Raw genomic sequence first — 197,540 nt, 5'->3', positions numbered from 1 at the left:
TCAACAACCGGGGGGTATGAGAGGCCGGAACCAATTAAACAATTGGCACTGACATTCATCGACACACTATTGAGTTCTCAAAGAACACACGCACACACCACTTCGCGGGCTTGGCCCGGTCGGTCGGTGAGGCAACTTTTCAAGCTTAGCGCAACCATGAACCCGACGTGAAATCGGGGTACCGGTCTTGCCAGTGTGAGCGTCAGGCGCTCCTCGTCCTACCTCGTTTCCCGGTCCATCCGCTCAGCGTTTCCGCTGGGCTTCTCGGCTCCGGGTCGGTGTCCGTGTCGCTCTGACTTGAACTAAGTTACGCGGCGGCGAACGCCACGTCAAATCGCCTGCGCAGCCCGAGAATTCGCAGGTCAAGGCCCCTGGCATCGGCCGAGGATCGGCCTGAGTCACCCGAATGTGACCCAGACCACCCAGACTTCATCCGAACGAGTCCACGCGGCCGCCTCGCGGGCCCCGTCAGTTGTCCAGCGCGTGCTCTGCCCCGCGATGCAGCGGTACCGGATTCGTATCCCGGGCGGTGTCGCGCACGATCCCCCTGGCCGCGGCGTTCGCCTGCTCCAACTGAGGTTTGCGATCGAAGAGTGCCTTGGTGAGAACACACGCCACGTCGGCATCCAGGTTGTCGCGCACCAACAGCACGTTGGGCACGACGATCGATGGCACATCCTCGGACAGTCCATAGGTAGCCGCGGGAATGGTCCCCAATTCGTAGACCGGGCTCAGGATGCGCATCCCGGCCAACTCCTCGGAGGTGTCGAGGAAGCGGAACTTGTCCTTGGCCGAGGCGAACAGCTCGGCGAGGCCCGGCGTCGGCAGGCCGCCGGTAAAGAACAGTGCGTCGATCGACCCGTCCTTCATACCGGCGACAGCCTTGGTGAGATCCAAGCGGTTGACCGCGATGTCGCTGTCCGGGTTCAGGCCGCCGGCCCGCAGGATGCGGCGCGCCAGCATCTCCGTGCCTGATTTCGGAGAACCGGTAGACACCCGCTTACCGCGCAGCTCGGCGATGGAGGTGATGCCGGAGTCGGCACGCACCACCACCTCGGTATAGCTGGGGTAGAGCCTGGCCAGCGCCTGCACCGGCTGCTTCTCGCCGTCGAAGGTGCCGATGCCGAGCACCGCGTCGGCGGCCGTGTCGGTCTGCGCGAACGCCACCTGGTACTTCCCCGCCACCAACTGCTGGATGTTCTGTACCGAGGCCATGGTCTCCGCGGCCGTCGCCGATATCTTGCCGTCGGTGGCCAGTGATATCTGATCGGCGTAGGCACTGCCGAGCGTGGCGAACACCCCGGTGGCGTTGCCGGTGGCGATCCCGAGCTTGGTCGCCTGCTTCACCTCGCAGGTGACCGGGGCACCCGAGTCGGTGAGCGACTCGTCCTTACTCTTCCCGCACCCCGCCACGAATCCCGCCGACACCGCGACCACGGTGACCACGATCGCCACTCTTCTCATCTTGTCCTCCCTGGCGCGAGCCGGGCGGCCACGTCGGCCGACCAACCCGTTCGCCCACCTACTCGACACCCGTGCGGGCAGCGCAACGTCATCGACCAACACCGATGTTCGACAAGGCGTGACGATAGCAACGCGACACTCCCAGCTAATGAAAAACGTTGGTATCCGGTCGTTTTTCAGCGTTCCAGCAACGCGACAGCTGGCCGTTCCTACTTGGCCAGGGCGTGGTCCGCGCCGCGGTGCAGCGGGACCGGCTCGGTTTTGCGCGCATCGTCGCGGGTGATGTCTTTGGCGGCCGAGTTTGCCTGTTCCAGTTGGGGTTTGCGGTCGAAGAGGGCCTTGGTGAGGACGCAGGCCAGGTCGGCGTCGAGGTCGTCGCGAACCAGCAGGACGTTGGGGACGACGATGGTTTTCGCGTCGGCGGGCAGGCCGTAGGTGGCGGCGGGGATGGTGCCTGCCTCGTAGACGGGGCTCAGCTTCCGCATGGCGGGGAGCTGGTCGGTGAGGTCGAGGAAGCGGACCTTGTCCTTGGCGGAGGTGAACAGATCGGTGATGCCGGGCGTCGGCAGGCCGCCGGAGAAGAACATCGCGTCGATGGAGCCGTCCTTCATACCGTCGACCGTTTTGGTGAGATCCAGGCGCTGAGCGGAGATGTCGCTGTCGGGATTCAGGCCCGCGGACTGCAGTACGCGCTGAGCGATCACCTCGGTGCCGGACTTGGGCGAGCCGGTGGACACGCGCTTGCCGCGCAGGTCGGCGACGGAATTGATGCCTGCGCCGGTGCGCGCGACCACCTGGGTGTAGTTCGGGTAGAGCCGCGAAAGGGCTTGCACCGGTTGCTTTTTGCCGTCGAAGCTGCCTGCGCCGAGCACGGCGTCCGAGGCGGTGTCGGCGAGCGAGAACGCCACTTGATAGGTGCCTGCGACGAGTTGCTGGATGTTCTGCACGGACGCGCCGGTCTCCGCGGCGGTGGCCTTCACCTTGCCGTTGGTGGCCTGGGAGATCTGGTCGGCGTAGGCGTTGCCCAGCGCGAAGTAGACGCCCGTCGCGTTGCCGGTGGCGATACCGACCCTGGTCTCTTGTTTCGCCTCGCAGGTGATCGCGCCGCCCGCGTCATGCTGCGGCGCGTCCCGGCGGCCGCCGCATCCGGTCAGCAGCCCGGCCGATACCGCGGCGACGGCGAAAACTATGGCGACTCTTCTCATATCGTCCTCCTTCGAGAGAGCAGAGTGATCCCGACGGCCGCGGCCAACGCGACCAGGCCGGCGATGAGCGCGCCGGTCTTCAGGTACAGCAGCAACAGACCGCCGAGCGCGGCCAGCGCCCTGGCGAGCGGCTTGGCCGGGCCGATCCCGAGGATCCAGCCGCCGGTGGCCACAGCCAGGGCCGCGACGCCGAGGCAGGCGACGGCCGTGGTCCACAGGATGCCGAGCACCGGGCCGCGGCCGAGCAGGTATTCGCCTGGTTCGGTGAGCACGAAAACGACCGGGACCAGGAAGGCGGGCAGCGCGTACTTCAGCGCCTGCCACATGGTCGGCACCGTGCGGGCACCGGTGACGGCGGCGGCACCCACCGCGGCGAGCGCCGTCGGCGGCGTCACCTCGGACAGCACCGAGTAGTAGAAGACGAACATGGCGGCCGCCGCCGGTGACACGTCGAGCGCGAGCAGCGCGGGACCGATGATCGCCCAGCCGATGATGAACGACGCGGTCACCGGCACGGCGAGGCCGAGCAGCGCCAGCGCGATCGCCGCGAGCACGACGGTGCAGGCCAGCACCACGGTGTGGTTGTCCGACACCGACTTCGCGGCGCGCACCAGCAGCGACGCGAGTTGTGCGCCAAGCCCGGTCTTGGTGGTCATCGCGGTGATCACGCCCGCCGAGGCACACACCGCGACCACCGGCAGCGCGGCCCGCACCCCGCTGCCGATCGCGTAGAACACCCGGCGCGGCGAGAGCGCGGTCTCGCGGGTGCGCGGGTCGAAGAAGGCGAGGAGGAAGGCCAGCGCCGTCGCGTACACCACGGCCTTGGTGGCGCTGACGTCGAGCAGCAGCAGGACGACGATCGCGATCAGCGACAGGAAGTGGTAGCCGAAGCGCAGCAACAGCCGCCACGCCGAGACGCCGCCGGTCTCCACCGGTTTGGTGCCGAGCCGGCGCGCGTCGATCTCCACGGCCAGCAGGATGCCGAGGTAGTAGAGCAAGGTCGGGATCAAGGCCCAGCCGAGCACCGTCACGTACGAGACGTCGAGGTATTCGGCGACGATGAACGCGGCGACGCCCAGGGTGGGCGGCGAGAGAATCGCGCCGACTCCGGCGGCGGCGAGCATGCCGCCTGCCTGCTCCGGCGGGTAACCGGCCCGCTTCAGGATCGGCCAGGTGACCGCGCCGATGGTCACGGCGGTCGCGGTGCCCGAACCCGATACCGTGCCGAGCAGGAATCCCGAGGCGACGGCGGTGCGTCCGGCGGCGCCGCGTGAGCGCCGGAACAATGCCACCGACAGGTCCACGAAAAACTGTGCCGCACCGGAGAATTCGAGCACCGCGCCGTACAGCGTGAACAGCACGATGTAGGTGGCCGCGACATCCAAAGGCGTGCCGTAGAACCCGCTGCCCGAGTTGTACAGCGCGTCGACGATCTGCCCGAAGTCCAAGCCCGCGTGCGCGATTGTCCAGTCCTGCGGCAGGAATCCGCCGTAATACCCGTACGCCACGAACACCAGACAGACCGCGACGAGCACCCAGCCCGTGGCCCGCCGGCACGCCTCCAGCACGAGGACGAGCAGCACCGCGCCCATGGCGACGTCGACGGGATCCAGCAGCCCCTGCCGGTCCAGGAAGGCGTTGTACCCGCCGCCGCCCGAACCGATCGAGAACGGCAGCACCGGATAGAGGCAGACCAGCACGGCGACCACGGCGAGCAGCCAATCGAATGCGCCTGGCCCATCGCCCCGATCGAGGAACCGCAGGCCGGATCGGTACGCCAGGAACACCATTGGCAAGGTCGCGGCGAGGAACACCACCAGGTAGTACTGACTCCCCTGCGGCAGTGGCCGAAATACCTGCCACACCACCAGGATCGCGACCACGAAGGACGTCGCCGCGACCACCCGCTCGGCCCAGCCGGTCAGTACCCGGGCGGGCCGCTCCTCATCATCGACCTCCAGCAACGTGGGCCGATCTTCCACGGGCGCCTCGGATTCCAAACGCTCGCCCGCCGTGTTCGACATGGCGGAACGATAGCAACGCACGACCGGTCGTATACCGGTATTGAAAACAGGCGAATCGGTCATTTTCCAGGTCCGGGCCGCCGGTGACGATCAGTGCACGTCAGCCCGCGCTTGGTTGCCGCAAATTCCGGCTGCGCGAAGCAGTTTGGTGCCGACGTCGTGCAGCATGCGCCGCATCTCGGGTGGTTCCTTGACCTCGAACTCGATATCGAGGTGGGCGATCCGGACGGCGGTCCATTCGAGCGAGTCGGCACTGGTGCGGATCAGGCAGCTGCGGTCGTCGATCGGTTCGACCTCTTCCGGTCGCACACGGAAGGTTTCGGCCAATCGCTCGGCCGAGGCGTGCACGAGGAACACCACGCTGCGCGTCGGCCGCGCGTGGGCCAGCTGGGCCGCGACGAAGGCCGCCGCGTCATCGCCGGGCAATTCCCTTGGCGGGCAACGCACTCCGGTCGGGAATGGGGTGTCGAGACGGTCCAGCCGGAAGGTCCGCCAATCGGCACGGTCGATGTCCCAGGCCACCAGGTACCAGCGGCGGCCCGCCGAGACGAGGCTGTGTGGCTCGGCGAATCGCTTGCTCTGCGCGTCGCTCTTGTCGCGATAGTGGAAGCGGATCCGCTCGCCGTCGCGGGCCGCGGCGGCCAGCACGACCAGGGTTTCCGGGTCGACGCGCGGTCCGGCGGCCGGGCCGCCCAGCGAGACGGTCGCCGAGTCGATCGCGTCCACCCGGCCGCGCAGGCGCGAGGGCAGCACCTGCTGGAGTTTGACCAATGCCCGGGCGGCCGACTCTTCGATACCCGCCACCGAACCCTGGGCGGCGCTGCGTAAGCCGAGGGTGATCGCGACCGCCTCCTCGTCGTCGAGCAGCAGCGGCGGCAGGTCGGTGCCCGCTTCCAGGCGGTAGCCGCCGACCGAGCCGAGGCTCGCGTGCACGGGATACTCCAGCTCACGCAGCCGTTCGATATCGCGGCGCACGGTACGCACGGTGACGCCGAGGCGATCGGCCAGCTCCGGGCCGGTCCATTCGCGGCGGGTCTGCAGGAGCGACAGCAATTGGAGTAGTCGTGCGGCGGTCTCGGTCACCGTTTCAGTATGGCTCGCAATGAGGACTGATCCTGACCTCATTGCCGCATAGCGTGGGTGTAGTGAATGCAGAGCGAGACACCATCCAGATCGTCGGCGCCCGCGAGAACAACCTGCGCAACATCTCGCTGGAGATCCCGAAGGGCAAGATCGTGGTCTTCACCGGGGTGTCCGGCTCGGGCAAATCGTCGATCGTTTTCGGTACCGTCGCGGTCGAGTCGCAGCGCCAGCTCAACGAGACCTACACCTGGTTCATCCGCAACCGGCTACCGAAGTACGAGCGTCCCGAGGCCGACGCGATCGACAACCTGGCCCCCGCGGTGGTCGTCGACCAGCGACCGATCGGCGGCAACTCGCGCTCCACGGTCGGCACCATGACCGACATCCAGTCGATCATCCGGGTGCTGTTCTCCCGGCACAGCGAGCCGAGTGCCGGTGAGGCAACGAGCTATTCGTTCAACGACCCGCTCGGCATGTGCCCGGAGTGCGGCGGGCTCGGCCACGTGGTGCGGCCGGACCTGGACAAGCTACTCGACACCGACAAGTCGCTCAACGAGGGCGCGATCACCTTCGCGCCGTTCGCCATCGGCACCTTTCAATGGCAACTCTATGCCCAGTCAGGGCTTTTCGATCCTGACAAGCCGTTACGTGACTTCGACGCGGAGGAGTGGCAGCTGTTCCTGCGCGGCAACGGCTTTCGGGTGCCGCGGCCGAACAAGACGGGGGGTGTGGGGAGCAACGCCTATGAAGGGCTGCTCGAACGGTTCGATCGCCTGTACATCAAGCGCGATCTCGACTCGCTGTCGGACAAGAACCGGGCGGCCGCGCGGGAGGTGGTCACCGAGGAGATCTGCCCGGCCTGCGGTGGGGCGCGGCTGAGCGCGGCCGCGCTGGCCAGCCGGATCGACGGGCTCGGCATCGCCGACTACGGCAGGTTCGAGGTGTCGGATCTGATCGAGGTCCTCGGCGCTATCGACGATCCGATGGCCGAGGTGATCGCCCGAGCCGCGATCGCGCGACTGCGGCGGATCGAGGAGGTCGGTCTCGGCTATCTCTCGCTGGATCGGGAAACCTCGTCGCTGTCCGGCGGTGAGGCGCAGCGGCTCAAAGTCGTTCGGCATCTCGGGTCGAGCCTCACCGGCATGACCTACATCTTCGACGAGCCGAGCGTCGGGATGCACCCGCGCGATGTCGGCAGGCTGAACAGCCTGCTGGTCCAGTTGCGCGACAAGGGAAATACGGTGCTGGTGGTCGAGCACTCCCCCGATGTCATCGCGATCGCCGACCAGGTGGTGGACATGGGCCCCGGCGCGGGCGGGCACGGCGGGCAGGTCGAATTCCAGGGCACGGTCGAAAAGCTGCGGGCCTCGGGCACGGTGACCGGCGAGCGGCTGCGCCGGGTGCAACGAGTCAAGCACGAGACGCGCACGCCGACCGGATGGCTGACCGTCGCCGATGTCGAGCTGCACAACCTGAAGAACGTCACCGCGCGATTCCCGATCGGTGTGCTGACCGCGATCACCGGCGTGGCCGGTTCGGGCAAGAGCACGCTGGTCTCCGGCGCGTTCCTGGCCGCGCACCCCGACGCGATCGCGGTGAGCCAGGCTGCGATTCACGCGTCCCGCCGGTCCAGCCCCGCCACCTATATCGGCATCATGGATCCGCTGCGCCAGGTGTTCGCCAAGGAACACGGCGTGAAGCCGGGCCTGTTCAGCTTCAACTCCGACGGTGCGTGCCACGAATGTGGTGGCGCGGGCGTTATTTTCACCGATCTCGCGTACATGGATCCGATCACCACCGTATGCCAGACCTGCCACGGCAGGCGTTTCCGGCCCGAGGTGCTCACCTACGCGGTACGCGGCGTCTCCATCGCCGACGTGCTGGACATGACCGCCGAGCAGGCCCTCGAGTTCTGGGATGGCCACGCCGACAACAAGATTCGCACCCCACTGCGCTCGTTGAACGAGGTCGGCCTCGGCTACCTCACCCTCGGCCGTTCGCTCAGCTCGCTGTCCGGCGGCGAACGCCAACGCATCAAACTGGCCGACCATCTGCATCGCAGCGGCGGCGTCTACGTCCTCGACGAGCCGACCACCGGCCTGCACATGGCCGATGTCGACACCCTGATGGCGCTGCTGGACCGCCTGGTCGACGCGGGCAACACCGTGCTCGTCATCGAACACGACCTGGATGTGGTGAAACGCGCGGACTGGGTCATCGACCTCGGCCCCGACGGCGGCAAGCACGGCGGCGAGATCGTGTTCGCCGGAACGCCCGCCGCACTGCTGGCCGACGAGAACTCGATCACCGCCGACTACCTGCGGCGAAGCGTGGCCGACGCGGCCTGAGTCGCGGCGCCGGTTATGCCAGCATGGTCCGGCGCAAGGCGGTCAGTTCAGCGTCTGTGAGGCCGTTCATCCGTAACCAGCGGGCGGCGCCACCGTGGACGGCGTGCAGGTCGGCGACGAAGCGGCGCATGGGGGCCGGGTCGACGGCGAGGATGCCGGTTCGAGCGGGTGGCAGGCCGCGGTAGGAGTGCAAGGTGTCGAGGCGGGTGCGAAGGCGGACGATGCGTTCGGCGGTGAGCGCGTAGTCCATGACGATGGCCTCGGCAAGGACGCCGACCGCGTCGAGCAGGATGGCGGCGAGGATGCCGGTTCGGTCTTTGCCCGCGGCGCAATGGAAGACGACCGCGTGATGGGTGGTGTCGGCGATCAGCCGGGCCGCGGACACCACGGAAACGGCGCTGCCGGTGAGCAGTTCGTGGTACAGCTCGCACAGGTCGAAGCGGCGCGCGTCCGGCACGAGTTCGCTGGGGGCCGCGGTGCTCGCCACCTTGCACACCGGGAGATTGACAAGGCGCACAGCGCTTTTCGCAAGGCGGCCGTATCCCTCCTGCGCCACCTCGACGGGCGTCCGCAGATCGACCAGGGTCCGCAAACCCACCGGGCCGAGCAGATACGCCAGATCGGCTTCGGAGAGCTGTTGCGGTGTGCTCGAACGATAGACAACCCCGAAACGAGTTGTGCCACCGCCGCTCACGGGCAAGCCACCGAGGTCGCGCACATTGTCGATCTCGGCGAACTCCACCCACCGGCGTGGGGTGAGATCGGTGGGCATATCACACTCTCCGCGGGCCGGATCAACACTCGCCGAACCCGCACAACCAGTTTAGTACTGCCCGACACGGGGCTGGGCCACCAGCGCGCCGATGCTGTCCCAAATCAGTCGGCTGGAAGATCTTTCCGACGTGGAGATGGCCTGCAAGCAGCAGAGTTTCAGCCGCCCGGGTTCGTCGCGGGTTCCCTTCGGTCGTAATCCATTTGGTGCGCACGGATTTCGGCCGCGTTGTCTACCGTCCAGGCGTACAACCGGTCGAACGGCTCGCCCAGGGATTCACCGAGTGGGGTGCGCGAGTATTCGACTCCGACCGGGGACGTTGCCAATACGCGGCGCACGATCATTCCGTTGCGTTCCAGGCGGCGCAGGGTCTGGGTCAAGACTCGCTGGGTCACGCCTTCGAGGCGGCGTTTGATCTCGTTGAATCGGCGCGGTTCGTCGAGAACTGCCAGCACCATCATCGACCACTTGTCGGCGATCTGGTCGAGGATCGGGCGGCTTGGGCAGTCGGATCGGAAGACGTGGCCGGGGTCGGGAGTAGTCATATCGGTATCCTTCGCAATCCTTACGATGCCCAAAGTGCGTTATTGACGCCGGTTACTTGCCGCCGCAATCTAAGTATGCATCGGGAACCTAGATGCCTACCGGATACGGATCGGAGATCTCCATGAACCACGACGCCTACCCGACCCTGCGGGTGCGCCGGGCGGACGGCATTGCTTACGTCACCCTCGACAATCCGCCGGTCAACGTGCTGAATGTCGCCATGATGAGCGACCTGCGCAAGCTGCTGTCCGCACTGCGGGACGACGATTCGATTCGGGTGATCGTGTTCGACAGCGCCGACCCAGAGTTCTTCATCGCGCACGTCGACATGTCACTCGTCGACACACCGGACGCCTTCGCGGAACTGGCGGCCGACCTGCCGGACGGCGTCAACGTCTTCCAATGGCTCGGTGAGTTGCTCCGGCACCAGCCCCAGGTGACCATCGTCGAACTCGCCGGAATGGCGCGCGGCGGCGGCGCGGAATTCGTTGCGGCCGTTGACATGACGTTCGCGGCGATCGGTCGCGCACGGATCGGCCAGATCGAAGCGCTCATGGGCATCGTCCCTGGCGGCGGCGGCACGCAGTACCTGGCCGGCCGAGTCGGCCGGCACCGCGCGCTGGAGGCGGTGCTGGGTGCCGAGTTGTTCGACGCCGAGACCGCGGCGCGCTACGGCTGGATCAATCGGGCGGTTCCGGCCGACGAACTCCACGACCTGGTCGACCGCCTCGCCCGCGACATCGCGGCCCTGCCCGAGGGCGTGATCGCGGCAGCCAAACATGCTGTCGCACCGGAGGACCTGACCGATGGCCTGCTGCGCGAGCACGATGCCTGGACGGGCCTGTTCGCGCGTCCCGCGGCCGAGCAACTGATCCGCGGCGGAATGGCCAACGGCGCCCAGACTCGCGAGGGCGAGCGCGATCTGGAGGGCCTGCTCCGAGGTCTCACCGGCTAGCCGGGCCGGGGCGAGCGCGGAACGAACGGCGTCGTCGCCCCAAAGCCATGGTCTCGCTGTCGGACTCCCGGTCCCAATGCTGGTCGTCCTGATGGCCGCCACCGGTGCGTGGGTGCTGCGAGCATGGCCGTGAACCGGTCGCGGTCCGATTCCCGAACCGCACCGGTGCGGGTGATCGGCGGCGCTACGAGGGGCATGGCGAGGATGATGGGGGCTATGGCGATGCGCGACGTGGTGTGTGCGGGCCCCTTTGTACGGATCTACGATCCCGGTGCTGGGGAGCCCGAGGCGTGGTATATCAACGATCACACCATCGTCCAGGACGCGGATGGGCGGTGGCATTTGTTCGGGATCACACACCCGGAGCCCGCGAACCCGTTCGACGAGACCGAGTTCGCGCACGCGACCGCCGACGAACTGCTCGGGCCGTGGACTAAGCAACCGTCCGCGCTGCAGGTCGATCCCGATTACGGGGAGACTCATCTGTGGGCGCCGTTCGTGGTCGCGGCGTATAAGCGCTACTACATGTTCTATGCGGGCGGCGGCGCGGATCGGACCGCCGCGGCCATCAATGTGGCCACCTCGACCGACCTGTTCACCTGGACGCGCAGACAATCGGGCCCGTTGTTCTATGACGGCTACGACGCGCGCGACCCGATGGTGGCCCGAGTCGGTGACCAGTGGGTGATGTACTACTGCGCGACGAGCGCCCCCACCGGCGGCAATCACGTTGTCGCGTATCGCACCAGCACCGATCTCGTGCACTGGGGCGATCGGCACATCGCCTACACCGACCCGACCACGGGCACCGAGGCGGGAAATACCGAGTCGCCCTTCGTCGTCCAGCAGGACGGCTGGTGGTATCTGTTCGTCGGCCCCCGCCCGGACTATGTCGGCACCGACGTGTTCCGCAGCGACACCCCGTTCTGCTTCCGCATCGGTGACAAGGTGGGCCATATCGCCGCCCACGCGGCGGAATTGGTGCACGACGACCTCCGCTGGTGGATCAGCCACGCGGGTTGGGGTCAGGGCGGGGTGTACCTCGCGACGCTCACCTTCCCGCAGCCACGCGATCCGAATGTCGCGAAAGCCGTGCCGCGGTAGCCGGTTTCGGGCACGCCGCCCGGTCGGATGGCCGCGCCCGCCGAGTGTCCTGAATGGCGGTGATGATCTCGGCGGCCCACTGGGCCGGATTGTCGTGCCCGAGAAGCTCGCTCAGGCAGGACAGCCGCTCCCGGCGTTGTCCGGGCGAGAGATTCAGCGCGCGGTACAGCGTCTCGACCAGGTCGGTGGGCGAATTCGGTTCGGTCAGTAAAGCTCCGGCAGCCAAGTGCTCGGCGGCACCCGCATGCCGCGAGAGCACCAGCACACCACAACGGCCCACCGCGGCCTGGGCGGCGATGAATTCCTTGGCGGTGAGGTTCATGCCGTCCTGCAGTGAGGTCACCCAGAACACGTCCGCGTCGAGGTACTGGTCGATGACCTCGGGAAAGCTCAGGGCCGTCGGGAAGTATTCGATGGGTCGCCATTCGCCGAATGCCCACGCACGGTTGATTTCATCGATACGGCGCTCGAGCACCTGCCTGGTCGCGTCGTATGCGGTGATGCCGGGTTCCGGTGGCGGGCAGACGAGCCGGAAGCGCAGCGCACCACGCAGCTCGGGATGGCGCACAAGCAGCTCCGCGATGGCCTCGACCTTCTGCACGGGCGCTTTGATGTAATCCAGGCGTTCGACCGAAAGAACAATGGGCCCAGCGGTTTTCCGCCGGTCGAGCGGGCGGGTGCCGGCCAACTCCTCGATCGCGGCACGGTCGATACCCAAGGGATGAACGCCTACCCGAGGCGGGTCGGCGAGTGACCTGAGGAAGCGCTCGGCGAACACCTCGGTGTGGAAACCCGCCCAATCCAACCCGCTGAGCGAGGCGCGGATCTCGGCGGCGGGCGGCAGCGCGGCGAAGACATCCGGCTCCGGGAACGGCGTGTGGTGGAACAGGCCGATCCGCAGGTCCGGCCGTGTCTCGCGCAGGCGGCCCGGCACGAGCCACAGGTTGTAGTCGTGCAGCCACACCGTCGCGCCGGGTGCGGCCCGGACGCTGATGTGGTCGGCGAAGCGCGTGTTCACCGCGCGATACGCGGCCCAGGCCGCGGGGTCGAAGCGTAGTCGGTGCGGCTGCGACATCAGGACCGGCCACAGCGCCTCTTTGCAGGCCCGGTGGAAGTATCCGCGCCACTCGGCCGAGGTCAGCGGCAGAAAAGCAAGTGGCAGGCCGGTGTCGTGATCGTCGAGGTGCGCGGCGGATTGGTCGGGTTCGATGACGACACCCGTCGCCCATACCGCCCGCAGATTCCCGGCGAACACGCTGTTCAGGGTCGGCAGGATGCCGTTGGGACTGGACGGGGTGCGCCAGCCGTCGGGAGTCCAGGTGACCGGCGCGCGGTGGTATCCGACCACCAGGGGGTAGTCGGGCTCAACCCAGCCGAGGTCCCGCAGTGCCGCGAGAATGCCTGCGGCGCCGGGCAGTTCGGGCCGGTGCGCCGCCTGGGCGACGGGGACTGCGGCCAGCAGGCCACGTTCGGCATTGCCGACGATCACGCCGTGCGCGCCGCGGCCGAACATCGAACGGTCGTTGCCGGAATCGCCCGCGACCAGTACCGCGTCCATCGGCCAGCCCTGTTCTTCGGCGAGCAGGACCAGCGCGTTGCCCTTGTTCGCGGGCCCGGGCAGCACGTCGAAGTAGGTGTTCGCCGAGTATTGCCATGAGCAACCCAGCGCGGCAACGGCATCGATCAGTTGCGGTGTCAGTGCGTCGGGCGGCAAATGGAACGAGCATCGCCCTTGCTGGGCTACCTCCTGCTGGATCAGCTCCGGAAAGTGCCGCAGGGCAGCGCGAATGGCCTCGGCGCCGGGCCAGCCCGCACACAGACGCGATTCCAGCGCCGCCACCGGGGTCAGCTCCATGCCGTCGATGATGCTGGCGCCGACATCGGCGATGATCCAGCGTGGCTGTGGCACAAGCGGATCGCGCAGCACCTCGCGGATCGACTCGATCCCGCGCCCCGTCGCGAATACCACGGTCACCTCGGGGTGACGGGTCAGCGTGTTCCGCAGTCGTAGCCGCTCGGCGGCGGTGCCGCCGAGCAGGGTGCCGTCCAGGTCGGTGACCAGGATCTTGCCGGGACCGACGTCGCCCGCGACCACGCCGCAACATCGCTTGCCGGATGAACGTGCTTCCGGCTCAATGGATTTGGAACCCTCGCCGGTTGCCATCTACGCAACGATAGCAGGGGCACATCATCGTATCGGGCAGAATTTCAGTCCTGACGCGCGTGTGGCACCCGGGCGAGCCACTGCGGCAGCTCCGTCAAGTCCGGTGCCGCACTGGATCCCAGGGCCGACGTCGCGGCCGCGCCGCAGGCCACCGCGGCGGCCAGGCAGTCCCGCAGCGGATGCCCGGCCAGGTGCGCGTGCAGGAATCCCACGTTGAAACAGTCGCCCGCGGCCGTGGTGTCTACCACATCGACTGGCACGGCGGCGATCTCGCACCGCTGACCGTCCCGGACCGCGATGGCACCCCAGCCGCCGCGCTTGACCACGACCGTATCCACCAGGCCGGCAAGGGTATCGATGGCCGCGTTGAGCGTCGGCGCGCGGGTCAGTCGCAGCGCCTCCTCGGCATTGGGCGCGAAAATATCCACCTGGGCGAGGATCTGGCGCACCGTCGGCGTCTCGAGGGTGCACGGGACGTCCTGGCAGTCCATGAACACCTTCGTCTCGAGCTCATGCGCGACCCGCAGCGCGGTCTGCACGGCCGGGCCGTAGAACAGCTGCGGCAGGATCACCAACCGCGCCCGGTGCTCACGCAGCACCGCGGCGAGCGGATACTGCGCGACCGGATCCTGATAGCTCACCATCGCACGGTCCTCGGGCGAGGACAACGCCGCGGTGACGCTGCGTACCGGCGCCTGGTGGAAGCGAAAGCCGGTGTCGTCGAGCCCCTCCGCACGGGTCGCCGCCAGCACCTGCTCGCTGAACACATCGGTGCCGAAGTCGGTCGACCACACCACGTCGTGCCCGAGCCTTCGCATCGCCATCGCGGAGGTGAAAGCACCGCCCGGCAGTATGTCGAAGCCGCGGGCAAACACCTCGGTACCGGGCCGAACGGGCCGCGAGAGGCCATGAAAGACGAGATCGGCGTAGTAGGCGCCGACAACAAGCACCTCGGTGCCGTATTGCCGACCGTTCGATGACGCCGCATCGACCCGCCCCGCCGGGCCCGTTCCCATCCCGCGAGACTAGCAAATCGCAAGCCATCGGCCGGGGTGGTCGCGCGATTTGCCGAATCCGCCCAAACGTTCTGTTCTGCCTGGTATTTCTTGAGTTGAATCGTGTATCCGACCACCCACCCGCGCGGAGGGACCGGCATGGCCCGTATCGGTGTAATCAGTATGTCCGACGGTCGCGACTATGTGCACGCGGGCATTTCGGACTTCATCAGCACGACCGAAGATCACTTGGTCGCGGCGCTTACCCGAGCCGGGCACGAGGTGGTGCGCGGTACCGCGCCGATCAGTGACAACGCCCTCGCGAGTTCGGTGGCACGGGCGGTGGCCGCCGCCGAGGTCGATCTGACCGTATTCCATTACGCCGTCTGGGCTTTCCCGCACTTCACCATGCTGGCCGCGGGCGCGACGCCCGGGCCGCTACTGCTGCTGTCGAATATCGACCCGGTGCAGCCCGGCATGGTCGGCATGCTGGCCGCGGGCGGCGCATTGGATCAGATCGGGCGCGACCACGCCCGATTGTGGGGTGACCCGGCCGATTCCGCGCTCATCGAGGCGATCGGCGTGCGGGCCCGCGCGGCCGCCGCGGTGGCGAGCCTGCGCGGCAGCACCTTCGGGCGGTTCGGCGGCCGACCGATGGGGATGAACACGGCGGTCGCCAATACCGATCAGTGGCAACGGATCTTCGGCATCGACGTCGAGGAGATCGATCAGTGGGAGATCGTGCGGCGGGCCGAACTGGCCGACGCGGGCGAGGCGAAGGCGGCCCGGGAGTGGCTGGAACGCCATGCCGCGGGCGTGCATTACGACGGCGCGAAGCTGACGCCGGACATCCTGGAGCGCCAGATTCGTTCGTACCTGGCGGTGCGTGAGCTGATTGCCGAATGGCGGCTGGACTTCTCGGGCATCAAGGGACAACCGGAACTCACCCAGTACTTCGCCACGATGGACATCACCGAGGCGTTCCTCAACGACCCGTACGACTGGAACGGGCCCAAGGACACCCATGTGTGCGCCACCGAGGCGGACATGGACGGCGCGCTCACCATGCAGCTGCTCAAGCAGATCGCGGGCACCCCGGTGCTTTTCGCCGACGTGCGGCACTACCACGCCGATCGCGACATCTGGGACCTGTGCAATTCCGGCCAGCACGCGACGTGGTTCGCCGCCCGCAGCGCGGACCCCGCCGAGAACCTCGCGAAGGTGCACCTGTATCCGGAGGTCTTCTTCTTCCCGGCCGGCGGCGCCTCGGTGCACCATCTGGCCGCGCCCGGCGGTATGACGCTGGCCCGCCTCACCCGCAAAGACGGCGACTACCGAATGCAATTGATGCTCGGCGAGTTCGAGACCTACGACGAACAGACCAACGAAGCGCTGATGAAGCAGTCCACCTGGGAATGGCCGCACGCGTTCGCCCGGCTCGACGCGCGCGCCGAGGATTTCCTGTCCCGCTTCGGCGCCAACCACATTCACGCCGTGCCTGGCGATCATCGGGCGGCCGTGCGGGCGGCCTGCGACCTGCTCGGGGTCACCCTCGACGAGTTCGTCCGGTGACGAGGTTCCTCGGCGTCGACATCGGTACCGCCAGCTCCAAGGGCGTGCTGACCGACGAGAGCGGCATCATCCTCGCTAGATCCGAACGCGCGCATGGTGTTTCGACGCCGCACCCCGGCTGGGTCGAGCACGACGCGGAACTGGTGTGGTGGGCCGATTTCGTCGCGATCATCCGCGACCTCGTCGACGCGTCGGACGGTGCCGCCATCGACGGTCTCGCGGTATCCGGCATCGGCCCGTGCCTGCTCCCTACCGACGCGACCGGCAGACCGCTGCGTCCGGCCATCCTGTACGGCGTCGACACCAGGGCGACCACCGAAATCGCCGAACTCAACGCCGAATTCGGGGCGCAAGCCGTCCTGGAACGCAGCGGATCCCCGCTTACCAGCCAGGCCGTCGGACCGAAGCTGCGCTGGCTGGCCAGGCACGAGCCGCAGGTGGCCGCCGCCACCGACATGCTGCTGATGGCGAGTTCCTTTCTGGTGCACCGGCTCACCGGCCGGTACGTGCTCGATCATCAATCGGCCAGCCAGTGTGTGCCGATGTACGACCTGCTGAATCGCGAATGGGCCACGGACTGGGCCGGACTCGTCGCACCGGGCTTGCGTTTGCCCGAACTCGCCTGGCCGACCGAGGTGGTCGGGCGGGTCGGCGCCGAAGCAGCGGCGAGTACCGGTCTCCCCGTTGGTCTTCCGATCACCACCGGCACCATCGATGCCTGGGCCGAGGCCGCCAGCGTCGGCGTGCGCGCGCCCGGCGACGCGATGGTCATGTACGGCACCACCATGTTCCTGGTCCAGGTACTGACCGACCCACGCCCGCATCCCGGACTGTGGGGCACCTGCGGAACCTGGCCCGGCACATACACTCTCGCCGCGGGCATGGCCACCTCGGGCGCGGTGACCGACTGGCTGCGCAACCTGGTCGGCGGCGAGTTCGCCGACCTCGTCACGGAGGCCGCGCAGGTGCCCGCCGGTGGCCGGGGGCTGCTCGTGCTGCCCTACTTCGCCGGCGAGCGCACGCCGCTGTTCGATCCGGACGCCAGAGGCATTGTCGCGGGCCTGACCCTCGGACACGGCCGCGCCGAGCTCTATCGCGCGGTGCTGGAAGGCATCGCCTACGGCGTGCGGCACAACCTCGCGGCGATGACCGAGGCCGGTGGCCAGGCCGGACGGCTGGTCGCGGTCGGCGGCGGCACCAAGGGCGGACTGTGGACGCAGATCGTCTCCGATGTCACCGGGCTGCCCCAGCAACTGCCCGCCGAAACGATCGGCGCATGCCTTGGCGACGCGCTCCTCGCCGCCGAAGCGGCGGGCCTCGACACCGCGAGCTGGAATCCGGTGGTCGCCACCGTCGAGCCTTATCCTGGACGTACCGCAGAATACGACGCGTACTACCAGCGCTACCGCGAACTGTACGAATGCAGTACGGCTATTACTCATTTCCTGGCGAGCGAACAACACCGCAAGGGGGTGTTTTCCTGAACCTCGCGCCCCATGCGAGGATGCAGGGTTGCTCTGTCGGAATCAATACGAGGATCTCATGCCCACACTCCCCCTGACCCCGGCCAATTTCGAGTCCACCATCGCCCGCCATCCCATCGTGCTCGTCGACTGGTGGGCCGACTGGTGCGGCTGGTGTACCCGGTTCGCGCCGATCTACGAGTCCTCGGCGGAGCGGCACCACGACGTCGTGCACGGCACCGTCGACGCGATGGCCGAAGAGACGATGAAGAACGCGGCCGAGATCAGCGCGTACCCAACGGTGATGGCGTATCGCGAAGGCTTGCTCGTGTACAACGAGGCGGGCTTCATGGACGCCGAATCGCTCGAAGAACTCGTCCAGAACATCAAATGGCTGGACATGGAGAAGATCCGCCGGGAATTCGCCGAGCAGTACGGCGTCCCGGCCGAACCATACGGTGCGGCCACTCCGGCCGTAATAGGCGGGACCTCACGGATGGCGGGACTCGCCCCGACCCCTAGTAGATATGGCTGGCCCGGCCTGTAACCCACCCTGGAGGCGCCCGATGGAACTATGGCAGCTGGACAACACGCGCACGCGGTCGATCAGCGCCGAGAACCCGACGGGCGCTCCCGGCGCGGGCGGTCGCGCGACCACCGGCACCGGCGCGCACGCGGCGCGGTTCCTCGGGGTCGGCTGGAAGGTGTCACCGTCGATCCTGCTCGACAACGGTCAAACCGCCACCCTGGCAGACATTTCCGGCCCCGGCGTGGTCCGCCATATCTGGCTGACCACCGATCGCGGTGCGCTGCGCGACATTACGCTGCGGATGTACTGGGACGACGCCGCCGAGCCCGCGATCGACCTGCCGGTCGGGTACTTCTTCTGCAACGGCTGGGAGGAACTGGCGCTGGTCGACTCGGAAATGGTGGTGGTCGGCCCGGCGGGCGGCCTGAACAGCTACTGGCCCATGCCTTTTCGCGAACACGCCAGGATCACCCTGGAAAACCATTCCGGCCGTACGGTTCCGGTGTACTACCAAGTCACCTACACCGAGGAAGATGTGCCGGCGGCCGCCGGTTACCTGCACACCCAGTGGTCACGCCGAAACCCACTGGGACACCCCGCTATCCACACCGTGCTGGACACGGTGTGCGGGCCGGGACGTTACGTCGGCACCTACCTGGCGATGCGGCCCAACGCCCCCGGTTGGTGGGGTGAGGGCGAGTTCAAGTTCTTCCTCGACGGCGACACCGACTTCCCCACGATATGCGGCACGGGCACCGAGGACTACTTCGGCGGTGCCTGGAATTTCGATATCGACGGCACCTATCGCAGGTACTCCGCGCCGTACGTCGGGCTCGTCCAGGTGATGCCGCCGGACCAGATCTACCAGCCGGACCAGCAATTCGGCATGTATCGCTGGCATGCGCGCGACCCGATCTGTTTCGACCGCGAATTGCGCGTCACCGTACAGGCACTCGGCTGGGAGGGCGATGCCTATCTGCCGCTGGAGAACGCGGACATCGCCAGCACCGCGTGGTGCTATCGGGCCGTGCCGTCAGCGTGATTCGTCAGGCTCGGCGGGCAGGTCGTCGAGATCCATGGCGAGCAGTTCGTCGGCGCGGGCCAGTGCGTCGTCCATGGTGGCTTCGATGCCGTCCAGCACCGACATTCCGCCGAGCAGATCCTCGAAATCGCGGAGCACGGACTGCACCTCGGCGACCGCCGGATCGACCCGATACCAGGCGACGGCGTCGCGCCACCACGGGTCCTCGTCCACCCACGCCCACATGACGTCGCGCACCAGGCGGGCGTCGGAGGTGTACACCTGAAACTGCTCGTCCGATCCGTCGGCGCGATGCTCGATCTCGTAGACGCCGTCGGGCAGCAGGCGGGTCTGGATGTAGTCGTGGTCGCCGCGATTGATCACGATGAACGGGCATTCCGGATCGGGTGGCTCGTCGAGTAGCTCGGTGAGCAGGGCGTCGGTCAGCTCCGGCACCGGTGTTCCGGCACCGGTCCGGACGTGCACGTCGGCAGGTCGGTCCGGATCGTCGGTCACCGGGCCAGTGTGCCCGATCCGGCCATCGAATACCCGAAATGCGCCGGGCGCGGACGCTCCGGGTGCAAGGTGGAGCTATGTGCGCGGCAACGGTGGCCGGGGTGGACAGCTCCACCCAGTCCTGCAAAGTGGTGGTCTGCGATGCCGGCACCGGCGAGATCCTGCACCAGGCGCACGCCCCGCATCCGGACGGCACCGAGGTGCCGCCGGAGGCGTGGTGGGACGCGTTGCGCACGGCGGGGGCCGGGTTGCTCGAGCAGGTCGACGCGATCGCGGTGGCCGGTCAGCAGCACGGCATGGTCGCGCTCGACGCCGACGGCCGACCGGTGCGCGATGCGTTGCTGTGGAACGACGTCCGCTCCGCGGCCGCGGCCGACGAGCTGATCCTGGAACTCGGCGGCGCGCAGGCGTGGGCCGATGCCGTCGGCAGCGTCCCGTTGGCCGCCTTCACCGTGACCAAGCTGCGCTGGCTGGCCGATCACGAGCCGGAACTCGCCGACCGCACCGCCCGGGTCATGCTGCCGCACGACTACCTCACCTGGCGGCTGCGCGGCGGTGGACCGTCGAACATCGCGCTCGAACCGACCACCGACCGCGGTGACGCCTCGGGCACCGGCTACTGGTCGCCTGCCGACTGCGAGTACCGCAAAGACCTACTCGCCCTTGGCTTTCGCGGCCGCACACCGGAGCTGCCCCGGGTACTCGGGCCGTCCGAGGCCGCCGGACACACGCCGGGCGGCGTGCTCGTCGCGGCGGGCACCGGCGACAATGCCGGAGCCGCACTGGGTCTCGGGCTCAGCGACGGCGACGTGGTGGTTTCGCTCGGCACCAGCGGCACCGTCTTCGCCCGCTCCGCCGCGCCCAGCGCCGACGCCAGCGGCGCGGTGGCCGGATTCGCCGACGCGACAGGGGCTTTCCTGCCGCTCGTGTGCACCCTCAACGCCGCGCGAGTCCTCGAATACACCGCCGACCTGCTCGGCGTCGACCTTGCCACCCTCGAATCGCTTGCCACGCAGGCACCGCCGGGCGCCGACGGACTCGTCCTACTCCCCTATCTGTCCGGCGAACGCACCCCGAACCTGCCGCACGCCACCGGCAGCCTGCACGGCCTGCGTCCGGAAACCATGCGCCCCAGCCATATTGCGCGCGCCGCCTACGAAGGCATGCTGTGCAACATGGCCGAGGCACTCGACCATCTCCGTTCGCGCGGCACCGGCGTGCGGCGAATCCTGTTGATCGGCGGGGCCGCTCGCTCCACCCTGGTCGCCGAGATCGCCGCGCAGATATTCGGTGTGCCCGTGACTGTTCCGCAGCCGAACGAGTATGTGGCGCTCGGCGCCGCACGGCAGGCCGCCTGGGCGCTCAGCGGTGCGACAGAACCGCCGATCTGGCCCGCGCGCACGGTAGCCGAGATCCCCGCTCCCAGTGTCCCTTCGGTCGGCGGCCGCATCCGGGCGAACTATCAGCGGGCGCAAGGGGATCTTTACGGCGGTTCCAGCGCGTTGCCGCCCGCTCCGGTGCCACGGCGACGTCGTCGGCGGCGTGGTCACGAGTGAAGGACGGGCAGCAATGCGCCGCTATGTCGTCGTCGCGAATTGCTTCAGTGCGGCTTGATCCCCGGCGAACTTGTCCATCCCTCGATTGGGGCCGGAGACTTTGTACTGCGTAATCGTGCTGAATAACCAGCCTGCGGGCAGCGCGTCCGCGGAACCAGCGGAGTGCAGTATCCACAGTGGGTTCACGGAACCGAAGTCTCCGGAATCGCCGGTGCAGGTTTTCCACCACTCAACGGTGGTCGCGATCACCGGCGGCCGGTCGGCTGACCTCGTTCGGTACGTATTGCTGAAATCCTTCAGCCACCTGACCATCGCCGCGGGGTCGAGCCCATAGCATTCGTGTGCCTTGCCCTTTCCTTGCAGGAGAATCGCGCCGGGCAGGGTGTGATCGTCATCGGGGGTCCAGACCCCGCCGTGGTCCACAAAGTAATTCGCTTGGTCGACACCGTTGCTCGTATCCGGCGCGGCGACGTGAAACGCGCCGTGGAACAAACCGTTCGTGGTCGCGCCGCTGATCAGCTCAGCGAACGCCGCGTTGACGCCGTCCCGTCCCTGAGTCGCCTTGATATAGGCAAAGGCTGCCCCTTTGCTCTGCACGCCGGCCCAATCGACGCCGGCTGCCGCGACATCGATGCCTTCGACAACGCTGTCCGCCCGCGCCACACTCGACGGCAACAGGCCGACCAGCGCAACGACACAATAGGCGGCCAGCATCCTGATTCGAGCGGACCTCACCGGCATGCATGATCCCCGTTCTCCGTATTCGCCGCTGCCGCGACAGCGGGTGGACCGAGCGACCCACCGCTCTCGTATTCGTTTCCACGCACCGCCTGGATGGATAACCACGTGCACCCAACCGATGACCGGGGGTAGCCGTCCGTGCGACGATGTACTCATTACCGGTGGTATCAGATACCGGAGGGCATGGAGGCTCAGATGACGCGCTACGACGCGGTGGTTCGGGACGGGTCGGTCTTCGACGGGGCGGGATCGCCACCGCGCACCGCGGACGTCGGCATCAAGGACGGGAAGGTGGTCGCGGTCAGCGCCGAGCCGCTGCCCGATGGTGCGCAGACCATCGATGCGACCGGCAAATGGGTCATTCCGGGCATGCTCGACGTGCACACGCACTACGACGCGGAAGTGCTCGGCAATCCGGGGCTCGGCGAGTCGGTGCGGCACGGTGTCACGTCCGTGGTGATCGGGAACTGCTCGCTGTCCACGGTGTACGCCGACGCCGACGATTGCGCGGACATGTTCGCCAGGGTGGAGGCCCTCCCCTGGGATGCCGTGCATTCGGCGGTCAAGGAACACCAGAACTGGGACGGACCGCGCGCCTACGCCGAATCGCTCGCCGCGCGCCCGCTCGGCGCGAATGTGGCCGCGCTACTCGGCCATTCGGATATCCGGGTCGCCGTCATGGGGCTCGGCCGCGCGGTGGACCCGCAGGCGCAGCCGACCGGCGACGAGCTGAATCGCATGCGGCAGATGCTGACCGACGCGCTCGACGCCGGATTCCTCGGGCTGTCCACCATTCGCAGCTCCTTCTCGAAACTGGAGGGGGTGCGCTTCCCGACCAGGCAGCTGCCGTCGACCTATGCGGGCTGGCGCGAGTACGCCGCGCTGAACAAGATTCTGCGGCAACGGAATCGGATTCATCAGAGCACGCCCAACCTCACCTCCCGGCTGGAGATCGCGCGCTACTTCGCGCAGAGTGCCGGGCGATTCCGTAAGCCGCTCAAGACAACCCTCATCGCGGGCATGGACGTGAAGGCCGACCGCACCACGGCGCGCGCCGCGACCACGGCGGCCTGGATCGCGAACACCGTTGGCGGGGCGGCATTCCGGTGGCAGCACCTGCCGGTGCCGTTCGAGGTCTACGCCGACGGCGTCGATCTGGTGGTCTTCGAGGAGTTCGGCTCCGGGGTCGCGGCGCTGAATATCCGCGACGTGATGAAGCGCGGTGAGCTGCTCGCCGACGAGTCCTACCGCAGGCAGTTCCGCAAGGACCTCGCGAAGAAGTACGGCCCGCGGGTGTGGCATCGAGACCTGTACGACGCGCAGATCGTGTCCTGCCCCGAGGCCGAGGTGGTCGGGAAGTCGTTCGGCGAGGTGGCCGACGAGCGCGGCATCCATCCGGCCGACGCGCTGCTCGACCTCGCCGTCGCGCACGGCGCGAAGCTGCGCTGGCGCACCGTCATCGCCAACGATCGCGACGAGGTGCTCGACTGGCTGCAGCGCTCTCCCCACGTGCAGGTCGGCTTCGCCGATTCGGGCGCGCACCTGCGCAATATGGCCTTCTACAACTTCGGTCTGCGCATGCTGGAGCGGGCACACCAGCGCAAGTTCATGCCGATCGAGGCGGCCGTGCACCGGCTGACGGGTGAGCTGGCGCAGTGGTACGGCCTGGACGTCGGCCACCTGCGCGAGGGCGCCCGCGCCGATATCGCGGTGATCGACCCGGCGGGTTTCGACGGTTCCAGTGCCGAATACGCCGAAACGCCGTTTCCTGGTATTGCGGGGCTGAATCGGATGGTCAATCGCAATGACCGCGCCGTCGCCGCCACCATTGTCGGCGGGCACCTCGTTTACGAATACGGCACCTTTACCCCTGGCTTCGGCACCACTCTGCACGCGGGTACATTCCTTACGCCCGCCTGATCCACATACGCGACACGCCGTTCTGAAAAGCCGAAAAATCACTCTGCCGCATTTCGTCCAGTTTTAGGATTAGCATCACCGAACGGGAATTTCCCGACAAATCCTAAGTAATTCCGCGGCGTTATTCGCTCGGCTCGGGCATGTCGCGGTATCACGGTGAGGAGAGACGGTGACCGATGTGCGCGCGGCGATCACGGCGGAACGGACCGAACTCGCCGAGGTGCTGACCAGCCTGGACGCCGAGAGCTGGGATTCGCCGACGCTGTGCCGCGGCTGGCGGGTGCGCGAGGTCGTCGCGCACATCACCCTGCCGTACCGCCTCTCCGAACCCCGCTTCGCGCTCGAAATGCTCCGAGCGGCAGGACGTTTCCACCGAATGTCCGACCACGCCGCCCGCCTGGACGCGGCGCGCTTCACCGCCGAGGATCTGCTGAAGTCGCTGTGGGACAACGTTGGTCACCCGTGGAAGCCACCGGGCGGCGGCTTCGAGGGGGCGTTGGGTCACGACGTCGTCCATGGTCTGGACATCACCGTCGCGCTCGGGCTGGATCGCAAGGTGCCCGAGGATCGGCTGCGCCTCGTACTCGACGCCGTCAATCCGAAGAGCGTCAAGTTCTTCGGAGTCGACCTCGACGGTATCGAGCTCCGCGCCGAAGACCTGGACTGGCGCTACGGCTTCGGTGAAGTCCTCTCCGGCACCGCCCAAGACCTCCTACTCGTCCTATGCGGCCGCATCCTGCCGGACGAGAAACTGCACGGCGACAACGCTATTCGCTTCACGTACTCCGGCCAGCACGGCCGCCACCGCAAGCACCTTCCCCACCCCGTGTAGGCCTTTAAATCAGCGGAGATTGCGCGTTCGGTGTCACGCGGTCAAATGTGTTGTGGCGCAGTCTCGGAAGGCCGCTACCAGGGGTCCGGTGTCGTCGGCGCGGGTCGCCAGGACGACACGGCTCGGTGCGACCCCACGCAGGGGGATCACGGCTAAGTCCGATCGGGCCGTGTGGACGTGGCTGCGGGTGGCGACCGCGAGGGTGTCACCGGAGGCGACGGATTCCCAGGTGTCGTCGAGCGTGTCCATGGCGGGGCCAGTAGGTGCCGGGTGGCCGTCCGGTCGTGGTTCCAGGCGCCAGAAGGCGTTGCATGCGGGATCGAGGCCCGATACTCGGGGCAGGGGTTCGTCGGCGATGTCCGCGAGGTCGACGAACGGCCGCCCGGCCAAGTGGTGATCGCGGGCGACGATGACGACGCGCGGCTCGTCGTAGAGCGGTGTCACCTGCAGCCGGTCGGCCGGGAAGGGCAGGCGGGCGACGACCGCGTCGACTCGGCGGTCGAGCAGGGCCTCGCCGGGCCGATGCCAGCCGAGATACGTGGTCCGCACGGTGGTCTCGGGGCATCGGCGACGCAGTTCCCTGGTCGCCGCGGTGATCACGAGGGCCGCGGTGTAGCCGATCGATATGCTGCCTGCTCCGGCCGTCGCGCGGGCCGCGGCCGCGGCTTCGTTCGCGGTGCGCAGTAACGCCCTGGCCTTGGGCAGGAACGCCGCCCCGGCCTCGCTGAGCGGGGCGCCGTGCGGTGCCCGGTCGAACAGCCGCACCCCCAGTTGCCGCTCGAGCCCACGGATCTGCCTGCTCAGCGACGGCTGCCCCACGTGCAGGACGGCCGCGGCCCGGCTGAACTGCCCGTGCTCGGCGATCGCGACGAAGTACCGGACCACCCGGAGGTCCAGATCGAGCGGCGAAGCGACCCCGGTCATGCCCCCACCGTAGCCGCACGCGGGCCACCCGCGCCGCTCACCTCGGACCATGCCTGCCAGGCATGGTCCGAGTCCGCACTGGGCATTGGACGCCCGCCCGCACCGGACGGAACCTGAAGACGGTCGCCGGATGAGCGGTGATGTCCATCGAGTGAGGGAGTGCTCCGACGTGTTCACCATCCGCGACGAACTTCGCGCCGTGCTGGGGGAGGTCACCCACGAACGGCCGATCGGCACACCTCAGTCGACCCGGATTTCGATTGCCGGGCACGAACTCCTCAACTTCTGCGCCAACGACTATCTAGGGCTGGCCAACCATCCGCTGGTGCGCGCCGCGGCGAAGTCGGCGCTGGACACGCACGGATTCGGCATGGCCAGTGTGCGTTTCGTCTGCGGGACCCAGCCGCTGCACCTCGACCTCGAGCATGCGATCTCCAGCCTGCTGCGCACGGAGGCGACCATGGTGCTGAGTTCCTGTTTCGATGCCAACGGCGGGGTTTTCGAGACGCTGCTCGATGCGCAGGACGCGGTGATCAGCGACGAGTTGAACCATGCCTCCATCATCGACGGCATCCGGCTGAGCAAGGCGGCCCGATATCGCTATCGCACAAGGGATATGGACGACCTCGAGGCGCAGCTGCGGCGGGCCGCCGGGTGCCGCCGCCGTCTCCTCGTCACCGACGGGGTGTTCTCCATGGACGGCTCCCTGGCACCCCTGCAAGCTATTTGCGACCTCGCCGAGCAGTACGACGCGATGGTCATGGTCGACGACTCGCACGGGGTGGGGGTGCTCGGGGAAACGGGCGCCGGTACCGCTGAGTCGGCCGGAGCGCAGGCCCGGGTCGACATCCTGACCGGCACGCTCGGCAAGGCTCTGGGCGGCGCCTCCGGCGGATATGTCAGCGGCCGATCGGAGATCGTCGAGTTGCTGCGCAGACGCTCTCGCCCCTATGTTTTCTCGAACGCGGTGCCGCCGGTCGTGGTGGCGGGTTCGCTCGCCGCGCTCGAATTGGTGCAAACCGCTGGGGCGCAACGGCAAAGCCTCCAAGACAACGCGGCGTTGTTCCGCCGGTCGATGGCCGCTGCCGGATTCGACCCGCTGCCCGGCGAACATCCGATCGTTCCGGTCATGTTCGGCGACGCCGTCGTCGCCGCCCGGACGTCGCAGGCCCTGTTCACGCACGGTGTCCACGCGGTCGCCTTCACCCATCCGGTCGTACCCAAGGGCGCGGCACGCATCCGCATTCAGGTCTCGGCGGCCCATACGGAGGCGGAGATCGCGCGCTGTGTCGAGGCGTTCGTCCGTGCCCGGCGGGACGTCACGACCCCCGCAGCCCGTACGTCGACCGCAACGGACGGAGGTGCTAGGCATGCCGGTTGACGAACCGATCCGGTGGCCCGGCGAGAAGAAGATCGCGATCATGATCACCGCTGCCGTGGAGCTGTGGTCGCCGGGCCACTGGCCGGTCTACGCGCCGATGGCCACGGCGTGGCCGCTGCCGGGAGCACACGACGCGCACAGCGTCTCCTGGTCCGAATACGGCGCCACCACCGGAGTGTGGCGGCTGCTGGAGATTCTCCATGCCCATGGCATGCCCGCCACCTTCGGTGTCAACGGCCTAGTGGCCGAACGGTTTCCGGATGCCGTGCGGGCCATGCACGATGCGGGCCACGAGGTCGCCGCGCACTCCTATGCGCAGGACGTTATTCCTGCGCTGCTCGACGTGCCGGCCGAACGCGCGAACATCCGGCGGTGTACCTCGATACTCGAGGACCTCACCGGGGTGCGTCCGACCGGTTGGATGAGCCCCCGCGCCTCGGGCACGGCGCACACCCCCGAACTGCTGGCCGAGGCCGGCTACCTGTGGTGCGGCGATTACAACGACCGCGAGCTGCCCCAGGTGCTGGCGACCCCGGCCGGTCCGCTCGTCGCGATCATGCACAGCGAGCTGTCCGACGTGCGCGGGGGCGCCTCGCCGCGGGGCTACCTCGACGCCAACGCCGATCTGCTGCGGCACGTGCTCGATGCGCCTGGTCCCGGTGTGCTCAACCTGACCGTGCACGCGCATGTGGGCGGACGGCCGCTGCTGTCCGGCATGTTCGATCGGATCCTCGGCCATATCGAGCGGGTACGCGCGGACGCCTGGATCGCCACGCACCGGCAGGTCGCCGAACATGTTCTCGCACCTCATCTTCCATAACGAAAAGGACCAATCATGGTTGACACACTCGTTATCGGCGGCACCGGCGCGATGGGCGGCAGGGTCGTGCGGCGCCTGCTCGAGTCACCCGATGCCACCGTGGCCGTGCTCACCCGCGATCCCCGCTCGGAGCGGGCCACCGACCTACTGGCGCGCGTCGGCGATAGGGTCCGAATGCTCCAAGGCGATCTGGACGATCCCGACAGCATTCGGGCGGCCATGTCCGGTGTGGATCAGGTGTTCTGCAACACCGACTTCTGGTCCAGCGCAAGCATTTTCGGCGAGTATCGGCAGGGAGTCGCCGCGCTGGAGGCGGCGTGCGAGGCGCGAGTCGAACGATTCGTCTGGTCCTCGCTCGACAGCGCGGTCACGCTGACCGGCGGATCCGTTCCGGTGCCGCACTTCGACGCGAAGGCCGCCGTCGCGGCACACATCAACATGCTCCGGTCCGACGAGATGATGCGACAGGAAAGCGACGGCTGGTACACCGGCCATGTTTCGATCCTCACGACCTCGCCCTACTTCGAGAATCTGCGGGAACGGCTCGCGCCTCGACGCGGCCCACTCCCCGACGGACGCTCCGGACTGCTGTTCTCCCTACCGCTTGGCACCGGCAGCTACCCGTTGATCGGCCTGGACGACATCGCGTGGTTCGCTGATTTCCTGTTGCGGCACTGGCAGAGCTGGGGCAGCCGCGATCTCGCCGTCACCGCGGACAGCCTCACCGGCGACGAGATAGCCGCCACCGTCGAGCGCGTGACGGGAACACCCTGCGCATACCAGCCGATGCCCCTGGACATGCTGCGGTCCGCGATGCCGAAGGTCGGCCACGACTACGCGGCGATGTTCCAGTTCTTCCAGACCCGCGACATCCTCACCCTGGACCGAAACCTCCCCCTCCTACGCGACCTCCACCCCGCCATGCTGACCTTCGAGAACTGGCTGCGCCCACACCTAGGCACCGAGGATCAGTGGCAGGGCCGCTAATCCGTGTTCCCGGAACGAGGATCGCCAACGGATTTCCTCGCGCGGGATTGCCAATTCGATACGCGGGAAGCGGTGCAGCAGACTGCCGATGGCGATGCGACCCTCGAGCCGCGCCAACGGGGCACCGAGGCAATAGTGAATGCCGTTGCCGAACGAGAGGTGTGGGTTTTCGGCCCGCGTCAGATCGAGGGTATCCGGGTCAGGCGTGAGTGCCGGGTCCCGATTGGCCGAAGCGGTACCGAGGAGGACGGTGTCACCGGCGGGGATGCGAACGCCGCCGATGGTGATGTCCTCGGTGGGAAACCGACGGATGGCGAATTGGTTGGCGTGCGAGTACCGCAGCAGCTCCTCGAGCGCCGCGTCGCTCACCAGGGGTGCGGTAATGCGCAGCGCCGCTAGCTGATCCGGATTGTCGAGCAACGCCAGCACGGCCTTCCCGATGAACTCGACAGCATTTTGGTAGCCTGCCCAGAAAATCAGGAACGCCAAGGCAACGAGTTCGTCCTCGGTGAGCCCATCCCCCGCATCGCGCACGGTGATCAGATCGGACAGAAAATCGTCGGCAGGAGTAGCGCGTTTGGTCGCAACCAGGTCGACCATGAATCGCTCCATATTGACGACAGCTTGCTTCGCTTGCCGCGGTTCATTCGGATCGGGTGCGAGCAGGGTATTCGTCCAGGTGCGGAATTGTGCTCGATCCTCGCTCACGATGCCGAGCAGGTCGCTGATCACCGTCAGCGGTAGCGGTGCGGCGAAGTCGGCGATGAGCTCGGGCTGCGCCCGGTCCACGATCCGGTCGAGCAGCACATCGGTTTCGGCTTGAATCTTGCCCTGCAAGCTCTGCATCCGCTGGCGGGTGAAGGCGTGGGAGACCAAGCGACGCAGGCGGGTGTGGTCGGGTGGGTCGATATTGAGCAGATTCGCGTCCAAAACAGGTGACAGGGCAAAGCCCTTGTAGCCGTCGCGGGAAGAGCTTTTGGCGATCGAGAGGCGAGAGTCGCTGTGGGCCTGCCGGACATCCGCCGCACGGGTGACCAACCACGCTTGGGCGCCGCCGGGAAGCTCGATACGGTGCACCGGCGCACTGTCGCGCAGCTCGCGGTGCACGGCATACGGGTCAAGGAGGTAGTCCGCATCGAAGGGTGCGATGGGTGAGGTCAAAGCTCTACTCCCGGATAGCTCTTGCGGTCGCGGCAGACAGGGTGCTGATGTCCCACCCATCATGCAGATTGCGGTCTGTCGCCAGCAAATGACATCGCAGTGGGCTGTCTTCGCCGGTGAATTTTCGCGTTGCGTGGCGGTTGGGGGCGGGACGGGGAATGATCGCGGGCGAGGAGACACTATGACGGATGTCGAGGTGCGCAAGGCGATCACTGGTGAGCGGACTGACCTTGCCGAGCTATTGGCCGGGCTCGATGCGGAACGGTGGGATGCGCCGACGCTGTGTGCGGGCTGGCGGGTGCGGGAGGTGGTCGCGCATATGACCATGCCGTTTCGGCTTTCGGGGGCGCGGTTCGCGCTCGAGATGGTGCGGGCGGTGGGGAGTTTCCATCGGATGGCCGATCGTACCGCGCGCCAAGATGCCGAGCGGCTCACGGCGGAGGATCTGCTGAAGTCGTTGTGGGACAACGTTGATCATCCGTGGAAGCCGCCGGATGGCGGGTTCGAGGGCGCGTTGAGTCACGACGTCATCCACGGTTTGGACATCACGGTCGCGCTCGGGCTCGACCGCAAGGTGCCTGAGGACCGGCTGCGCCTCGTACTCGACGCCATCACCCCGAAGAGCGTCAAGTTCTTCGGGGTGGACCTCAAAGGGGTCGAACTGCGCGCCGATGATCTGGATTGGCGCTACGGCTCCGGCGAGGTCGTCACCGGCGACGCCCAGGACCTGCTGCTGGTGTTGTGTGGACGCACAGTGCCTGCCGACAAGTTACGTGGCGACAAGGCGAAACGATTCACCCGCAGCTAACTCCTGAACAATAATCACGAGCCACCGACGGCCTAGTCGCGTTACCGTCGGCACGTGACCTGGACTGCGCCCGACCCCACCCGAACCAAACCGCCGCTGATCGCCGACGAGCGACCGATGCTCCAAAGCTGGCTCGACTTTCACCGTGCCACCCTGCTGACGAAGTGCGCGGGGCTCGCCGAGGAGCAGCTCAAGCAGCGTTCCGTCGAACCATCGACGATGTCGCTGCTCGGCCTGGTCCGGCATATGACCGAGGTGGAGCGCGGCTGGTTCCGGCTCGCCGCCGCGGCAGCGGACATCGATTACGTCTACAGCAGCTCGGACAACCAGGACGGCGACTTCGACGACACCGAACAGGCCGACCCCGCAACAGATTTCGCACTGTATCGCCGTGAGATCGAACTGGCCGACGCGGCAGTCGCCGACCTGACCCTGGAGCACACCTTCCCGCACCCCCGCCGCCCCACCTTGGTATACAACCTCCGCTGGGTCTATCTGCACATGATCGAGGAGTACGCCAGGCACAACGGGCACGCCGATCTACTGCGCGAACGCATCGACGGCGCCACCGGCGACTGACCTGGTCAGAGCGCGTGCTTGCTGACCCAGGCCGCGACTTGGGCGCGTGATTCGAAGCCCAGCTTGGTAAGGATGTGGTCGACGTGGCTCTCCGCCGTACGAATGGAGATGACCAGCTCGGCGGCAATGCGTTTGTTGCTGTACCCGGCGGCGACCAAGCGCGCCACGTCCTTCTCGCGACGGGTGAGCTGGTTGTCCGCAACGGGTTTCGGAGCCGGTAGCGGGGCGGACTGTTCGACGCCGAGGGCGTAGCTCACCGCCTCGTCGAGGGTGAGTGCGGCACCGCTGTCGAACTCCACGCCGAAGTCTTTGTCCCCCATGGCGTCATAGACCTGAAGCCGAACCTTCTCGCCGACCACGTCGGTCATGGCGTGCGCGAGCCGCTGCGTGCTGCCGCGCCGCACCGTCGTCGCGGCGCCCATCAGCCGCGCGGCTCGGCGCTGATCGCCGCCGGCCGCCGCGGCCCAGGCCAGCCCGTCGAACACCGACGCCGTCCACACGCAACGATCGAACAAGCGCAACAGTTCGACCGCCCGGCGCAGATCCTCGATCGCCTTGTCCTCGTTGCCGTTTCGCCACTGGTTGGTGCCGACCGCCCACCACGCGAGGCCACCGAGCAGGTGCGAACCCTGCTCGGTCGACTTGGCCAGGAACTGCTCGGCCAGCGTGCCTGCCCGTCCGTCCGCCAGCACCATCGCGCACACATAGCCGAATGCCAAGCATTCCATCTCCGTGCCGTGCTGCCCGCACGCGCGGGCCCGCACGGCGGCGGCCTCGGCTATTTCGAGCGCACGCATCGGGTCGGCCTCGGCGAAGGCCAGTACCGCCGACAGCAACGCGGCCTCGACCAACACCTCCTCGGCATCCAATTCCGTTGCTATCGCGACACATTCGCGCAGGTACCGGTGCGCCGACTCGGTATCCGACAGCATGCCCGCGATGACCGAGGCGGCGGCCAGCGCCCGTGCCCGGTCGCTGGTGCGGGCGAGATCCTTGCCGAGCGCGTCCATCAACCAGCGATAGCCCTCGAGGAAGAACCGGTAGTGCTCCCAGAACGGCCGCAACTCGCTGGCGATCTGTAACCCCCGGTGTGCGCCGTCGGGGTCGGCGAGCGCGAATTGCAGCGCCGCACGCATATTCGCGTGTTCGCGGGTGACGTCGCGGAACCAGATGACGTCCGCGTCGCCCCAGTATTCGACGCGCCCCCGCCGTGCGACCCGGTAGTAGTGGTCGCGGTGCCGGATCCGCACCGCGTACTCGTCGCCGTGTGCCGCGAGCCGCGCCAGCGCGAACTGCCGCAGCGGCTCGAGCATGGTGTAGCGGCCGGTGCCGTCGCTGTCGCTGCGATGACTCAGCACCGACTTGTCGACCAGCCCGGCGAGCGCGTCCACCAGCGCGCCGGGCGGATCCAATACGCACACCGCCTCGGCGGCGGCCAGGTCGAGGCCGCCCGCGAACACGGCGAGCTGCTCCCACAGGTGCTGTTCGTCCGGCGTACACAGGTCGTAGCTCCAGCGGATGGCGGCCTCGAGCGTCTGCTGCCGTTGCGGCGCGGTTCGCAGGCCGGTGGTGAGCAGGCGCATGGTGTCGTCGAGACGTGCCAGCACCTGGTCGGGGGTAAAAGCGCGCAGCCGCAACGCCGCCAGCTCGAGTGCCAGCGGGATGCCTTCCAGGCGAAGGCAAATCGCCGCGAGCGCGCCGAGATTGGTCGCGGTGGCCCGGAATTCGGGGTTCGCGGCGGTCGCGCGGTCGATCAACAACCGTAGGGCGGCGTTGTCGGCCGCGTCGACGGCGCCGGAGTCCTCGTCGATGTCGGGCACCGGCAGCGGCGCGATCGGCAGCACCTGCTCCCCCAGCACGCCGAGCGGCTCCCGGCTGGTCGCCAGCACCCGCATGTCGGGGGTGCTGGCGATCAGCCGGTCGACGAGTTCGGCACAGGCGCCGATGAGGTGCTCGCAGTTGTCGAGGATGAGGAGCAGGTGTTTGCCGCCGAGGTAATCGGTGAGGCCGGCCAGCGGCGCGCTGGTGTCGTCGTGCAGGCCGAGCGCCTGCGCGACGCTGAGCGCCACCAGGTCCCCGTCGTTGACGTGGGCCACCTCGACCAGCCACACGCCGTCGGGAAAGGCCCGTCGCACCGCCTCGCCCACCCGCCTGGCCAGCCGGGTCTTGCCGACCCCACCCGGGCCGGTGAGGGTGAGCAGGCGCGTGCTGGACAGCAGTTTCCTGGCGGTGGCGACTTCGCCGGCCCGCCCGACGAAGCTGGTCACTTCGGCGGGGAGGTTGCCTGTCACGTACCGCGCCACGCCGATTACCTTCGCACGGACTCGCGCGTCCCTGGGCCTTTTGCCCGAAGTAACCGCGCGTGTCAGGACGTCCGGATGGCCGGATAGACGGCCTCGAACAGGTCGCGCAGCTCGGCCGCGGTGATCTCGCGACCGGTGTCGTCGGTGTGCGCCTGCACGTGCCTGGCGAAGTCGATCTGCCGATGCCGGGGCAGGTCGATGCCGAATTCCGTCTTCAGCAGATAGGCGATGCCGCCCTTGCCCGACTGCGAATTGACCCGGATCACCGCGTCGTAGGTGCGGCCGATATCGGCCGGGTCGATCGGCAGGTACGGAACCTGCCAATCCAGTTGACGCTCCGGGATTCCCGTCTGCGCGGCCCGGGCCCGATGCGCGGCCATGCCCTTGTTGATCGCGTCCTGGTGGGTGCCGGAGAACGCGGTGTGCACGAGATCGCCCACATACGGGTGGCGTTCGTGGACCGGCATGCGGGTGCAGTATTCGACGGTCCGGCGGACCTCGTCGATGTCGGAGAAGTCGATCATCGGATCCACGCCCTGCGCATGCAGATTCAGCGCCAACGTGGCGATATCGACATTGCCGGTGCGTTCGCCGTTGCCGAACAGGCAGCCCTCGACGCGTTGCGCGCCGGCCAGCACCGCGAGTTCGGCGCAGGCGATGCCGGTGCCGCGGTCATTGTGCGGATGCACGGACAGGATGACGCTGTCGCGGCGGGCCAGGTTGCGGTGCATGTATTCGATCTGGTCGGCGTAGACGTTGGGGGTCGCGACCTCCACCGTGGCAGGCAGATTCAGGGTCACCGGTCGCTGCGGGGTGGCGTCCCACAGCGTCGTCATCCGGTCGCACAGGTCGAGCACGTAGTCGGGTTCGGTCAGGTTGAACACCTCGGGCGAGAACTGGAACCGCACGTTCGGCAGGTCGGCGGCGCGGGCCAGCACCTCGCGGCCACCGGTGAGGATCAGCTCGCGCAGTGCGGCACAATCCTTGCCAAGCACCGTGTTTCGCCAGGTGGGTGCGGTCGCGGCGTACATGTGGATGACGACGTTGCGCAGGCCACGCACCGATTCGACGGTGCGTTCGATGAGATCGGTTCTGGCGGGGGTGAATACGACGATGGCGACGTCGTCGGGCGCCAGCTCGGTGTCGGCGATCAGCCGGACGAAATCGAAGTCGGTCTGCGAGGCGGACGGGTAGCCGACCTCGATCTCCTTGTAACCCATGGCCACCATCAGCGCGAAGAAGCGCCGCTTGCGTTCGGGGTCCATCGGTTCGGCGAGGGCCTGGTTGCCGTCGCGCAGGTCGACCGGCACCCACAGCGGCGCCGCGGCGATTCGCGCGTTCGGCCAATCACGCTGGGTGAGTGGCACTTCCACCCGGTCGTAGACGGATCGGTAGCGGTGCGACGGCATCTGGGAGTGCCGCTGCGGATTCCACACCGGCGCGCTGTCGGGAATCTCGCCAACGGAGGTAGTGATCGGCATGCTGAGGTCCTGCTTTCTGGCAGTCACGAAACAGAGGTGACCGGCCACGACAAAGCCCCACGGCGGGGGGCCGGTCAGGCCCCGCCGTGGCGGCTAAGGAGAAGCAGGTTGCGCATGATGGCTAGACTATACACAACTCCTCAGACAAGTAGAGAGGTCGCGATGGTATCGCAGGTACGGCGGCACCCACTGGCCGCGCAAGCGGCCGAGCTGATCATGACGCGCGTCAAAGCGGGCGAATGGCCGCTCGGGCACCGGCTTCCCGGCGAGACGACGCTCGCCGCGCAGCTCGGGGTCGGCCGCTCGACGCTGCGCGAGGCGATCCGCGAGCTGGCGGGCAAGGGCGTGCTGGACAGCCGTCAGGGTGCGGGCGTGTTCGTCACGGCGCTGGACGCGAAGGACGATTGGGACGTGGTGCTTCGCCGCGCCACCATCGCCTCGGTGATCGAGGCGCGCATCGCCATCGAGGCCGAGGCGGCGGCGCTGGCCGCGCAGCGCCGCACCCGCGCCGATCTGCGCATCCTCCGTTCCACGCTGGTCGCGCGGGCGGCGCACGGCGAGCCGGTGGCCGAGCACGTCGACGCGGACATGGCGTTCCATCGCGCGGTGCTGGTCGCGGCGCACAACGAGGTGCTCGTCCAGCTGTTCGACAGCTTCCTCCCCCGGCTTCGCCTGGCGATGATCGACATGCTGACGATCCGCCCCGTGCCCTCCGAGCGCGCCGACCACGCCGCGCACGAGCGCCTCGTCGAGGCGATCGTCGCCCGAAATGCTACGGCCGCAGCCGAATACAGCCGCGCCCATCTGACGACACTGAAGGAGGCATTCACGTGACCGGAGCTCCGGTGCTCGAACTGACGGACGTGACGTTCCGCCGCGAGGGCAAGAAGATCATCAACGGCATCTCGCTGACCGTGCACGCGGGCGAACACTGGGCGCTGCTCGGGCCGAATGGGGCGGGCAAGAGCACGCTGCTCGGTTTCTGTGGCGCCGTTACCTTCCCCACCACGGGGACGGTCCGGGTGCTCGGCGAACAGCTGGGCCGGGTCGAGCTGCAACGCCTGCGCCACTCCATCGGCCACGTGAATCCGCGACATCCGCTGCGCTATCCGCTGACCATCCGCGAGGTCGTGCTCACCGGCCTCACCGCGACCATCGACACGCCCATGCGCTGGACGCCGACGGCGGAACAGCTCGTCCGCGCCGACGCGATGATCGATACCGTCGGCCTCACCGGGAAGGGAGGCAACACCTGGACCACGCTCTCCCAGGGCGAACGCGGCCGCACCCTGATCGCCCGCGCCCTCATCGCCGAACCACGGCTGCTGCTGTTCGACGAACCGTCGACCGGCTTGGATCTCGCCGCGCGCGAACAACTCCTGGAAACCATCGACACCCTCGGCGATACCCACCCCCAGGTCGCGTCGGTGCTGGTCACCCATCACCTCGAGGAACTGCCGAGCACCACCACCCACGCCTTGCTCATCGCCGACGGCCACACCGTCGCCGCGGGCCCGGCCCGGCAGACGCTGACCACCGACAACGTCACCGCAGCCTTCGACCATCCCGTCGAAGTCCGCTACGACGGCCGCTGGACCGCCCGCGCCGCGCACACCGCCCCGGCCTGGCCCAACTGAACGCGGCGCCACGCTCGCCGAGCGTGGCGCCGCACCGGCTCAGAGCAGACCGAGCAACGTCAAGTTGGTGATGTACTTGACGATGATCGGCGCGGTGACATGCGGAATGTCTTTGTCCTGGCCGACTTTCGCCTCCTGCACGGCGGCCCGGAATCGATCGGTGGGCGCGAACGATCCACGAATCGGCTTTTGCGGCCGCTGATAGTTGTGCAGTAGCGGCAGCAGCGAATACTGACGCTGCTGTTCCGGCAGCGCGCGCAGCGCGGTCTCGAATCGCCGCAACCACGCGTCGTACTCGTCGATCCGCTGGATCGAGTAACCCGCGTCGATCAGCCAGTCGACGTACTCGTCCAGGCCGATGCCGTCGTCGTACGGGTTCATCACGTGATAGGTGCGGAACCCGTCCGTCACCTGCGTCCCGAGCGTCGCGATCGCCTCGGCGATGAAATCGACCGGCAGCCCGTCGTAGTGCGCGCGCTGCCGGTTGCCGTCCGCGTCGGTCTCGTAGAACGAGAACGGCGCGATGCCGCTGGCCACCAGGCTCAGCATCATCCGGGTGAACATGTCCGGCAGGTTGAGCTGTCCGACATACCTGCCGCTCACCAGGATCATGTCGCAGCGGAAGACCGCCACCGGCAGGCCGCACAGATCGTTGGCCTCGCGCAGCAGCACCTCGCCCGCCCATTTGCTGTTCCCGTAGCCGTTGGCGTAGCTGTCGTCGACCTTGCGCACCGGGCTGGCGGTCCGCACATCGGCGTCCTCGGTGAACGACGACGGTGCGATCTGGTCGCCGACGCCGATGGTCGACACATAGGTGAACGGCTTCAGTTTCGTGGTGAGCGCGAGGCGGATCAGCTCCGCGGTGCCGACCGCGTTCGGGCCGAACAGCTGGCTGTACGGCAGCACGTGATTCACCAGCGCCGCGGGATCGACGATCACATCGACCTCGTCGGCCAGCCGCTGCCACGTCCGCTGGTCCAGGCCGAGGTTCGCCTCGCCCTTGTCCGCGGCGATGACCTCCAGATGGTCGGCGGCCAGGGTTTGGTAGTGCCGCAACAGTTCCGGGTCACCGCTGTCGAAAATCTCGTCCAGTCGCGCGCGGGCGGCGGCGTTGTCCTTCGCTCGGACCAGGCAGATCAGCGTGCCGCCGACCAGGGCAAGCCGTTCGAGCCATTCCACGGCCAGGTAGCGACCGAGGAATCCGCTCGCGCCGGTCAGCAAGACGGTCCGCACACGGGCGCTCGGACGCGGCAATGTCGGTGCGGCGGCCAGTGTTTCGGCATCGATGAACTTGTCCAGCGTGAGATCGGCGGCGCGCGCCTCGGTGGCGTCGCGGCCGTGCACCGTCGCGAAGGTGGGCCGTTTCGCACCGGAGGTCCGTTCCGCCTCGATGTAGTCGGCGATGGCCTGTAGGTCGGTCGCCGGGCTCACGATGACGCCCACCGGCACGTCGAGGTCGAAGATCTCATGGAGCAGATTCGCGAAGGTCAACGCGGACAACGAATCTCCACCGAGATCGGTGAAGTGCGCCGCGGGCCGAACATCCGCGGCCGATGCGCCGAGCAGCGCACCGGCGGCCCGGCCGACCGTCTCCAGCACCGGGCGGTCGGCACCGCCGCGGCGCAACGCGCTCAGCTCGCTGGCTTGTCCTTCGGCCAACTCGGTGTAGAGCTGCTCGAGTTGTTCGCCGTAGCGCGCCTTGAGTTTCGGCCGCGCCAGCTTGCGGATGCCGGTGAGCAGACCGTTCTCCACCGTGAAAGGCGTTGTCTCGATGAGGAGTCCGCGCGGGATCTCATAGCCCTGCAGGTCGGCCGTGCGGCCGACCTCTTGCAGCGAGTCATTGATCCGCGACCGCAACGCCTCGATATCGCCGCCGCTGCGCGCCACCGCGTCCTCGGTGGGCACGACCACCGCAAGCAGGTAGGCGCGGGCGCTGTTGCCGTAGACATAGATCTGCTGGATCAGCGGGCTGTCGTCGAACGCCGCCTCCAACTTCGAGACGGTGACGAACTCGCCTTGCGACAGCTTCTGCACGTTGTTGCGACGGTCGAGGTAGACCAGCTCGTCGGGGCCGATCTCGGCGACGATATCGCCGGTCCGGTAGTAGCCGTCCGCGTCGAACACCTCGGCGGTGACCTCGGGCCGTTTGTAGTACCCGGGGAACAGGTCTTTCGATCGGACGAGGAGCTCGCCTCGCGGATGCGGCCGATCGGTGTGGAAATAGCCGAGATCGGGCACGTCGACGAGCTTGTAATCGATGACCGGCGGACGCCGCACCAGCCCGTCGATGAGCACCGCCCCCGACTCGGTCGAGCCGTACCCTTCCAGCAGATGTATATCGAGGTAGGACTCGACGAACGCCCGCAGCTCGCTGGAGATCGGCGCGGAACCGGTCAGCGCCGTCACGAACCGGCCGCCGAGCACGGACTGACGCTGCTCCGCCATCACTTCGGCTTCGAGCGCCGCTCGATCGACACCGTCGACGGACCGCCGATCCAGCTCGTTGTGGAATTCCTGGAACAGCATCTCCCAGATCCGCGGCACGAAGTTCAACTGCGTCGGCCGCACCAGCGCGAGGTCTTCCAGGAAGGTCGACAGATCGCTCTTGGCCGCGAAGTACGCGGTGCCGCCGTTGCCGAGCGTCCAGTACAGGATGCCGCGCCCCATGAGGTGGCTCATCGGCATGAAGTTGAGCGTGATCGTCGGCTCGGGACTCGCCTGTCCCCATGACTCCTTGGTCGACTTGCGCCAGAAGTTGGCGACCAGCCGCTCGGGGTACATGGCTCCCTTCGGCGCGCCGGTGCTGCCGGAGGTGTAGATCAGCAGCGTCAGCGGATCGTCCTCGGTGGACACGAAATCCACTGCGGGCAAAGCTTTTCCGTGCTCGATAAGCTCGGCCAAGCTTTCGACTTCCACCGGGATCCCCGCCTCGGCCAACTGGGCGCGAGCAGCCTCCACCGCCTCGCGCTGCTCGTCGACCCGCGGAACGTAGTCGAACACGACGATCCGCTCGGGTGCGGAGCCGGTCAGCGCCAGTTCGATGGCGTCGGCGAGGTAGTCGACGCTGGAGGTGATGACCCGCGGCTCGGTCTCCGCGACGATCGGGCGCAGCTGGGCGACGGGTGCGCTGGTCTGCAGCGGCACCGACACCGCGCCCACCTGGGCCAGCGCCGTATCGATCGTCGTGTAGTCGACGCTGGTGAAGCCGAGGATGCAGACCCGATCGCCGGGCCGCACCCCGCGGTCGGTGAACGCGCTGGCGACCGCGGCGACGCGCTCCGCCAATTCGCGATAGGTGATGGTGTCGAAGCTGGGCAGCAGTTCGGTAGTGACGCGGCCGGTCTCCGGATCTTCGCGGAACCGCACGGCGCGCTGCCCGAGCGCGGGTCGCTCCGCGTAACCCGCCAGCACCGTGCGCAGGAGCGCCGGCAATCGCAGGCTCGGGTCATCGACCGCCGCGGTCACCTCCTCCTTGGGGACGGCGGCGGCGAACTGAGGATCGTTGGCGTACAAATCAGCGATGCGGCGTGCGAGCCGCTCTTCACGAGAATCAATCGACATAACAGGTCCACCTCCACGACCAGCAGGAACTTGACGGGAACAGGTTGGAACTCGACGGCGCGCTAGGCACCAGACTTCATTAGCTTAGCAAACTAATAGAACCTGTTGCTGGTAGCCTGCTGTGAATAATGCGGCCCGCCTCCTGCCTCCGAAGGCGGCGCCACACAGCAAGGACGTATTGTTCGAAGCAGCGCCGCCGGTGGTCGCAGAACGGTTATGCTCACAGAGCATCAGTGTTCTGCTCGTTGGATTTGTACGCATTTTTCCATCATTGGAGGCGTTCACATGCAAGCTTCCGGCAGTGTTCACAGCACCATCGAGGCGAAAAAGCCTTGGCGGCGACCGGCTTTCGAGTTCTACGCCACCGGGATGGAAGTCACCGCGTATTCCGCGCGCGACTGAGCGCGTGTCGAACATCCAGACCCCTTGGAGCTCAACGGAGTTCCGAGCGCGGCTGTATTCGCTCGAAAACTCCTACTGGGACGGTCATCCCTTTCATCGGCGATTACACGAGGGACTGCTCGACAAGGAGCACCTCCGGTTGTGGGCGGCCAATCGCTGGTACTACCAGCGCTGCCTCCCGCAGAAGGATGCCGCGATCATCGCCAACTGCCCGCTGCCGGAGGTTCGCCGACACTGGCTCTCCCGGATCGTGTATCACGACGGGGACGGCGCCGGGTCGGGCGGCATCGAGAAGTGGCTACGGCTGGCCGAGGCGGTCGGGCTCGATCGGGACGAAGTGCTGTCGGAGCGATTCGTCCTGCCCGGCGTCCGGTTCGCCGTCGACGCCTACCTGGATTTCGCCCGGCGGCGGCCATGGCTGGAGGCAGTCGCATCGGGCCTCACCGAACTGTTCTCCCCCGACCTGCTGGCCTACCGACTCGGCCGGATGCGCGAACACTACCCCTGGATCACCGAGGACGGGTTCGCCTACTTCACCGCACGCATCGATGTCGTAGCGGCCGAGGGGCGCTCGCTGCTGGATCTGGTCGTCCAGCACGCCGGGACACGCGCGCAACAGGACGCCTGCGTTACGGCGCTGACCTTCAAGTGCGCTGTCCTGCAAGGCATTCTCGACTCTCTCGACTACCACACCGGAGGTTCGGCGTGACGGTTTCGGAAGCGACGGTGCCCAGACTGCGGCCGGGTGTCCGGTTGACCCGCGACGCCGTCCGAGGTGAGCTGGCCCTGCTGCCCGAGGGGGTGGTCGTGCTCAACGACACCGCGGCCGCGGTGCTGGCACTGTGCGACGGAGTATCGACCATCGGCCGCATCGCGCAACGGCTCGGCGACGAGTACGACGGCGTGCGCACCGCGGAGGTGACCGAGCTGCTCGACCGCCTTGCCCAGCGGCGAGTGGTGGCGTTCGATGGTTGACGCGCCGCTGGGGATGCTCGCCGAGCTGACCCACCGCTGCCCGCTGCACTGCCCGTACTGCTCCAATCCCACGGAACTCGTGGCGCGGTCCGCGGAGCTGACCCGCGAACACTGGCTCGACATCCTCACCCAGGCGCGCGAACTCGGCGTGGTCCAGGTGCATTTGTCCGGTGGAGAGCCGCTGTCCAGGCGAGATCTGCCCGACTTGGCGGGACACGCCCGCGACCTCGGTGCCTATGTCAACCTGGTCACCAGCGGCGTCGGCCTGACCGTCGACCGAGCCAAGGAGCTCGCCGACCGCGGCGTCGATCACGTTCAACTCTCGCTGCAGGACGTGGACAAGCAGGCAGCCGACCATATCGCCGGGGCACCCGTGCACCACCTCAAACTGCGGGCGGCGCAGGCGATTACCGATGCCGGGCTGCCGCTGACCATTAATGTGGTGCTGCACCGAGGCAATCTCGATCGGGTCGAGCGGATCATCGACCTGGCGGTGGATCTCGGGGCGGATCGGATCGAGCTGGCCAACACCCAGTTCTACGGCTGGGGGCTGCGGAACCGGGCGGCGCTGCTGCCGACGGTCGACCAGCTCGAGCCTGCCCGGGCCGCCGTGTGTCGCGCCCGCGAAAAGCGCCCTGGCGGACCGGAATTGGTCTATGTGGTGGCGGACTACTTCGCGGACCGGCCCAAGCCGTGCATGGACGGCTGGGGCCGCCGTCAATTCACCGTCACGCCCGACGGCGATGTGCTGCCCTGCCCGGCCGCGTCGATCGTCACCACGTTTCCGATAGAAAACGTGCTGCGTCGGCCGCTGGCCGAGATCTGGTACGACGGAGCGATATTCAACGCCTATCGGGGCACCGAATGGATGCGTGAGCCGTGTCGATCCTGCCCGGAGCGGTTCACCGATTTCGGCGGATGCCGGTGTCAGGCTTTCCACATGACCGGCGTTGCCGCCGCCACCGACCCGGTCTGCGGGCTGTCGCCGCACCGTTCGCTGGTGGACACGGCACTGCGGGAGGCGGCCCCGGCCGAGTTCCGAATGCGGACGCAGCTCCCCGGGTGAGGGTCGTCCTGCTGGGCACGGCCGCCGGGGGCGGTGTGCCCCAATGGAATTGCGTGTGCGATCGATGCGTCGACGTGCGGCAAGGGCGGCTGCCCGCGCGAACGCAGGAAGCCGCTGCCATCAGCGGCAATTCTCAGGACTGGTGGCTACTCAATGCCTCGCCCGACATTCGCGCACAGTTACTCGGCACGCCGGCGCTCCAACCGGGCCCGGGGCCACGGGACACCCCGGTACGCGGCGTACTGCTCACCGACGCCGAACTGGATCACGTCTTGGGACTGACGATTTTGCGCGGCGCGGGCCTTATTGGCTATGCCACGCCTCCGGTGCTCGCCGCGCTGGAATCAGCTTTGCCCCTGCGCGGGTTGTTGGACCGCTACGAGCCCTGGACCTGGCGCGAGGGATTCGACGGCATCGAGCTCACCGGAGGGCTGCGGGTCACCGGCCTACCGGTCGGTGCCAAGGCGCCGAAATATGTCGCGTCGCCCGAGCCGGACGATCGTTGGGTGAGCGCCCTGCGCATCGAGGATCCCGCGACCGGGGGTTCGATGGTGTACTCCCCGTGCTTGGCACAGTGGCCGGACGGCTTGCACGACCTGCTCAGCGGGGCCGACTGCGCGTTGGTGGACGGTACGTTCTTCGACGCCACGGAGCTGGGAGCGGCGGTCGGACAACAAGATTCGGGTCAGTCGCGGATGGGGCACCTGCCGGTGTCCGGGCCAGGGGGCACACTAGCTGCCCTGGCCCGGCATCCGAATCTCCGCAAGATCTACACCCACCTCAACAACACCAACCCGTTGCTGGACCCGATGTCCGATGCCCGCACGCGGGTCGAGCGCGCTGGCATCGAGGTGCTCACCGACGGTGCCGAATTCGCGGTGTGATCACGGTAAACCGAAGGCCAGCAACATATTTCCCGGCATACCGGTGGTGATCGGATGCGCATAACCGGAATTCGTGTACAGCATGCCGTTCGCGACGACCGCACCGTTACCGTTGAGGCCGCCGCCGATGCCCGGCACGCCGTTCACGCCGACGAACGGCCGGTGGGTGTTGTACTCCCAGAGGATGGCCCCGGTGTCGGCCGCGAAGACCCGCATCTTCCCGTCCATGCTGCCCTCATAGACCAGTCCGGGCGACGAGGAGACCGCATTGGGCATGGACTCCTGACACAGTGGGTCCATCGGCACGGGCGGCAGATCGATCAGGCAGCCATTGGCCGGATTGGGCGTACGCCACAGAAGGTGACCGTCGCCGGGGTCCAGCGCGAACAGCGTGCCCGGATTCGCACCGTAGGTGGCAACATACAGTCGGCTGCCGTCATAGCTTGCGCCCCACTGGATTCCGGCCAGCGACTCGGCACCCTCGATAGGCAGCGGTGAGGTCGGCACCGAAAGTTGGGTCTGCCAGACGATCGAGCCGTCGGTGGCGTCGAGCAGATGGTAGATGCCGGTCTTCTGACCCGCACCGACGACCTTGCGGCCACCGATATCGAAGATGTTGGCATGGGCGCCGAAATCGAAGTCACGCCCGGGAACGGGACAGGCGCCCCCGGCCGGCGGGACGGCGCACCGCACGTTCCAGGTGTCGTTGGGGGTCAGCGAATTCACCCAGCGGCGCGTGCCGGTGTCGATATCGACCGCACCGATCGATTCCAGATCGCGGGGTGTGCCGGTGTAGGGGTTGCCGGAGGTGTAGTACAGCGTGCGGGTTGCCGAGTCGATCGTCGGCGACGACCAGACCGCCCCGCCGCTGGGGCTGAACGACGGCCCCGGCGGGCCGGTCCGCGTCGTCGGCTGCGCCAGCGTCGAGTACTTCCACTGCACGGCGCCACTCGCCGCGTCGACCGACACCACGCTGCCGCGGAAAGTGCAGCACGGGTACAGCGGATCGGCGAGCCCGCCGCCCTCCTCCTGACTCGACACACCGATATAGACGTGGTCCTCGAAGACCAGCGGCGAACTGGTGATGATCGAGAGGGGGTGGTTGTCCAGGCGCGTGTGCCACCGCTCATGGCCGGTGACGGCGTCGACCGCCCAAAGGTTGGCCGCGTTGTCGCCGAAGTAGACCGCGCCGCCGGCCACCGCCGGTCCGTCCCGCAGGCCGTAGGCCGGAATGTGCTCGAGCATCGTGCCGGTGTCGAAGACCCATCGGGTGGCGCCCGTCCTGGCGTCGAGCGCATACATCTTTCCGTCGCGGCCGCCCGAATAGAGGACACCGTCGACCACCGCGGGCTGACTGGATTGCGCCACGGCACCGGGGAAGGCGAACGCCCACTTCAGCTGCAGCGACCCCACATTGCCTGGGGTGAGCGTGGTTTCGTTCCGGTTGTACCGCGATCCAGGGGAATCGAATTGCCACATCGGCCAATCGGCATTCGGGGCCGGGTCCGCGGCGGTGGTGCCGGTCGACAACAGTAGTGTCGCGACCGCCAGGATCGGTATGCGCAACACCCGCGCCACTGTGTTCCCGTTCATGGTGCAGGTAGCTTCTCACCATCGGCGTCCACCTGTGGTGATGTCAATTGCGAATTACCAAAGCGTGATTCAAGCGATACCTGCGAATCTTCCGTGCGATGTCGATTCAGCGGGCGGCCGTTCGATGCAGTGAGGCGAGGATCGACGCACTGTCGGGCGCGCTGGACACTTATCACCTCTACAACGCCGTGCGCGGCGATCTGCTCGGCCAACTCGGTCGTCACGCGGAAGCGCGCGCGGAGTTCCTGCGCGCCGCCGAGCTGACCGGCAACAGGGCCGAGCGCGCATTGCTGCTCGACCGCGCACAGACCAGTCGCTAGTTCGGTGGGCGACAACGTGTCGGCGGGGTTCGAGCTATGGAAGTTCGATGTAGCCGAACTTAATCAGTTTCAGTAAATTGTCGGCAACCCGCCGACGACACGCGGCATCTCGATGGTGTCGTCGGTAGCCTGGGCGCGCACGTCTGCCAGCTTGTCGAGGAAGGCTTCCGCGGAGCCGAACCGGGCCGCAACCTGCGCTAACAGCTGTTCGGCTGGTTTCATGAAGTCCATGCCGTTCAGCATGACCGGTCAAATGTCCAACTGCGCTGTCGTTAGCGCATAGTTTGCCGAAATGTCGTGCGGACGAAAGCGTGGCCCGGCTTCTGCTACCGGGTGGAAACGTTCGATTCAGGTCGGTCAGGCGCGGCGGATCGGCTGCCAGGTTTGGGTCGCGTCGGTGGTGAGGAAGATGCCGACGAGGCGGTAGACCTCGGCGGGCTTTTCGACGACGAGCAGATGCGACGTGCCGGGGACGATCGCGAGCTCCGAATCCGGGATCGCGCGGTAGAGGGCGATCGTGTGTTCCAGGCTCATCGCGTCGTCGTCGGCGCCGATGACGAGGGTCCTGCTGGTGATGCCGCCGAGTTCCTCGACGGTCATCGTCGGCTCCCGCTGCGCCATCTGGAGCATCTTGTCGGCGACAACCTTGAAGTGCTCCTCCCCGTCCGGCGACACCTCGCCGTAGCGAGTGGCCAAGCGCTGCATCGGTTCCTCGTGTGCGAAACCGTCGAGCACGCCGGGCAGCACACCGTCGCGGTGGAAGTTGCCGCTGATCGAGACCAGCTTGCGGACCAGGTCCGGCCTGCGCAACGCCACCAGCAGCGCGACGATCGCACCGTCGCTGTAGCCGACCAGGTGCGCGGCGCCGCCGACCACGGTGTCGAGGAACGCGATGGTGTCCTGTGCCATCAGGTCATAGGACATCGGCCCCTCGACATCGGGGGTGCGGCCGTGGCCGCGGCGATCCATCCGGAAAACCCGGAAATGCTCGGCCAATCCGGCGACGGCGGGTTCGAACGACCGCGAGTCCACGAAGCCGCCGTGCAGCAGCAATACCGGCTCGCCGTCGCCGGTTTCGTCATACCAAGTCCGGACTTCGCCGAGCTGAACATCAGGTGCCATATGGTGATCATGCTCGATGCGAGACCCGCTGCGCGAATCGCACGGGTGCACGCAACACGCCGACAGGGGCTGGACTTACCTCCGCGGTCCGAGTCCGGCTCTCGGCTCGGCGCGGTGCTCGGCTTCGGCCAGTCCCCGCAACGTCAGCAGTTGCTTGCGCATCATGGCAAGGTCTCCGATGGCCAGCAGGCGTCCGACAATTCGTGGGCCGCTCATCCACACCCGGGCAACCAGCCGCGTACCCGCTCCTTCGGGGCGCACCGCGTAGGTAACGACGATCTTCCCGGCGACAAGGGTGATGTGCTGATTCAGCGCAAACGACGCCAGCTCGAAGTGCGCCATGAAGTGTTGCCCCACTTCGAGTTCGACGAGTCGCGGGTCGCGATGGCGCGGGCTGGGGCGGCCCCAGTGGTCGAGGAGATCGTAACTGTAAGGGGCGACCCGCAATTGGCATAGCCACGCATAGACGAGGTCGGGCGGAGCGTCGATGCTGATGGCGCGATCCGCGTGCAGGCCATCTGGTCGCAGGTCGTCACACGGGAGCGGATCGGCGCACTCGGCTTTCGTCGCGCCCCAGACCATGCCGATCATGCCGCGGCCGCGATCTGCCGGAGCATCCGGCGCACCACGATCTTGTGGCCGCCGCTGCCGATGACCAGCGCGCGATAGATCTTGCCATGCGGCCCAGGGAAATTCGCCAAGGTCATCGCACGGACGCGGGTCCGGTTCGCGCCCTCGTCGTCGAGTTCGAAGATCAGGGCGTACTTCGAAAACCAGTGCCGCCCTTTCATTGCCAGCCGGGCGGGCGCCACCACCGCGTCCAGCACGAAGCCGGTCGGCAGGGTGGCCGGATCCGTCGGGTCTTTACAGAGAACTTTCAGCAGTGCGGTCCAGACCCGGTCGCGATTCGCGTCGATGGATCTGGCATGCTCGTCAATATAAGACAATCGCTCCATATAGAAGGAACGTACTAGTACATGGCCCCTCCCCGCAAGCACGACACCGACGTGATCCTCGACGCAACCCGCACCCTGGTGCTCACCGACGGACCCCGCGCGGCCAGCGTGGCCGCGATCGCCGAGGCCAGCGGCGCCCCCGTCGGCACGCTGTACCACCGCTTCGGCAACCGCAACGGCGTGCTCACCGCCGCCTGGCTGCGCGCACTCGAACGCTTTCAGCGCGGCGTGCTGGCCGCCGCCGACGAGCACCCCGACCCCGTCGAAGCGGGCGTCGCCATGGTCAGCGCCGCCCTCGTCTTCGGCCGCGAATTACCCGACGACGCAAGACTTCTGCTCAACCTGCGCGTCAGCGATCTCTTGGACGGCGGCCCCGACGACGACTTCCGCGCCCGCCTCAGCACCATGAATGCCCCCTTGATCGGCCACCTCCGCCGCCTCGCCACCGCCCTCTTCGGCCGCGCGGGCGACCGCGAAATCGACGCCGTCAGCCGAGCCGTGGTCGACCTCCCCTACGCCGCCCTCCGCAGGCACGCGCACGCTCCCACCCGCCCCGACTGGCTGGACACCGACCTCACGTCCGCCGCCCGCACCCTGCTCACCTCGTACCGTCCGGACAGGACCTGACGGCGGCGGGGTGCACGGCACTTGCCGGTCAGGCGGGCTCGGTGACGAGGGTAGGGGTGAGTTCGGCGAGGTCGTTGATCACGTGCGTGGCCAGAGCCAGTGCGTCGGGGGCCGGGGGGTATTCGGGGCGAGGGGCGGCTATGACGCGCATGCCCGCCGCGTGTGCCGAGCGCATGCCGTTGCTCGAATCTTCTACTGCGGCACAGTCGGCGGGGCGTTGGCGGAGGAAAGCGGCGACGGCCACGTAGACGTCGGGGGCGGGTTTGCCGCGATCGACCTCCTCGGTGGAGAAGGTGACGTTGAAGAATTCGATCAGTCCGGTGCGGCCGAGGACGACGTCGATCAGGGCGCGTGGCGACGAGCTGGCGACGCCGAGCGGCCACTTCTCGCTCATCCGCTGGACCGCGTCGATGGCGCCGGGCAGCAGCGGGACGTCGCGGTCGTAATGCGCGGCCATCCGCTCGATCACGTCACGCGCCACCGTCTCCGGCGCGGCGTCGACGCCTAGATCGGCACTCAGATATTCCGACCATTCCCGGGTGCTCATGCCCATCAACCGCTGCTGGGTGTCGGGCAGCCACTGGCCGCCCCGCTCCGCGACATAGTCCCGGCGAACCTTTTCCCACACCGGCTCGGAGTCGATCAGTACGCCGTCCATGTCGAAGACAACTGCCGTAATACCCATCTAACCAACGCCTTTCGCCAGCCGGACCTGTCATTACGCTCGGTGGCCGACGTTCATCGAGACCGCGCCGCCACCCTTCGGGTTCCCCCTGAGTAACCGGGATTGATGATCGCGAACCAGCCTAGGCCACATCGGGCGATTCGGGCCCGGCCACGATTTCGCCGAAGTAGGCCCGAAATGCGAGCATTCGGCGGGCAACCTATAACGTGTTCTGCATGAACGAACAACAGGCCGGTGACTCGCTGCCGAGCGAGGAGCACCACGAGGGCGCTTTCCGGCCGATGAGCGAGCTGATCGAGGCGCACGAGCAGAACATCGATATCAGCCGCGGCGGACCGCACCACGGCGAATTCATCGAGCAGGTGCGCGGGCTGATGGACCGTGTGCGGCTCGCCTCGCCCTCCGACGAGCTGGCCGTGGAAACGATCGGCCTGCTCAAGCAGCTGAACGACAAGCTGGACGCCGCGATCGTCGACGAGTGGTCCACGCCGAACTGGACCAGGCACGACCTGCCCGGCCGCGGCAACATCACGCTGCCGCCCTTCGTCTTCGATCACGTCGGCCGCGACGGAGTCGAGGCGCGCATCACCTTCCGCACCTTCCACCTCGGCGGCAACAACGCCGCGCATGGCGGCATGGTCGCGGTCGGCTTCGACGACCTGCTCGGCATGGCCGCGGCGGTCTACGCCGGTCAGGTGACCAGAACCGCGTCGCTCACCGTCGACTACCGCTCCATCACCCCGCTGCGCACCGAGCTCCAGGTCCGCGCCTGGGCCGAACGCCAAGAGGGCCGCAAGGTGTACGTCCGCGCCACCCTGCACGACGGCGATCGCCTCTGCGCCGAAGCCCACGGCTTGTTCATCACCCTCAAGCCCGGCCAGCCGTAAACCGTCACGTCGCGCGCCCCTGTTTTGCGTGCTCTGCATTGATGCATGAGATGTCGTGGCTGCCAGGGCATCACAGATTCGGGCGCACGGAGCGGCCGAAGCCGTCCGTGCGCCCGATTGCTGCACACAGTGCATGCATGCACGAATTGCCGTGCGCGGCAACGCTGTCGATCAGCGACCTGGGAAGTGCGCCTCTCGATACGCTGCGAACCGTTCGTCGACTTGGTCGGCGGTGAGTCCGAAGTCCTCGAGGGTGTAGCGGTGTACCGGACGTGCCGCGCCCGAGGTGCTTTCCGCGTGCAGCGCCGACATCGCCGAGGTCGCGTCCTCGGTCAGCGGCAGATCGAAATGCCGGTAGATCGATTCGACGGTGCCGATCGGATCCGCGACGAAGTCGTCATAGTCCACATCGCAGAACTGGGCGGCGTTGTGGCGCTGCCGGTCTGCCAGGAATCGATCGGCCCCACGCGCCCACAGATCCAGTTGCGCGGCACCGACCACCGGCCCGCGGAACTTGTCGGACCAGCCCGCCGAAGCCTGCTCGTTAAGACTGCACACCGACGCGATGATCGTTCGCGGATCGCGATGCATCTGGATGACGAGCGCGTCCGGATACACCTCGAAAATGGCGTCCAGTGCAAACAAATGGCTCGGATTCTTCAGTACCCATCGCCGCCCGGCGTCGGGCATGCCGATCAGCTGCAGGTTGCGCCGATGCCTGCGATAGGCGCCGGTCCAGTCCTGCTCCCGCAACCACTCGGAGTAGCTCGGCAGGTACCCAAGGCACTCGTAGGACACCGACATCGCCGACTGCCGCAGCAACTGCCAGCACTCCTCCACCTGGTCGGCGGAAATGTGGTGCACGCCCATGAATTCGGGATGCTCCACGTGATGTTTCTCGAACGCCGCCTCGATCCGCTGATACACCGGATTGCTCGCCCAGGTCTCGCGCGGCGGCCGCGGCTGCGGCATCTCGGTGAGCCACATCTCCAAGCCCTGATGCGCCGGATCCGCGTTGAGCAGCCGGTGCACCGCCGTCGTCCCCGAGCGCGGCAGGCCGGTCACGAAGATCGGCCGCTCGATCGCCACCTCGGCGTGCGCCGGAAAGCGTTGCCACGCGGCCTCGCTGAGCAGCCTGGCGATCAGTGCCCCGCGCAGGAACGCGCGATTCACCTTGTTGCCGAACGGCGTCAGCTCCGCATCCTTGGCATAGGACTCGAGCAGCACCTCGAGCCCGGTGCGGTAGTCGCCGGCACCGAAATCGGCCAGCCCGACGACCTTGGTCGCCGACGCGTGCAGATCATCGATGGTCCCGACATCGTCCCTACCGATCAACGTCATCTCCTCAGTAGTGGTGCGCGACACGCGCACCCGATCAGTGGTGGTACTCGCCGCCGTTGACATCCAGGCACGCGCCGGTGATCGCGCGCGCCATCGGCGAGGCGAAGAACACCACCGCGTCGGCGATCTCGTCGGGCTCGGGCAGCTTGCGCAGATCGATGATCTCGGCCGTCTCGGCGTAGACCTGGTCGGCGGTGATGCCGCGCTGTTCGGCGAGATAGTTGAAGTACCACTTCAGGTTGTCGGCCCAGATGTAGCCGGGGGCAATGGTATTCACCCGGATGCCGCGCGGCCCTAGCTCGGTGGCCAGGCTCTGCGCCAGCGCGAGCAGGCTGGCCTTGGCCATTTTGTAGGGCCCGAAGGTGCGCCGCGAGTGCCGCAGCACGGCGGAGTTGATCATCACCACCGAGCCGTTGGACTCGGTGAGCGCCGGAATGAACAGCCGCGTCAACCGCAGCGCCGCAAGCACATTGGTCTCGAATCCGGCACGCACCTGGTCGAGGTCCACGTCGGCCAGGTCGGTGATCGGCGGAATCGCGAACGCGTTGTTCACCAGCGTGTCCACCCGGCCGAACGCGCTGTGCGCGGCCTCGACCAGGTGGACGGCGGCGTCCTCGTCGTTGATATCGGTCGGCACCACCACCGCGCGCCTGCCGAGTTCGGTGATTTCCTTGGCCACCTCGGTGAGCCGCGATTCGGTGCGCGACGCGAGCACCACATCGGCACCCGCCTTGGCGCTCTGCACCGCGATGGCGCGTCCGAGCCCGGGGCCCACCCCGGAGACCACCACCACTTTGTCCTGCAACAACATCAGCCGAGCATCCTTTCCGCGACGGCCGCCTGCCGTACCGCGATTCGTGCGCGCCATTGTTCCGGCGTGACGCGCGCCTGGTCGTAGCACGGAAGTCGTTGCGCCAGTTCGTCGACCGGCACCACCTCGACCGTCGGCCCGTCCTCGGGTTTCATGTCACGGGCCAGCCGCTGCCAGCGGAACTGCAGGTACCCGCGGTCGTGCCCCGTGCGTTCGATCCAGTTCGCCAGCCCCGGGTTTCGCTCGCTGACCACCAGCCGGATCATTCCGTCGGCATCCACGTGCGCCTGGTCGGCGGTGAGGCTGGTCTGATGATTGATGTAGTCCAGCGACAGGTACCACATGCTGCCGAGCTGGAAACCCTGATACGGCGCATCGGATTTCGGCACCGTGATGATCATCGCCTGGTCGTCGCCGAGCTCGTAGTGGCCCGCCGAGGAGAACTGGGTGGTGAGACCGCCCGGCGTCGAACGCGGTTCGGTCATGGTGTTCACCGGCAGGTTCAAATAGAACCACTCCGGGAAGGCCAGGAAGGTCTTCAGCCGGGAGATCAGCATCTTGCCCGCGACGCCGTACCGCTTGGTCAGCACGTCTTTCGTCAGCGGCGGTGGTGCGTCGCCCATGCCGTCGACCCGCGCGATCCTGATCGTGCCCGGCTTTTCGGCGGGCCAATCGCTGTAGACCTCACGGACAACCAGCATGGCCGAGTCCGCGGCGAGGTGCACATAGCCCGGGCGCGCTTCGCCGGGGCCGAGCCGCAGTTCGTAAGAACCGTCCGGCCCGACCGCCAAGGAACGGTCGTCGAAGGCCGTGAGACTGTCCGGCACATCCACCGGCGAGTAGTTGCCGTTCAGCACCTGGAAGCTCAAATCCCGTGTGGTACCGCGTTTTCCGGTGACCACGTATTCCGCGTCCGGTCGCAGGTAGGAGTGGAAGTAGAGGGTGTCCGGGTTGTCGAGGCCCATTTTCGTGTAGGGCCCGGTGGACTGGACGAAGAACGGAAAGTCGCGCTCGTACGCCCACGCCATCTGCAGGGCCGCGCGGATGCTGCCCGCCAGGTAGTCGTAGCCCTCGACGAGGTCCTGTTCGGTGCGGATATGCGCGGCCTCGGTGATGATCTGCTCGGCGGCGGCGATGGCGTCCGCGAACGGCTGTGTCAGCAAAAGGTCTCCATTGAATCGCGGTGTTCCAAATACGTACCACTCTGGTACATTTCGTCTGAGGCAAGATTAGAACGTGTTCTAGGAGTGGTCAATGGTGAGCCGTAGATCCGCCCCCACGGTGCGGGTGGTGCAGGTATTGGATTTCCTCGTCGAGCAGCGCGGCAAGCGCTTCGGCCTGTCCGAGCTCGCCCGCGCCCTCGACCTGGCGAAACCGACCTGCCTCGGCATTCTCACCGAGCTCACCGCCGGCGGCTACCTGGTCCGCGACGCCGACACGCTCACCTACGGCCTCGGGCCTGCGCTGATCGCCGCGGGCCGGGTCGCCCAGGACAGCTTCGCGATTTCCGCGCTCGCCCGCACCGAGCTGGAGAAACTCGCCGCGCAATACCGCACCACCTGCACCGCGTCAGCCGTGGTCGGCGAGCAGATCATGGTCTTGGAAAGCACCGGGCCCGGAATGGTGAAGGTCGGCGCGGCCTACCACTTCGCGCCGCCGGTCGGCCTGATGTACGTGCTGTGGGATACCGCCGCGGCGTTCGATGCCTGGCTCGCGAAACCGGCGACGGTGCCGTTGCAGCAGGACGAGGCGCGGCTACGGCAGATCGTCACCGAATGTCGCGAGCGCGGTTATCTGGTGGAAAGCCTGACCACCGCGGGTGGCAGGCTGTACTCGATGCTGGCCGGGTTCGCCGCCCGCGAGCTGCCCGATGAGCTGCGCGAACTGGTCGGCGAACTGGTGACGAGCCTCGGCGAGCGGGTGTATCTCGGCACGGATCTGCGGCCGCGCAAGGAACACCCGGTCAGCCTGCTCGCCGCGCCGACCTACGGCGGCGACGGCAGGCAGAACATGGTGCTGACCATGTACGTCGGCGCGTCCATCACCGGCGCCGAAATCGACCGGCGCGGAACGGCTCTAGTCGCGGCGGCCGATGCCGTGACCACCGCTTCCGGTGGCGTTCGACCGGCGAAGCAGTCATCCTGGACTTGACACCGATCGGCACCTCTCGATTCCGGCACCCACCGGAATGCGGTGAGCTGTTGCCAACAGTCGAAACGTGTTCTAGTTTTGCGGTGTGAGCCAGTACGCGAAGTCGACGGCGAGCACCTACGAGCTGCCTCATCTTGACGCGCTCGAGGCCGAGTCGGCACATATATTCCGTGAAGTAGCGGCAACATTCGAACGTCCGGTGTTGCTGTTCTCCGGCGGCAAGGACTCGGTGGTGATGCTGCACCTGGCGGCCAAGGCCTTCTGGCCCGCGCCGCTGCCGTTCCCGGTGCTGCACATCGACACCGGACACAACTTCGACGAGGTGATCGCCTTCCGCGACGAGACGGTCGCGCGGTTCGGGCTGCGGCTGGTGGTCGGCAGCGTGCAGGACGATATCGACGCGGGCCGGGTCGTCGAGGAGACCGGGCCGCGCACCTCGCGCAACCGGTTGCAGACCACCACGTTGCTGCGGTCGATCCAGGAAGGCGGCTACGACGCGGTCTTCGGTGGCGCCCGGCGCGACGAGGAGAAGGCGCGTGCCAAGGAGCGCGTGTTCAGCTTCCGCGACCAGTACGGCCAGTGGGATCCGCGCAGCCAGCGACCGGAGCTGTGGAACCTCTACAACGGCAGACACCGTGCGGGCGAACACATTCGGGTGTTCCCGCTGTCGAACTGGACCGAGCTAGACATCTGGACCTACATCGCCGCCGAGGGCATCGACCTGCCGCCGCTCTACTACGCGCACCGCCGCCCGGTGGTGCAGCGCGACGGAATGTTGTTGGCGCACACCCGCTTCCTGGAACTCCTGGACGGCGAGGAACCGCACGAGACGACGGTGCGGTTCCGCACGGTCGGCGATGCCACCTGCACCGGCTGCGTGGAATCGACCGCGGCCACCCCCGCCGAGGTGGTCACGGAGGTCGCCGCGGCCAGGGTCACCGAACGCGGCGCCACCCGCGCCGACGATCGAATCTCCGAGGCGGGCATGGAAGATCGCAAACGAGAGGGTTACTTCTGATGACCGCAACACTGCTGCGTCTCGCCACCGCGGGCAGCGTCGACGACGGCAAATCGACCCTCATCGGCCGCCTGCTCTTCGATTCCAAGACGATCTTCACCGATCAGCTCGCCGCCGTGGAGCGGACCAGCCGCGACCGCGGCGACGACTACCCGAACCTGGCCCTGCTCACCGACGGACTACGCGCCGAACGCGAACAGGGCATCACCATCGACGTCGCGCACCGCTATTTCGCCACGCCCCGACGGAAATTCATCATCGCCGACACCCCCGGCCACATCCAGTACACCCGCAACATGGTGACCGGTGCGTCCACCGCCGACCTCGCGCTGATCCTGGTCGACGCCCGCAAGGGCGTGGTGGAGCAAACCCGTAGGCACGCGTTCCTGGCCAGCCTGCTCGGCATCCCGCACCTGGTGCTGTGCGTCAACAAGATGGACCTGGTCGACTGGTCGCAGGCCAGGTTCGAGGAGATCCGCACCGAATTCGCGCAGTTCGCCTCGAAACTCGACATCTTCGACCTGACCTTCGTGCCGATGTCGGCGCTGGACGGCGAGAACATCGTGCACCGCGGCGCCAGCATGCCCTGGTACGAGGGCACTCCCCTGCTGCACCATCTCGAAGAGGTGCACATCGCCTCCGACCGCAACCTGATCGACGCGCGATTCCCGGTGCAATACGTAACCCGCAGCCACGCACAGGATTTCCGTGGTTACGCGGGCACGGTGGTGGGCGGGGTGTTCAAGCCCGGCGACGAGGTGGCGGTGCTGCCTTCCGGATTCACCACGACCGTCGAGGCCATCTGGGGGCCAGGCGGCACGGCGGTCGCGGAAGCCTATCCACCACAGGCGGTGACCATGCAGCTCGCCGACCACCTCGACGTGTCCCGTGGCGACATGATCTGCCGCCCGAACAATCGCCCCACGGCGGGGCGCGATCTCGACGCGATGGTCTGCTGGTTCGCCGACGAGTCACAGCTCACCCCCGGCTCGACCTACACCATCCGGCACACCACCCGCACCGCCACGGTGGAGGTGCGGACACTGGACTACCGGCTCGACGTCAATACGCTGCATCGCGACGAGAACGCGGAGTCGTTGTCGCTCAACGAAATAGGCCGCGTCCAGCTGCGCACCCGCCAGCCGCTGCTGTTCGATCCGTACCGCCGCAATCGATTCACCGGCAGCTTCATCCTGGTCGACGACACCACCAACAACACCGTCGGCGCAGGCATGATCACCGGCCCGAGCCTGCCGTCTTCGCGGGTGGTCTGGCACTCGACCGCGGTCGGCCGGGACGAACGCGCGACCCGCGGTCTCACCGTCTGGCTCACCGGCCTGTCCGGCTCCGGAAAGTCCACCGTCGCCGTGGAACTCGAACGCCGCCTGGTCGCCGCGGGCCGCCCCGCCTTCCTGCTCGACGGCGACAATCTGCGGCACGGACTGAACACGGACCTCGGCTTCAGCGCCGCCGACCGCGTCGAGAACGTGCGCCGCGTCGGCGAAGTCGCCCGCCTGTTCGCCGAAGCCGGTGTGGTGGCGGTGGTTTCACTGATCAGCCCCTACCGCGCCGACCGCGACCGGGTCCGCGCGGCACACCTGGAATCGGGCATCCCCTTCGTAGAGGTCTTCGTCGACACCCCCCTCGACGTCTGCGAATCCCGCGATCCGAAAGGCATGTACGCCAAGGCCCGCGCCGGCGAGATCCGCGGCTTCACCGGCATCGACGACCCCTACGAGTCCCCCACCGAAGCCGAACTCGTCTTACGCCCCGACCACGGCGACCCCGCGGCAATGGCGGCCACCATCCTCGGGAGGCTGGCGGGTCTGGACTGAATCGACCCAGGGGCAGGCGGCGAATCGCTGCCTGCCCCTGGGTCTTTCGCACGCTCAGATCAGCGTGCGGAAGAACTCGCGTATGTCACCGACGAGCAGCTCCGGCACTTCGAGGGCCGGAAAGTGGCCGCCGGAGTAGAACTCCGACCAGTGCGTGATGGTGTGTGCCTGCTCAGCGAAGCGGCGGATGGCGTAGTCGCCGTCCTTGAATACCGCGACCCCGGTCGGCACGGTGCCCTTCGGCTTCGGCGCGAACATGGCGGCGTCATGGAACCGCTCGTAGTAGAAGTTCGCCACGCTGCGCGCGGTGTCGGTGAACCAGTAGACGCTGATGTTGGCCAGCATCCGGTCCTTGTCGATCGCCTGCTCGGGCAGTTCGTGCACCTGGTCGACCCACTCCTTGTACTTCTCCACGATCCAGCCGAGCTGCCCGGCCGGGGAATCGGCCACCAGCTGCGCGATGGTGTTCGGCCGGGAACCCTTCAGTTTCATGTAGGCCGAGCCGTCGTCCTGGAACTTCTGCCGCCGGCCCAGCCGCTCGCGCTCGGCGTCGGTCAGCGCGGCCATATCGGCTGGATCGCCGGTCGGGAAGATGACCAGCGCGTTGACGTGCACGCCGAGCACATGGTCGTCGTCCACCCGGCCGAGCAGCGGCGCCAGGAACGCGCCGTGATCACCGCCCTGCACGCCGTAGCGGTCGTAGTCCAGGCGCGCCATCAGCTCGGCGAGCGCGGCCGCGACCCGGCCGTCGTGCCAGCCCGGCTCGGTCACCGGCCCGGAGAAGCCGTGTCCCGGCAGCGACGGGATGACCAGGTGGAAGGCGGGTGCGTCGGGCGCACCGTGCGCCTTCGGGTCGGTGAGCGGGCCGATCACGTCGAGGAAGTCGATCACCGAGCTCGGCCAGCCGTGCAGCAGGAGCAGCGGGGTGGCGTCGGCCTCGGCCGAGCGGACGTGCAGGAAGTGCACGTTCTGTCCGTCGATGGTGGTAATGAACTGCGGGTGCCGGTTGAGCTCCGCTTCGGTGGCGCGCCAGTCGAACTTCTCCGCCCAGTAGCCGGCCAGTTCCCTGAGGTAGGCGGTCGGCACGCCGCGCTCCCAGCCGGTGCCGGGCAGGTCGTCGATCCAGCGGGTGCGGGCCAGCCGGTCGCGCAGATCGTCGAGGTCGGCCTGCGGGATGTCGATGCGGAAGGGGCGGATCTCGTTGCTTGTCATGCCAGTAATACTTCGGGTAACGAGCGGGTCGGCGAATCACGAGATGTCGTTATTTCGGGCGGCCCATCGGTCTTTACGGGTGCGGCGAAGCGCGGTACCCGGCGGCACTGGCATAAGCCGCTCGGGCCGGGCATGATCGCGGAGTGGTGAGCTTTCCCGTCCGTGGTGCCTTCGTTGGGCGAGCAGCGGAGGTCGCGGCGCTGCGGGCGGCCTACACCGATCCGGCGGTGCATACCGTGCTGATCGCCGGGGAGGCCGGGCTCGGCAAATCTCGGCTCGTCACCGAGTTCACGTCACGACTCGGCACGGACCCGACGGTGCTGGTCGGCCGGTGTCCCGAATTCGGCGGCAGCGGCATACCGTTCGCGCCGTTCGTCTCGGTGCTGCGCGCGCTGGTGCGGCAGCTCGGGGTGGACCGCCTGGCCACGCTGCTGCCGGTGTCCCGCCCGGCATTGTCGCGGTGGCTACCCGAGTTGGCGGCCAAGGCGGGTTCGGCCGAGGCGGACGTCGATCGGATTCGGCTCTTCGGCGAAGTGCTCACGGTGCTCGAACAGCTAGCCGTGCGACAGCGGGTGGTCGTTGTGCTGGAGGATCTGCACTGGGCCGATGATTCGAGCCGCGAACTGCTCGCGTTTCTGGTGGCCAACTCGGCGCAGCGTGACCTGCTGCTGGTCGGCACCTATCGTCCGGCCGACTCGGAGCCGATGCGCAGGCTCGTCGCCGACCTGCGCCGCGATCCCGGTGTGCGGCTGGTTGTTCCGGAGCCGCTGACCCGGCACGAGGTGGGCAGGCAACTCGCCGCCCTGTTCGGTCGCGAACCCGAGCCGGGCACGATCGCGCGAATCTTCGAGCGCAGCAAAGGGATTCCGCTGTTCGTCGAGGCGCTCAGCGGCTCACCGGAGGACACGCCCGCCGATCTTTCCGAGCTGCTACTCGGCGCTCAGGCCGGGCTGCCACCGCAGACACAGGCCTTGGTGCGGCTTGCGGCGGCCGCGGGATCGCCGGTGCGGCACACACTGCTTGAGTCGGCCGCCGAGCTCGACGAGGACACGCTGCACCGCGCGCTGCGTCAGCTGATCGATCGGCAGGTGCTGATCGCGCACGACACCGGATACGAGTTCCGGCACATCCTGATTCGCGACGCCGTCTACGACCAGCTGCTGCCGATCGAACGGAAGCGCCTGCACGCCAAGCTGTCCCACGCACTGGCCGCCGACCACGCCTGGCCGGGCGGGGACCACGCCGGTGAGCTGGCGTATCACGCGCACGCCGCCGGTGAGTTGCCGCTGGCCCTGGAAGCGTCCCTGGCCGCCGCCGCTACCGCGGCACGCGCCGGTGCGTACACCGAACGGCTGCGTCACCTCGAGCGCGTGCTCGAACTTCTCGATCGGGTGCCGCAGACGCAGGTAGCCACCGAACGCCTCGCGGTGCTCGAACAGGTCGTCGAGGTCTGCCACCAGGGCAGCATCGTAGAGCGCGGCATCCAAGCGGCCGACGAAGCGCTGCTCCTGGTGGACACCGATACCGCGCCCGAGCGGGCAGCCCGGCTGTTCCACTATCGGGCCGGTCTGAAGAACCAGAGCAGCAAGGGCTCCGACGGCGATCTGCACCGCGCCCTCGAGCTGCTGCCCGCACACCCGCCGACCGTGCTGCGCGGCGAGATCCTCGCCGAACTCGCCGCCGCGCAGGTGTTCAACGGCGACGCGGCATCGGCCGAGACCAGCGCGCTGGCCGCCGTCGAGGTGGCCGAACAGCTCGATGCCACCGCACTGGCCGCCCGCGCCTACGCCTTCCTCGGCTTGGCCGCCGCCGCCCGATCCGGCACGGCCGATGCCCGATCCGGCACCGCCGTCGCCTATTTCGAGAAGGCACATGCCGCGGCCACGGACCCGCGGACGCTGCTCACGGTGGTGCTGTGGGAGTCGGCCGTGCTCGTCGCCGGCGGTGAGCACACCGCGGCGATAGCGGCGATCCAGCAGGGCCTGCGGGCCGCCCATGAAACCTTTCGCTACGCCGAGGCCAGCCCCATCCTGCTGGTCAAATGGGCCCAGGCACTGACCGCGCTCGGTCGCTGGCCGGAGGCCCTTGCTCTCATCGACGAATTCCTGACCGAGCAGCTGCCGCCGCTGAGTAAGGCGGCGCTGTTGCTCTCGCACGCGAGAATTCGGCTGGCGCAAGGCGATTCGACCGCGGCGAGCACCAGCGCCGACACGGCCGCCGGACTGCTGAGCGACGGACCGTGGGCGAGGCAATATCAGCTCCAGCTGCGCACCGTGCGGTACGCGATCGCGGTCGAGCTCGGCGAGGCACAGCGCGCGACCGACATCCTCGTCGAGGCGCTGTCCGCCGACGATCTCGCCGTCCACCACCACGAGGTGTGGCCGCTGCTCGCTCTCGCCGCCCGGAACGCCGAAGCGGCAACGGATCTCGCGACGGTCGCCGCCGCCCTGCCGGTCACCATCGCCGTCGACATCGCCCACCGCGCGGTCTGTGCTGCCACGCGCACCGGAGCCTGGCACGATGCCGTATCAGCCTGGCGCGCATTACGTCAGCCCTATGAACTGGCCTGCACCCTGCTCGGCGCCGCCGAAGCCGAACTGGCGGTGGGCAACCGCGCGGCCGCGCACCCGGCGCTGCGCGAAGTCGCCGAGCTCGCCGCCGATCTCGGCGCCGCTCCCCTGTCCGCGACGGCCCATCGGATCGCCGACAGAGCCGGACTCACCCTCACCGACCGAACGCCCGAACCGAAGGCCGCACGCCCCACCACCTTCGGCCTCACCCCGCGAGAGCTCGACGTCTTACGCCTCGTCGCACAGGGATTGAGCAACCGGCAGATCGCCGCCGAACTCTTCATCAGCGGTAACACCGCGGGCGTCCACGTGTCCCGCATCCTCACCAAACTCGGTGCCGCCACCCGCACCGAAGCGGCCGCCGCCGCACACACCCATCACCTGCTCGACACCGACGATGAGCGCTAGGGTCATGGTCTCTCGAGCGCGACGGTCATTGGCGACACCCCCGCGCGGGCTTAACCTCGGGGACACCGATCCGGACGGGTGGGGTTCGGCCGCCGCCGCATGCCCTCGTCGAGGACGACAGAAAGCGGAGACATGGGACCACTGCACGGAGTGAAAGTCATCGAGATCGCCAGTCTCGCGCCCGGCCCGTTCGGCGCCATGGTCCTGGCCGATCTGGGCGCGGAGGTGCTGCGCGTCGATCGCGGCGGCGCACCCGGCGCGGGCATCGTCTCGCCGGAGGGCCCGCTGGACCGTGGAAAGCACAGCATCACACTGGATCTCAAGCAACCGGCCGACCGCGAGACGCTGCTCGCGCTCACCGACCACGCGGACGTGCTCATCGAAGGGTTCCGCCCCGGCGTCGCCGAGCGCCTCGGCTTCGGCCCCGCCGACCTGGCGGCGCGCAACCCGCGCCTGATCTACGGCCGGATGACCGGCTGGGGTCAGCAGGGCCCGCTCGCGCGCACCGCGGGGCACGACATCGACTACATCGCGATCTCCGGCGCGCTCGGACTCATCGGCCGGGCCGGCGAACCACCGGTGCCGCCCGCGAACATGCTCGGCGACTACGCGGGCGGTGGCCTGCTGCTGGCGGTCGGTGTGCTCGGCGCACTCTACGAACGCGAACGCTCCGGCAAGGGGCAGGTGGTCGACGCCGCGATGGTGGACGGTTCCGCCCTGTTCACCGCGTCCATGCACGGTTTGCACCATCTCGGCCTGTGGAACTTCCCCCGCGGCGAGAACATGCTCGACGGCGGCGCGCCGTTCTACGACACCTACGAATGCGCCGACGGTGCGTACATGGCGGTCGGCTGCGTCGAGATCCCGTTCTACAACCAGATGCTCGCCATCCTCGGCATCGACGACCCCGACCTGCCGTTCCAGCTCGACAAGAACGGCTGGCCGCAGCTCAAAGAGGTGCTCGGCGCGAAGTTCAAGGAACGCACCCGCGACGAATGGGCCGAGGTCTTCGCGGGCACCGATGCCTGCGTCGCCCCGGTGCTGAGCCCGTGGGAGGCGCACGAGCATCCGCACAACCAGGCGCGCAACGCCTTCATCGAGGTGAACGGCGTACTCCAGCCCGCACCGGCGCCGCGCTTCGACCGCACCCCGATCGATACCCCGGCCCCGCTCTCGGCAGATCCGGAACAGGTCCGAAAGCTGCTGTCCGGCTGGGGTGTTCAGGCCGAGCAGATCGATCGCGTGACCAGCTGAGCCAGGCCTCGGCTCGAAGCCGCTTCCCGTAGCCCACCCATCGTCTTCGGCCGTAAGATACAGTGGAACGCACATGTCTCGAAAGGACGGCTGATGCGTTCCACGCTGCTTTCCCGGCGCGATCTCGACTTCCTGCTCTACGAGTGGCTGAACGTCGAGGAGCTCACCAAACGTGGGCGCTACGCCGACCATTCGCGCGAGACCTTCGATGCGGTGCTCGAGCTCAGCGAGCAGCTGGCCACCAAATACTTTGCGCCGCATAACAAACTCAACGACGCGAACGAGCCGACCTTCGACGGCGAACGGGTCACCATCATTCCCGAGGTCGCCGTGGCGCTGGCCGCCTTCGCGAAGGCCGGATTGCCCGCCGCGGCCATGGACTACGAGCTCGGCGGCGCGCAGCTGCCGGTCACCGTCGCGCAGGCGAGCTACGCGTGGTTCCAGGCGGCCAATCCGGGCACCTCGGGCTACTCGTTCCTCACCGTGGCGAACGCGAATCTGCTGCTGGCGCACACCGGTCCGGAGTTCACCGAGCGGTTCGTCCGCCCGATGCTCGACGGCCGATTCTTCGGCACCATGTGCCTGTCCGAGCCGCAGGCGGGGTCGTCGCTGGCCGACATCACCACCCGCGCCGAACGCCAGGACGACGGCGCCTACCGGCTGTTCGGCACCAAGATGTGGATCTCCGGCGGCGACCACGAACTCGGCGAGAACATCGTGCACCTGGTGCTGGCCAAGATCCCCGGCGGTCCGGTGGGCACCAAGGGTATCTCGCTGTTCGTCGTGCCGAGGTTCCTGGTGGACGACGACGGCGCGGTCGGCGAACGCAACGATGTCGCGCTGGCCGGGCTCAATCACAAGATGGGCTTCCGCGGCACCGTCAATACCGTGCTCAACTTCGGCGAGGGCCGCTGGACGCCGGGTGGCGCGGCGGGCGCGGTCGGCTATCTGGTCGGCGAGCCGCACCGCGGGCTCAGCTACATGTTCCACATGATGAACGAGGCGCGGATCGGCGTCGGCATGGTCGCGTCGGCGCTCGGCTACACCGGCTACCTCGAGTCCCTCGACTACGCCCGCACCCGCGCGCAGGGCCGGGCCAAGCTGCCCGCAGATCCGTCCGCGCCGCAACGGCCGATCATCGAGCACGCCGACGTCAAGCGAATGCTGTTGGCGCAGAAGTCATATACCGAGGGCGCGCTGGCGCTGGTGCTCTACTGCGCCCGGCTGGTCGACGAACAACACACCGCCGATTCGGCGGACGAGAAACGGGCACTCACGCTGTTGCTCGACATCCTGACCCCGATCGCCAAGAGCTGGCCGTCGCAATGGTGCCTGGAGGCGAACAATCTCGCCATCCAGGTGCTCGGCGGCTACGGCTACACCCGCGAGTACAACGTCGAACAGCACTACCGGGACAACCGGCTCAACCCGATCCACGAGGGCACGCACGGCATTCAGGGCCTGGACCTGCTGGGGCGCAAGGTGACCCAGCACAACGGTGCGAGCCTGCTCGCCCTCGACGCCCGCGTCAAGGGCACCGTTGCCGCCGCCCGCGCGGCCGGCGGCGAGGCGGCCGAGCTTGCCGCGCAACTGGATTCGTCCTGGCGGCGCCTGGTGGAGGTGACCGCGGGGCTGTTCGCCACCGGCGACTTCGAGGCCGCGCTGGCGAACAGCTCGGTCTATCTGGAGGCCTTCGGCCATATCGTGCTGGCCTGGATCTGGCTCGAGCAGCTGCTGGCCGCCGCCGCGCACACCGGCGACTTCTACGACGGCAAGCGGCACGCGGCGCGGTACTTCTACCGGTTCGAGTTGCCCAAGACGGCACCGGCATTGGACCTGCTCGCCCGCCTCGACGTCACTACGCTGGACATGCAAGACGCCTGGTTCTGATTCGGTACACACATCGAAGGATGTACCATTTTCCGATGACCACCCCGAGCCAGCGAACCACCCGCCCGCCAGGACGACCGGCGTCGGCGACCAGGGAAGAGGTCATCGACCTCGCGCGGCAGGCGTTTCTGGCCGGCGAGCGGGTGGACATCCAGGCGATCGCCGCGCGGCTCGGGCTCAGCCGCGCCTCGGTCTACCGCTGGTTCGGCTCCCGTGAGGGCGTGCTCGGCACGGTGCTGGCCGGTGAGTTCGCGGCGCTGCTCACCCGCGCCGACGCCAGGCGGCGCTCCACCGGCGCCCGGCGCATCCTCGACGTGCTGTACCGGGTCAATCGCTGGATGACCGACAACGTGCCGTTCCGCCGGTACTTCGAGAACGAACCCCTCGCCGGGCTGCGGATTCTCACCGCGAGCGACGGGCCGGTGCAGCCGCTGGTGGTCACCACCGTGCGCGAGCTCATCGCCCGCGCCGAACGGGAAGACGGGTACAAGCCGCCGGTGGCGCCGGATCTGCTGGCCTATACGCTGGTCCGGCTCGGCGAGGCCTTCCTGTACAACGATAATGTCGCGGGCATCCGAGGCGATGTCGACCGGCTGCACGAGGTGCAGGCCGCGTTGCTGGGCATCCCCGAGGCGATCACGAGACCTCCCACCGGAAGCTGACATGTCGGACTCACTGCTACACAAGCGTTTTCCGGAGCTCGCCGACACGTTGCCGTTTGAGCGACTAGGCAGCACGACGCCGATCCGCGCGCTCGACGTCGGGACCGGAGTTCCGCTGTGGTGCAAGGACGACAGCGGATACGGTGACGGCGGCTGGGGCGGCAACAAGGTCCGCAAGCTGGAATGGCTACTGCCCGAGGCGCATCGGCGCGGCGCACGGACCATCTTCACCGTCGGCGGCACCGGCACCAACTGGGGCCTCGCCACCGCGCTGTACGGGCGCGATCATGGCATCGAGACCGTCCTCGCGCTGGTCGACCAGCCGATGGACGACCACGTGCGCGAGCAGCTGCGACGACTGGAGAAATCCGGCGCCACAATCCATTTCACGCACACCAAGCGGCGAACCATGCTGACCGCCCCCTGGCTGTACCTGCGGCACATGCAAGGCCGCACCCGGCCGTACTACCTCCCGGTGGGTGGCTCGTCGCCGATCGGTGCGCTCGGCTACGTCGAAGGGGCGTTCGAGCTGGCCGCGCAGATCGCCGCGGGCGCGATGCCCGAACCGAGCCATCTCGTGACGGCCGTTGGATCCGGCGGCACCGCAGCCGGTTTAGCGCTCGGACTGCGGTTGGCCGGGCTGAAAACCCGCGTCGTCGGCGTAGTGGTCAACGATTCACTCCCCCTCGATGCCCCGCGCATCGCCCGCCTGGCCGTGCGCGCGGAACGGCTCTTGCGTTCTCGCGGAGCACAATTCGAGGCGACCGGTTTGGGCCCGAATGATCTGACCAGCACCACCGACTGGCTCGGCCCCGGCTACGGCCATCCGACGCCCGCCGCCCGCGAGGCGCAGAACCTGGCGGCCCAGGACGGGCTGCGGCTCGAAACCGTCTACACCGCCAAAGCATTGGCGGCCTTGCTGCACCTCGATACCGCGGACGGGTTCGGTACCGGGCCGGTGCTGTTCCTCAACACCTACGGGCCCCGCTAGCTTGCCGCATTCGAATCGGCATGATCCGAACCCGATCCGCCCTCGGCGAGGTGGCGTATTGACGCACCTGGCCGACGTTTCGCCAGGTCGGAGCCGGGTAGGAACGGCGCAATAACATCCCCTGATTCCGGGTCGGTCCGCTGCCGGGATCCGGTCCGTCAATTCCGCACTATCGTCGCTATCCATGCAGGTCAGCGAGCGAAAGGCGGCGGAGGTCGCGGCGGAACCCACACCGGTGCGGCGGTTACGCGCCGATCAGGCGCGGCGGGTCGCCGATCTACTCCGCCATCAACTGCACGCGGGCACGTTCGATGACGGCCTGCCGAACGAGCAGCAGCTCGCCGCAGAGTTCGAGGCGTCCCGGAACATCGTCCGCGAGGCGCTCACGCTGCTGAAGGACGAGGGGCTGATCGACCGGGCGCCGAAGATCGGCACCCGGGTGGCGACGCGCAAACTCGATCACGGCCTCGACGCGCTGCTCGGCCTGCAGGAGACATTCAAGGACCACGGCACCGTCCGCAACGAGGTGCGGGCCGCCATGCACGTCACCGCTCCGGCCGCCGTCGCGCGCCGACTACACCTCGCGCCGGGTGAGCGCGTCGTCTACCTGGAGCGGCTGCGCTACCTGGCGGACATGCCGCTGAGCCTGGATCTCACCTACCTGGTGCCCGATATCGGCACCGAACTGCTCGGCCACGACCTCGAGCACACCGACATCTTCGTGCTGCTCGAGCAGCTCAGCGGCCGCTCGCTCGGCCACGCGGACCTCGCCTTGGAGGCCGTGCCCGCCGACCCGCACACCGCGTCCACCCTCGATATCCCCGGCGGCGCACCGCTGTTGATGCTCGAACGGCTGACCCATCTCGATGACGGCCGGCCGGTCGATCTCGAGTACATCCGGCTGCGCGGCGACCGAATCACCATGCGCGGCAGCCTGACCCGCAGCACCCCCGAATGGAAGGTCCTCTAGATGGCTCTCGTGAACCAGCGCACCGATATTCCGGTGACCATCGACGAATCGCTGTGCATTCAGGGTTGCACGCTGTGCGTCGAGATCTGCCCGCTCGATTCGCTGGCGATCAATCCCGAGAACGGCAAGGCCTTCATGCACGTGGACGAGTGCTGGTACTGCGGGCCCTGCGCCGCCCGCTGTCCCACCGGCGCCGTCACGGTCAACATGCCCTATCTGCTCCGCTGATCTGGAAGTCTGATGAAAGTACGCCTCGCTCCCGTCCTGCTCGCCGCCGCGCTCACGCTGACGGGCTGCTCACTCGAGAGCTCGAACGACACCCCTGCCGGGACCGTGAAAGTCGTCGTCGGCTATCAATCCAAGACCATCAACACCGTCACCGCGGGGACCCTGCTGAAGGCGCAGGGGTACCTGGAAAAGCGACTACAGCAGCTGACCGATCAGGGCGGCGCCAAGTATCAGGTCGAGTGGCAGGACTACGACACCGGCGCGCCGATCACCGCGCAGATGGTTGCCGAGAAGATCGATATCGGGTCGATGGGTGATTATCCGTTGCTGATCAACGGGTCTCGGACGCAGGCGAACGAGCGCGCCAAGACCGCGCTGGTCTCGGTGACCGGGTACAACCCGAAGGGTGCGCTCAACATGGTTGTGGTGCCGCCGGATTCGACGGCGTCGACCATCAATGACCTGGCGGGGCAGCAGGTCTCGGCGAGTGTGGGATCGGCGGGGCACGGCACGCTGGTGCAGGCGCTCACCCGGGCCGGTATCGACGCGGGCAAGGGTGTCGAGGTACTCAATCAGCAGCCGCAGATCGGCGCGACGGCGTTGGAATCGCATCAGGTGCAGGCGCTTTCACAGTTCGTCGCGTGGCCAGGACTGCTGGTATTCCAGAACAAGGCCAAGCTGCTCTACGACGGCGCGGAACTGGGTGTGCCCACCTTCCACGGTGTCGTCGCCCGGCGGGCGTATACGGCCGAGCATCCGGAAGTGCTGCAGGCGTTTCTCGCGGCGCAGCTCGACGCCACCGCGTTCCAGCGGGACAAGCCGTTCGACGCGGCGAAGGTCGTGGCCGACGGGTCGGGGCTGCCGCAGGAGGTCGTCTATCTCTACAACGGGCCGGGCGGCACGAGTTTCGATACCACGCTCAAGCCGGGTTTGGTCGACGCGCTCAAAGGCGATGTGCCGTACCTGAAGTCCATCGGTGACTTCGCCGAGCTGAATGTCGACGGTTTCGTCGACAGCGCGCCGCTGCGGAAGGCGTTCGCCGCGAACGGCGGCGACTACGACAAGGCTATGGCCTCGACGGTCAATCCGAGCCTGGTCAGTGGCAAGGATCCGATTTGCGGTCGCGCCGTGACGGATTCGGCGCGGGCGGGTGAGGTCTGGATCGATGGAGCCGATCGGCCGCAGCCTGCCGCCGATGCCGGGTGCCTGCTGCGGACGGTGCAGGCCGCCAAGGCACAGGGCAAGGTCATTCGGGCCGCCTATGTCCCTGACGCCGAGCTCGGCACGCGGTGGTTCGCCGACAAGGCGAGCTGGGTGCGTGATGGCGACGCGTTCCTGCCCTTCACGACTCCGGCTGCGGCGCAGCGGTATCGGCAGGGGCATCCGAGCGCGGTGAATGTCTCGTACGACCAAGCCGTTACGGAAGTTCGCCCATGACAACCGAAGTGACGACGACGCCCCAGGCGATGAGCGACGATCAGCGCGCGACAGTGCACCCTCCCGCGAAAACAGCAGCCGCTGACGCGCCGTCGATCGAAATTGCCGACAAGCAGCACACCGGGCTGTCCGCATGGCGATCCCGCCTGACCCGGGTGGCTTCGGTCGCCGCCGTTGTCGGGCTGTGGCAACTGCTGACCGTCAACAATGTGCGCGCCGGACTCCGTTTCGACACGCTGCCCACGGTCACCGAGATCATCACCGAATTCGGCAAGCACCTGGGAACACACCAGTACTACCTGGACATCGCCCAATCGCTGATCCGCATCATCACCGGCTTCGGTCTCGCCGCGGTGGTCGGCGTCCTCGCTGGGATCGGGCTCGGTAGGTCTCGGCTGCTGGCCGACATTTTCGGGCCGCTCACCGAGCTGGCCCGGCCCATCCCCGCGATCGCGCTGGTGCCGGTGGCGATCCTGATGTTCCCCAGCGACGAGTCCGGCATGGTGTTCATCACCTTCACCGCATCGGTGTTTCCCGTGCTGGTCAGCACCAGGCACGCGGTGCGCGCGCTGCCGACCGTCTGGGCGGACGCGGTGCGCACCTTGGGCGCCTCCCGGTTCGGAGTGCTTGTGCGCGTGGTCTTTCCGGGGATTCTGCCGGGCGTGTTCAGCGGTCTGTCGGTCGGCATGGGCGTGGCGTGGATCTGTCTCATCTCCGCCGAGATGATCTCCGGGCGGCTCGGCGTGGGTTACCGCACCTGGCAGGCCTACACCATCGTCGACTACCCGGCGGTGTTCGTCGGCATGATCACCATCGGCATCCTTGGCTTCGGCACGTCGGGGATCGTCGAATTGGCCGGTCGCCGGATCACCCGCTGGCTCCCGAGAGAGGTGTCCGAATGACAACGACCTTATCGACCGAGACGACGGGGATGCGGTTGCGCCTCAATGGCATCCACATCTCCTACGGTGACCGGACCGTCATCGATCATCTCGACCTCGACGTCGCGCCCGGCGAAATCCTGGTCCTGGTCGGCAAATCCGGCTGCGGCAAGTCCACCGTGCTACGCGCCCTCGCCGGATTGCGGACGCCGCAGGGTGGTGCGGTGCTGGCCGACGACGCGACCGTCACCGGGCCGTCGGCCGACCGGGCGCTGGTGTTCCAGGACGACGCGCTGCTGCCGTGGCGCACCGTCCGTCAGAACATCGAACTGCCGTTGCGCCTGCGCGGGCTGCCGCGCGGCATCCGAAAAGAGCGAGCCCACCATTGGGTGCGCGAGATCGGCCTCACCGGGTACGCCGACTTCCTGCCGCGGGATCTGTCCGGTGGCATGCGGCAGCGAGTTCAATTGGCGCGCAGCCTCGCCGGTGCGCCGCGCGCGGTGCTCATGGACGAGCCGTTCGGCGCGCTCGACACCCAGACCCGGACGACCATGCAGCGCTTGCTGATCGACACCTGGCGGTCGCATCCGACCACCGTGGTCTTCGTCACCCACGATCTGGACGAGGCACTGCTGCTCGGCGACCGCATCGCCGTGCTCGGCGGCGGCACGCTGCGGGCGGTCGTCGATGTGCCCAACCCTCGCGCGGACGTCGACCGGCGGGCCGTGCGGGCCGAAATCTTGGAGAATCTGTGAACATTCCGGAGCTGTCCGATCGGGTCCGGCTGGACTGCGATGTGCTCGTCATCGGCGGCGGCACCGCGGGCACCATGGCCGCGCTCACCGCCGCCGAGGCGGGGGCGAACGTGCTGTTGCTGGAGAAGGCGCACGTGCGGCACTCCGGGGCGCTGGCCATGGGGATGGACGGCGTCAACAATGCCGTCATCCCCGGCAAGGCGGAACCGGAGGACTACGTCGCCGAGATCACCAGGGCCAACGACGGAATCGTCAACCAGCGCACGGTGTATCAGACCGCGACCCGCGGGTTCGCCATGGTGCAGCGGCTGGAGCGGTACGGCGTGAAGTTCGAGAAGGACGAGTACGGCGAGTATGCGGTGCGCCGCGTGCATCGCTCGGGTTCCTATGTGCTGCCCATGCCCGAGGGTAAAGACGTCAAGAAGGCGCTGTACCGCGTACTGCGGCAACGGAAGATGCGCGAGAAGATCCGGATCGAGAACCGCCTGATGCCGGTCCGGGTGCTCACCGAGGGTGGGCGCGCGGTCGGCGCGGCCGCATTGAACACGCGCACCGGCGAATTCGTGGCGGTCGGTGCCAAGTCGGTGATTCTGGCGACCGGTCCGTGCGGCCGGCTCGGCCTGCCCGCGTCCGGGTATCTGTATGGCACCTACGAGAATCCGACGAACGCGGGTGACGGGTATTCGATGGCCTATCACGCGGGCGCGGAGCTCAGTGGCATCGAATGCTTCCAGATCAATCCGCTCATCAAGGATTACAACGGTCCGGCGTGCGCCTATGTCGCCAATCCGTTCGGCGGCTACCAGGTTAACGCCCAAGGTGAACGTTTCGTCGACTCCGACTACTGGTCCGGCGCGATGATGGCGGAAGTCAAGCGGGAGATCGAATCCGCGCGCGGGCCCATCTATCTCAAGGTGTCGCATCTGCCGGAGGAAACCCTCAGCACGCTGGAGGGCATCCTGCACACCACGGAACGGCCGACCCGTGGGACCTTCCATGCCAACCGCGGGCACGATTACCGTACGCACGATATCGAGATGCACATTTCCGAAATCGGTTTGTGCGGTGGGCATTCCGCGTCCGGGGTGTGGGTGGACGAGCATGCGCGCACCACCGTGCCCGGGCTCTACGCCGCCGGTGATCTGGCGTGCGTGCCGCACAACTACATGATCGGCGCGTTCGTCTTCGGAGATCTCGCCGGTGCGCACGCCGCGTCGACACTCGACGAGGTCGCCGCACCCGATGGGCTGCCCGAGGCGCAACTGGCCGAGGCGCACGAGCTGATCTACCGGCCGTTGCGGCACCCGGAAGGTCCGCCGCAGCCGCAGGTCGAGTACAAGTTGCGCCGGTTCGTGAATGACTATGTGGCGCCGCCCAAGACCGCCGCCAAGCTGTCGATCGCGGTGGAAACCTTTGACCGGATGCGCGGTGAGATAGCCGAGATCGGTGCTCGGACACCGCATGAGCTCATGCGCGCCGTCGAGGTGTCGTTTATTCGCGACTGTGCCGAGATGGCGGCCCGCAGTTCGTTGACCCGCACCGAATCCCGGTGGGGGCTTTACCACGATCGTGCCGATATGCCCGAGCGTGACGATGTCGACTGGCGGTATCACCTCAACCTGCGCAAGAACGCCGACGGGACAATGGAATTCCACAAGCGGCCGGTTGCGCCGTATTTGGTTCCGGTCCCCGGGCTCGATGATCTGACCTCCACGGATCCCGCCGTCATTCCCGTGCACCAGCCCGCATCGCGCGGCGGGCGCGCGCCGCAGCCTGCCGATGCGGTCAGCACCGTTCGCGAAACCGTCACTCCCCCTTCGCCTCGGCTCGTCGCGCTGCTGGCGCTCGATGCGCCGACGGTGCCCGAGTTGTCGAGTTACTTGACCGATGAGGACAGCGGCGTGCGCGTGGCCGCGATCTCCGTGCTCACCGAGAACACTCCGGACGGTTTCACCGCGGTCCTGGTCGACGCGCTCGATGATGACGCCGCCGCGGTTCGCCGCGCGGCCGCGGCGAGCCTGCGGGAGCTCGTGGAGGTGCTGCCCGGCGCGACCGGGTTGCCCGAGCGGCTCGGTTCGCCCGATCCCGTCGTGCGCGCAACGGTCATCGATCTGTTGCGGGCGCTGCGGGCCGGTTCGGCGCCGCAATACGTTGCGGCGCTGACCGATTCGGATCATCGCGTACGGATAGAGGCGGTCCGCGCGCTGGTGTCGCTCGATGATCGGCAGGCGGTTTCTACCCTCGTAGGTGACGATATCCGCGAGGTCCGCATCGCGGTGGCGCAGGGGCTCGCCGCGATCGGCGGCGGTGGATCAGAGGTGATCCGAATCCTCGCCAAGGACCATGACCCGCTCGTCCGGGCCGCCGCATCGGCAGCATTCGCGGTGCTCGGGGCGGACCCGGCGGATATCGCGGAACTGTCTGCCGCGCTGCGGCATTCGGCCTGGCAAGTCCGGGTCGGGGCGGCTCGCGGGCTGGCCGGTGCCGATCCCGAAGCTGTCGTGCCAATTCTGGCCGAGGCATTGCGCGACCCGCATCTCGATGTGCGCAAGGCGGCGGTGCTCGCACTGACCACCTGGCCGGGCCGCGGAGACGCCATCGGCGCCCTGGAGCGCGCGATCGATGATGTCGACGCGGACGTCCGCGCCTACGCCCGCCGCGCGTTGCCGCAGACCACCGCGTGAAAACGGACAATCTCGACCTGTCGGCGGCGGTCAGTACATTGGAGGCGTGACCCTGCCGAATTGGCTCGACCTCGTTGCGCTTTCGGTCACCGTGGCGGCCGCGTTCTTCGGCTGGCGCCGGGGTGCGATCACCGCGGTGCTCGGCTTCCTCGGCATTCTCGCGGGGGCCGGGCTCGGCGCCGTCATCGCGACGGTGGCGCTCGCGCAGCTGGCACCGGGGCGCACCCGATTGCTGATCGTCGTGTGCCTCATCGTCGGGTTGGTGGCGGTCGGCGAAACCGCTGGTCACCGACTCGGGCATGTCGCGCGCGGGGCTGTGCGCGGGCCCGCCGCGCAGCGGGCGGACGCGGTCGGTGGCTCCGTGGTGCACGCCGTCGCGGTGCCGCTCGCGGTGTGGTTGTTCGCTGCCCCGCTCACCATGTCGCCCAGCTTGGCTTCGGCCGTGCGTGATTCGCGGGTTGTCCGCACGGTGGACGATGTCGCGCCGTACTGGCTGGCGAGCCTGCCGACCACGCTCATCACTCCGCTGGTCGACGCCGGACTCGTCCTGCCGCTGGCGCCGCCAGACCCGAGCATTGTGCACAACGGCGTTCCGGCCGACCTCCAGAAGAGCGTGCTGCGCGTCTCCGGTTCGGCACCCGCCTGCGCGCGAAAACAATTCGGTTCCGGCTTCGTCATCGCCCCGGAACGCGTGCTGTCCAACGCCCACGTGGTGGCAGGCACCACGACCGTCGCTGTCGACACGCCCAGCGGCCCATTGCGCGCTACGGTCGTGCAATTCGACCCGGTACTCGACCTGGCGGTACTCGCCGTACCAGGACTCACCGCACCGCCGGTCACCGTGGCACCCGAGGCCGCCAAGCCCGGAGCCGACGCCATCGTCCTCGGCTATCCCGAAGGCGGCCTCTATACCGCGGCCGCCGCGCGCATCGCCCAGCGCACCGTGAACCGAGTCCCCGACATCTACCGCACCACAATCACCGAACGCTCGACCTACACCCTCAACGGCGCCGTACACGAGGGCGATTCAGGCGGCCCCCTCGTCGACCCCCAAGGCCGCGTACTCGGCATGGTCTTCGGCATCGACGCAACCAATACCAACACCGGCCTAGCCACCACCCTGCCCGAACTCCTCCAGCACCTAGATCAGTCCGACACCCCCGTCAGCACCGGCACCTGCGTCTCCTAGGCCGAACGCGGTTGCGCCAGCGGGACACTCCCGGCGCGACCAGTCCCCGGTATCGCTGAAGATCCGCACCCTCACTCGGGACCCGCACTCGGAATGGGGCCCTAGAGTCAGTAGTCAGTGCGGCTCCCGAGTGAGGGTGCGGATTCTGCCGCCCGCCGGTTCCCAAGCGATGCGCTGGGCGAGGAACCTGTTCGCCGAGTGAATTCTCGGTCGGCGGACAGTGCGCGAGGCCAAACCGACTGTGCTCCTTAGCGCATCAATCGGTAGGTGATCTCGCATCATTCGATGCGCGTCCCGCGCACACAAGGACCACGGCAATGGATGCACACTCTGCCGCTTTCGGGCTGCTGAACCTGAGGTCCGCAGTCACAGTGGACACCGGCTCGGCCGTCACCCGCCTCGTCGATCTCGTCGAGCCGACGGCGGGTGGCTGTCAGAACTCGACGGGGGCCTGGCCCGGAGACGGAGCCCGGCTGACGAACAACGCAATCGCAAGTGCCCCACTAGGACTCGACAACGCGCCCGATATTTGGGATATCGTAGGCGAGTCGTTCAGCGACCGGCCGTGGATCGGGTTCCTTGCTGCGGTACTCAGCTGGGTTGCCTTGTTTTACGGGATGTATCGCGGCGTGCTGGCTGTGGCTCGGCGGGTTGATGAACTACTCGCGGCCTTCTCGGCCAGACCCGATCGTGCCAAGATCATCGCCCGGCTGGCCACCGCCTTTGTCCTCGCGTGGATACCGATTCTGTGGCTGGTCACGGCAGTCCCCTGGGGAAACGCCTTTCAGCTCATGGCTTCCGACTTGAATGGTCACGGCGCCGATGCCTCGACCTTCGACCTGACGCTCGGCTCGGTCTTGTCTCTGGCGTATGCGCTGTGTGCCTGCACGGTGGTGACCGTTCAATATTGGAATCCAGGAGGGTCCGGGATTCGTCACGCTGTCACCTTTGCCGCCCCACCCGCGATTCCCGCGGTGTTGTCGATATCGATGATCCGCGGCGAAGCGGATTCGGTCTGGCCGATCGTCTCTGGAATCGGTTTCATCGGAGGCTATTTCGTCGCACCGGCGATCGTGATCGTCTGCGTTCGGCTGTGCGGTCTCCGCCGTTGACGCGCACCCTCGCGAGGCGGCCCGACGACGTCGTTGATGAGACGCGGCCAGCGAGAGTTCACCGTTGCGGGCAGGGGTGAATGTACGGTCTACCGGGCAGCGCCCGCTCCCATTCCGCTGGAGTGATCGGCGCTGTGCCGCTGGCACAGATCTTTCGGATCTCTTGGGGCACGTCGATATTCCATTGCCGGAGCGTGCCGTCGCCCGCGGATTCGGTGAGGATGGAGCCGGAGAACGAGATCGATGACTTCTTCCAATGCGCTCGTCCGCGCAGGAGCGTGGCGTAGACGCCGGCGTGCTCGAGATCGCTCAGATCCCAGATGCGAACGCCCTGGCTCTGGACAATGGTCGAGGCGAGCCTGGTCCCGTCAGCATTGAACGCCACCGAGGAGGTCACTTCGGCAGCGGCCGGTAGCGGGATGGGACGGGGGGACTCACCTCTCTTCAGCTGAAACAGCGCGACTCCAGCGGCAGTGCCCACCGCCAATGTGTCTCGGGAACTCACCGCGAGCGTCATGAGCAGGGCGTGAGAGTCGATTCCCGATAGCTCCCCGAAGGGCGTCACGGCGCCGGCGCGGTCCCGTTCGAAAACGCTGACATTGCCGGTGTAGTAGCTACCGACTGCCAGCAGCCGGCCGTCAGGACTCAGGGACACCGCGGTCGGAAATCCTCGGTTGAACCGGATCGTCGATTCCAGGCGCGCCCCGCGTCGATCGGTGATATCGAAAATATCCACCGACGCATCGAGTCCGTTTCCGATCATCAGCTTTCCGTCCGGCGTGAAGGTGCCGCCTTGGTCGTAGTACCAGTTCACATTCAGCGGCGGGCCCCACCGGGCCGGCCGTCCGGGGTCGCTGATATCCCACACCTGGATGCTCGATTCGTTCAACGTCGCGGCCCGTTTCCCGTCGGGCGAGATCGACACGAAGTCGAGTAAGCCGGACGGATCACCGTCGCCCGTATCGCGATCGCTGGGAAACGGCACCCGGGCAACCGCACGCAATCTCGGGAACAAGACGTTGGGAGACGAGGCTGCTGGTCGATCGGCGGTGTCCGCCGGGAACCGGAACACGGTGAGCAGTCCCGACGCAATTGTCGCACCGGGCAGGTCGAAGATGCTGATTGTGTGGTCCAGGCCGCTGGTGACCAATGATTGCCCACCGCGAACGAACCGTGCTCGTGCGGTCATTCCGGTGGCGAACGTCCCCAACTCTTCACCGGTGGTCAGGTCACGGATACGGGTCTCGAGGTCGCCTTCCACTACTGCCGCCTTCGAGCCGGTCGAATCGACCGCAACGTCGAAGTACTCGTTACCCGCATGGACGAACGACGGCACCTCCGTCCAATCTGCGAGATCGTTTCCGATGCGCCAGCGTTTCACCTCGCCGGAGTTCAGGCCAAGGGCCAATACGCGGCCCGCGTCGATGAATTCGACCGAGCGCACCAGTCCGCCGGCAGGTCGATCGAGCAACCGATCGACGACGGGCACCGGATTCTCGCCCAACGTCGCAGTGTCCCATAGGCGCACCGTGCTCGACCACGTCCCGTGCGGGCTCATATCCACCGCTGCGACCAGAGCACGATCGCTCAACGTGACGGTGACGTTGTGCCCTTCGGGCACGACGAAGGCAGGCAGCGCCACAATGTGTGCCGGATCGTTGCCGAACCGCCAGGTAAAGATCATGCCGTCCTGGGAGCCGATGGTCAGCAGTCCATTGTCGGGGCTCACTGCCGCGGTCCATGGCTGGTGGCCTTGCGTGGGCAGCGTGCTCACCCGCGATGCGGAAGCGGGGTCGGTGATGTTCCACAGCGATGATTCGTGCTGACCGGCGACTACCAGCCAATGCTGATCGGCACTGATCGCCAATCCTCGAATCGGGCCACTGTCAGTGGCAAACCACGGCAGGCGGGACAGTCCAGTTTGCGTCACGCGCACGAGTCCGACGGTTCCGTTGTCTTCGCCGATAGCGACGAGGTCGCCGTCGGTGGTCGTCGCGATTCGCGGACCGTCGTCGATGTAAACGACTCCACCCGATCCGGGCGCCACCCTGATCGGCGCGTTGGCCGCGCTGCTCTCGATCAATGCCGATCTCGCGTCTTCGGTCGGGCTCACCCGGTAGGAGGACAGCGCGATCTGTTGTGCGAGTGAAGCATTGAGACGACCACTGTTCCTGGCAACGTTGGCATACAGTCTGGAATTCGCCTCGGCCTGGGCAAGCGCGTTCAGTGCGCGCACATGCGCGAGCTGGACACCGGTCGCGATTACCAGCACGGTGGCCAGAATCGCGGCCGTCGAGACGAGCCACAGCGCAAAGTTGATGCGCGTGCGAGCCCGGCGGACGGCGTCGAATACCGTCCGTGCGCTGGCTATCTTGTCGCAGTAGTTCTGCGGGGCTTGTGCGATCGCCTTCGCATACCCCTCCGCCGCGACCACCACGCGCACCGAATGCTGCTGTGCCGCTTTGAGTTTCTCGCCATATCCGTCAACCATCGTGAGCGAGGTGCCGGACAGCCCGGCAGTCACCGCACACATGTGGTCCAGGCGATATGGCCGCAACCGTCGTAGCTGCCCATATCGCGGCGCGAGATCGTCGAGGGCCACCGCCAGCGCCGCACCCATCGATGCGCCATTGATGTCGTTAGCGGGCGCCCCCCGGCCAACCGTCACCGACCACCGGACGCACGCCTCGCCGGTAGCCAACCGGCTGATCTGCCAGGCCTGCGTGAAGCTGTCGAGAAATGCCCGATCGGCCTGCAAAAATCCCATTCGAGCAGGGTCTGGATGCAATCCGCTCGGACCGCCCCGGACCTGTTCGAGTTGCAGCACGCCCACCTCACCGTGACCGCCGTGGTTCACGAGCAGAACGCTCATCGCGGTCCCGCGCACGGCAACCGGACGCTGCCCGGCGAGCTCGAGCGCGGCGAGGATGGCATATCCGCGGGCCGAGCGCCCGCCCTGGCCGAGCAGGTGCAGCACGATATCGCGCAGCGGCGCATTCGTACTGGTGATGGGAATGCCCGGTGGCAGCAGCTGCGTACCGACCGACCGCAATCCGGCGCGCTCGCAGTGGTCGAGGAAGTCCGTACACGCCTGATCGATCCCGATCGCGCCGGTCAGCGCTTGCGCGAGCATCGCCATCGCCCGTGCCGCGGACAGGTCCGCGGTGATCCGCATATCCTGTGGATCAGGCCCTTCGGATTCCTCTTCGAGCAGGTCGTCCTGGTCGACGTGCTTCCACCGCGCCAGCGATCGGCGTGCCAAGACCGCGGTCTCGTCGCTAGGGCCGAGCAGGTCGACGGTTGCCTCGCGGCCGGCCTTGACCGCGTCCCGGCACAGCGCGCGCCAGCGTTGCGGCGCACCGGTCAGCTCATCGAGAAGCGTGTCATCTGACTTATCGGTCACCACGCCACCCCAGTTCGATATCGGTATTCAGCTGAGCCCCTTGATCACTGCCACACGAACCGGGTCGTCGGTCGGCAGGCGCTTGGCGATGCGACGCCACGCGTTGCGGCCGGCCGTTGCCGAGCAACGCACCGCATCGGTGATCGCTGCCGCGTGCGCGGACTCCAATGCCGCGGCAGTCATGACCGAAATCTCGAGTTCCTCCGACATCGTGACCGCCCGCGTCACCACCTGCCCGGCCAGTGTGTCTTCCTCGTCGGGGTACAGCACGACCAGTAATTCGATCCGATCATCCCCGCTGGCAATACCGACCCGCACAATGTCACCGGGACTTGCCTTGCCGCCCAAAGACCGCACAGACACCCGGGTCTGCTCGCCATGGATGGACGAACGTGAGAACTCGATACCCAGTTCGTCATCGGCTTGCTGTTGCACGGCCCGCTGATTGTCGATCGCCGCCGCACGGATCTGTACAGTCCAGCCCGCAACTCGCATTACCCGTGCTCGGCCCGAAGCGATCGGTGTCACGGTGGCCGACGCCGCGTTCTTCCACCGCTCGCTGAGCATGTCGGCGATGCGTTCGCCGGCCGCCATCATCTCGGGGTCGAGCAGTTCGGGGGCGTCGTCGGCGCCGGCCAGAAATGCGTCGAGGTCGATGGGAAATCGCAGGCCATCTGGATTGTTCTCGCGACCGTTCATTTTTCCTCCTCATCGGTCTCGTCGGGTGTGTCGAGTAGGTCGCGCAAGATGCTTCGCAGGATCTTGACCCCCGCCGCGCGCAGGCGCTTGACCTTCTCTTGGCTGATGCCGAGCAGGTCTGCCACCTCACCGGTGGTGCGCACATCGAAATATGATCCGTCGTCCGCGAGGACGAAAGTTGCCGACAGCACGGCACAGGTCTCCTGATGCGTTATCGCGGCCAGCGCCGCCGCGATCATTTCGCGACGGACCAGTCGCTCGTTCGTATCCGCGATGCCGGTGTCCTGGAGGTGCACGACAGCATCGTCGTAGTCGATACGGCGTCCCGGGTACCGTTTCGCCACCAGTCTCGCCCTGCGCAGATGCAGTGCCCGCCACTGCAATTCCTGGATCAGCACCGTCTTCCAGTGCCGTATCCGTTCGGCGGGGAGCTTGTCGGTGAGCCTGATGAGTACGTCTTGGGCGACATCCTCGTAATCCGCCCGCACGTCGGGGTCGACCCGAGCAACAATTCGGCGAGCTTGATCGGCGGCATAGGCCGCCACCGTTGTCAGATCGGCGCCGAAAATATACTCGAACACCGGGTACCGAAGTGGCTCGGGCACTTCGGCCATCGATCGGCCCAGCCACTCGTCGTAGGAATTCGACTCCACGCGATCACCCCACTCGACTTGCCGCGATGCGCGATCATCAAGCGCGCGAAGATGTTTCGATGATTTCATGGGGTCTCATCGCGCCGCGCTGATGTAGGCAACCATACCTGGTCGGCCCGCGTGCGCAGCTGATCGGCCGAAGGCGCCGCGCGACAAGAGCTTCCGGATAACCCCCGGTACGACTCCGTGACGCTCACGGTGATCGACTCCACCGAACCGCCCTCCGCCCCGGCGCGGACGACACCGGCGCTCACCTCGGGACAGTAGGTGACACGTCCTGGTGTTGCCCGACCAATCCCAGCTGTCATGTCCGCTCGCTCGTTCATGCTAATTCAGATGCCGTCCGCGGCGAGATCGGTTCGCGGTCACGCGCAGTGGATCGGGGTTGCGCGGCACTCCTTTCGTGGCACAGCCCACCTCGAACCGCACGGCCACCTGAACGCATCTAAGAAATCAGAGGTTCGTCCGAACATGAGGAGGAAATGCGATGTCCACCTTGATCAGTGGGGCTAGAAAGACAATCGTCGGGGGGTCTGTGGGCCTGCTTTTGACCTGTGCAGCACTATTCGGACCGGCCGGCTCCGCGCACGCGTCGTGGAATGCGCCGCCCAGCGACCGCAATTGCGAAGCCCACGACTACTCGTGGAACTCCTATCCGCTCGGGCCGCCCCTCGCCACGCCGACCTTCTTCGCACGATACGACCACAGCGACTACAACTCCGCGAACTCATCGACGACCCGGTGGTACAGAAACGAGGGCGCCCCATATCACGGTCCCTGGTACTCCTGCACAAAGTTCGGATCTCCTTGATCGAAGTCCGCTCAGGGCCGCGGCGAAGGCGTGAAGTGAGAGCGTGACCGGTGGGTTGGCCGGCGGGTCGCTGGGACGGGCACAGCGTCGACGGTGATGATCGTAGGTGCTGGACACGGTGACCGACCTGACCGATCAACGCTGTCTGCTCGAATTCCGGCTTACCGACCGATGAGCGTCGGCTCAGGCGGCGTCGGCGATGATCACCACGCCGCTCGCCGCGTCGAGTAGCGGAATCGTTTGCGCTGCCGCGTCGTCCACGTGCACGCGCGGGTGTGGTGGGAGCTCACCCTCGTAGTAGGTTCCGGGGCCGTAGAACTGGCCGTACTTCACGACCACGCCGTCGATGGCGAGGACGGCTGCTTCGTGGTCGTGGATGACCTGTCCGCCGCGCGCCGGTTCCCATGCGATGCTCTGCGCGAGGAACCGCTTTGACCCGGCGGCGCGGGCGGCGGCGATGAGGTTGCGGGTGCCCTCGGTGCGGATGCGGGTATTCGCGTCGGCGGACTCCTCGAGTCGCGCGACATCGTCGGGGAGATCGGTCAGTTGGTGCATCACCATGTCGGGACGGAAGTCCACGACGGCCGCGGTCAGCGCGTCCAGGTCGTAGACATCGCAGATCGCCGGGACTGCTCCGGCGGCGCGCAGCTGATCCGCTTTGGCGGCCGAGCGGGTCATCCCCGCGACCTCGTGGCCCGCCGCGACCAGCAGCGGCACCAACCGTGTTCCGATCACGCCGGTCGCACCGGCCAAAAAGATCCGCATCATTTCACCCTAGTGACCCGCTCTGGTGCGAGACTTTCAGGTGTCGTCGGCGATTGTGAGGAATCTGAATGCACCCGTCAGTAGTGGCCCTCCCCCAAGGCAAGGTGCGCGGTAGCAGCACCGGATCAGTGCATGCGTTTCTTGGAATCCCGTACGCGGCAGCGCCATTGGGTGCCGCCCTGTTCCAAGCCCCCGGCCCGGCGCCCAGCTGGGATGACGAGCGCGACGCCACCCACTTCGGCCCCACCGCACCGCAGTTGGGCTATCAGGAACCGTTGAGATCGATCCTGCACAACCCGGCCATCGACGGCCCCGAATTCCTCAACCTCAACGTATGGACCCCCGACCCTGGCGCCTCGGGGCTGCCGGTTATGGTCTGGATCCACGGCGGCGCGTACCGCCTCGGCTCCAGCGCGGTCTCGGTGTACAACGGCCACGCCTTCGCCCGCGACGGCGTCGTCCTGGTCAGCATGAACTACCGCCTCGGCGCCATCGGCTTCGCCGCGCTCGACGGGTCCCCCGCCAACCGTGGCCTGCTCGACCAGATCGCCGCCCTCCAGTGGGTCCGCGACAACATCGCGGCGTTCGGCGGCGACCCCGACCAGGTCACCCTCTTCGGCGAATCCGCAGGAGGCATGAGCGTCGCCACGCTGCTCGCCTCCCCCTTGACCGCGGGCCTGTTCCACCGCGCGATCATCCAGAGCGGCAACGGAACCATCGCCTCCACCCTCGACGACGCACGCTTGGTCGCCGCCGATTTCGCCGACCGACTCGACACCAGCCCCGAAGCCGCCGAAATCCCGGCCCTGCTCGCCGCCGAACAGAACCTCATCCTCGACTTCTCCGTCGACCAAAACCCAAGCCGCTGGGGCCGATCCACCCTCGCCGCGGGCTTGGGCCTGATGGCCTTCCACCCCACCATCGACGGCCACACCCTGACCCAGCTCCCCGTCGACGCCATCGCCGCGGGCGCGGCCGACAACATCCCACTCATCATCGGGACAACCGCCGACGAATTCCGCCTTTACTCGGCTCCCACCGGCCTCACCACCGGCCTGCCCGCCGACGCCCTCCCCAACGTCCTCACCAGCCGAGGCATCGACCCGGCCCTCGCCGACACCTACGCGGCCAACCGCCCCGGCGCCACCCCAGGCGACGTGCTGGCCGCCGTCCTCACCGACTTCGCGTTCCGCATCCCCACCCTTCGCCTCGCCGAAGCGGCAGCTACCGCGTACGTCTACGAATTCGCTTGGCCCACCAGCCATCTGGACCTTCGGGCCTGCCACGCCATCGAAATAGCTTTCGTCTTCGACACTTTGACCGCCGAAGGAACGTCGATGCTGCTCGGCTCCGACACCCCACCCCAGACCCTCGCCTCCGAAATCCACCGTGCCTGGATAGATTTCGCCGCCGGGCGCACCCCTTGGACCTCTTACAACCTCGACACCCGATCCGTCATGACCTTCAACACCCCGCGCTCCCAACTGGTGTCCGACCCCCGCGCCGACGAACGCGAACTCTGGCACAACGCATGATGGTGTGGTGCTCGACTATGACAACGAAGCGGCTCACTACGACCGGACGCGGGGCGGAACACCGAGAGCCGAGGCGGCCGCCGCCGCGCTCAACGGGCTGATCCCGTCGCATAGCCTGGTTCTCGACCTCGCCGTCGGCACCGGGATCGTAGCCGCCGAACTCGACGCCCTCGGACACCGCGTCGTCGGTATAGATCTCTCGGCGGGCATGCTGCGTCGCGCGGCCCGGCGGCTACCGGGCAAAGTGGCGCGAGCCGACGCCACCGCCCTTCCGCTGCCGAGCGGTTCCGTCGACACGGTCACCGCCGTGTGGCTGCTGCACTTGGTCGACGACGCCGAACCGGTACTCGCCGAGGTGGCCAGAGTCCTGCGGCCCGGCGGGCTCTTCCTCACCACCGCCGACAAGGAGGCGGCGGTTCGCTTGGCGGACAACAGGTCTCCCGAAGCCCGACCACGCCCCGACACCTGCGCTCACCTCACCACCCTCGGCGCCCGCCACCACCTTCACTTGGCCGCGGCCTCATCGTTCCTCGGCCACGGCCAAGCTCGACCAGGCGGCGCCGACCCGAACTACCCGATCCTCGGCTTCCGCCGCGCCACCGCGATCTAGCCTCGCCGACTCGACGTTGTCCGGACTATGCCGATGCCGATCAGAACGAGCGTGCCCGCCAGGCATAGCCAGGAGAAGATATCGCCGGTGAGCCGGTAGATCGTGGTGGTGCCGCGGGTCGGGACGTCCACGATCCACGGGTCGTGATCGACGGTGGTGTTTTGCGTCGAAATCGGTTGTCCGTGATAGTCGTAGGCGGCCGACCAGCCGTTGAAGTCCTGCCGGACCAGCGCGTAGCCGTTCTCGATGGCGCGCAGGCTCGACATCTGGGTGTGCAGCCTGCCGAATTCTGGCCAGTCGCCGCCCGGCACCAGCATGATGTCGGCGTCGGCGTGCATCATGGCGGGAAAGTCCGCGTCATAACAGATCACGTTGCCGATTCGACCGTATGGCGTGTCCACCACGGGGACCTTGCCATCGCCGGGGGTGTAGGTCTCCAGGCCCGGAATCGGGTGGGACTTCTGATAGGTCCACAGCATCGCACCGTCCGGATCGATGAAATGAGTTTCGTCGCGGCCGTAGGGTGCGGTCGGTAGATAAACGTTGACGGCAACGAGCAGATACACCTGCTCTTGCCGGGCAAGGGACTGTGCGGCGGCGAGGAACGCCGGTTCCTCCGGCACTGAGATTCTGGCCGCGTTCTCCGACCACAGCACGATTTTCGCGCCAGCTCCAGCGGCTTGCCGAGTGTCGGCGAACAGGCCGTCGATGACCGCGTTCGATTCCCGCCGCACCGTGGCCGGGTCGAAATGCGGGATGGCCATCGGGTCGAGTCCGGGCTGCCCGAGCGCCTTCATCTGCGCGTCCATCGCCGCCATGCTCGGGTTGAGGCCTGCGATGCGAACGGTCGGGGCGGTGGGTGCCGGAAAGAACGCCAACCGTGCGCTGCCGCCGATGATTACGACGCCGACCACGGCCGCGTAGCTGGCGAGCACGCGGGCGGTACGCCACGACAGCCGACGCTCCCACAGGTAATTCACCACGGTGGCGAGGGCGCCGACGAGGAAGCCCACGAAGTACGGTCCGGTCAGCGAGATCACCTGCAGCAAGGCAGGATTGGTGTACTGAGTGTCTGCGAGCAGGCCGTAGGCCGTGCCGAATGGGCTGAACACTCCCAGCAGGAACTCGCATGCGGACAGCGCCAGGGGGAACAACAACAGACTTCCCGCGGTGCCGAGCCGCGGCGCGAGCAGTCGGTCCACCAGGTAGGGCAGCGCGAGCACGGTACCGAAGGACAGCCCGCCCAGCGCGGTCATCCCCGTCAGCGGAACGGCCACATGCCACAGAAAGAACATCGCGGCCCCGGCGGAGACCAGCCATACCAGGCCGACTCCGGTGGCCACGCGGCTCGAGCGCGAAAAGCGCAGCAGCAGAATCGATACCAGCCAGGCAGCCAACGGGATATCCCACCGGCCGTTGACCGCGAACAACGACAGGCCCGCACCGGCGGCCAGCCACAGATATCGCAGCCGATCGGGCGGCCTGCCAGCGCTCGACGGTAGCTTGGCGCCGGAATCGACACCGTCGGACAGCCGCTTGTCTGTACCAGTGGTCATACGAAATCTCCCGAGGCAAACACTTGGAGCTTCCAAGTGTTGCCAGTCTGACATGCCGACACTTGGAGTTGTCAAGTGTTTGAGGATCCAAGTATCGTGTCGTCATGGCGGAGCGCGTGAGCACGGAGGAATCGCTGGTCTACGACGTGCTGGACCTGGTATTCACCCTCGCCGAGCAGACCGATTCCCTGCTCAGCGACACTGTGGGAGACCTGGGGCTGACCGCTGTCATGGCCAAGACCCTGTGGCAGATCGGGCCGTCCGCGAATCCTTCGATGCGCCGGCTCGCCGCCGACCTCGGCTGCGACCCGTCCACGGTGACCTTTCTCGCCGATCGCCTCCAGGAGAAGGGCCTGATCACCCGGGAGACCGATCCGGCGAATCGGCGGGCCAAGATCGTGACCCTGACCGCGCGCGGCCGCGACGTCCGGCGACGGCTCGGCACCGCCATGCTCACCCAGTCGCCCGTCGCCCGGCTCGACCCGGCGGAGCAGCGCCAACTCAGCCGACTACTGACCAAGGCCGCGCGAGCGAAACCCACTGACACCACAGCGGATTCGGACTGACAGCGCGGAGGCCATCAGGATTCGGACGTGGTCTCAGTGCCTTTACGAGTGAGCGCGGCTAGGGCATCGAGGTGGGCGTGGTAGGCGGTGCGGCCTTTACGGGTAAGGGCGAGCCAGGTTTTCGGTTTGCGGCCTACATAGCCCTTGGTGACATGCAGGTATCCGGCGGCCTCGAGCACTGCCGTCGCTTTGGAGAGAGCGGATTTGTTCAGCTCACAGAGTTCGGTGACGACGAGGAATTCGGCCTCGCTGCAGCCGTCGAGGAATGCGACCAGTTTCAGGCGCGGCAGCGAGGCGAACAGCTCGTTCAGTTCCCCCATGATCCGGTCCGCGGTCGCGACTTCCCCGGTGCGGTCCACGGTCGTCCCTGTTCGTACCAGACCCAGCCGGCCATAATCGCGCCGGGCAGGATTCGTAGCCATAGACCCCAGCCCGAATACGAGAGGCTGACGGTCGGTACCGCACCTACTATCAGCAGCATCACCGCTTCCTGCTTCCACCACGCCAGCGGGAGCGGGACGACGCCACGCGCATACCGGATACCACGCACCGTTTGCGCGAGCTTGTAATACACCACGGCCGAGGCGATTCCGAGTATTCCGGCGATCCAGGTAAGCGCGGTATCCCCGCCGTCATCGATCGCCGTGCACAGCAGCACAATAGTGATACCTGCCAATAATCCGGCCACCGGCGGTAACCACCTGGGCACGGCGGCGGCGGCGCGCGCCTGTCGGGTGGTCGCGGCGGCGATGTCGAGTGCCTGCTGTGGTGTCTGCGCGTCTTGCATGAGCCGACCGTACCGCATCGTGTTTCCAACTGGAAACCAGTTTCCTGACATGAGTTTTGGGGGCATCTCGACCGCGGTTACCGCCGCCCGACCGACATGAACGGCCCGAAATACACTCAGGCCGTTGCCCTTCCGGAAACCACGTGGCCGTTGCGAACCGCGCACCCTGCGGCGATCTTCCGCTCATAGCGAAACCGGTTCCCGGTCCGCGGCCATGCACCTACCGTGGCCCCCATGCACTCACCGATCACGGGCACCGCCGCCGGCGTGCCGTTCACCGCGCTGCCGCCGGTCCGCGACGCCGCCGCCGCGCCGCTGATCGTCACCTGGCACATGCTGGACGCGCCGCGCTCGGATGCCGCGTTCGCGGCCGCGCTGCCGATGAACGGCCTGCCCGCGTGGCGGGTGCACCTCGGAATGCCGATGTGCGGGGCGCGCATGGTCGACGGCACCATGGACGCTGGCGCCGAGTTGATGCGCAAGGACGTCCTGATGGCCGTTCTGTACCCGTTCGTCCGACAGGCGAGCGAGGAATTCCCGGCCGCGCTCGCGTCGATCCGCGAACAACTGCCCGTCGATGACGGCCCGATCGGCGTACTCGGCGGCTCACTCGGTGGGGCCGTCGCCCTGCGAGTTCTCGCCGAGACCGACACGCCGATCTTCGCGGGCGCCGTCGTCAACGCCGCCATCCGGATGCGCTCCGTCGTGAACCTGTTCCCCGGCGCGTACCCCTACGACGCCGATTCCGAAAAGGCCGTCGACAGCATGGATTTCGTCGCCGAGGCCGACACGATCGGTCGCGCGCCGCTACTGGTCGTCAGCGGCGAACTGGACCACCCCGCACTGCGCACCGACGCCATCGACCTCGTCGACGCGATAGGCCAAGGCGCCGAACTCCAACCGATCCCCGGTTTGGCCCACCCCCTCGCCGACGAGCCCGGCATCGAGCCCGCCCCCCAACTCCCCCACGCCCGCGACGTGGACACCGCACTGACCGCCTGGTTCCAACGCCATCTTGCGAACGCGGACTAGCTATTGCTCTCGAATCCCAAGAGCCCTCATCATATCGGTTGGACCGGAAGCTTTTATTGATAGCGCCGCGCTTTGATTCGTGCGCCGCGCACAATGTCACCGACTATTTCGTGCGCGGCAGCATAGAAAATGCGCGGGAGGTAAGTCCACGGGATCACGTTGCGCGCGCGGTATTTCGGAAAACGCGCAAAGCGGACTTTCTCCGGTAACACTGCGCCGGTGTCGATTCCGTTGAGTTGGCGAGTGCGGGAATCTGGGTAGCGCGGGGACGGTACTGGGTCGTATCGTGACTCGGCTTGTGTCTATCGTGGACGCGGCATCAGCCGCACTCTCTCATTCTCAGGATCACAAAGGAGTATGCCCGTGAACGTAGACCTGTCCGGCGCGAAGTGGTTCAAGAGCCGTCGCAGTGGTGCCTCCAAGGATTGTGTGGAGGTGGCCTTCGTGGCGGGCGGCGCGGTCGGTGTCCGGGACTCGAAGAATCCGGCCGGACCGGCCCTCGTGTTTGCCCCCGACGTGTGGGATGCGTTCACCGCCCAGGTGGCCGAAGGCGAGTTCAACGCCGCGTAATCGGTCCGCCGGAGGCTTTACCTTTCAGGGCAGCGTTGGCTGCTCGGCGTTGCGCAGTGTCGTCGTGGCGATGTCGAGGAAGTCGCGCAACACACTGTCGTGCCGGTCCGTGGCGACGGCCAAGCACCGCTCTATCTTTGGGGCGTCGGTCACGGTGCGGTAGACGAGGTCGGGGCGGGCGTAGGCTAGCGCGACGCTCTGCGGGATCAGGGCGATGCCGTGCCCGGCGGCGATGAGTTCGAACTTCTCCTCCAACGAGCTCGTCCGCCGGTTCGGTGCGTCGAGCATGCGCTCGCCGTCGAGGTCCGCGAGGGTGAGTTCGGCACGGCGGGCCAGCGGGTGTGTCGCAGGCATGCAGGCGACCTTGGGCTCGTGGCCGATCGGGATGGTTCGCAGCCCCGAGTCGTCGAACGGCCGCCGCAGGTAGCCGACCTGAGCCCGGCCGTCCCGCAGTGGCGCGGCCGGGTCCCACCAGCGCGCCGGAACCAGGTCCGTCTCCACCTCCGGATGATGCGCCGCGAACGCCCGAATCGCTTCGGACACATGCAATCCGGCGGCGAAGGCGACCACGATCCGGCGGACATCCCGATCGATGTCGTGCACCCGCCGCACCGCCGCGTCGACGGTCGCGAGAATCCCCTGCGCCTCCTCGTAGAGCCGCTTCCCGGCGGGCGTCAACTCCACGCTGCGGGTGGTCCGTACCAGCAGCGCGCAGTCGAGCTCCTGCTCGAAGGCCCTGATCTGACGGCTGAGCACCGGCTGGGCGATGTAGAGCTTTTCCGCCGCACGGCCGAAGTGCCGATGCTCGGCCACCTCGACGAAGTAGCGGAGCTTGCGCAGATCGAGATCCATACCCCTAGGGTATCAATTGCTGGAAAGGGTATTGGACGGTCGCGGGTCACCGAGCCGAGACTCGAAGCATGATCGTCATCACCGCCCCCACCGGCAATATCGGCAGCACGCTGCTGGACCTCCTGCTCAACCAAAGCCCTACTCGCACTGAAGAACTGCGCGTCATCGTGCGCGACCCCGGCAAGCTGCCCGAGGCGGTCCGCGCCCGCGTCGATGTCGTCACCGGCTCGCACGGCGACGCCGACGTCGTCGACCGGGCCTTCGCGGGCGCGGACGCCGTCTTCTGGCTGGTCCCGCCGAACCCGCGGGCACCCAGCCTGGACGCGGTGTTCGCCGAATTCACCCGCGCCGCCGCGAAGGCGTTCACGGCGCACGGGGTCGGGCACGTCGTCGGCGTCTCGGCGCTCGGCCGCGGCACGCCCGTCGCAGGGCACGCCGGGCAGGTGACCGCGTCGCTGGCCATGGACGACGTCATCGCGGGCACCGGCGTGGCCTACCGGGCGCTCGCCAACCCGTCCTTCATGGATAACCTACTGCGGCAGGTGGTTTCGATCCGCGACGACGGCGTGTTCACCGATATTGTCACGGCCGACCATAAGGCACCGGTGGTCGCGATCCGGGATATTGCCGCGGCCGCCGCGGGTCTGCTGCTCGACCGCACGTGGACGGGAACCGGCGAGGTCCCCGTGCTCGGCCCCGAGGACCTTTCGGCCGACGACATGGCCCGCATCATGTCCGACGTGCTCGGCCGCCCGGTGCGCTACCAGCGGCAGTCGATCGACGATTTCCGCGCGGCGCTCACCCGCTATGGCGTCGGCGACGCGCACGCGCAAGGCCTCGTCGACATGATGTGCGCCAAGAACGACGGGCTCGACAACGACGTGCCACGCACCCTACAGACCGCGAGCCCGACGACCTTCCGCGAGTGGTGCGCAACGGTGCTGAAGCCCGCGGTCCAGGGGTAGGCCCCAAGACCGCGCTCATCGTCGGACTGGGCCCCGCAGCGAATCAAGCGCCCTGCGCCGGGTCGTCGCCGATCAGTCCGGCCGCGGTCAAGGTGAGGTGCCGAGTCAGTGTCTCGGCGGCGGCATCGGCATCGCGAGCCAGCGCCGCCGCCTCCAGCCTGCGGTGTTCGTCGGCGCCGTCGCGGCCGGGGTTACGGTGCCCCGACCAGCGGCGGGCCAGCTCGCTCGCGATCCATAACCGATCGAAAGTCTCCAGCAGGACCGGGTTTTCGCAACCTTCCACCAGGGTGCGGTGGAAGAGCCGGTGCGCTTCGGACCAGGCTTCGCTGTAGTACTCGCCCCCGTCCGGCACGAACGCCGGGGTGCGGACCAGGCGATGGTGGGCGGCTCGGACTCGGGCCTCCCAGTCGATGTCGCCACGCTCGATCGACATGCGCAGCATCGCGGGTTCGATGGTCCGGCGCGCCTCCGCGATGTCCTGCCAGCGGCGATCGGAGAAGGCGGGAACGACGAAGCCGCGATTGTGCAGCCGGTCGGCCAGCCCGTCGCCGACCACCCGGACGAGCGCCTCGCGCACCACGGCCAGGCTCACGCCCCGCTCCTTGGCGAGATCCTGCGGTTTGAGGGCGTCGCCGGGGGCGTAGTCGCCGCGCAAGATCGCGTCCCGCAGGTGGGTGTAGATCTGCTCGCTGAGCATCTGCTTCCCCGATGAGGTCGAGGCGGGGGCCATCCGAGTCATGTGCCGAGTATAGACGATCTGCGCAATAATCGATTATCTATGCTAGTGTCGATCTAGTGGCGATGGCGTCGCTTCCATGGGACGCTGCGGGCCTCCCTCAGCCGCATCACCGCCACTCCACAGCATGGCTTGAAAGGAAAGACGCGATGAGCGCCAACGACCCCTTCGCTCGCCTCCCCGAGGCGGCAACCTTCACGGTTACCAGCGCCACCGTCACCGACGGCGCCGCCTGGTCGCCTGAGCAGTTCTCGGCCGGCGTGCCCGGCGGCAAAGACATCTCCCCGCAGCTGTCCTGGAGCGGCGCGCCGGCAGGCACCAAGAGTTACGCCGTCACCGTCTACGACCCCGACGCCCCAACGGGTTCCGGGTTCTGGCACTGGGCGGTGGCCGACATCCCCGCTAGCGTCACCGAACTGCCCGAGGGCGCCGGCGACGACACCGGCGCGGGCCTGCCCGAGGGTGCCTTCCAGTTGCCCAACGACACCCGCACCGCGCGTTTTATCGGTGCCGCGCCGCCGGCCGGGCACGGCCCGCACCGCTACTTCGTCGTGGTGCACGCCCTCGACGTCGAGTCGATCGGCGTCCCGGCCGACGCCACCCCGGCCGTGCTCGGCTTCACCATGTCCGGCCACACCCTCGGCCGCGCTGTCCTGACCGCCACCGCGGAAACGCCCGGCGCCCAACGGATCGAGGTTTCCCGGCTCATCCCGGCCGCCGCCGACGCCATCTTCGCGGTGCTGACCGACCCGAAGGGCCACGTGGACATCGACGCCTCGGGCATGCTGCTCGACGCCGAAGGGGAACCGGTCAAGCAGACCGGCGACAGGTTCCTGGTCCATATGGACCGAGAAGCCTTGGGCGACTTCCCCCTTGGCAAATATGACGTCGAGGTGGTGATCACCTCGTTCACCCCCGACGCGGAGATCGCCTGGACCGTCGAGGGTCAGATCCGGCCGCCCGTCCGCCACATCTACGGCTATCGGCTGGAGCCGACCGAGGGCGGCACCCTCGTCACGTCGTTCTACGACTGGTCGGAAATCGACGAGAAGTGGAAGCAGCGCCTCACCTTCCCGGTGGTCCCCGCGTCCGCCCTCAAGGCCACCCTCGGTATCCTCGAGCGCACCGTCCGCCGGCGGACCGCCTGATCCACCCGAGACTTCCAGGTCGCGGCCCGCAGCCCGGGCCGCGACCGGAAACCCTCCGCTCGCGGATTCGGCTCTGCCGGTGCCCATTACGATGCCCGAGGACTCTAACGCGAGGAGCGGCTTGATGGAAGCAACGTTCGATGTGGCCGCCTTGGTCGGGCATCACTACCGAGTCGACGACTATTACGAGGTCGGCCGGGAGAAGATCCGCGAATACGCGCGTGCGGTGCAGGACTTCCACCCCGTGCACTGGAGCGAGGACGCTGCCGACGAACTCGGCTACACCGGGTTGGTCGCGCCGACGACGTTCGTCTCGATCCCCGCGATGCTGGCCAACCGCAAGCTCTTCGAAACGGTCATCACCGGTTACGACGTGTACGTGCAGACCGATCAGGTCTTCGAGATGCACAAGCCGTTGGTCACCGGCGACCGGTTGGTCAGCGACGTCGAACTCGCCTCGGTTCGCCGGGTAGCGGGCAACGACCTGCTCACCATCAAGAACACCTTCACCGACCAGACGGGCGAGATCGTGCATATCATGCACACCACCGTCGCAGGCATCACCGGCGAGAGCGTCGCTGAGGGAATCAGCGAAGCGATCGAACGTGTGGTCATGCACGGAATCGAAATACCTTCCCGCGCAACGGGAGTCGCGACAGACCAGCCGATCGAAGCGAACCAGCCCACTCCGAGCCTTTCCGAGGTCTCCCGAGCGCGGGTCCCGCACACCGCAATCCGCTTCGAAGACCTCGCCGTCGGTGCCGAACTCCCGCCTCGGACAATGCAACTCACGCGCGGCGACCTGGTGAACTACGCCGGTGTCGCCGGTGACGCGAACCCGATCCATTGGCACGACGACGTTGCCACACTCACCGGACTCCCCGACGTGATCGCCCACGGCATGCTCACCATGGGCCTGGGAGCGGGCTTCGTCACCGGCTGGCTCGGCGACCCGGGCGCCCTCATCCGATACGGAGTGCGCCTCTCGAGCTACACCGTCATCGACGCCCGATCCGTCGGAAACGTCGAATTCACCGGCCGGATAAAGTCACTCGACCCCGAGACCAAAACCGCCGTCATCGTCATCGTCGCAAAATCCGCGGGCCGCAAGGTCTTCGGCCTCGCCACCGCCAACGTCCGCCTCGCCTGAGCGAAACGCACTACTGGACAAGCGATCACGGGGAATTGGCGCTGTTGGCCTCTCGGCCGATACCAACACCGATTCCCCGTGATCAGTCGACCAGCTACTTGCGGGCTTGCTTGCGCTTCTTGGGGGCGCCGACGTAGTCGGCGAGGTGCTCGCCGGTGAGGGTGGAGCGGGCGGCGACGAGGTCGGCGGGGGTGCCTTCGAAGACGATCTTGCCGCCGTCGTGACCCGCGCCGGGGCCGAGGTCGATGATCCAGTCGGCGTGTGCCATGACGGCCTGGTGGTGTTCGATGACGATCACCGATTTGCCGGACTCTACGAGACGGTCGAGTAGGGCCAGCAGGTTTTCCACGTCGGCGAGGTGCAGGCCGGTGGTCGGTTCGTCGAGGACGTAGACGCCGCCCTTGTCGCCCATGTGGGTGGCCAGCTTCAGGCGCTGGCGTTCGCCACCGGACAGGGTGGTGAGGGGCTGGCCGATGGTGAGGTAGCCGAGCCCGACATCGGCGAGCCGCTCGAGGATGGTGTGCGCCGCGGGGAGGCGTGCGTCGCCGTCGCCGAAGAACTTCTCGGCCTCGGTGACCGACATGGCGAGCACCTCGCTGATGTCGCGGCCGCCGAGGTGGTAGTCCAGCACCGACGCGTCGAACCGCTTGCCCGCACACACCTCGCAGGTGCTCGCGGTGCCCGCCATCATCCCCAGATCGGTGTAGATGACACCGGCACCGTTGCAATTGGGGCACGCGCCTTCGGAATTGGAGCTGAACAGCGCGGGCTTCACCCCGTTGGCCTTCGCGAACGCCTTCCGGATCGGCTCGAGCAACCCGGTGTACGTCGCCGGATTGCTGCGCCGCGAACCGCGGATCGGCGTCTGATCGACCGCGATCACGCCCTCCGACGAGGGCACCGACCGATGCACCAGCGAGCTCTTCCCGGAACCGGCGACACCGGTGATGACGCACAGCACCCCGAGCGGAATATCGACGTCGACATTCTGCAGGTTGTTCGCCGACGCGCCACGGATCTCCAACGCGCCCTTGGGCTCTCGCAGCGTCTCCTTCAGCACGGCCCGGTCGTCGAAATGACGGCCGGTAATGCTGCCACTCCCCCGCAGCCCATCGACGGTCCCCTCGAAACAAACGGTGCCACCGCCCGAACCGGCACCGGGACCGAGGTCGACGACGTGGTCGGCGATGACGATCGTCTCCGGCTTGTGCTCGACGACGAGCACCGTATTTCCCTTGTCCCGCAATTGCAGCAACAGATCGTTCATCCGCTGAATATCGTGCGGGTGCAGGCCGATGGTCGGCTCGTCGAACACGTAGGTGACGTCGGTGAGCGCCGACCCCAGATGGCGAATCATCTTGACGCGCTGCGCTTCTCCGCCCGACAGGGTGCCCGAGGGCCGCTCCAGCGAGAGGTAACCCAGGCCGATCTCCACGAACGAATCGAGCGTGTACACCAGCGAGTCCAGCAACGGCTTCACCGATGACTCATCAAGTGCGCGAACCCATTCGGCGAGATCGCGGATCTCCATCTTGCAGAGGTCGGCGATGTTCTTGCGCTTGATCTTCGAGGATCGCGCCTCCTCGCTGAGCCGGGAACCGTCGCAGTCGGGACAGGTGGTGAAGGTGACCGCCCGGTCCACGAAAGCCCGGATGTGCGGCTGCATCGACTCTTTGTCCTTGGCCAGGAACGACTTCTGGATCTTGGGAATCAGCCCCTCATAGGTGAGGTTGACGCCGTCGACCTTGACCTTGACCGGCTCCTTGTAGAGGAAGTCGTTGAGTTCCCGCTTGGTGTACTTGCTGATCGGCTTGTTCGGATCGACGAAGCCCGACTCCGCGTAGACCCGCACCGTCCAGAAGCTGTCCGACTTCCACCCGGGAATGGTGAACGCGCCATCGGCGAGTGACTTGGAATCGTCGTAGAGCTGGGTGAGATCGATATCGGAGACCGAGCCGCGCCCTTCGCACCGCGGGCACATGCCGCCGATGATGCTGAAGCTGCGGCGCTCTCGCACGGTCCGTCCGGCGCGCTCGAAGCTCACCGCACCCGCGCCACTGGCCGAGGCGACATTGAACGAGAACGCCTGCGGCGAACCGATATGCGGCTTACCGAGCCTGCTGAACAGGATGCGCAGCATCGCGTTGGCGTCGGTGGCGGTGCCGACCGTGGAGCGCGGGTCCGAACCCATTCGCTGCTGGTCGACGGTGATCACCGTGGTCAGCCCCTCGAGCACATCCACCTCGGGCCGGGCCAGCGTCGGCATGAAACCCTGGACGAAGGAGCTGTAGGTCTCGTTGATCAGCCGCTGCGATTCCGCCGCGATCGTGCTGAACACCAGCGAGCTCTTGCCCGAGCCAGAGACGCCGGTGAACACCGTCAGCCTGCGCTTCGGGATCTCGATGCTGACGTCGCGCAGGTTGTTCACGCGGGCCCCGTGCACGCGGATCAGATCGTGGCTGTCGGCGGGCAGCGCGGTCGAATTCATGAGGTCTCCAGTTACCTGATAGGTGCGGTTAGGCGGGGTTCGGACGAACGGTACGGCGCTAGCGCAGACGCTATCGGGCGGTTAACGCTCGTCCAGCACTGTGCCGTCGAGCACGGTGTGTTCGGTGGTCAACGCGGCGGCGGTCGTGGCGAGCGGGCAGTTCCGGCTGGCCGGCGCGCCGTGCATCGCCTCGGCCGACTCCCAGCGCCAGATATCGAGGTAGGCCCCGTCTTCCTGCCGAACCAGGGTGGCAGCGGTGAACGCCGCGTTCGCCGCCCTGATCCCGCGGAGCACCAGGTTGCGCTGCTCGAGCAGCTGTGCGAGCTTCCCGGTGACCACGGTGTATCGGTGCGTGCGTACGACTGCCATGGGTCGTGCTGTGGGCGGTCACGTCCGGTGACGCCGTGGCCTTCGCGTGCGGGCAGGCGATCAAGTACTACGACCGTGGCGAGGCCGGGTACCTCCCGATCGACAAAAATCCCACGCTGAGCTGGGGTCTGGTGCATCGCGCCGAGGCGGTCAGCCGCTGGGGGACGGAGTTCGCGCGCATCGCGACCGAACTCGGACCGATCGAACTGGCCCTCGATCTCGAGCCGTCCACCCTGCGCAGACTTCGTTCGGTGAGCTAGCTCTGCTGCTGGATGCGGACCATGTTGCCCGCGGGATCGCGGAACGCGCAGTCGCGAACGCCGTAAGGCTGATCGGTGGGCTCCTGGACGACCTCGGCGTCGCTGGCCTGCAGCCGCTCGAACGACCCGTCCAGATCCTTGGTTGCCAGCAGGATGCTGCCGTAGCTGCCCTTGGCCATCATCTCCTCGATGGTGCGGCGCTCGTCGTCGGTGAGGCCGGGGCTGGCGGCGGGCGGGTAGAGCACGATGGAGGTGCCAGGCTGGTCGGCGGGACCGACGGTGATCCAGCGCATCCCGTTGTATCCGACATCGTTGCGGACCTCGAAGCCGAGGATGTCGCGGTAGAAGGCGACGGCGGCGTCCGGGTCGTTCTGCGGGAGGAAGCTCGCTTGAATAGTGATGTTCATGGTGATCAGGCTAATTCCGGCGCGGCCACCGGCGCTTCTCGATTCCTGATCGGTCTGGTGACTTGTTTGGCCACGCAGGACGGCATCCCGGCGGTCTCCGCCGGCGCGTCGCGCTTGTAGGTGCTCGGCGGCACCCCGACCAGCTCGGTGAAGCGGGTGCTGAAGGTGCCCAGCGACGAGCAGCCCACCGCGAAGCACACCTCGGTAACGCTGAGGTCGCCGCGGCGCAGCAATGCCATCGCGCGCTCGATGCGCCGCGTCATCAGATAGCTGTACGGTGCTTCGCCGTACGCGAGCCTGAACTGGCGGCTGAGATGCCCGGCCGACATGTGCGCGTCGCGGGCCAATGCCTCGACGTCGAGTGGTTGCGCGTACTCCCGGTCGATGCGGTCGCGCACGCGACGCAGCCGCGCGAGGTCGCGCAGGTGCGACGCATCGGCGGAGTTGCTGGTCACCTCCCCGATCGTGCCATGTCGTGCCGGAATTGCCCAGCGCAGTCGTGCGATGTTCGGCTTCGCGACGCCGGTCAAAATTCGCCAGAAGATTCGACCTACCCAATTCCGTGCGAACTCAATGGACGTTAATTCTATGGGCGTGCACGGCGTCGTGCGGTACGACAGGATTCATAGTCGTGACCGCTTATCTCGACCATGAATCACCAACGCTGGAACAGTTACTCGATGATGCCGCGTTAATGTCTTTTGAACATCAAGAGCACAGTATCGAGGTCCTTGGTGAGCATCGGTGGCAGGTGAGTTATGAACCGCCTCGGTTCGAGTTCTTCGGCGATCATCCGATGGCGTGCACGCGGTTTCACGTACTGGGGACGGCGGCACCCGGACCGCGGAGCTGGTTGTGGAGTTGGGCGAACAATGATTGGTATCCGCCGGAGGTGACCGAATTGGCCCGCTCCGTCCGCGATTATGGGCTGCGACACGGGATTTCGGCACTGCACAGCGCCGAGGTTCCGTTCGCGAAGCTACCAGGGTCACCGACCGAGCCGAATCGGGTTGCCTGGCTGATGGGTGAGCTCGCGAAATCGGTGTCCGGCAGTTGGACCTGGTACAGCTGCGATGTCGGCGGCGGCACGCGCCTCGCGGTACTGATCGAGCACCCCGACCTCACACTGCCCGCACCCGAGCCGTCGCGAACCATGCGCGCACTCAACGGCGTCTTCGAACTCGGACTGCCCGATCACCGGCGCGCCCTGCACAGCTACGCGATCCAACGCGGCATGAACGCCGTGTTCAACCACGATTCCTCGAACCTGCGCATCGCGGGCCGAGGAGTCGAAGTCGCCGTCGCGTTCAATGCGAAGGGGCTCGTGACGGCCATGTCCTCGCCGAGCGGCAATCGGTAGTGAGCACCACCTGTTAATCGCTCGCGCAATAGATTCAGCCAGCTAAGATCAGAACCGCGGCGCTGACGAGCGTGACGAACTCCGAGCCGCGTCGGCCGGTCACCGACTGAGAATTCGACCAGCAGAGGCAGCGAGCATCGCGCTGCGAAGGTGTGGTGGCACCGCGACGAACCCGATCGCCCACACCTCCCGGGGATAGCAACCAGGAGGTGAAACTGATGCCACGCACGCTCTGTTCGGCCCTGCACGCGGGTAGCGGGTCGGTGACCGTCGAAGGATGGATCCATCGGCGCAGGCAGCTCGCGACCGTCACATTCGTCGTGCTGCGGGACCGCTCCGGCCTCGCACAGGCCGTGGTGACCGACCAACAAGTCCGCGAACAGGTTTCGGACCTGCCGGAGGAAACTGTCGTCCGGGTGACCGGGATGGCGATCGCGAACTCGAAAGCACCCGGCGGCGTCGAGATCGTCGATCCGACGGTATACCCGCTGGGCACAGCGGCCGAACCGCCGCCGATCGAGCTGTGGCGGCCCGGTCTCGGCGTCACCCTGCCCACCGCGCTCGACCACGCCGCGATCAGCTGGCGCCACCCCACCCGGCAGGCGGTCTGGCAGGTGGCGGCCGCCTCGATGTCCGGCTTCCGTCGTCACCTCGACGGTGCCGGATTCACCGAAGTCAGCACGCCGAAGATCGTCGGTCTGTCCACCGAATCCGGCGCGAATGTGTTCGCGCTGGACTACTTCGGGTCGACTGCCTATCTCGCCCAGTCGCCGCAGCTGTACAAGCAGATGCTCACCGGGGTGTTCGAGCGGGTATACGAAGTGGGACCGGTCTTTCGCGCCGAACCGCACGACACCGCGCGGCACCTCGCCGAATACGTTTCCCTCGACGTCGAATTCGGTTTCATCCGGGACCATCGCGACGTACTCGCCCAGCTGCGTGACACACTCGCCGCGATGGTCGACTCGATCAGCGAAAAAGCCGGTGCCGCAGTGCGAACCATCGGTGCCGAGCTGCCGTTCGTGCCGGAGCAGATCCCGGTCATTCACTTCAGCGAGGCCCTCGAACTCGTCGGCGCGGCACCCACCGAACCCGACCTCGCCCCCGCGCACGAACGCCTCCTAGGCCAGTGGGCGAAGTCCAGGTTCGACTCGGATTTCCTTGCGGTAGAGGGATATCCGGCGGTCAAACGCCCCTTCTACACCCACCCACAGCCGAGCGACCCGCGCTGGACGAACTCGTTCGACCTACTGTTCCGCGGACTCGAATTAGTCACCGGCGGCCAACGCCTGCACAACCACGCCGACTACCTCCAGGCATTGGCCGCGCGCGCCGAAGACCCCGCCGAATACGGCCCCTACCTCGAAGCGATGCGGCACGGTATGCCACCGCACGGCGGTTTCGCCATCGGCTTGGAGCGGTGGGTCACCCGCCTCATCGAGGCCGACAACATCCGGCAGGCGACGCTGTTCCCCCGGGACATCCACCGCCTGCGGCCCTGAGCTCGCTCCGTTCGAGAGTTGCCACCGTACCGTCGGCGGTACGGTGGTGGCGAATGGGTGGGTGGGCCGCCTGTTAGATCGCGGAAAACGTGGCGAGAGTGGGGAAGATGACCATCATCGGTAGGTCTGTGCGACGACTCGAGCCGGGCGCGACGGGTGTGCCGGTATTCGGCGAACCGTACGAAACCTCCGACGGTTCCACCATCATCACCGCAACCAGGGTGGGTGGCGGGCCGTTCGCGGCGGCACCGCTCGGGATCTTCGTCATCCACGACGGCACCGTGCGGTGGGAGTCCGCGGTCGACACCACCCGGGTGGCCCTGTTCGGTGAGTTCATCGGGCTGGCGGCGGCGGTGATCGCGACGCTCGCGGTGTTCCGCCGCCCGCCGTGGCCCGACGTGTCCGCCGCCGGTTTGGCGGCGATGCAGCGACTCGAGCGTGGCTCGAAGTAGCGTATTCAGCGCATTTCGTAGACGTAGCAACCGAATCCGTCGACCCGCCCCGGCAGGGCCGCTTCGCCGTAGGCGTTCTTGGATTCGCCCTCGCAGACGGCCACCATCTCAGGCTTCGGTTGCACGCCGCGCTGGTGCAGCTTGAATTTCTGTTTGATCGGACCGGTTTGCGGCGCGCCGTTGTCGGCCTGGCAGTTCCCGGCCCCTTTCGCGCCGACCTCCCCTGGCTCCTCGATGTCGTCGCAGACATACGTCCACTGCTCGTCCGCGATGGCGGCCGAGGCGAGGGCGGTCAGGCCGGCGGCCGCCGCGATGAACAACACTGCGAGGGCTGCGATCCGGGCCGGGCGAAAGCGCATGACAATCCCCATTCTGTACGGTGTCGGTCCATCGGCCGCAGTGTGCGCGGGCACTTGTCGGAGTGCGCTTCGACGCGGCCATAAGGGTTCGAGGTAACACGCGATAGCGCGAACCGTAGCGGAATCGGGCGACGCTTTGTCCGATTTGAAACCGGGTGTCGCGGCGGAATTCCTACCCGCTGAAAAGCCGGAGAGAAATTCCCGCAAAACGCGTCGGTGAATACCGGCGCAATGTTTATCGGCGCGGCGCACCGGGTAAACGTCACCCCTTTAGTGCCGAAAAAGTCCAGTAATCAGCAGGTTTCACGCCAAGCGTCGAGCTCGCGATTCTTCCTGATGGAAGAGAAACCGAGGCGAGCGGAGTCGGCGCAGAAGTCGGTGAGCTTCAGGTTGTACTCCGCATGGAACACCGGCTTGCCCGCGCCGACGAAGGGCGTGAGCTGCTCGCAGGTCGCGCGTTCCTCGAAGCACTGCTCGTTGACCGCGAAGTCGAACAGCCCGGACAGCGTGGCAACCTGGTCGAGGTCGTTCTTCAACCCGATGGCGAGCCCGCGATCGTGCGCGAGGCCGGCCAGCATGCGGTTGTACGTCAGCTGTTCGGCGGCGGTGATCACCAGACCGCCGGTGTCCTGATTGTGCAGATCGGCCCAATCCGGTTCCACACCGTCGAACCCCTTCTGCTTACACAGATCCATCCGCTTCGCCATCAACGGCTTCAGCACGTCGATCTGCTTGACGTCGAGCCAACGCTCGTCGTCCCACTCGGGGACCGGGCCGCTCTTCACACTGTCCGGAAAGTCGCCGGCGTCGGGCCGATACGGTTCCCAAGAGCCACCCGACAGGTAGCAGATAACCTTGCGCCCCTGATCGTGCAGGGTTTTCACGGTCGAGGCCTGGTTCTCGAACAGGTCGATGTCATAGACCTGCGCGTTGATCGAGGTATCGACCGGCTCTTTGTGCAACTGCCACTGCCAGCTGAGCCCCTTCTCCGGATGCCACCACGGCCCTGGGTCCGCCGCGGCGGACCCGAAGGAGCACGCCGCGACGGCAGTCACGACAGCGGCGAAGACAGTCGTTTTCAGCCACCGACGCGAGGTTCGAGCGAAAGTCATAGTGGCACAGTAGAACCTGCACTTCCGAACCGTCCACCGAGTTCTTACTGTTCAGCGGCCAGCTGGCCGGTAGATACGGCCGAGATATCGAGATTTCCGGCCACAAGATGGAACTTGACACGACGCTGTGTCAGGATTCGCCCATGTCCTCAGTTGTCCGCCCGTTCCGCGGGGTCAGCGCCGAGCAGCGGCGGGCCCAACGGCGGGCCGATCTGCTCGAGGCCGGGCTCGACGAGATCGCCGAGGTCGGGGTCGCGCGGCTGCGGATGGGTTCGGTCTGCGAGCGCGCCGGTCTCACCCAGCGGTACTTCTACGAGCACTTTCACAACCGTGACGAGCTCCTGGACGCCCTGCACGAGACGATGATCAGCGACCTGATCACCCGCACCGTCGCCGCCGTCGAGGCGCAGCCGCTGGACCTGCTCCTGCGCGCGCGGGTGGCGGTGGCGACCTTCTTGGACTTCTTCGCGGAGGAACCGCGCCGCGCTCGCCTCTACACCGAGGCGGCGACCCTGCCGAACCTCGCCGCGCGCAAAGCCGAGGGCATCAAACGCTACGCCGAGCAGGCCGCCCGCCAGGTCTGCGCGGTGTACGGCGAGACCGACCCGCACACCCATGCCCGCATCGCGCTCGCCGCGCTGGTGGTGGTGCACGGCAACTCCGCCGTCACCCTCGCCTGGCACAACGGCGAAATCGACATGGCCAGAGACGAATACGTCGATCTGCTCGCCCAGATCTTTGTCGACGCCTTGGTCGGCGTCCACCAGCACTGACGGTCCAGCCGCCGGAACACCGGCGACCATCGAGCCAGGAGATCGTATGCCCACCTTCGCGTCCGCGTCGCCCACCCTCTGTGCGGCGTTCCAAGCCACCATCGCCCGCGACCCGAACAAGGTCGCGGTGCGCACCCTCGGCGGCCGGAGCACCCTCACCTACCGCGAGTGGGGCGAGCAAGTCCGTTCGCTCGCAGCGGGATTCGCGGCGCTCGGGGTAGGGCACGGCGACCGGGTCGCGCTGCTGATGACCAACCGGCCGGAGTTCTATCCGATCGACGTCGCCCTGCAGCACCTCGGCGCCACCCCGTTTTCGGTCTACAACACCTCCTCCCCCGAGCAGCTGAACTACCTGCTCACCGACTCCGCCGCCACCGTCGTCGTCTGCGAAACGCAGTACGCGGCCACCGTATTCGCGAGCACCGACGGTGCTCGGGTCGAGCACGTCGTGTGCGTCGACGGCACGCCGGACGGCACCATCACGCTGGACGAGGTCAAGGCACGCGGCGTCCAGGGCTTCGACTTCGACGCCGCTTGGCGCGCAGTACAACCCGAAGACACGCTGACCCTCATCTACACCTCCGGCACCACCGGCAGCCCGAAGGGCGTCCAGCTCACCCACGCCAACATGCTGGCCATGGTCGACGGCACCGAGCAGCTCGCGGGCATCACCCCGGACGAGCGGATCGTCTCCTTCCTGCCCTCCGCGCACGTGGCCGACCGCTGGTCAGGGCTCTACATCCTGCAGGTGGCCGGCAATCAGCTGACCACCGTCGCCGACCGCGCCGACTTCGCCGCGACCCTGGCCGACGCCCGCCCGACCGTGTTCGGAGCGGTGCCGCAGGTCTGGCAGAAGCTCAAGGCCGGCATCGAAGCCAAGGTGGCCGAGGCGACCGGAGTCAAAGCGGCGCTGGCGAAATGGGCGCTGACCGTCGGGCGCACCGCGTCCGACATTCGCCTCGACGGCAAGCCCGTCCCGGCCCTCTTGGCCCTGCAAGAGCGGCTCGCCGACGCCATGGTGCTGTCGAAGCTGCGCGACGCGATCGGCCTTTCCGACGTGCGACTCGCTCTCTCCGGCGCCGCCCCCATCTCCGCGGACGTACTGCGCTTCTTCAACGGCGTCGGCATCGCGGCCTCCGACGCGTGGGGCATGTCGGAGCTGTCCGGCATGGCCACCATGAGCCCGCCCGGACAGGTCCGGCTCGGCACCGTCGGCAAAATAGTGCCGGGCAACGAGATTCGAATCGCCGACGACGGCGAGGTACTCGTGCGCGGCCCGATCGTCATGACGGGCTACCTGAACAAGCCGGACCAGACCGCCGAGGCCATCGACGCCGACGGCTGGGTGCACAGCGGCGATATCGGCGCCCTCGATGACGACGGCTTCCTGCGGATCGTCGACCGCAAGAAGGAGCTCATCATCAACGCGGGCGGAAAGAACATGTCGCCCAGCAACATCGAGAGCTGGATCAAGGCGTTCGCGCCGTTGATCGGCCAGGCCGTGGCTATCGGCGACAACCGCAAGTACAACGTCGCGCTCATCGCGCTCGATCAGGACGCGGCCGCGGTGTACGCGGACAAGGCGGGCGTCGCCCTCGACGCCGCCGTGCTCGCCAAGGATCCCGGGGTCCGGCAGATCGTGGCCGACGCTGTCGCACAAGCGAATTCGAAGCTGTCGCGGGTCGAGCAGATCAAGAAGTTCAGCATCGTGCCCGACTTCTGGCAGCCGGGCACCGAGGTGCTCACCCCGACCATGAAGCTGCGCCGCAAGCCGATCAACGACCGCTACGCCGCCGACATCGAAGACCTTTACTCCTGAGCCGAGCCGCCCGGGCGGACCGTGCGGACGGCCACATCGTGGCTACTCGTATGCTCTGTGCGCAGTCGCGACGAGGGAGATGGAGGATCCATGGCGGATCGGGAAGTGCTGAGCTGGGAGTTGTTCGGTTCGGCGAGTCGGGAGTTGGCGACCACGATCGCGGACGACGGGTTCGAGCCCGACCTGATCCTGTCGATCGCCCGTGGCGGGCTGTTCGTCGCGGGCGCGCTCGGGTACGCCCTCGACGTGAAAAACCTGCACGTCATGAACGTGGAGTTCTACACCGGCATCGACCAGCGCCTCGACCTGCCGGTGATGTTGCCGCCGGTGCCGCAGGCGGTCGACCTAGCCGGTGCCACCGTGCTGGTCGCCGACGACGTGGCCGACACCGGCGCCACCCTCAAACTGGTGCGCGACTTCTGTGAACACCACGTCGCCGAGGTCCGCTGCGCGGTGATCTATCAGAAGCCGCGCTCAGAGGTCGAGTGCGAATACGTCTGGAAGCACACCGACCGCTGGATCAACTTCCCGTGGTCCACCCAGCCGCCGGTGGTGCAGCGCCAGGTCAAGGTGCTCGACGCCTGACCCTCAGCGTTCCTTTCGCCCCTCGGCGAGCGCGTCGAGGCGTTCGCCGAGCGCGTTGACCTGATCGCGCAGGGCGATCAGGTTGTCGATCGGATACCCGACCGACGCCATCACCGACTCGATCATCTCGCGGGCTTGGCGTTGCAGGGCGAGGCCCGCGTCGGTCGCGCGGAGCTCCACCGAGCGGCGGTCGTGGGCGCTGCGCACGCTTTCCACGAAGCCGTGCGACTGTAGTCGCTGGATCAGCGGCGAGACGGTGCCGTAGTCGAGGCGCAGTTGTTCGCCCAGCTCCTTCATCGTCATCCCGGGCCGTTCCCACAGCGCGAGCAGGGCGAGGTACTGCGGGTAGGTGATTTCCATCGCCTCGAGGAACGGCCGGTAGGCCGCGGTCATCGAGCGTGACGTGGAGTACAGGGCGAAACACAGCTGGTTCGCCAACGACAGCAGGTCGTGGTCGGAATCCCCGGGGGTTGCGGTGGTGCCCGGCGCTGCGGCCGGTTCGACACGCACCGCGGAACTGGGATGCGCTACTTCGGGCATTCAATCACCTTACGCCAGCGAGTTTGCTGCTGCTCATGTGCCTTTACGGTGCTTATCCGACGGTCAACGGGCAGTCGCCCAAATCGTTGCTGGCGCAACACCGGCGGTGCCACCTATGGCTTCCGGCCGGCCTACGCCACGCGGCACGCCTGGAAACCGGAGACCGAGTGCTCGTGGCCGCAGACAATGGGCCTCGAGCCCCTCGGCGACCTCTTGGACGCTGGCGCCCCGATGACAACGTAACCGTCGCAGTCGCCGAACAGCAACGATGTTGGCGGACAATGGTTCTCACGTCAGCATGACTACTCGAGCAGTGCTTCGAGTCGGCGCTGAATTCTGTCGATCTCGTTCTGAGCCTTGTCCTTTCGGGCGCGAATTCCTTCGATGATGTCCGCTGGTGCCTTGGCCAGGAAACTGTGGTTGCCTAGTTTCTTCAACGTACTGTCGAGCTCTTTCTGTGCGACAGCGACGTCTTTTTCCAGTCGGCGGCGCTCGCGTTCGACGTCGATGGCTTGCGACAGATCGAGACTGATTCGAGCCGCACCGATCGGCAACGTCGCTGTCGGGCTGAATTCGTTGCCGACGGTTTCGAGCCGGAGCAGGTGCCGGATCGCGGGTTCGTGTGGCAGCAGTGCGGGGGTCAGTCCGAGACGGGCGGGCACCGGTCGGCTGGTTCGCACACCTTGTTCGGAGCGGAACCGGCGGACTTCGGTCACGAGGTGCTGCAGCTCGGCGATCTCGGCTTCTGCCACCGTATCGCGGTAGCCGGTGGCGGTCGGCCACGACGCGATGACGATGGATTCCGCGCCGGTGAGAGTGGTCCACAGTTTCTCGGTGACGAAGGGAATTATCGGATGCAGTAACCGCAGCAACGTGTCGAGGACGTGGCCGAGGACACGTCGAGATTTTTCGGCCGGGTCGCCGCCTGCTGCGTAGGTTGCCTTGGCAAGTTCGAGGTACCAGTCGAAGACTTCGTCCCAAGCGAAGTGATAGATCGTTTCGGTCAGTTTCGCGAATCGATAGGTGTCGAAGAGCGTATCTGCCTCGGCGACAACGGTATCGAGTCGAGACAGAATCCATCGATCAACCGATGACAACTGTTCTGGCCGCGGGAGCGGGCCGGTCGTGGTGGCTCCGTTGAGCAGGGCGAAGCGTGTGGCGTTCCAGACCTTGGTGGTGAAGTTGCGTGCACCTTCGACGGATTCCTCGGCGATCGGTGCATCGGTGCCGGGGTTGGCGGCGCGGGCAAGAGCGAAACGCAAGGCGTCGGTGCCGTAGGTGTCCATCCATTCGATCGGATCGACCACGTTGCCAAAGCTTTTCGACATCTTCTTGCCGTGCTTGTCGCGGACCATGCCATGCAGGGCTATCACCTTGAAGGGTGGCTCGCCGGTGGCGTAGAGCCCGAACATCATCATCCGGGCGATCCAGAAGAACAGCAGATCGTAGCCGGTGAACAGCACCGAGTTGGGATAGAACTTGGTCAGGCTCTCGGTGTCGGCGGGCCAGCCCAGCGTGGAAAACGGCCACAACGCGGAGGAGAACCAGGTGTCGAGGACGTCAGGGTCTTGCACCCAGCCGTGTGGCGGCGTGTCATCGGGGCCGACGCAGACGACTTCGCCCTCAGGTCCGTACCAGATCGGGATGCGGTGGCCCCACCACAGCTGGCGTGAGATGTTCCAGTCGCGCAGGTTGTCGATCCACGCGAAGTAGCGGTCGGCCAACTCGGGTGGATGGATGCTGACCTTGCCCCCGCGCACCGCGTCACCGGCGGCCTCGGCCAGCGGTGCGACTTGGACCCACCATTGCATCGACGGGCGTGGCTCGATGGCGGTGCCGCAGCGTGAGCAGTGTCCCACCGCGTGCACGTACGGTCGTTTCTCGGCGACGACGCGTCCTTCCGCACGCAGCGCGGCGACCACGGCGCTACAGGCTTCGAGCCGGTCGAGTCCCTGGAACGGGCCGGGGACGATGATGGTCGCTCGTTCGTCCATGATCGTGAGCGAGGGCAGGTTGTGGCGTTGCCCGATCTCGAAATCGTTGGGGCCGTGGGCCGGTGTCACTTTTACTGCGCCGCTGCCGAATCCGGGGTCAACTTGGTCGTCGGCGACGACAGGGATGCGGCGCCCGGTCAGGGGCAGTTCGATGTCGCGGCCGACGAGGTGGCGGTAGCGGTCGTCGTCGGGGTGCACGGCGACGGCGGTGTCGCCTAGCATGGTCTCGACGCGGGTCGTGGCGACCACGATCGAGTCCGCACCGTCGCCGTAGCGGATGGAGACCAGCTCGCCGTCGAGGTCTTTGTGGTCGACTTCGATGTCGGAGATCGAGGTGGCGCAGCGCGGGCACCAGCTGATGATGCGTTCGGCGCGGTAGATCAGCTCGTCGTGGTAGAGGCGCTGGAAGACTGTCTGAACCGCGCGGGACAGCCCCTCGTCCATGGTGAAGCGTTCGCGATCCCAGTCAACGCCGTCGCCGAGGCGGCGCATTTGGCCGGAGATCGCTGCACCGGACTGTTCTTTCCATTGCCATACGCGTTGCTCGAACGCTTCGCGGCCGAGGTCGTGGCGGGAGAGTCCTTCTTTGGCGAGTTCACGTTCGACGACGTTCTGCGTGGCGATGCCCGCGTGGTCCATGCCGGGCTGCCACAGGGTCTCGAAGCCTTGCATGCGCTTGCGGCGAGTTATGGCGTCGATCTGGGTGTGTTCGTAGGCATGGCCCATGTGCAGGCGGCCGGTGACGTTCGGCGGCGGAATGACCACGGAGTAGGCGGGCTTGTCGCTGGCGGCATCGGCGGCGAAGTAACCTCTGTCTACCCACCGTGCGTACAGCTCGCCTTCGAGTTCTACCGGTACGAAAGTCGTCGGCAGGGTCGTCGGGTCGATGCTGTTGTGCGGGTGGGTTCCGGTCACAAACGCAGCATATTGCCTGGGCTCCGTCGATTGGTCGAGACGGTGAACCTGCTGGTCCCGAAGTAGTTCGCGGCGAGTCAGTGTCCCCAAATGTGCTCTGGGCACCCCTGCGACGGCACCGTCGATGCCGTCAAATCCTTTGTCTTGACAGGAAGTTCGCGTCAGCGGAGCCGACCGATCAGAACGGTGATAACGGCGCTGATCGCGCGCGATCGCAAACATCGGGTGTTCGTCTCGTGATACCCGCCCGTAGCCCATCAGCGTGAGCTCTGCGCAATCCCGATGACGTTACGATCACAACCGAGTGCAAATGCAACTGAGCGGCAACCGTTATAGCGAGGCATCGGCGTGATGTCGCCTGAGCGTCGATACAAACCGCGCATTCGGTCCGAAACCTTTTAATAGAACCAACGGCGAAACCTGCCCGTTGACGGCCCGCAGTCGGCAGTCTACAGTGGAGAACGAATTAACCCAGGGTTACGTTTAGGTTAACAATTTGCGGCGATCAAAAGTGGTCGTCGGCTGTTTTCGATAAACTACTTGGGGGGATTCGATGTCCAATTCTTCTGTGCCCGCTCGCGCGCTGGCCGCAGCTACTTATGAATCCGACGGTTTCGACGAATGTCGAGTGCCCATTAGTGGCGCACTGCGGACGCTTCTGCTGTCGGCGGAAGAACTCGATCCCGAACAGCGGTCGGCGACTCGGCTCGAGCTGCTCGAGCTGCTCCGCCGCTATGTCGATGACGGTCCTGGTTTGTTGGTCCTCACGGGCATACCGGTGGAGATCGACGTGGCAAGAGCCGCGCTGCTGCGGTTGACGTCCCTACTCGGTGCGCCGCTGCCGCAGAACCGAGAAGGGTTGCTCGTCAAGGACGTTCGTGATCGTGGCACTGCGATCGGCGAAGGCGAGCGGGCCCGATATTCGGACTCCCGTTTCGGGGGCAACCTGCACACCGACGGGGTTGAGGCGCCACTTCCGGCGCCGGAAGTGTTCACCCTGCTCTGCGTCCGCCAATCCGAACGGGGTGGCGCACTACAGGTGGTGCACGTCCGGGATCTGGTCCGTGCGCTGTCGGAGTGGCCCGAAGTGCTGGAGACGCTGCGTGAGCCGTTCCATTTCGACCGGCGTGGCGACCAGGAGCGGGGCGAACCGCCGACGGTGCGGAAACCGGTGTTGTTCGAGCAGCGCGAACGGCAGGCCATTGCTTATCTGCGTAGTTATATCGAACTCGGCCACGAACATTCCAGTTCGACGCCGCTGACCGACCGTCAACGTCGGGCATTGGATACGTTGGATCGAATTATCGGAACGCTCGCGCTCACCCGGGTGGGAAAATTGCGCGAGGGCGAGCTGGCTATTTTCGATAATCTGTCTTTATTGCACGGTCGAACGGAATTCGAGGACGATTTCGCGCATACGCGGCTGTTGTTGCGCACCTGGATACGGCTGTCCGACTGAAATGCGCGATCTTATCGACCTCTCTTCGGGGCAGGTGGTCGAAGCGATGCCCGACGCCGCGATCAAGGCGCTGGCCGACGTCGTTTCGAAAGAACAGATCACCTGCTACGCGCCGATATACGGCGAACCAGCGCTTCGGGCCGCGGTCGCAGGCCATTACGCGAACCGCGGCGGGACGGACTCGGACTTGGACGACATCACCATCACCGCCGGAGCAAGGCATGGGCTGTTCTGTGCGACGGCAGTGGTGGCTCGCGGCGGAGAAGTGCTTGTTCCCCAGCCGCATTGGAGTCACTATCCGGAAGTGATGCGGCTGGCCGGCGCCCATCCGGTGTTCGTACCCGGACTGCCCGCGACTGGCCTGCTTGTGGATCCGGACCTCTTGGAAGCCGCCCGCACACCGGCGACGAAGGCGGTGATCGTCAACAGTCCGGTCAACCCGACCGGGGCCGTGTACGACTCGTCTACGATGGCGGCGATCCGCGACTGGGCACGGCGGCTGGGCGTTCGCCTCATCGTCGACGACATCTACTGGGCCTACGGGGACGAGGGCGCCGCAGGCCCGCAGGCGAACGAGCACGAGGTTGTCGTGGGCGGCGCGGCAAAGGTGCACGCGTTGGCGGGGGTGCGGGTCGGCTGGGTCTGGGCGGATCCGGCAGTGACGGCGGCCGTACGCGGCGTCGTCGAACACACAACCGGCCCGGTCAGCACGCTGGCCCAGGCGGCGGTCACGGCGGTACTCGATAACGACAGCGGGATGCCGGATCGCGTGCGCAGGGTGACCAGGCAACGCGTGCACGCCATCCGGGCCATGGCCGACGTTCCGTTGCTGCGGGTAGTACGCCCGCGCGGCGGCATCTACCTGTGCCTCGACGCGTCGGCGCTCGCGGCGGTACAGCCGCAGTGGCGCGATGACCGCCTCTTGTGCGCGGTACTGGCCGAACAAGCCGGAGTTCGACTGCGGGCCGGTTCGACCTTCGGGTTGCCGGGCCACCTCCGGATGTGCGTGGCGGTACCGCCGGATGTGCTGTCGGAAGCCGCACGCCGTCTGGCCGTATTCGTGCGAGCGGCGAAAACAACAACGGACATCAAGAGTGACTAGGGGGAAGCATGACCCAGAATTTCGTGGAAACCGCTCAGGCGCCAGGCATCCGGGCAGCGCTACTGCGGCAGGCATTCGCCGATGGCAAGCTGCTGCGGGTGGCCGGCGCCCATGACGGGCTCACCGCACGGTTGGTCGCCGAGGCCGGCTTCGACGCGGTGTGGGCATCCGGGCTGGAAATCTCCGCTGCGCATGGTCTGCCCGACATCAGCCTGCTCGGCATGGGGGAATTCCTGACCGCCGCGGAGACGATCCAACGAGCGGTGTCCTTACCCGTAATAGCTGACTGCGACACCGGATTCGGTAACGACCGCAACGCCGCGTTCACCATGATGCGCTACGAAGCCGCCGGAATCGCCGCCGTTTGTATCGAGGACAAGGTTTTCCCAAAACGGAACAGCTTCGTGGATTCGGGGCAGGAGCTCCTCGGCGCCGAGGAGTTCGGGTTGAAGTTGCGGGCGGCGAAGGACGCGCAACGATTCCCGGACACCGTACTGATGGCCAGGACCGAAGCCTTCATCTGCGACCTCGGCGTCGATGAAGCACTTCGCCGCTGCCACCACTATGTCGACGTCGGCGCGGACGCGGTTTTGGTGCACTCCAAGGCGGTCGAGTCGGCGGAGGTGCTCTCGTTCATGGATCGCTGGCAGCACCGGGCCCCCGTTGCCATCGTGCCGACGACCTACGTGCAGTTCTCCGTCTCGGAAGCGAAGAACGCGGGAATCGCCATGGTGATCTACGCGAACCAGGGAATGCGGGCGACGGTGCGCGCGGTGCGCGACGCATGGGCGACCGTGCTCGCCGACGGGTCGACGACCGCGATCGAGTCCACTATCGCCACAGTGAAGGACATTTTCGAGTTGTCGGGGATGAATCAGTGGTTGGGCAACGCCAAATGAGCGATGCGCTGCCCGCGGCGGAGTTGGTGGCGGCGCTGCGTGCGTTCGGGGTACAGCGGGTGACCGGGGTGCCGTGCGGTCACCTCGCCGGACCGTGGACACTGTTCGATCGTGCCGGAGACCTGATGCCCGCCGCGTCGGAGGGTGCCGCGCTCGCGATCGCCGCAGGCTGGGAGCTCGGGGGTGCGCAGGCCGCGGTCCTGTGCCAGAACTCGGGATTCGGCAACCTTGTCAATCCGCTCACCTCGCTGGTCCTGCCCTATCGCATCCCGGTGTTGGTGGTGATGACCCTGCGCGGTTGGCCGGATCCGTCGGGCGACGAACCCCAGCACGCGGTGATGGGTGCGAGCAGTCGCGCGTTGCTGACGGAACTCGGCGTCGCACATGAGGTACTCCGGCCGAACGGCCTCGGTGCGGCTTTGGCGGATGCGGCGCGGGCGCGCGCCGAGGATCGCCCGTTTTTTCTATTGGTACCCAGAGGATCGATCGGACCGTATCTGGGAGCACCGCCCACGGTGGGGCCGATGGCTAGCACGGAATTGACTCGCGCCAAGGTTGTTTCGGAACTTCTCGACCGGTTGACCGGGCAACTGCTCGTCACCACTACCGGGTACCTGTCACGCCAGGTACATCACGAACGGGATCGGCCCGAAACCCTGTACATGCAAGGTTCCATGGGGCATGCCGCCGCGATCGGGCTCGGCCTGGCGACCGCTCGGCCCGACCGGGGCGTGGTGGTGTTGGACGGTGACGGTGCGTTCATGATGCATCTTGGCACCGGATCGACCGTCGCCGCGGCCGGTGCGGACAATCTGGTGCACATCGTCGTCGACAACCGCTGTTACGAGTCGACCGGTTGCCAGCGTTCTACTTCGGATGGCATGGACTGGCCCGCGCTCGGCATCGGTCTCGGCTATCGCACGGTGCTGAGCTGTGCGGATGAGCGGTCGCTCGCCGAAACTCTGGAAAGCGCACTGAAATCGTCCGGACCTGTGCTGTGTGTGCTACGGGTAGCCCCGACACCGGACGAGGTGCACCCCAGGGCGACAGCGGACATCGGGCTCGACGTGATCGCTGAGCGGTTCCGCGCCACTGGACTCCAGTCATGACGACCAGAATCCTCACGGGCAGGGGCACATTCGACAGACTTGCCGACATCGCCGAGTGGGACTCGCGCAGTGTCTTCGTCGTCGCGAGTGCGGGGACGGCGAAGCGGCTCATGCTTGATCGCGTGCTGCCGCCAGGGGCACGGCTGTTCTCCCAGTTCCGGCCGAATCCGACCTTCGAACAGGCGCTGGCGGCGGCACGGGCGCGGCACGTGTGCGATGCCGAGCTCGTGGTCGGTATCGGCGGCGGCTCGGCGTTGGATGTGGCGAAGGCCGCGCGTGCCCTGCCCGTCGAAGAATCCGCGGCCGCAGATGTTCTCGACGGCAGGCGCGCACCGCTGGCAAACGCGCGGCTGATACTCGTGCCGACGACGGCAGGACCAGGCAGCGAGGTGACCCGATTCGCCGCGCTCTACCGGGGAAGTCGCAAATTCTCGCTCGACGCCCCCGATATCCAGGCCGATACCGCACTCGTCGACCCGGCGCTGACGGACTGCTGCGGGGCGGCGCAGACCTGGAGTTGCGCGTTCGATGCCCTGGCTCACGCGGTGGAATCGCTGTGGTCGACCCGGTCGACCGAGCAGTCGCGCAGGTACGCGGAGGCGGCGCTGAGTCTGCTGATACCGATTCTGCGCGACGCGGACCCGCTGCCCTCGCACACCGAGCGTGATCGACTCAGCGAAGCCGCGATCCTCGCCGGCCAGGCCATCGACCGCACTCGCACCACGGCCGCGCACGCACTGGCCTATCCGCTCACCTCGTATCTGGGTTTGCGGCACGGTCACGCCTGCGCCCTGAATTTGACCTGGTTGGCCACCATGATCGAGGCCGCGGAACCAGGTGACCTCGCCGACGCACGAGGGCCCGACGCCGTTGTTTCCGCCATCGCGACCCTGCGACGACTCTTCGGGGCGCACGGCCAAGCTCTTGGCCAGGTGATCCAGGGCCTGCTCCGCGCACGCGGCCTGCCGACACGCTGCCACACCGACGGCGGCACGGCGCTGGTCGACATCGTGGTCGCGGAAGGTCTGGCGTCCAATCGGATCAGCGGCACCCCCATTGTTCTCCATTCGGCGTCGGTCGCGGCGGCGATGGGAGATCTGCTTCGCCCGCGCGGGGGGCCGTGCGGGAGCCGAGCGAAGGAGTTATCTGATGTATGACCTACTGGACGAGACCACCGCCGGAGGACTGGCGGTTCGGATACTCCACACAGCCGATGATCTCGGGCCCGACTGGGACGAGTTGGCCGAAGACCTGGACGCGCCGGTGTTCCATACCACCGGATTCATGCGAGCATACGAACGCAACCCCGTACAGAGCATCGCGCGGCCTCGATACCTGGAAGTCCGTGACAGCCAGGACAAGCTGCGCGCCGCCGCACCCGCATACGTTCAGGGTGACCCGCTGAGTCTGCTGGGATTGGGCGAGGGCGGATCGGCCTTCCTGTCTCCTATGTGGCATTGCCCGGGCGCGCGTGTGCTCGCCCGCGACGAGGAGTCCCTGCGGGTACTCGGGCAGGCATTCGGCAGGCAGGCCGCGGCAGTCGGGTGCGCGCAGTGGGGGTTCATCAACGTGGAAGGCAGCGCGGACCCTATCCGGTCCTTGGCGACACAAGGGTTCAAGCAGCAGGAACTGGTGCCGCGCTGGGTTCTGCCCCGCGAACTCGCCCCGGACCGGCCGACGTATCTGGCCTCGTTGCACGGCTCCGCGCGGCGTGAGTTCGGTCGTCAACTTCGCCGAGCCGAAGACCATGGGGCACAAAGCTTTGTGCACCGCGCCGACTACCCGGGTCTGTCGGACTTGATGGAATTCGTAGCGGCCACCGCGACAAGGGCGGGCTCCCCGAAGTACTACAACCCGCCCAAACTCGCGGCATTCCTGCACGAGCTCGGCGAGCCTGTCCGGGTGCTCGAGGTCCGCGACCGCGACGGTGCCACCTTGTCGGTCGGGGTGTCGTTCCTGGAGAAGACCCGGCTGCAGTACTGGGCGGCTGGCTACCGGCGCGACCGCGCCGACATCAAGTTCAGTCCGTACTACCGGATGTGGTGGGACATGCTGGAGCTGATGTGGGCCAGCGGTGTCGAGGTCGCCGAGTGTGGGCGGCTCAACGAGCCGTTCAAACAGAAGATGGGTCTGGTGCCCCGGTACCAGATCGCGATGACCGGGCCTGCCGCATGACCGCGCACCGCACTGCGAGCGGTGTCGACGCGGACGCTCTCACCATCACCGAATGCGGCCTCGCCGAGTCCCCGGCGGAATGGGACGACCTGGCTCCGGCGACCGGCATCGGCTTCTACTCCTCGCGCTCCTGGAATCTGGCCATGCGGGGGCAGAACGGCGCGCGCGAGAGCGTCGTGATCGCGCGAGACAGCGGCGGCAGGCTTCGAGCCGTGTTGCCGATATTCCGGTACGACAGTGGACCCGGCAACTCTCATCTGCATCCCGGGACGCTCTTCGGCGGTGCCAGCCACGTGTCCGATCCCGTCGCGCGTCGCTGGGAGCCGGTCACCGTGGTCGGCAGCGCCTCCGGCTACGGCACGACACCGGTCGTCTCTGGGGATCTGACCGCGTGGTCCGCCGCGGTGAACCGCGCAGGCGCGGCACCGGCGGGCACGGTACTCATACCCCATCTCACCGGCGCGGATGTGACCCGGCTGCGGACCGTGCTGCCGGACCGGCCCGCGCTGCTGACCTCGGTGCGGGTGTCGGTGCCGGTGCCGACCGTGCCGGAGGCCGATTACGAGGACACGCTTCGCAAACGAGACCGTGACCGGGTCCGATGGGAACGCGGTCTGCTGAAGCGGGGTGGCCGCGTCATTGCCGTGGAACCCATCACGGAAGCCAATGTCGAGGAAATCGCCGAGCTCCAGGAGAAAACCCAGCGGCGACACGACACCTACGGGGACACAAGACAATTCGTCGAACGCTACCGGCAGATCAGGTCCGTGTTCGGGGACAGGTTGTTCGCTTTCGTCTGCCGCCATGAGGGCAGAGCGATCGGGTCCTTGTCGTGCATCGAACACGGCACCACACTGATCGGTCGTTCCGCGGGCCTCGACTACGACCGGGTCGGCCGATACGCCGAGTACTTCAATCTGATGATCCACGAACCCCTGCGCTACTGTCTGCGGCGCGGCTTGCGCGAAATCGATCTCGGAGTGGCCGGATACCGCCAGAAACTCCTGCGTGGCGGCCAGCCGGTCCCGGTGTGGTCGATACTGCTCCACCCGCCATCGAGCTGGACCCAGGAAGACACCGTCGAACACAACCGCGGCACCGCGCAGAGTCTGCGCGCGGACCTCGGTCCGATGTGCCCACCGGAACTCGCCGAGTGTTTCGAGCGCATCCAGCGGACTGGAACGGCCATGTGATGCTGCGCAATCCGGCATTCCGGCTCCTGCTCGGCGCCCGCACCCTGTCCACCCTGTGCACCGGCCTCGACATCGTCGTGCTCGCATGGTTGGTGATCGTGCTCGGCGGTACACCGATGACGCTCGCGGTCATGGCGGCACTCAGCGCGGGCGCTGGCGTGCCCGCCGCGTTCTTCGGCGGTCCACTTATCGACCGGTTCTCGCGCCGCGCGGTCACCGTCGCCACCGAAGCGGGCCGGATCCTCCCCGTCGGTGTCGTCCCACTACTCGCGGCCTTCGGTGAACTGCGAATCTGGCATGTGCTGGCGGTCAGCGCCTGGGTCAGTGGACTCTATTCGCTCTCGGCGGCCAGCTACGGCGCGCTCCTGCCGCAACTATTCGACCGAGCGAATCTGTTGCGTGCCAACGGGTTGTGGCAAGCGGCATCACAGGTGGGCGTCTTCATCGGCGCGGCGCTGGGCGGGATGGCGATCCCGGTCATCGGCGCGGCGAACTCGCTGCTGCTCGGCATTTCGGGACGGGTGGTGATTGTCGCCGCCCTCCTTGCGATGCACCTGCCGCGCATGCAACGTCCGTCCGCGAAACGAACCAGCGGGCTTCTCTTCCGCGACATGGCGCAAGCATGGAGTCTCCTGCGCGAGCACCGGGCGCTGATGTGGACCACGTTGTTCGTCGCAGTGCCTGGCAGCCTGATTTCCGGCATCAACGCCGTGCTGCCGGCATTCGTCAACAATGACAACCACTTGGGCGCAACCGATTACGGCCTCATCGACGCCGCGTGGGGCGTCGGTGCCTTCGTCGCGAGCGTGCTGTGCGTCAGAATGCCGAACCTCGCAGGGAACCACCGATACCTCGCCGGTTCCCTGCTGCTCACCGGCGTGGCCATGACCTTGCTCGCGACTGCCCGCGATCTGCCCTGGTCGCTGTTGTTCGCTGGGCTCGTCGGTGGCACTGCGCTCGGCTCGCTCGTGCTGTTCCGCGCTCAGGTCCAAGCCGAAGCCCCACCGGAACACACCGGGCGGATTCTGGCGATGTCGCAACTCGTGCTGTCGGCGCTCTGGTTCGGTGTAGCGCTCGGCCTCGGCGCGCTCACCCTGTTCATGACAGTGCGCGCGGTAATCGTGACGTGGGGCGTGCTGATCGTCCTGAGCGGATTCGCGGCACGACGACTGCTCGTCCCTCAACTACCGGACAAAATCCCGACCAACACCTAAGGAAGCTCAGCCATGAAAGGTTCGCTCAGCATCAATCAACCTGTTGTCCGCAACGCCGTCAACAGCTATTTCCTGCGCGCAAGCGGAAAAGAACAGCGGTTCCGCATCATGTCGCCGTACAAACTTTTTCCGGAGGCGCGAGTGCTGGAATCTCAATTCGACCAGATCAAAAAGGAGGTGACCGAACTCATCGCCGAACGTCATCTGCCACAGTATCGTGATATCGATCCGATTCGGGCCGCGGAGGTCTCCGACAACTGGCGACTGTACTACGCCTATATGCTCGGCGTGCCGAATCCTCGAGCGTACCGGGACTGCCCGACCATCGTCTCGTTCGCTGAACGTACCCCGAGTGTGGTCAACGCCTTCATTTCGATCCTCGAACCCGGAGTGAAACTCAACGCACACAACGGCCCCTACGCCGGAATCCTTCGATACCATCTTGCGCTGAAGGTGCCGTCCACCAACCCGCCCAAACTCCGTGTAGACACCGAATACCACACCTGGCGCGAGCGTGAGAGCGTGCTGATCGACGATACCTTCGAACACGAGGTCAGCAATGAAAGTGACGAAGACAGAATCGTGCTGATCATTGATATCCGACGGCCGATGGGCTTTCTGCGGGACAAGGTGAACCAGGCCAGCCTGCGAATGAAGCGCAAATGGTCCGATCAATACATCGGCAGCACCAACGGCGATATCTGACCCACTGCTCCCTCAGCGATCCTGCGAGCGGACGCCGCTACTGCGGCGATGCCGGACTCCCCTGATGTCGAGTCCGGAACCGTCGTCGCAGAGAAATGAGTAGGACGGCGCGCGCGACAATCGCTGATCGAGCCGCCGTAGTCGTGGGCCGTGGATTGGGCGGCGGCCGAGTCGGATTCGTTCCAGCCCAATATTCAGGGCGTCCGAGGTTGACGCTGCCGAGTGAGCGTGATGTTCCGCGCTATGAACTACTCATTTGTCGCGAACTCGCCGCAAAATGAGTGTCCTTCCGGGCATTCAATCACTTACGCCAGCTGCTCCAGGAGGAAGGTGATGATTTCGTCGCGGGCCGCGACGGTAGGCTCGCCCGCCGCGTCGACCAGATGCGCGGTGACCACACTGTGCGGGCAGCCGATGATCTGTGAGAAGAACGGCGGCGAATCGGGATTCGCGGCCTCGGCGGGCAACACCCGCGACTCGAAGCGCGGACCGAGCGCCGCGGCATAGGCGGCGAAACGCTGCTCGGTACAGAAGCGGTCGCCCTCGAAACGATAGGCCCGCACCACCAGATCCTCGCGATCGAGCCGCTCCCGCACGGCCGCCAGCTCCCCGGGCGAGATCTCCAAACCACCGGGCTCGTCCAGCGGCAGCGACGGCTGGCACAGCACCGGCGCCAGCATCGCGGGTTCGAGCATCATGGTGAGCGCGAAATTGCCGGTGAAGCACATACCCACCGCACCGACGCCCTGACCACCGCATTCGTTGTGGGCAAAGGCCGCGAGGGCACGCAGCCACACCGCCACCGGACTGGACGTGCCCGCGCCGAAGGCCCGGAATTCCGCACTGACGCAGGCGCGTCTGAACACCTGTATGCCGGCCTCTGCCTCGGGGTAGGCGCCGTCGCGGCCGAACAGTGCGGGCAGGTAGACCCGGAGCCCACTATCCCGCACCCAGCGAGCGAAACGCGCCACATCGGGGCTGATGCCGGGCATTTCCGCCATCACGATGACCGCCGGTCCGGTGCCACTGACATACACCGTGCGGGTGACTCCATTGAGCGTGATCGGCCGCGGTGTGAAATCGGCGAGGTCATCGTCGCGAGAGTCCTGCGGGAGAGATTGCTGCACACAGGAATCCTGTCGCACCAGGTCGGCACACCACCATTGGCGATATCGCCATACTTCGGTCTAATCTCGCCAGGTGATTACGCACCTCGCGCTGGACGGTGTGCTCGAAGGAGCGCTCGGCCTTGGCATCGACGTCGTCGACACGGCCGCCACGCTCGCCGGTGACCTGACGGGCGGAGCGCTGCGCCAGCGCGTCGTATCCGTCGACGGGTCATCGATCCGATCCGGTGGCGGGCGACTCATCGGTGTCGATACCGAAACGCCCTTCGCCTCAGCCACATTCGGGACCGGCGACGTCTTGGTGATACCAGGCCCGGGCGCCGCCACCGAAGCGCGCGTCGAGGAACTGCTGACCCGGCGCGATACGGTGCTGGCCGTCGAAACCATCCGGCGGGCCGCCGATTCCGGCGCGACGGTGGCCGCCTCCTGCTCGGCCACCTTCGTGCTCGCCGCCACCGGACTCCTGTCGGGCCGCGCCGCCACCACCAACTGGTGGCTGGCTCCGCTGTTCGCCCGCCGCTTCCCCGAGGTCGCCCTGCAAGCCGATCGCATGGTCGTCGATAGCGGCGAAATACTGACCGCCGGTGCGGCTTTCGCCCACACCGACCTGCTGCTGCGGCTGGTCGCCCGCCTCGGCGGCGGCGCCCTCGCCGAGCAGGTGGCCCGCTATCTGGTGCTCGACGCACGCATGTCGCAGTCGCGGTACATGGTGCTCGAGCATCTACGCGCCACCGACCCGGCGCTGCGCACAGTCCAGCAGTACGTGCACGCCAATCTGAATCGCCAGCTCTCGCTCGACGAATTAGCCAGGGCCGCAACGGTTTCGCCGCGCACCCTGGCTCGGCGTATCCGCGACCGGCTTGGCGTGTCCCCCACCGAGTACGTGCATCGGCTGCGGGTCGGACAGGCCGCGATCCTGCTCACCACCACCCGAGAACCCGTCGACGCGATAGCAAGCCAAGTTGGTTACGCCGATCCGGCCGCCTTCCGCCGCATCTATCGTCGGTACACCGGTGAGACACCCACCGCCACCCGCACGCGCGCGGCCGAATCGACCTGATCGGCGATATGGTCCGGAAAGGCGCCGGCTACCGGTGGGCGTTGCCTGCCTCCATCGCGTCCATGGTGTCGGCGGCACTCCGTTGGCCGTCCGCGTAGCCACCGAACGTGGTCGCCATCTGTTCGATCGCGGCGAGCAGGTTTTCGCGGGCCGCGATATATCCCTTGTCGCCGTCGGCGAACTTGCCGCCGAAACTGTCCTTGCCCCAGGGGGTACCGCCGCCGCTCACCACGCCGCGCAGCGTGCCGAGCGTGCGCGAGATGCTGTCGTGGATCCCGTCGCTCTCCACTGCCGCTTTTCGCAGCTGGTTGGTGTCGACCTCGACGATGCTTGCCATTTGTCTACTCTCCGTTCGTCATCTAGCGGTTCAGCGTGAAGGGCACATCCACGCCCTCGCCGGTTCCCTCAGGTGAAAGGTCGTCTTCGGCCTCATCGCCGAACACCCAGGCGCGGGCGTCCGGCGCCTCGGGTGCGTGGAAAACGCCGGGCAGCGGCTCCCAGTACGGAAGCCGTTTCGGGCGGGTCTTGGCCTTCATGTCCTTGCTTGCACCCAGGAAAGGATCTGGTGGAGCGGCCCGGTGATGGTCTGGTGGGACAGGAGGATTCGTGTTTCCGCGGGAGTGGGTAGAGCCGGTGTCGCGCGACGGTGCCGTCGAGGGCGGGTGGGTGATCGCGGCACCCGAGCCGGAGGCGCCGGACGTGCTCGACCGATCGCCGACCGATCCGCTCGGCATCGGAGATCCGGGGATCGGGCTGACCGAACGTGTCTCGCCGCCGACGGACGAGCCGAGGGGAGATACGGACGGCGCGGTCCCCTCGACCAGTGCCCCGCGACCGGCGGGCGGCTGCCATCCGCCGTCGACCGAGGCCTCCCACGAGGTGGGTGGCACGAATCCATTACGACCCGACGACCGGCCCGATCCCGTGGACCCCTGGTCGCCGCTCGACCCGTGCACCGACGACTGAGTGCCGCCGCTCGATCCGCGCACCGACGGCTGACTGTCGCCGCTCGACGCATGCGCCGAGGAACGATCTCCGCCGAGCGACTCCTGCGCGGTGCGGTACGACTCCCGTGCGGTGTGGAACGACTGCCCTTGACTGTCCAACGTCCCGCGGCCGGTGTGGAACGACCGCCCTTGGCTGTCGAGCGTCCCCCGGTCGGAATGGAACGACCGCCCATCGCTGTCGAGCGTCCCCCGACTGCCGCCGTCGCTGCGACCCGACCCCGTGCTGCCTCCCGAGTTCACCGACGGCGGGCCCTGATGAGATCCCGAACCGTTGGTCACCACCGGGGCCGAATGCGAATTCTGCGATCCCCCAACACTTGTCATCACAGACGGCGCAGACCCAGTCCCACGCGACGAGCCTTCACTCCGCACCGCAGACGGCGCAGATCCGGTCCTATGCGAACTGCTCTGCACACTTCGACCGCCCGAAACCTCCGACCCCCGAGAGCCCGAACCGCCTCGGCCGCCACTGTTCAGCGACTGCATCTCGATCGAGGATCCGCCGGACGATCGAGTCGAACCGTCATGCACCGAGCTACCCCGGCTCGCCGCATTCGACGGCGGCGTCCGCGGCGAGCCCGGCTTGTGCATCCACAGCGGATACCGCACATCGGATCGCGAGATCGGGCTCGACTTCGCGAAGGCGCCGCGCGCGCCACCGACGAGTCCGCCGCGCGCGGCACCGCCGACCCAGCCTTGGGGTGTCGTGAACGACGACCAGTCTCCGGTCGCCACACCGACGGCGAGGTTTCCCGATGCCGAGCCGACCACGCCCGCCCCGGCGCCGATGAACGCGCCGCGCCCGGTGCGCCCCCACACATTGTTCAGCTGCCTGCCGGCGAGCTTGTCGATCCCGTTGCCCAGGTACCGCGCGAACTCGCGCGACGGCAGCGCTGACGCGACCGACGCGAACACGGACACGCCGAATTCTTTGCCGTCGAAGTGCCGCCGCTTCCCGTCGGCCATCTGGCCGAGCTGCACCGCGGCGTTCAATCCGCCTGACGTGACGGCGGTTTCGGCGAACTTCACGCCGTAAACGCCCCAGCCCTTGGCGGTCGGCAGCACAAACCGCCCGCCGGCCAACGTCTTCCAGAAGTACCGCTTCTCGGCCGAAGCACCCAGCTTGCGCGCCAGGTTCTGAATCATCTTCTGCACCATGTCCTCGAACACCCGCAGGAACGAGCGGGTGGTCGTGACCGCGGCGGCCTCCACGGCGGGCGCGGTCGGCGGAAACATCCACGCCCACAGGATCTCCATCGCCAGCCAGACCAGCGAGATGACGATCGTGAGCTTGGTCGCCTGCAGCTGGGTGCCCAGGTCGAAGGTCGAGTCCGAGATCTGCTCCAGGTACTGCGCCAGCGATTCCAGCGATTGGTCGCCGCTGCGGAGCCCGTCGAACAGGTGGCCCATCTCCTCGGCGGCGTGGCCCTGCGGATAGGCCCGCACGGTGCCCTGCTTGGCCGTGTCGATGTGCGCGAGCTGCGCTTTCAGCTCCTGGCTCGCGGTCTTCCATGCCGCGGCGATCGCCCACATCGCGTCCTCGTCGCCGTCCGGCCACGTCGACCCGGCGATCCAGCCGAGCCAGCGGAGATCCTCGGGGAGGTCCATGCTCACGCGACTTCCCCCTCCGGCTCATCCCTCGCGATCGGCGACTCTCCTCGCGCGACGCGGAGGGGTCGATATCCACGATGACCCACGAGGAACCGTCTGCGCCACGCGAACCGGCCCAGGTCGCGACGAGTTCACTTACCGGTCACCGGCGCATTGCTCAATGGACCGACACTGGTTGCAGCAGTTCGTGTTTCAACGTATTAGGGAGAGCGGCGTCACCGTGCCGCGGTGACGACCGCCGTCGTCGCCGCGGTGTCGCCGACGGTGATCCGGATACCGGTGGCGCAGTGCTTCACTTGAATGCCGTCCCGGGCGAAGCCCACGCGCAGCCGGTCGAGCTCGGCGGGGGCACAGCCGGACAGGTAGACGAAGTTCGCGGCGCTGGTCGGCACCCGGTAGCCGAGCTCGCGCAGGGCCGCGGTGAGTATGCCGCATTCGCGGGTGATCGTCTCGGTGCGCAGCGCCAATTCCGCCTCCGCGGCATAGCAGGCGCGGACACCGGCCTCGGCCAGCGCGGTCATCCCGAAAGGCAGCTGCCAGCGGCGTATTCGCGCGATCACCGGCGCCGCGCCGAAGGCGTAACCGACGCGCAGCGCGGCGAGCCCGTACGCCTTGGAGAACGTGCGCGTCACGACCAGGTTGGGGTGCCGTTCGACCAGCGCGGCGGTGTCGGCACGGTCGCCGGGCGGCACGAAATCGATGTACGCCTCGTCGAAAACGACGGTCACCGACGGGTCGGTGCGTTCGAGGAACCCGGCGAGCGCGTCGTGCCGCAGGCAGGTGCCGGTGGGATTGTGCGGACTGCACAGCACGACCACCGCCGTGCCGGGGTCGATGGTCGCCGACATCGCCGCCAGATCCTGATGGCCGTCGCGCGTCAACGGCACTTCGACGACCCGGCCGCCCACCGTGTCGGTGAGCAGCGGGTAGCCGTCGAAGGTCGGTGCCGCCATCACGACGGCCGCGCCGGGCGTCACGAACTCCTGCAGGATATGCATGATCACGCCGGTCGCCCCCGCGCCGACCACGACGCGATCCGGTGGGTAACCGAGCCGCTCCGCGATCAGCCCGGGCAGCCTGCGCGGCAGGAATTCGGGATAGCGATTGGCCGCGACCAGCGCGTCCGTCAGCGCCGCCCGCACCGAAGGCAGTGGGCCGTACGGGTTCTCGTTGAGCGAAAGCTGGTGACCGAGTTGCGCGGGGTGCACAATCATCGGCTCCTCAGCGCCCGCCCCAGCGCACCGCGGCTGCCGCGGCGAAGTCACCGGCGTGGGCGAAACCGGCGAACATTACCAGCGATCCGGCGGGCACCCGGCCCGCCCGCACGGCCTGGTCGAAGGTGACGGGCATGCCCGCGGCGAACAGGTTTCCGCATTCGTCGAAGGTGTCGGGGTGCCGTTCGATCGGTAGTTGCAGGGCGTCGCGCCAGTTGCGCAGGAAGGCGCGGTTCGGCTGGTTGGTCACCAGCACGTCCAGGTCTTCCGATCGCACGCCGATGCGGGCGCACACGGCGTGTGCCGCCTCCGGGACGATGCGGTTACCGCGGGCAAGAACTTTCGCGATCTTGGACTCGGTGAAGCCGACATGCAGTTGGCCCGTGCCTGCTTCCCAATACTTGCGCGGCGGATCGGCGACCACCGTCATCTGCCCGGCGAACTCCGGGAGATGACGGGTCTCGATATCGAGAATCGGTGAGTCGCCGGATTTGACGAGCAGCCCGACGCCGGCGCCATCGCCGGGGACGGCGGCCTGCGGCTTGCCGCGCACCTGGTCCTGGGTGAATATCTGGCCCGCGGCGTTCTGCACGGTCACGATCAGCGCGGAGCGCGCGTCGCTGCTCGTCAGGATCTGCCGCGCGACCTTCATAGCGTGGATAAAGGCGGCGCATCCGCCGTTGTGCAGGTCGATCAGCCACTCCGGGGTGATCCCCAACCGCTCGGCGATCTCGCCGCCGTTGCCGACGATAAAGGTCTCCGGCATCTGGGTGTGCACGATGAGAATGTCGACCTCGTCGAGCAATGCGGTGCCGCGCCGCTCCACCATCGCGGCGATGGCCTGTTCGGCCATATCGGCGGGCGTTTCGCCGGGGGCGATGTGGCTGCGGAACGGCGGCGCCTTGAACATCGCGCTCGAGATAGCGTCTTCGGGCGAGGCGTAGCGGGCGAAATAGTCCGCGCTGACCCGATTTTTGGGCAGGTAGCTGGAAACGTCGACGAGGCTGACGGTGTCGGTCGCGGTGCTCATCAGCTCATCCACTCCGGCTTGATCGGCTGCCCGTTGGCGTGGCGGTGTTCGCAGATCGCCTTCACATTGCGCAGTTCCAGCAGATGGCCCGCGTAGAAGATATTCCAGAAATCGCCGACCCAGACCGGGCGCTCCGGCGGCGCGGTCTCCGGGTAGCCGTTCTCGTCGTAGAACGGGTGGTGACAATTGGTCCACAGGACAACCGATCCCGGCTTGTTCAGCACCACCTGCGCGTCGGCGACCCGCATCATGTAGACCATCCAGAGGTGGTCGGGCTGATCCCAGGCGCAGTGGTAGTCGACGGTGCGCGCGGCGGCATTGGCGACGGTCCGGGTGTAGATGCGGGTGTGATCGCCGATGCGATCGTCGGACACCCACAGGTCCGGCTTATCGGTCCGCTCGAAACCCCGCATGCTGTAGGTCCATTCGCACAGGCTCCTGGTGTCGGCGAGATAGTCGAACACCTCGTCCGGCGGCGCCGCGATGAACTCGTGCACGGTGCAGAACTGTCCATACACCTCGTCGTGCGGATACACCGCGCGGGTCATCTCGAGAACCATCGGCATGGCCTGTTTCAGGCTCATATTGTCGACCCGATACACACCGGGAACGTCGATGTCCGGAGCTTCGATGGGCTCGGCCTTGCTCGGGGCCGGTGCGGTGTCGGTCATGCGGTGATCTCCTTCAGAAACGGCGCGAACGGTGGAATTTCGTCTGGGTCGCAGAGGATTTCGATGAATACGGGACCTTTCGCATCGTGGGTCGCGTCGAGCGCGGCCTCGAATGCCGCGCGAGTGTCGGTGGAGTAGGCCGGAATACGCGGGAACATCGCCGCGACCGCGGCACCGATGCGCGCGGGGCCGAATCTGTTGTAGGTGTAATCGCCGGAGTAGTAGAGCTGTTCGCGGGTCACGCACATCGCGTGCGCGTTGTTGTTGAAGATCACGAAGGTCACCGGCACGTGATGCTCGACGGCGGTGTGTACCTCGTGGCCGTGCATGAAATAGGCGCCGTCTCCGGCGATTACGAATGTCCTGCGACGCCGGCCCATCGCGCTGCCGATGCCCGCGCCGAACGCGTAGCCCATGCCGCCCATGCCGAGGGCGATGACGAAGCGGCTATCGGGCGGCACCGGAAGGTGATGCACGGCCGCCGCGCCCGTATTGCCCGCGTCGACAACGACATCCGTGCCCGGCGTGAGCCTTGCGTTGATCGCTTCGATCGCGTCGCGGTAGCGCACCCCCGGACCGGAGGTCGACGGGACGCGCAGTGCGGGAGACGGTATCGGCCGCGGCGGCTCGTATCCAGGTTTCGCGGGCGCTGTTGCCGACGCGACCTCCAAGAGCCGGGTCCGGAGCGGCCCGCGCAGCCACGCGTCTGTCCGCACGAACGCCGGCTCCGCGCCCACGTGCCACACCGTGGGGCAATTTGCCAGTGCCGCTTCGAGACCGGCGCGCGCCAGCACCGGCATCTGAGTGCCTACCAACACGCACACGGCGGCATCGCCGAGGAGCTCGGCGACCCGAGGATGGCCCATGCTGCCCGCGATACCCACGAACAGCGGGTGGTCGTTCGGGAAGGCGTCCTTGGCATCCGGCGTCACCGCCACCACCGCGCGCAGCGCCCTTGCCATGATCACGAGTTCGGCCCTGGCATCGGCGCGCGCCACCTCGGGCCCCGCGACGATCACCGTCAAGCCGGTACCCACGGCAGCGGCAACGAGTGCGAGCACCTCGTCTTGGGTGTCCGGCGCATCGCGAACAAACCTCTGGCCGAAGAGCAGACCGTCCCGGGCCGCGAAGCCCGCATCCGGCATCGGCTGGGACTGAATGTCCTTGGGCAGCAACAGCACCGCCGGTCCGCCTGCCATCGCGACTTCGATCGCCCGCTCGACGGCCGCGGTGACATCCTCGGGCCGGGTGAGCTTCACACAGCACCGCGCCACCGATCCGAACAGCCGCTCCGCATCGATCCGCCCAGCGCCGCCACTGGTGTCCTGAAACGCCCCATGACCCTCGAGCGCGAGCGGTGGCTGCCCTACCAGGGCCAGCACCGGAACTCGCGAATCGAACGATTCCCCCAGTGCCGCAATCAGATTCAAGGCGCCGCCACCCGAGGTGGCGGCCACGACGCCGAGCCGGTTGGTGGTGCGCGCGTAGCCGTCGGCCATGGTCGCGGCGCCGAACTCGTGCTTGGCGACGATGCCGGTGATCGGCGCCGCGCTGCGGTGTACCGCGTCGTAGAGGTCTTCGATATTCGCGCCGCCGACACCGAAAACGTGATCGCTGTGCTCGGCGATCAGGTCAACAATGCGGTCGGCGACGGATTTTCGGTACTCGACGGCCGTTTCGCTCGCCGTTTCCAAAATACATCGCGTGCGATTCATCGCACACAATGTATCTGAGACAGTCGTCACACCACAATGTGACGTGCGTCATAGTCGTTTGTAAATGGATTGCTACACAACAACTTTGACCAAGCGACCAATTGTTGGTCCAGCGCCCAAAGCGACTGGGCGCCGATACACCACTGGCACAACCGAACCCGGCTCAACGAGATCGACCTCGCCGAGCCGGCGACAGCAAGTCGTGCTGGATCAGCCGATCACGGAGTTCATGATGGTGCCCGCGCTGGTCGCGACCGCGCCGCCCGCCATCGCGCTGGCGATCATCTTCGGCGATTGCAAACCGCCGCCGTTCCACTTTTCCCAAGCGAACCGGCCGCCGCCGTAAGTAATGGCGGTGATACCCGACAGTTGGACCAGCCAGGTGAAGTAGCGGCCCATTTGCAGCAATTTATCCGCGAGGGGCGGCGCCTCCGGTGTCGGATTGCCGACCTCCGCAAGAACGGTGTCGTGTAGCGCGGCGAGAATCATGCTCACGTTCGTGCTCCTTTTCGCAGGCTGAGGTGGGTCCGGACACGAGCAATCGCGGTGTGTTCGCTAATGACTCGGCTATCGAAGAAATCGCGCCGCCGAAGAATTCGACGACACCGTCGGCACAACGGCGCTAGCTGACGCTGCGGACTCGTGCCATGTCGTCTCCTGCTTTCCGCTCGTCGCCGGAAAAACTCGTGACCTGGGCAATTCAACCCCATCAAGATCACGTATGCCCGCCGACACACCGGACAAACGCCCCAACCTACACCAGGACGACCGACCGGTTTGTTGTAGTGTCGAGGCAATCATGGCGGTGCGCGCGGAAAAGTTCGCCGAATCCGGATGGCCGCCCGAAAACCCTCCCCTATCCGGCTGAATCGCCGCGTGCCGGGCGTTCGCTGGAATATCCTTGGCGAGCAAGTTTCGCAGTAGTAGTCGCCAGCCGTGGGCGACTCGGCGGCTACGGACCCGACTCTCCCGGGCCGCCACAGGAGGGAACCACCATGTCGGACAGTCAGGCACAGACCGCCGCCGCATTACCGACCAAGATCGATACAAGCGTCGCGCACGAGGCACGCGTTTACGATTATTGGCTAGGCGGCAGGGACAACTATCCGGCCGATCGTGCGCTCGGCGACGCCATCGCCACCCATATCCCCGCCATCCGCACCATGGCCCGCGCCAACCGCGCGTTCCTCGGCCGCGCGGTCGACTATCTGACCAGCGAGGCAGGCATCAGCCAGTTCCTCGACATCGGCACCGGCATCCCCACCGCGGGCAACACCCACGAAGTGGCGCAGCGGCTCAATCCGGCGGCCCGCGTGGTCTATGTGGACAACGATCCCATCGTGCTCGCGCACGCCCGCGCCCTGATGTCCAGCAAACCGCAGGGCAAGACCTCGTTCATCCACGCCGACCTGCATGACCCCGCGGGCATCCTGCGCGACGACACCCTCACCGCCACCCTCGACCTCGACCAACCGGTCGCCATCATGCTGGTCGCGATCATGATGTATTTCCGCGACAAGGACGACCCGCACGGCATCATCAAGAACCTGCTCGACGTGGTCCCGTCCGGCAGCTACCTCGTGATCACCCACCCCACCGCCGACTTCGACGAGCACGCCATGTCGCGCGTGGTCGAGTCCGCCGAACACGCGGGCATCACCTTTCATCCGCGCAGCCGCGGCGAAACCGAGGTCCTCTTCGCGGGCACTGAGCTCATCGAGCCGGGCGTCGTTCCCGTGGTCACCTGGCACCCGTCCTCCGACGAAGCCCCCGCCGACCCCGAATCCGCCTGGTACTGGGCGGGAATCGGCCGCAAACCCTGACCGCTGCCGAGGTACCCGCCGCCACGAGGGGTGGCGGCGGGTCGAAAGCTGTTGCTAGTCGGCGACTTTCACGACGACCTTGCCGAAGTTGTGGCCTTCCAGGAGGCCGATGAAGGCTTCGGGGGCGTTGTCGAGGCCCTCGGTGATGTCCTCGAGGTAGTGGACGCGGCCGTCGGCTACCCAGTCGGACATGTCGCGCAGGAAGTCCGGGAAGAGTTCCTCGACGAACTCGGACTGGATGAAGCCGCGGATGGTGAGGCTCTTGATCAGGATGCGGCCGTAGAAGGCGGGGAGATGGTCCGGGCCTTCGGGGTTACCTGCCGCGTTGTAGTTGGCGATGAGGCCGCACACGGGAACGCGGGCGTAGGTGTTGAGCAGGGGGTACACCGCGTCGGCGACGGCGCCCGCGACGTTCTCGAAGTAGACGTCGATGCCGTCGGGCACCGCGGCCTTCAGCTGCTCGGCGAAGTCGGGGGCGCGGTGATCGAGTGCGACGTCGAAGCCGAACTCGTCGAGCAGGGCGGCGCACTTCTTCGGCCCACCCGCGATGCCGACCGCGCGGGCGCCCTTGATCTTGGCGATCTGCCCGACCGCCGAACCGACCGGACCGGTGGCGGCAGCGACCACGACGGTCTCCCCCGCGCGCGGCCGGCCGATCTTCAGCAGACCCGAGTACGCGGTGAACCCGGGCATACCGAGCACACCCAGCGCCGTCGATGCCGGCACTTTGTCGGGATCGAGCTTGCGCAGGCTCGACGCGGACGCGACATCATGCGACTGCCAGCCCGAATAGGCCAGCACCACATCACCTTTCGCGAATCCTGCGTCGCGGGACTCGACCACCTCGGCGACCGTGGCGCCGACCATCACCGCGCCGACCTCCACCGGCTTCGCATACGACTTCGCGGCACTCATCCGGCCACGCATATACGGATCGAGGGACAGATACAACGTTCGCAACTGCACCTGCCCCTCTTCCAGGGGCGGCAACTCGGCCGTTTCGGTGCGGAAGTTCGCCGCGGTGGGCGCACCTTCCGGGCGGGCAGCAAGCACGATTCTCGTCGTCTCGACCATGGATCCGAGCTTAGCCCCGAGATCATCCTCCCCCGCCCGGAAGTCAGTACCCCGGGTGCTGGAAAGAATGGTCGCCGCGCTGGCTGATCCGGCACTACTCGAGTGCGTCGACAACGCCGTGACCAGCGACAACTAACGGCGATAACGATGCGTCCGATAGGCCGGGTGTCGGATGCCACGACAGTAGCTTTCGCGCGTCGAACGAAAGGAGCGCCGAAATCGGTAAGGAAATGTGCGGCGCGCGGCATGCGAGTTTGCTCACTCCGGCATCCGCTGACCTCGCTGCCGATCGGCACCTGGCCGCACCCTGATAGGGCTCCGCTCTGTCTCGTCTACGACCACCTGCATAGGGAGTTTCTCTTGGCACGCCTACGCCGCACCCGCGTCACACTGACGATGACCACCGCCGCGATCGCGGTCCTGCTGACCGCGGGGACCGCGGCCGGACGGCCGATCGGGCCCTTCGATGTCGGCGGGGCGATCGAGGTCGAGTACGACCAGGCCGGCGGGGGCGGCGTCTTCGGCGACCCGGTCAACCCGGAATCCGATGCGGGTCGCGGCGGCAAGTACCAGGCCTTCGAGCGCAACGCCTCCATCTACTGGCACCCGGCCACCGGGGCCCACCAGATCGGTGGCGCCATCCGCGACAAATGGGGCAACCTCGGCTTCGAGAACGGACTGCTCGGCTATCCCGTGACGCGGGAAGAGTCGACACCCTCGAAACCCGGCCGCTACAACCACTTCCAGGGCGGCTCGATCTACTGGTCCCTCGGCACCGCCGCGCATCAGATCGGCGGCGCCATCCGCGACAAGTGGGGCTCCTACGGCTGGGAGAACAGTCCCCTCGGCTTCCCGATCACCGACGAGGCCACCGCCAAGAACAACGGCCGCTACAACCTCTTCGACGACGGTGCCATCTACTGGTCCGGCGCCACCGGCGCGCACGTCATCTGGGGCGCGATCCGCACCACCTGGGAGGCCAGAGCGGGCGTCAACGGCGGCTACGGCTACCCGACCAGCGACGAGTACGACTACCAGAACGGCAAAGCCCAGGACTTCCAGGGCGGCCGCATCACCTGGCAACCCTGACCTGCGCGAGCGCTGGTCGAGCCCACATGCCATCATCGCCTACCAACGCTCCGCCCTGTCTCGTCACCGAATAACGCCTGACTGAGGAGTTCTCTTGGCCCGCCTTCGTACCCACCGCCCGTCCGGCCGCGCCGCGCTGACCACGGCCACCGTCGCGCTCGCGACGCTGCTGACCGCGGGCACCGCGCAAGCCCGGCCGATCGGCCCGTTCGAGGTGGGCGGCGCGATCGAGGTCGAATACGACGCGGCGGGCGGTGGCGGCGTCCTCGGCGACCCGACGGCGCCCGAGTCCGACGCCGCCAACGGCGGCAAGTTCCAGACCTTCGACCGCAATGCCGCGATCTACTGGCACCCCGACACCGGCGCGCACGAGCTCGGTGGCCCGATCCTGGACAAGTGGCGCGGCCTCGGCGCGGAGACCGGCGGGCTGCGCTATCCCGTGACCAGCGAAACGTCCACCCCGGTGAAGGACGGCCGGTTCAGCCACTTCCAGGGCGGCTCGATCTACTGGTCGGTGGGCACCTCGGCGCATCAGGTGAGCGGCGTCATCCGCGACAAGTGGTATGCCCTCGGCGCGGAGAACAGCCCCCTCGGCTTCCCGATCACCGATGAGGCCCCCGCCAAGAACAGCGGCCGCTTCAACCTCTTCAACGACGGCGCGATCTACTGGTCCAAAGCCACTGGCGCACACGCGGTGTGGGGCGCCATCCGGACCAGCTGGGAAGCGCGAGCGGGCGCCGACGGCGTCTACGGCTACCCCACCGGTGACGAATACGACTACGAGAACGGTAAGGCCCAGGACTTCCAGGGCGGCCGAATCACCTGGCGCCCCTGACGAATTCGACCGCGTTCAGGCGGGCTGGCCCATCTCGCTCGGGAACTCGGGCCGGCCGTCGCCTGCGGGCAGTGTGGGGTAGGCGGCGCGGAGGCGTTGGTGGGCGGCGGGGGTCGCGTCGAGGTGGTCCAAGCCAAGCAGCGCGGCCCCGAGAACCGGTGGGGCGACGACTATTCGGGGTTCGGCGAGGGGTGCGGCGGTGGCGAGCCGGGTCTTCACGTTGTCGATCAGGAGCGGTTGGCGGGCCGCGAGGACGCCGCCGCCGAGGATGACCGGGGTGGGCTGATCCAGCAGGTCCAGCTTGCGCAGCACAACGAAGGCCAGGCGGGTGATCTCGTCGGCTTGGCGATCGATCAGGCGCAGCGCGGTCGGGTCGCCCGCCTCCGCGGTGGTGAACAGGACGCGGACCAGTTCGTGCAGTCGGTGCTCGGCCAGCTGACCGAGGTGCATCGCCTCGGCCACCGCGTTGGCACCGGCCAGCCCGAAATACGCGCCGATGGCGGCGGACAGCGCGGTCGGCTCACCACGGCCGTCCTCGGCGCGCGCGGCATGCCACATGGCCTCGGCCGCCATGCCACCACCGCCGCCCCAATCACCGGTCAGTACGCCGAGGGCGGGGAAACGGGCGGTACGGCCGTCCGGCAGCAGGCCGACACAGTTGATCCCGGCGCCGCAGACCACCGCGACGCCGCGCGGACCGTCGGTGCCCGCGCGGAGCAGACCGAAGGTGTCGTTGACGACGCCGACGGTCAGCCCCCACGGCCGCGCCGCGATGGCGGCATGGATCCGCTGTTCCTCGATGGGCAGATCGACATTGGCCATACAGGCACTGACCCGGGTGGTGAGCACCCCGCCGCGGGTGAGACCCGCCTGCCTGGCCACCGCCTCGACCAGCGGGCTCAGCCCCTCGATCGCCTTGCGCGCGCCGGTCTTGTGCGGCTGGTAACCGCCGCCTCGCGCGGCGCCGAGGATGGATCCGTCGCGCGCGACCAGGGCAACATCGGTCTTGCTGTTGCCGGCATCGATGGCGAGCACGCCCGGAACCTGTTCATTCTGTGGGAGTTTCATCAGACGCTTCCCCCGCCAGCAGTTAACGGTGTTTGTCGGCATGATCACGCCCAATCCAGGTAGGCGCGGTTGTGGGCGATCAGCCGGTCGGTCAGCTGCTCGGCCAGTTCGTTCTGGCCGACCAGCGGGTGTGCGAGTAAAGCGTCGAAGACCCGGCTGCGGCCGCCTTCGAGCGCGGCCCGCAACGCGAGTTGCTCGTAGGCGGTGACGTGGGCGATCAGGCCCGCGTAAAGAGGTTCGACCGGGTGTTGCGGAAGTGGACGCACCCCTGCGGCGTCCACCTCCGCGGGCACTTCGATCACGGCGTCATCGGGCAGGAACGGCAGGGTGCCGTTGTTGCGGGTGTTGACCACTTGGACGCTGGCGCCGGTGCCGAGCAGCGCGGCGAGCAGATGCACCGCGGCCTCGGAATAGAAAGCGCCGCCGCGTGTTCCGAGCAAATCCGGCTTGGTATCCAGGGCCGGATCGGCGTACATCGCCAGCAGCTGCCGCTCGATGGCCGCGACTTCGGCGGCGCGGGAACCCTTGGTCGCGAGCTCCTCGACCACCACGTCGTGCTGATAGAAGTAGCGCAGGTAGTACGACGGGACCACGCCGAGGTGCTGGATAAGCGACAGTGGCAGCCGCACATCGGCGGCGATCTCTGCACCGAAGTCGGCGAGGAGCTTGGGTAACGCCTCGTGCCCGGTGCCCGCGCGTGGGTGGTCGAGCACGGTGACCCCGCGCACCCAGGTGAGGTGGTTGAGGCCGACGTGGTCGAGCCGGACCAGCTCCGGCTCGATACCCAAGTGCGCGGCGAACTTTCGCTGGAACCCGATGGCGACGTTGCACAGGCCGACGGCCTGGTGTCCCGCGGATTGCAGTGCGCGGGTGACGATGCCGACCGGGTTGGTGAAGTCGATGATCCAGGCGTCCGGGTTGGCCCGGCGCACCTGCTCGGCGATGTCAAGCACCACCGGAACCGTGCGCAGTGCCTTCGCCAGCCCGCCCGCTCCGGTCGTTTCCTGTCCGACGCAACCACATTCGAGCGGCCAGGTCTCGTCCTCGTTTCGCGCGGCCTGCCCGCCGATCCGCAACTGGAGCAGCACGGCGTCGGCGTCGGCGACCCCGGCCGCGACCGAGGTCGTCGCGGTCACCCGCGCCCCGTGTCTCTGTTTGGCGAAGATCCGGCGGGCCAGCCCCGCGATCAGCTCTACGCGATCCGCGGCCGGATCGACGAGTACCACCTCATCGATCGCCAGACTGTCACGGAGCCGGGCGAATCCGTCGATCAACTCCGGCGTATACGTGGAACCACCACCGACTATGGCTATTTTGAGTGCGCGCATCAGCCTTTGACCCCTGTCAGTGTCACGCCTTCGATGAAGGCTTTCTGTGCGAAGAAGAACAGGATGATCACCGGCGCCATCACCAGCAGGGTGGCGGCCATGGTGAGATTCCAGTTGGTGTGGTGGGCGCTCTTGAACGACTCCAGGCCATAGCTGAGGGTCCAGGCGCCGGGGTTCTCGCTGGCATATATCTGCGGCCCGAAATAGTCGTTCCAGCAATAGAAGAACTGGAACAGCGCGACCGCCGCGATGGCCGGCTTGGCCATCGGCAGCACGATCCGCAGCAGGATGCGCAGTTCGCCGCAGCCGTCGATGCGGGCGGCCTCGAGGTAATCGTTGGGGATGGTCAGCAGGAACTGCCGGAGCAGGAAGATGGAGAAGGCGTCGCCGAAGGCCAGCGGGATGATCAGCGGCCACAGCGAGCCGGTGAGGTGAAACTGCTTGGCCCAGATCAGATACATCGGGATGACGGTCACCTGCGGCGGCAGCATCATCATCGAAACCACAGCCATCAGCGCCAGATTGCGACCGCGGAAGCGAAACTTGGCCAGCGCGTAGGCCACCGGGACGCTGGACAGCAGTGTCAGCGCGGTGCCCGCCACGGCATACACCAGCGTATTGCGCCACCAGGTGAGGAATCCCGGTGTGTCCCAGACCTTTACATAGTTGCCCCAGTGCCATTCGGCGGGCCAGACGTCGGCGGTGAGCGCCTGCCGGTCCGACATCACCGAGGTGAAGAAGACGAAGACGAACGGCATCAGGAACAGCACCGCGGCCGCGAGCGCGAGCGAGTGCGTCGCCACCCAATTCAGTGTGTTCTTCCGGCGCGCACCCCTGGCCTCGATAGTCGGCACGGCGACCGGAACAGGCCGCGTTGTCGTCATGGTCATCGCTTAGTCCTCCTGCAGGAAGCCGGATTTGCGCCGCAGCAGCAATGCGGTGAAGGCCATCGACAGGGCGAACAAGATCACCGCGACGACACACGCGGAGCCGAGATCGAAGCGCTGGAAGCCGAGGTTGTAGACCATCTGCGGCAGCGTCCAGGTGGAACCGTGCGGATAGCCGGCCTCGAACGCCTCCCCCGAGTTGCCCGCCTTGCCGCTGGCCACCTTTCCGGCGACCATCGCCTGGGTGTAGTACTGCATCGTCTGGATCACGCCGGTCACCACCGCGAACAGCACGATGGGCATGATGTTCGGCAGCGTGACGTACCGGAATCGTTGCCAGGGGCCCGCGCCGTCCAACTCGGCCGCCTCGTACTGCTCCCTGGACACGTCCAGCAAGGCCGCCGTGAAGATGACCATCAGGTCGCCGATGCCCCACAGCGCCAGCATGGTCAGCGCCGGCTTCGACCAATCCGGATCGGTGAACCAACCCGGTTGCGGCAGACCGAGATTGCCGAGCAGGTGGTTCACCGGCCCGGTCCCCGGGTTCAGCAGGAAGGCGAAGGCGATCGTGGCCGCCACCGGCGGCGCGAGGAACGGCAGATAGAACACCGTGCGGAAGAACCCGAGCCCGGTCTTGATCTTGGTGACCAGCAGCCCGATGCCGAGCCCGAAGATCACCCGCAGCGACACCATGACCACGACCAGCCACACTGTGTTGCCGAGTCCCTGCCAGAAGAAGGGGTACTTGTCGAGGACGTAGTCCCAGTTCTTCAGGCCGGCGAAGGTCGGCGCGGCGAACCCGTCGTACTTCATGAAGGAGAAGTAGAGGGTGGACAGCAGCGGGTAGGCGAAGAAGAAGCCGAACCCGATCAGCCACGGCGAGAGGAACGCCAGGGTGCGCAGCGTGCCGCGGCGGCGCTTGCGTTTCAGCGCCGCCGGGACGGTCGCGGTCATCGTTGCCATCGCTACATCACTTCGCCTGGACGATCGCCTCGTCGATTTCCTTCGCGGTCGCGGCCAGGCCCGCCGCGAGATCGGTGGTGCCCGCCTCGTAGTCGTAGCCGAAGTTGCGCAGCGAAAGCTGGTACGCGCCACCGTTGATGCTGGACGGCGTGGTCGAGGAGTTCGGGTTCTTCGCGATGTCGATGAAGGTCTTGAAGTTCGGATCGGCCGTCAGTTTCGGCGAATTCAGCGCCTCGATGGTGCTCGGCACGTTGTGGATGGCATTGGCGAAGCTGACCACCGCGTCGGTGTCGGTCGTCAGGTATTTGACCAATTGCCAAGCCGCGGTCTGCTTTTGGCTGGAGTTGGCGATGCCGATGATGGTGCCGGTCTGGTAGCCGCGACCATAGGTGGCCGCCTGATCATCCGGGACCGGGAAGGGCGCGGTGGCCCAGTCGAAACTCACCGGACTCTCCGCGATCGAGGCGGTGCGCCACTCTCCGTCCAAGGACATGGCCACCTGGCCGGTATGGAACGGATTCTTGGCGCTGAACTCCTCGCCGAAGGTCGTGCGGTATTTCTCCAGCTTGTCGTACCCGCCTAGTTTGGCGATCAGATTCTTCTGCCACGCGAACATCGCGGCGACCTTGGGATCGGTCGCGATGTTCGACTTCCCGTCCGCGGCGAAGTAGTCGGCGCCGTACTGAGCCAGGTAGCGGGTGGCGGCGGTCTCGTAACCGTGATAGTTCGGCAGGAAGCCGAGCTGTTTGAAGCTATCCCCCTCGGGAATGCTCAATTTGAGCGCCGCCGCCTCGAATTCACTGAATGTCCTTGGTGGCGAGGCGATTCCGGCCGACGCGAACGCGGTCTTGTTGTAGTACAAGCCATACGAGTCGCCCAGCAACGGCAGCGAACACTGCTTGCCCTGGAACTGGCTGTACTCGAGCATCCCGGCCGGGAACGTCTTGGCGGGGTCGATGCCGTCTTTCCGCATGAACGGCGCGAGGTCGGCCCAGACCTTGGCGGCGCAGAACTTGCCGACATTGTCGGTGGTGAACGAGGACACCACATCCGGAGCGTCCCGGCCGCCGCCGCGCAGCGCCTGTTCGAGCTTGTCGTCGGCGATATTGCCGACCGGCTTGACGTGGATGTTGGGGTGCAGCTTCTCGAACGCGGCGATGTTGTTCTCGATCGCCTGCACCTCGCTGTCCTGACTCCAGCCGTGCCAGAAGGTGATGGTGACGTCTTTGCCGTCGGCGGATCCGTCGTCGCCGCCACTGGAGCTCTGCCCCGTGCAGGCGGTGACGAAGAGCGCGGCAGTCGCGCATGCGGTGAGGGCGGCGAGGGTGCGGCGGGTGGTTCTGCGCATGTGCGGTTCTCCTGGTACTGCTGGGTGTGCGGTGGATCAATGGGTCGAGAACACGGTGTCCCTGGTGGTGGCCAAGGCACGTTCGAGCGCTCCGTGCAGGACCGGCGAGCCCGGCAGGGTGCTGGAGCGCACCTCGGGTCGCGGAAAGGTGAGCTCGGTGAGCGCGTCTTCGACGAGTGCGCGCAGCCGTTCGCCGCCCGCGCTCGGCACGTCACCGGCCAGGATCAGCAGTTCCGGGTCGACCACCGAGACGATCGAGGCCAGTCCGAGGGCCAGGCGGCCGGCGAATTCGGCGAGGAACGCGTCGCCCGCGCCGGGGGTCCGCAGCGCCTCGGCCACCACCCGGGCGGCCGTCGGCGCGGTCAGTCCGTGCCGCTTTGCCAGCGCTAAAACCGCTGGTGCACCGGCCAATTGCTGGAATCCGCCGGAATTCTTCCGGCGCACGTCGTGCACGATGGGCGCACCGGGCAGCGGCATATAGCCGACTTCGCCTGCGCCACTGTGGAAGCCACGGTGCAACCGGCCCGCGATCACGATCGCCGCGCCAACGCCGACGCCGGTCCAGAGCAGCACGAAATCCTCGCAGCCCTGCGCCGCGCCGTGCGCCTGCTCGGCGATGGCGGCGAGGTTGACGTCGTTCTCGATCGACACCGAGCAACCGATGGCCGCCGTCAGCTCGTCGACCAGGTGCGGGGAGTGCCAACCGGGCAGGTGTGTCGCGTACCGCAGCTTGCCGGTGGCCGGGTCGAGCGCACCGCCGATACCGATGACCACCTCGCAGCAGACGCCATCGGCGAGTCCGGCCAGCTCGACGGCCGCACCGACCGCGACGCCCACCCTGGCGGTGGTCTCGGCGGCAGGCCAGCCCTTGGTGGAGACCTCGTGTTCGGCGAGCACGCGACCGGTGATGTCGGCGACGGCGATTCGGATCCTGGAGGCTGTCACATCGAGACCGGCCACATAGCCCGCAGCCGGATTGACTTGGTACAGCTGCGCATTCGGCCCACGGCTGCCCGGCAGGGTACCGACCGAGACGACCAGTCCCGCCGTCTCCAATCGGGAAAGCAGCTGGGAGGCAGTCGGCTTGGACAGGCCGGTGAGCGTGCCGATCTGGGTTCGCGACAGCGGGCCGTTGGCGAGCAACAGCTCCAGCGCGGCGCGATCGTTGATGGCGCGCAGCAGGCTCGGCGTGCCGGCGAGGGTCTGTCGCGTCGTCACCGTGACACCCCTCCCCCACCCAGCGCCGGGTGAACTATTAGGAAAGTTTCCAATTACTTTGAGGAGGGACTTTATGTCCGGTTTGACCGCCTGTCAATCGCTGTCCGCGTGGCGGATACCCAAACGTCATCCGGGCCGACGGCGTGGTTGACCTCAACCAATGCTTAGGAATTAGCGATGTCCGCGACCGGCCAGAACCGAAGCGGCCGCTATGAAGTTTCGCGAAGTAACCATCAGCACAACAGATCTCGATGCGGCGGCCGACCTGTACCGGAGCGACTTCCGGTCACCCTCGAGCACGATCGTGTGACGGTGGATACCGGGTTCGGCAAGCTGGTCTTGACCCGCGGCGCACCGTTCGAGGGCGCGCATCATCTTGCGTTCGGTATTTCCCCAGACGATTTCGATCTTGCGCGGCAGGCCGACGCCGATGACGCACCGCTCGCCCGCATCGCGGCGGCCCGCATCGGCGGGTGATCAGCTACTTGCGCGACGCCGCTTGTCGTATGCCGCACGGAGACTCGCGCCTGCCTTCTTGGCGGTTTGGTGTGCTTGCTGACCACGCTCGGAATTGAGCAGTTGCCTGGCGGCCTCGCCGGTGTGCCGACCAGCGTCCTGCCCTAGCCGACGCAGCTGGGCCGCCTGGGCCGATTCGCGCACCTGCCGGAGTCGGTCGTCCTCGGCAAGCTGTTGTGCCTGTTGCTTCATGGCGTTGGTGACCGCTTGCATTCGCTCGCGGCCGACCTGGGTGCCCCGTTCGATGATCGCCGCGTCTCGCGCGGCCTGCCATGACTTTTGGTAGAGACCCGCGCGAACAACCGTTGTCCCCGCGACGCGGTCGATCATGGTTCGGCCGCCCGCCAGGGGGACCGCGTTGAGCACCAGCGCCGCGACGGCGACAACCCAAAGAATAAGGGACAGAACGAACTTCCCCGCAAGGAGCGCGATACAGGCCCCCGCGTACAGTCCGACATCCACCAGGGTGCTCGCGAATGCCCTACGGGCCGACTGCCACTTGCCGAGGGCGCCTCGCGGATCCGCGAGCGAATGAACTCGGATGTCCAGCAAGAACTTTCCGAGCGTGCGCCCCTGCCAAGACAGGGACGCGAAGTGGTACACGAACACCAGCAACACCAGTGCGACGAACGCCTCGGCGATCAGTAGCAGGATTTCACCGAAGACGTCCCACCCGAACGTCTTTCCCGCGCTGCCCCAGTCTCCGTTCGCGCGGAACAGGTCCCAGCCGCCCGATTCCGCGAGCCCGGGCCAGCCCGAGAGGTAGTCGGCGATCCGGTAGTGCGTGACCGAGCCGAGCAGCGCGGCCACACCGAGAACGAGAGCGAAGTCGATCGCCCACGCGGCGATTCGCCGACCGGCCGGAGCACTATCGGGTGGCGGAACGTGCTCGGCCATCGTGTGCACCTCTTCGCAGTACCGGAGGTCCAGGGTTACCACCCGGCTATCCGGCGGTCCGTTCTTGCCTCTCACAGATTCCTCGCCGTAACGAGGTCACGCCATCGGCCGAACAACCGACACGCGACAGGAATTAAGGGTCGATGGCCGACTTGCCGTCGCCTGCGCGGTCAGCAGTCCACAGCGGGGCCACGACTCGATGATGAAGGGACGCCGAAGAGGTAGGCGGAGAAGAGGTTCAGAGATGCAGCGCCAGATGTGCGCGCTACGCGGATACGCGCGGGGAGGGCGTGGTGCGGACGTCTACGGCAACAGCCCGACGTCGGGGCGCCGGCCGCCGCTGCGCCAAATGCGCGGCCACCACCACACCGTGCGTCGCGATCACGACGGCTGACGCAGTACCGATTCCCACCAGCAGTAAACCCACGACAGATACCGATCCTTCCACTGCACGGTTCCGAGGGCGCCCTGTGCGCCGTCGGGCAGTATGCCCCGGCCCCGGCAACCCAAACGATGTGTGATCCAGAACACATCACCGAGCCACGCGGGCAGCCCGGACCTTTCATGATCGTTAGGCTGACGTGGTGATCACCTGTGTTGTGGAATATGTGATCGATCCCGCGAAGATCGACGCGTTCGAGCGATTCGGCCGCCGATGGATGGAGCTGGTAGATCGGCACGGCGGCACCCATCATGGCTATTTCCTGCCCTCGGAAGGGGCCAGCGACAAGGCCATGGCGCTGTTCAGTTTCGCCAGTCTCAGTGCCTACGAGCAGTACCGAGCACTGTTCGGTGTCGATCCCGACTTCATTGCGGCCGATCGCATCCGGGAAGAGAGCGGATGCGTACTTCGGTACGAGCGCACGTTCATGCGCCCAATGCTCCCGGACGGTGCGGAGCGGACGTAGTTCCGGTCAGGCAGGGGCACGGACGTGCACGGGCACGTCATCGGCCCACGGCTGCCGGGTCACCATGTCCGCGACGTAGACGAAGCCGCGCTCGAATTCGCCCGTGGCGGCGTCGACGAGGCGATACTCCTGCGTCCCCTTGTTGATCGGCTGGGCGTCGAGCAGCACCACACGTACCTCGCCGGGCTCGAACCGGCACCGCTCCTGCATCGCGGCGATGAGCTGCTCGTTGTGCATGTGGCCGTCGCCGAAATTCCAGCCGACCGCGGTACTGCAGATGCGCTCGCCGTCGGTGATGGTGTACTCGTTTTCGCGTCCGGCCGGCATGGCGCGATGCACCAGGGTGAACAGCGCGCGCCCGTGAGTGTTCATGGCGCGGAAGGCATATCCCATGTACATCGGGATCTGCGCGCGGTCCTTGCCATAGAACCGCTCCAGCTGCGCCTGCGGCATGCTGGCGATCGCGACGATGCCGCGGCCGATCTTCGCCGCCGCCGACGGTGTGACACACCACATCGTCGTATCCCAGTTGCCCGCGTAGTAGCGCATGCCCGGCAGGAACGAGATGGCGCGCGGGAACAGATTTCCCGCGATCACGATGCCCGCGATCACGACGAACAGCAGCACCACCAGTGCGGGATTGTGCAGATCGCCGACGCCGAGATCGGCGTGCGCGACGAACAAGACCAGCACGCCGAAGATCATGAAGACGTTCCACTCCAGCGGTACGCCCATCGGCACGGCGGTCAGGATCCCCAGATGGAAGCCGACCATCACGACCGCGGCAATCGACGTCACGACGCCGCCGTGCGAGAAGAACAACACCAGCGGGACCAACATCTCCACGACCGTCGCACCGTGCGCGAACAGGCGAGACAACCGACCCGGCCGCAGATCGTCGGGAAAGTCCTCGAAGAATTTGCGCTTGAGCGACTTTCGGCGGAAGACCGGACTGTTGGACATCATGGTCGAGATCACGAACGGGAAGTGTTTGTTCAGCTTCGACAGGGCCGCGCCCATCCAGATCACCAGGAAAACGCATTTCGCGGCGACAATGGTGTCGACGCCGGTGAACAAGAAGGCGACGACCAGCGGGGCGTAGACCTCGCCGCGCGCCGCCAGGAAGATCACCTTGTCGCGCAGCCCGAGCACCGCGAGCAGGGCGAGAATCGCCATGATCTGCCACACCGGCAGCAGCCCCACCGTTGTAGCCAACTCCGGTATCGGGCCGGTCCCGTTGGCCAGCAACGCGATCACCGTCATCACCAGCAGCGCCGCGTACAGCGCGACATCCAGCACCGACCGATTTGTGCCCTTGGTCAACGGAATACGCCCAGGCCATGGCGGCAGCCGAATGGTCTTGGGCCGCAACCAATACAGGATCGAACCGAACGGCGGGAAGAACTTGTTGTTCAGCGGTCCGAACCCGCAACCGAGCCCGACCACCTCGAACAGCAACGTATACAGCACCACCTTCTGGAAGACGATCGGCTCCGACCACCAGTCACCGACGCTGGTGAATCCATCGATGCCCTTGGTGCACAACACGATCAGCCAGCCGCCGAGCACGTAGAGGCATATCTTGCCGACGTAGAACAGGTGTAGCGCGACCGGCGTCCCGAAGCCCACCTCGGCCCAGTGCCGGGCCATCGGCCGTATTCGCTCGCTCCGAGTGCCCTTGCTCCACTCCGCCATATCGACGACGGGCAGTTCGGGCTCGAGAAACCCCATAGAGCACTCTCCGATTCGACAACACCGAGGCGCCCAGCCTGATCAGGCACCTCATGGTCCCTCGATACGTTGACAGCAACTGGAACACGTGTCAATTCTGTAGGCTCTAGCTGATCGATCCGACAGAGTCGCTCGCGGTAGGCAGGGGCCACCGAGACAATCACCGGACGCGGGCGGGGGTCGTCGGGATAATCGGTGGGGTGCGTGCCGCGGCACGCCGGTCGAGAGGAGACCTTCGTGTCCGAATCGCACAATTCCCGATCGTTTGCCGTAGGCACCATGGCCGGAGTGAATCCGCCGCTGGGTGCCGCGCGCTTCCTGGTGCGGATGGCTCGGCTCGGCCGGTTGGATTCCGTGCTGGCGCCGGATCATTTGATCAGCGTGTTCCCCAAGGCCATCTGGGATACCGATTTCACCCCGCAGGCGAAGACGCTGCACAGTCCGGACGAGCAATTCGATTACGCGCCGCTGCTCGCGCATCTGGCCGCCGGGGCCGGGCGGGTGCAGTTGGGGGTCGGCGTGACCGATCCGCACCGCAGGCATCCGGTGCTGCTGGCACAGACCTTCCTCACGCTGGCACATATGACGAAGGTGCCGCCGATCTTGGGCCTCGGGTCCGGCGAGACCGAGAATCTCGATCCGTACGGGTTCACCTGGAATCGTCCGGTCGATCGCCTGGAGGAGGCGTTGCAGGTGATTCGCGCGGCACTGACCGACGCGAAATCCATCGACTTCGCCGGAAAGTACTACCGAATCGACAAGGCGCCAATGGATTTGAATGCTCCGGCGGACCGGATGCCGCAAATCTGGCTCGGCGCGCACGGGCCCCGCATGCTCGAACTGACCGGGCGCTACGCCGACGGCTGGTATCCGTGGGAGACACTCTCCCCGGAAGAGTACGAGCGCCGACTGAAGCTGGTGCACACCTCCGCCCGCGCCGCGGGTCGCGACCCCGACGCGATCGTCCCCGCGCAGATGGTCCAAATGCTCACCGCGCGAACCCGAGCCGGGATCCGGCGACTACTGCGCGCCCCGGCGGTCCGCTACCTCGGCTTGCTCGCACCGGACACCGTGTGGGCGCGCTACGGCGTGAAACACCCTCTCGGCGAAGGCTTCCGCGGCCTGATCGATCTGATGCCGCACCAGCTCACCAAAGCCGAGGTGCAGGCGGCGATCGCGGAGGTCCCCGACGAGGTGCTGCACGACTGGCTCATGATCGGCACTCCCCCAGAGATTCTCGCGCGCATCCGCACCCTGGCCGACGCGGGGTTACGGCACGCCATCGTCTTCCCCACCGGCGCCCTGGTATCCAGCGCCGACGCGGCATTCGGTTTCGGTGTGGTGCTCTGGCTGGCGGCACGATTGCGGCGACAGCCGACGTGAATCGCGAGGGCGGATCGATGCGCATCCTCATCTCCGGCGCAAGCATCGCCGGACCGGTGCTTGCCTACTGGCTCGACCGGTATGGCTTCGACGTCACGGTCGTCGAACGCACCCCGGCACCACGCAAGACCGGCGGCGGTCATGCGGTAGATCTGTTCCGTCCCGCCATGCGGATCGTGGAACGGATGGGAGTGGTCGACGAGATCCGGGCGAAAGCCACGGGGACCGACACCCTCGTGCTGCGCCGACCCGGCGGCAAGCCGGTGACCCTGGATCTACGCAAACTCTTCACTGCCGTGTCCGACGATCACGTGGAAATCATGCGCGACGATCTGAGCGAGATCCTCTACAACACAACCAGTTCCGATGTCGAATACCTCTTCGCCGACTCGATCACCGCCATCGGCGACGATGGCGAGGTCACCTTCGAGCGCAGCCCGGCGCGGCGCTTCGATCTGATCGTCGGGGCCGACGGGCTGCACTCGAACGTCCGCTCATTGGTGTTCGGCCCGGAGTCCGGGTTCACCACCTGGCTCGGCGCGTATCTGGCGATCTTTTCCGTACCCAACCATCTCGAGCTGGATGGCGTGATGGAGATGACCGTCGATCCCGGCCGGGTCGCGGGCGTCTACAGCGCCGCCCATATGGACGACGCGCGTGCGGGATTCTTTCTCCGCACACCACAACCGTTGGACTATCACCACCGTGCCATCGACCAACAGAAAGCATTGCTGCGTAACCACTTCCACGACATGCAGTGGGAAGTTCCCCGGCTGCTCGCCGAACTGGACCACACCCCATCCTTCTACTTCGATTCCATCACGCAATTACGATTGGAGACCTGGTCCCGTGGCCGGGTCACCCTGGTCGGCGACGCCGCGTACTGCCCAGGCCCGGCGGTCGGCGGCAGCACCAGCATGGCGGTGGTGGGCGCCTACATTCTCGCGGGCGAACTGGCCGCGCACGCCGGCGACCACACCGCCGCCTTCGCCGCATACGAAGCCGAGATCGGTGAGTACGTCCGACGCAGTCGTGGTTTCGCCCGCACCGCCGCGAAGACCCTCGTCCCCGCAGGCCGCTTCGAGGTGTGGGCCATGGTCAACGCCATCCGCCTGATCACCGCGCTGCCCGCGCCCGTAAGCCGGGCAGCCGCCAAGCTCAACACCAAAGGCGTGCGCCTACACGATTCGTTCACGCTGAAGGACTACGCGGCCTTCGACAGAATGCATGAATAACGCTGTTGGACAAGTGATCACGGGGAACTGATGCTGTTGGCTTCTCGGCCGATGCCAGCACCCGTACCCCATGATCGGCCGACCAACAGTCAAGCTGGCGCGGTACTGAGACGAGGTCCAGTTCGGCCACCTTTGACCAGGTCCTGTTGTTGCTGCTGGCCAGATGCGGTAGGTCTTGACCTCTGTCGAGGATTCAGGGGTAGTCCGGTGCAAAGTCTGGACCTGATTCGGTCTCCACTAGTTGCCAACCGAACGCATGCAGGCTGATGTCATCTCGGGCACCGAACTGCCGCAACAGATCCGCGACAGAGCTGACCGGAAGGCGGTCGGCGACGGCGTTGAACAGTATCGATGGATCGACTCCCAGCCTTTCCGCCACGACGAAATGAACTGCGATGCCGACCATCAGGTCGCGCGGATCGCCGGGGGTTTGCAACTCCGCCGCTGCTGTTGCCAGCAGTGCATCTGTCAGCCGGGCAGTCGAACCTTCGCGCAATGCCACGGTGGCTTGTCGCGCACCGTATCTGGCGAGTGCGACGTTGTCGCGCCTGTCCAGGGTTTCGAGGAAGCTCTCGCTGATCGTGTCCGGAATCCGCCGCAGGATGGCTTCTGCTCGCTTGTCGCCATCGGCAGGAATCCGGACAAGGTTGGGCTGCACTGTCGCAGTTTAAGCAGAATTTGCAGCGACCGTCTTTCGTTCGACTACGACACCCAAACACGTTGCATGGGTTCCCAGTTCGTACCTCCGCCACTGGAGGCAACCGAACCGAAGCAACCCTCATCCACAGGATTCGAGGGGGTGCGGCAACAGCCGCTGGGAGTTGCGTGGGTCTGCCGCTGGACCCGCACGCCGGGCGAAGGACCTCGACGTGAGTCAAAAGGTCGCCTCTTCAAAAGCAACCATTCAACTCACCTCGACTCGGCCGGCGTTACTTTGTAGGTGCTGGGACAGGGGTGGGGCGGATCGGTAATGATGTTGTCTTATGGTGGATTACGCGACGACATTCGACCGGGTTCGAGGATCTCTGGTGGGTGGGGCGATTGGGGACGCGCTGGGGTGGCCCATCGAGTTCTTGAAGTGGGGACAAATTCAGGGACGGTACGGGGAGCAGGGGGTGACGGGGTTTCTGCCGCAGCACAATGCGGGTGCGCCGCAGGAGATTACCGATGACACGCAGATGACGCTGTTTACCGCCGAGGGGTTGTTGCGGGCGGCGGCGGGAGCCGACCCGGTGCCTGCCATGCGGCGGGCCTACCTGCGGTGGTTGCAGACTCAGCGGGAGGAAGGGCCTGCGGCGCATACCGATGGATGGCTGGCGAGTTTGCCGTTTTTGTATGCGTCTCGGGCACCGGGGAACGCGTGTATGTCCGGGCTCGCCCGGCAGTCGCGGGGATATGTCGCGCCGGAACCGTTCGGCGAGAACGGGCCGGTGAATCCGCACTCGAAGGGGTGCGGGACGGTGATGCGATCGGCGCCGTTCGGGCTGGCGGGGATGGGGCCCGATCAGGCGTTCCACACTGCGGCGCGGGCCGCGCAGTTGACCCACGGCCATCCGACGGGATATCTGGCGGCAGGCGCGTTCGCGGCGATTCTCGATCGCGTGGTGAGCGGCACAGCATTACCGATCGCGGTGCGGGAGACGATCGCTCAGCTCGACGGGGTCCCGACGACCGCGGAGACGGTGGCCGCGTTGGCCAAGGCCGTCACGATGGCCGAGGAACCGCCGACGGCAGAACAGGTCGAGCAGGTCGGCGCGGGGTGGATCGCCGAGGAGTGCCTGGCCATCGCGGTGTACTGCGCGCTGCAGGCGGCGAAGTCCGGCGATGTGCGCGCGGGCCTGCTGCTGTCGGTGAACCACTCCGGTGACTCCGATTCCACCGGCTCGGTGGCGGGCAACCTGATCGGTGCCGTCCACGGTATCTCCGCGCTGCCGATGGACTGGGCGTCGACGGTCGAGGGCCGCGACGTGCTGATCCAGGTCGCCGATGATCTTGTCATGAACTTCGGTCTCGGCGACCGGTCCGGACTCGACGCGCGCTTCCCGTTGGACGCGGGCCTGTGATCGGTTAACAACGTGCCCGAACCGATCGATGAACAACAAGATCGTTGGGGTGGACTCGACTTGGGAGACGATATGAAGCCAATGGTGTTGGCTATAGCGGCAATCGCCGTGGTAGGTGCGTTGACTGGATGTTCGGACAGCGGGAAGGGCACTGTTACCAGCGGCTCATCTGATGCGGGCGTACCGGTTTCCGCGGGCGCCACGGAAAGCGCACCGCAAGGTAATTCGACCGCGGCACCGGAGACCGCGGCCGGCGCCGCCACCACAAAGCTGCCGTCGCGGGACGACGCGACCGTGGACGCGCGGGACTATGCGAGCGACGGCAAGTACTACTTCCAGTCGCCGAGCGGCAACATACTGTGCGGGTTCATCGAGGCCGACGGCATCGGCACCGGTTGCCAGCTGGCACACGCGTCGGTGGTACCCGCGGAGCTCCCCGACTGCGGCACTCGCGCCAACCGCGCGGTATCGGCGCAGATACTGGGCGGCAAAGGGCAATACCGCTGCCTGAGCCAGGGCATTTTCGTCGGTCCGCCGCTGGATGGTGGCAATCGGGGCGGGGGCAAGGTGCTCGGCTACGGCCAGACCATCATCGTCCGGGGCACCGCGTGCACCTCGATGTCCGCCGGCGTCAGGTGCGATCAGGGTGGCCACGGATTCTTCATCGCGGCGGACGCGCAGTCGCTGTTCTGACCGAAACTCCCCGGCGCCATCGAGCGCCGGGGAATCTCGGAACCGGTCAGCAGCCTAGGGTTTCGGCAAGCTCGATGAAGCTGCTGACGGTCAGATCGCTGCGTGTTTCGTCGGCGCGATCGGCCTTGTGCTCCGGCCCCTTCTCCAGCGGGCGCTCGAGGAAGGCGGTGCGCATGCCTACGGCGCCCGCGGCATCGATATCCCAGGTGTGCGCCGCGACCATCAGGACCTGGGCGGGCTCGACGTCGAGCAGGCCGGCGGCGGTGCGGTACACCTGCGGCTCGGGCTTGTAGCTCTGTGCCAGTTGCGCGGACAGGATGCAGTCGAACGGCAGCCCCGCCGCCTTGACCAGCCGGGTCAGCAGCGCGAAACCACCGTTGGACAGGGCGGCCAAGGTGTACCGGTTGCCCAGGCGGGCAAGACCTTCCACGGAGTCGGGCCAGGCGGGCAGCAGATGCCAGGCACGGACCAGACGGCCGCGCGACTCATCATCGAGGGCGGCACCGTGGCGGTCCAGCAGCTCGTCGAGCGATTCCCGGTGCAGCGTGTCGAGGTAGACCCACGGTCGCTCGCCGTCTCGAATGCGTTGCATGCCAGGCAAATACATGTCGCGCCACGCGTTGGTGAAGGCCGCGGCGTCGAGATCGACACCGGCCGTGCGGAATACCTCGGCGGCCTGTTGGGACACCCCGGTGTACCAATCCACGGTGGTGCCGAAGATGTCGCAGGCCACCACCTGGATGGCCGCTCGATCGAACTCGGACATCTGTTCTTCCTTCCATCCGACAACAACATCGCACAGATCGACGCCCGGTGCTGCTACCAGTCGACGATCCCGAGCTCGTGCAGCTTGCGGAACACCAGCATCGAGCCGGGCGCGACCTGATCCATCGCGGCGTACTCGCGCACCGTGAAGTAGCGCAGCTCAGCGATCTCGCTGGTCGGCTGCGGCTCACCATCCAGTTCGGCGGTGAAACACGTCATGTGCAGCCGGGTTCCCGCGGCGTGGCCGACGGCCTGCGCCTCGAAAACGCCGAGCTGGTCGAAGGACACGACGCCGACGCCGAGTTCCTCGCGCACTTCGCGATGTAGTGCGCCCTCGGGCGTCTCGCCGGGATCGATCTTCCCGCCCGCCATGTAGAAGATGTCCTTGCCGATCGATCGCGTCTGCAGCAGACGACGATCCCTGATGTGGGCCAACGCGGCTGTGCGAATCACCGGACCACCCTACTTTTCCGGCTCTGGTCGCGGGCAAGCGAATATCCGTCAGGGTGTCGGCAACGGGTACTGGATGTGTACTCGACCCGGTCAGCGGCACCAAACCGGTCCGGCAACCACTATCGTGACGGAACGAAACTGTTCAATTGGCGAGAAGCACGGGGGAATTCACGGTGAACACCACTCAGGGTGGCTGGTCGACCCTCCCATCGGAGTCGGAGCGCGCCCGGCACAATCGCAAGGTTCTGGTCGGGCTCGTGGCGGGCGGGGTGCTCTTCGCGCTCGTCGCGGCGGTCTGCGTCGGGGTGGTCGCACGGGACCTCACCAAGGACTTCATCGGCACGCCACGACCGGTCCAGAATGCCAGCCCGGTTCCGGTGGCCAACCAGCTCCCCGCCGCGCCCGCGGGCGTCACCGACATCGGTGGGATCCGGATCGGTGACCCAGGCGCGAAGGTCACTGTCCGCGTCGTCGCCGACCTGCAGTGCCCGGCCTGCAAGGGTTTCGAGGCCGCCAACGCCAGGGTGCTCGAGGACGCCGCGACCAGCGGTTCGGCCCTCGTCGAATACAACGTCATCTCATTCCTGGACCGAGCGTCGAGCACGCAGTACTCGTCGCGCGCGGGCAACGCGTCCTACTGCGTCGCCGAAGCGGACCCATCGAAGTACCAGGCCTGGCTCGCCGCGATGTTCGAGCAGCAGCCCACCGAAGGCGGTGACGGCCTCCCCGACGACCAGCTGATCGAGATCGCCCGCACCGCCGGCTACGCCGATCCCACAGTGGCCCAGTGCATTACCGACCGTAAGTACGACGCGTACCTGCACAGCAAGACCACCCAGATACTCGCCATCGGCATCAAGTCCACCCCGTCGGTGTTCATCAACGACCAGCAGGTAACCGACGCAAAGCAGATCTTCGCCCCGGACGGTCTCGCACCCCTGATCACCGCCGCCCGGTAGGGGTTGCTCGGCCGGATTGCCGCTTTGCCGAATGTTTTTCGGCGCTATCGGCTATTTTGCACGCTATGTATTCACGTTGGGGCGCCGCGTTCGCCATCTCCGTCCTATCGTTGTCCGGCCTGGTCGCGGGCACTGTTCCGGCATCGGCCGGGCCGCCCGTGGTGTCGTGCAGCTTCACGCCGACCGCGCCGGACAATCCTGCCGCCCGGCCGGTGGTGTCGCCGCCGCCGGTCGCGCTGGCCGTCGGCACCATGGATGTGACGTTTCAGTTCAACTATGGCCCGGTGACCCTGCGGCTCAACCGGGGCGGGGCGGCACCGTGCGGGGCGCAGAACATGGCAAGCCTGGTGCTGCAACGCTTTTACGATCAGAGTCAGTGCTGGCGGCTGACCGACAGCGCTCGGCTGGGCGTGCTTCAATGCGGTGACATTGTCGAGGTGGAAAAGGGCGGTCCCGGCTACCAGTTCCCCGACGAGGTCGACGGTACCGAGACCTACGAGCGCGGCACCGTCGCCATGGGCAATCAGGGCCCGGGCACCAACGGCAGCGAATTCTTCATCGTGCACTCGTTCGCGCATATCCCGGCGAACTACTCGGTGCTCGGCCAGGTCGTGAGCGGAATGGACGTGCTGGACCGGATGGTCGCGACGGGGATCACGCCGACCGAGCGCGGTCCGCTCGACGGGCTGCCTGCCGAGCCGGTCGTGATCAACGCCGCCCGTCTGGGGTAGCCCCGCCGAGCAGGTCGGATGTCGCGAGACCCCAGAGTTGGGGGGTGCTGCGAGGCAAACGGTTTCACGTTGCGGTGCGGTAGCTTCGTACGAGTGAGTACATCGAAAAGCAGTGTGAAGCGTGGGATCGGCAGTGTGGTCTTGGCCAGCGGAGTGGTTTTCGGCGTGTTGGCAGGATCGGGGACGGCGGCCGCGGAAAGCGGGCCGGCCGTCAGCAGTGCGGTCGGTACGTCAGCGATAGCCGACGATGGTTGCACCTTCTCGTCGGTCGGTGGTTCGTGCACCGATCCGGGGCCGGTGGGCGGCGCACTGATCGCCTTCAAGAATTGGCTGAAGACCATGGGGTACGGGACCGGAAGCTCATCGGGGACCGCCTACTTCTTCTGACGGTTGCGCCAATGCCCCCGCTCCAGCGGGGGCATTGCCATTCCTGGGTCAACGGGCTGGTTTTTGGGAGGGGAACACCGATGCCAGAGATTGCTGAATGGTCGAAACAACTTCCGTGGGGAGTTCGGGTCGACTGGGGTTTGGCGGGTGCGCGGGCTTTAGGGCCCGATAGCGCGGCCCTCGCCGTTGTCGATGTGCTGTCGTTTTCGACGTCGGTCTCGGTGGCTGTCGACGCGGGGACCCGGGTCTTTCCGTATCCCTGGCGTGACGAGACCGCGGCGCAATTCGCGGCCGACCGTGACGCGCGATTGGCGGTCGGGCGTACAGCCGTGTCCGAGCGGCAGCCGTGGTCGCTGTCACCCGCGGCGCTGCGCCGGGCACCTGCCCCGGCACGTCTGGTGTTGCCCTCACCGAATGGTTCGGCGATTTCCGCCGCCGTCAGCGAAGTACCGGTGCTTGCGGCATGCCTGCGCAACGCGTCCGCGGTTGCTCGCTGGATGGTCCAGCAAGGGTGGGGCACCGCCGAGCGGCCGATCTCGGTAATCGCCGCGGGCGAGCACTGGCCCGGTCAGGACGTTCTGCGGCCCGCGATCGAGGACTGGTTCGGCGCGGCCGCGGTCATCTCGGCCCTCGCCGAGAACGGTGCCGGGCCGCTGTCGCCGGAGGCATCGGCGGCCAAAACCACCTATGACGCGACCGCCGACGTGCCTTCGCTGATCACCCACTGCGCCTCCGGACGCGAACTCGCGGAAATCGGATTCGCCGACGACGTTGAAGTCGCGATCGAAATCGGCGCGGGCGAGGTAGTACCGGTGCTGGTGGACGGCGCTTTTACCGACGCGGCACACTGGTGTGGCGGACAATGATGACCGAAATGTGACGTCGGGCCCGCCGGGGACTTTCCGTCCCGGAGCACGAGTTATACGTGGGGCCGATATGAGGAGGTCATGTGGCACAGGAATACAACAGGAATCCCGCGGCCGTCGCCGCCCTGTCACCTGAGCAGTACCACGTCACCCAGGAGAACGGGACCGAGCGGGCGTTCACGGGCGAGTACTGGGATAATCACGAACCAGGCATCTACGTGGATGTGGTGTCCGGTGAGCCGTTGTTCGCTTCGGTCGACAAGTTCGACAGCGGATCGGGATGGCCGAGTTTCACCAAGCCGATCGACGCCGGGAATGTGGTCGAGAAGCGAGACTTCAGTCATCTGATGATTCGCACCGAGGCGCGTTCGGCGCACGGTGGCAGCCATCTCGGACATGTCTTCACCGACGGACCGCGCGCCGAAGGCGGCCTGCGGTATTGCATCAATTCGGCGGCGCTGCGCTTCATCCACCTCGATGACCTCGAGGCGGAAGGTTACGGGCAGTTCCGGACTCTGTTCACGAAGGAGGATGCGTGACTGACACGCGCAAGGCGATTCTGGCCGGCGGATGTTTCTGGGGCATGGAGGAGTTGATCCGCCGGCAGCCCGGAGTGGTGTCGACGCGGGTCGGCTACACCGGCGGGCGCAACGACCACCCCACCTACCGCAACCATCCCGGCCATGCGGAGGCCGTGGAGATCGCCTACGACCCCGCCCAGACCGACTACCGTGCGCTGCTGGAGTTCTTGTTCCAGATCCACGATCCGACGACGAAGGACCGCCAGGGCAACGACATCGGTAGCAGCTACCGATCGGCGATCTTCTACCTCGACGAGGACCAGAAGCGGGTCGCGCTGGACACCATCGCCGACGTGGACGCCTCGGGCCTGTGGCCGGGCAAGGTGGTCACCGAGGTGACGCCGGCCGGCGAGTTCTGGCAGGCCGAGGCCGAGCACCAGGACTACCTGCAGAAGTACCCGGACGGGTACACCTGCCACTTCCCCCGCCCCGGCTGGAAGCTGCCGAAGCGGGAAAACGCCGCGAAGTGAGCCGTCGTGCCCAGCAAAGATGTTCGGGCACAAGGTGACTGAGTAACTGCACAACCGACTGCGCCTCCTGCTCCAGGGGGCGCAGTCGTCATTTCGCCGGTCCCATTGAACCGATGACGGTGTAACCACGTGCGACACCTAAGAGGGAGCGTGGTTACACCGCGCTCAGAAGGTGGGCATGGTGGGACGAACGGGATCCGAGCCGTCGCGGAAGGAACCGGGGCCGAGCCGGGAGTTACGGCTGGTCTCCGGCGACGGCTATCCCGACTGGGAGGCCGTCTATCGGGACAACGTCTCCTGGGTGTTCGCGCTGATGTTCGCCAAGGTCGGGAATCGGCCGGACGCCGAGGATCTGACCGCCGAGGTGTTCATGGCCGCGCTGAAGCCGTTGCGGGTGTCGGCGAGCGTTGCCGAGGTGCGCGCGTACCTGCGGGCCACCGCGCGCACCGTGCTCGCCGGATACTGGCGGACGCGGATGGGCCGGGAGATCACCACGATCGAGGACGATATCGTCGATGATCGGCCGGACCTCGAGCCACCGGATCCCGCCACCGCGGTGCGGGCGCGGGCGGTGCTGGACCGGCTGCCGGATCGCTATCGCCGGATACTGGAGCTACGGTTCCTGCAAGGGCTGTCGGTGCGCGACGCCGCGCAAACGTTGGGTGTCAGCGTGGCGAACGCGAAAGTGCTGCAGCATCGAGCATTACAGATGGCGGCACGGGCGAGTGCGGGAGGTGTCGAGTGAGCGGGCGAGACGTGCGGCGGTACGTCGAGCAGTTGCTGTCCGGGCGCAGACCGCGCGCGTTCCAGCCCGACGCGGACGAGGCCGAGCAGATGCGTACGGCCATCGACCTGCGCGCCGCACGGCTCGGCAGCCAGGCACCCAGCGAGGAATTCCTGGCCGACCTGCATCGCCGGCTCGCTACCGAACTCGACGGCGCCGCAACCGAATCCGACTCCGGCGTAGCGACCCCGCGCCGCCGGGTGATGCTCGGGACCTCGGCGGCCGCGGTGGCGGTGGCCGCCGGTGCGGCGATCGACCATGCCGTCGCCGGACGTGAGCAATCGAGCGAGCCTGCGGCACAAGAGACCTTGACGCCGAACAACGGTGCCTGGCACGCGGTCGCGGCCAGCTCCGATTTCCCCGAGGGCGGCATCATTCACTTCGACGTCGGCACACTGAGCGGATTCGTGCGCCGGGTCGACGGCGTTGTGTCGGCCGTGTCCGGGGTGTGCACCCATCAGGGCTGCAAGCTGTGGCTGGACTCCCCCGCCGCCCAGCTCCGCTGCCCATGCCACTCGACCTCGTTCGCCGCCGACGGCCGGGTGCTCACCCATCAGCTGCCGATTTCCCCGGCACCGCTGCCAAGGCTGCAGGTGCGTGAAAACAACGGCGCGATAGAGGTATTCGCGCCGACCGAGCCCGCCTGAACCGACGGTGTAACCCCGGTCGCTATCTATCGGTGAGGGCCCGCACCAGCGGGCAGACCCACCCGGATGGAGGACCGGATCGATGAGACGTATCCCAGGCGGCCGACGAGCAATAGTCGTCGTCGCGGCGGCGGTAATGATGGCGGTCGTGAGTGCCTGCGGCGGCCAAGGCTCGACCATCCCCGCGCCGACCCCCGTATTCGCTTCCGGCACAGAGACTCCCGGGTTCGTGCCGGGCGGCGGCATGCCCGGTGCCATGCCCGGCATGTCGACGCCGCCCCCGGCGCAGGCGGCCGCGCCGGCCGGACCGAACGCCGTGAATATCGATAATTTCGCCTTCGCGCCGGCCGCTCTCACGGTCAAGGCGGGCACCAAGGTCACCTGGGTCAACCACGACGAGGAGCCGCACACCGTCGCCGCCACCGACGGCAGCTTCCATTCGCCGGGAATGGGTGCGGGCGCGACGTATTCGTTCACCTTCGCCAAGGCGGGCACCTTCGCCTACATCTGCTCGATCCATCCGTTCATGAAGGCAACGGTGGTGGTCACGCCATGAACGATCGGCATCGAGAACACACCGATCCGCAGGCGATGACGCGGCGACAGCTCATCCGGCACAGTGCCTGGTTCGGTGCCGCGGTGGGGCTGACCGTGATCGGCGGCGAGGTCATCTCGCATGTCGCGGGCGCCGCACCGGCCGTGGCGGACGATCGCCCGACCTTGCGCTTCGCCCAGCTCAGCGACAGCCATATCGGGTTCCAGGGCACCGCCAACGCGAATGTCACCGACACCTTCACCGAGGCGATCGGTCAGGTGAATTCGCTGGGGTACCAACCGGATTTCGTCATCCACACCGGCGATCTCACCCACCTGGCAACCCCGGAACAGTTCGACCAGGTCGCGCAGATGATGCAGAGTTTGCACACGCCGCACGTGTTCACCGTTCCTGGAGAACACGATTCGACCGACGACGCCGGTCAGAAGTACCGTTCGGTGTTCGGCAAAGGTACCCGCGGCGACGGTTGGTACAGCCTCGATATCGCGGGCGTCCACCTGATCGCCCTGGTGAACACGCTGAATCTACAGACGCTCGGGCATCTCGGGCAGGACCAGTTGGAGTTCGTGCGCAAGGATGTCGCCGGGCTGTCCAGTGACACACCGATCATCGTGTTCAGTCACATTCCGCTGTTCGCGATGTACCCCCAATGGGGTTGGGGCACCGACGATGCCACCGAGGCGCTGAGCTATCTGCGGCGATTCTCCTCGGTCACCTGCCTCAACGGTCATGTGCACCAACTGTTCACGAAAACCGAAGGCAACATCACCTTCTACAGCGGCACCACCACCGCCTATCCCCTGCCGAAGCCCGGTGACGGGCCGACGCCGAAGCCGGTGACGTTGCCTGCGGGAAAGCTGCACGACGCCTTGGGGATTCGCGAGGTGACCTATCAGAAGGGGCAGCAGATGCTGGCGATCAAAGAACAGATGCTGACATGAGGCGCCTGCTCTCGGCTGATCTGTTCGCCCGCCTGGGGATCAGCGCGAGCCTGGCGGTCAGCGGTTACCTGCACGCCGACCTCTATGGCCGCGGATATCGCTACATCCACGTCGTCGGGCCGTCGTTCCTGCTGCAAGCTGCGGCTTCGTTCACGCTCGCACTGTTACTGCTGGCCGGCCCGTGGACCTTGCGGGTGGCGGCGGGTGCGCTGTCCGTCGGCGCGTTGAATGCGTTCGTATTGTCACGCACCACAGGACTTTTCGGGTTCAGTGAGGCGGGTTGGGAGCCGTCGCCGCAGGCTGCGTTGAGCGTGGGTGCGGAGATGGTCACCGTGATCCTGTGCGCGGCCTCTCTACTGTTGTACCGGACGCGGCACAATCGCGATGTGACATCGAACTCTATTGCCTGACAGCGGCATCGGCAACCGGATCATCGCCGGTCGCCGATACTGCTTCCGGTCAGTCCGCTACGGTGACCGCCCGGCCGAGGCGGTTGGCGAACAACCGACCCGAGTTGTCGATCTCGAATCCGGGTACCTGTTGCGCTTAGCCCAACTCGACTTCGTCGTATCCGACAGTCAGGCTGTGCCGACGCTCACGCAGCACGTTGCCCTCGCGATGGACGGTCCCCTCGCGGAAGTCGATGCGCAACTTCGCGCGACGGGCATAGACCTCCCGTACGACCCCACAGATCCCGCTGAACGGCCCCTCCGGGAAATGGACCACATCGCCTGGCGCATATTCGGTAAACCCCACACCGCCACAGTAATCGAAGTCGGCGCCCACCCCCTGGCGGTGCCGAGCCGATCGAGGCGAGTCATAAGGTCGCAAAATGATCTTGTACAGCGACCATTTGACTCACCTCAACGGAAGGCAGGCCGGGTGGGCGTTGACGTGAGTTGAATGGTTGCTATCGAAGATCGTTAAGCCACCCTTTGGCTCGCCTCGATCTGCGGGCGGCGCTGGGGGTTAGGAAGTGCGGGATAGCCAGCGGCGGAGGAGGCTCTTGCGGCGGGGCGGGGTGAGCCAGGTGGGTAGTGGTTCTCGTGCGGCGAGCCAGGTCGGCGGTATGCCGGTGCCGGGTGCGGTGCCGGTGTGGGCGGCGACGATGCCGCCGACGATGGCGCTGGTGGTGTCGATGTCGCCGTCCGCCGCGATACAGGTGGTGATCGCGGACGGGTAGTCGCCCAGATGGGTTGCCGCGACCCACATCGTGAACGGCACCGTGTCCTGCGCTGTCACTCGAGATCCATTTCCGAGTTCGGCCGCGGCTTGTTCGGCGGATGCCCCGAGCAGAGTGCGGGCGTGGCGAATCCGGCGGCTCGTCTCACCGTTGCCGAGATTGTCGAGCACCGCGGTGATGAATTCCGTTGGCGTGGGACGGATCCCGGTCAGTCGTGCCTGCGCCGCTCGCCCTGCCGCAAGCGCCACCGCCACCGCGCCTGCTACCCCTTCGGGATGCATATGCGTCACCTGGGCCGACCGAACCGCCTCCGCAACAATGCGTTTCGGATCATCGGCGTAGTAGGCACCCAGCGGAGCAACCCGCATGGCAGCACCATTGCCACAGGACCCCTGACCGTCATACGCGGCCCCCGCCACCTCGCGCCATTGCGCGCCGCCCTGAATCCGGCGCAACGTACTGACCGCGATGAACCCATAGTCGCGCCCCGGATCGAACCGCCGCGCGAAAGCCGCGGCAAGCCGATCCTGATCGATCGCACCGCGCGCACCGAGCTCAGCGACCACCGTGCAGGCCATTTCGGTGTCGTCGGTCCACCCCCACGGCCCCGCCGCAAGATCGCCACCGCGAATATCCTGGATCGACCGCCGCATCACCGGGAACTGCTGACCCAACGAGTCCCCCACCGACAGCCCATCCAGCGAATCGAACATCAAGTCACTGTGCATCGCCTCTGATCGTAGCGATCGCCGCTACCCGGGATGCGATCCCAGGCCGTCGCGCAGGAGATCGAAGGCGCGGTTGGTGGCTCGGACCGCGGCTGGGTAGCGGGCCGCAGCGGACTGGCCGTTGGCGAGATGTTGCTGGTTCATCCGGGCGATTTCGCCGTGGAGCACGATCACCTGGGCTGCGACGAGGCGGGCGGTGAGTGGGTCGAAGTCGTTCTCGCGCAACGCGTCTGCCAGTGTTTCGATCCCGCGCGCCTTGTAGCGGGTCAGCCTTACCACCAAACTCTCGGTGTCCCAGATCAATTGGAGGAAAGCCATGATGTCGGGGTCGTCGTTCAGGCCGGTGTTCGGATCTCGCCGCCGCAACCCCTCGAGCAGTGCCTCGCGCAACGCGTCCAGGGGTGATTGATCGGCCCGGCGCGCCAGGACCGTTCTGGCCGGTTCATCCTCGTGGTCGGCGATCCGTTGCAGGACAAGGTCTTCCTTCGTCGCGAAGTACGCGAACAGGGTGCGACGGGAGACTTCCGCCGCTCGCGCGATGTCAGTGATCGAGACCTGGTCGAAGCCTGATTCGAGGAACATGCGGATCGCCGTGGCCGCGATCTGCTCGCGGATGCGGACCTTCTTGCGTTCGCGCAGTCCCATCGGTTCGGTCATGGTTCCACTCTAGCGCATTAGTAGATTCAGTGTATTGTTGCACTCAGTCTACTAATGGAGATGACATGAAGACAGAAGTGATCGTGGTGGGGGCGGGCCCCACGGGGTTGATGCTGGCGAATGAGCTGACGCTGGCAGGCGTACCGGTGGTCGTGCTGGAGAAGCGGCCCACGCGTAGCACGCAGTCCCGGGCCGGCGCGATACAACCGCGCACCGCGGAGGTGCTCGACCTGCGCGGGTTGCTGGATCCGCTGCTCGACGGCGTGCCGCCGGGTGCCGAGTTCGGAGGGCATTTCGCCGGGCTGCCGGTCGAGTTGGATTGCCGGCCGTGGCGCACCCGCCATCCGTATCCGGTCCGCATCCCGCAGGCCCAGTTGGAGGCGTTCCTCGAACAGCGCCTCATCGACCGAGGCGTGCCGGTGCTGCGCGGATCCGAAGTGTCGGCCATCGAACAGGATTCCGACGGTGTCACTGTTGGAGATATCCGTGGCAGGTATCTAGTCGCGTGCGATGGCGGGCACAGCACGGTCCGCAAACTGCTCGGCGTCCCGTTCCCCGGGACCGCGGGCACCATGTCCTCGGCGGTCGCGGATCTCACCCTCGCCTCGCGGTCCGATACCGTCCCCACCGCGTCCGCACATTTCAGCCAGTACTTCAAGAGCGCCAACGGGTACTTCACTGTCCTGCACCCCATCCAGGGCGGCCTGTACCGGATGATCTTCGGCAAGCTCGCCAGCGACCGGCCCGATCGCGAAACACCCGTCACCGCAGCGGAAGTCGACGAGGCGCTACAAGCGGTGTACGGACCCGAGACACGGTTGGGCGAGTTGCGCGAGGCATCCCGGTTCAGCGACGCCACCCGTCAGCTGGAGCGTTACCGCGAGGGCAGGGTGTTCTTCGCCGGTGACGCGGCCCACATCCACCTGCCGATCGGCGGTCAAGGCGTGAACCTCGGCATCCAGGACGCGGTCAATCTCGGCTGGAAACTCGCTGCCGCAGTGCATAATTGGGCGCCCGAAGGGTTGCTCGACAGCTATCACACCGAGCGCCATCCCGTCGCCGCGCGGGTACTGCGCACCACCCGCGCGCAGGGTGTGATCGTGAACCCGGACCAGAACGAGAGCGTCGCCGCAGTCCGCGATATGTTCACCGATCTGCTCCAGCTGCCCGAAACCAATTACTACATCTCGGGTTTGATGTCGGGCCTCGACACCCAGTACGCCGGACTCGGCCCGCGCATGATCGACCTCGACCTGACCACCCCGGACGGCCCGACCAGGGTGAGCCAACTGCTGCGTTCCGGCCGCGGCCTGCTGCTTTCGCTCGACGACACACCCAGGTCGATCGACCGCTGGTCCGACCGTGTCGATCACGTCATCGCCAAGGCCGACGATGACGCCACCACCGTCCTGATCCGGCCCGACGGGTACATCGCCTGGTCCGCCACCGACGACGAACCATTCGACGCCGCCCTCACCCGCTGGTTCGGCTGAGCATCGCGCTACAGGGTGGGTGGGCCCTGGTTGATGCGGCGCATCACGGGGGCGAGGCGATGCAGGGCGGCGGTGGTCATGAGCTGGCGTTCGTCCCACCAGGTGGCGCCAGCGTCGGCGTAGGGCGCGATCAGATCACGCGCCCTGGCGGGGTCGCCGGGGCTGATGCCGCCCACTACCACCTCGAAGTGGCTGCCCTGTCGGTCTTTTCGGTGATCGCCGACGTAGTCGATGAGGTCGCGGAGCTCGTCGACGGGCGGCAGGTTGCCGTGCCCGGCGCTGAACAGGGGCACGACGCCGTCCCAGCGTGCGGCTCGGCGGATCGGCCTGCGGTGCGGCCAGAAGCCGGCGATCCAGACCGGCGGGCGCGGACGTTGCGTCGAGGCGGGCAGCAGCGCGACATCGTTGACCTGGTAGTGCTTTCCGATGTGGTCGACCCGCTCGCCGGACCAGTAGCGCTGCAACAGGTCAAGGCCCTCATCGAGGCGCTCGGCGAGCAGGACCGGGTCGGTCGGCTCGCCGAAGCTGCCGAATTCGTCCGCGATCGGTCCGCCGAGGCCCGCGCTGAAGATCACCCGGCCGCCGCTGAGCGCGTCCAAGGTCGCGACCTGGCGGGCGAGTTGCTCGGGGCGTCGCCGCGCCACCGGGGTGACCAGGGTGCCCAGCCGCAGGCGGGAGGTCGCCAACGCCGCCGCGGTCAGCAGCATCCACGGGTCGCCGAAGGGCTGACCCTGACGCTCCTTCTTGTCGTGCACCATATGGTCCCAGATGAATAGTGCGTCCCAGCCTGCCTCTTCCGCCGCGGCGGCGGCCATCGCCACCGTCCTGGCATCAGCAAAGTCCCCGAAATTCGGAATGTTGATCGAGAATCGCATACCGAGATACTGCGGTGCGAGACCGCGACAGGCAAGCGGATTGGATTCTGCGGCAACGATAGTCGCTTGCCTGTCGCGGAGCGTTCAGCCGTGCGCGGCCGATCGGCGGGGGCTCATCCCGATTTGTGTCGGTGGCTCATGCCAGGGTGTGTGGGTGACCACCGGCGAGTACCTCACCGACCTCCGACCCACCGCCGTCGCGCCGTGGATGGTGGTCGACATCGATCTACTCGCCGCGAAGGCGCTCGTCTATGACCCCTGTGGGTTCGCCTGCTCGGATCCGGTGCCCGAAGCCGAGAGCGCCGGGTATGCCGCCCACTCGTTCACCGTCGACGGCCGCTCGGTTCGGTTTCGTGCGGCCAGAACGACGCCGACCAAGGTCGGTCAGTTCGTCACCGTGTGGAAACGGTCCGCGGGCGGGCCCATCGAGCCGTTCGACGCCGCCGACCCGATCGATCTCTTCGTCATCAGCACCGGCGATCGGGACCGGCTGGGCCAGTTCGTCTTTCCGGTTGACACGCTTCGGGAACGCGGGGTTCTCGCGGTGGATGGCGACGGCGGGAAGCGGGCGTTCCGCGTTTATCCGCCATGGGTGAGTACCACCAACCGTCAGGCCGCCAATTCGCAAGCCTGGCAACTGCATCATTTCCTGCACGTTCCGCGCGACGGGCCGCTCGACACCGCGCGCGCCCGAATGCTCTACCGGCAGTAAGTGATCCGCTCGACTACCAGGGCAGGACACCGGCGGCGTCGAAGTAACCGCCGGTGGGGCCTTCGGGGGTCAGCTGGGCCATCCGGACGATGATCTCCGCGCCCTCCTCGACGGTCTGCGTTCCCGCGTGTCCGTTCAGGTCTGTCGCGGTGTAGCCGGGCTCTACCGCGTTGATTCGGATGCCCGGGAACGCTTTCGCGTATTGGACGGTGATCATGTTGACCGCGGCCTTCGACGCAGGATAGGCGACTCCCATATAGGCGTACGTGGGTGTGTCCGGGGTGGTGACGCGGGTCAATGAGGCCAGGCCGCTGCTGACGTTCACCACGACCGGCGCGGCGGATCGGAGCAGCAGCGGGAGGAAGGCGTGGGTCACGCGGACCACGCCGAAGACGTTGGTGTCGAAGATCGGGCGCATGAGGTCGACCGTGACGGCCGCCGCGCCGATCTCGGCGCTGTCCCGAGTCTGTCCTTCGAAGCCCGAGATGCCCGCGTTGTTGATCAGCACATCCAGGCCGCCGTCCGCCTCGATGGTTTTCGCCGCCGCCGCGACGGACATGTCGTCGGTGACGTCGATGACGACCGCCCGTGCACCGAGCTGCTCAGCGGCACGTTTGCCGCGTTCGGCATCCCTGCTGCCGACATAGACGGTGTGGCCCGCCGCGACGAGCCGGCGGGCGGTCTCGAAGCCGAGTCCCTTGTTCGATCCGGTGATCAGTGTCGTTGTCATGTCTCCAGCCTCGCGCCGGCCAGGGCGGCCAGCCAGTCGTCTGGTCTTCCTGGGACTGCCGATACCAGGCACGTGGAACGCTCGACGGGCAGACTGAGAACCATGGCAACAGCGGAATTCGGGAAGGCGGTGCGCCGCTGGCGCGACCGGGTCGCGCCCGAGGCCGCCGGGCTGCCCGCCGGCGGGCATCGACGAGCTCCGGGGCTGCGCCGGGAGGAGTTGGCGTTGCTGGCCGGTATCTCCGTCGACTATGTGACCCGCCTGGAGCAGGGCCGCGCGTCCAATCCGTCGACTCAGGTCGTCGAGGCGCTGGCCAGAGCCCTGCGATTGGCGGCGGTCGAACGCGCGCACCTGTTCCGGCTGGCGGGGTTGGCACTGCCGGACCCGGATACCGTGCCCGGCTACATCACCTCCAGCGTGCAACGCGTGCTGGACAGGCTGACCGGGACACCGGTTGCCGTGTACGACGCATCCTGGACACTGCTGCAATTCAATCAACCGTATGCGGCGTTGATGGGCGATCCACCCGGACCACACGACCCTGACCGCAATGGGGTGTGGCGGCATTTCGTCGGCCCCGGCATTCCCTCCCGTCGCACCCCGGAGGCCACCCGCGCACACGAAATATCACTGGTCTCCGACCTGCGCGCGGCCGCGGCCCAGTATCCAGCCGACCAGCGCTTGCGGAAGCTCATCGCGGACCTGCGTGCCAAGAGTGTCCGATTCGCCGAGCTGTGGGACTCCGGCGCGGTCAGCCGCCGCGAGGCTGCGCAGAAGACGATCGATCATCCACGAGTAGGTCCGCTGATGATGGATTGCGACGTCCTCACGGTGGCGGGCAGCGATCTGCGCATCATGATCTACACGGCCGAGCCGGATACCGAGGATGCCGAACGTCTCGCGCTACTGACCGTGCTCGGTACTCAAACGCTGAGCGGATAGCGAACGCTATTCGGGATCCGGCGCGAGTGCACGGCGGGCGAGGGTCAGCCAGCGGCGTTGTCCGGCGACGGGCACGGTGTCATCCGGTGCGGTCGTCAGCAGCAAGATGACGTCGTCGACCGTGGCATCGGGGTAGAGCGAGCCGTCGCGATGTGCCGCGCTGACCAGGTGCTCGACGGCGGCGCGGCCGCGAAACCGTAGCTGCCGCAACGAATCCTCCGCGAGTCCGGTGACCGCGAAGCGCAGCAAGCGTTCCTGCCGCATATCGATCACCACGCTGCGCAGCAACGCGACGATCTCGTCGATCGCCGGGCTCGCTTCGGCATCGACTCTCGCGAGGGCCGAGTCCAGCGATTCGCCTACCACCGTGGCGATTTCGGCCACGATCGCCTCGACCAGGTCCCGCTTGGCCGGGAAGTGCCGATACAGCGTGCCCACCGCGACGCCCGCAGTGGCGGCGATCTCGTCCATGCCGATCTGCGGCCCCTGACTGATCACGAGTTCGCGTGCGGCACTGAGGATTGCCGCACGATTGCGCAGTGCGTCCGCGCGCGGTCTGCGTGCTCCGGTCATCTCACCAACCCTTGCGTTGAACATGAACCACTGGTTCACTTTAATGGTGAACGCATCGTTCATCTTAGGAGTGACACGTGAGTGAGTGGACCGAAGTAGACATCCCGAGCCAGCACGGACGCGTCGCCGTGGTCACCGGCGCGAATACCGGCATCGGCTTCGAGACGGCGCGAGCGCTGGCCGAGCGCGGCGCGACCGTCGTACTCGCCTGCCGCGATCACGAGAAGGCCGCGGGCGCCGCCGCGCGGATCAGGCGGAGCGCACCGGGTGCGACCATCGAGACGATACTTCTCGACCTGACCTCGCTGGCGTCGATTCACGCTGCCGCAGCGGCGATTCGCGACCGCCACGACCACATCGACCTACTGATCAACAATGCCGGAGTCACCGGCCTGTCCGGCACCACAGCGGACGGTTTCGAAATCCAGTTCGGCATAAACCACCTCGGCCATTTCGCCTTGACAGGCATACTCCTGGAACGGATTACGACAGCACCCGGTGCCCGGATCGTCACCGTCAGCAGCATCGGCCATCGCTTCGGACGCATCGATGCCGCGGACCCCGCCGCCACCACCGGAAACCACTATGCCAAGTCGAAACTGGCGAACCTCATGTTCACCTACGAACTCGACCGCCGCCTCGCCAACACCCCCGCCGCAGCCCTCGCCGCCCACCCGGGCGGTGCGAGAACTGAAGTATTCCGCTACTCCCCCATGGCCTTCCGCCTGCCGAACCTTGCCATCGCCCGCCTCTTCGGCCGAACCCCGGCCATGGGCGCCTTACCAACCCTGCGCGCCGCCACCGACCCCCACGCGACGGGCAGCGAATACTACGGCCCTTCAGGGCTTTTCGAAATCCACGGCTATCCTTCCGCAGTGAAATCCAGCCGCCGCTCCCACGATAGGCAACGCCAGGGCCGCCTTTGGGAGGTCTCCGAGAAACTGACCAGCGTGTACTACCCCCACTGATATCGGATCGGCACGCCGACGGAACGTATCGTCGGCGGCATGAGCCACCCCGGTCCGGAGACCAGCCCGCCCGATGCCGTGGAGCAGAGTCGGCAACGGACGCGGCAAGCACACGAAATCCTCACCCGGCTTCGGCTTTTCGAACGCTGGGGAGCGTTCGGGACGCCGGTCCTTGTCGGCGCGGTGGCCTACGAGCTGACGATGGCTCCCGACATCGACATCGAGATCTATTGCGACGCACCACGTATCCAAGACGGCTTCGCCGTGCTGCGGGACTGCGCGGAGCTCGACAATGTCCGCAAGGCACGGTTCGGCAACCACCTGAACGACCCGGACGAGGGTCTGTACTGGCGGCTCGACTACCGCGCGGGCGACGGCACCGACTGGAAGATCGACATGTGGATGCTGCGCCGCGACCATCCCGGCCCGTGTGCCGCGCAACTGGTAGCTCCGCTGCGGGCCGCGCTGACGCCGGAGCGCAGGCGCACGATTCTGGAGCTGAAATCGCTGATGCAGACGGGGTCCATCCCCCGCATGCCGTCCATCGATATTTACCGCGCGGTCATCGACGGAGGGCTCCGTTCCGGCGCGAAGCTCGCGGAGTGGTTGGAAGCCCACCCTCGGGACCAGCTCACCTTCTGGAAACCCGGCTAGCGGCCAGCCCGGCAAACCTGTCGGTGGGCTCTGGCAGGGTTGGCTTTCCAGCACGTGAGGGAAAGTTCGAGGTGGACGATGACCCGCACAGCGGCAGATGAAGCGGATATCCGGGGCTTGATCGACAGGTGGGTGGAGGCGTTTCGGCATCGCGATGTGGAGGCGGCGATGGCGATTCATGCCGCGGATACGGTGTCGTTCGATATCGTTCCGCCGCTGCGATACGTCGGGACGGACGCGTATCGCAGGCCGTGGGAGGAGACCTTCGCCAACTTCGCCGGCCCCATCCAGTTCGAGATACGCGAGCTGGACATCACCGTCGGCGCGGACATCGCCTTCAGCCGCAGCCTCAACCGCATGATGGGCACCATGAACGACGGCACGGAAGCCGACGTCTGGCTCCGCTGGACGGCCTGCTTCCAGAAGCGCGAGGGCCGATGGCTCATCGTGCACGACCACAGTTCGGTGCCGACGGACTTCGCGAACGGCACGGCGGTACTGGATCTGACGCCATAGGTCGCCGGGCTCAGCCGCGGGGCCGAGCGGCGCGCAAACGGATGCCGCTGAAACCCAGCGAGCTGGCAGTCACGGCGTCCCAGAAACCCCACAGATTCGGCAGAATTCGGAGCTGAATCCCGGCGTGCTCATGCAGTTTCAGCAGGTCACCGACCTTGTGCGGCGGCGCGATCGGCGCGACAGGCACCGTCGCGACACAGGCATGCGGTACCGGGTCGCCGAAGGGACGGAAGGGCGCCGCGGGCAAGCGGTACGCGTACAACGTGACACTGCGCAGCATGTCGAACCAGCCGTACTCGATGGCATGGACGCGCTCCCCGCCGCCCCGCCCGATGATGGCGTCGCGATCGGTGGCGGTCGTGTCGGCGGTGACCCACGCCATGGCGCGCGGGCAGGCACGCGGGAACCAGTAGTCGGGCGATCGGTCCCGGTCGACTGCCCACACGTAAGCCTCGGGCTGCCGGGCGGTCGGCGCGGTATGCGGGACGAAACGGTCGATGGTGGGGTCCTCGGAGAAGTGCAGAACCTCGCCCGGCTCGGGGTACATGAGACTTCGCTACCACACTTCGGACCGGCAGGCGCGAAAATCGAACCGGTCCAATGCCTTACCGGCGGCGCGCATCGCACCGGCGTGGCGGACCGAAACACTGGCACGGCGTGGCGCGATGGGCAAGACATGCGTCCCGACCTCACATGCGGTGAGCGGCGGCAAGCCGTACGACGGCTGGTCGCCGTGTGTCATCTGATGAATCAGCTCGTCGACCTGGCCGAAGGTGGGTCGTCGGAGTCGTTGATCGCGCAGGCGCACACCACCCGCCGACTACTCCAGGATCTCGTTCTCGACATGGTCGCGGTCACCTACACCCGCCCCTGAACGACCCCACCTCGAAGAAGTCGCCGATATTGCTTCGGCGTGCCGACAATCCAGACGGGGGGCCAGACCGAACGTAGATGTGTAGGCATCGACGTTTCGGAATGAGGTCACCATGGGCGCGCCCACACGTTTGGTCCGTACTTGTCATCGACGTACCAGCGCACGGTCGACAACCGGCGAACAGCCGTCGTCGTGAACAGCAATCCGCCGAGACAGCGCACCGATGGTTTCGTGTTCAACAAGATGCTTGCGGCGAGATCGGTTGCGCACCAGTCCATGACCGCGCGCCCAGCCCTGGGATTCGCGCGGCGTTTGCGGTGCCGCGATGACACCGTGCGGCTATCATTTAGTTAATCGTTCGGGGTACCGGGGGTCGGGTGGTAGCCGAGAGCGGCTCGGCGAGTCATGACAAGACAGGGGTTGAGTGGCCACGATCGCGCAACTGAGGGCAATTCTCGCGGTGCTGCATATCGATCCAGGCGACGCCGACGCCCCCGCGCACAACGACACCGCGGTCGAACGCGCCAAACTGGCCGCGTTACTGCAGCGCGTCTTCAGCAGCGAGCTACGCAGCGCGGTCACCAACGCGCCGGATCAGAACGAGCTGGCGCGGCGCTGGACCGCGGCGAGCACCCAGCCCGCGCTGGACGGCGAAAACGCCACCGAACAGGCGCATTTCGACGCGCACTGGCTACACAACCGGATCGACGCGCTGGCCCCTCGCGCCACCTCCGACCAGGCACCGGTGCTGCTCGACGCCGCGGCGCGCGCCGCCGAGGCCGCCCAGGTGCTGCTCTCGCTGAGCAGCGGAAACCCGCACGGCGACGGCACCGAATCGCTCTGGCAGACCGCACTCGATGACCTGGCGTCGGCGTTCCACCTGATCAACGACGAGCACAACGCGATCACCCAGCCCATCGAGTAGCTCAGCTCCGGCCGACCTTGCTGTGGTTGAGCCGGAATTTGAACAGCGCGACCAGTCCGCCCGCCACGCCGACAGCGATCAGGATCAGACACGGCTTGACGATGTCGCCGAACCCGGCACCGTGCAGGATGACGTCCTGATATCCCTTCAACGCCCAGTACTGCGGCGTGTACGGCGACAACGCGCGCGCCCAGGCGGGCAGCGTGTCGCGCGGGGTGATCGTGCCCGCGAGCCCGCCGATGGCCAGCGAACCCACCTGCGCCATGATCGCCAGCTGATCGATGCTGCGGCACAACGACACCAGGGCGATACCGAATCCCCAGGTCGCCACGGCCAGCGACGCGGTGAGCGGGACAAGCAGCCAGGTAGACCCCTTGCTGTGCAGGTCCCACAGCGTGAACGCGATCACCCAGAGAAAGGTGAGCTGGAAGACCGAGAACAGCACCGACGGGAACGATTTCCCGATGATGATCTCCACGGCGCGCACCGGCGCGGCCCGCAGCCGATCCCAGGTCCCCCACTCGTGTTCCCGGAAGAACGAGGCACCAAGCAGGGTGGTGATGAAGAACGCGAACAGCACGATGGTGCCCGGCCCCGACTGTTCGATGCCGGTGGCATCGAAATAGCCGGTCAGGCGCAACTGCGCCCGGTTGGCCGGCGTCAGGAACGCCATCATGCCGATGGGCAGCACCATCATCACGATCAGCTGGGCCGGATCGGAGCGAATGCGGCGCAGGTCCGCCCAGGACAACGCGCGTACTCGGTCGACGGCAGAGTCATGCAACAGCATCTCGGATCCCTTCCACGGGCAGATCATCCGCGTCGTGCGCCGCGCGCATGATCGCCAAGTACGCGTTCTCCAGGTTGGGGTGATGGATCTCCGCGGCCAGCAGCTGGTCGGTATCGGTGTCCAGGGTGGCGAACAGTTGCGCGAGCAGCTGTCCCGGCGCGTTGGTGGGAATGTTCAAGCGCTTCGACTCCAGTACCACGGCGCCGGGCGCGGCGAGGAATCCGCCGAGGCTCGCGGGGATGGCGGCCGAGAATTCCAGGCTCACCGCGGACTGCGCGTACTGCTCCACCAGATCCGAGGCACTGCCCTGGGCCAGGATCTTGCCTTGGTGCAGCACGACCACCCGCGCGTCGAGCACCTCGAGTTCGGGCAGGTAGTGCGTCGCGTAGACGACCGCGGCACCCTGGTCGGCCAGCTTGCGGACCTCGACAAGCAGGTCCTGCCGCGCCGAGACGTCGGCGCCGACGGTCGGCTCGTCGAGCCAGAGCACGTCCGGCTCGTGCAGCAGCGCCATCGCGGTGTGCAGCCGACGCTGCTGACCGCCGGAGAGCTGGTGCGCGCGCGTCTTCAGGAACGCCGTGACACCGAGCCGCTCGCCGACCTCGGCGATGCGCGCGGTCAGGTCTTTGCGCCCGACACCCATCAGCCTGCCGAAGAAGATCAGGTTCTCCTCGGCGGTGAGCGTGGGATACACGCCGAGTTCCTGTGGTGCGAAGCCCAGCTTGCGCCGCGCCTGGCGCGGGTTGCCGGTGATGTCGATGCCGTCGATGCGCACCGTGCCCGCATCGGCCGGTGTCAGGCCCGCGACGATCGACGCCGTCGTGGTCTTGCCCGCGCCGTTGGGGCCGAGCAGCCCGACGATCTCGCCCGGCTGCACGGTCAGATCGATCCCGGTGAGGACCTGTTTCTTACCGTACGACTTGTTCAGGTCGGCGATCTCCAGCATCGCGCACCTCCTCACTCAGAATTGGCCATGGGGCGCCCCATCCGGCGGCGCCGAGCACTGAAACTTCCCCGGGCACAGCGGCTTCCGAGGAGAACGCGTTGACGATGTCGGCGGCGACCGGCGCGATGGGGTTGCTCACGGCCCGTCCGCCCGGTGTATTCGTCAGGTCGGTCCATAGCCGCGGTGGACGCACCACCACGACGTTCCAGGGGTGGTGTCGCGCAACGTATTCCGCGAGACCCTCGACGGCCGCCTTGGCCGCCGCGTAGTGCGGCCACCAGCGGGGCGGCGCGAGCACCGCCTCGGAGGAGATCATCACCACCGTCGCGCCTTTGCGCAGCCGTGGCACGCATACCGACAGCGGGGCGAAGACCAGACGGGTGCTCGCCGCCATGAACTGCGCGGCGGTCTCGACGGCGTCCGGTGCCAGCGGCAGGGTCGGAATCGCCGGTGCGGCAAGCAGAACCACGCCGTCGAGCTGACCTTCCGGCAGCGCGGCTGCCAATGCCCAGCCGTCGCTGGCGTCGGCGAGCACCGGCCACAGGCGATCCCGATAGGCATGCGAGGCCGCCGCGAGCACCTCGGGTGCCCGGGTGCAGCTCACCAGCACGCGCGCGCCCTGGCTCGCCAAACCCAGTGACACCGCGGCACCTAAGCCGCGACTGCCGCCGACGACCAGGATGGTGCGTCCGGCCAGCGCGTCCGAGGGCGGTAGGACCGCCGCGAGTTCCGCTGGGTCCGGCCCGGGTACCGACTCCCTGATCAAACTCTGCACCGTGACGTCGGCGCTCGCACCGCAGCGCATACCGGCACGCAAGGTGACGAGGCCGGATCGCCGGTCGACCTCGGGTTCGCTGGTCTCGAATTCCACTGCGCCGGAGCCGGATCCGTGCAACACGACGGTGCACGCGACGAGCAGGGCATCCCGGCCGGGCGTGCACATCCCGGTCCAATAGCTTGCCCAGCCCAGCACCGCGGCAACATGTTCGGGGACACGTCCGCCGATGACCCGCGACACCAGACCCGCGATCAGCGGATAGTCCACCGAGTAGGACCCGCTCTCCGGACCGGGCGCCTGCGCGGAATCCCCGGCCAGGTCGGCCAAGCCGAGCACCCGAGGGGCGTCCCGGCGCGGCTGGTCCTCGGCGGCGGGACCGCACCACGGCAGCACCGATCCGAGCCTGCACCGAATGCCGACCACCTCGATACCGCCGAAGCTGACCCGGCCACGGGCCTCGCTCTCCGACACGGTCCAGTCGACCTCGTAGCGCCGGCCCGGAATGGTGGGCTGCCGGAACGTCGCCCGGATATCGCGCACCGCCATCGGATCGGTCGTCTCGGCCAGCGCCGCCAGCGCGAGGGTGACCACCAGCGCACCGTGCGCCACCGGCCTGCCGTACGGCGATCGATGGCCGAAGTCGTTGTCCACGTGCAGCGGATTGCGGTCGCCGACCGCGGCGGCGTATGTCGCCACATCCGTATCCGTAACCCGGAAGACCCGCGAGTTCATGACACCCGCTCCTGCCGTGCGGCCGCCACGGCGGCGGCGATCTCGGCCAGCGACGGTTCCGAGGTGAGCGTGCTCTCCGGAAGTTCCACCGCGAACGCGCGTTCCACCGCGTAGACGAGGCGCACCTGGGCGAGTGAATCCCAGGTGTCCATGTCGGCGCGGACGGTGTCGGGGCCGTGCGCGGCCGGTTCCCCGACCACCTCGGCGAACAGCTCTAGCAGCTGCTCCATCACATCAGTAGCCATGTTGCCTCTGCGCCTCTCGCACATGCGGGCTGCGCGCGAGGGCGCCGCCCGAAAGGTCGTATCCGAATACCGACCCCTGTTCGGACTTCGCGTCGAGCGCGAAGCCGTGCCGGGGGTACAGATCGCGCACCAGCGCGTTGCGGGCGGTCGGGAGATACCGGCCCACCAATCGCGAACTGCCCTGTGCCAGCGCCCATTCCGCAGCGGCGGCCAGGAGATTGTTTTCCGCGTTCCGGCCGATGACCCGGCAGCTGAGCAGCAGGGTGTCGATCTCGACGGTGCCGCCGCCTACCGCCTCGGCGAGTAGCACGCCGACGATGCCGTGGTCGGCGAATCGGTCCCGCAGGCGCAGGGTGGCCGCGAACCATTGCGGATCCTCGGCCATCTTCCTGACCTGGGTCTGGGTGTGCCTGTGGGTGGTCAGGTTGAACTGGTTGGTCTTGGCGATCAACTGCGCGGCACGGTCGAGAGTGGTGCTGTTGATCGGCTCGATCGTGGCCACCATCTCCAGGCCCGCGAGGAACTCGTCGAGGTTGTCCGTCACGGTCCGTTCGGCGGCGGCGAGCGCCTGGTACGAGCGTTGCCTGGTGAAGTCCTCGCTGGACAGCGAGCCCGGATGCAGCCAGGGCAGCGCCGCGAGTTCGGTGGCGAACCGCGCGGGCGAGGCGGGCAGGCACAACGCGCGCACCTCCGGGCGCGCGGCCACCACCTGCGCGCATTCGGCGGGGTTGTCGTCCACGAAGGCGAAGCTGTTCAGGCCGAGCCGGATCTTGTCCGAAATCTCCTGAAGCTGTTCGGATTTGGGTCGCCAGTCGGCGACGATGTGGGTGAAGTCCTCGACCCGCAGCACCATCCCCGGCGCCTCGGCGATAGCGCGCAACGCCAGGTCGCGATCGTTTTTGCTGGCCACCGCGAGCAGCACGCCGCGCTCGGTCAGCGCGCGCAGGTAGCGCTGGAAGTCGGCGAACGCCTCGCCGTCCGGGCCGGTGCCGACGCGAATGCCGTCGATGCCGTCGTCGCCGAGGACGCCGCCCCACAGGGTGCCGTCGAGGTCGACGACCACGCAGCGCGCGGAGCGGCCGCGGTCGGCGGCGATCGTGTCGGCGATGGCGGCGGCCAGCCACGGCAGGCTGTCGGGTGCGTACGGCTGACGCACCCGGTACCAGCTGCGCGCGTCCTCCCACTGCCGCAGGCCGACCTGGGCGGCGAGCTGCTCGACGTCGACGAAAAGCACTCGGCCTGCGGCCTGTTCGGCAAGACGCGCATTGATCTCGCGGACGCGATACGACAGCGATTGCGGCGCACGCCAGGCCGCCGGACCGTAGGCGTCCACCGCGGGCGGCGCGAAACCGAGCTGGACGACCCGCACACCGGAACGCGCGGCCGCGTCCCAGAGCCCGACCCAGCGGTTGACGGTCTCGTCTACTGTGCCGGTGACGTCGTGATGGGTACCGGCCAGCACCACGTAATCGCCCTCGAGGAACGGCGTTTGGGGTGCGAGCAGCACCTGTTCGACCTGACCGAAGGGGAATTCCAGCAGCTCGGGTGTCAGCCCGGCGCGCGCACCGGCCAGCGGCAGCAGTTCGGCGAGGAAGTCGGTGGTGTAGGTGGCCAGCAGCGCCATCCGCACCGCGACCCCGGGCAGGCCGGGTTCGCGTGCGAGCGTTTTCGCTCGCTGCGTCCACGCCAGGTAACCGTCGGCGGGGGAAAGTTCTACTGCCACATCGGTTGTCATGTCTACTCCCGCTCCGTGCGCGGGTGGTGCGCGAAAGCCAGGTGCTTGCCTTCGTATTCGGCGAGCGACAGCAGTGTCTCGGCGATGCGCGCGGTCTGTACGGTGCCGCCCGCGGCCGCCCGCATCCTGGCGTGCATCAGCAGCGGCGGCAGCTTGCGCCACTGCGTGACCGCGCGTTCCCAGTGGTCGCGTCCGGCCGCGTCGAGCAGTTCGGGGTCGAGGTCGGCGGCCCACAGCAGCAGTTCGCGCTGACGCAGCGCCTGCCACAGATCGTCCAGCTGAGTGAAATCGTCTGGTGCCGAGGCGAACTGGTAGCGACTGGCCAGCGCGATGAGCGCGTCGGCACCCACCAGGCGGTCCTCCCGGGGTGACAGTGGCGCGACCGGATGGGATTCCAGCCATCGGTAGGTCTTGCCGAGGTGAATCGCGTCGGAACCGGCCATCGCCCGCTCGCGCAGCAGCGCGACCGTGTCGTCTCGGCCCAGGCCGACCGACCATTCGCGTAGCTCGGCCGCCGAAAGCACCGGAATCCGTTGCCCGGTCTGCTTGCCGAGCTCGGTGGTCATCGTCAGCGGATCTTCCACCACCCAGCCCTCGATGGTCTCGACGATGGCCAGCCAGTGCGGCGCGTGCCAGCGCTGGTACCCGTGCTGCCACGGCAGGTGGAAGATGTCGGCGAGCAGCACTACCGAACCGTGCTCGGCGACTTGCTCTTCGAGCGCGTGATAGGCCGTCGCCCAGTCGTCGTCGCCGTTCACGCGCAGGCCCAACGCGGGCAGCGGCGGGGTCGCGTCGTGCTCGAACAGCAGCAGGTCGTCCTCGGCGGGGCGCACGGACAATGTCGGCCCGCCCGCGAGTAGTGGCCGCCACCACTGGGTTTCGCCGCGCGCCACCAGCGCGCTGGCCAGCGCCGCGGTGAAGCAGGTCAGCTTGTCGCCGTGGGTGGCGAGGGCCGTGGTCATTTCGAGCCCCGGAGGGTGCCGTCGAGGTAGGCGGTGCGCGAGGCGGAGCGTTGGATCTTGCCGCTCGAGGTGCGCGGGATCGCGCCGGGGCCGAGCAGCACCACCTCGTGCACACCCACATCGTGAATGCTGAAGATGGCCTGGCGCACCGCGTTTCGTAGTTCCTGTGCGATCGTTTCATCGCCGCCGGGGATCCTGGCCTCGATGAGCACCACGATCTTTTCCTGCACGCCGACCTCGACGGAGAAGGCCGAGCACCGACCGGGCAGCACCAGGGAATGCGCCTTCTCGGCCGCGTCCTCCAGGTCCGGCGGATAGTAGTTGCGGCCGTCGATGATGATCAGGTCCTTGAGCCGGGTGGTCGGATAGATCTCGCCGTCGTGCCGGAACCCGATGTCGCCGGTGCGCAGGTAGTACTTGCCGTCGCGCGGCGAGAGTTCGCCGCGGAAGGTGTATTCGGTCTCTTCGGGCCGGTTGTAGTAGCCGGTGCAGACGGCCGGGCCGGACACCCAGATCTCGCCGAGCCGGTCGTCGGGCAAGGCCTGCTTGGTCTCCGGGTCCACGATCTGGATCGTGGTGCCCGGTGCCGCCGCACCACCGCTGACGATGTCCGCGCCGTCCTTGGCGACGACCACCTGACCCGAGGCGAGCGCCGCGCGGTCCACCGTGACGGTCTGCACGCCGGACAGGGTGCGCCAGTTCACCGACACGATCAGCGTCGACTCGGCCAGCCCGTACCCGGCGATCAGCGTCGACCGGGCCAGGCCGTGGCCGGCGAACGCCGCGTGGAACTTGTCGATGGTGCTCACCCGCACCGGCTCCGCGCCGGAGAGGGCATAGCGCCAGCGGCTCAGGTCGATGCCTTCGAGTTCCTGCTGGCCGATGCGATCGGCGCACAGCTCGTAGCCGACGTTCGGGGAGGCCGCGAAGACCTGCGCGGGGTTGTCGCTGATCGCCTGCAGCCAGCGCTCCGGCCTGCGCAGGAACGACGTCGGCGACATCTGCACCACGCCGTGGCCGCTGATGATCGGCATGACCACGCCGATCATCAGGCCCATGTCGTGGAACAGCGGCAGCCAGCTGACGAAACCGACCTCGTCCTCGGCGGAAATGCCGACGTGGTACATCATTTCGTAGACCTGCCTGGCGTTGTCCAGCAGTCCGCGATGCGGCACCATCACCCCGGCGGGCGTGCGGGTGGAACCGGAGGTGTACTGCAGCAGGGCGATCTGCTCGCGGTCCACCAGGACCGGCTCCCAGTCGATCGCGAGTTTCTCGTCGACCTCGCCGGTGGTGACGATGAGCCGGGTCGTGTCGGTCGGCGAATTGTCCAGCCACGCGGTTACATTCGCGAGCGCGCCGTCGGTGGTCACGATGCAGGCCGGGTCGGCGTCGACGCAGACCGCGTCGATGCGTCCGTTGGCGTTGTGCGCGCTCGGCGGGTACAGCGGCACCGCGATGATTCCGGCGTAGAGGCAGCCGAAGAACGCCTTCACGTACTCCAGGCCCGGCGGCAGCAGCAGCACGGCCCGGTCGCCGGGGTGCGCGACCTGGAGCAGGGTGGCCGCGTATGCCCGTGCCGCGCGGTCGATCTCGGCATAGGTCAGCGACTCGGTCGCGCCGTGCTTCGAGGTCGAATCCGGGTAGCTCAGAAAGCTGTACGCGATCTTGTTCGGCCGTTGCGCGGCCTGGTTTGTCAACGCGCGCACCAACGTGTCGTATTCGAGCGCACCCCCGGTGAGCAGTGTTGTGGTCATACTCCGACCTCCTGTGGTGACGGTGCGGCGAGGAAGCCGACCTTCCGGAAGTAATCCAGGTAGCGGATGAACAGGTCGCGGGAGACCGGCGGGCAGTGCACGCCGACCCCATCCAGTGCGGTGACGGCCTTGTCGACGTCGAACTGGATCAGCGGGGTGAGCCCGTCGTTGGCGCTCAACAGGCTCAGCACGCTGAAGGACGCCGATCCCGGCCCCGCGTCGGCGGCGTGCGCGGCGATCGCGTCGCGCCACTGGTCGAGGGCGACCAGTCGCACCGGCCGGCCGCTCTCCCGCAGCCAGCCGATGGCGTCGGTGAAGCTGCACGGCCGCGGGTTACGCAGGTGGTAGATGTGGGTGCCCGGCCGCGGTGTGCGCGCCAGCTCGACCATGGCCGAGCCGGTGAAGTCGGCCGGGGCCAGGTCCACCGCGAAGTCGACCTCCGGCGCGAGACCCACCTCCTGGCTGGCCTTGACAAGCAGCCAGAAGAAGTCGCTGGTCTGGCAGGCGCCGGTGCGGCTGTCGCCGCCGATGCGGCCCAGGCGGAACACACTCACCGGCAGGCCGCGCTCCCCCGCCTCGGTGACCAGTCGCTCGGAAACCCATTTGCTGCGCAGATATCCGAGGGATAGCTGCGAGGGGTCCTGCGCCGGTAGCGGTTCGGCGACCCGGCCGTCGACCGCGTCGCCGGGGCCCAGCACGTACAGCGAGGACACGAAATGCAGTGGGGCGCCGCTGGTTCGGGCCAGCGTGATGAGCTCCAGGGTGCCCCGGACGTTGGCCGCCTCCAGCACCCGGTACGGCAGCGCGAAGTTCACCTGCGCGCCGTTGTGATAGATCGCGTCGATGGTGCGGCCGAGTAGCAGGAACTGCTTTTCGGACAGTCCGAGTCGCGGCGCCGCCAGGTCGCCGAGGACCGGGATCACCCGGTCGAACCCGTCGCGTGGCAACTCGTAGCTGTCGAAGGTGGCGGCCAGCCGCGCCAGGCCCGCTTCGCGGCTGTCGGCCCGCACCAGGCAGTGCACGCGGGAGTCGGTGCGCGCCAGCAGTTCATGCAGCAGGAACGCGCCGACGAAGCCGGTCGCCCCGGTGAGCAGCACCTCGCCCGTGCTGGGCGGCGTGCCGGTCCACGGTGCGGCGGGCCACGATCCGATCGCGGCGGCCACCTCGGCCTCGAGGTCGATCGCTTCCTCGGCCGCGGTCTCACCGGCCAGCAGCGCGACCACGCCCGCCACCGTCGGCCGGGCGAACAGCGAGCCGAGCGGAATGTCCTCGCCGAAGGTCTGTTTCAGCCGCAGGATCAGCTGGGCCGCCAGCAGCGAGTGGCCGCCGAGGTCGAAGAAGTTGTCCGCACGACCGACCCGGGGGATGCCGAGGACGTGCGCGAAGACGCCCGCGACGCGCTGCTCGAGCGGGGTGCGCGGCGGCTCGTACTCCAGGGTGTTGCGGCGCAGCACCGGTGCGGGCAGTGCGCGTCGATCCAGCTTTCCGTTGGTGGTCAACGGGAATTCGTCCAGTACGAGGACCGCGGCGGGCACCATGTGCTGCGGCAGTCGCCGGGCCAGGTGGGCTCGCACGTCGACGACCAGATCGTCGCGGGCCTTGACCCGCAACGGATCCGAGATGACCAGGTCGTCCGGCCATTCGGCGTCGCGCGCCCCGGGGACGGACGGCAATGCCACGTCCCAGCCGGTCACCACCACGTCGTAGCGTCCGCCCGGGCGGCGCAGCGCCTCGATCCGGTACGGCACCCGATCGGCAAGGGCGAGATAGTCTTCCGGGCTGACGCCGCCGGAATCGGCGAGCGCGGCGCGGATCTGGGCGGCACCGGCGCGGCCGCGCGACAACTCGGCGACCACCGCGAGCGGACCGGCCACCCTGGCATCGAGGACGTCGGCGATCAGCACCGCCGCGGGCCGATCCCGGTCGAGCAGCTCGGCCAGCAGCTGCGGTGTTGTCGTCGCGTCGAGCAGCTTCGGCCGCACCGGCAGGCCCCGTTGACCCGCGAACAACACCGCGTCGTAACGGAATCGGGACATCTCGTTGAGGTACTCGCCACGCTTGAGCCGGATCCTGGACCCGGACAGCGTCGGGTGGGTGGCCACGAAGTCCTCGAAATACCGTGGTGCGATCACCAATTCGGCATCCCGATCGAGGGCGGCGCGCACGGCAGGGGCGAGCTCGGCGGCGCCGGCGGACGGCGCGTTGGTCGCCTCGACGGTCGCGTGGAACGCCTCGCTGAGGGTGAGGTCGCGGACGTCGCCGACGAACAGCACGCCCTCGGGGGCGAGCAGGCCGACGACCGAATCCAGCACCCGGGTCAGGTAGTCCGCGCTCGGGAAGTACTGCACCACCGAGTTGATCAGGATGACGTCGTACGGTCCGGCGACGTCGTAGGGCAGTTCGTCGGCGGCGCACCTGTCGAGCCGGACGTGCTCGAGATCCGCGTTGCCCTCGATGATCTTCGTGCGCACGTTCTCGATGGCCGACGCGGAGACATCGGTGGCGTCGTAGACCGCGCACTGCGGTGCCAGCCGGGACAGCAACAGGCCGGTGCCGCAGCCGATTTCCAGTACCCGCCCGTGCTTACCCACCCCGCCGGCTCCGCCGGCTACCGTCCCCCAGGGGGCGAGGGTGCGCACCGCGGCGACGGTCGCGTCCACCCATTCCCGCATGTGCTCCTCGGGGATGGCGGCATTGGTGTACGAGTCGTTCCAGCCGGAGATGTCGAAATCAGCGTCGCCGTCGTGGCCTTGGCGGTAGGTGCTGTTGAACACGATCTGCCAGTTGGCGACCTGGTCCTGCTCCGCGACGGCCGCATCGGCGGTCGCGTCGCCCGGCGTGAAATAGGCGACCAGGGACAGGTTTCCGCCGGTGTCCTTGCGGGCCAGCACGACCGACTGATCGACGCCGGGGTGCGCGGTGATCGCGGCCTCGATCTCGCCGAGTTCGATGCGGAAACCACGCACCTTGACCTGCTGATCGATGCGGCCCAGGTATTCGAGGTCGCCGTCGGCTCTGCGGCGGGCGAGGTCACCGGTCCGATAGACGCGGCGGCCGAGCACCGGGCTGTGCACGAACCGTTCGGCGGTGAGGTCGTCGCGGTTCAGGTAGCCGCGCCCGACGCCGGGCCCGGACACGAGCATCTCCCCGGCCACGCCGTCCGGCACCGGACGGCCCGCCGGATCGACGATCAACACGCCGAGATCGGGCAGCGGAACGCCGATCAGGCTGCCCGCCGCCGACAGCACATCGGCGCGGGTGAGTTCGCGATAGGTGACGTGCACGGTCGTCTCGGTGATGCCGTACATGTTCACCAGCCGGGCAGCGTCGCTGAAACGATCGAACCACGGTGTGAGCGTGGACAAATCGAGCGCCTCGCCGCCGAAGACCACCCAGCGCACCGCGAGTTCGATGCCCGGCGCGTTCTCCAGCGCGCGCAGCAGCTGGGTGAACGCCGACGGGGTCTGGTTGAGCACCGTGACCTTTTCGCGGGCAAGCAGTTCCGCGAATTCGGCGGTGGACCGGCTGACCGGGCCCGGCACCACGACGAGGCGTCCGCCGTAGAGCAGCGCGCCCCACATTTCCCAGACGGCGAAGTCGAAGGAGTACGAGTGGAACATCGTCCACACGTCGGCCGGGCCGAAGCCGTACCAGCGGGCGGTGGTCGAGAACAGGCGAACCACGTTGGCGTGCTCGATGACAACGCCCTTCGGAACGCCGGTGGAGCCCGAGGTGTAGATGACGTAGCACGGGTCGTTCGGCCCGGCCTTCTCCAGCGGGAGGTCGGGCACGGTCTCGTCGGCCTGCTCATCGATGAGCAAGAGCTCGGGGCCCGGCGCCGAGGTCGAGACGAGCGAGCTGTGGCTGATCACCAGCCGCGCACCCGAGTCGGCGATCATGAACTCGATCCGGTCGGCCGGGTACATCGGGTCCAGCGGGACGTAGGCGGCTCCGGCGCGCAGCACCGCGAGGATGGCGACGACCACGTCGGCGGAACGGTCGAGGTGGATGCCGACGAACGAGCCACGGCCGACGCCGCGGGCGCGCAGACGCTGGGCGAGCAGGTCGGCGGCCGCCGCGAGCTCGCCGTAGCTCAGCGCGCTGTCGCCGAAGGTGAGCGCCACCGCGTCGGGGGTTTGGATCGCCTGCGCCGCGAACAGCTCGTGCAGCGTGCGGGCGGGCTCGGCGCCGGGCTCGCTGGGCAGTGCCGCGGCGATGGCTCGTTCCCGCTCGTCTGCTTCGAGAAAATCGAGTTCTGGCAGCGGGGTGTCGGGGTTGGCGACCACCGCGGTCAGCAGGGCGACGAAGTGGCGCGCGATGGCGGCGACGGTCGGCTCGTCGTAGAGGTCGACGTCGTACTCGAACGCGCCGAACAGTTCCGCGCCGACCTGGCGCAGGGTTACCAGCACATCGAATTTGGTAGTGCCAGAATGCACTTCGACGTACTCGGCGCTGAGCCCGGGGATGGCGAGCTCGGGCAGCGAGGTGTTCTGCAGCACCACGGCGGTGCGGAACAGCGGCGAATGGCTCAGTTCCCGATCGGGGCGCACGTGCTCGACGACGAGGTCGAACGGCGCCTCCTGGTGGTCGAACGCGTCGAAGACGACCCGCTGCTCCCTGGTCAGCAGTTCACGGAAGGTCGGCGCGCCGGACAGGTCCGTGCGCAGCGCGAGCGCGTTCACGAAGAACCCGATGAGCGGCTCGATCTCGGGTCTGGTCCGGCCGGCGATCGGCGTGCCGACCGTGATGTCCTCCGCGCCGGTGTAATAGCGAAGCAGCGCTTTGAATCCCGCCATCAACGCGATGAACAGGGTGGCGGGACGGTCGTTCACCCTGACCTCGTCGGCGAGGCGCCGCAGGCCGGACAGCACCGGCGCCGGAATCGTGAACAGCACTCGGGCGCCACGGTTTTCCGGCTCCAGCGCGCGCGGCCGGTCGGGGTGGAAGGTCACCAGCGGCGGCTCGTCGCCGAGCACGCCACGCCAGTAGTCGAGGTCGGCGCCGAACTTGTCCTGCTGCGCGAGATCCTGCAGCCAGGTCGCGTAGTCGGGGTACTGCAGCGGCAGCTCCGGCAGCTCGGGGAGGTGCTTGCCCGCCGTGAGATCGGCGTAGGCGGACATCAATTCGGTCGCGAACACCCCGAGCGACCAACCGTCGGAAATGATGTGGTGCATGGCGACGGCGAAGATCGAGTCGTCCTCGCTCAACCGCACCAGCAGCACCTCGACCAGCTGACCGGACAGGTCGAAGACGGTCCGGCTGAACTGCTCGACCTGCGCGGTCGCGTCCGCCAGCGGCCGATTCGGATCCAGCTGCGACGACGACACCATGGTCATCGGCAGCGGCGCCACCGGCCCGACCACCTGGACCGGAACACCGTCGCGCACTTCGATGCTGGTGCGCAGCGACTCGTGCCGGGCGACGACCAGCGACAGCGCGCCCTGCAGGGACGCGATGTCGAGGCGGCCGCGCAGGCGCAGCGCCAGCGGCATGGTGTAGGTCGCCCGATCCGGGAACAGCTGTTCCAGGAACCAGATTCGCTGCTGCGCGGCCGAAAGCGGCGCGGCGGCAGTGGGATCGGGACGGCGTGGGATGCCGGCCCGCGGTGTGCCGCCCGCGGCCCACCGCCGCAGCAACGCGCGACGGGAGGCGCCGGTATCGACGAGTTCAGGCATTGTTGCTCCGTTCTTCGGTCGCCCCCGGCTGGTTGAGCAGCAGCTCGACCTCGCTGTCGGACAGTTCGTCCAACCGCTGCATCAGATGCGCGGCGATGGCGTCGGCCATCCCCGCGGCGGTCGGGCTGGCGAACAGCTCGCCGAGTGCGAGATCCAACGGGAAGATGGACCGCAGCTGCGTCGCGACATGCACCGCGAGTAACGAATCTCCGCCCAGTTCGAAGAAGTTGGCGTCGGTGCCGACCTGCTCGATACCGAGCGCCGCGCACCACACCGCGACGACCTGGTTGCGCACCGAGACGACGAAATCGTCCTCGTCGGAGGTCGCGGCGGGCTCGCTGTCGACCGGCGCGGCGGGCTTGGCTGGTTCGATACGCCGGGGTTGGGTGGCAGTGCTTTCGGGCGGGTCGACCCAATAGCGCTTGAGCGCAAAGGGATACGTCGGCAAGGTGACCGACACCGGTGTCTCGCCGCCATAAATGGCGTCGAAATCGACCGCGACGCCGGACAACCAGAGTCGGGCCGCCGCATCGACGATCGCGGTCTCCGGTGCGCCCGCGCCGAGACCGATGCCGAGCGTGCCGACCGTCGCCGACGCGCGATCGGCGGTGCGCAGGAACGAGACGAGGGACTTACCGGGGCCGACCTCCAGCGCGACGGTCCCCTGGTTCCGGCCGACCAGGCCGAGTGCGGCCTCGCGGAAACGGACGGTGCTGGTCATCTGCCGGGACCAGTAGGTGGGGTCCACGGCCTGCTCGGCGGTGATCGGCGCGCCGGTGACATTCGACCAGAACGGCACCTGCGGCGCTTTACGGGGAACACCGCGCACGAGTTCGGCGAAGCGGGCCGCGGCTTCGTCCATGAGCGGGGTGTGGAACGCGTGCCCGACGGGTAGCAGCGAGCTCGGCACGCCCTCCTCGGAGAGCTCACCGGCCAGCCGGAACAGGGCGGCGGGCGCACCTGCGACGACGCAGCGGCTGGCGGAGTTGTCGGCGGCGAGCCAGACGTCGTCCGGCAGGCGCTCGGCGATGATGTCCGCGCCCTTGGAGATCGCGAGCATGCCGCCGGGTGGCGCGGCCGCCATGATCCGGCCGCGCTCGACCACCAGTTCCAGCGCGTCGGCGAGCTCGAAGACGCCCGCGATGGTGGCGCAGACCAGCTCGCCGAGGCTGTGCCCCAGCAGTTCCTTGGGTTCGGCGCCGAACTCGCGCCACATCCCGGCCAGCGCGTACTCGACCGCGAACAGGGCGACCTGGGACCGTTCGGTGCCCTCGGCGTTGCGCACCGCGGCGTCCAGGTCGAAGCCGGTGCGCTCGCGAAGGATGTCGGCGCAGGCGCGGTACCGGTCGCCGAACGGGCGGACCGTCGCGGCGAGTTCGAGGACGGCCGCGCCGAGCGCGACACCCTGTCCGGGGAACAGCCAGGCGAGCGCGGGGGCGGGCAGGGCCTCCCCCGCCGCTGGCTTACTCAGCGCGGCGGCGGCCTCCGCCGTGGTGCTCGCCACGACCATGCGGCGGTGTGGGAAGCGACGGCGCCCGTGTGCCAAAGTCTGTGCTACCGAGGCCAGTTCGTCCGTTGTCTCGCGCAGGTGCGCGGCGAGCCGAGTCGCGATCCGGTCGGCGTCCCGCGCGGTGCGGCCCGAGATGAGCAGTGCGCGTGGGCCGGACCGCACCGGGGCGGCCGCCTGCGTCGGCGGCTGTTCGATGATCACGTGGGCGTTGGTCCCGCCGATGCCGAAGGCGCTCACCGCCGCCCGCCGCACCTCGTCCGGCCAGGTCCGCAGTTCGGTGTTGACGAAGAACGGGGTTGCGGCGAAGTCGATTTCGGGGTTCGGCCGGGTGTAGTGCAGGCTGGCCGGGATGCGGCCCTCGCGCACGGCGAGCACCGCCTTGATGAACCCCGCCACGCCGCCCGCCGAATTCAGATGGCCGACATTCGATTTCACCGAGCCGAGCGCGCAGTACTGTGCCGCCTCGGTGTGCTCGCGGTACGCCGCGCTCAGCGCCGCCACCTCGATCGGGTCACCCAGCTTGGTTCCGGTGCCGTGCGCTTCGACGTAACCGATGGTGTCGGCACCGATTCCGGCCGCCGACAACGCTTCCCGGATCACGGCACGCTGACCGGCGATGCCCGGAGCGGTGAAGCCGATCTTGTTGCCGCCGTCGTTGTTCACCGCGGAACCGAGGATCACGGCGTGGATGTGGTCGCGGTCGGCGATCGCGTCGGCGAGCCGTTTGAGCACGACAACGCCGACACCCGAACCGAAGACGGTGCCACCGGCCTCGGCATCGAATGCCCGGCAGTGACCGTCCGGCGAGAGGATCGACCCCTCCTCGTAGATGTATCCGGCTTCCTGCGGCACCTGCACGCTCGCGCCACCGGCGAGCGCCACGTCGCACTGGAAGTCGAGCAGCGCCTGCGCGGCCTGGTGCACGGCGACCAGCGAGGTGGAGCACGCCGTCTGCACCGCGACGCTCGGTCCGGTCAGGTTCAGCTTGTAGGACACCCGGGTGGCCAGGTAGTCGGAAGCGTTGCCGTGCAGCGCGTGCAGCTGCGAGCTCGGCGTCTGGAACAGGCTCGCGTGGGCGACCAAGTTTCGCAGCAAGTAGGTGCTGATGCTCGCGCCCGCGAAAACACCGACCGGCGTGGGGTTTTCGGCGGCGATATGACCGGCGTCCTCCAAGGCCTCCCACGCGCACAGCGTGAACAGCCGGTGCTGCGGGTCGGTGAGTTGCGCTTCGCGCGGCGGCATTTCGAAGAACTCGGCGTCGAACTTGTCCGCGTCCGCCAGCAGCGCGCCCGCGTGCACGTATCCGGCAGGCGGGTCGACGGGCATGGACTCCGGGGTGAGCGGGCGCACCGATTCGCGGCCCTCGCACAGGTTGCGCCAATACTCCGTGACCGTGTCCGCGTCGGGAAAGCGGCACGCCATGCCGATTACCGCGACCCGGAACTCGTTGTCGTCGTGTGTCATCGCTGGCTCCCAACGCTGTCCGGCATGGTCTCGGTCGCCTGACGGTGCGCGCGGCGGCGGGCGGCGGCCGCGCGCCGGTCCTTACCTCGGTCCGCGTCCTCCTGCGGCGCGGTACGTCCGGCCAGCGACTTGGCCAGCCCGTCGACGGTCGGCGCCGCGAACAGGTCGGTCATCGCCAGGTCCACGCCGAGCCTGCGCTCGAGCAGTCCACGCACCCTGGCCAGCGCGAGCGAATGACCGCCGAGGTCGAAGAAGTTCTGCCCGAGACCGATCTCGCGGTCGAGCACCTCCGCCCATACCTCGGCGACGACGCGTTCGAGCTCGGTCCCCGGCGGTGTGTACACCGGCGCCGCGGCCGGGGCGATCTTCGGCAGCTTCGCGCGATCGAGCTTGCCGGTGAGGCCGCGCGGCAGGCTGTCGAGGACCATGTATGCCGACGGAATCATGTAGTCCGGCAACCGAGTACGCAGATATGCCGAGAGCTCGAGGTAGTCCGGCTCCAGCGGTCCGTCCTGGGTGAGGTAGGCGACCAGCCGGGGCACGTCCGCATCGGCGTCGAGTACGACGGCGGCCTCGGCGACCGTCGGATGCGACCGCAGGAACGTCTCGGCCTCGCCCGGTTCCACCCGGTGGCCGCGGATCTTGACCTGGCGGTCCTTGCGGCCGACGAAGACCAGTCGGCCGTCGGGCAGCCGCCGGGCGAGATCGCCGGTCCGGTAGTACGGCACGCCGTTGGGACCGGTGCCGAACACCTGCTCGGAGAGTTCCGGCCGATGCCAGTAGCCGAGCGCGACGTGCGGGCTGCGCAGCGCGATCTCACCGTAAACCTCGGTGGGACGGCCACTTCCGTCGACCAGATCGACCTCGACGCCCTCGACCGGATGGCCGATCGGCACGCCGGCGCGGTCCGCGTCCTCAGGAGTGATGATGTGCTGCAAGGCGACCGAGCATTCGGACGGGCCGTACAGGCTCACCAGCCGGCAGGACGGGGCGAAATGCTTGCCGAAGTCGACGACGTCGCCGCGGACCACTTCCTCGCCGCCCAGCGCTACCAAGCGCAACGCGTCCGGCACCCATGGGCCGTCGGTGTCGCTGAGCAGATAGCGGAAAAGCGTTGGGGTGCAGTGCAGCACGGTGACACCGGCGCGTTCGATCTCGTCGCGCAAACCGGCGGGGCCGAACAGGTGCGGGTCGATCACGTACAGCTCGGCCCCGGCCGCCACCGCGCCGAAGGAGTTCAGCACTCCGGCGTCGAAGGTGTAGCGGGCGGGCGCGGCCACCACGTCGTCGGGCCCGATACGCAGCCGCCGGGCATAGGTGACCGCGTGGGCCAGCGCGTTGCCGCTGCTCTGAGCCACACCCTTCGGGCGGCCGGTCGAGCCGGACGTGTGCAGGATATAGGCGAAATCGTCGGCGCTGATATGGGACTTCGCCCAGGTCGACAGATCGTTGGTGGGCACCGTGCTCAGGGCAGGGTCCGGTCGGTCGGTGCGCCCGGACACGGCGAAGACATGCGCGCCGCCGGCGATCGAGCGGGCCAGCTCCGCGAGCGACGGGTCGCACAGCAGCGCGGAAACGTCGGCCTCCTCCAGGATTTCGATCAGCCTGGCCTGCGGCGCCCGCGGGTCGAGCGGCACATACGCCACCCCCGCGCGCAGGGCCGCCCACACCGCGACGAAACTCTCCGGGGTGTGGTCGTAGAGCAGCGCGACGCGGCTGCCGTCGAGTCCGGCACCTATCAGCTCTTTGGCGATAACAGCGGTGATCGCGTCGAGTTCGGCGAAGCTTGTCGTCCGGTCGCCCGCGCGCAGCGCCGGTGCGCTGCCACGCAGGTCGATCACGGCGTCGAGCCGGTCGATCAGCCGCTCGTCCGGATCCGCCTCGGGCACCATCGGGGCGCCGGGTAGGGCCCAGATCGCCCCGGCGGCGGCCTGATCCGGGTTCTCCAGGCCGATCTCGCCGACGAGTCGTTCCGGGTCGGCGACGATGCTCGCGAGCGCGGTCGCGTAATGCCGCAGTGTCCGAACGGCAGTCGGCGCGTCGTAGAGGTCGGCGCTGTATTCCAGGACTAGCTTCGTCGGGCCGTCGGTCTCGTCGACGGTGAGGTCGAAGTCCATCTTGGCCGTCGTCCGCGGCGCGTCCACCAGTTCGACGTCGAGGCCAGGCATGCCGAGCGACGGTGGGGGCGTGTTCAAGTAGTTGAACATGACCTGGGCGAGCGGGGTGCGGCTCATGTCCCTGGTCGGCACCATCGCCTCGATGACCTTCTCGAACGGCAGGTCCTGGTTGGCGTGCGCCGAAAGGACGGTCTTGCCGACGCGCGCGACCAGCGCGGTGAAGGTTTCCTCGGGATCGACCTCGGTGCGCAGCGCGAGGGTGTTCAGGAAGCAGCCGACGAGCGGCTCGACGGCCGAGCGGGTGCGCCCGGCGATCGGCGAGGCGACGATCAGATCCTGTTGGCGGGTATAGCGATTCAGCACGGTGTAGAAGGCGGCGAGCAGCACCGCGAAGGTGGTGACGCCGCTGCGGGCCGCGAGCGCGCGCACCTCGGCCATCACCTGCGGGTCGACCCCGAGCCGCTCGACCGCGCCACGGGAGGTGCGCCGCGCCGGACGTGGCCGATCCCCGGGGATCTCGGTGACGGTCGGGTCGGCCAGCTCGGTCCGCCAGAAGTCCAGCTGTCCGTCGAGCCCGTCGGCGTTGCCACGCTGCCAGCCCGCGTAGTCCGCGTACTGCACGACAAGCGGCGGCAGCGGCGACGGCGCACCCGCGACCTGCGCCTGGTAGTGCGCCGAAACCTCTTGGCTCAGTACGGCAATGGACCAGCCGTCGCACACGATGTGGTGCAGCGCGATGGCGAGCAGATACTCGCCGGGCGCCGACTTGATGAGGTGGTATCGCCACACCGGGCCTTCGGCCAGATCGAACGGCGCGCGGTAGACGCTCGCCGCGAGTTCGGCCTCGGCGGTGCCGCGCCGCTCCGGCGCGAGGGTGCTGAAGTCCGTGAACTCCAGTGGCCGTGGCGAATACGGGCGGATCACCTGACGCAACTGCCCGTCCTCGGTGGTCCGATAGACGCTGCGCAGCACCTCGTGCCGTTGTTCGACAAGTGCCAGCGCCTTTTCCACCGCGGCGACGTCGAGATCGCCGCGCAACCGCAGGCCGCCGGGCATGATGTAGGTCGCGTTGCCCGGATCCATGGTCTCCAGGAACCACAGGCGTTCCTGGGCGTAGGACACCGCCAACAGTTCGCCGTCGGTACGCGGCGTGGCTTGCAGCGGCGGCAGCGAATCCTGCTCGGCGGACGCGGCTTCGATCAGCCGCGCCGCCGTCACGATCGTCGGGCTCTCGAAGAGCTCGCGCAGCGAGATGCCGACACCGAACTCGTCGAGGATCTGCGAAATCACCCGGGTAGCCGCCAGCGACGTGCCGCCGAGCAGGAAAAAGTCGTCGTGGCGGCCGATTTCGGCACGCTCCAGCGCCTGGGACCAGAGGCCTGCGAGGCGGATCTCCCGCTCGCCGATGGGGGCCTCGAACGCCACGTCGCCGGTGTCGTCCGAATCCGGTTCGGCTGCTTCGTCATTCACCACGTACGCACGTACGGGCAGCGCGGCAAGCAGGTCGTCCACCGGAGTCGTCGGCGCGGCGGCCGCCGCCGCGGCGATCGCGAGGAAGTCCTGCGCCAGGTCCGCCGCGGCGGTCGCGCCGAGCAGCTTCGTGTTGTACGTCAGGTGGCAGACCAGCTCCGGCCCCGACTCGGCGACGTGCATGACGAGGTCATAGAGCGTGGCGCCGGTGTCGATGGTCTGCCACTCGACCGTCAGTCCCCACTCGCTCAGATCGGGGCGCTCCAGCATCTGCTGCACGAACAAGGTCTGGAATACCGGGCTGTAGGCCGGATCCCACGGCCCGCCGATGGCCTCGACGACCTGCTCGAACGGGACGGTCTCGTCGTCGTAGGCCGCCATCGCGCTGTCCCGGGTGCGGTGCAGCAGGTCGAGGAAGGTCTGTCCGTCGGCGAGATCGGCGCGGACCGGGACGGTATTCACGAAGTGCCCGATGGTTTTCGCGAGTTCGGCGTAGGGCCGGGCTGCCATCGGGATGCCGACGCAGAAGTCGCGCTGACCCGTGCGCTGCGCCAATGTCAGCTCGTAGCAGGCCAACAGGAAGACGAACGGCGGAATTCCGTTGTCCGCCGCGCAGGCACGCACCGCGTCGGCCACCGCACGCGGGAACGAATTCTCGACGCGCGCACCGTTGTTGCCCACACGCCGCGGTCGGCGGCCGATGGACAGGTCCAGCGGCGGGGCATCGCGCAGCAGCGCGGCCCGTCGCTCGACCGCCACCGTTTGCGATGCGGGCGTGCCGTGTTCGGCACTCCACACCGCGTAGTCGGCGTACTGCCGCGGCGGCGCCGACAGAATGATTTCCGCGCCGTGCAGGACGGCACCGTAGGCCGCCCACAGCTGATCGATCAGCAGTGCGATCGACAATCCGTCCAGCACCAGGTGATGCGCGACGACCGCGAGGATCCAATCCTGTTCGGCCAGCCGGATCAGCGCCCAGCGCACCGGCGGCCGGTCCGCCAGCTCGAACGGCGCGGCCGCCAGGGACTCGAGCAGCTGATCGACCGCCGCCGCTCGCGCCTTCGCGGGCACCAGGCGCAGATCCGGTGTCTGCCAGTCGGCACCCGCGACGTCGACGACCTCGGCCCGCAAACCCTCCGGCGACTCCTTGAACACGGTGCGGAACGAATGCTGCTGCGTGGTCACCGCGTCGGCGGCCGTACGCAGCGCCGCGACATCGAGCGGGCCGGTGATCCGAATGCCCAGCGGCACATGGTAGATCGCGGCGTGACCGGCCAGCTGCTCGTGCAGCCAGATGCCGCGCTGCGCCGGTGTCGCCGGGAACGGCCCCGCGCCCTCGCGCAACGGAACGGTGGTCGTGGAGATGCCCGCGGCGCGGCGTTCGCGCAAACGGGCCAGGGCCAGGCTGCTAGCCGGTGAGTTCATGATCGCTCTCCAAAAGGGCTGCATCGGCTTGCTCGACCATGAGCTCCTCCAGCGCCGCCGCCACCTGAGCCACGGTCGGCTCCTGCAACATGCGCCGGAGCGCGAACTCGATCTCGAAGAGCTCGCGGAGCCTGCGGACGAACTGGGTGGCGGCCAGGGAATGCCCGCCGATGCGGAAGAAGTTCTCGAAGACGCCGACCTGCTCCAGCCCGAGCAGCTCGGCCCACATCTCGGCGACGACCTGCTCGTATTCGGTGCGCGGCGCGACATAGTCGGCGTCGGCAGTGAACAGATCCGTGCTCGCGCGCGAGACCGGGGCGGCCTCGACGCTCGGCACGCCGCCGACGATCCGATACGACTTGCGGTCGAACGGATACAGCGGCAATCGGGCCGGCGGCCGCGTCGTCGCGTCCACGCCGGACCAGCGCGCCTCGTGCCCGCGGACATGCAGTTCGCCGAGCGCCGCCAGCATCACCGAAAGGTCGTCGACGTCGCGGACCAGCGACGGCACCGCGACTCCGGCCCGATCATGATGGCGGAGCAGGCTTTTCAGCATGCCGTTGAGCGCCGGGTGCGGGCCGATCTCGATGAAGGTGCCGATATTGGCGTCGATCATGGCGCCGACCGCCTCGGCGAACTGCACCGGGCGCACCACCTGATCGGTCCAGTAGAGGCCGTTCAGCTGCGCGCCGTCGATCCGGCCGCCGGTGACGGTCGAGAAGAACGGGATGCTGCCCTCGCGAGGCTGGATGCACGGCATGTCCGTCGCGAATTCCGGCAGGCAGTCGCGCATCAGCGGCGAGTGGAAGGCGTAGCGGCCGGGCAGGCGGCGGGTCATGATCTGCTCGCCGTCGAGCCGGTGCAGGAAGCTGTCGACCGCGCCCGTGTTGCCCGAGATCAGCGTCCACTGCGGGCCGTTCGTGCCTGCCAGGTAAACCCGTTGGGGCAGTTCGAGTTCCGCGGCGGGCCGGTTGACAACGGCCATGCAGCCGTTGTCGCGCAGGCGCGCAGTGGCTTTGGCGCGTGCCGCGATGATCTGCGCGGCGGTGCGCAGGTCGATCGCACCGCAGACGTGCGCGGCGGCGACCTCGCCGACGCTGTGTCCCACCACGGCGGACGGGGTGATCCCCCACGATTGCCACAGCGCGGCCAGGGCGACCTGCAGGGCGAACAGCACCGGCTGTGCGGTGCCGGTGTCGGCGAGCGCCTCCTCGTCGCGGCCACGGTCGAGCACGGCGAAGGTGGACCAGCCGAGCTCGATGCGCAGCTCACGATCGACCGCGAGCAAGGCGTCACGGAACACCGGCTGATGCCGAATCAGCTTGCGCCCCATGCCGATCCATTGATTTCCCTGCCCGGTGAAGACGAAGCCCACCTTGCCGGGGCCATTGCGCGGTACTCGACCCGCGGCAGCGCCCAGTGGTAACGAACCACCGGAGATCGAGGTGAGCTGCTCGGCCAGGTCCGCGTGACCGCGGGCGGTGACGGCGACCCGGAACGGATGCTGGGCCCGGCGCGCGGTCGAGGTCTGCGCGAGCTCGGCGATCGGCGCGGCCGATCCGTCGCGCAACGCATCGATCCAGCTGTCCACCAGGTCGAGCGTCGACTGCTCGCTCCGGCCGGAAATGCTGACCAGATACGGCTTTTCGGGTGCGGCCACCGCCGGGCTGTTCGACGCCTGCGCCGACGCCCCGGTGAGGACGGCGTGCGCGTTGGTGCCGCCGAAGCCGAACGAGCTCACGCCCGCCAGCGCGCGGCCACGGCGCTGCGGCCACACCTGGTTCTCGGCGGGCACGTTGAACGGCAGCTCGTCGAAAGCGATGTGCTTGCTGGGCGATTCGAAGTTCAAGTTGGCGGGCACCTGCCCGTGGTGCAGCGCGAGAGCGGTCTTCACCAGACCGGTGATGCCCGCGGCTGCCTCGAGGTGACCGACCACGGTCTTGGCGGAGCCGACGAGGAACTTGTCGTCGCGGTTCTCGGCGAAGACGGTGCCGAGCGCCCGCGCCTCGATGGCGTCGCCGAGGATGGTTCCGGTGCCGTGCGCCTCGATGTACTGCACGTCGCCCGGATTCACCCCGGCCCGCCGGTAGGCGCGACGCAGCACGTCGACCTGCGACTGATAGCTGGGCGCGGTCAGCCCATTGGTACGGCCGTCCTGATTGATCGCCGAACCGAGCAACACCGCGTAGATCCGGTCGCCGTCCTGCTCGGCCTGCGCCAGCGGCTTCAGCACCACCGCGGCGCTGCCCTCGCCACGGACGTACCCATCGGCGCGATCGTCGAAGGTCTTGCACCGGCCGTCGGCGGCCATCATGCCCGCTCCGGCCAGCGATTCGGTGACCCGCGGGTCGAGGGTCATGTTGACGCCGCCGACCACCGCGACATCGCAGTCGCCGTCGTGCAGGCTGCGCAACGCCATGTGCAGCGCGACCAGCGACGACGAGCAGGCGGTGTCCACGCTGACGCTCGGGCCGCGCAGATCGTAGAGATAGGACAGCCGGTTTGCCGCGATACTGCTGGCATTGCCGGTGACCGCCGCGATCGGCATCCCGGACTCGGCCGCGTCGCCCATGCCACGCGCGTAGTCGCCCGCGGTGATGCCGACGAAGGTGCCGGTCGAGGTCCCGGCCAGCCGCTCCACCGGCACGCCAGCGTCCTCGAAGGCGTCCGCGACGGTTTCCGCGAGCAGCCGATGCTGCGGATCCATCGCCGCGGCCTCGGCGTCACCGATGCCGAAGTAGTTGGCGTCGAAGGCGTACGGGTCCTGGAGGAAGGAGCCGAACCACGAACCACGCCGCTCGTCGCGGCGGGCGCCGCCCGAGGGCCAGTCGTGCCTGGCGTCGGGTGCCTCGCCGACCAATTCGCGGCCGTGCCACAGGGTTTCCCACAGCTGTTCGGGTCCGCGCAGCCCGGGGAACGAGCAGCCGATGCCGATGATGGCCACCGGTTCCTGCGCGGCGCCGGTGCGGGGCGGGCGCCCCCCGACTGTGGGCTCCCGATCCGCGGCACCCTGCGGTGCCGGTTCGACGCGGTCCTGTGCCGCGGCCAGTCCTTCGGCCAGGGCGTGCACGGTCGGGTACTCCCATGGGAGGTCCGGCGGTAGCGGTTTACCCATCCAGGTGGAAATCTTGCCGACGAATACCAGGGCGACCGCCGAGGTGAGCCCGAAACTCGAGAAAGGCTCACTCAGTGCGACATCATCCGTGGCAATGTCCAATAAATCTCCGAGCGTTTCGGTGAGAAACAAACTGATCTCGTCGGCCGTCCGACGGGCCATTTCTGCAGACATCTAACACTATCCCTACTACGTAGAAACAGAAGTACGTGGCTCGACTGAATTATCAGTATTGTCCGCGACGGCGGGGACATTAAGGTCGGTGAGGGTTTTCCCGGGGATCTCGGACAAGCCACGCTCGGCCAAGTTGCGCCGGGCTTGGGCCAGCGGAAACCCCAGCACGCGCAGATCATGGAAGAGCTTCACCGCGATGGTCGGCCAGATCGCGCCGGTCAATTTGTAGGTCAGCGCGAGGGCGACACCACCGAATATCACCTGAGCGGAAACGGCGGGACGGAATCCGTGCCGCAGGCCATCGATGACGCCACCGGCAACGATGATCAGGATCCAGAACGGCAGGTCCGGCCACAGCAGCGCGACCGCGTAGATGGTGAAGCCGCGGTAGACGACCTCCTCGGCGGGGGTGCTGAACGAGTTGGCCAGCCACCAGAACCGCTCGATCGAGCTCTCCGGCGTGATGAAGACGACGTACTCGATCTTGTGCGCGATCCAGTCCTTGCCGCGCCGGCCGCCGAGCAGTGGAATCAGCACGGGTCCAAGCAGATACGAGACGTAGATGGCGACGATGGCCAAGCTGATGATCTTCTCGGCGAGGGAGAAGCCGCGGAAGATCGAGAAGTCGAAGTGGGTCAGCCCGAGCTCGTGTACCGAGGTGCCGCTGACGGCGAAGGCGACGATGATGACGGCGAGCGTCGCCCAGGTGCGGAAGACGCCACCCTGATACAGGCGGACGCGCGCGTCGGATCGCTCACCGAATTCCTTCGTGAAGACGCGGACCGAGAATATCTCGAAGAATGGCTCGGCAAAGACGAGATAGACAAGCAGAATTATGCAGAAGATTTCCATCGGGAGGCCCCGTTCACTATCCGGTCGGGTCGGTCTTTACATTTCAGTGGAGTGGGGTCGTCCGCGCCCTCATGCTAGGGACAACTAATTACACGCGGGTTGAGGAAAACATCGGCGATTTGCCCTACTGCCCGAGCTCTAACATCACCTACCTACGGCGTCGTCCTGAACACATCGGCAGACAGTACAACCGTACTGAGATGACTGTCTACAGCTTCCACCTGGAAGCGCCTGTGAGCTGAGACACCGGTTTTATACGGAGTAAGGGCCTCCGCATGCAGTGGGCGCCATACGTCCCATTCGCCGCATTTTTTCGTCCGATTTCACCTGGTCGGACAAACGACGTCAACCATTCAGCACGTGGCATTCAACTGCCGGAAACATTCCGCGCCGGTCTATGGAACGTGGGGTTACGTCAATTTGATAGCTATTTATTTGCTGTAGATGTGCGGGCGTCCAACATCGTATGTACGGCCGTCCAACTGCGGGCCACAGCATCCCTACGCGGCGCGGCCTCGATCGGTGCCGAAGCCAGCCGATCGCAGGTTCGCCGCGGACCACCTCGACACCCGAACGCCGAAAATATTCCGAGCGGGAATAGCTGAGGCCGGACTACGTTCCTTGATGGTGGTTAGTCGAACAAACGAAAGGGGCCGCGCGCGTGGCAACCGAGACAGTGGCATCGTCGGTCGGCTTCCGATCGGAGCGTGGCGCCATACTCGGTGCGCTGATGCTCTCGACGGGCCTAGTGGCATTGGATTCCACCATCATCGCCACCGCGGTGCTCACCATCACCAGCACGCTCGGCGGATTCGCGCAGTTCCCCTGGCTGTTCTCCATCTATCTCCTGGCGCAGGCGGTCACCGTCCCGATCTACGGCAAGCTCGCCGACACGGTCGGGCGTAAGCCAGTCCTCATGTTCGGGATCGCGGTGTTCGCGCTTGGCTCGCTGCTGTGCGGGCTGGCGACGAGCATGCTCGGGCTGATCATCTTCCGCGCCGTGCAGGGCATCGGCGCCGGCGCGATCCAGCCGATGACGATGACCATCGCCAGCGACCTCTACACGCTCACCGAACGCGCGAAGGTGCAGGGCTATCTGGCGAGCGTGTGGGCGATGTCCTCGGTGGCGGGGCCGCTGCTGGGCGGCGTCTTCGCCGATTACCTCAGCTGGCGCTGGATCTTCCTGATCAACCTGCCGCTGTCGGCCGTCGCGGCCTGGATGCTGCTGCGCAAGTTCACCGAGAGCGCGCCGCGACGCAAACAGAAGGTCGACTATCTCGGCGCCGCCCTCTTGACGGTGGGCGCGGGCGCCCTGATCCTCGGCTTGCTCGAGGGCGGGCAGGCATGGGCGTGGAACTCCCCCGCCGGCATCGGCATCTTCGTCGGCGGTGCGGTCCTGCTGGTGCTGTTCGGCCTGGTCGAGCGGCGGGCGGAAAACCCGATCCTGCCGCTATGGGTGTTCACCCGCCGGGTGATCATCGCGAGCAGCCTGGTTTCCGTGCTCGTCGGCACCATCCTGATCGGCTTGACCTCCTACGTCCCGACGTTCACCCAGGGGGTGCTCGGCACCGGCGCGCTGGTCGCCGGACTCACCGTCGGCGTGCTCACCCTCGGCTGGCCGATCGCCGCCTCGCAGGCCGGAAAGCTGTACCTGCGCATCGGGTTTCGGTCGACCGCGCTGATCGGCAGCGGGCTGGCGACCGTGGGCGCCGCGACAACGCTGCTGATCAACGAGGATTCCACGCTGTGGCAGGTCGCCGGATCGTGCTTCGTGATCGGGATCGGCATGGGCCTGGTCGCGACGCCGACGCTCATCGCGGCGCAGACGAGTGCGGACTGGTCCGAGCGAGGCGTGGTGACCTCGGCCAATATGTTCGGTCGCTCGATCGGCAGCGCGGTCGGCGTCGCGATCTTCGGCGCGATCGTGAACGCGCGGGTGGGCCACACCGATCATCCGGCGGCGTCGACCCTGTCGTCGGCGGTGCATCTGGTCTTCATCACGGTCTTGGTGATGGCGGCCGTGATGGTGCTGGCCGCGGCGTGCATGCCGGGCCGCAAGACCGTCGTCGCCTAGTCAGGTGAACCGCCCGGTAGCGGGTCAGTGTGGGCTGATTCCCACTACGAAGGGCAGACGCAGTTCGACCGGGTCCCGGTTCGTATTCTCGACCGTCAGACTGCTGATGAAGGATTTGTCGCCGAGTTCTGGTACGCAGAGGTCGCTGTTACAGGCCGCGGCCGGGGGCTCGATGTTGTTCTTGTCGTAGAGATAGGACACGGTGAGGACCGCGGGAAGGTCATGCGAGACAGTGACCTCGCCGTCAAGATTCCGACAGGTGACAGCTGATCCCGTACCGAACCGGTCTGTAGAGCACGTTGCGGTGGAGATGTTTCCGGCTTGCCACACGGTGAGCGTTGCTATCGACAGTGATTTCGCGGGCACCTTGAGTGTGGCCTTGTATATCCTTTGCCCTCGCGGGATGGTGAAGGTGGCGCCGGTCTTCCCGCTCCATTTGGAGTTCAGCAGCAAGGTCTGGGTAGTGATGTCCCTGTCTCGGGAGAACAGCACGTTGACATCGCGGCCGTCCAGCGGGAGGGCTTCCCATCTGATGTCCGCCCCGGCCTCGATGAGTTCTTCGGCTACTTAACACTGGCGGTAGGACTCGATCCCGGCCAGGATCGGGTCCAGGTGCCCAGTGAGAAGCTCCCAAATCGGCTGCCCACCTGCAGTATTGGTGTGGCTCAATAATGGCTTGCGTCTCACCGGTCACCGTGCCGGGAATGGCTGAAGAGGGGTTTGCCCACAGCTCGAAGTAGCGGTGCCTTCCCGCACGGACACCATCCGCGGATTGGGAAGGACGCCACTGGTGACGGTCATCATCGGAATGGACCCGCACAAACGCTCAGCCACGATCGAGATCATCGACCCCGCAGCAGCGGTGTTGGCCACGGGCCGATACGGCACCGACAACACCGGCTATGCCGAAATGCTCAGCGCCGGACAACGATACCCACAGCGAGTATGGGCAATCGAAGGGTGCAACGGCATCGGCCGACATATCGCGCACCGGCTGGTCCACGACGGAGAGACTGTGATCGACGTGCCGGCGAAACTCTCGGCACAAGTGCGGGTATTCGCCACCGGCAACGGTCGCAAGACCGACCCCGTCGATGCGCATTCAGTCGCTTTGGCGGCACTGCGGTCACCGAACCTTCGTCAGGTGCACGCGGATTCGGAACTGATCGCATTGGGCATGCTGGCCGACCGACGCGACGAGCTCGGCCGCGCCCGCACCGACACCGTCAACCGCCTGCACCGACTGCTGCTGGAACTG

At 67.2% G+C, this 197,540-nt stretch carries 176 protein-coding genes and 2 pseudogenes; 96 read left to right on the top strand and 82 right to left on the bottom strand.

Translation table 11 applies throughout. From position 1 onward, the window contains the following. Positions 1-468: 468 nt before the first annotated feature. The 4 genes from ACIBCN_RS38790 to ACIBCN_RS38775 all read right to left on the bottom strand — a co-directional run bounded on the left by ACIBCN_RS38790 (position 469) and on the right by ACIBCN_RS38775 (position 5,776). Positions 469-1,464 carry a TAXI family TRAP transporter solute-binding subunit gene (locus ACIBCN_RS38790; RefSeq protein ID WP_396997115.1) on the bottom strand — a complete coding sequence of 332 codons (996 nt, stop codon included), beginning with the start codon at positions 1,462-1,464 and terminating at the stop codon, positions 469-471. Positions 1,465-1,673: 209 nt separating this feature from the next. Next, entirely contained in the window at positions 1,674-2,669 is a 996-nt protein-coding gene (locus ACIBCN_RS38785; protein WP_396997113.1) for a TAXI family TRAP transporter solute-binding subunit, read from the bottom strand. Further along, a complete protein-coding gene (locus ACIBCN_RS38780) occupies positions 2,666-4,693 on the bottom strand; it encodes a TRAP transporter permease (protein WP_396997112.1) in 2,028 nt (675 codons plus the stop codon). The genes ACIBCN_RS38785 and ACIBCN_RS38780 overlap by 4 nt, the downstream gene beginning before the upstream one ends. A gap of 90 nt (positions 4,694-4,783) precedes the next feature. After that, positions 4,784-5,776, bottom strand: coding sequence for a helix-turn-helix transcriptional regulator (locus tag ACIBCN_RS38775; protein WP_396997111.1), 993 nt, complete (start codon positions 5,774-5,776; stop codon positions 4,784-4,786). Positions 5,777-5,838: 62 nt separating this feature from the next. On the opposite strand from ACIBCN_RS38775, the gene ACIBCN_RS38770 reads away from it, so the two are divergent. Then, positions 5,839-8,124, top strand: coding sequence for an ATP-binding cassette domain-containing protein (locus ACIBCN_RS38770; protein WP_396997110.1), 2,286 nt, complete (start codon positions 5,839-5,841; stop codon positions 8,122-8,124). A 13-nt stretch (positions 8,125-8,137) separates the two neighbouring features. Here ACIBCN_RS38770 and ACIBCN_RS38765 read toward each other — a convergent pair whose 3' ends face one another. Further along, positions 8,138-8,896 (bottom strand): tyrosine-protein phosphatase, encoded by a 759-nt coding sequence (locus ACIBCN_RS38765; protein ID WP_396997109.1) that lies wholly within the window; start codon positions 8,894-8,896, stop codon positions 8,138-8,140. Between the two features lie 158 nt (positions 8,897-9,054). Next, entirely contained in the window at positions 9,055-9,441 is a 387-nt protein-coding gene (locus ACIBCN_RS38760; RefSeq protein WP_396997107.1) for a winged helix-turn-helix transcriptional regulator, read from the bottom strand. Between the two features lie 92 nt (positions 9,442-9,533). Between ACIBCN_RS38760 and ACIBCN_RS38755 the strand changes: the two genes are divergently transcribed. Both ACIBCN_RS38755 and ACIBCN_RS38750 read left to right on the top strand, forming a co-directional pair. Next, positions 9,534-10,397, top strand: coding sequence for an enoyl-CoA hydratase/isomerase family protein (locus tag ACIBCN_RS38755; RefSeq protein ID WP_396997106.1), 864 nt, complete (start codon positions 9,534-9,536; stop codon positions 10,395-10,397). Between the two features lie 216 nt (positions 10,398-10,613). Next, positions 10,614-11,501, top strand: a complete 888-nt coding sequence (locus ACIBCN_RS38750) for a glycosyl hydrolase family 32 (RefSeq protein WP_396997105.1) — start codon at positions 10,614-10,616, stop codon at positions 11,499-11,501. Here the strand turns inward: ACIBCN_RS38750 and ACIBCN_RS38745 are convergent. Both ACIBCN_RS38745 and ACIBCN_RS38740 read right to left on the bottom strand, forming a co-directional pair. Then, positions 11,449-13,665 carry an HAD-IIB family hydrolase gene (locus ACIBCN_RS38745; protein WP_396997104.1) on the bottom strand — a complete coding sequence of 739 codons (2,217 nt, stop codon included), beginning with the start codon at positions 13,663-13,665 and terminating at the stop codon, positions 11,449-11,451. The two genes, ACIBCN_RS38750 and ACIBCN_RS38745, sit on opposite strands and share 53 nt — an antisense overlap. A 44-nt stretch (positions 13,666-13,709) precedes the next feature. Further along, positions 13,710-14,681 (bottom strand): carbohydrate kinase family protein, encoded by a 972-nt coding sequence (locus ACIBCN_RS38740; RefSeq protein WP_396997103.1) that lies wholly within the window; start codon positions 14,679-14,681, stop codon positions 13,710-13,712. Positions 14,682-14,819: 138 nt separating this feature from the next. Between ACIBCN_RS38740 and ACIBCN_RS38735 the strand changes: the two genes are divergently transcribed. The 4 genes from ACIBCN_RS38735 to ACIBCN_RS38720 are packed head-to-tail and all read left to right on the top strand — an operon-like array spanning position 14,820 to position 19,266. Beyond that, positions 14,820-16,232 (top strand): L-fucose/L-arabinose isomerase family protein, encoded by a 1,413-nt coding sequence (locus ACIBCN_RS38735; RefSeq protein ID WP_396997101.1) that lies wholly within the window; start codon positions 14,820-14,822, stop codon positions 16,230-16,232. After that, positions 16,229-17,716 carry an FGGY-family carbohydrate kinase gene (locus ACIBCN_RS38730; protein WP_396997100.1) on the top strand — a complete coding sequence of 496 codons (1,488 nt, stop codon included), beginning with the start codon at positions 16,229-16,231 and terminating at the stop codon, positions 17,714-17,716. The genes ACIBCN_RS38735 and ACIBCN_RS38730 overlap by 4 nt, the downstream gene beginning before the upstream one ends. Before the next feature lie 58 nt (positions 17,717-17,774). Continuing rightward, entirely contained in the window at positions 17,775-18,242 is a 468-nt protein-coding gene (locus ACIBCN_RS38725; protein WP_396997099.1) for a thioredoxin domain-containing protein, read from the top strand. A 19-nt stretch (positions 18,243-18,261) separates the two neighbouring features. Further along, a complete protein-coding gene (locus tag ACIBCN_RS38720; protein WP_396997098.1) occupies positions 18,262-19,266 on the top strand; it encodes a glycoside hydrolase family 172 protein in 1,005 nt (334 codons plus the stop codon). Here ACIBCN_RS38720 and ACIBCN_RS38715 read toward each other — a convergent pair. Beyond that, positions 19,258-19,761: a hypothetical protein gene (locus ACIBCN_RS38715; RefSeq protein ID WP_396997096.1), complete on the bottom strand. Its 504-nt coding sequence runs from the start codon at positions 19,759-19,761 to the stop codon at positions 19,258-19,260. The two genes, ACIBCN_RS38720 and ACIBCN_RS38715, sit on opposite strands and share 9 nt — an antisense overlap. 77 nt (positions 19,762-19,838) lie before the next feature. Here ACIBCN_RS38715 and xylB point away from each other — a divergent pair, with 77 nt between their 5' ends. Continuing rightward, positions 19,839-21,317 (top strand): xylulokinase, encoded by a 1,479-nt coding sequence (gene xylB, locus ACIBCN_RS38710; protein WP_396997095.1) that lies wholly within the window; start codon positions 19,839-19,841, stop codon positions 21,315-21,317. 21 nt (positions 21,318-21,338) lie between these two features. On the opposite strand, the gene ACIBCN_RS38705 is transcribed toward xylB, so the two are convergent. Next, entirely contained in the window at positions 21,339-22,031 is a 693-nt protein-coding gene (locus ACIBCN_RS38705) for a GH25 family lysozyme (protein ID WP_396997093.1), read from the bottom strand. Between the two features lie 222 nt (positions 22,032-22,253). Between ACIBCN_RS38705 and ACIBCN_RS38700 the strand changes: the two genes are divergently transcribed. Together ACIBCN_RS38700 and ACIBCN_RS38695 are read left to right on the top strand one after the other, a co-directional pair. After that, positions 22,254-23,978 (top strand): amidohydrolase family protein, encoded by a 1,725-nt coding sequence (locus tag ACIBCN_RS38700; RefSeq protein WP_396997092.1) that lies wholly within the window; start codon positions 22,254-22,256, stop codon positions 23,976-23,978. 169 nt (positions 23,979-24,147) lie between these two features. Further along, a complete protein-coding gene (locus ACIBCN_RS38695; RefSeq protein WP_396997091.1) occupies positions 24,148-24,810 on the top strand; it encodes a maleylpyruvate isomerase family mycothiol-dependent enzyme in 663 nt (220 codons plus the stop codon). Between the two features lie 33 nt (positions 24,811-24,843). Here ACIBCN_RS38695 and ACIBCN_RS38690 read toward each other — a convergent pair whose 3' ends face one another. Next, positions 24,844-25,734, bottom strand: coding sequence for a LysR family transcriptional regulator (locus ACIBCN_RS38690; protein ID WP_396997090.1), 891 nt, complete (start codon positions 25,732-25,734; stop codon positions 24,844-24,846). A 130-nt stretch (positions 25,735-25,864) separates the two neighbouring features. On the opposite strand from ACIBCN_RS38690, the gene ACIBCN_RS38685 reads away from it, so the two are divergent. Genes ACIBCN_RS38685 through ACIBCN_RS38675 form a run of 3 tightly spaced genes read left to right on the top strand, consistent with a single transcriptional unit; the run spans position 25,865 to position 28,922 of the window. Then, the gene (locus tag ACIBCN_RS38685; RefSeq protein WP_396997088.1) at positions 25,865-27,115 is read left to right on the top strand and encodes a glycine C-acetyltransferase; all 1,251 of its coding nucleotides are present in this window, start codon (positions 25,865-25,867) and stop codon (positions 27,113-27,115) included. Further along, positions 27,105-27,935, top strand: a complete 831-nt coding sequence (locus ACIBCN_RS38680; RefSeq protein WP_396997086.1) for a polysaccharide deacetylase family protein — start codon at positions 27,105-27,107, stop codon at positions 27,933-27,935. The genes ACIBCN_RS38685 and ACIBCN_RS38680 overlap by 11 nt, the downstream gene beginning before the upstream one ends. A gap of 15 nt (positions 27,936-27,950) precedes the next feature. Next, entirely contained in the window at positions 27,951-28,922 is a 972-nt protein-coding gene (locus ACIBCN_RS38675; protein WP_396997084.1) for an NmrA/HSCARG family protein, read from the top strand. Here the strand turns inward: ACIBCN_RS38675 and ACIBCN_RS38670 are convergent. Further along, entirely contained in the window at positions 28,890-30,083 is a 1,194-nt protein-coding gene (locus ACIBCN_RS38670) for a cytochrome P450 (RefSeq protein ID WP_396997083.1), read from the bottom strand. The two genes, ACIBCN_RS38675 and ACIBCN_RS38670, sit on opposite strands and share 33 nt — an antisense overlap. A gap of 181 nt (positions 30,084-30,264) precedes the next feature. On the opposite strand from ACIBCN_RS38670, the gene ACIBCN_RS38665 reads away from it, so the two are divergent. Both ACIBCN_RS38665 and ACIBCN_RS38660 read left to right on the top strand, forming a co-directional pair. Further along, positions 30,265-30,891 (top strand): maleylpyruvate isomerase family mycothiol-dependent enzyme, encoded by a 627-nt coding sequence (locus tag ACIBCN_RS38665; protein ID WP_396997082.1) that lies wholly within the window; start codon positions 30,265-30,267, stop codon positions 30,889-30,891. Positions 30,892-30,945: 54 nt separating this feature from the next. Further along, on the top strand, positions 30,946-31,470 hold the full coding sequence (locus ACIBCN_RS38660; RefSeq protein WP_396997081.1) for a DinB family protein: 525 nt from the start codon (positions 30,946-30,948) through the stop codon (positions 31,468-31,470). Between the two features lie 5 nt (positions 31,471-31,475). Here the strand turns inward: ACIBCN_RS38660 and ACIBCN_RS38655 are convergent, their stop codons facing one another. Further along, a complete protein-coding gene (locus tag ACIBCN_RS38655) occupies positions 31,476-33,773 on the bottom strand; it encodes an ATP-binding protein (RefSeq protein ID WP_396997080.1) in 2,298 nt (765 codons plus the stop codon). 83 nt (positions 33,774-33,856) lie between these two features. Next, positions 33,857-35,182: pseudogene (locus tag ACIBCN_RS38650) on the bottom strand (2-isopropylmalate synthase); the annotation flags it as partial. A gap of 234 nt (positions 35,183-35,416) precedes the next feature. Between ACIBCN_RS38650 and ACIBCN_RS38645 the strand changes: the two are divergent. Together ACIBCN_RS38645 and ACIBCN_RS38640 are read left to right on the top strand one after the other, a co-directional pair. Continuing rightward, positions 35,417-36,088: a FadR/GntR family transcriptional regulator gene (locus tag ACIBCN_RS38645; protein ID WP_396997079.1), complete on the top strand. Its 672-nt coding sequence runs from the start codon at positions 35,417-35,419 to the stop codon at positions 36,086-36,088. Beyond that, complete coding sequence (locus tag ACIBCN_RS38640) at positions 36,085-36,891, top strand: ABC transporter ATP-binding protein (protein ID WP_396997078.1); 807 nt, start codon at positions 36,085-36,087, stop codon at positions 36,889-36,891. The genes ACIBCN_RS38645 and ACIBCN_RS38640 overlap by 4 nt, the downstream gene beginning before the upstream one ends. Before the next feature lie 39 nt (positions 36,892-36,930). On the opposite strand, the gene car is transcribed toward ACIBCN_RS38640, so the two are convergent. Then, positions 36,931-40,452, bottom strand: coding sequence for a carboxylic acid reductase (gene car, locus ACIBCN_RS38635; RefSeq protein WP_396997077.1), 3,522 nt, complete (start codon positions 40,450-40,452; stop codon positions 36,931-36,933). 285 nt (positions 40,453-40,737) lie between these two features. Here car and pqqA point away from each other — a divergent pair, with 285 nt between their 5' ends. Genes pqqA through pqqB form a run of 5 tightly spaced genes read left to right on the top strand, consistent with a single transcriptional unit; the run spans position 40,738 to position 43,779 of the window. Further along, on the top strand, positions 40,738-40,854 hold the full coding sequence (pqqA, locus tag ACIBCN_RS38630; protein WP_396997076.1) for a pyrroloquinoline quinone precursor peptide PqqA: 117 nt from the start codon (positions 40,738-40,740) through the stop codon (positions 40,852-40,854). A 4-nt stretch (positions 40,855-40,858) separates the two neighbouring features. Then, positions 40,859-41,563, top strand: a complete 705-nt coding sequence (gene pqqC / locus ACIBCN_RS38625) for a pyrroloquinoline-quinone synthase PqqC (RefSeq protein WP_396997075.1) — start codon at positions 40,859-40,861, stop codon at positions 41,561-41,563. Continuing rightward, positions 41,560-41,829 carry a pyrroloquinoline quinone biosynthesis peptide chaperone PqqD gene (pqqD, locus tag ACIBCN_RS38620; RefSeq protein ID WP_396997074.1) on the top strand — a complete coding sequence of 90 codons (270 nt, stop codon included), beginning with the start codon at positions 41,560-41,562 and terminating at the stop codon, positions 41,827-41,829. Before pqqC ends, pqqD begins: the two co-directional genes overlap by 4 nt. Next, positions 41,822-42,895 (top strand): pyrroloquinoline quinone biosynthesis protein PqqE, encoded by a 1,074-nt coding sequence (gene pqqE, locus ACIBCN_RS38615; protein WP_396997073.1) that lies wholly within the window; start codon positions 41,822-41,824, stop codon positions 42,893-42,895. The genes pqqD and pqqE overlap by 8 nt, the downstream gene beginning before the upstream one ends. Further along, a complete protein-coding gene (pqqB, locus tag ACIBCN_RS38610) occupies positions 42,892-43,779 on the top strand; it encodes a pyrroloquinoline quinone biosynthesis protein PqqB (RefSeq protein ID WP_396997071.1) in 888 nt (295 codons plus the stop codon). The genes pqqE and pqqB overlap by 4 nt, the downstream gene beginning before the upstream one ends. Here the strand turns inward: pqqB and ACIBCN_RS38605 are convergent, their stop codons facing one another. Continuing rightward, positions 43,780-45,372, bottom strand: coding sequence for a PQQ-binding-like beta-propeller repeat protein (locus ACIBCN_RS38605; protein WP_396997070.1), 1,593 nt, complete (start codon positions 45,370-45,372; stop codon positions 43,780-43,782). It lies immediately after the preceding gene. 98 nt (positions 45,373-45,470) lie between these two features. Here ACIBCN_RS38605 and ACIBCN_RS38600 point away from each other — a divergent pair, with 98 nt between their 5' ends. Continuing rightward, positions 45,471-45,692 carry a transcriptional regulator gene (locus ACIBCN_RS38600; protein ID WP_396997069.1) on the top strand — a complete coding sequence of 74 codons (222 nt, stop codon included), beginning with the start codon at positions 45,471-45,473 and terminating at the stop codon, positions 45,690-45,692. A gap of 69 nt (positions 45,693-45,761) precedes the next feature. Here the strand turns inward: ACIBCN_RS38600 and ACIBCN_RS38595 are convergent, their stop codons facing one another. From ACIBCN_RS38595 to ACIBCN_RS38580, 4 genes are all read right to left on the bottom strand, one after another. Beyond that, positions 45,762-45,935: a hypothetical protein gene (locus ACIBCN_RS38595; protein ID WP_396997068.1), complete on the bottom strand. Its 174-nt coding sequence runs from the start codon at positions 45,933-45,935 to the stop codon at positions 45,762-45,764. Between the two features lie 114 nt (positions 45,936-46,049). Next, entirely contained in the window at positions 46,050-46,814 is a 765-nt protein-coding gene (locus ACIBCN_RS38590; protein ID WP_396997067.1) for an alpha/beta fold hydrolase, read from the bottom strand. Positions 46,815-46,889: 75 nt separating this feature from the next. Beyond that, entirely contained in the window at positions 46,890-47,405 is a 516-nt protein-coding gene (locus ACIBCN_RS38585) for a hypothetical protein (protein WP_396997066.1), read from the bottom strand. Beyond that, positions 47,402-47,770 (bottom strand): hypothetical protein, encoded by a 369-nt coding sequence (locus tag ACIBCN_RS38580; protein WP_396997064.1) that lies wholly within the window; start codon positions 47,768-47,770, stop codon positions 47,402-47,404. Before ACIBCN_RS38580 ends, ACIBCN_RS38585 begins: the two co-directional genes overlap by 4 nt. Before the next feature lie 21 nt (positions 47,771-47,791). Here ACIBCN_RS38580 and ACIBCN_RS38575 point away from each other — a divergent pair, with 21 nt between their 5' ends. Beyond that, the gene (locus tag ACIBCN_RS38575) at positions 47,792-48,397 is read left to right on the top strand and encodes a TetR/AcrR family transcriptional regulator (protein ID WP_396997063.1); all 606 of its coding nucleotides are present in this window, start codon (positions 47,792-47,794) and stop codon (positions 48,395-48,397) included. Positions 48,398-48,425: 28 nt separating this feature from the next. On the opposite strand, the gene ACIBCN_RS38570 is transcribed toward ACIBCN_RS38575, so the two are convergent. Continuing rightward, positions 48,426-49,082: an HAD family hydrolase gene (locus tag ACIBCN_RS38570; protein WP_396997062.1), complete on the bottom strand. Its 657-nt coding sequence runs from the start codon at positions 49,080-49,082 to the stop codon at positions 48,426-48,428. Between the two features lie 215 nt (positions 49,083-49,297). Here ACIBCN_RS38570 and ACIBCN_RS38565 point away from each other — a divergent pair, with 215 nt between their 5' ends. Continuing rightward, entirely contained in the window at positions 49,298-49,969 is a 672-nt protein-coding gene (locus ACIBCN_RS38565; RefSeq protein WP_396997061.1) for a PaaI family thioesterase, read from the top strand. A 171-nt stretch (positions 49,970-50,140) separates the two neighbouring features. Here the strand turns inward: ACIBCN_RS38565 and ACIBCN_RS38560 are convergent, their stop codons facing one another. The 3 genes from ACIBCN_RS38560 to ACIBCN_RS38550 are packed head-to-tail and all read right to left on the bottom strand — an operon-like array spanning position 50,141 to position 53,284. Then, entirely contained in the window at positions 50,141-51,310 is a 1,170-nt protein-coding gene (locus ACIBCN_RS38560) for a sulfotransferase family protein (RefSeq protein ID WP_396997060.1), read from the bottom strand. Positions 51,311-51,344: 34 nt separating this feature from the next. Next, positions 51,345-52,121 (bottom strand): SDR family oxidoreductase, encoded by a 777-nt coding sequence (locus tag ACIBCN_RS38555; RefSeq protein ID WP_396997059.1) that lies wholly within the window; start codon positions 52,119-52,121, stop codon positions 51,345-51,347. After that, entirely contained in the window at positions 52,121-53,284 is a 1,164-nt protein-coding gene (locus ACIBCN_RS38550) for a hypothetical protein (RefSeq protein WP_396997058.1), read from the bottom strand. The genes ACIBCN_RS38555 and ACIBCN_RS38550 overlap by 1 nt, the downstream gene beginning before the upstream one ends. Positions 53,285-53,375: 91 nt before the next feature. Here ACIBCN_RS38550 and ACIBCN_RS38545 point away from each other — a divergent pair, with 91 nt between their 5' ends. From ACIBCN_RS38545 to cysC, 3 genes are all read left to right on the top strand, one after another. Beyond that, positions 53,376-54,272, top strand: a complete 897-nt coding sequence (locus tag ACIBCN_RS38545; protein ID WP_396997057.1) for a helix-turn-helix domain-containing protein — start codon at positions 53,376-53,378, stop codon at positions 54,270-54,272. An 85-nt stretch (positions 54,273-54,357) separates the two neighbouring features. Further along, a complete protein-coding gene (gene cysD, locus ACIBCN_RS38540) occupies positions 54,358-55,290 on the top strand; it encodes a sulfate adenylyltransferase subunit CysD (RefSeq protein WP_396997055.1) in 933 nt (310 codons plus the stop codon). Next, positions 55,290-57,125 carry an adenylyl-sulfate kinase gene (gene cysC / locus ACIBCN_RS38535; protein WP_396997054.1) on the top strand — a complete coding sequence of 612 codons (1,836 nt, stop codon included), beginning with the start codon at positions 55,290-55,292 and terminating at the stop codon, positions 57,123-57,125. Before cysD ends, cysC begins: the two co-directional genes overlap by 1 nt. Before the next feature lie 54 nt (positions 57,126-57,179). Here cysC and ACIBCN_RS38530 read toward each other — a convergent pair whose 3' ends face one another. After that, positions 57,180-58,337: an epoxide hydrolase family protein gene (locus tag ACIBCN_RS38530; RefSeq protein WP_396997053.1), complete on the bottom strand. Its 1,158-nt coding sequence runs from the start codon at positions 58,335-58,337 to the stop codon at positions 57,180-57,182. A gap of 143 nt (positions 58,338-58,480) precedes the next feature. On the opposite strand from ACIBCN_RS38530, the gene ACIBCN_RS38525 reads away from it, so the two are divergent. From ACIBCN_RS38525 to ACIBCN_RS38465, 13 genes are all read left to right on the top strand, one after another. Further along, complete coding sequence (locus tag ACIBCN_RS38525) at positions 58,481-61,315, top strand: AAA family ATPase (protein ID WP_396997052.1); 2,835 nt, start codon at positions 58,481-58,483, stop codon at positions 61,313-61,315. 132 nt (positions 61,316-61,447) lie between these two features. Continuing rightward, positions 61,448-62,569: a CaiB/BaiF CoA transferase family protein gene (locus tag ACIBCN_RS38520; RefSeq protein ID WP_396997050.1), complete on the top strand. Its 1,122-nt coding sequence runs from the start codon at positions 61,448-61,450 to the stop codon at positions 62,567-62,569. A 93-nt stretch (positions 62,570-62,662) separates the two neighbouring features. Further along, positions 62,663-64,459 (top strand): acyl-CoA dehydrogenase, encoded by a 1,797-nt coding sequence (locus ACIBCN_RS38515; protein ID WP_396997048.1) that lies wholly within the window; start codon positions 62,663-62,665, stop codon positions 64,457-64,459. Between the two features lie 35 nt (positions 64,460-64,494). After that, a complete protein-coding gene (locus ACIBCN_RS38510; RefSeq protein ID WP_396997046.1) occupies positions 64,495-65,121 on the top strand; it encodes a QsdR family transcriptional regulator in 627 nt (208 codons plus the stop codon). 1 nt (position 65,122) lies between these two features. Further along, entirely contained in the window at positions 65,123-66,112 is a 990-nt protein-coding gene (locus tag ACIBCN_RS38505; protein WP_396997045.1) for a 1-aminocyclopropane-1-carboxylate deaminase/D-cysteine desulfhydrase, read from the top strand. 184 nt (positions 66,113-66,296) lie between these two features. Continuing rightward, positions 66,297-67,082 (top strand): GntR family transcriptional regulator, encoded by a 786-nt coding sequence (locus tag ACIBCN_RS38500; RefSeq protein WP_396997044.1) that lies wholly within the window; start codon positions 66,297-66,299, stop codon positions 67,080-67,082. Continuing rightward, the gene (locus ACIBCN_RS38495; RefSeq protein ID WP_040734564.1) at positions 67,083-67,310 is read left to right on the top strand and encodes a ferredoxin family protein; all 228 of its coding nucleotides are present in this window, start codon (positions 67,083-67,085) and stop codon (positions 67,308-67,310) included. Between the two features lie 12 nt (positions 67,311-67,322). Continuing rightward, complete coding sequence (locus tag ACIBCN_RS38490) at positions 67,323-68,747, top strand: ABC transporter substrate-binding protein (protein WP_396997043.1); 1,425 nt, start codon at positions 67,323-67,325, stop codon at positions 68,745-68,747. Next, positions 68,744-69,649, top strand: coding sequence for an ABC transporter permease (locus tag ACIBCN_RS38485; RefSeq protein WP_396997042.1), 906 nt, complete (start codon positions 68,744-68,746; stop codon positions 69,647-69,649). The genes ACIBCN_RS38490 and ACIBCN_RS38485 overlap by 4 nt, the downstream gene beginning before the upstream one ends. Then, positions 69,646-70,383: an ABC transporter ATP-binding protein gene (locus ACIBCN_RS38480; protein ID WP_396997041.1), complete on the top strand. Its 738-nt coding sequence runs from the start codon at positions 69,646-69,648 to the stop codon at positions 70,381-70,383. Before ACIBCN_RS38485 ends, ACIBCN_RS38480 begins: the two co-directional genes overlap by 4 nt. Further along, a complete protein-coding gene (locus ACIBCN_RS38475) occupies positions 70,380-73,067 on the top strand; it encodes a fumarate reductase/succinate dehydrogenase flavoprotein subunit (RefSeq protein ID WP_396997040.1) in 2,688 nt (895 codons plus the stop codon). Before ACIBCN_RS38480 ends, ACIBCN_RS38475 begins: the two co-directional genes overlap by 4 nt. 46 nt (positions 73,068-73,113) lie before the next feature. Further along, positions 73,114-74,256: a MarP family serine protease gene (locus ACIBCN_RS38470; RefSeq protein ID WP_396997039.1), complete on the top strand. Its 1,143-nt coding sequence runs from the start codon at positions 73,114-73,116 to the stop codon at positions 74,254-74,256. A 371-nt stretch (positions 74,257-74,627) separates the two neighbouring features. Then, complete coding sequence (locus tag ACIBCN_RS38465) at positions 74,628-75,368, top strand: hypothetical protein (RefSeq protein WP_396997038.1); 741 nt, start codon at positions 74,628-74,630, stop codon at positions 75,366-75,368. 58 nt (positions 75,369-75,426) lie between these two features. Here the strand turns inward: ACIBCN_RS38465 and ACIBCN_RS38460 are convergent, their stop codons facing one another. The 4 genes from ACIBCN_RS38460 to ACIBCN_RS38445 form a co-directional block, all read right to left on the bottom strand. Further along, positions 75,427-78,771 (bottom strand): WD40 repeat domain-containing protein, encoded by a 3,345-nt coding sequence (locus tag ACIBCN_RS38460; protein WP_396997037.1) that lies wholly within the window; start codon positions 78,769-78,771, stop codon positions 75,427-75,429. A gap of 27 nt (positions 78,772-78,798) precedes the next feature. After that, positions 78,799-79,470, bottom strand: a complete 672-nt coding sequence (locus tag ACIBCN_RS38455) for a hypothetical protein (protein ID WP_396997036.1) — start codon at positions 79,468-79,470, stop codon at positions 78,799-78,801. Next, positions 79,467-80,123 carry a hypothetical protein gene (locus tag ACIBCN_RS38450; RefSeq protein WP_396997034.1) on the bottom strand — a complete coding sequence of 219 codons (657 nt, stop codon included), beginning with the start codon at positions 80,121-80,123 and terminating at the stop codon, positions 79,467-79,469. The genes ACIBCN_RS38455 and ACIBCN_RS38450 overlap by 4 nt, the downstream gene beginning before the upstream one ends. Before the next feature lie 994 nt (positions 80,124-81,117). Beyond that, the gene (locus ACIBCN_RS38445; RefSeq protein WP_396997033.1) at positions 81,118-81,699 is read right to left on the bottom strand and encodes an NAD-dependent epimerase/dehydratase family protein; all 582 of its coding nucleotides are present in this window, start codon (positions 81,697-81,699) and stop codon (positions 81,118-81,120) included. Between the two features lie 68 nt (positions 81,700-81,767). Between ACIBCN_RS38445 and ACIBCN_RS38440 the strand changes: the two genes are divergently transcribed. Beyond that, entirely contained in the window at positions 81,768-83,234 is a 1,467-nt protein-coding gene (locus ACIBCN_RS38440) for a carboxylesterase/lipase family protein (RefSeq protein ID WP_396997031.1), read from the top strand. A 7-nt stretch (positions 83,235-83,241) separates the two neighbouring features. Then, complete coding sequence (locus ACIBCN_RS38435; protein ID WP_396997029.1) at positions 83,242-83,844, top strand: class I SAM-dependent methyltransferase; 603 nt, start codon at positions 83,242-83,244, stop codon at positions 83,842-83,844. Here the strand turns inward: ACIBCN_RS38435 and ACIBCN_RS38430 are convergent. Continuing rightward, positions 83,841-85,400 carry a nitrilase-related carbon-nitrogen hydrolase gene (locus ACIBCN_RS38430; RefSeq protein WP_396997028.1) on the bottom strand — a complete coding sequence of 520 codons (1,560 nt, stop codon included), beginning with the start codon at positions 85,398-85,400 and terminating at the stop codon, positions 83,841-83,843. The two genes, ACIBCN_RS38435 and ACIBCN_RS38430, sit on opposite strands and share 4 nt — an antisense overlap. 104 nt (positions 85,401-85,504) lie before the next feature. On the opposite strand from ACIBCN_RS38430, the gene ACIBCN_RS38425 reads away from it, so the two are divergent. Further along, on the top strand, positions 85,505-85,966 hold the full coding sequence (locus ACIBCN_RS38425) for a MarR family winged helix-turn-helix transcriptional regulator (protein WP_396997027.1): 462 nt from the start codon (positions 85,505-85,507) through the stop codon (positions 85,964-85,966). A gap of 14 nt (positions 85,967-85,980) precedes the next feature. Here ACIBCN_RS38425 and ACIBCN_RS38420 read toward each other — a convergent pair whose 3' ends face one another. Together ACIBCN_RS38420 and ACIBCN_RS38415 are read right to left on the bottom strand one after the other, a co-directional pair. Continuing rightward, positions 85,981-86,286: a transcriptional regulator gene (locus ACIBCN_RS38420; RefSeq protein ID WP_396997026.1), complete on the bottom strand. Its 306-nt coding sequence runs from the start codon at positions 86,284-86,286 to the stop codon at positions 85,981-85,983. Beyond that, a complete protein-coding gene (locus ACIBCN_RS38415) occupies positions 86,274-86,753 on the bottom strand; it encodes a hypothetical protein (protein WP_396997024.1) in 480 nt (159 codons plus the stop codon). Before ACIBCN_RS38415 ends, ACIBCN_RS38420 begins: the two co-directional genes overlap by 13 nt. Positions 86,754-86,987: 234 nt before the next feature. Between ACIBCN_RS38415 and ACIBCN_RS38410 the strand changes: the two genes are divergently transcribed. After that, on the top strand, positions 86,988-87,785 hold the full coding sequence (locus tag ACIBCN_RS38410) for an alpha/beta hydrolase family protein (RefSeq protein WP_396997023.1): 798 nt from the start codon (positions 86,988-86,990) through the stop codon (positions 87,783-87,785). Positions 87,786-88,148: 363 nt separating this feature from the next. After that, a complete protein-coding gene (locus ACIBCN_RS38405) occupies positions 88,149-88,355 on the top strand; it encodes a DUF397 domain-containing protein (RefSeq protein WP_396997022.1) in 207 nt (68 codons plus the stop codon). A gap of 24 nt (positions 88,356-88,379) precedes the next feature. On the opposite strand, the gene ACIBCN_RS38400 is transcribed toward ACIBCN_RS38405, so the two are convergent. Next, on the bottom strand, positions 88,380-89,207 hold the full coding sequence (locus tag ACIBCN_RS38400; protein ID WP_396997020.1) for a LysR family transcriptional regulator: 828 nt from the start codon (positions 89,205-89,207) through the stop codon (positions 88,380-88,382). A 68-nt stretch (positions 89,208-89,275) separates the two neighbouring features. Between ACIBCN_RS38400 and ACIBCN_RS38395 the strand changes: the two genes are divergently transcribed. Further along, complete coding sequence (locus ACIBCN_RS38395; protein WP_396997019.1) at positions 89,276-90,172, top strand: NAD(P)H-binding protein; 897 nt, start codon at positions 89,276-89,278, stop codon at positions 90,170-90,172. A gap of 43 nt (positions 90,173-90,215) precedes the next feature. Here the strand turns inward: ACIBCN_RS38395 and ACIBCN_RS38390 are convergent, their stop codons facing one another. Next, positions 90,216-90,911: a GntR family transcriptional regulator gene (locus ACIBCN_RS38390; RefSeq protein WP_396997018.1), complete on the bottom strand. Its 696-nt coding sequence runs from the start codon at positions 90,909-90,911 to the stop codon at positions 90,216-90,218. A gap of 146 nt (positions 90,912-91,057) precedes the next feature. Here ACIBCN_RS38390 and ACIBCN_RS38385 point away from each other — a divergent pair. Together ACIBCN_RS38385 and ACIBCN_RS38380 are read left to right on the top strand one after the other, a co-directional pair. Further along, positions 91,058-91,585 (top strand): annotated as a pseudogene (locus tag ACIBCN_RS38385) (YbhB/YbcL family Raf kinase inhibitor-like protein); the annotation flags it as partial. A 595-nt stretch (positions 91,586-92,180) separates the two neighbouring features. Further along, entirely contained in the window at positions 92,181-93,206 is a 1,026-nt protein-coding gene (locus tag ACIBCN_RS38380) for a fused (3R)-hydroxyacyl-ACP dehydratase subunits HadA/HadB (RefSeq protein ID WP_396997017.1), read from the top strand. A gap of 94 nt (positions 93,207-93,300) precedes the next feature. Here ACIBCN_RS38380 and ACIBCN_RS38375 read toward each other — a convergent pair whose 3' ends face one another. Both ACIBCN_RS38375 and ACIBCN_RS38370 read right to left on the bottom strand, forming a co-directional pair. Then, positions 93,301-95,694 (bottom strand): ATP-binding cassette domain-containing protein, encoded by a 2,394-nt coding sequence (locus ACIBCN_RS38375; protein ID WP_396997015.1) that lies wholly within the window; start codon positions 95,692-95,694, stop codon positions 93,301-93,303. Positions 95,695-95,775: 81 nt separating this feature from the next. Further along, entirely contained in the window at positions 95,776-96,063 is a 288-nt protein-coding gene (locus ACIBCN_RS38370) for a hypothetical protein (protein WP_396997014.1), read from the bottom strand. A gap of 5 nt (positions 96,064-96,068) precedes the next feature. On the opposite strand from ACIBCN_RS38370, the gene ACIBCN_RS38365 reads away from it, so the two are divergent. After that, the gene (locus ACIBCN_RS38365) at positions 96,069-96,323 is read left to right on the top strand and encodes a hypothetical protein (protein WP_396997013.1); all 255 of its coding nucleotides are present in this window, start codon (positions 96,069-96,071) and stop codon (positions 96,321-96,323) included. On the opposite strand, the gene ACIBCN_RS38360 is transcribed toward ACIBCN_RS38365, so the two are convergent. Further along, on the bottom strand, positions 96,320-96,730 hold the full coding sequence (locus tag ACIBCN_RS38360; protein WP_396997012.1) for a VOC family protein: 411 nt from the start codon (positions 96,728-96,730) through the stop codon (positions 96,320-96,322). The two genes, ACIBCN_RS38365 and ACIBCN_RS38360, sit on opposite strands and share 4 nt — an antisense overlap. Before the next feature lie 5 nt (positions 96,731-96,735). Further along, a complete protein-coding gene (locus tag ACIBCN_RS38355) occupies positions 96,736-97,185 on the bottom strand; it encodes a helix-turn-helix transcriptional regulator (protein WP_396997010.1) in 450 nt (149 codons plus the stop codon). On the opposite strand from ACIBCN_RS38355, the gene ACIBCN_RS38350 reads away from it, so the two are divergent. The 3 genes from ACIBCN_RS38350 (at position 97,077) to ACIBCN_RS38340 (ending at position 100,044) form a co-directional block, all read left to right on the top strand. After that, entirely contained in the window at positions 97,077-98,090 is a 1,014-nt protein-coding gene (locus ACIBCN_RS38350) for a DUF6882 domain-containing protein (RefSeq protein WP_396997008.1), read from the top strand. The two genes, ACIBCN_RS38355 and ACIBCN_RS38350, sit on opposite strands and share 109 nt — an antisense overlap. A gap of 218 nt (positions 98,091-98,308) precedes the next feature. Further along, on the top strand, positions 98,309-99,592 hold the full coding sequence (gene aspS / locus ACIBCN_RS38345) for an aspartate--tRNA(Asn) ligase (RefSeq protein WP_396997007.1): 1,284 nt from the start codon (positions 98,309-98,311) through the stop codon (positions 99,590-99,592). Positions 99,593-99,699: 107 nt separating this feature from the next. Further along, positions 99,700-100,044 (top strand): hypothetical protein, encoded by a 345-nt coding sequence (locus ACIBCN_RS38340; RefSeq protein ID WP_396997005.1) that lies wholly within the window; start codon positions 99,700-99,702, stop codon positions 100,042-100,044. 5 nt (positions 100,045-100,049) lie between these two features. On the opposite strand, the gene ACIBCN_RS38335 is transcribed toward ACIBCN_RS38340, so the two are convergent. Together ACIBCN_RS38335 and ACIBCN_RS38330 are read right to left on the bottom strand one after the other, a co-directional pair. Beyond that, positions 100,050-100,403, bottom strand: coding sequence for a hypothetical protein (locus ACIBCN_RS38335; protein WP_396997004.1), 354 nt, complete (start codon positions 100,401-100,403; stop codon positions 100,050-100,052). Between the two features lie 293 nt (positions 100,404-100,696). Beyond that, a complete protein-coding gene (locus tag ACIBCN_RS38330; RefSeq protein WP_396997003.1) occupies positions 100,697-101,515 on the bottom strand; it encodes an endo alpha-1,4 polygalactosaminidase in 819 nt (272 codons plus the stop codon). Positions 101,516-101,658: 143 nt separating this feature from the next. Here ACIBCN_RS38330 and ACIBCN_RS38325 point away from each other — a divergent pair, with 143 nt between their 5' ends. The 3 genes from ACIBCN_RS38325 to ACIBCN_RS38315 all read left to right on the top strand — a co-directional run bounded on the left by ACIBCN_RS38325 (position 101,659) and on the right by ACIBCN_RS38315 (position 104,692). Continuing rightward, positions 101,659-102,288, top strand: a complete 630-nt coding sequence (locus tag ACIBCN_RS38325) for a TetR/AcrR family transcriptional regulator (protein WP_396997002.1) — start codon at positions 101,659-101,661, stop codon at positions 102,286-102,288. 46 nt (positions 102,289-102,334) lie between these two features. Continuing rightward, entirely contained in the window at positions 102,335-104,107 is a 1,773-nt protein-coding gene (locus ACIBCN_RS38320) for an AMP-dependent synthetase/ligase (RefSeq protein ID WP_396997001.1), read from the top strand. Between the two features lie 90 nt (positions 104,108-104,197). Continuing rightward, positions 104,198-104,692, top strand: coding sequence for a phosphoribosyltransferase (locus ACIBCN_RS38315; RefSeq protein ID WP_396997000.1), 495 nt, complete (start codon positions 104,198-104,200; stop codon positions 104,690-104,692). 3 nt (positions 104,693-104,695) lie between these two features. Here ACIBCN_RS38315 and ACIBCN_RS38310 read toward each other — a convergent pair whose 3' ends face one another. Together ACIBCN_RS38310 and ACIBCN_RS38305 are read right to left on the bottom strand one after the other, a co-directional pair. Beyond that, the gene (locus tag ACIBCN_RS38310; RefSeq protein WP_396997119.1) at positions 104,696-105,085 is read right to left on the bottom strand and encodes a MarR family winged helix-turn-helix transcriptional regulator; all 390 of its coding nucleotides are present in this window, start codon (positions 105,083-105,085) and stop codon (positions 104,696-104,698) included. 449 nt (positions 105,086-105,534) lie between these two features. Continuing rightward, positions 105,535-108,141 (bottom strand): valine--tRNA ligase, encoded by a 2,607-nt coding sequence (locus ACIBCN_RS38305; RefSeq protein ID WP_396996999.1) that lies wholly within the window; start codon positions 108,139-108,141, stop codon positions 105,535-105,537. A 553-nt stretch (positions 108,142-108,694) separates the two neighbouring features. On the opposite strand from ACIBCN_RS38305, the gene ACIBCN_RS38300 reads away from it, so the two are divergent. Genes ACIBCN_RS38300 through ACIBCN_RS38260 form a run of 9 tightly spaced genes read left to right on the top strand, consistent with a single transcriptional unit; the run spans position 108,695 to position 117,997 of the window. Beyond that, positions 108,695-109,600 carry a TauD/TfdA family dioxygenase gene (locus tag ACIBCN_RS38300; protein WP_396996998.1) on the top strand — a complete coding sequence of 302 codons (906 nt, stop codon included), beginning with the start codon at positions 108,695-108,697 and terminating at the stop codon, positions 109,598-109,600. Between the two features lies 1 nt (position 109,601). After that, entirely contained in the window at positions 109,602-110,702 is a 1,101-nt protein-coding gene (locus ACIBCN_RS38295) for a pyridoxal phosphate-dependent aminotransferase (protein WP_396996997.1), read from the top strand. Positions 110,703-110,710: 8 nt separating this feature from the next. Beyond that, positions 110,711-111,601, top strand: a complete 891-nt coding sequence (locus ACIBCN_RS38290; protein WP_396996996.1) for an isocitrate lyase/phosphoenolpyruvate mutase family protein — start codon at positions 110,711-110,713, stop codon at positions 111,599-111,601. Continuing rightward, a complete protein-coding gene (locus ACIBCN_RS38285) occupies positions 111,598-112,710 on the top strand; it encodes a thiamine pyrophosphate-dependent enzyme (protein ID WP_396996995.1) in 1,113 nt (370 codons plus the stop codon). The genes ACIBCN_RS38290 and ACIBCN_RS38285 overlap by 4 nt, the downstream gene beginning before the upstream one ends. After that, positions 112,707-113,867, top strand: coding sequence for an iron-containing alcohol dehydrogenase (locus ACIBCN_RS38280; protein WP_396996994.1), 1,161 nt, complete (start codon positions 112,707-112,709; stop codon positions 113,865-113,867). The genes ACIBCN_RS38285 and ACIBCN_RS38280 overlap by 4 nt, the downstream gene beginning before the upstream one ends. Beyond that, positions 113,860-114,885: a GNAT family N-acetyltransferase gene (locus tag ACIBCN_RS38275; protein ID WP_396996993.1), complete on the top strand. Its 1,026-nt coding sequence runs from the start codon at positions 113,860-113,862 to the stop codon at positions 114,883-114,885. Before ACIBCN_RS38280 ends, ACIBCN_RS38275 begins: the two co-directional genes overlap by 8 nt. Continuing rightward, on the top strand, positions 114,882-116,078 hold the full coding sequence (locus ACIBCN_RS38270) for a GNAT family N-acetyltransferase (protein WP_396996992.1): 1,197 nt from the start codon (positions 114,882-114,884) through the stop codon (positions 116,076-116,078). The genes ACIBCN_RS38275 and ACIBCN_RS38270 overlap by 4 nt, the downstream gene beginning before the upstream one ends. Then, positions 116,078-117,292 carry an MFS transporter gene (locus ACIBCN_RS38265; protein WP_396996991.1) on the top strand — a complete coding sequence of 405 codons (1,215 nt, stop codon included), beginning with the start codon at positions 116,078-116,080 and terminating at the stop codon, positions 117,290-117,292. The genes ACIBCN_RS38270 and ACIBCN_RS38265 overlap by 1 nt, the downstream gene beginning before the upstream one ends. A 12-nt stretch (positions 117,293-117,304) precedes the next feature. Beyond that, positions 117,305-117,997 (top strand): aspartyl/asparaginyl beta-hydroxylase domain-containing protein, encoded by a 693-nt coding sequence (locus ACIBCN_RS38260; RefSeq protein WP_396996990.1) that lies wholly within the window; start codon positions 117,305-117,307, stop codon positions 117,995-117,997. Between the two features lie 305 nt (positions 117,998-118,302). Here the strand turns inward: ACIBCN_RS38260 and ACIBCN_RS38255 are convergent, their stop codons facing one another. Then, on the bottom strand, positions 118,303-119,124 hold the full coding sequence (locus ACIBCN_RS38255) for a dienelactone hydrolase family protein (RefSeq protein WP_396996989.1): 822 nt from the start codon (positions 119,122-119,124) through the stop codon (positions 118,303-118,305). A 73-nt stretch (positions 119,125-119,197) separates the two neighbouring features. Here ACIBCN_RS38255 and ACIBCN_RS38250 point away from each other — a divergent pair, with 73 nt between their 5' ends. Beyond that, complete coding sequence (locus ACIBCN_RS38250) at positions 119,198-120,184, top strand: GlxA family transcriptional regulator (RefSeq protein WP_396996988.1); 987 nt, start codon at positions 119,198-119,200, stop codon at positions 120,182-120,184. 28 nt (positions 120,185-120,212) lie between these two features. Here ACIBCN_RS38250 and ACIBCN_RS38245 read toward each other — a convergent pair whose 3' ends face one another. The 7 genes from ACIBCN_RS38245 to ACIBCN_RS38215 form a co-directional block, all read right to left on the bottom strand. Next, entirely contained in the window at positions 120,213-120,521 is a 309-nt protein-coding gene (locus ACIBCN_RS38245; protein ID WP_396996987.1) for a hypothetical protein, read from the bottom strand. Positions 120,522-120,543: 22 nt separating this feature from the next. Next, a complete protein-coding gene (locus ACIBCN_RS38240) occupies positions 120,544-122,805 on the bottom strand; it encodes a hypothetical protein (protein WP_396996986.1) in 2,262 nt (753 codons plus the stop codon). A 212-nt stretch (positions 122,806-123,017) separates the two neighbouring features. Then, positions 123,018-124,016, bottom strand: coding sequence for a pyridoxal phosphate-dependent aminotransferase (locus ACIBCN_RS38235; RefSeq protein WP_396996985.1), 999 nt, complete (start codon positions 124,014-124,016; stop codon positions 123,018-123,020). A 7-nt stretch (positions 124,017-124,023) separates the two neighbouring features. Further along, entirely contained in the window at positions 124,024-125,046 is a 1,023-nt protein-coding gene (locus tag ACIBCN_RS38230; protein ID WP_396996984.1) for a 3-oxoacyl-ACP synthase III family protein, read from the bottom strand. Next, on the bottom strand, positions 125,046-125,717 hold the full coding sequence (locus ACIBCN_RS38225) for an SRPBCC family protein (RefSeq protein WP_396996983.1): 672 nt from the start codon (positions 125,715-125,717) through the stop codon (positions 125,046-125,048). Before ACIBCN_RS38225 ends, ACIBCN_RS38230 begins: the two co-directional genes overlap by 1 nt. Then, complete coding sequence (locus tag ACIBCN_RS38220; protein WP_396996982.1) at positions 125,714-127,432, bottom strand: thiamine pyrophosphate-binding protein; 1,719 nt, start codon at positions 127,430-127,432, stop codon at positions 125,714-125,716. The genes ACIBCN_RS38225 and ACIBCN_RS38220 overlap by 4 nt, the downstream gene beginning before the upstream one ends. A gap of 210 nt (positions 127,433-127,642) precedes the next feature. Further along, on the bottom strand, positions 127,643-127,921 hold the full coding sequence (locus ACIBCN_RS38215; RefSeq protein WP_364736101.1) for a hypothetical protein: 279 nt from the start codon (positions 127,919-127,921) through the stop codon (positions 127,643-127,645). Positions 127,922-128,427: 506 nt separating this feature from the next. Here ACIBCN_RS38215 and ACIBCN_RS38210 point away from each other — a divergent pair. After that, complete coding sequence (locus ACIBCN_RS38210) at positions 128,428-129,255, top strand: SAM-dependent methyltransferase (protein WP_396996981.1); 828 nt, start codon at positions 128,428-128,430, stop codon at positions 129,253-129,255. Between the two features lie 54 nt (positions 129,256-129,309). Here the strand turns inward: ACIBCN_RS38210 and ACIBCN_RS38205 are convergent, their stop codons facing one another. After that, positions 129,310-130,329 (bottom strand): NADP-dependent oxidoreductase, encoded by a 1,020-nt coding sequence (locus tag ACIBCN_RS38205; RefSeq protein WP_396996980.1) that lies wholly within the window; start codon positions 130,327-130,329, stop codon positions 129,310-129,312. Positions 130,330-130,689: 360 nt separating this feature from the next. Between ACIBCN_RS38205 and ACIBCN_RS38200 the strand changes: the two genes are divergently transcribed. Both ACIBCN_RS38200 and ACIBCN_RS38195 read left to right on the top strand, forming a co-directional pair. After that, positions 130,690-131,418 (top strand): LGFP repeat-containing protein, encoded by a 729-nt coding sequence (locus ACIBCN_RS38200; protein ID WP_396996978.1) that lies wholly within the window; start codon positions 130,690-130,692, stop codon positions 131,416-131,418. A 94-nt stretch (positions 131,419-131,512) separates the two neighbouring features. Continuing rightward, positions 131,513-132,253 carry an LGFP repeat-containing protein gene (locus tag ACIBCN_RS38195; protein ID WP_396996977.1) on the top strand — a complete coding sequence of 247 codons (741 nt, stop codon included), beginning with the start codon at positions 131,513-131,515 and terminating at the stop codon, positions 132,251-132,253. A 15-nt stretch (positions 132,254-132,268) separates the two neighbouring features. On the opposite strand, the gene ACIBCN_RS38190 is transcribed toward ACIBCN_RS38195, so the two are convergent. The 6 genes from ACIBCN_RS38190 to ACIBCN_RS38165 are packed head-to-tail and all read right to left on the bottom strand — an operon-like array spanning position 132,269 to position 139,065. Next, positions 132,269-133,321, bottom strand: coding sequence for an N-acetylglucosamine kinase (locus ACIBCN_RS38190; protein ID WP_396996976.1), 1,053 nt, complete (start codon positions 133,319-133,321; stop codon positions 132,269-132,271). Positions 133,322-133,365: 44 nt separating this feature from the next. Then, the gene (locus ACIBCN_RS38185; protein WP_396996975.1) at positions 133,366-134,649 is read right to left on the bottom strand and encodes a 6-phospho-beta-glucosidase; all 1,284 of its coding nucleotides are present in this window, start codon (positions 134,647-134,649) and stop codon (positions 133,366-133,368) included. Then, positions 134,649-135,539 (bottom strand): carbohydrate ABC transporter permease, encoded by an 891-nt coding sequence (locus tag ACIBCN_RS38180; protein ID WP_396996974.1) that lies wholly within the window; start codon positions 135,537-135,539, stop codon positions 134,649-134,651. Before ACIBCN_RS38180 ends, ACIBCN_RS38185 begins: the two co-directional genes overlap by 1 nt. 3 nt (positions 135,540-135,542) lie before the next feature. Next, complete coding sequence (locus tag ACIBCN_RS38175) at positions 135,543-136,499, bottom strand: carbohydrate ABC transporter permease (protein WP_396996973.1); 957 nt, start codon at positions 136,497-136,499, stop codon at positions 135,543-135,545. 7 nt (positions 136,500-136,506) lie between these two features. Continuing rightward, positions 136,507-137,847: an extracellular solute-binding protein gene (locus ACIBCN_RS38170; RefSeq protein ID WP_396996971.1), complete on the bottom strand. Its 1,341-nt coding sequence runs from the start codon at positions 137,845-137,847 to the stop codon at positions 136,507-136,509. Between the two features lie 36 nt (positions 137,848-137,883). Then, positions 137,884-139,065 carry an ROK family transcriptional regulator gene (locus ACIBCN_RS38165; RefSeq protein WP_396996969.1) on the bottom strand — a complete coding sequence of 394 codons (1,182 nt, stop codon included), beginning with the start codon at positions 139,063-139,065 and terminating at the stop codon, positions 137,884-137,886. Positions 139,066-139,242: 177 nt separating this feature from the next. On the opposite strand from ACIBCN_RS38165, the gene ACIBCN_RS38160 reads away from it, so the two are divergent. Continuing rightward, on the top strand, positions 139,243-139,542 hold the full coding sequence (locus ACIBCN_RS38160; RefSeq protein WP_396996968.1) for a hypothetical protein: 300 nt from the start codon (positions 139,243-139,245) through the stop codon (positions 139,540-139,542). Here the strand turns inward: ACIBCN_RS38160 and ACIBCN_RS38155 are convergent, their stop codons facing one another. Beyond that, positions 139,543-140,478 (bottom strand): RDD family protein, encoded by a 936-nt coding sequence (locus ACIBCN_RS38155; RefSeq protein ID WP_396996967.1) that lies wholly within the window; start codon positions 140,476-140,478, stop codon positions 139,543-139,545. A gap of 584 nt (positions 140,479-141,062) precedes the next feature. Here ACIBCN_RS38155 and ACIBCN_RS38150 point away from each other — a divergent pair. Then, positions 141,063-141,386: an NIPSNAP family protein gene (locus tag ACIBCN_RS38150; RefSeq protein ID WP_396996965.1), complete on the top strand. Its 324-nt coding sequence runs from the start codon at positions 141,063-141,065 to the stop codon at positions 141,384-141,386. 6 nt (positions 141,387-141,392) lie between these two features. Here the strand turns inward: ACIBCN_RS38150 and ACIBCN_RS38145 are convergent, their stop codons facing one another. Beyond that, on the bottom strand, positions 141,393-143,117 hold the full coding sequence (locus tag ACIBCN_RS38145; RefSeq protein WP_396996964.1) for a DUF3556 domain-containing protein: 1,725 nt from the start codon (positions 143,115-143,117) through the stop codon (positions 141,393-141,395). 237 nt (positions 143,118-143,354) lie between these two features. Between ACIBCN_RS38145 and ACIBCN_RS38140 the strand changes: the two genes are divergently transcribed. Together ACIBCN_RS38140 and ACIBCN_RS38135 are read left to right on the top strand one after the other, a co-directional pair. Beyond that, positions 143,355-144,500 carry an LLM class flavin-dependent oxidoreductase gene (locus ACIBCN_RS38140; RefSeq protein ID WP_396996962.1) on the top strand — a complete coding sequence of 382 codons (1,146 nt, stop codon included), beginning with the start codon at positions 143,355-143,357 and terminating at the stop codon, positions 144,498-144,500. 17 nt (positions 144,501-144,517) lie between these two features. Next, positions 144,518-145,735 carry an FAD-dependent monooxygenase gene (locus tag ACIBCN_RS38135; protein ID WP_396996960.1) on the top strand — a complete coding sequence of 406 codons (1,218 nt, stop codon included), beginning with the start codon at positions 144,518-144,520 and terminating at the stop codon, positions 145,733-145,735. Positions 145,736-145,928: 193 nt separating this feature from the next. Here the strand turns inward: ACIBCN_RS38135 and ACIBCN_RS38130 are convergent, their stop codons facing one another. Next, entirely contained in the window at positions 145,929-146,393 is a 465-nt protein-coding gene (locus tag ACIBCN_RS38130) for a hypothetical protein (protein ID WP_396996958.1), read from the bottom strand. Between the two features lie 325 nt (positions 146,394-146,718). Between ACIBCN_RS38130 and ACIBCN_RS38125 the strand changes: the two genes are divergently transcribed. After that, positions 146,719-147,798, top strand: coding sequence for an ADP-ribosylglycohydrolase family protein (locus ACIBCN_RS38125; protein ID WP_396996956.1), 1,080 nt, complete (start codon positions 146,719-146,721; stop codon positions 147,796-147,798). A 72-nt stretch (positions 147,799-147,870) separates the two neighbouring features. Beyond that, positions 147,871-148,491, top strand: a complete 621-nt coding sequence (locus tag ACIBCN_RS38120; RefSeq protein ID WP_396996955.1) for a hypothetical protein — start codon at positions 147,871-147,873, stop codon at positions 148,489-148,491. 46 nt (positions 148,492-148,537) lie between these two features. On the opposite strand, the gene ACIBCN_RS38115 is transcribed toward ACIBCN_RS38120, so the two are convergent. Further along, on the bottom strand, positions 148,538-149,257 hold the full coding sequence (locus ACIBCN_RS38115) for a haloacid dehalogenase type II (RefSeq protein ID WP_396996953.1): 720 nt from the start codon (positions 149,255-149,257) through the stop codon (positions 148,538-148,540). A gap of 53 nt (positions 149,258-149,310) precedes the next feature. After that, complete coding sequence (locus tag ACIBCN_RS38110) at positions 149,311-149,709, bottom strand: NUDIX domain-containing protein (protein WP_396996951.1); 399 nt, start codon at positions 149,707-149,709, stop codon at positions 149,311-149,313. Positions 149,710-149,882: 173 nt separating this feature from the next. Here ACIBCN_RS38110 and ACIBCN_RS38105 point away from each other — a divergent pair, with 173 nt between their 5' ends. The 11 genes from ACIBCN_RS38105 to ACIBCN_RS38055 all read left to right on the top strand — a co-directional run bounded on the left by ACIBCN_RS38105 (position 149,883) and on the right by ACIBCN_RS38055 (position 157,041). Beyond that, complete coding sequence (locus tag ACIBCN_RS38105; protein ID WP_396996950.1) at positions 149,883-150,668, top strand: DsbA family protein; 786 nt, start codon at positions 149,883-149,885, stop codon at positions 150,666-150,668. Between the two features lie 65 nt (positions 150,669-150,733). After that, positions 150,734-151,399: a peptidylprolyl isomerase gene (locus ACIBCN_RS38100; protein WP_396996949.1), complete on the top strand. Its 666-nt coding sequence runs from the start codon at positions 150,734-150,736 to the stop codon at positions 151,397-151,399. A 93-nt stretch (positions 151,400-151,492) separates the two neighbouring features. Continuing rightward, on the top strand, positions 151,493-151,786 hold the full coding sequence (locus ACIBCN_RS38095) for a hypothetical protein (RefSeq protein WP_396996948.1): 294 nt from the start codon (positions 151,493-151,495) through the stop codon (positions 151,784-151,786). Between the two features lie 80 nt (positions 151,787-151,866). Continuing rightward, positions 151,867-152,652, top strand: a complete 786-nt coding sequence (locus ACIBCN_RS38090; protein WP_396996947.1) for a 2-phosphosulfolactate phosphatase — start codon at positions 151,867-151,869, stop codon at positions 152,650-152,652. Positions 152,653-152,735: 83 nt separating this feature from the next. Continuing rightward, positions 152,736-153,191, top strand: a complete 456-nt coding sequence (gene msrB, locus ACIBCN_RS38085; RefSeq protein ID WP_396962102.1) for a peptide-methionine (R)-S-oxide reductase MsrB — start codon at positions 152,736-152,738, stop codon at positions 153,189-153,191. Next, on the top strand, positions 153,188-153,703 hold the full coding sequence (gene msrA / locus ACIBCN_RS38080; protein WP_396996945.1) for a peptide-methionine (S)-S-oxide reductase MsrA: 516 nt from the start codon (positions 153,188-153,190) through the stop codon (positions 153,701-153,703). The genes msrB and msrA overlap by 4 nt, the downstream gene beginning before the upstream one ends. 178 nt (positions 153,704-153,881) lie before the next feature. Further along, positions 153,882-154,448, top strand: a complete 567-nt coding sequence (locus tag ACIBCN_RS38075; RefSeq protein WP_396996944.1) for an RNA polymerase sigma factor — start codon at positions 153,882-153,884, stop codon at positions 154,446-154,448. Further along, positions 154,445-155,134, top strand: coding sequence for a Rieske (2Fe-2S) protein (locus ACIBCN_RS38070; RefSeq protein ID WP_396996942.1), 690 nt, complete (start codon positions 154,445-154,447; stop codon positions 155,132-155,134). Before ACIBCN_RS38075 ends, ACIBCN_RS38070 begins: the two co-directional genes overlap by 4 nt. A 139-nt stretch (positions 155,135-155,273) precedes the next feature. Next, the gene (locus ACIBCN_RS38065; RefSeq protein WP_396997117.1) at positions 155,274-155,690 is read left to right on the top strand and encodes a cupredoxin family copper-binding protein; all 417 of its coding nucleotides are present in this window, start codon (positions 155,274-155,276) and stop codon (positions 155,688-155,690) included. Next, positions 155,687-156,631, top strand: a complete 945-nt coding sequence (locus tag ACIBCN_RS38060; RefSeq protein ID WP_396996940.1) for a metallophosphoesterase family protein — start codon at positions 155,687-155,689, stop codon at positions 156,629-156,631. Before ACIBCN_RS38065 ends, ACIBCN_RS38060 begins: the two co-directional genes overlap by 4 nt. Continuing rightward, positions 156,628-157,041 carry a hypothetical protein gene (locus ACIBCN_RS38055; RefSeq protein ID WP_396996939.1) on the top strand — a complete coding sequence of 138 codons (414 nt, stop codon included), beginning with the start codon at positions 156,628-156,630 and terminating at the stop codon, positions 157,039-157,041. Before ACIBCN_RS38060 ends, ACIBCN_RS38055 begins: the two co-directional genes overlap by 4 nt. 136 nt (positions 157,042-157,177) lie before the next feature. Here ACIBCN_RS38055 and ACIBCN_RS38050 read toward each other — a convergent pair whose 3' ends face one another. The 3 genes from ACIBCN_RS38050 to ACIBCN_RS38040 all read right to left on the bottom strand — a co-directional run bounded on the left by ACIBCN_RS38050 (position 157,178) and on the right by ACIBCN_RS38040 (position 159,199). Further along, a complete protein-coding gene (locus tag ACIBCN_RS38050; RefSeq protein WP_396996938.1) occupies positions 157,178-157,387 on the bottom strand; it encodes a hypothetical protein in 210 nt (69 codons plus the stop codon). A 213-nt stretch (positions 157,388-157,600) separates the two neighbouring features. Continuing rightward, positions 157,601-158,542 carry an ADP-ribosylglycohydrolase family protein gene (locus ACIBCN_RS38045; RefSeq protein ID WP_396996937.1) on the bottom strand — a complete coding sequence of 314 codons (942 nt, stop codon included), beginning with the start codon at positions 158,540-158,542 and terminating at the stop codon, positions 157,601-157,603. 24 nt (positions 158,543-158,566) lie between these two features. Beyond that, positions 158,567-159,199: a TetR/AcrR family transcriptional regulator gene (locus ACIBCN_RS38040; protein ID WP_396996936.1), complete on the bottom strand. Its 633-nt coding sequence runs from the start codon at positions 159,197-159,199 to the stop codon at positions 158,567-158,569. Between the two features lie 65 nt (positions 159,200-159,264). On the opposite strand from ACIBCN_RS38040, the gene ACIBCN_RS38035 reads away from it, so the two are divergent. Next, positions 159,265-160,692, top strand: a complete 1,428-nt coding sequence (locus ACIBCN_RS38035) for an FAD-dependent monooxygenase (protein WP_396996935.1) — start codon at positions 159,265-159,267, stop codon at positions 160,690-160,692. An 8-nt stretch (positions 160,693-160,700) separates the two neighbouring features. On the opposite strand, the gene ACIBCN_RS38030 is transcribed toward ACIBCN_RS38035, so the two are convergent. Next, a complete protein-coding gene (locus tag ACIBCN_RS38030) occupies positions 160,701-161,567 on the bottom strand; it encodes an LLM class flavin-dependent oxidoreductase (protein ID WP_396996934.1) in 867 nt (288 codons plus the stop codon). Positions 161,568-161,721: 154 nt separating this feature from the next. Between ACIBCN_RS38030 and ACIBCN_RS38025 the strand changes: the two genes are divergently transcribed. Then, positions 161,722-162,279, top strand: coding sequence for a MepB family protein (locus ACIBCN_RS38025; RefSeq protein WP_396996932.1), 558 nt, complete (start codon positions 161,722-161,724; stop codon positions 162,277-162,279). A gap of 13 nt (positions 162,280-162,292) precedes the next feature. Here ACIBCN_RS38025 and ACIBCN_RS38020 read toward each other — a convergent pair whose 3' ends face one another. After that, a complete protein-coding gene (locus tag ACIBCN_RS38020) occupies positions 162,293-163,009 on the bottom strand; it encodes an SDR family oxidoreductase (protein WP_396996930.1) in 717 nt (238 codons plus the stop codon). Between the two features lie 102 nt (positions 163,010-163,111). Between ACIBCN_RS38020 and ACIBCN_RS38015 the strand changes: the two genes are divergently transcribed. Then, complete coding sequence (locus ACIBCN_RS38015) at positions 163,112-163,951, top strand: helix-turn-helix transcriptional regulator (RefSeq protein ID WP_396996929.1); 840 nt, start codon at positions 163,112-163,114, stop codon at positions 163,949-163,951. 6 nt (positions 163,952-163,957) lie between these two features. Here ACIBCN_RS38015 and ACIBCN_RS38010 read toward each other — a convergent pair whose 3' ends face one another. Further along, complete coding sequence (locus tag ACIBCN_RS38010; protein ID WP_396996928.1) at positions 163,958-164,587, bottom strand: TetR/AcrR family transcriptional regulator; 630 nt, start codon at positions 164,585-164,587, stop codon at positions 163,958-163,960. A 14-nt stretch (positions 164,588-164,601) separates the two neighbouring features. Here ACIBCN_RS38010 and ACIBCN_RS38005 point away from each other — a divergent pair, with 14 nt between their 5' ends. The 3 genes from ACIBCN_RS38005 to ACIBCN_RS37995 all read left to right on the top strand — a co-directional run bounded on the left by ACIBCN_RS38005 (position 164,602) and on the right by ACIBCN_RS37995 (position 166,662). Continuing rightward, the gene (locus tag ACIBCN_RS38005) at positions 164,602-165,492 is read left to right on the top strand and encodes an oxidoreductase (protein ID WP_396996927.1); all 891 of its coding nucleotides are present in this window, start codon (positions 164,602-164,604) and stop codon (positions 165,490-165,492) included. A gap of 39 nt (positions 165,493-165,531) precedes the next feature. Beyond that, a complete protein-coding gene (locus ACIBCN_RS38000; protein ID WP_396996926.1) occupies positions 165,532-166,146 on the top strand; it encodes a hypothetical protein in 615 nt (204 codons plus the stop codon). Between the two features lie 78 nt (positions 166,147-166,224). Then, positions 166,225-166,662 (top strand): YybH family protein, encoded by a 438-nt coding sequence (locus ACIBCN_RS37995; RefSeq protein WP_396996925.1) that lies wholly within the window; start codon positions 166,225-166,227, stop codon positions 166,660-166,662. A 10-nt stretch (positions 166,663-166,672) separates the two neighbouring features. Here the strand turns inward: ACIBCN_RS37995 and ACIBCN_RS37990 are convergent, their stop codons facing one another. Next, positions 166,673-167,209 carry a DUF6886 family protein gene (locus ACIBCN_RS37990; RefSeq protein ID WP_396996923.1) on the bottom strand — a complete coding sequence of 179 codons (537 nt, stop codon included), beginning with the start codon at positions 167,207-167,209 and terminating at the stop codon, positions 166,673-166,675. A 198-nt stretch (positions 167,210-167,407) separates the two neighbouring features. On the opposite strand from ACIBCN_RS37990, the gene ACIBCN_RS37985 reads away from it, so the two are divergent. Together ACIBCN_RS37985 and ACIBCN_RS37980 are read left to right on the top strand one after the other, a co-directional pair. Next, entirely contained in the window at positions 167,408-167,536 is a 129-nt protein-coding gene (locus tag ACIBCN_RS37985) for a hypothetical protein (RefSeq protein ID WP_396996922.1), read from the top strand. Positions 167,537-167,960: 424 nt separating this feature from the next. Further along, positions 167,961-168,461, top strand: a complete 501-nt coding sequence (locus tag ACIBCN_RS37980; RefSeq protein WP_396996920.1) for a hypothetical protein — start codon at positions 167,961-167,963, stop codon at positions 168,459-168,461. Position 168,462: 1 nt separating this feature from the next. On the opposite strand, the gene ACIBCN_RS37975 is transcribed toward ACIBCN_RS37980, so the two are convergent. Genes ACIBCN_RS37975 through ACIBCN_RS37920 form a run of 12 tightly spaced genes read right to left on the bottom strand, consistent with a single transcriptional unit; the run spans position 168,463 to position 194,208 of the window. Continuing rightward, on the bottom strand, positions 168,463-169,251 hold the full coding sequence (locus tag ACIBCN_RS37975) for an ABC transporter permease (protein WP_396996918.1): 789 nt from the start codon (positions 169,249-169,251) through the stop codon (positions 168,463-168,465). Then, positions 169,238-170,197, bottom strand: a complete 960-nt coding sequence (locus ACIBCN_RS37970) for an ABC transporter ATP-binding protein (RefSeq protein WP_396996916.1) — start codon at positions 170,195-170,197, stop codon at positions 169,238-169,240. The genes ACIBCN_RS37975 and ACIBCN_RS37970 overlap by 14 nt, the downstream gene beginning before the upstream one ends. After that, positions 170,160-171,707, bottom strand: a complete 1,548-nt coding sequence (locus tag ACIBCN_RS37965; RefSeq protein ID WP_396996914.1) for an SDR family NAD(P)-dependent oxidoreductase — start codon at positions 171,705-171,707, stop codon at positions 170,160-170,162. The genes ACIBCN_RS37970 and ACIBCN_RS37965 overlap by 38 nt, the downstream gene beginning before the upstream one ends. Continuing rightward, positions 171,704-171,952, bottom strand: coding sequence for an acyl carrier protein (locus tag ACIBCN_RS37960; protein ID WP_396996913.1), 249 nt, complete (start codon positions 171,950-171,952; stop codon positions 171,704-171,706). The genes ACIBCN_RS37965 and ACIBCN_RS37960 overlap by 4 nt, the downstream gene beginning before the upstream one ends. Further along, entirely contained in the window at positions 171,942-173,687 is a 1,746-nt protein-coding gene (locus ACIBCN_RS37955; protein WP_396996911.1) for an HAD-IIIC family phosphatase, read from the bottom strand. Before ACIBCN_RS37955 ends, ACIBCN_RS37960 begins: the two co-directional genes overlap by 11 nt. Before the next feature lie 2 nt (positions 173,688-173,689). Continuing rightward, on the bottom strand, positions 173,690-174,649 hold the full coding sequence (locus ACIBCN_RS37950; protein ID WP_396996909.1) for a hypothetical protein: 960 nt from the start codon (positions 174,647-174,649) through the stop codon (positions 173,690-173,692). Then, positions 174,646-176,406, bottom strand: coding sequence for a fatty acyl-AMP ligase (locus tag ACIBCN_RS37945; RefSeq protein WP_396996907.1), 1,761 nt, complete (start codon positions 176,404-176,406; stop codon positions 174,646-174,648). The genes ACIBCN_RS37950 and ACIBCN_RS37945 overlap by 4 nt, the downstream gene beginning before the upstream one ends. Further along, positions 176,403-182,081 carry an amino acid adenylation domain-containing protein gene (locus tag ACIBCN_RS37940; RefSeq protein ID WP_396996905.1) on the bottom strand — a complete coding sequence of 1,893 codons (5,679 nt, stop codon included), beginning with the start codon at positions 182,079-182,081 and terminating at the stop codon, positions 176,403-176,405. Before ACIBCN_RS37940 ends, ACIBCN_RS37945 begins: the two co-directional genes overlap by 4 nt. Next, the gene (locus ACIBCN_RS37935; RefSeq protein WP_396996904.1) at positions 182,074-185,055 is read right to left on the bottom strand and encodes a type I polyketide synthase; all 2,982 of its coding nucleotides are present in this window, start codon (positions 185,053-185,055) and stop codon (positions 182,074-182,076) included. Before ACIBCN_RS37935 ends, ACIBCN_RS37940 begins: the two co-directional genes overlap by 8 nt. Continuing rightward, a complete protein-coding gene (locus ACIBCN_RS37930; protein ID WP_396996902.1) occupies positions 185,052-190,067 on the bottom strand; it encodes an amino acid adenylation domain-containing protein in 5,016 nt (1,671 codons plus the stop codon). Before ACIBCN_RS37930 ends, ACIBCN_RS37935 begins: the two co-directional genes overlap by 4 nt. Next, positions 190,051-193,356: a type I polyketide synthase gene (locus tag ACIBCN_RS37925; RefSeq protein WP_396996900.1), complete on the bottom strand. Its 3,306-nt coding sequence runs from the start codon at positions 193,354-193,356 to the stop codon at positions 190,051-190,053. The genes ACIBCN_RS37930 and ACIBCN_RS37925 overlap by 17 nt, the downstream gene beginning before the upstream one ends. A 15-nt stretch (positions 193,357-193,371) precedes the next feature. Next, a complete protein-coding gene (locus ACIBCN_RS37920) occupies positions 193,372-194,208 on the bottom strand; it encodes a type II CAAX prenyl endopeptidase Rce1 family protein (RefSeq protein WP_396996899.1) in 837 nt (278 codons plus the stop codon). Positions 194,209-194,869: 661 nt separating this feature from the next. Here ACIBCN_RS37920 and ACIBCN_RS37915 point away from each other — a divergent pair. After that, entirely contained in the window at positions 194,870-196,282 is a 1,413-nt protein-coding gene (locus ACIBCN_RS37915) for an MDR family MFS transporter (RefSeq protein ID WP_396996898.1), read from the top strand. 24 nt (positions 196,283-196,306) lie between these two features. On the opposite strand, the gene ACIBCN_RS37910 is transcribed toward ACIBCN_RS37915, so the two are convergent. Continuing rightward, on the bottom strand, positions 196,307-196,774 hold the full coding sequence (locus tag ACIBCN_RS37910; protein ID WP_396996897.1) for a hypothetical protein: 468 nt from the start codon (positions 196,772-196,774) through the stop codon (positions 196,307-196,309). Between the two features lie 298 nt (positions 196,775-197,072). Between ACIBCN_RS37910 and ACIBCN_RS37905 the strand changes: the two genes are divergently transcribed. Beyond that, positions 197,073-197,540 (top strand): transposase (locus ACIBCN_RS37905; protein WP_396996895.1); only part of this gene is annotated, 468 nt, incomplete at its 3' end.

This window comes from Nocardia sp. NPDC051052 (assembly GCF_044456045.1).
In the GTDB taxonomy this organism is placed as follows: domain Bacteria; phylum Actinomycetota; class Actinomycetes; order Mycobacteriales; family Mycobacteriaceae; genus Nocardia.
Note: the sequence above shows the minus strand (reverse complement) of the source record. Positions and strands in the feature narration are given on the sequence as shown.

Bases quoted from the DNA above. Each gene is read 5' to 3' on its own strand.
- ACIBCN_RS38790 (WP_396997115.1), bottom strand. From the start codon at position 1,464: ATGAGAAGAGTGGCGATCGTGGTCACCGTGGTCGCGGTGTCGGCGGGA.
- ACIBCN_RS38785 (WP_396997113.1), bottom strand. From the start codon at position 2,669: ATGAGAAGAGTCGCCATAGTTTTCGCCGTCGCCGCGGTATCGGCCGGG.
- ACIBCN_RS38780 (WP_396997112.1), bottom strand. From the start codon at position 4,693: ATGTCGAACACGGCGGGCGAGCGTTTGGAATCCGAGGCGCCCGTGGAA.
- ACIBCN_RS38765 (WP_396997109.1), bottom strand. From the start codon at position 8,896: ATGCCCACCGATCTCACCCCACGCCGGTGGGTGGAGTTCGCCGAGATC.
- ACIBCN_RS38760 (WP_396997107.1), bottom strand. From the start codon at position 9,441: ATGACTACTCCCGACCCCGGCCACGTCTTCCGATCCGACTGCCCAAGC.
- ACIBCN_RS38755 (WP_396997106.1), top strand. From the start codon at position 9,534: ATGCCTACCGGATACGGATCGGAGATCTCCATGAACCACGACGCCTAC.
- ACIBCN_RS38750 (WP_396997105.1), top strand. From the start codon at position 10,614: ATGGCGATGCGCGACGTGGTGTGTGCGGGCCCCTTTGTACGGATCTAC.
- ACIBCN_RS38745 (WP_396997104.1), bottom strand. From the start codon at position 13,665: ATGGCAACCGGCGAGGGTTCCAAATCCATTGAGCCGGAAGCACGTTCA.
- ACIBCN_RS38740 (WP_396997103.1), bottom strand. From the start codon at position 14,681: ATGGGAACGGGCCCGGCGGGGCGGGTCGATGCGGCGTCATCGAACGGT.
- ACIBCN_RS38735 (WP_396997101.1), top strand. From the start codon at position 14,820: ATGGCCCGTATCGGTGTAATCAGTATGTCCGACGGTCGCGACTATGTG.
- ACIBCN_RS38725 (WP_396997099.1), top strand. From the start codon at position 17,775: ATGCCCACACTCCCCCTGACCCCGGCCAATTTCGAGTCCACCATCGCC.
- ACIBCN_RS38720 (WP_396997098.1), top strand. From the start codon at position 18,262: ATGGAACTATGGCAGCTGGACAACACGCGCACGCGGTCGATCAGCGCC.
- xylB (WP_396997095.1), top strand. From the start codon at position 19,839: ATGTGCGCGGCAACGGTGGCCGGGGTGGACAGCTCCACCCAGTCCTGC.
- ACIBCN_RS38705 (WP_396997093.1), bottom strand. From the start codon at position 22,031: ATGCTGGCCGCCTATTGTGTCGTTGCGCTGGTCGGCCTGTTGCCGTCG.
- ACIBCN_RS38700 (WP_396997092.1), top strand. From the start codon at position 22,254: ATGACGCGCTACGACGCGGTGGTTCGGGACGGGTCGGTCTTCGACGGG.
- ACIBCN_RS38690 (WP_396997090.1), bottom strand. From the start codon at position 25,734: ATGACCGGGGTCGCTTCGCCGCTCGATCTGGACCTCCGGGTGGTCCGG.
- ACIBCN_RS38685 (WP_396997088.1), top strand. From the start codon at position 25,865: ATGAGCGGTGATGTCCATCGAGTGAGGGAGTGCTCCGACGTGTTCACC.
- ACIBCN_RS38680 (WP_396997086.1), top strand. From the start codon at position 27,105: ATGCCGGTTGACGAACCGATCCGGTGGCCCGGCGAGAAGAAGATCGCG.
- ACIBCN_RS38675 (WP_396997084.1), top strand. From the start codon at position 27,951: ATGGTTGACACACTCGTTATCGGCGGCACCGGCGCGATGGGCGGCAGG.
- ACIBCN_RS38665 (WP_396997082.1), top strand. From the start codon at position 30,265: ATGACGGATGTCGAGGTGCGCAAGGCGATCACTGGTGAGCGGACTGAC.
- ACIBCN_RS38645 (WP_396997079.1), top strand. From the start codon at position 35,417: ATGGTATCGCAGGTACGGCGGCACCCACTGGCCGCGCAAGCGGCCGAG.
- car (WP_396997077.1), bottom strand. From the start codon at position 40,452: ATGTCGATTGATTCTCGTGAAGAGCGGCTCGCACGCCGCATCGCTGAT.
- pqqA (WP_396997076.1), top strand. From the start codon at position 40,738: ATGCAAGCTTCCGGCAGTGTTCACAGCACCATCGAGGCGAAAAAGCCT.
- pqqE (WP_396997073.1), top strand. From the start codon at position 41,822: ATGGTTGACGCGCCGCTGGGGATGCTCGCCGAGCTGACCCACCGCTGC.
- ACIBCN_RS38605 (WP_396997070.1), bottom strand. From the start codon at position 45,372: ATGAACGGGAACACAGTGGCGCGGGTGTTGCGCATACCGATCCTGGCG.
- ACIBCN_RS38600 (WP_396997069.1), top strand. From the start codon at position 45,471: ATGTCGATTCAGCGGGCGGCCGTTCGATGCAGTGAGGCGAGGATCGAC.
- ACIBCN_RS38595 (WP_396997068.1), bottom strand. From the start codon at position 45,935: ATGCTGAACGGCATGGACTTCATGAAACCAGCCGAACAGCTGTTAGCG.
- ACIBCN_RS38590 (WP_396997067.1), bottom strand. From the start codon at position 46,814: ATGGCACCTGATGTTCAGCTCGGCGAAGTCCGGACTTGGTATGACGAA.
- ACIBCN_RS38585 (WP_396997066.1), bottom strand. From the start codon at position 47,405: ATGATCGGCATGGTCTGGGGCGCGACGAAAGCCGAGTGCGCCGATCCG.
- ACIBCN_RS38580 (WP_396997064.1), bottom strand. From the start codon at position 47,770: ATGGAGCGATTGTCTTATATTGACGAGCATGCCAGATCCATCGACGCG.
- ACIBCN_RS38575 (WP_396997063.1), top strand. From the start codon at position 47,792: ATGGCCCCTCCCCGCAAGCACGACACCGACGTGATCCTCGACGCAACC.
- ACIBCN_RS38570 (WP_396997062.1), bottom strand. From the start codon at position 49,082: ATGGGTATTACGGCAGTTGTCTTCGACATGGACGGCGTACTGATCGAC.
- ACIBCN_RS38565 (WP_396997061.1), top strand. From the start codon at position 49,298: ATGAACGAACAACAGGCCGGTGACTCGCTGCCGAGCGAGGAGCACCAC.
- ACIBCN_RS38560 (WP_396997060.1), bottom strand. From the start codon at position 51,310: ATGACGTTGATCGGTAGGGACGATGTCGGGACCATCGATGATCTGCAC.
- ACIBCN_RS38555 (WP_396997059.1), bottom strand. From the start codon at position 52,121: ATGTTGTTGCAGGACAAAGTGGTGGTGGTCTCCGGGGTGGGCCCCGGG.
- ACIBCN_RS38545 (WP_396997057.1), top strand. From the start codon at position 53,376: ATGGTGAGCCGTAGATCCGCCCCCACGGTGCGGGTGGTGCAGGTATTG.
- cysC (WP_396997054.1), top strand. From the start codon at position 55,290: ATGACCGCAACACTGCTGCGTCTCGCCACCGCGGGCAGCGTCGACGAC.
- ACIBCN_RS38530 (WP_396997053.1), bottom strand. From the start codon at position 58,337: ATGACAAGCAACGAGATCCGCCCCTTCCGCATCGACATCCCGCAGGCC.
- ACIBCN_RS38520 (WP_396997050.1), top strand. From the start codon at position 61,448: ATGGGACCACTGCACGGAGTGAAAGTCATCGAGATCGCCAGTCTCGCG.
- ACIBCN_RS38515 (WP_396997048.1), top strand. From the start codon at position 62,663: ATGCGTTCCACGCTGCTTTCCCGGCGCGATCTCGACTTCCTGCTCTAC.
- ACIBCN_RS38510 (WP_396997046.1), top strand. From the start codon at position 64,495: ATGACCACCCCGAGCCAGCGAACCACCCGCCCGCCAGGACGACCGGCG.
- ACIBCN_RS38505 (WP_396997045.1), top strand. From the start codon at position 65,123: ATGTCGGACTCACTGCTACACAAGCGTTTTCCGGAGCTCGCCGACACG.
- ACIBCN_RS38500 (WP_396997044.1), top strand. From the start codon at position 66,297: ATGCAGGTCAGCGAGCGAAAGGCGGCGGAGGTCGCGGCGGAACCCACA.
- ACIBCN_RS38495 (WP_040734564.1), top strand. From the start codon at position 67,083: ATGGCTCTCGTGAACCAGCGCACCGATATTCCGGTGACCATCGACGAA.
- ACIBCN_RS38490 (WP_396997043.1), top strand. From the start codon at position 67,323: ATGAAAGTACGCCTCGCTCCCGTCCTGCTCGCCGCCGCGCTCACGCTG.
- ACIBCN_RS38485 (WP_396997042.1), top strand. From the start codon at position 68,744: ATGACAACCGAAGTGACGACGACGCCCCAGGCGATGAGCGACGATCAG.
- ACIBCN_RS38480 (WP_396997041.1), top strand. From the start codon at position 69,646: ATGACAACGACCTTATCGACCGAGACGACGGGGATGCGGTTGCGCCTC.
- ACIBCN_RS38455 (WP_396997036.1), bottom strand. From the start codon at position 79,470: ATGAACGGTCGCGAGAACAATCCAGATGGCCTGCGATTTCCCATCGAC.
- ACIBCN_RS38445 (WP_396997033.1), bottom strand. From the start codon at position 81,699: ATGCGGATCTTTTTGGCCGGTGCGACCGGCGTGATCGGAACACGGTTG.
- ACIBCN_RS38440 (WP_396997031.1), top strand. From the start codon at position 81,768: ATGCACCCGTCAGTAGTGGCCCTCCCCCAAGGCAAGGTGCGCGGTAGC.
- ACIBCN_RS38430 (WP_396997028.1), bottom strand. From the start codon at position 85,400: ATGACCACTGGTACAGACAAGCGGCTGTCCGACGGTGTCGATTCCGGC.
- ACIBCN_RS38425 (WP_396997027.1), top strand. From the start codon at position 85,505: ATGGCGGAGCGCGTGAGCACGGAGGAATCGCTGGTCTACGACGTGCTG.
- ACIBCN_RS38420 (WP_396997026.1), bottom strand. From the start codon at position 86,286: ATGGGGGAACTGAACGAGCTGTTCGCCTCGCTGCCGCGCCTGAAACTG.
- ACIBCN_RS38415 (WP_396997024.1), bottom strand. From the start codon at position 86,753: ATGCAAGACGCGCAGACACCACAGCAGGCACTCGACATCGCCGCCGCG.
- ACIBCN_RS38410 (WP_396997023.1), top strand. From the start codon at position 86,988: ATGCACTCACCGATCACGGGCACCGCCGCCGGCGTGCCGTTCACCGCG.
- ACIBCN_RS38400 (WP_396997020.1), bottom strand. From the start codon at position 89,207: ATGGATCTCGATCTGCGCAAGCTCCGCTACTTCGTCGAGGTGGCCGAG.
- ACIBCN_RS38395 (WP_396997019.1), top strand. From the start codon at position 89,276: ATGATCGTCATCACCGCCCCCACCGGCAATATCGGCAGCACGCTGCTG.
- ACIBCN_RS38390 (WP_396997018.1), bottom strand. From the start codon at position 90,911: ATGACTCGGATGGCCCCCGCCTCGACCTCATCGGGGAAGCAGATGCTC.
- ACIBCN_RS38380 (WP_396997017.1), top strand. From the start codon at position 92,181: ATGGAAGCAACGTTCGATGTGGCCGCCTTGGTCGGGCATCACTACCGA.
- ACIBCN_RS38375 (WP_396997015.1), bottom strand. From the start codon at position 95,694: ATGAATTCGACCGCGCTGCCCGCCGACAGCCACGATCTGATCCGCGTG.
- ACIBCN_RS38370 (WP_396997014.1), bottom strand. From the start codon at position 96,063: ATGGCAGTCGTACGCACGCACCGATACACCGTGGTCACCGGGAAGCTC.
- ACIBCN_RS38360 (WP_396997012.1), bottom strand. From the start codon at position 96,730: ATGAACATCACTATTCAAGCGAGCTTCCTCCCGCAGAACGACCCGGAC.
- ACIBCN_RS38350 (WP_396997008.1), top strand. From the start codon at position 97,077: ATGCCTCGACGTCGAGTGGTTGCGCGTACTCCCGGTCGATGCGGTCGC.
- aspS (WP_396997007.1), top strand. From the start codon at position 98,309: ATGCCACGCACGCTCTGTTCGGCCCTGCACGCGGGTAGCGGGTCGGTG.
- ACIBCN_RS38340 (WP_396997005.1), top strand. From the start codon at position 99,700: ATGACCATCATCGGTAGGTCTGTGCGACGACTCGAGCCGGGCGCGACG.
- ACIBCN_RS38335 (WP_396997004.1), bottom strand. From the start codon at position 100,403: ATGCGCTTTCGCCCGGCCCGGATCGCAGCCCTCGCAGTGTTGTTCATC.
- ACIBCN_RS38330 (WP_396997003.1), bottom strand. From the start codon at position 101,515: ATGACTTTCGCTCGAACCTCGCGTCGGTGGCTGAAAACGACTGTCTTC.
- ACIBCN_RS38325 (WP_396997002.1), top strand. From the start codon at position 101,659: ATGTCCTCAGTTGTCCGCCCGTTCCGCGGGGTCAGCGCCGAGCAGCGG.
- ACIBCN_RS38320 (WP_396997001.1), top strand. From the start codon at position 102,335: ATGCCCACCTTCGCGTCCGCGTCGCCCACCCTCTGTGCGGCGTTCCAA.
- ACIBCN_RS38315 (WP_396997000.1), top strand. From the start codon at position 104,198: ATGGCGGATCGGGAAGTGCTGAGCTGGGAGTTGTTCGGTTCGGCGAGT.
- ACIBCN_RS38310 (WP_396997119.1), bottom strand. From the start codon at position 105,085: ATGACCGCGGCCTACCGGCCGTTCCTCGAGGCGATGGAAATCACCTAC.
- ACIBCN_RS38300 (WP_396996998.1), top strand. From the start codon at position 108,695: ATGTCCAATTCTTCTGTGCCCGCTCGCGCGCTGGCCGCAGCTACTTAT.
- ACIBCN_RS38295 (WP_396996997.1), top strand. From the start codon at position 109,602: ATGCGCGATCTTATCGACCTCTCTTCGGGGCAGGTGGTCGAAGCGATG.
- ACIBCN_RS38290 (WP_396996996.1), top strand. From the start codon at position 110,711: ATGACCCAGAATTTCGTGGAAACCGCTCAGGCGCCAGGCATCCGGGCA.
- ACIBCN_RS38285 (WP_396996995.1), top strand. From the start codon at position 111,598: ATGAGCGATGCGCTGCCCGCGGCGGAGTTGGTGGCGGCGCTGCGTGCG.
- ACIBCN_RS38280 (WP_396996994.1), top strand. From the start codon at position 112,707: ATGACGACCAGAATCCTCACGGGCAGGGGCACATTCGACAGACTTGCC.
- ACIBCN_RS38275 (WP_396996993.1), top strand. From the start codon at position 113,860: ATGTATGACCTACTGGACGAGACCACCGCCGGAGGACTGGCGGTTCGG.
- ACIBCN_RS38270 (WP_396996992.1), top strand. From the start codon at position 114,882: ATGACCGCGCACCGCACTGCGAGCGGTGTCGACGCGGACGCTCTCACC.
- ACIBCN_RS38265 (WP_396996991.1), top strand. From the start codon at position 116,078: ATGCTGCGCAATCCGGCATTCCGGCTCCTGCTCGGCGCCCGCACCCTG.
- ACIBCN_RS38260 (WP_396996990.1), top strand. From the start codon at position 117,305: ATGAAAGGTTCGCTCAGCATCAATCAACCTGTTGTCCGCAACGCCGTC.
- ACIBCN_RS38245 (WP_396996987.1), bottom strand. From the start codon at position 120,521: ATGGCAAGCATCGTCGAGGTCGACACCAACCAGCTGCGAAAAGCGGCA.
- ACIBCN_RS38235 (WP_396996985.1), bottom strand. From the start codon at position 124,016: ATGATTGTGCACCCCGCGCAACTCGGTCACCAGCTTTCGCTCAACGAG.
- ACIBCN_RS38230 (WP_396996984.1), bottom strand. From the start codon at position 125,046: ATGAGCACCGCGACCGACACCGTCAGCCTCGTCGACGTTTCCAGCTAC.
- ACIBCN_RS38225 (WP_396996983.1), bottom strand. From the start codon at position 125,717: ATGACCGACACCGCACCGGCCCCGAGCAAGGCCGAGCCCATCGAAGCT.
- ACIBCN_RS38220 (WP_396996982.1), bottom strand. From the start codon at position 127,432: ATGAATCGCACGCGATGTATTTTGGAAACGGCGAGCGAAACGGCCGTC.
- ACIBCN_RS38215 (WP_364736101.1), bottom strand. From the start codon at position 127,921: ATGATTCTCGCCGCGCTACACGACACCGTTCTTGCGGAGGTCGGCAAT.
- ACIBCN_RS38210 (WP_396996981.1), top strand. From the start codon at position 128,428: ATGTCGGACAGTCAGGCACAGACCGCCGCCGCATTACCGACCAAGATC.
- ACIBCN_RS38205 (WP_396996980.1), bottom strand. From the start codon at position 130,329: ATGGTCGAGACGACGAGAATCGTGCTTGCTGCCCGCCCGGAAGGTGCG.
- ACIBCN_RS38190 (WP_396996976.1), bottom strand. From the start codon at position 133,321: ATGAAACTCCCACAGAATGAACAGGTTCCGGGCGTGCTCGCCATCGAT.
- ACIBCN_RS38185 (WP_396996975.1), bottom strand. From the start codon at position 134,649: ATGCGCGCACTCAAAATAGCCATAGTCGGTGGTGGTTCCACGTATACG.
- ACIBCN_RS38180 (WP_396996974.1), bottom strand. From the start codon at position 135,539: ATGACCATGACGACAACGCGGCCTGTTCCGGTCGCCGTGCCGACTATC.
- ACIBCN_RS38175 (WP_396996973.1), bottom strand. From the start codon at position 136,499: ATGGCAACGATGACCGCGACCGTCCCGGCGGCGCTGAAACGCAAGCGC.
- ACIBCN_RS38170 (WP_396996971.1), bottom strand. From the start codon at position 137,847: ATGCGCAGAACCACCCGCCGCACCCTCGCCGCCCTCACCGCATGCGCG.
- ACIBCN_RS38160 (WP_396996968.1), top strand. From the start codon at position 139,243: ATGTCCGCGACCGGCCAGAACCGAAGCGGCCGCTATGAAGTTTCGCGA.
- ACIBCN_RS38155 (WP_396996967.1), bottom strand. From the start codon at position 140,478: ATGGCCGAGCACGTTCCGCCACCCGATAGTGCTCCGGCCGGTCGGCGA.
- ACIBCN_RS38145 (WP_396996964.1), bottom strand. From the start codon at position 143,117: ATGGGGTTTCTCGAGCCCGAACTGCCCGTCGTCGATATGGCGGAGTGG.
- ACIBCN_RS38135 (WP_396996960.1), top strand. From the start codon at position 144,518: ATGCGCATCCTCATCTCCGGCGCAAGCATCGCCGGACCGGTGCTTGCC.
- ACIBCN_RS38125 (WP_396996956.1), top strand. From the start codon at position 146,719: ATGGTGGATTACGCGACGACATTCGACCGGGTTCGAGGATCTCTGGTG.
- ACIBCN_RS38120 (WP_396996955.1), top strand. From the start codon at position 147,871: ATGAAGCCAATGGTGTTGGCTATAGCGGCAATCGCCGTGGTAGGTGCG.
- ACIBCN_RS38115 (WP_396996953.1), bottom strand. From the start codon at position 149,257: ATGTCCGAGTTCGATCGAGCGGCCATCCAGGTGGTGGCCTGCGACATC.
- ACIBCN_RS38100 (WP_396996949.1), top strand. From the start codon at position 150,734: ATGTATTCACGTTGGGGCGCCGCGTTCGCCATCTCCGTCCTATCGTTG.
- ACIBCN_RS38090 (WP_396996947.1), top strand. From the start codon at position 151,867: ATGCCAGAGATTGCTGAATGGTCGAAACAACTTCCGTGGGGAGTTCGG.
- ACIBCN_RS38075 (WP_396996944.1), top strand. From the start codon at position 153,882: ATGGTGGGACGAACGGGATCCGAGCCGTCGCGGAAGGAACCGGGGCCG.
- ACIBCN_RS38065 (WP_396997117.1), top strand. From the start codon at position 155,274: ATGGCGGTCGTGAGTGCCTGCGGCGGCCAAGGCTCGACCATCCCCGCG.
- ACIBCN_RS38060 (WP_396996940.1), top strand. From the start codon at position 155,687: ATGAACGATCGGCATCGAGAACACACCGATCCGCAGGCGATGACGCGG.
- ACIBCN_RS38055 (WP_396996939.1), top strand. From the start codon at position 156,628: ATGAGGCGCCTGCTCTCGGCTGATCTGTTCGCCCGCCTGGGGATCAGC.
- ACIBCN_RS38045 (WP_396996937.1), bottom strand. From the start codon at position 158,542: ATGCACAGTGACTTGATGTTCGATTCGCTGGATGGGCTGTCGGTGGGG.
- ACIBCN_RS38040 (WP_396996936.1), bottom strand. From the start codon at position 159,199: ATGACCGAACCGATGGGACTGCGCGAACGCAAGAAGGTCCGCATCCGC.
- ACIBCN_RS38035 (WP_396996935.1), top strand. From the start codon at position 159,265: ATGAAGACAGAAGTGATCGTGGTGGGGGCGGGCCCCACGGGGTTGATG.
- ACIBCN_RS38030 (WP_396996934.1), bottom strand. From the start codon at position 161,567: ATGCGATTCTCGATCAACATTCCGAATTTCGGGGACTTTGCTGATGCC.
- ACIBCN_RS38020 (WP_396996930.1), bottom strand. From the start codon at position 163,009: ATGACAACGACACTGATCACCGGATCGAACAAGGGACTCGGCTTCGAG.
- ACIBCN_RS38015 (WP_396996929.1), top strand. From the start codon at position 163,112: ATGGCAACAGCGGAATTCGGGAAGGCGGTGCGCCGCTGGCGCGACCGG.
- ACIBCN_RS38010 (WP_396996928.1), bottom strand. From the start codon at position 164,587: ATGAACGATGCGTTCACCATTAAAGTGAACCAGTGGTTCATGTTCAAC.
- ACIBCN_RS38000 (WP_396996926.1), top strand. From the start codon at position 165,532: ATGAGCCACCCCGGTCCGGAGACCAGCCCGCCCGATGCCGTGGAGCAG.
- ACIBCN_RS37995 (WP_396996925.1), top strand. From the start codon at position 166,225: ATGACCCGCACAGCGGCAGATGAAGCGGATATCCGGGGCTTGATCGAC.
- ACIBCN_RS37990 (WP_396996923.1), bottom strand. From the start codon at position 167,209: ATGTACCCCGAGCCGGGCGAGGTTCTGCACTTCTCCGAGGACCCCACC.
- ACIBCN_RS37985 (WP_396996922.1), top strand. From the start codon at position 167,408: ATGAATCAGCTCGTCGACCTGGCCGAAGGTGGGTCGTCGGAGTCGTTG.
- ACIBCN_RS37975 (WP_396996918.1), bottom strand. From the start codon at position 169,251: ATGCTGTTGCATGACTCTGCCGTCGACCGAGTACGCGCGTTGTCCTGG.
- ACIBCN_RS37970 (WP_396996916.1), bottom strand. From the start codon at position 170,197: ATGCTGGAGATCGCCGACCTGAACAAGTCGTACGGTAAGAAACAGGTC.
- ACIBCN_RS37965 (WP_396996914.1), bottom strand. From the start codon at position 171,707: ATGAACTCGCGGGTCTTCCGGGTTACGGATACGGATGTGGCGACATAC.
- ACIBCN_RS37960 (WP_396996913.1), bottom strand. From the start codon at position 171,952: ATGGCTACTGATGTGATGGAGCAGCTGCTAGAGCTGTTCGCCGAGGTG.
- ACIBCN_RS37955 (WP_396996911.1), bottom strand. From the start codon at position 173,687: ATGACAACCGATGTGGCAGTAGAACTTTCCCCCGCCGACGGTTACCTG.
- ACIBCN_RS37950 (WP_396996909.1), bottom strand. From the start codon at position 174,649: ATGACCACGGCCCTCGCCACCCACGGCGACAAGCTGACCTGCTTCACC.
- ACIBCN_RS37945 (WP_396996907.1), bottom strand. From the start codon at position 176,406: ATGACCACAACACTGCTCACCGGGGGTGCGCTCGAATACGACACGTTG.
- ACIBCN_RS37940 (WP_396996905.1), bottom strand. From the start codon at position 182,081: ATGCCTGAACTCGTCGATACCGGCGCCTCCCGTCGCGCGTTGCTGCGG.
- ACIBCN_RS37935 (WP_396996904.1), bottom strand. From the start codon at position 185,055: ATGACACACGACGACAACGAGTTCCGGGTCGCGGTAATCGGCATGGCG.
- ACIBCN_RS37930 (WP_396996902.1), bottom strand. From the start codon at position 190,067: ATGAACTCACCGGCTAGCAGCCTGGCCCTGGCCCGTTTGCGCGAACGC.
- ACIBCN_RS37925 (WP_396996900.1), bottom strand. From the start codon at position 193,356: ATGTCTGCAGAAATGGCCCGTCGGACGGCCGACGAGATCAGTTTGTTT.
- ACIBCN_RS37920 (WP_396996899.1), bottom strand. From the start codon at position 194,208: ATGGAAATCTTCTGCATAATTCTGCTTGTCTATCTCGTCTTTGCCGAG.